At 37.8% G+C, this 169,378-nt stretch carries 175 protein-coding genes, 8 tRNA genes, 1 rRNA gene, 1 pseudogene, 3 riboswitches and 2 other annotated features; of the genes and pseudogenes, 143 read left to right on the top strand and 42 right to left on the bottom strand.

Annotated elements, in window-relative coordinates; translation table 11 throughout:
• The first annotated feature begins 93 nt into the window (after positions 1–93).
• From rrf to AC1DOS_RS00880, 10 genes are all read left to right on the top strand, one after another.
• A 5S ribosomal RNA gene (rrf, locus tag AC1DOS_RS00925) occupies positions 94–209 on the top strand.
• Positions 210–223: 14 nt separating this feature from the next.
• Positions 224–298, top strand: a tRNA-Asn gene (locus AC1DOS_RS00920).
• A 333-nt stretch (positions 299–631) separates the two neighbouring features.
• Positions 632–4,987 (top strand): alpha-amylase family glycosyl hydrolase, encoded by a 4,356-nt coding sequence (locus AC1DOS_RS00915; RefSeq protein ID WP_477536037.1) that lies wholly within the window; start codon positions 632–634, stop codon positions 4,985–4,987.
• A 563-nt stretch (positions 4,988–5,550) separates the two neighbouring features.
• Positions 5,551–5,623: transfer RNA gene (locus AC1DOS_RS00910), tRNA-Thr, on the top strand.
• A 38-nt stretch (positions 5,624–5,661) separates the two neighbouring features.
• Positions 5,662–5,736, top strand: a tRNA-Glu gene (locus tag AC1DOS_RS00905).
• A gap of 172 nt (positions 5,737–5,908) precedes the next feature.
• A tRNA-Val gene (locus tag AC1DOS_RS00900) sits at positions 5,909–5,984 on the top strand.
• Positions 5,985–5,999: 15 nt separating this feature from the next.
• Positions 6,000–6,083 (top strand) — tRNA-Tyr (locus AC1DOS_RS00895).
• Between the two features lie 19 nt (positions 6,084–6,102).
• Positions 6,103–6,177, top strand: a tRNA-Gln gene (locus AC1DOS_RS00890).
• 19 nt (positions 6,178–6,196) lie between these two features.
• Positions 6,197–6,269 (top strand) — tRNA-Lys (locus tag AC1DOS_RS00885).
• Positions 6,270–6,290: 21 nt separating this feature from the next.
• Positions 6,291–6,363: transfer RNA gene (locus tag AC1DOS_RS00880), tRNA-Ala, on the top strand.
• A gap of 250 nt (positions 6,364–6,613) precedes the next feature.
• On the opposite strand, the gene AC1DOS_RS00875 is transcribed toward AC1DOS_RS00880, so the two are convergent.
• Entirely contained in the window at positions 6,614–7,495 is an 882-nt protein-coding gene (locus AC1DOS_RS00875) for a LysR family transcriptional regulator (RefSeq protein ID WP_477536036.1), read from the bottom strand.
• A 102-nt stretch (positions 7,496–7,597) separates the two neighbouring features.
• On the opposite strand from AC1DOS_RS00875, the gene AC1DOS_RS00870 reads away from it, so the two are divergent.
• The 18 genes from AC1DOS_RS00870 (at position 7,598) to glmS (ending at position 26,943) form a co-directional block, all read left to right on the top strand.
• Positions 7,598–8,668, top strand: coding sequence for a citrate/2-methylcitrate synthase (locus AC1DOS_RS00870; protein WP_477536035.1), 1,071 nt, complete (start codon positions 7,598–7,600; stop codon positions 8,666–8,668).
• 38 nt (positions 8,669–8,706) lie between these two features.
• Positions 8,707–9,288, top strand: coding sequence for a GNAT family N-acetyltransferase (locus tag AC1DOS_RS00865; RefSeq protein WP_477536034.1), 582 nt, complete (start codon positions 8,707–8,709; stop codon positions 9,286–9,288).
• 70 nt (positions 9,289–9,358) lie between these two features.
• Complete coding sequence (gene rocF / locus AC1DOS_RS00860; RefSeq protein WP_477536041.1) at positions 9,359–10,264, top strand: arginase; 906 nt, start codon at positions 9,359–9,361, stop codon at positions 10,262–10,264.
• 227 nt (positions 10,265–10,491) lie between these two features.
• Complete coding sequence (gene sigW / locus AC1DOS_RS00855; protein WP_477536033.1) at positions 10,492–11,055, top strand: RNA polymerase sigma factor SigW; 564 nt, start codon at positions 10,492–10,494, stop codon at positions 11,053–11,055.
• A gap of 12 nt (positions 11,056–11,067) precedes the next feature.
• On the top strand, positions 11,068–11,694 hold the full coding sequence (locus tag AC1DOS_RS00850) for a zf-HC2 domain-containing protein (protein WP_477536032.1): 627 nt from the start codon (positions 11,068–11,070) through the stop codon (positions 11,692–11,694).
• Positions 11,695–11,823: 129 nt separating this feature from the next.
• Positions 11,824–12,660 (top strand): diadenylate cyclase CdaA, encoded by an 837-nt coding sequence (gene cdaA / locus AC1DOS_RS00845; RefSeq protein ID WP_108587833.1) that lies wholly within the window; start codon positions 11,824–11,826, stop codon positions 12,658–12,660.
• Positions 12,653–13,624 (top strand): CdaR family protein, encoded by a 972-nt coding sequence (locus AC1DOS_RS00840; RefSeq protein WP_477536031.1) that lies wholly within the window; start codon positions 12,653–12,655, stop codon positions 13,622–13,624. The genes cdaA and AC1DOS_RS00840 overlap by 8 nt, the downstream gene beginning before the upstream one ends.
• A 219-nt stretch (positions 13,625–13,843) precedes the next feature.
• Positions 13,844–15,196, top strand: a complete 1,353-nt coding sequence (glmM, locus tag AC1DOS_RS00835) for a phosphoglucosamine mutase (RefSeq protein ID WP_477536030.1) — start codon at positions 13,844–13,846, stop codon at positions 15,194–15,196.
• A gap of 179 nt (positions 15,197–15,375) precedes the next feature.
• Complete coding sequence (locus AC1DOS_RS00830) at positions 15,376–15,825, top strand: Lrp/AsnC family transcriptional regulator (protein WP_108587836.1); 450 nt, start codon at positions 15,376–15,378, stop codon at positions 15,823–15,825.
• Positions 15,826–16,155: 330 nt separating this feature from the next.
• Positions 16,156–17,097, top strand: coding sequence for a nickel ABC transporter permease (nikB, locus tag AC1DOS_RS00825; protein WP_477536029.1), 942 nt, complete (start codon positions 16,156–16,158; stop codon positions 17,095–17,097).
• 15 nt (positions 17,098–17,112) lie between these two features.
• Positions 17,113–18,009 (top strand): ABC transporter permease, encoded by an 897-nt coding sequence (locus tag AC1DOS_RS00820; RefSeq protein ID WP_477536028.1) that lies wholly within the window; start codon positions 17,113–17,115, stop codon positions 18,007–18,009.
• 24 nt (positions 18,010–18,033) lie between these two features.
• The gene (locus AC1DOS_RS00815; RefSeq protein WP_477536027.1) at positions 18,034–19,590 is read left to right on the top strand and encodes a glutathione ABC transporter substrate-binding protein; all 1,557 of its coding nucleotides are present in this window, start codon (positions 18,034–18,036) and stop codon (positions 19,588–19,590) included.
• Positions 19,591–19,598: 8 nt separating this feature from the next.
• Complete coding sequence (locus AC1DOS_RS00810) at positions 19,599–20,606, top strand: ABC transporter ATP-binding protein (RefSeq protein WP_477536026.1); 1,008 nt, start codon at positions 19,599–19,601, stop codon at positions 20,604–20,606.
• Positions 20,581–21,582 (top strand): ABC transporter ATP-binding protein, encoded by a 1,002-nt coding sequence (locus AC1DOS_RS00805; RefSeq protein WP_477536025.1) that lies wholly within the window; start codon positions 20,581–20,583, stop codon positions 21,580–21,582. The genes AC1DOS_RS00810 and AC1DOS_RS00805 overlap by 26 nt, the downstream gene beginning before the upstream one ends.
• 39 nt (positions 21,583–21,621) lie before the next feature.
• A complete protein-coding gene (locus AC1DOS_RS00800; RefSeq protein WP_108587841.1) occupies positions 21,622–23,226 on the top strand; it encodes a gamma-glutamyltransferase family protein in 1,605 nt (534 codons plus the stop codon).
• The gene (locus tag AC1DOS_RS00795) at positions 23,220–23,816 is read left to right on the top strand and encodes a chromate transporter (RefSeq protein ID WP_108587842.1); all 597 of its coding nucleotides are present in this window, start codon (positions 23,220–23,222) and stop codon (positions 23,814–23,816) included. The genes AC1DOS_RS00800 and AC1DOS_RS00795 overlap by 7 nt, the downstream gene beginning before the upstream one ends.
• Positions 23,813–24,343, top strand: coding sequence for a chromate transporter (locus tag AC1DOS_RS00790; protein ID WP_477536024.1), 531 nt, complete (start codon positions 23,813–23,815; stop codon positions 24,341–24,343). Before AC1DOS_RS00795 ends, AC1DOS_RS00790 begins: the two co-directional genes overlap by 4 nt.
• 797 nt (positions 24,344–25,140) lie before the next feature.
• The gene (glmS, locus tag AC1DOS_RS00785; protein ID WP_477536023.1) at positions 25,141–26,943 is read left to right on the top strand and encodes a glutamine--fructose-6-phosphate transaminase (isomerizing); all 1,803 of its coding nucleotides are present in this window, start codon (positions 25,141–25,143) and stop codon (positions 26,941–26,943) included.
• 404 nt (positions 26,944–27,347) lie between these two features.
• Here glmS and AC1DOS_RS00780 read toward each other — a convergent pair whose 3' ends face one another.
• Complete coding sequence (locus tag AC1DOS_RS00780) at positions 27,348–28,445, bottom strand: ABC transporter ATP-binding protein (RefSeq protein ID WP_477536022.1); 1,098 nt, start codon at positions 28,443–28,445, stop codon at positions 27,348–27,350.
• 116 nt (positions 28,446–28,561) lie between these two features.
• Positions 28,562–29,458: a PucR family transcriptional regulator gene (locus AC1DOS_RS00775; RefSeq protein WP_477536021.1), complete on the bottom strand. Its 897-nt coding sequence runs from the start codon at positions 29,456–29,458 to the stop codon at positions 28,562–28,564.
• A 424-nt stretch (positions 29,459–29,882) separates the two neighbouring features.
• On the opposite strand from AC1DOS_RS00775, the gene fliW reads away from it, so the two are divergent.
• The 17 genes from fliW (at position 29,883) to flgL (ending at position 41,149) form a co-directional block, all read left to right on the top strand.
• Positions 29,883–30,341, top strand: coding sequence for a flagellar assembly protein FliW (fliW, locus tag AC1DOS_RS00770; RefSeq protein WP_108587848.1), 459 nt, complete (start codon positions 29,883–29,885; stop codon positions 30,339–30,341).
• Between the two features lie 3 nt (positions 30,342–30,344).
• Positions 30,345–30,566: a carbon storage regulator CsrA gene (gene csrA, locus AC1DOS_RS00765; protein ID WP_108587849.1), complete on the top strand. Its 222-nt coding sequence runs from the start codon at positions 30,345–30,347 to the stop codon at positions 30,564–30,566.
• A gap of 178 nt (positions 30,567–30,744) precedes the next feature.
• The gene (gene hag, locus AC1DOS_RS00760; RefSeq protein ID WP_477536020.1) at positions 30,745–31,572 is read left to right on the top strand and encodes a flagellin Hag; all 828 of its coding nucleotides are present in this window, start codon (positions 30,745–30,747) and stop codon (positions 31,570–31,572) included.
• Between the two features lie 72 nt (positions 31,573–31,644).
• Positions 31,645–31,845 (top strand): YjfB family protein, encoded by a 201-nt coding sequence (locus AC1DOS_RS00755; RefSeq protein WP_108587851.1) that lies wholly within the window; start codon positions 31,645–31,647, stop codon positions 31,843–31,845.
• Positions 31,846–31,999: 154 nt separating this feature from the next.
• The gene (locus AC1DOS_RS00750; protein ID WP_477536019.1) at positions 32,000–32,743 is read left to right on the top strand and encodes a glucosaminidase domain-containing protein; all 744 of its coding nucleotides are present in this window, start codon (positions 32,000–32,002) and stop codon (positions 32,741–32,743) included.
• Positions 32,744–32,941: 198 nt separating this feature from the next.
• Entirely contained in the window at positions 32,942–33,289 is a 348-nt protein-coding gene (gene flaG / locus AC1DOS_RS00745; RefSeq protein ID WP_477536018.1) for a flagellar protein FlaG, read from the top strand.
• A gap of 36 nt (positions 33,290–33,325) precedes the next feature.
• Positions 33,326–34,825 (top strand): flagellar filament capping protein FliD, encoded by a 1,500-nt coding sequence (gene fliD / locus AC1DOS_RS00740; protein ID WP_477536017.1) that lies wholly within the window; start codon positions 33,326–33,328, stop codon positions 34,823–34,825.
• Positions 34,825–35,214: a flagellar protein FliT gene (gene fliT / locus AC1DOS_RS00735; RefSeq protein WP_108585683.1), complete on the top strand. Its 390-nt coding sequence runs from the start codon at positions 34,825–34,827 to the stop codon at positions 35,212–35,214. Before fliD ends, fliT begins: the two co-directional genes overlap by 1 nt.
• A gap of 18 nt (positions 35,215–35,232) precedes the next feature.
• Positions 35,233–35,610, top strand: a complete 378-nt coding sequence (gene fliS / locus AC1DOS_RS00730; RefSeq protein ID WP_108585682.1) for a flagellar export chaperone FliS — start codon at positions 35,233–35,235, stop codon at positions 35,608–35,610.
• Positions 35,611–35,663: 53 nt separating this feature from the next.
• Positions 35,664–36,464: a flagellar motor stator protein MotA gene (gene motA, locus AC1DOS_RS00725; protein WP_108585681.1), complete on the top strand. Its 801-nt coding sequence runs from the start codon at positions 35,664–35,666 to the stop codon at positions 36,462–36,464.
• Entirely contained in the window at positions 36,454–37,215 is a 762-nt protein-coding gene (gene motB / locus AC1DOS_RS00720; RefSeq protein WP_108585692.1) for a flagellar motor protein MotB, read from the top strand. Before motA ends, motB begins: the two co-directional genes overlap by 11 nt.
• 21 nt (positions 37,216–37,236) lie before the next feature.
• Positions 37,237–37,662, top strand: a complete 426-nt coding sequence (locus tag AC1DOS_RS00715; RefSeq protein WP_477536016.1) for a flagellar basal body-associated FliL family protein — start codon at positions 37,237–37,239, stop codon at positions 37,660–37,662.
• A gap of 67 nt (positions 37,663–37,729) precedes the next feature.
• Entirely contained in the window at positions 37,730–38,113 is a 384-nt protein-coding gene (locus tag AC1DOS_RS00710) for a flagellar protein (protein ID WP_477536015.1), read from the top strand.
• A gap of 58 nt (positions 38,114–38,171) precedes the next feature.
• Positions 38,172–38,444, top strand: a complete 273-nt coding sequence (gene flgM / locus AC1DOS_RS00705) for a flagellar biosynthesis anti-sigma factor FlgM (RefSeq protein ID WP_477536014.1) — start codon at positions 38,172–38,174, stop codon at positions 38,442–38,444.
• Between the two features lie 29 nt (positions 38,445–38,473).
• Positions 38,474–38,959, top strand: coding sequence for a flagellar protein FlgN (locus tag AC1DOS_RS00700; RefSeq protein WP_108585677.1), 486 nt, complete (start codon positions 38,474–38,476; stop codon positions 38,957–38,959).
• A gap of 23 nt (positions 38,960–38,982) precedes the next feature.
• On the top strand, positions 38,983–40,242 hold the full coding sequence (gene flgK, locus AC1DOS_RS00695) for a flagellar hook-associated protein FlgK (protein WP_477536013.1): 1,260 nt from the start codon (positions 38,983–38,985) through the stop codon (positions 40,240–40,242).
• A 22-nt stretch (positions 40,243–40,264) separates the two neighbouring features.
• Complete coding sequence (gene flgL / locus AC1DOS_RS00690) at positions 40,265–41,149, top strand: flagellar hook-associated protein FlgL (protein ID WP_477536012.1); 885 nt, start codon at positions 40,265–40,267, stop codon at positions 41,147–41,149.
• A 156-nt stretch (positions 41,150–41,305) separates the two neighbouring features.
• Here the strand turns inward: flgL and AC1DOS_RS00685 are convergent, their stop codons facing one another.
• Both AC1DOS_RS00685 and AC1DOS_RS00680 read right to left on the bottom strand, forming a co-directional pair.
• Positions 41,306–42,148: a flagellar hook-basal body protein gene (locus AC1DOS_RS00685; protein WP_477536011.1), complete on the bottom strand. Its 843-nt coding sequence runs from the start codon at positions 42,146–42,148 to the stop codon at positions 41,306–41,308.
• A gap of 14 nt (positions 42,149–42,162) precedes the next feature.
• A complete protein-coding gene (locus tag AC1DOS_RS00680) occupies positions 42,163–43,020 on the bottom strand; it encodes a flagellar hook-basal body protein (RefSeq protein WP_108585673.1) in 858 nt (285 codons plus the stop codon).
• 225 nt (positions 43,021–43,245) lie between these two features.
• A riboswitch (cyclic di-GMP riboswitch) is annotated at positions 43,246–43,332 on the top strand.
• 84 nt (positions 43,333–43,416) lie between these two features.
• Between AC1DOS_RS00680 and flgB the strand changes: the two genes are divergently transcribed.
• The 28 genes from flgB (at position 43,417) to AC1DOS_RS00540 (ending at position 66,404) form a co-directional block, all read left to right on the top strand.
• Positions 43,417–43,815 (top strand): flagellar basal body rod protein FlgB, encoded by a 399-nt coding sequence (gene flgB / locus AC1DOS_RS00675; RefSeq protein WP_477536010.1) that lies wholly within the window; start codon positions 43,417–43,419, stop codon positions 43,813–43,815.
• A gap of 5 nt (positions 43,816–43,820) precedes the next feature.
• A complete protein-coding gene (gene flgC / locus AC1DOS_RS00670; protein ID WP_477536009.1) occupies positions 43,821–44,276 on the top strand; it encodes a flagellar basal body rod protein FlgC in 456 nt (151 codons plus the stop codon).
• Between the two features lie 26 nt (positions 44,277–44,302).
• On the top strand, positions 44,303–44,599 hold the full coding sequence (gene fliE / locus AC1DOS_RS00665) for a flagellar hook-basal body complex protein FliE (RefSeq protein ID WP_108585670.1): 297 nt from the start codon (positions 44,303–44,305) through the stop codon (positions 44,597–44,599).
• A gap of 32 nt (positions 44,600–44,631) precedes the next feature.
• Positions 44,632–46,272 (top strand): flagellar basal-body MS-ring/collar protein FliF, encoded by a 1,641-nt coding sequence (fliF, locus tag AC1DOS_RS00660; RefSeq protein ID WP_477536008.1) that lies wholly within the window; start codon positions 44,632–44,634, stop codon positions 46,270–46,272.
• An 11-nt stretch (positions 46,273–46,283) separates the two neighbouring features.
• Positions 46,284–47,297: a flagellar motor switch protein FliG gene (gene fliG, locus AC1DOS_RS00655; RefSeq protein ID WP_477536007.1), complete on the top strand. Its 1,014-nt coding sequence runs from the start codon at positions 46,284–46,286 to the stop codon at positions 47,295–47,297.
• Entirely contained in the window at positions 47,290–48,087 is a 798-nt protein-coding gene (locus tag AC1DOS_RS00650; RefSeq protein WP_477536006.1) for a FliH/SctL family protein, read from the top strand. Before fliG ends, AC1DOS_RS00650 begins: the two co-directional genes overlap by 8 nt.
• Positions 48,068–49,390, top strand: a complete 1,323-nt coding sequence (gene fliI, locus AC1DOS_RS00645) for a flagellar protein export ATPase FliI (protein WP_477536005.1) — start codon at positions 48,068–48,070, stop codon at positions 49,388–49,390. The genes AC1DOS_RS00650 and fliI overlap by 20 nt, the downstream gene beginning before the upstream one ends.
• On the top strand, positions 49,387–49,854 hold the full coding sequence (gene fliJ / locus AC1DOS_RS00640; RefSeq protein ID WP_477536004.1) for a flagellar export protein FliJ: 468 nt from the start codon (positions 49,387–49,389) through the stop codon (positions 49,852–49,854). The genes fliI and fliJ overlap by 4 nt, the downstream gene beginning before the upstream one ends.
• The gene (locus tag AC1DOS_RS00635) at positions 49,851–51,197 is read left to right on the top strand and encodes a flagellar hook-length control protein FliK (protein WP_477536003.1); all 1,347 of its coding nucleotides are present in this window, start codon (positions 49,851–49,853) and stop codon (positions 51,195–51,197) included. Before fliJ ends, AC1DOS_RS00635 begins: the two co-directional genes overlap by 4 nt.
• 20 nt (positions 51,198–51,217) lie before the next feature.
• Positions 51,218–51,685 (top strand): flagellar hook capping FlgD N-terminal domain-containing protein, encoded by a 468-nt coding sequence (locus AC1DOS_RS00630; RefSeq protein WP_477536002.1) that lies wholly within the window; start codon positions 51,218–51,220, stop codon positions 51,683–51,685.
• Positions 51,686–51,727: 42 nt separating this feature from the next.
• Complete coding sequence (locus AC1DOS_RS00625) at positions 51,728–52,504, top strand: flagellar hook-basal body complex protein (RefSeq protein WP_108585662.1); 777 nt, start codon at positions 51,728–51,730, stop codon at positions 52,502–52,504.
• Positions 52,505–52,555: 51 nt separating this feature from the next.
• On the top strand, positions 52,556–52,771 hold the full coding sequence (locus AC1DOS_RS00620; RefSeq protein WP_477536001.1) for a flagellar FlbD family protein: 216 nt from the start codon (positions 52,556–52,558) through the stop codon (positions 52,769–52,771).
• 13 nt (positions 52,772–52,784) lie between these two features.
• The gene (gene fliM, locus AC1DOS_RS00615) at positions 52,785–53,774 is read left to right on the top strand and encodes a flagellar motor switch protein FliM (RefSeq protein ID WP_108585660.1); all 990 of its coding nucleotides are present in this window, start codon (positions 52,785–52,787) and stop codon (positions 53,772–53,774) included.
• Positions 53,764–54,828, top strand: coding sequence for a flagellar motor switch phosphatase FliY (gene fliY, locus AC1DOS_RS00610; RefSeq protein WP_477536000.1), 1,065 nt, complete (start codon positions 53,764–53,766; stop codon positions 54,826–54,828). Before fliM ends, fliY begins: the two co-directional genes overlap by 11 nt.
• Positions 54,829–54,853: 25 nt before the next feature.
• Positions 54,854–55,537, top strand: a complete 684-nt coding sequence (locus tag AC1DOS_RS00605) for a flagellar biosynthetic protein FliO (RefSeq protein ID WP_477535999.1) — start codon at positions 54,854–54,856, stop codon at positions 55,535–55,537.
• The gene (gene fliP, locus AC1DOS_RS00600) at positions 55,534–56,220 is read left to right on the top strand and encodes a flagellar type III secretion system pore protein FliP (RefSeq protein WP_108585657.1); all 687 of its coding nucleotides are present in this window, start codon (positions 55,534–55,536) and stop codon (positions 56,218–56,220) included. The genes AC1DOS_RS00605 and fliP overlap by 4 nt, the downstream gene beginning before the upstream one ends.
• Positions 56,221–56,236: 16 nt before the next feature.
• Entirely contained in the window at positions 56,237–56,506 is a 270-nt protein-coding gene (fliQ, locus tag AC1DOS_RS00595) for a flagellar biosynthesis protein FliQ (protein WP_108585656.1), read from the top strand.
• Positions 56,507–56,516: 10 nt separating this feature from the next.
• Positions 56,517–57,296 carry a flagellar biosynthetic protein FliR gene (gene fliR / locus AC1DOS_RS00590; protein WP_108585655.1) on the top strand — a complete coding sequence of 260 codons (780 nt, stop codon included), beginning with the start codon at positions 56,517–56,519 and terminating at the stop codon, positions 57,294–57,296.
• A complete protein-coding gene (flhB, locus tag AC1DOS_RS00585) occupies positions 57,297–58,391 on the top strand; it encodes a flagellar biosynthesis protein FlhB (RefSeq protein WP_477535998.1) in 1,095 nt (364 codons plus the stop codon).
• 28 nt (positions 58,392–58,419) lie between these two features.
• Positions 58,420–60,498, top strand: a complete 2,079-nt coding sequence (gene flhA, locus AC1DOS_RS00580; RefSeq protein ID WP_477535997.1) for a flagellar biosynthesis protein FlhA — start codon at positions 58,420–58,422, stop codon at positions 60,496–60,498.
• Complete coding sequence (flhF, locus tag AC1DOS_RS00575) at positions 60,498–61,649, top strand: flagellar biosynthesis GTPase FlhF (RefSeq protein ID WP_108585652.1); 1,152 nt, start codon at positions 60,498–60,500, stop codon at positions 61,647–61,649. The genes flhA and flhF overlap by 1 nt, the downstream gene beginning before the upstream one ends.
• On the top strand, positions 61,642–62,502 hold the full coding sequence (locus AC1DOS_RS00570) for a MinD/ParA family protein (protein ID WP_108585651.1): 861 nt from the start codon (positions 61,642–61,644) through the stop codon (positions 62,500–62,502). Before flhF ends, AC1DOS_RS00570 begins: the two co-directional genes overlap by 8 nt.
• 203 nt (positions 62,503–62,705) lie before the next feature.
• A complete protein-coding gene (locus AC1DOS_RS00565) occupies positions 62,706–63,479 on the top strand; it encodes a FliA/WhiG family RNA polymerase sigma factor (protein ID WP_477535996.1) in 774 nt (257 codons plus the stop codon).
• Positions 63,480–63,508: 29 nt separating this feature from the next.
• Positions 63,509–64,003 (top strand): DUF6115 domain-containing protein, encoded by a 495-nt coding sequence (locus AC1DOS_RS00560; RefSeq protein WP_477535995.1) that lies wholly within the window; start codon positions 63,509–63,511, stop codon positions 64,001–64,003.
• A 15-nt stretch (positions 64,004–64,018) separates the two neighbouring features.
• Positions 64,019–64,456: a YaaR family protein gene (locus AC1DOS_RS00555; RefSeq protein WP_108585648.1), complete on the top strand. Its 438-nt coding sequence runs from the start codon at positions 64,019–64,021 to the stop codon at positions 64,454–64,456.
• A gap of 26 nt (positions 64,457–64,482) precedes the next feature.
• Positions 64,483–64,833, top strand: a complete 351-nt coding sequence (locus AC1DOS_RS00550) for a PilZ domain-containing protein (protein ID WP_108585647.1) — start codon at positions 64,483–64,485, stop codon at positions 64,831–64,833.
• A gap of 169 nt (positions 64,834–65,002) precedes the next feature.
• Positions 65,003–65,557 carry a hypothetical protein gene (locus tag AC1DOS_RS00545; protein WP_477535994.1) on the top strand — a complete coding sequence of 185 codons (555 nt, stop codon included), beginning with the start codon at positions 65,003–65,005 and terminating at the stop codon, positions 65,555–65,557.
• 70 nt (positions 65,558–65,627) lie between these two features.
• Positions 65,628–66,404: a ZIP family metal transporter gene (locus AC1DOS_RS00540; RefSeq protein ID WP_477535993.1), complete on the top strand. Its 777-nt coding sequence runs from the start codon at positions 65,628–65,630 to the stop codon at positions 66,402–66,404.
• Positions 66,405–66,468: 64 nt separating this feature from the next.
• Here AC1DOS_RS00540 and AC1DOS_RS00535 read toward each other — a convergent pair whose 3' ends face one another.
• The 3 genes from AC1DOS_RS00535 to AC1DOS_RS00525 form a co-directional block, all read right to left on the bottom strand.
• Complete coding sequence (locus AC1DOS_RS00535) at positions 66,469–66,702, bottom strand: hypothetical protein (protein ID WP_477535992.1); 234 nt, start codon at positions 66,700–66,702, stop codon at positions 66,469–66,471.
• A 216-nt stretch (positions 66,703–66,918) separates the two neighbouring features.
• Positions 66,919–67,296: a DUF5412 family protein gene (locus AC1DOS_RS00530; RefSeq protein ID WP_477535991.1), complete on the bottom strand. Its 378-nt coding sequence runs from the start codon at positions 67,294–67,296 to the stop codon at positions 66,919–66,921.
• A 59-nt stretch (positions 67,297–67,355) separates the two neighbouring features.
• Complete coding sequence (locus AC1DOS_RS00525; protein ID WP_477535990.1) at positions 67,356–68,171, bottom strand: DUF2785 domain-containing protein; 816 nt, start codon at positions 68,169–68,171, stop codon at positions 67,356–67,358.
• Positions 68,172–68,347: 176 nt separating this feature from the next.
• On the opposite strand from AC1DOS_RS00525, the gene AC1DOS_RS00520 reads away from it, so the two are divergent.
• The 3 genes from AC1DOS_RS00520 to AC1DOS_RS00510 all read left to right on the top strand — a co-directional run bounded on the left by AC1DOS_RS00520 (position 68,348) and on the right by AC1DOS_RS00510 (position 71,850).
• The gene (locus AC1DOS_RS00520; RefSeq protein ID WP_477535989.1) at positions 68,348–68,674 is read left to right on the top strand and encodes a hypothetical protein; all 327 of its coding nucleotides are present in this window, start codon (positions 68,348–68,350) and stop codon (positions 68,672–68,674) included.
• A gap of 115 nt (positions 68,675–68,789) precedes the next feature.
• Positions 68,790–70,283: a D-alanyl-D-alanine carboxypeptidase/D-alanyl-D-alanine endopeptidase gene (gene dacB / locus AC1DOS_RS00515; protein ID WP_477535988.1), complete on the top strand. Its 1,494-nt coding sequence runs from the start codon at positions 68,790–68,792 to the stop codon at positions 70,281–70,283.
• Positions 70,284–70,458: 175 nt separating this feature from the next.
• On the top strand, positions 70,459–71,850 hold the full coding sequence (locus AC1DOS_RS00510; protein WP_477535987.1) for a bifunctional metallophosphatase/5'-nucleotidase: 1,392 nt from the start codon (positions 70,459–70,461) through the stop codon (positions 71,848–71,850).
• Between the two features lie 59 nt (positions 71,851–71,909).
• On the opposite strand, the gene AC1DOS_RS00505 is transcribed toward AC1DOS_RS00510, so the two are convergent.
• The gene (locus AC1DOS_RS00505; protein ID WP_477535986.1) at positions 71,910–73,574 is read right to left on the bottom strand and encodes a formate--tetrahydrofolate ligase; all 1,665 of its coding nucleotides are present in this window, start codon (positions 73,572–73,574) and stop codon (positions 71,910–71,912) included.
• A gap of 458 nt (positions 73,575–74,032) precedes the next feature.
• Here AC1DOS_RS00505 and AC1DOS_RS00500 point away from each other — a divergent pair, with 458 nt between their 5' ends.
• The 3 genes from AC1DOS_RS00500 (at position 74,033) to AC1DOS_RS00490 (ending at position 75,958) form a co-directional block, all read left to right on the top strand.
• Positions 74,033–74,203 carry a hypothetical protein gene (locus AC1DOS_RS00500; RefSeq protein ID WP_199224072.1) on the top strand — a complete coding sequence of 57 codons (171 nt, stop codon included), beginning with the start codon at positions 74,033–74,035 and terminating at the stop codon, positions 74,201–74,203.
• A gap of 208 nt (positions 74,204–74,411) precedes the next feature.
• Positions 74,412–75,131, top strand: coding sequence for a YebC/PmpR family DNA-binding transcriptional regulator (locus AC1DOS_RS00495; protein ID WP_477535985.1), 720 nt, complete (start codon positions 74,412–74,414; stop codon positions 75,129–75,131).
• 650 nt (positions 75,132–75,781) lie between these two features.
• A complete protein-coding gene (locus tag AC1DOS_RS00490; protein ID WP_477535984.1) occupies positions 75,782–75,958 on the top strand; it encodes a YjcZ family sporulation protein in 177 nt (58 codons plus the stop codon).
• A gap of 345 nt (positions 75,959–76,303) precedes the next feature.
• Here the strand turns inward: AC1DOS_RS00490 and AC1DOS_RS00485 are convergent, their stop codons facing one another.
• Positions 76,304–77,698, bottom strand: a complete 1,395-nt coding sequence (locus tag AC1DOS_RS00485; RefSeq protein WP_477535983.1) for an amino acid permease — start codon at positions 77,696–77,698, stop codon at positions 76,304–76,306.
• 112 nt (positions 77,699–77,810) lie between these two features.
• A riboswitch (Lysine riboswitch) is annotated at positions 77,811–77,988 on the bottom strand.
• Positions 77,989–78,170: 182 nt separating this feature from the next.
• Between AC1DOS_RS00485 and AC1DOS_RS00480 the strand changes: the two genes are divergently transcribed.
• On the top strand, positions 78,171–78,935 hold the full coding sequence (locus AC1DOS_RS00480; protein WP_477535982.1) for a MerR family transcriptional regulator: 765 nt from the start codon (positions 78,171–78,173) through the stop codon (positions 78,933–78,935).
• 267 nt (positions 78,936–79,202) lie between these two features.
• On the top strand, positions 79,203–79,874 hold the full coding sequence (locus AC1DOS_RS00475) for a YqjF family protein (RefSeq protein WP_477535981.1): 672 nt from the start codon (positions 79,203–79,205) through the stop codon (positions 79,872–79,874).
• 111 nt (positions 79,875–79,985) lie between these two features.
• Here the strand turns inward: AC1DOS_RS00475 and AC1DOS_RS00470 are convergent, their stop codons facing one another.
• Positions 79,986–81,236, bottom strand: coding sequence for an erythromycin esterase family protein (locus AC1DOS_RS00470; RefSeq protein WP_477535980.1), 1,251 nt, complete (start codon positions 81,234–81,236; stop codon positions 79,986–79,988).
• Positions 81,237–81,506: 270 nt separating this feature from the next.
• Positions 81,507–83,354, bottom strand: coding sequence for an asparagine synthase (glutamine-hydrolyzing) (asnB, locus tag AC1DOS_RS00465; RefSeq protein WP_477535979.1), 1,848 nt, complete (start codon positions 83,352–83,354; stop codon positions 81,507–81,509).
• Positions 83,355–83,504: 150 nt separating this feature from the next.
• Here asnB and AC1DOS_RS00460 point away from each other — a divergent pair, with 150 nt between their 5' ends.
• Positions 83,505–83,996 carry a DinB family protein gene (locus AC1DOS_RS00460; protein WP_477535978.1) on the top strand — a complete coding sequence of 164 codons (492 nt, stop codon included), beginning with the start codon at positions 83,505–83,507 and terminating at the stop codon, positions 83,994–83,996.
• Positions 83,997–84,108: 112 nt separating this feature from the next.
• Here the strand turns inward: AC1DOS_RS00460 and AC1DOS_RS00455 are convergent, their stop codons facing one another.
• Both AC1DOS_RS00455 and AC1DOS_RS00450 read right to left on the bottom strand, forming a co-directional pair.
• Positions 84,109–85,422 (bottom strand): NAD(P)-binding domain-containing protein, encoded by a 1,314-nt coding sequence (locus AC1DOS_RS00455; RefSeq protein WP_477535977.1) that lies wholly within the window; start codon positions 85,420–85,422, stop codon positions 84,109–84,111.
• 70 nt (positions 85,423–85,492) lie between these two features.
• Positions 85,493–85,939: a MarR family winged helix-turn-helix transcriptional regulator gene (locus tag AC1DOS_RS00450; RefSeq protein WP_477535976.1), complete on the bottom strand. Its 447-nt coding sequence runs from the start codon at positions 85,937–85,939 to the stop codon at positions 85,493–85,495.
• Positions 85,940–86,027: 88 nt separating this feature from the next.
• On the opposite strand from AC1DOS_RS00450, the gene AC1DOS_RS00445 reads away from it, so the two are divergent.
• Positions 86,028–86,525, top strand: coding sequence for an N-acetyltransferase family protein (locus tag AC1DOS_RS00445; protein WP_477535975.1), 498 nt, complete (start codon positions 86,028–86,030; stop codon positions 86,523–86,525).
• 85 nt (positions 86,526–86,610) lie between these two features.
• Here AC1DOS_RS00445 and AC1DOS_RS00440 read toward each other — a convergent pair whose 3' ends face one another.
• From AC1DOS_RS00440 to AC1DOS_RS00430, 3 genes are read right to left on the bottom strand one after another with little or no spacing between them, the layout of a single operon-like run.
• Positions 86,611–86,817, bottom strand: coding sequence for a tautomerase family protein (locus AC1DOS_RS00440; protein ID WP_108585631.1), 207 nt, complete (start codon positions 86,815–86,817; stop codon positions 86,611–86,613).
• 15 nt (positions 86,818–86,832) lie between these two features.
• Positions 86,833–87,204, bottom strand: coding sequence for a VOC family protein (locus AC1DOS_RS00435; protein ID WP_477535974.1), 372 nt, complete (start codon positions 87,202–87,204; stop codon positions 86,833–86,835).
• The gene (locus AC1DOS_RS00430; protein WP_477535973.1) at positions 87,191–88,369 is read right to left on the bottom strand and encodes a YbfB/YjiJ family MFS transporter; all 1,179 of its coding nucleotides are present in this window, start codon (positions 88,367–88,369) and stop codon (positions 87,191–87,193) included. Before AC1DOS_RS00430 ends, AC1DOS_RS00435 begins: the two co-directional genes overlap by 14 nt.
• A gap of 125 nt (positions 88,370–88,494) precedes the next feature.
• Between AC1DOS_RS00430 and AC1DOS_RS00425 the strand changes: the two genes are divergently transcribed.
• The 4 genes from AC1DOS_RS00425 (at position 88,495) to AC1DOS_RS00410 (ending at position 92,421) form a co-directional block, all read left to right on the top strand.
• The gene (locus AC1DOS_RS00425; protein ID WP_108585628.1) at positions 88,495–89,013 is read left to right on the top strand and encodes a TraR/DksA C4-type zinc finger protein; all 519 of its coding nucleotides are present in this window, start codon (positions 88,495–88,497) and stop codon (positions 89,011–89,013) included.
• A gap of 148 nt (positions 89,014–89,161) precedes the next feature.
• On the top strand, positions 89,162–89,665 hold the full coding sequence (locus AC1DOS_RS00420) for a GNAT family N-acetyltransferase (protein WP_477535972.1): 504 nt from the start codon (positions 89,162–89,164) through the stop codon (positions 89,663–89,665).
• Positions 89,666–90,000: 335 nt separating this feature from the next.
• Positions 90,001–91,077, top strand: a complete 1,077-nt coding sequence (locus AC1DOS_RS00415) for an ATP-binding protein (RefSeq protein WP_477535971.1) — start codon at positions 90,001–90,003, stop codon at positions 91,075–91,077.
• Between the two features lie 285 nt (positions 91,078–91,362).
• The gene (locus AC1DOS_RS00410; protein WP_108585625.1) at positions 91,363–92,421 is read left to right on the top strand and encodes a two-component system sensor histidine kinase NtrB; all 1,059 of its coding nucleotides are present in this window, start codon (positions 91,363–91,365) and stop codon (positions 92,419–92,421) included.
• 153 nt (positions 92,422–92,574) lie between these two features.
• Here the strand turns inward: AC1DOS_RS00410 and AC1DOS_RS00405 are convergent, their stop codons facing one another.
• Together AC1DOS_RS00405 and AC1DOS_RS00400 are read right to left on the bottom strand one after the other, a co-directional pair.
• Positions 92,575–93,366 carry an SDR family oxidoreductase gene (locus AC1DOS_RS00405; RefSeq protein WP_477535970.1) on the bottom strand — a complete coding sequence of 264 codons (792 nt, stop codon included), beginning with the start codon at positions 93,364–93,366 and terminating at the stop codon, positions 92,575–92,577.
• Positions 93,367–93,385: 19 nt separating this feature from the next.
• Entirely contained in the window at positions 93,386–93,823 is a 438-nt protein-coding gene (locus tag AC1DOS_RS00400) for an OsmC family protein (protein WP_477535969.1), read from the bottom strand.
• A gap of 132 nt (positions 93,824–93,955) precedes the next feature.
• Between AC1DOS_RS00400 and AC1DOS_RS00395 the strand changes: the two genes are divergently transcribed.
• From AC1DOS_RS00395 to AC1DOS_RS00385, 3 genes are all read left to right on the top strand, one after another.
• Complete coding sequence (locus tag AC1DOS_RS00395) at positions 93,956–94,375, top strand: DUF4181 domain-containing protein (RefSeq protein ID WP_477535968.1); 420 nt, start codon at positions 93,956–93,958, stop codon at positions 94,373–94,375.
• A gap of 91 nt (positions 94,376–94,466) precedes the next feature.
• Positions 94,467–95,321 (top strand): STAS domain-containing protein, encoded by an 855-nt coding sequence (locus AC1DOS_RS00390; RefSeq protein ID WP_477535967.1) that lies wholly within the window; start codon positions 94,467–94,469, stop codon positions 95,319–95,321.
• 261 nt (positions 95,322–95,582) lie between these two features.
• The gene (locus AC1DOS_RS00385; protein WP_477535966.1) at positions 95,583–96,359 is read left to right on the top strand and encodes a 3D domain-containing protein; all 777 of its coding nucleotides are present in this window, start codon (positions 95,583–95,585) and stop codon (positions 96,357–96,359) included.
• Positions 96,360–96,473: 114 nt separating this feature from the next.
• Here the strand turns inward: AC1DOS_RS00385 and AC1DOS_RS00380 are convergent, their stop codons facing one another.
• Genes AC1DOS_RS00380 through AC1DOS_RS00370 form a run of 3 tightly spaced genes read right to left on the bottom strand, consistent with a single transcriptional unit; the run spans position 96,474 to position 99,176 of the window.
• On the bottom strand, positions 96,474–97,139 hold the full coding sequence (locus AC1DOS_RS00380) for a (2Fe-2S)-binding protein (RefSeq protein ID WP_477535965.1): 666 nt from the start codon (positions 97,137–97,139) through the stop codon (positions 96,474–96,476).
• Positions 97,132–98,175 carry a FecCD family ABC transporter permease gene (locus tag AC1DOS_RS00375; RefSeq protein WP_477535964.1) on the bottom strand — a complete coding sequence of 348 codons (1,044 nt, stop codon included), beginning with the start codon at positions 98,173–98,175 and terminating at the stop codon, positions 97,132–97,134. The genes AC1DOS_RS00380 and AC1DOS_RS00375 overlap by 8 nt, the downstream gene beginning before the upstream one ends.
• 2 nt (positions 98,176–98,177) lie before the next feature.
• Positions 98,178–99,176, bottom strand: coding sequence for a FecCD family ABC transporter permease (locus AC1DOS_RS00370; RefSeq protein WP_477535963.1), 999 nt, complete (start codon positions 99,174–99,176; stop codon positions 98,178–98,180).
• 120 nt (positions 99,177–99,296) lie between these two features.
• Between AC1DOS_RS00370 and AC1DOS_RS00365 the strand changes: the two genes are divergently transcribed.
• From AC1DOS_RS00365 to AC1DOS_RS00340, 6 genes and pseudogenes are all read left to right on the top strand, one after another.
• A complete protein-coding gene (locus AC1DOS_RS00365) occupies positions 99,297–100,241 on the top strand; it encodes an ABC transporter substrate-binding protein (protein ID WP_477535962.1) in 945 nt (314 codons plus the stop codon).
• Positions 100,242–100,342: 101 nt separating this feature from the next.
• Entirely contained in the window at positions 100,343–100,543 is a 201-nt protein-coding gene (locus AC1DOS_RS00360) for a YwbE family protein (protein WP_108585617.1), read from the top strand.
• A gap of 118 nt (positions 100,544–100,661) precedes the next feature.
• Positions 100,662–100,814: pseudogene (locus tag AC1DOS_RS00355) on the top strand (Type 1 glutamine amidotransferase-like domain-containing protein); the annotation flags it as partial.
• 141 nt (positions 100,815–100,955) lie between these two features.
• Positions 100,956–101,576: an FMN-binding negative transcriptional regulator gene (locus tag AC1DOS_RS00350; protein ID WP_477536040.1), complete on the top strand. Its 621-nt coding sequence runs from the start codon at positions 100,956–100,958 to the stop codon at positions 101,574–101,576.
• A gap of 12 nt (positions 101,577–101,588) precedes the next feature.
• On the top strand, positions 101,589–102,092 hold the full coding sequence (locus tag AC1DOS_RS00345) for an N-acetyltransferase family protein (RefSeq protein ID WP_477535961.1): 504 nt from the start codon (positions 101,589–101,591) through the stop codon (positions 102,090–102,092).
• 161 nt (positions 102,093–102,253) lie between these two features.
• Positions 102,254–103,921: a hypothetical protein gene (locus tag AC1DOS_RS00340; RefSeq protein WP_477535960.1), complete on the top strand. Its 1,668-nt coding sequence runs from the start codon at positions 102,254–102,256 to the stop codon at positions 103,919–103,921.
• Between the two features lie 42 nt (positions 103,922–103,963).
• Here AC1DOS_RS00340 and AC1DOS_RS00335 read toward each other — a convergent pair whose 3' ends face one another.
• Positions 103,964–104,908 (bottom strand): 3-hydroxyacyl-CoA dehydrogenase NAD-binding domain-containing protein, encoded by a 945-nt coding sequence (locus AC1DOS_RS00335; protein WP_477535959.1) that lies wholly within the window; start codon positions 104,906–104,908, stop codon positions 103,964–103,966.
• A 208-nt stretch (positions 104,909–105,116) separates the two neighbouring features.
• On the opposite strand from AC1DOS_RS00335, the gene AC1DOS_RS00330 reads away from it, so the two are divergent.
• From AC1DOS_RS00330 to serA, 5 genes are all read left to right on the top strand, one after another.
• Positions 105,117–105,851, top strand: coding sequence for an SDR family NAD(P)-dependent oxidoreductase (locus AC1DOS_RS00330; protein ID WP_477535958.1), 735 nt, complete (start codon positions 105,117–105,119; stop codon positions 105,849–105,851).
• A gap of 31 nt (positions 105,852–105,882) precedes the next feature.
• Positions 105,883–106,305, top strand: coding sequence for an NUDIX hydrolase (locus AC1DOS_RS00325; RefSeq protein WP_477535957.1), 423 nt, complete (start codon positions 105,883–105,885; stop codon positions 106,303–106,305).
• Between the two features lie 23 nt (positions 106,306–106,328).
• Positions 106,329–106,484 (top strand): hypothetical protein, encoded by a 156-nt coding sequence (locus AC1DOS_RS00320; RefSeq protein ID WP_477535956.1) that lies wholly within the window; start codon positions 106,329–106,331, stop codon positions 106,482–106,484.
• Between the two features lie 62 nt (positions 106,485–106,546).
• Positions 106,547–106,785, top strand: a binding site (T-box leader).
• Between the two features lie 55 nt (positions 106,786–106,840).
• Entirely contained in the window at positions 106,841–108,001 is a 1,161-nt protein-coding gene (locus AC1DOS_RS00315; protein ID WP_477535955.1) for a pyridoxal-phosphate-dependent aminotransferase family protein, read from the top strand.
• Positions 108,002–109,588, top strand: coding sequence for a phosphoglycerate dehydrogenase (gene serA, locus AC1DOS_RS00310; protein ID WP_477535954.1), 1,587 nt, complete (start codon positions 108,002–108,004; stop codon positions 109,586–109,588).
• A 238-nt stretch (positions 109,589–109,826) separates the two neighbouring features.
• On the opposite strand, the gene AC1DOS_RS00305 is transcribed toward serA, so the two are convergent.
• Together AC1DOS_RS00305 and proS are read right to left on the bottom strand one after the other, a co-directional pair.
• Positions 109,827–110,612, bottom strand: coding sequence for an HAD family hydrolase (locus tag AC1DOS_RS00305; protein ID WP_477535953.1), 786 nt, complete (start codon positions 110,610–110,612; stop codon positions 109,827–109,829).
• 104 nt (positions 110,613–110,716) lie between these two features.
• Positions 110,717–112,147 carry a proline--tRNA ligase gene (proS, locus tag AC1DOS_RS00300; protein WP_477535952.1) on the bottom strand — a complete coding sequence of 477 codons (1,431 nt, stop codon included), beginning with the start codon at positions 112,145–112,147 and terminating at the stop codon, positions 110,717–110,719.
• A 102-nt stretch (positions 112,148–112,249) separates the two neighbouring features.
• Positions 112,250–112,451: a binding site (T-box leader), on the bottom strand.
• Between the two features lie 103 nt (positions 112,452–112,554).
• Between proS and AC1DOS_RS00295 the strand changes: the two genes are divergently transcribed.
• The 5 genes from AC1DOS_RS00295 (at position 112,555) to AC1DOS_RS00275 (ending at position 115,948) form a co-directional block, all read left to right on the top strand.
• The gene (locus tag AC1DOS_RS00295; RefSeq protein WP_108585604.1) at positions 112,555–113,022 is read left to right on the top strand and encodes a hypothetical protein; all 468 of its coding nucleotides are present in this window, start codon (positions 112,555–112,557) and stop codon (positions 113,020–113,022) included.
• Positions 113,022–113,480, top strand: a complete 459-nt coding sequence (locus tag AC1DOS_RS00290; RefSeq protein WP_477535951.1) for a GNAT family N-acetyltransferase — start codon at positions 113,022–113,024, stop codon at positions 113,478–113,480. Before AC1DOS_RS00295 ends, AC1DOS_RS00290 begins: the two co-directional genes overlap by 1 nt.
• 86 nt (positions 113,481–113,566) lie before the next feature.
• Positions 113,567–114,868: an RNA-binding domain-containing protein gene (locus tag AC1DOS_RS00285; RefSeq protein WP_108585602.1), complete on the top strand. Its 1,302-nt coding sequence runs from the start codon at positions 113,567–113,569 to the stop codon at positions 114,866–114,868.
• Between the two features lie 5 nt (positions 114,869–114,873).
• Positions 114,874–115,257: a DUF3221 domain-containing protein gene (locus AC1DOS_RS00280; protein WP_477535950.1), complete on the top strand. Its 384-nt coding sequence runs from the start codon at positions 114,874–114,876 to the stop codon at positions 115,255–115,257.
• 52 nt (positions 115,258–115,309) lie between these two features.
• Positions 115,310–115,948, top strand: coding sequence for a pentapeptide repeat-containing protein (locus AC1DOS_RS00275; RefSeq protein ID WP_477535949.1), 639 nt, complete (start codon positions 115,310–115,312; stop codon positions 115,946–115,948).
• Between the two features lie 41 nt (positions 115,949–115,989).
• Here AC1DOS_RS00275 and AC1DOS_RS00270 read toward each other — a convergent pair whose 3' ends face one another.
• Positions 115,990–116,988 carry an inorganic phosphate transporter gene (locus tag AC1DOS_RS00270; RefSeq protein WP_477535948.1) on the bottom strand — a complete coding sequence of 333 codons (999 nt, stop codon included), beginning with the start codon at positions 116,986–116,988 and terminating at the stop codon, positions 115,990–115,992.
• 14 nt (positions 116,989–117,002) lie between these two features.
• Positions 117,003–117,623, bottom strand: a complete 621-nt coding sequence (locus AC1DOS_RS00265; protein WP_477535947.1) for a DUF47 domain-containing protein — start codon at positions 117,621–117,623, stop codon at positions 117,003–117,005.
• Positions 117,624–117,903: 280 nt separating this feature from the next.
• Between AC1DOS_RS00265 and AC1DOS_RS00260 the strand changes: the two genes are divergently transcribed.
• The 4 genes from AC1DOS_RS00260 (at position 117,904) to AC1DOS_RS00245 (ending at position 121,781) form a co-directional block, all read left to right on the top strand.
• Complete coding sequence (locus AC1DOS_RS00260; protein ID WP_108585597.1) at positions 117,904–118,449, top strand: NfeD family membrane protein; 546 nt, start codon at positions 117,904–117,906, stop codon at positions 118,447–118,449.
• Positions 118,450–118,451: 2 nt separating this feature from the next.
• Positions 118,452–119,993 (top strand): flotillin family protein, encoded by a 1,542-nt coding sequence (locus AC1DOS_RS00255; protein WP_477535946.1) that lies wholly within the window; start codon positions 118,452–118,454, stop codon positions 119,991–119,993.
• A 165-nt stretch (positions 119,994–120,158) separates the two neighbouring features.
• Positions 120,159–121,097 carry an HD-GYP domain-containing protein gene (locus AC1DOS_RS00250; RefSeq protein ID WP_477535945.1) on the top strand — a complete coding sequence of 313 codons (939 nt, stop codon included), beginning with the start codon at positions 120,159–120,161 and terminating at the stop codon, positions 121,095–121,097.
• Between the two features lie 96 nt (positions 121,098–121,193).
• Positions 121,194–121,781 (top strand): NUDIX hydrolase, encoded by a 588-nt coding sequence (locus AC1DOS_RS00245; protein ID WP_477535944.1) that lies wholly within the window; start codon positions 121,194–121,196, stop codon positions 121,779–121,781.
• Between the two features lie 126 nt (positions 121,782–121,907).
• On the opposite strand, the gene AC1DOS_RS00240 is transcribed toward AC1DOS_RS00245, so the two are convergent.
• Positions 121,908–122,726 (bottom strand): glycosyltransferase family 2 protein, encoded by an 819-nt coding sequence (locus tag AC1DOS_RS00240; RefSeq protein WP_477536039.1) that lies wholly within the window; start codon positions 122,724–122,726, stop codon positions 121,908–121,910.
• A 284-nt stretch (positions 122,727–123,010) separates the two neighbouring features.
• Positions 123,011–123,265, bottom strand: a complete 255-nt coding sequence (locus AC1DOS_RS00235; protein WP_477535943.1) for a hypothetical protein — start codon at positions 123,263–123,265, stop codon at positions 123,011–123,013.
• Between the two features lie 108 nt (positions 123,266–123,373).
• Between AC1DOS_RS00235 and AC1DOS_RS00230 the strand changes: the two genes are divergently transcribed.
• From AC1DOS_RS00230 to AC1DOS_RS00220, 3 genes are read left to right on the top strand one after another with little or no spacing between them, the layout of a single operon-like run.
• Positions 123,374–124,372, top strand: a complete 999-nt coding sequence (locus tag AC1DOS_RS00230; RefSeq protein WP_477535942.1) for a GNAT family N-acetyltransferase — start codon at positions 123,374–123,376, stop codon at positions 124,370–124,372.
• Positions 124,362–124,853 carry a P-loop NTPase family protein gene (locus AC1DOS_RS00225; protein WP_477535941.1) on the top strand — a complete coding sequence of 164 codons (492 nt, stop codon included), beginning with the start codon at positions 124,362–124,364 and terminating at the stop codon, positions 124,851–124,853. Before AC1DOS_RS00230 ends, AC1DOS_RS00225 begins: the two co-directional genes overlap by 11 nt.
• A gap of 2 nt (positions 124,854–124,855) precedes the next feature.
• Positions 124,856–125,515 carry a Dph6-related ATP pyrophosphatase gene (locus tag AC1DOS_RS00220; protein WP_477535940.1) on the top strand — a complete coding sequence of 220 codons (660 nt, stop codon included), beginning with the start codon at positions 124,856–124,858 and terminating at the stop codon, positions 125,513–125,515.
• Between the two features lie 52 nt (positions 125,516–125,567).
• On the opposite strand, the gene AC1DOS_RS00215 is transcribed toward AC1DOS_RS00220, so the two are convergent.
• From AC1DOS_RS00215 to ribE, 5 genes are all read right to left on the bottom strand, one after another.
• Entirely contained in the window at positions 125,568–126,731 is a 1,164-nt protein-coding gene (locus tag AC1DOS_RS00215) for a class I SAM-dependent methyltransferase (protein ID WP_477535939.1), read from the bottom strand.
• Positions 126,732–127,090: 359 nt separating this feature from the next.
• Positions 127,091–127,621 carry a histidine phosphatase family protein gene (locus AC1DOS_RS00210; RefSeq protein ID WP_477535938.1) on the bottom strand — a complete coding sequence of 177 codons (531 nt, stop codon included), beginning with the start codon at positions 127,619–127,621 and terminating at the stop codon, positions 127,091–127,093.
• 85 nt (positions 127,622–127,706) lie between these two features.
• Positions 127,707–128,174 carry a 6,7-dimethyl-8-ribityllumazine synthase gene (gene ribH, locus AC1DOS_RS00205; protein ID WP_477535937.1) on the bottom strand — a complete coding sequence of 156 codons (468 nt, stop codon included), beginning with the start codon at positions 128,172–128,174 and terminating at the stop codon, positions 127,707–127,709.
• A gap of 15 nt (positions 128,175–128,189) precedes the next feature.
• Positions 128,190–129,380, bottom strand: coding sequence for a bifunctional 3,4-dihydroxy-2-butanone-4-phosphate synthase/GTP cyclohydrolase II (locus tag AC1DOS_RS00200; protein ID WP_477535936.1), 1,191 nt, complete (start codon positions 129,378–129,380; stop codon positions 128,190–128,192).
• Between the two features lie 15 nt (positions 129,381–129,395).
• Entirely contained in the window at positions 129,396–130,025 is a 630-nt protein-coding gene (gene ribE, locus AC1DOS_RS00195) for a riboflavin synthase (RefSeq protein ID WP_477535935.1), read from the bottom strand.
• Positions 130,026–130,446: 421 nt separating this feature from the next.
• Positions 130,447–130,591: riboswitch (FMN riboswitch) on the bottom strand.
• 187 nt (positions 130,592–130,778) lie between these two features.
• Between ribE and AC1DOS_RS00190 the strand changes: the two genes are divergently transcribed.
• The 6 genes from AC1DOS_RS00190 to hflX all read left to right on the top strand — a co-directional run bounded on the left by AC1DOS_RS00190 (position 130,779) and on the right by hflX (position 138,561).
• A complete protein-coding gene (locus tag AC1DOS_RS00190) occupies positions 130,779–132,413 on the top strand; it encodes an AMP-binding protein (protein WP_477535934.1) in 1,635 nt (544 codons plus the stop codon).
• A 152-nt stretch (positions 132,414–132,565) separates the two neighbouring features.
• A complete protein-coding gene (gene putP / locus AC1DOS_RS00185) occupies positions 132,566–134,050 on the top strand; it encodes a sodium/proline symporter PutP (RefSeq protein WP_477535933.1) in 1,485 nt (494 codons plus the stop codon).
• A 113-nt stretch (positions 134,051–134,163) separates the two neighbouring features.
• Positions 134,164–134,847 (top strand): VOC family protein, encoded by a 684-nt coding sequence (locus AC1DOS_RS00180; protein ID WP_477535932.1) that lies wholly within the window; start codon positions 134,164–134,166, stop codon positions 134,845–134,847.
• A 167-nt stretch (positions 134,848–135,014) separates the two neighbouring features.
• Positions 135,015–135,386, top strand: a complete 372-nt coding sequence (locus AC1DOS_RS00175; RefSeq protein ID WP_477535931.1) for a DUF485 domain-containing protein — start codon at positions 135,015–135,017, stop codon at positions 135,384–135,386.
• Positions 135,383–136,918 (top strand): solute symporter family protein, encoded by a 1,536-nt coding sequence (locus AC1DOS_RS00170; protein ID WP_477535930.1) that lies wholly within the window; start codon positions 135,383–135,385, stop codon positions 136,916–136,918. Before AC1DOS_RS00175 ends, AC1DOS_RS00170 begins: the two co-directional genes overlap by 4 nt.
• A 371-nt stretch (positions 136,919–137,289) precedes the next feature.
• Complete coding sequence (gene hflX, locus AC1DOS_RS00165) at positions 137,290–138,561, top strand: GTPase HflX (protein ID WP_477535929.1); 1,272 nt, start codon at positions 137,290–137,292, stop codon at positions 138,559–138,561.
• A gap of 208 nt (positions 138,562–138,769) precedes the next feature.
• Here hflX and AC1DOS_RS00160 read toward each other — a convergent pair whose 3' ends face one another.
• On the bottom strand, positions 138,770–140,485 hold the full coding sequence (locus tag AC1DOS_RS00160; RefSeq protein WP_477535928.1) for an ABC transporter ATP-binding protein: 1,716 nt from the start codon (positions 140,483–140,485) through the stop codon (positions 138,770–138,772).
• A gap of 266 nt (positions 140,486–140,751) precedes the next feature.
• Between AC1DOS_RS00160 and AC1DOS_RS00155 the strand changes: the two genes are divergently transcribed.
• Positions 140,752–142,239: a peptide MFS transporter gene (locus AC1DOS_RS00155; RefSeq protein WP_477535927.1), complete on the top strand. Its 1,488-nt coding sequence runs from the start codon at positions 140,752–140,754 to the stop codon at positions 142,237–142,239.
• Positions 142,240–142,417: 178 nt separating this feature from the next.
• A complete protein-coding gene (locus AC1DOS_RS00150; protein WP_477535926.1) occupies positions 142,418–143,275 on the top strand; it encodes a DUF6612 family protein in 858 nt (285 codons plus the stop codon).
• 59 nt (positions 143,276–143,334) lie between these two features.
• Here the strand turns inward: AC1DOS_RS00150 and AC1DOS_RS00145 are convergent, their stop codons facing one another.
• Complete coding sequence (locus AC1DOS_RS00145) at positions 143,335–143,679, bottom strand: YflT domain-containing protein (RefSeq protein ID WP_477535925.1); 345 nt, start codon at positions 143,677–143,679, stop codon at positions 143,335–143,337.
• Between the two features lie 173 nt (positions 143,680–143,852).
• Here AC1DOS_RS00145 and AC1DOS_RS00140 point away from each other — a divergent pair, with 173 nt between their 5' ends.
• From AC1DOS_RS00140 to AC1DOS_RS00075, 14 genes are all read left to right on the top strand, one after another.
• Complete coding sequence (locus tag AC1DOS_RS00140; protein ID WP_477535924.1) at positions 143,853–144,473, top strand: phosphatase PAP2 family protein; 621 nt, start codon at positions 143,853–143,855, stop codon at positions 144,471–144,473.
• Positions 144,474–144,525: 52 nt separating this feature from the next.
• The gene (locus AC1DOS_RS00135) at positions 144,526–144,708 is read left to right on the top strand and encodes a uracil-DNA glycosylase family protein (RefSeq protein ID WP_477535923.1); all 183 of its coding nucleotides are present in this window, start codon (positions 144,526–144,528) and stop codon (positions 144,706–144,708) included.
• 167 nt (positions 144,709–144,875) lie between these two features.
• Positions 144,876–146,093: an MFS transporter gene (locus AC1DOS_RS00130; RefSeq protein ID WP_477535922.1), complete on the top strand. Its 1,218-nt coding sequence runs from the start codon at positions 144,876–144,878 to the stop codon at positions 146,091–146,093.
• 143 nt (positions 146,094–146,236) lie between these two features.
• Positions 146,237–146,608 carry a VOC family protein gene (locus AC1DOS_RS00125; protein WP_108585569.1) on the top strand — a complete coding sequence of 124 codons (372 nt, stop codon included), beginning with the start codon at positions 146,237–146,239 and terminating at the stop codon, positions 146,606–146,608.
• Positions 146,589–147,131, top strand: coding sequence for a DNA topology modulation protein (locus tag AC1DOS_RS00120; protein WP_108585568.1), 543 nt, complete (start codon positions 146,589–146,591; stop codon positions 147,129–147,131). Before AC1DOS_RS00125 ends, AC1DOS_RS00120 begins: the two co-directional genes overlap by 20 nt.
• Positions 147,132–148,102: 971 nt before the next feature.
• Complete coding sequence (locus AC1DOS_RS00115; RefSeq protein WP_108585567.1) at positions 148,103–148,849, top strand: gluconate 2-dehydrogenase subunit 3 family protein; 747 nt, start codon at positions 148,103–148,105, stop codon at positions 148,847–148,849.
• Between the two features lie 16 nt (positions 148,850–148,865).
• Positions 148,866–150,575 carry a GMC family oxidoreductase gene (locus AC1DOS_RS00110; RefSeq protein ID WP_108585566.1) on the top strand — a complete coding sequence of 570 codons (1,710 nt, stop codon included), beginning with the start codon at positions 148,866–148,868 and terminating at the stop codon, positions 150,573–150,575.
• A 15-nt stretch (positions 150,576–150,590) separates the two neighbouring features.
• Positions 150,591–150,791 carry a twin-arginine translocase TatA/TatE family subunit gene (tatA, locus tag AC1DOS_RS00105; RefSeq protein WP_108585565.1) on the top strand — a complete coding sequence of 67 codons (201 nt, stop codon included), beginning with the start codon at positions 150,591–150,593 and terminating at the stop codon, positions 150,789–150,791.
• Between the two features lie 12 nt (positions 150,792–150,803).
• The gene (gene tatC, locus AC1DOS_RS00100; protein WP_477535921.1) at positions 150,804–151,622 is read left to right on the top strand and encodes a twin-arginine translocase subunit TatC; all 819 of its coding nucleotides are present in this window, start codon (positions 150,804–150,806) and stop codon (positions 151,620–151,622) included.
• A 149-nt stretch (positions 151,623–151,771) separates the two neighbouring features.
• Positions 151,772–152,632 carry a GNAT family N-acetyltransferase gene (locus tag AC1DOS_RS00095; protein ID WP_477535920.1) on the top strand — a complete coding sequence of 287 codons (861 nt, stop codon included), beginning with the start codon at positions 151,772–151,774 and terminating at the stop codon, positions 152,630–152,632.
• Between the two features lie 412 nt (positions 152,633–153,044).
• The gene (gene abc-f, locus AC1DOS_RS00090) at positions 153,045–154,697 is read left to right on the top strand and encodes a ribosomal protection-like ABC-F family protein (protein ID WP_477535919.1); all 1,653 of its coding nucleotides are present in this window, start codon (positions 153,045–153,047) and stop codon (positions 154,695–154,697) included.
• 137 nt (positions 154,698–154,834) lie between these two features.
• Entirely contained in the window at positions 154,835–155,812 is a 978-nt protein-coding gene (locus AC1DOS_RS00085; protein WP_477535918.1) for an ABC transporter ATP-binding protein, read from the top strand.
• Positions 155,805–156,446 carry an ABC transporter permease gene (locus AC1DOS_RS00080; RefSeq protein ID WP_108585560.1) on the top strand — a complete coding sequence of 214 codons (642 nt, stop codon included), beginning with the start codon at positions 155,805–155,807 and terminating at the stop codon, positions 156,444–156,446. The genes AC1DOS_RS00085 and AC1DOS_RS00080 overlap by 8 nt, the downstream gene beginning before the upstream one ends.
• Before the next feature lie 11 nt (positions 156,447–156,457).
• A complete protein-coding gene (locus AC1DOS_RS00075; RefSeq protein WP_477535917.1) occupies positions 156,458–157,360 on the top strand; it encodes an ABC transporter substrate-binding protein in 903 nt (300 codons plus the stop codon).
• Between the two features lie 68 nt (positions 157,361–157,428).
• Here the strand turns inward: AC1DOS_RS00075 and AC1DOS_RS00070 are convergent, their stop codons facing one another.
• The 3 genes from AC1DOS_RS00070 to AC1DOS_RS00060 form a co-directional block, all read right to left on the bottom strand.
• Positions 157,429–158,235, bottom strand: a complete 807-nt coding sequence (locus AC1DOS_RS00070; RefSeq protein WP_108585555.1) for a YitT family protein — start codon at positions 158,233–158,235, stop codon at positions 157,429–157,431.
• Between the two features lie 201 nt (positions 158,236–158,436).
• Entirely contained in the window at positions 158,437–159,249 is an 813-nt protein-coding gene (locus AC1DOS_RS00065; protein ID WP_477535916.1) for an SGNH/GDSL hydrolase family protein, read from the bottom strand.
• A gap of 88 nt (positions 159,250–159,337) precedes the next feature.
• A complete protein-coding gene (locus AC1DOS_RS00060; protein ID WP_108585553.1) occupies positions 159,338–159,640 on the bottom strand; it encodes a nucleotide pyrophosphohydrolase in 303 nt (100 codons plus the stop codon).
• Positions 159,641–159,709: 69 nt separating this feature from the next.
• Between AC1DOS_RS00060 and AC1DOS_RS00055 the strand changes: the two genes are divergently transcribed.
• Positions 159,710–160,300, top strand: a complete 591-nt coding sequence (locus tag AC1DOS_RS00055) for a DNA-3-methyladenine glycosylase (protein WP_477535915.1) — start codon at positions 159,710–159,712, stop codon at positions 160,298–160,300.
• 64 nt (positions 160,301–160,364) lie between these two features.
• Positions 160,365–160,883, top strand: coding sequence for a type 1 glutamine amidotransferase domain-containing protein (locus AC1DOS_RS00050; protein WP_477535914.1), 519 nt, complete (start codon positions 160,365–160,367; stop codon positions 160,881–160,883).
• 76 nt (positions 160,884–160,959) lie between these two features.
• Here the strand turns inward: AC1DOS_RS00050 and AC1DOS_RS00045 are convergent, their stop codons facing one another.
• A complete protein-coding gene (locus tag AC1DOS_RS00045) occupies positions 160,960–162,324 on the bottom strand; it encodes a DUF2254 domain-containing protein (protein ID WP_477535913.1) in 1,365 nt (454 codons plus the stop codon).
• Positions 162,325–162,643: 319 nt separating this feature from the next.
• Here AC1DOS_RS00045 and AC1DOS_RS00040 point away from each other — a divergent pair, with 319 nt between their 5' ends.
• The 4 genes from AC1DOS_RS00040 (at position 162,644) to arsC (ending at position 166,407) form a co-directional block, all read left to right on the top strand.
• Positions 162,644–163,786: a M20 peptidase aminoacylase family protein gene (locus tag AC1DOS_RS00040; protein WP_477535912.1), complete on the top strand. Its 1,143-nt coding sequence runs from the start codon at positions 162,644–162,646 to the stop codon at positions 163,784–163,786.
• A gap of 544 nt (positions 163,787–164,330) precedes the next feature.
• Positions 164,331–164,663, top strand: coding sequence for an ArsR/SmtB family transcription factor (locus AC1DOS_RS00035; RefSeq protein WP_477535911.1), 333 nt, complete (start codon positions 164,331–164,333; stop codon positions 164,661–164,663).
• Positions 164,664–164,677: 14 nt separating this feature from the next.
• Positions 164,678–165,973, top strand: a complete 1,296-nt coding sequence (locus AC1DOS_RS00030; protein WP_477535910.1) for an arsenic transporter — start codon at positions 164,678–164,680, stop codon at positions 165,971–165,973.
• A gap of 14 nt (positions 165,974–165,987) precedes the next feature.
• Positions 165,988–166,407 (top strand): arsenate reductase (thioredoxin), encoded by a 420-nt coding sequence (arsC, locus tag AC1DOS_RS00025; RefSeq protein WP_477535909.1) that lies wholly within the window; start codon positions 165,988–165,990, stop codon positions 166,405–166,407.
• A gap of 19 nt (positions 166,408–166,426) precedes the next feature.
• Here the strand turns inward: arsC and AC1DOS_RS00020 are convergent, their stop codons facing one another.
• A complete protein-coding gene (locus tag AC1DOS_RS00020; RefSeq protein ID WP_477535908.1) occupies positions 166,427–167,242 on the bottom strand; it encodes a GNAT family N-acetyltransferase in 816 nt (271 codons plus the stop codon).
• Between the two features lie 223 nt (positions 167,243–167,465).
• On the opposite strand from AC1DOS_RS00020, the gene AC1DOS_RS00015 reads away from it, so the two are divergent.
• Entirely contained in the window at positions 167,466–168,257 is a 792-nt protein-coding gene (locus tag AC1DOS_RS00015) for a GNAT family N-acetyltransferase (RefSeq protein ID WP_477535907.1), read from the top strand.
• Between the two features lie 78 nt (positions 168,258–168,335).
• A complete protein-coding gene (locus tag AC1DOS_RS00010; protein WP_108585543.1) occupies positions 168,336–169,136 on the top strand; it encodes an alpha/beta fold hydrolase in 801 nt (266 codons plus the stop codon).
• A gap of 116 nt (positions 169,137–169,252) precedes the next feature.
• On the opposite strand, the gene AC1DOS_RS00005 is transcribed toward AC1DOS_RS00010, so the two are convergent.
• Positions 169,253–169,378 (bottom strand): transposase (locus AC1DOS_RS00005; RefSeq protein WP_477536038.1); only part of this gene is annotated, 126 nt, incomplete at its 5' end.

Below are 169,378 nucleotides of genomic sequence, written 5' to 3'. Positions count from 1 at the left end.
GACGAATACTAATCGATCGAGGACTTAACCACAATTTTGAATGGCTTTCAATGGCCCGTTTATCCAGTTTTGAGTGAACAAACACTCAATAAGTCTAGTGATAATGGCAAAGAGGTCACACCCGTTCCCATACCGAACACGGAAGTTAAGCTCTTTAGCGCCGATGGTAGTTGGGGGTCTCCCCCTGCAAGAGTAGGACGTCGCTAGGCTTTTTTTATTTTATTCCGAAGTAGCTCAGTGGTAGAGCAATCGACTGTTAATCGATTGGTCGTAGGTTCGAGTCCTACCTTCGGAGCCATCTTCATACTTCTATAGATAGCCAGGTTGAATTTTCTATAGTAAGGAAGAGGCTTTATAGGTCTGCGTATATACATATTGAAAAAACTTATTAAACCATTCTTCTCTTAAGTTAACTACTTGAGGGGTGGATGGCTTTTTTGTGTTGAATAAATACTAGGAGTAATAATAATTAACTGAAAAATGAGAAAAAATAACTATACAATAACTCATCATTCCTTCGAATGGATTATTTTCCAATAAAAGATAGTGTGACATAATGTAGAAATGAAAGCGCTATCTTTATTTGAGTGGTCTGTCGCTTTTATTAAAAAATTATTCTAGGGGGATTTTTGTGGGGAAGAGAAATACTACAAGCAATGTTTTTGTCTGGCTTTTATTTTTTACTCTGTTTATGCAAACGATTGCGCCGGTAACATTATTTCAACCAACAATAGCAAAAGCTGAAGAAAAGATAGTTACACTTGTTGGTAATCTTCAAAGTGAACTTGGAGCTCCTGGAGATTGGGACCCTGCTGATAAAGCGACTGTTATGAAGCTTCAAGCGGATGGAAAGTATAAATTTACTGGCACTCTCCCCGCAGGAAATTATGAATACAAAATTGTAATTGGCATCTCATGGGATGAAAATTATGGTGTTGACGGAGTAGTTGGTGGGGATAATTATGTACTCACTATAGATAATGAAAAAGAGGTGACTTTTATTTATGATGACAACACAAAAAAAGTAATTATTCCAGAACCATTACCTGAAGAACAAACACCCCGAATCGTTGGGGATATCCAGCCGGATATTAGTGCAGGTAGTGAGTGGTCACCTGGAGAATCGACAGCATTGTTGCAAGATGAAAATGTTGACAATATCTATACGTACACAACCCAAGTACCAAAAGGAAAACACGAGTTTAAAATTGTACTAGGAAACAATTGGGATGCTCAATCATTTCCATCGAATAATTTTGTGCTTACTGTTGTAAAAGATTCAACTGTGACCTTCTTTTACAACCACGATTCGAAAGAAGTCTATACCGATTACGATACAGGACTCCCTGATGGCAGCATAACAGGAGAAAAACTTTTTCATGATACATGGAATGAAGCGTTCAGGTCCCCATTTGGAGCGATAAAGGCCGGGGAAGAAGTAACATTGCGCCTTCAAACGAAAAAGGGTGATTTAACATCTGCTAAACTCATGTTGAGAAACTACAATTCAGGTAACACCATTGTAAAAGACATGGTGAATGCAGGTTGGACAACTATCGATGGAAATGAAATTGAGCTATGGGAAGCAACAGTTACACCGAATGATAAAGGTGTCTATGGCTATAAATTCGTTGCCCGAGATGGAGAAGCACTCAAAGAGTACGGGGAAGACACACAAGAAGGTGGAAAAGGGTCGACGGGCGATTCAAATGCGAGTTTATTCCAAATGACGGTTTACGATCCTTCTTATAAAACACCAGATTGGATGAAAGAATCTGTTGTCTATCAAATTTTCCCGGATCGTTTTTTCAATAGCAATAAGAAAAACGACGATAGTAAAACTACTGCCCGTGGAACGGAGCCGATTGAGCATCAGGAGTGGGGTGAAATTCCTGATAATCCAAGACTAGCTGAAACGGAAGGCTACTCAGGTGACGAAATCTGGTCGAACGACTTCTTCGGTGGTGACATTGCAGGTGTGCAGAAAAAACTTGATTACATCCAATCACTTGGTGTAAACACGTTATATCTGAATCCAATTGCTTACGCATCTTCGAACCATAAGTATGATGCGGCGGATTTCAAAGCAATTGATCCGATGTTTGGAACACCTGAGGAATTCAAAAATTTCACAAAAGAACTGAAGAAACGTAAGATGCATCTCATTTTAGACGGAGTATTCAACCATGTAGGTGATGATTCTATTTATTTTGACCGTTATGGAAAATACGAAACTGTAGGTGCTTATGAATATTGGTCGAGTATCTACAATCTGATGAACGATAATTCAGACTTAACTAAAGAAGGCGCGATAGAACAAACAAAAGAAAAACTATTAGCAGAAGGACAGAAGTTCAGCACATATGGTTTTCATAATTGGTTTAACATTGAAAATGAAAAAGTTAATGGTATATACAAATATCAAGCTTGGTGGGGATTTGACTCCCTTCCAGAAATCAAGTCTGTGCCAGGTGAAGCGGTGGACTATGATTCAGAGTTAAACAACAAAGATTTCGCAGATTATATTATGTATGACAAGAATTCAGTTGCAAAATCTTGGCTTGACAGTGGCGCTTCAGGATGGCGCTTAGACGTAGCGAACGAAGTGGATACAGAGTTTTGGAGAGAGTTCCGAAAAGAACTCAAAACAGATGAAAAAGAAGAGCCACTAATCCTTGGAGAGATTTGGGATGACGCATCGGAATACTTCCTTGGAGATTTGTATGATTCTGTTATGAACTACCGTTTCCGTGGAGCTATGATTGATTATCTCAAAAACGGCAATGCAAAAGGGGCAGAAGATCAGCTGAACGCGGTATTTGAAGACTATCCTCAAGAGGCATTTTACTMCTTGATGAATTTAATGGGATCTCACGATACACCACGTGCAGCATTTGTATTAGGAAATGGAACAGATTCCTTTGAACAGGCAGAACTTGACCCGAACTACAATCATGAGCTAGGTGTTAAACGATTGAAGATTGCATCGATTTTACAAATGGGCTATGCAGGTGCTCCAACCATGTATTATGGAGATGAAGCTGGTGTTACAGGGTCCAAGGATCCGGATGATCGCAGAACGTACCCATGGGGTAATGAAGATAAAGACCTTGTGAAGCACTATCAGAAAATCGGGAAAGTGAGAAGCGACTTTCATAATCTATTCAGCCATGGTGATTTAAATCACTTGTATGCGAAAGATGATGTTTTAGCTTATACACGTTCTGATAAAAAAAATGTTGCGCTGGTTATTACAAACCGTGGCAGTGAAAGTAAAACGATAGAGTTAGATGTGAAAAAACTTATTGTGAATAACGTAAATCTTATTGATCAGCTAGATAAGAAATACAAAGCGACAGTAAAAAATGGAATGCTGACAGTTACAGTGCCGTCATTGAACGGACGAATGCTCGTTTCTGACAAAGGGCAAAACTTACAGAGACCCGATGTTGTTTCAAAAATAAAAGTAACTGAAAGCAGTCACACAATTAACCTTTCTTGGAAAGGACATGGAGAGAGCTTTGCTATTTATCAAACAACCATATCAGGTGCTTTTTATGAAAAAGTTGCGATAACTAAGAAAAAAGAAATTAACATTGAAGGATTAGATAACGGACGAAACTATTATTTCGCAGTCGTTGCGGTTGATAAGGATGGAAACGAATCTATAAAGGCAGAAATTAATAAAGCGGCTGTTCCACATGTTGATTTAACCGAAGAGAATTATGAGATTGAGAATCTTTCTATTCTTGAAGATGGAATAATTGATTTGTCTAAAGCGCAAAATATCTCAGTCGATATATTAATTAAAGGGGAAACAGAAAGTGACTTAGCAGAAGGCCTACAAGCTGAACTTCAAGTTAAAGAACCTGGGAAAGAAAGTTGGATATCGCATAAAGCAAACTATATTAGCCAAAATGACCATTTTAATCATTTCAACAGTTCATTCCTACCGTTCAACGAAGGTTTGTACGAATACCGTTATGCATTTTCAACCGATTTAGGGCGAAGCTGGGTAACATCTGAAACGAAAACTGTGTCATTTACTAAAGGACAAGATGTAACTGATCCGGCATCAGCTGTATTGTTAAATCAAGCGACACAAGAATCAGGTCAAGTTAATCTGACATGGTCGGTTGAAGATGCAAATGAACCATATCTATATACAATTGTCCGTGATGGAGAAGTGATTGCCCAATTACTAGATACAAATGCTAGTACCTATAAAGATATGAATGTTACAAATGGAAAGAGCTATTCTTATGAAGTGCATATTTATGACAAAGCAGGTAACCGTGTGAAATCAAACGCTATTAGCGTGATACCTGATCTAGTATTGGTAAAAGTAACAATGAAGGTTAATGCACCGGCATACACTCCACAAGGTATCGATATTACGATGCCAGGTAGTAAAAATGGTTGGAATACAGGTGCATGGAAGATGACACGTGGTGGAGCTGTAACAAACGATTATGAATATACGTTTGAAGCGCAAGAAGGCGAAGTTATCACTTACAAATATGCAAAAAACAATTCGTGGGATCAAGAGGGTCTTGCGGATCACACTCCAGGAAACGTAAATGATGATGATGTGAGCTTTTACGGTTATGGGGCTGAAGGAACCGACTTAAGTTTTGTGGTCACCAACCAAGGTGGTAACGAAATGGTTGTTCAAGATAAGATTTTACGCTGGATAGATATGCCTGTAGTTGTGACGTCACATACCAATGGACAAAGCGTTACGTCTGACACAATTACACTTAAAGGAAATGCAATCAAAGAAGGCGTTTTAACTATTAACGGAGACGCAGTGACAATTAACGATGATATGACATTCACGCACACGGTGAGCTTGCAAGACGGAGAGAATGAGCTGAGCATTCGAATTGAACCGTCAGAAGAAAGTAAAACGACTATCTTTAAAAATGACGGTGGCGCCATTGCGAAAAATACAAAGGTTATCATGATGTCTATTATTAAGAACTAACAAAAAATAAAGAGCTGCCGAGAAAAAGGCAGCTCTTTATTTATAAGGATATGATTATCTCTGGACTTAACTGAAGAAATATCAATAAACAGGACTATCTTTATTCCTAACATAAATGGGAATAGCAAGTCTTTAAATAGACATAATATTATTGTCTATTTTGGTTGTTTGACAAAAAATAAGAGGTCAAGCTGAGTAAGCTAGACCTTTTAAACAGATGTGATTTTTATTTTTGATTACCTTTCTCAAAGGCTCTAAAGCTTATCCAAGTAGAGGTTAGAGTAAGAAAAATTCAAGAAGATAATAGTATAATTGCGGATAAGAGACTCTATGAAAAGTAGCAAGGAAATGTTATTAAAAAAAATATTTAATATTAAATAAATGAATTTGAACTTGTATATTAATTTATTGATAATCAACCTTTATAGAGTTATTTTAACCAAAGTATAAGATTTTTGATGAAAATGAAAAAAACTCTTTACATTCTATTGTAACTCCATTAGAATAAATCTTGTCCGCTTTAAGAGTGACGTGAATTAACCGTTTTAATGCCTTATCTTCTTGCTTCCATAGCTCAGCAGGTAGAGTGCTTCCATGGTAAGGAAGAGGTCACCGGTTCGAGCCCGGTTGGAAGCTTTTTTCCAAAAATACATACTCGTCAAATATTGTCATTAGGCCCCTTGGTCAAGCGGTTAAGACACCGCCCTTTCACGGCGGTAACACGGGTTCGAATCCCGTAGGGGTCACCAATTTCTTTTTACGTAACTTTAACCAGTATGTAAAAAGAATCAAAAGCAAGTAGTTCTAGGAAACGAGTCGGAGATGTTCTTCTACTAAATTCGCCACGTCCTGTGGCAACGTAGAAGCCAGCACATCCTGTGCAAGTGACAACGAAATACGCAGCTTTTCATTCTTTTTAACGGAGGATTAGCTCAGCTGGGAGAGCATCTGCCTTACAAGCAGAGGGTCGGCGGTTCGAGCCCGTCATCCTCCACCATAATTTTTTACCCTTGGAGGGGTAGTGAAGTGGCTAAACACGACGGACTGTAAATCCGTTCCTTCGGGTTCGGCGGTTCGAATCCGCCCCCCTCCACCATTTTTTAAGATATGTTTGTTGGGGTATAGCCAAGCGGTAAGGCAACGGATTTTGATTCCGTCACGCCCTGGTTCGAATCCAGGTTCCCCAGCCATTTCTTTTCTAATATGTACGAGCCATTAGCTCAGTTGGTAGAGCATCTGACTTTTAATCAGAGGGTCGTAGGTTCGAATCCTACATGGCTCACTTTTTTACAAAAAATTTCTTGGGGCCTTAGCTCAGCTGGGAGAGCGCCTGCCTTGCACGCAGGAGGTCAGCGGTTCGATCCCGCTAGGCTCCATAATATATAAAAAAGACACATGGAATGTACCACATTCCATGTGTCTTTTTTTGAAAGATAAGCAAGCACCAACTTTGAGACTACAGCGAACCCAAAAATCAAAGTAGTTTTTTATAGTTTCGCGCATAGTAGACAAAAATTTGAGAATAGTCGACAAAGAACCGCTCAAAGAAAAGGCAAATCAAGAAAACCGCGCATAGGAAAAAATTTCAGTCAGAGGTCCTTCGATACAGCAGAAGGGCCTTTTGGTTTATCCGAAATAATGAGTTGATAACAAATGGATGAATTCTTTCGCCAAGTCGTCTTGTTTCTTTACTAAAACATAAGTGGTGACTTTCGGTAATTCAAATAAATCAAAAGGGACTTTCATTAATCGACCTTCAAGTAATTCTCTTCTAACAATCGAATGCGGAAGAAACGAAATGCCAAGACCATCTTGAATGAAGCGCTTGGTGATATGGGCTTGTGATACTTTCATAGTACGCAAACCAGGAATATGTTCTCTTAGTAGGACCAGTACATCTTCCCAGAATACTGGGTGGTGGTGGGTCAGTAATGTATGAGTGCGCAAGCAGTCCATTACATCGATAGGAGGTCCAGTTTCATCATCATAATTATCCACAGGCACGATAAACAAAAGAGGTTCTTCGAAAATCGGAATCGATTGAAGATGCTTTGAATGCGCATCTATTGCTGAAATTCCTAGATGGACATCCCCAGAATCGACGAGTGATTCAATTAAGTTTGATTCTTCTACACGGATTGTGATTTCGAGGTCTGGATGTTGCTTCATAAAATTTCGTAATATGTAGGGCAAGATGGTTTCTGCTAGTAATGGAGATATGGCAATCGTCCAAGTTCTTCGGAATCCTTGCTTATATGCATGAATGGTTTGCACACTCTCCTCAAATTGGAGAAGGAGGTTTTCGGCTTTTTGTATAAATAACTTACCGGCGTCAGTTAACGTTACACTATTTTTGTTGCGATCAAATAATGAAACCCCTAAAAAATCTTCCAACAATTTAATATGAACAGTCACGCTCGGTTGAGACATTAACAATTGTTCAGATGTTTTACGAAAGTTTAATGTTTTTGCAGCCATGCTAAATGTTTTAAGCCATTGAAGTTGCATATAATCCTCCCGTTAATTAAAGAAATTAATTGATTTAATTATAACTATTTAATATTTATAATCAATTTTCAAACGTATACTGCAAGTATAGGAGGCGATAGTATGTTTCAAAAAGGATTAAAAGATGTGGTGGCGGTTCATACGAAGATTGCATCAGTGGATGGAGAAAAAGGAGAATTGCGATACCGTGGAGAACTTGTGGATAAGGTCATTCCAAATACGACATTTGAAGAGTTGTCCACATTCTTATGGACAGGAAGTAAGAAATCGATTTCTCCGTTGTTTATAAAAGGGCGAATTCTTCCACAGCATGTGCATAACTTACTTCAAACTTTGCCAAATGACCTGCAAGTCATGGATGCCATGAAAGCAGCTATTGCTGTTTTCGGAACAACATCTTTTCTGGAAAAACCAAATGATGAACAAGCAATACTACTTACAGCAGCATTACCGGTCATCGTGGCAACGTTTTATAGAAAACAACGGGGACTTCAACCAGTAGAATCTCGAGATGATCTTGGACACACCGCAAACTTTTTATACTTACTAACAGGGATATCCCCAACATCTGCACAAGTTGAAGCGCTAGAGACATATTTGTTATTAACAATGGAGCACGGTCTAAATGCATCGACGTTTGCAGCAAGAGTGACCATCTCAACTGAGTCTGATATTCCTTCAGCGATTGTGTCCGCACTTGGTACTATGAAAGGTCCATTGCACGGAGGGGCGCCTTCAGGAGTACTTGATTTATTAGATGACATGAAGTCGCCTGAACATGTCCGTGCAGTAATAGAAGAAAGACTAAAGAAAGGCGAGCGTATTATGGGATTCGGTCACCGTATTTATAAAACGGAAGATCCTCGTTCTATCTTGCTACGCGAAAAATGTTTAGCGTTGCAGGGTGAAGATGCATGGTTGGATTTAGCGACGTTTGCAGAAAAAGAAATAATTCAGTTGTTAAATGAACGTAAACCTGGTCGTAAGTTATACACAAATGTAGAATTTTATGCGGCTGCTATTATGCGCGCAATAGATCTTGACCCAGCTTTGTTCACACCTACCTTTAGTTTGGCAAGAATTGTTGGGTGGACAGCACATGCAATAGAACAGGCTGGAGATAATACAATTTTTAGACCACAGTCAGTTTATATTGGCAAAAAGTTCGTATGAGTAAGTTGTAATAGTGCTAATTTAAGGAGTTGCTAGATTTGAGTGTAATTTTAATGCGTGAAAATGTAACATTACGTCCTATGAAAGAATCTGATATCTCGCGTTTGTGGAAATTGACCACACCAGAAATATTTACGCATATGCTCAATCAAATCCAAACTAGTGAAGAATTTGAGAAATGGATGGAAGCTAGTTACTTACAAATGAAAACTTCGAATACAGCCGTTGTATTTGTGGTTGCCAATTTAGAAACGGATGAATTTTTTGGTTCCACACGAATTTACAACATTGATTATGCGAATAAATCGTGTGAAATTGGWGGAACCTATTATGGAAAAGCTTATCAACGAACGCATGTTAATACGATTACGAAGTGGTTGCTCCTTACCTATGCTTTTGAAACACTCGGAATGATCCGTGTTCAATTTAAAACAGATGAAGAAAACGTAACATCACAAAAAGCGATTGAACGACTCGGTGCAACAAAAGAAGGTATTGTTCGAAATGAACGTATACGGTCGACTGGTAAACCGCGCAATGCAGTAATGTATTCAGTTATTGATAGTGACTGGGAACTTATTAAAAATAGACTGGAAGAGAAAATGAATATTTATTCATAATCATGTCCAGTTGAGCCAACACCCCTTCCCGTTTTACAATAGACTTAAGGAAATGGGGAGGTATAAAATGATGAATAATTTAAATATATCTTTAATTGGTGTACCAATGGATTTGGGTCAAAATCGTCGCGGAGTTGATATGGGACCAAGTGCGATTCGTTATGCTGGGGTAGTTGAGCGTTTACAAGAGATTGGCCATACAGTAACCGATGAAGGCAATATTCAAATTGCAGCTGCTGAAAAAGCTGCTTCACCAGATACTAATCTAAAAAATTTAAAAGAAGTAACAGATGCGAGTACTGCTTTAGCTAATAAAATTCATGACGTTATGGAAAATGGTCAATTCCCACTAATTCTAGGTGGCGACCATAGTATTGCGATTGGAACATTAGCGGGTTTAGGCGATCGTTATGAAAACCTAGGTGTGATTTGGTACGATGCGCATTCGGATATAAATACGGGAGAAACGTCTCCGTCTGGAAACATTCACGGGATGCCACTTGCGGTAAGTATTGGATTAGGTCATGAAAATTTAGTGAATATTCGAGGGTTTGCACCTAAAATCAAACCTGAAAATGTAGTCATTGTTGGCGCACGTTCAATCGATCCAGGTGAACGTGAAATAATTAAAGAACAAGGGATTAAAGTATTTACGATGCATGACATTGATAAGCTTGGGATGACTGAAATTATGGATCAAACGATGTGGTACTTAAAAGACCGTGAAGTCGATGGTGTGCATTTATCTCTTGATTTAGATGGAATTGACCCGATTTATACGCCAGGTGTTGGTACACCTGTACCAGGTGGTATTAGTTACCGAGAAAGTCATTTAGCGATGGAAATGTTGTTTACCTCTGATATGATTACGTCTGCTGAATTTGTGGAAGTAAATCCTATCTTGGATGAAAAAAATAAAACGGCTGATGTTGCAGTAGCTCTAATAGGTTCATTGTTCGGAGAAAAATTATTATAAGTTTTAACCAAACTGTTCGACCTAGCATTAATTGCTTAAGGTCGAACAGTTTTTTGGTGGAAAATGATCATAGAATTTGCATTTTAATAATGGATAAACTTTCTAAAAAACTGTAAGTATTTTGAAAAAAATTCTGATATAATTAATATAATTTAAAAAATGATGAAACCTGTCTAACCTTTAATCCGTATAAGTAAGACAGCCGCACGAGCGGAGGAGAATTTTTGATGGATGCGTTGATTAATAAACGAATAAAAGAAGTGTTAAAAGGCGATCAAAACGCATTCGCGGAGATTGTCGAGCTGTTTCAAGATAAATTGTATCGAATATGTTATCGTATGCTTGGTAACCAACACGAAGCGGAAGATATTGCCCAGGAAGCTTTTGTTCGTGCCTTTATTAACATACATACATTTGATACAAATCGAAAATTTTCAACTTGGTTGTACCGAATTGGAACCAATTTGTGTATCGATCGTATAAGAAAGAAGAAACCGGATTATTACTTAGATGCAGAGGTTGCGGGCACTGAAGGATTAAATATGTATTCGCAAATTGCCTCTAAAGAAGAATTACCGGAACAAGAAGTGTTGAAAATGGAAATGCAAGACCGTGTTCAATATGAAATTAGTCGACTGCCGGATAAATACCGGGCAGTGATTGTCCTTAAATATATGGAGGATTTACCACTCCAAGAAATTAGTGATATTTTAGAAATGCCACTTGGTACTGTGAAAACACGTATTCATAGAGGACGGGAAGCTCTTAGAAAGCAACTGAGTAACATGTAGGAGGGGTTTACAATGAATAACTGCCCAGATCATATCGTTCACTATATGCATGAACATTTAGACGGTGACATTAGTCGTGAACATGAGCTGGAGCTTCAGGCACATTTGACGAGTTGTACAACTTGTCAGCAACATATGAATGAATTAAGTAAAGTCGCTGTGTTCGTTCAGAGCGCTTCACATATAACAGCACCAAGTGGTTTTGTAGAAGGCGTTATTGCACGTATGCCGAAAGAAACCTCTCAAGTAGGAATGAAACGCTGGTTCCATAGCCACCCGTTACTGACGGCAGCGGCCTTGTTCATGATTTTAATGAGTGCATCTTTATTTAGCAGTTTTAATGATGATCAACAGTTCTCTTTTACAAAACAACCGAATATTGTGGTTGAAGGAGAAAGAGTAATTGTTCCAGCTGGTGAAACGGTAAATGGAGACATTGTGGTTAAAAATGGCGATCTTCAAATTGATGGAGATGTCAATGGCGATGTAACGGTTATCAATGGAACGCAATATACGGCATCAACAGCTAATGTAACTGGGGAAATAGAAGAGATTAATCAAGTATTTGATTGGCTCTGGTACAAAATGAAATCAATAACGAAAGAGATTACGTCGTCTTTTGATAAAGCAGAAAAATAAGTCTCTCCGAAAAAGGAAGGCTTATTTTTTTCGGGTGCTTTGTGCTTTTCTCTTATGGTAAAGCAGAGTACTGGACCTTATGTTATACTGATTTCATATGAATACGTGAAGAAAAGTGGGGGATGCCACATGCCGTTTATTGACCAATTCACAGATTTGACGCCGGTAAACGTGCTCGTTAATATACTTGATGTGCTACTCGTGTGGTTTGTCATTTATAAAATTTTTACTTTAATAAAAGGAACGAAAGCGGTCCAGCTATTAAAGGGAATCTTTGTAATTATAATTGTTCGGGTGCTAACGCAAACGTTTGGTTTGGATACACTTGGTTGGATGATGCAAAAAATCATTGACTGGGGTTTCCTTGCCGTTATTATTATTTTCCAGCCCGAGCTAAGACGCGCCCTCGAACAAATTGGACGAGGCAAGTTATTTGCCCGCACAAGCCTTCAAGAAGCGGAAGAGCAAAATCGTTTAATAGAAGCGATAACGAAATCTGTAAGTTATATGGCAAAACGCCGTATTGGTGCGTTGATTTCAATTGAACGCGAAACAGGTTTAAGTGATTATATTGAAACTGGAATTCAAATGAACTCTGAAATTACATCGGAATTATTGATTAATATCTTCATACCGAATACGCCACTTCATGATGGAGCGGTCATTATGCAAAAAAATAAAATAGCGGCAGCCGCTTGTTATTTGCCGTTATCCGAAAGTCCGTTTATTTCAAAAGAGCTTGGAACTCGTCACCGCGCTGCGCTTGGTATAAGCGAAGTAACCGATGCGATCACGATTATCGTTTCTGAAGAAACCGGTGCAGTGAGTTTAACATCAAACGGAGACCTTCACCGAAATCTATCCATTGAAGAATTTGAAAAACGCTTACGTAAAGTGTGGTTCGGACCAGAACCTGAACTTGTAAGCAATTCTAAATGGACATGGAGGGGGAAAAAGAATGGATAAAATGATGGATAGCCCGTGGTTTTTGAGAATCACAGCGCTACTACTCGCCATGCTTTTGTTCTTAACGATTAAGTCTGATGAAGAAAACTTAAACGCAGCGACTAACGGAAATATGACGGATATTATTCGTGATGTGCCGGTAGAAGTATATTATGACGATGACAACTTAGTAGTCACGGGCGTTCCTGAAACCGTGGACATGACGATAGAAGGACCTACATCCGATGTGCAAACGGCAAAACAGTTGCAAGATTTTACTGTCTTTGTGGATTTACGCTCGATGAATATGGGAGAACACAATGTCATGCTTCAAGCTGAAAACGTGTCAGACCGGCTACAAGTCACTTTGGATCCTTCTTATATTGAAGTTAATATTGAAGAGAAAATAACTCGAGAATTAGTTATAGAACCTGAATTTAATGATCGATTACTAGCTGAAAACTTTGTGGTGACTACTATGAAATCGGATCCTCAACGGGTGCAAATAACTGGTGCGAAGAGCGTTATTGATAGTATTAGCTTTGTTAAAGCGACAGTTTCAGGGGATCAAGGGATCGATAAAACATTTTCACAAGAAGCAAGTGTGAAGGTACTGGATAAGGATTTATCGAAATTAAATGTCGCCATCGAACCAGAACAAGTAAACGTGACGGTTGAAATCGAAGAATATAGCAAAGAAGTACCAATCACTCTAAGGCAAACTGGGAAACCCAAAGAAGGCGTTACAATTAATGAGCTAAGCCCATCGTTTGGAAATGTACGTGTTTATGGAAATCGTGCAGCAATAGATGATTTAAGCGTTATTATTGTAGACGTTGATATCAGTAAATTAGAGGATTCGAAACACCTTAAAGTAAAAATCCCGCTGCCTAAAGGGGTTTCTAAAACTTCTGAGTCACAAATAGAAGTGGAAGCAGATGTTACACCAGCTCCTGTTAAAGAGCCTAAAGATGGCTCGCCTTAAACAGTAGAGCCAAATGTTCGAGATCAGAATCTGATTCTTGATGTATTGAATGTAAAGAGTTTTTAAAATTATGTAGATACAAACGAAGCCAGAACGGTGAGAAATGTGTTTGATATCATGTATAAAGTCCTGAAATGGTGACATGGACGGTAGGAATACCTTCCGTCACTGTTGATAGTGTAAGAACTTAAGTTTGGATTTGAAGGAGAGAGTATATATATGGGTAAATATTTTGGAACTGACGGAGTAAGAGGCGTAGCTAATAGTGAACTAACACCAGAACTAGCATTTAAATTAGGTCGTATCGGTGGGTATGTATTAACAAAAGGTGCAACGAATCGTCCGAAAGTGTTAATCGGTCGGGACACACGAATTTCTGGACATATGCTAGAAGGTGCACTTGTAGCAGGTCTATTATCTGTCGGTGCAGAAGTCATGCGTTTAGGTGTAATTAGTACACCTGGTGTGTCTTACTTAACACGTGTGATGAGCGCAGAAGCGGGCGTTATGATTTCTGCTTCTCACAATCCAGTTGCTGATAACGGGATTAAATTCTTTGGTTCAGATGGTTTCAAACTTTCAGATGAACAAGAAGCTGAGATAGAAGCATTTATTGATGCGGAAACTGATGAACTGCCAAGACCGGTTGGAAGCAATTTAGGCTCTGTAACTGATTATTTTGAAGGTGGACAAAAATATATTAGTTACTTAAAACAAACTCTAGATGAAGATTTCGTTGGTATTCATGTTGCATTAGACTGTGCACACGGGGCAACGTCATCATTAGCAACACACGTATTTGCTGATTTGGATGCGGACCTTTCCACAATGGGTGCGTCACCAAACGGTTTGAATATAAATGAAGGTGTAGGCTCCACTCATCCTGAAGTATTAGCTAAATTTGTAGTTGATAAAGGAGCTCATGTTGGACTTGCTTTTGATGGTGATGGAGATCGCTTGATTGCGGTAGATGAAAAAGGTCAGATAGTTGATGGCGATCAGATTATGTATATTTGTGCAAAACACTTGCACAAAGAAGGTCGCTTGAATAAAGACACTGTTGTATCAACAGTAATGAGTAATATGGGCTTCTATAAAGCGCTTGATTCACAAGGTTTGACAAGCGTGAAAACAGCCGTTGGTGATCGATATGTGGTCGAAGAAATGAAAAAGAATGGCTACAACTTAGGTGGAGAACAATCTGGACACATCGTGTTCTTAGATTACAATACAACTGGTGATGGCTTATTATCAGGTCTCCAACTCGTTAACATTATGAAAATTACAGGCAAAAAGTTATCTGAGCTTGCTGCTGAAATGACGATATTCCCACAGAAACTTGTAAATGTTCGTGTGACGGACAAACATGGTGTGACGGACAATGCTCATGTAGCAACAGTCATTGATGAAGTAGAAAAAGAAATGGCTGGAAATGGCCGTATTCTTGTACGACCATCAGGTACAGAACCATTAGTACGTGTAATGGTTGAAGCATCAACAAAAGAAGATTGCGAACGTTATGTAGAGCGCATCGCTGAAGTTGTGCGTAGTGAAATGGGATTAGCTGAATAATTTTTATGGAACCAGCTTCATTAGAAGCTGGTTCTTTTTTCTTTCTTACGATAAGATATGTCTTTTTGTTTGAATATCTGGAAAAATAAAAACAAGTTGTAAGATTATTTATTATTTTACTTTCTATTTGTAAAATTTTTTCGTATAATACCTATATAATGGTAGAAAGTGGGTGTCATATGCGTTTAGATGATACAGATAAACGTATTTTAGAGTTATTAACTGCAAATGGACGCTTATCGTATGTCGATATAGGTAAAGAACTTAACTTATCAAGAGTAGCTGTTCGAGAACGCGTGCATCAATTGCAAGAAACGGGTGTAATCGAGCGTTTTACGGTGGTCATCAATTCTGAAAAAGTTGGGAAAAGTGTTTCAGGATTTTTTGAAGTAGACTGTGAACCTTCTTCATTAGTGGAGGTTGCTGAAAAACTTGCTGATAATCCGAGTGTTGCGAGTTGTTATCAAATGACGGGTCCATCTACTTTACATATGCATGTACTGGTCGATGACTTCTCCAATTTAGAGAAATTTATTAACGAAGAATTGTATGCTTTAGGTGGAATTACGCGTGTTGAGAGTCATATATTACTAAGGCGATTTAAGAGTAGAAGTGGCTTGAAATTATAATTACAAAGAGACCCTTACATTTCTAAAGGAATGTAAGGGTCTCTTTGTGTAGAAATTTCTATCTACGAAATGATTGAAAATGCTTCCGGAAACGAAGTGTACAATTCATACCATTTTGTTGATTTTTTTCATAATAACATTACGATATGTAAGTAAAAAGACATGAAATAAAAGCGAAAAGAATTAAAAAATCAATAAAATTTAATTTATTTGAATATTCCTATAGATTTATATATATCTATGCTCTATAATCACAATTAATAAATAACAAAACATTTGTTAATCAAATCAAGAAAATAGATTAACAAATGTAAGAAGGTAGGGGAGTAAATGATAGCTTTGATTGTCCGAAGGGGCATACAACTTGTATTTTTATTACTGGGTATTTCATTTCTTGTATTTTCATCCATGTATATAGCTCCTGGAGATCCAGCAACGATGGTAGGTGGACCCACTGCAACGGAATCAGATCTAGAAGCCATTCGGGATAATCTTGGTTTAAATGATCCATTCTTAGTTCAATATGGAAAGTATTTGAAAAATGCTGCACAAGGAGATTTTGGGTATTCATATCAAACGAAACAAGCTGTTTCTGAAGCAATTGCTGTTCGTTTCCCAAATACCTTAAAACTAGCAATTGCAAGTATGATTGTCGCAGTCATAATAGGAATCTTCGCTGGTTTAATATCAGCACTAAAACATAATTCCTGGCTTGATGTAACATCCACCACGTTTGCACTTGCAGGAATCTCAATTCCTAACTTTTGGCTTGGGGCACTATTAATTCTCGTGTTTGCAGTGAATCTGCAGTGGCTTCCGGTCGGTGGATTGTCGGATCCTTTCTATACTGTTGAAGGACTTAAACAACTAGTTCTTCCAGCCATCACACTCGGTACTGGTTCAGCGGCAATGATTGCCCGCATGGCGAGGTCCTCAATGCTAGAAGTAATAAAGGCAGATTACGTAAGGACGGCGCGAGCGAAAGGTGTGAAGGAACGCAATGTTATTTGGATTCACACCTTGAAAAATGCAATGATACCAGTCATTACAGTTATCGGTTTAAACTTTGGATTCTTACTAGGTGGAACGATTATCACTGAAAAAGTATTCGCGATAAATGGAGTTGGCAGGTTAATGATTGATTCAATCGCAATGAGAGACTTCCCGATGGTTCAAGGGTCAGTATTATTGGTAGCTACATTATTTGTAGTTGTGAATTTGATTGTAGATATTGTATATACATTTATCGATCCACGTATCAGTTACGACTGATGAAAGGAGGCCCACATGACGAACGTTGTATTAACAACCGATTTAAAAACATCAGTAGTTAAGAAGAAAGAAAAAGTTTATGTAACCACTTTAAAGAGATTGTTGAAGAATAAATTAGCAGTGGCTGGAATGGTTATCATTATTCTACAAATTGGAATGGCCATTTTTGCACCCGTTATCTCTACTCATGATCCGATACACCAAAACTTAGTAAAAAGCGAGTTGCCGATGTTCTCAGAAAATCATTGGTTAGGAACTGATAATTATGGGCGAGACGTCTGGTCCCGAATTGTCTACGGAGCACGAATTTCCTTATTAGTGGGAATCACGGCCGTGTCTTTAGGATTACTTGGGGGCGTAACTCTTGGTCTACTAGGTGGTTATTATAAAAAACTTGATGGCATCATCATGAGAATCGTCGATTTACTGTTTTCGTTTCCAGGAATTTTGTTAGCCATGTTAATAATTGCTATTCTAGGAACAAATTTAGTGAACGTTGCAATCGCTATCAGTATTTGGTCTATTCCTACATGTGCTCGGATTGTCAGAGGTTCTGTTCTTTCCATTAAGCAAAAAGAGTATATCATGGCTATGAAATCCTTGGGAGCATCAGATTTCCGCATTATGATTCGTCACATTTTACCCAATGCAATGGCGCCAATCATCGTGTTTGCTACAATGCGTATGGCAACAGCCATATTATCAACAGCCTCACTAAGTTATCTTGGCTTAGGTGCGCAACCACCAACTCCAGAGTGGGGAGCTATGATTGCAGTAGGACAAAACTATATGTGGACATCACCACACTTAACTATCATTCCAGGTATCGCCATCATGTTAACGGTTTTTGCTTTTAATGTAGTGGGGGATGGATTAAGAGATGCACTAGATCCAAATATGGATATTAATTAAACTAAATGACCAGGGGGAAGAATAGTGAAGAAAACAGTATGGTACTCAATCATGTTAATCGCAATGCTTGTATTAGCGGCGTGTTCAGGGGAATCGGCATCGGCTCCTAAAAATTCAGACGGTTCTAAAGATGAAGGTTCTGCTGCAAGCAGTGAAACATTTACGTTTGCAACAACTTCAGATGCTGTTGGTTTATCGCCAACATTAACGAACGATTCGATGTCAGCTAACGTAATCGAACATGTATACGATACACTGTTTACGCGTAACCCGGAAACAAAGGAAATCGAACCAAAATTAGCAGAGTCATATGAAATCAAAGATGATTTAACATGGGTATTTAAATTAAAAGAAGGGATCAAGTTCCATGATGGAACACCTTTTAATGCAGAAGCAGTAAAATACACGTTTGATAAATTACGCGACCCGGCTACAGCAGCACCTCGTGCATCACTACTTGAGCCAGTCGATACAATTACGGTAATAGACGAGAACACTTTAGAAATTAAAACAAAATATCCGTACGGAGTATTTTTAGCGGCWCTTTCACATTCAAATGCAGCAATAATCAGTCCAACAGCTGACCAAGCACAAGATTTAATGAAAGATCCAGTTGGAACTGGTCCATTTAAATTCGTAAGCTGGACACCTGGAGATCAAGTTGAATTAGAAGCAAATGAAGAGTACTGGAATGGTGCACCTGCACTTAAGCATGTCGTGTTTAAAGTGGTACCCGAAGTTTCTACTGCCATCTCCATGCTGGAAGCAGGAGAAGTTCAATTTATTGATAACTTACCACCAGAACAAATGAAACGCTTAGAGTCTATGAAAAACGTTAATGTTGAAAAAACAGATGGCACACCTGTATACTATTTAACTTTTAATCATTCAAAAGAAATGAACCAAGATCCTGAGTTCCGTAAAGCAGTTGCAGCCGCAATTGACCGAGACGCATTCATTTCAAAATTGAATGGATTAGGCGTTCGTAGTGATAGTATCTTAGGACCGCAAGTGTTTGGCTATGATGAATCGGCCGACAACGCTGGATCTGCTTATGATTTAGAAGCAGCGAAAGCATTGGTTGAGAAGAATGGCTATGGTGATAAACCAATTAAGTTGTTAACGGCGAATCGTGGTACCTTCACATTAATGGCAGAAATCGTGCAAGCACAATTAACGGAAGCTGGGTTTAAAGTTGAAATTGAGTCATTGGAATGGGCAACCTTCCTTGACACTGCAAGAAGTGGGCAATACGATATTACGTTCTTAAGCTGGTCAAATGTGACGGGTGACGGATCAGAAATGTTTTATCCGAACTTCCACAGCGACAATGCGGGGACATCAAACCGTGCTCAATACAAAAATCCTGAGTTTGACAAATTAGTTGTTGAATCTCGTACCACTATTGATCAAGAAGAGCGTGAAGTGATTTTGGACAAAGCAAATAAATTAATGCTTGAGGACAATGCTGCAGTTGTTATGTATCACGGGATTGTAACAGCCGCAATGGATAAAGCATATACAGGACTTGAATTAGATCCAAACGGTAAATGGAGTTTGACAAACGTTACTGGGAAGTAGGGTGAACCATGCAGGAGACATTATTAGAAGTGAACAATTTAGTAACTGAATTCCGTACAGCTGACGGCAACGTTCAAGCTGTACGGGATGTCTCCTTTTCCATTGCGAAAGGTGAGACATTATGTATAGTTGGTGAATCGGGTTGTGGGAAGAGTATTACTTCACTTTCCGTAATTGGATTGCTCCCGAGTAATGGAAAGATTGCAAGCGGAGAAGTGAAATATGAAGGAAAGCCAATTCATAATTTGCCATATGAAGAATTAAGGAAAATGCGTGGAACGAAAATATCCATGATATTCCAAGAGCCAATGACGGCATTAAACCCAGTATTAACTGTTGGGTATCAATTACGCGAACCATTAATTCTTCATTATAAAGTTAGTAAAAGTGCCGCAACCAAACAAGGGATTGAGTTGTTAAAACAAGTCGGAATTCCGTATCCTGAAAAAAGAATGAAWCAATATCCCCATGAGCTGAGTGGAGGGATGCGCCAGCGTGTCATGATTGCCATGGCTCTTGCTTGTCATCCAGGATTATTAATAGCAGACGAACCAACAACCGCTTTGGATGTAACCATTCAAGCTCAGATTTTGGATTTAATTAATGAGTTAAAAGAGAAACTAAACATGGGTGTCATGATGGTTACGCATGACATGGGGGTTGTRGCTGAAGTAGCTGATCGAGTGATGGTTATGTATGCCGGGAAAAAAGTTGAAGAAGGCACTGTAACTGAAATATTTGATAATCCCAAACACCCTTATACAATTGGACTGCTAAATTCAGTACCAAATATCGATGACCCGGATTTTGAATTAGAGCCAATACCAGGATCTCTACCTAGTTTGGCCGAACAAATTCAAGGATGTCGTTTCCATCCACGTTGTAAATTTGCGACCGATAAATGTCGTGAAATCGCGCCGCCTGAATTCTCAACAGAAGAAGGGCATGTTGTGAGTTGTTGGTTACATGAAGAAGTGGAGGAGGTAAAACATGGTCACCTTGTCGCCCAAATCTGATCAAAAAATACTCCTCGAGTTAAAAGGTGTTAAAAAGTACTTTCCTATTAAAGGTGGCATTTTAAAACGTGTTCAAGGACACGTAAAAGCCGTCGAAGATGTGTCACTTCAATTATATGAAGGTGAAAGTTTAGGTGTAGTTGGAGAATCTGGCTGTGGGAAATCGACACTTGGTCGTGCCATCCTAGGGCTTGAAGAGTTGACTGAAGGGAAAATCCACTTTAGGAATGAAGAAATTCAAGATTTAAAACGCAAAGAAAAATTGAAATTCGTCAAAGAAATGCAGATGATCTTCCAAGATCCATATGCTTCACTAAATCCACGTCAACGTATTGGGCATGCACTAGAAGAAGTATTTACAATGCATACAAACATGTCTGCAAAAGAAAAACGTGCAAGTGTGTTGGATCTGCTTCATGAAGTAGGATTACAAGAAGAGCACTTTGACAGATATCCTCATGAATTTAGTGGAGGCCAAAGACAACGTATTGGAATTGCCCGTGCGATTGCCTTAAATCCTTCGTTTGTCATATGTGATGAAGCAGTATCTGCGCTGGATGTTTCTGTACAAGCACAAGTGTTAAAATTATTGAAGACATTACAAGAAAAATACCAACTATCCTATTTGTTTATTTCACATGATTTAGGAGTTGTTCGTTATTTTTGTGATCGTGTTTTAGTTATGTACCTGGGTAACACTGTGGAATTGGGAACTGTAAAAGAATTATTTGCGAACCCATTACATCCATACACGCAAGCCCTTTTATCGGCAATTCCAAGACCATCTGTTCACACCAATAAAAAACGCATTCGCTTGGAAGGTGATTTGCCAAACCCGGCAAACCCGCCAACCGGCTGTCCGTTTCACACGCGTTGTCCCATTGCACAAGAAGTGTGTATGGTAGACAAACCAGCTTGGCAAGAAATTGAACCGGCGCACTTTGCGGCTTGTCATTTTGCAGGTACCAAAATTTAATCATATACAATGTACCAATCGAAATTGAGGGGGATCATCATGGATTACTTACACCACCCATTTGCAGGGAAACGTCACACCGTATTCGCGAAGAAAGGCATGGTCGCAACATCGCAGCCACTAGCAGCACAAGCAGGTCTTGAAATTTTGCAGAAAGGTGGCAATGCAATTGACGCAGCGATTGCGACAGCTGCAGCATTGACAGTAGTTGAACCAACTTCTAACGGAATTGGCGGCGATGCATTCGCACTTGTATGGACAAAGGATAAGCTACATGGTCTCAATGCCTCTGGTCCTGCGCCACAATCGATTTCTGCTGAAGCCATCCGTCAAAAAGGACATGAAAAAATGCCTGTATTTGGTGTGATTCCTGTCACGGTTCCTGGTGTACCGTCTGCTTGGGCAGAGCTTTCACAGAAATTCGGAAAGTTACCGTTAAAAGAAGTACTTGTTCCAGCAATTCGTTACGCCGAAGAAGGCTACCCATTAACACCAATTCTCGGTAAGTACTGGAAAGCAGCATATAAAAAATTCAAAGAAACCTTTACGACAGAAGAATTCGCATCATGGTTTGAAACATTTGCACCAAACGGTCGAGCGCCTGAAGTAGGAGAAGTATGGTCTTCTCCAGGTCATGCAAAAACGCTACGCGCAATCGGAGAAACAAACGCACGCGATTTCTATGAAGGCGAAATTGCAGATAAAATAGATGCGTATTTTAAAAAACATGACGGGTACTTAACAAAAGAAGATTTAGCTACATACAAACCACAATGGGTTAAACCAGTTTCTGCGAATTATCGTGGATATGATGTGTGGGAAATTCCACCAAATGGACAAGGCATGGTCGCGCTTATGGCGTTAAATGTTTTTAAACAATTAGACAAACCAGCTTGGCAAGATGCAGACACATTCCATCAACAGATTGAAGCAATGAAATTGGCTTTCACAGACGGCCAAGCGTTTATTACGGAACCTGAAGCAATGCCAGTAAGCGTTGAACATTTACTATCTGAAGAATACGCAGAAAACCGTGCGGGTGTCATCGAAGATACCGCAAGTAACCCACAACCTTATGAACTGCCAAAGGGTGGCACGGTATATTTAGCGGTAGCTGATGATGAAGGAAATATGGTTTCTTATATCCAAAGTAATTATATGGGCTTTGGTTCAGGTATCGTAGTGCCAGGCACTGGCATTGGTTTACAAAACCGTGGACATGATTTTTCACTTGACGAAACACACCCGAATGTCTTGAAACCAGGAAAGAGAACGTATCATACCATCATTCCAGGTTTTCTTACGAAGGATGGTCAAGCAGTTGGGCCGTTTGGTGTTATGGGAGGATATATGCAACCCCAGGGCCACTTCCAAGTAGTAACCAATACAGTGGATTTCTTATTAAATCCGCAAGCGACATTGGATATGCCTCGATGGCAGTGGATGAAGGGGAAGACGGTCCACGTCGAACCGGAGTTTCCGAATTATTTGGTGCAGAACTTGGTTAGAAAAGGACATGACATACAAGTTACATCGGACGGTGGTAGCTTTGGACGTGGACAAATCATTTGGCGGAATCCCGAAACGGGCGTGCTGCAAGGCGGTACAGAATCCCGAACTGACGGAACCATAGCTGCTTGGTAGTACGTACGATACCGAAGAACAGCTCCGCACGTCCAGGACGTGTTCTTCACCGTAATATCTGCTTGGCTTTTTTTCGAATTGGTATGCTTGGATTTGGCGGAGGACCTTCCTCAATTCCGTTGGTTCATCAAGAAGTAGTAAAAAAATATGGATGGATGACAGATGATGAATTCGGGGACACCCTTGCTCTAGCAAATACATTACCAGGTCCGATCGCGACTAAAATGGCAGGATATATAGGCTATCGAGTAGCGGGGATATGGGGTTTACTTAATGCTCTTCTGGCATCCGCTATCCCGACAGTTGTGCTAATGATTGTCTTTCTGGGATTGCTTCAAACGTATAAAGACATTCCGTGGGTACAACATATGTCCGCGACTGTAGTGCCAGTTGTTGCAGTAATGCTTGCTGTTTTAACATGGGACTTTATTAAAAAATCTGGTGAAACGCTCGGTTGGATGCGTGCTATTATGCTTTTGGCTCTGTCAGCTATTCTGATAGAAGCTTTGCATATCCATCCGGCCATTGTTATTTTGGGTTGTATCTTAGCAGTCTTTTCCCCTCTATTAAAAAGGAGGAAAAAAGCATGATTTATTGGCATCTGTTTTTAGCTTTCTTTATCCCAGGCATATTGGGTTATGGTGGAGGACCAGCTTCCATTCCACTAGTTGAACATGAAGTGGTAGGGAATTATGAATGGATGTCTACGCAAGAATTTAGTGAAGTAGTCGCGATTGGCAATTCATTACCTGGTCCAATAGCTACGAAGATGGCAGGTTATATTGGGTACACTGAAGCGGGTATACTGGGATCCATTGTCGCAATGATTGCGACGGTTGCTCCTTCTTTAATCCTAATGGTCTTCATGATGGCAATTTTGATGAAATACAAAGATGAGCCTGAAGTGAAAAACTTAACGAAAGTCATTAGACCGGTTATTGCGATTTTACTCGCCTTTATGACGATTCAATTTGCACAAGAATCAGTTGAAGGCATAGGTATTGGCTATACATTAATAGTAATGGTAGTGAGTTTTGTGTTATTGGAAAAAGTGAAATTACATCCAGCATTTATCATTGCCTTGGCATTAGTCTTTGGAGCTATTACAGGTTTGTGAAGAGTCGCAGTGATGCGGCTCTTTTTGTTATGTAAGAAAGTATAAGTTTTTTCGAACTACACCTTCGAATTCTGAGATTGCTTTGTGTCCACTCAATGTGGGTTTTCATCCGTTCAACTTAGATTTTCATCCATTCACTTTAGGTTTTCGACCATTCAACTTGGGTTTTCATCCACTCGCGTGACGTTTCCGACCATTCGCTTGGAAAAGGACACCATTCCTCTGGAGAAAAACACTAGTTCCTCTAATCGAATCCTTATATGGTGAAGACGAATAAACCTTTAGCGTGCCGATAAAAAGCTGCATGTAGCCGATAAAACCTATGACAAATCCGATTAAATTCATTTCCATAGGTGAAATGGATCGACTCCTTATCCTACTAAAGAATTGATGCCTGAATTTCCTAAACTACTAGGTTATTTATGAATACAATGGGGTAAAGTACTTTATTGACGTTTGTACGTGAATTCAGTATGATAGGAATGTTGGCGTAAACTGTAAGTCATTGACAACTGACTACGTCACCGTGCTAAAGGAGCGAATGATTGCACGCAAAAAAATAGGAAAACAATGATAGCGCCTGAGCTGAAGAAATTGGACGAAACGGATCTTCAGCAGACGAGGAGGAGGAGTATCGAAGATTCGGCGGATACCTCCCGGCCGCGATGCCCGGTCGTAATTCTGATTCTTAACCCGTGAAAGTGATTTTGCGATTAAAGGAAGAAGAGGGCACACGACAGCGTCTGTACGTTTTGCAGAACGCTTATTTTGATTTTATTAAATGGAGGATTTAAATTATGTGCGGAATTGTAGGATACATCGGAGAGTTAGATTCAAAAGAGATTTTATTAAAAGGGTTAGAGAAATTAGAATACCGCGGTTACGATTCAGCAGGTATTGCTGTACGTAATGAAGCTGGTGTAACTATTTTCAAAGAAAAAGGTCGTATTGCAGACTTACGTAAAGCAGTAGAAGATGATGTGCATGCAAAAACAGGGATTGGCCATACTCGCTGGGCAACACACGGAGTGCCAAACCAATTAAATGCGCATCCACATCAAAGTGAATCAGGTCGTTATACACTTGTTCATAACGGGGTTATCGAAAACTATCATTTGCTTCAAAAAGAATATTTACCAGGCGTTAAAATGAAATCTGATACGGACACAGAAGTTATTGTGCAATTGATTGAGAAATTCTCAAACGAAGGCGTGACAACTGGTGAAGCTTTCCGTCACACTTTGTCTTTGTTACACGGTTCATATGCAATCGCGTTACTAGATTCAGAAGAAGCACAAACTATCTATGTGGCTAAAAACAAAAGCCCGTTATTAGTAGGTCTTGGAGACGACTTTAACGTAGTGGCATCTGACGCGATGGCAATGTTACAAGTTACAGACCAATACGTAGAACTTCACGATCAAGAAATGGTGATTGTGAAAAAAGAGTCTGTTGAAATTCAAAAATTAGATGGCTCTGTTGTAAAACGTGATTCATATACGGCAGAACTTGATATGAGCGATATTGAAAAAGGCATGTATCCACATTACATGTTAAAAGAAATTGATGAGCAACCGGCTGTTATGCGTAAAATTATCCAAGCATATCAGAATGAACAAGGGAAGCTTGAAATTGAAGAAGGCATTTTAACAGCATTGAATAATGCAGATCGCCTTTATATTATTGCAGCAGGTACGAGTTACCACGCAGGATTAGTTGGTAAAGAATACTTCGAGAAAATCGTGGGAATTCCAGTAGAAGTTCACATTTCAAGTGAATTTGGCTACAACATGCCACTACTTTCAGAAAAACCATTATTCATGTTTATCACTCAATCTGGGGAAACAGCAGATAGCCGTCAAGTATTAGTGAAAATTAAAGAATTAGGTCATCCTACGTTGACTGTAACCAATGTAAAAGGTTCTACGCTTTCTCGTGAAGCGGATTATACATTGTTACTACATGCAGGACCTGAAATTGCGGTAGCTTCTACAAAAGCATATACAGCCCAAATTGCTGTTCTTGCACTTACAGCTGCAGTTGCTGCTGAAAAAGTGGGACGCCAATTAGATTTCGATATCGTAAAAGAACTTGGTATCGTAGCGAATGCTGTTCAAGCGATGGTTGATTCAAAAGAAGAAATGGAGCAAATCGCTCGTGACTTCCTTTCAACAACACGCAATGCATTCTTCATTGGCCGTAACTTAGATTTCTGTGTCAGCATGGAAGGCGCACTAAAACTAAAAGAAATTTCGTACATCCAAGCAGAAGGTTTTGCAGGTGGTGAATTGAAACACGGAACGATCGCTTTAATTGAAGATGGCACGCCAATCTTCGCATTAGCGACACAAAAAGCAGTAAGCTTAAATATCCGTGGAAACGTTAAAGAAGTCGTAGCTCGTGGAGCAAACCCATGTATTATTGCAATGGAAGGCATGGAAGAAGAAGGCGATACACTTGTTTTACCAAAAGTGCATCCATTACTAACACCACTTGTTTCGGTTATACCATTACAATTAATCAGCTACTACGCTGCACTTCACCGTGACTGTGACGTGGATAAACCACGTAACTTAGCGAAGTCAGTAACAGTTGAATAAATAAAATATGTATAAAAAACCGATACAGGTGATGAACCCTGTATCGGTTTTTTTATGGGATAAACTGGGTGAAAGGGAATAAAGCTCTGTCGAACAGGAATAAATGGGTTGTGAATGGGAAGAAATCGTTCGCGAACAGGAACAAACAACTCTCGAAAAGCAATAAATCAAAATGAAAGGGAATAAACTTCCTGCAGAGCAGCGGACCAGTCTGCAACAGGTAGAATAAACTACGTAACCGTAATTGGCTTAGTTAACAACAGGGAAAAAAGATAAGCCCGATGCAGGATTAATTCCTACCTTCTGATTTTTTGTGCTCTTTCGATTGCTCCAGAGACATTCGGCGGTTAAATCGGAGAGAATAATGACATTGAAAAAAGCCCACCAATATCGTGGGCTTCTATTTATCGAATGCGATTTTCTGTTTCTTTATCGAAGAAATGTGCTTTTGTAAGATCAAACGAAAGAGGCATTACTTTCCCAGGTTCAGCTGTAGCATCTGCATGAATACGGGCTACAAATGGTTGTCCTTCAAGTGACGAATACAACATGAGCTCAGCGCCGGTTAGCTCAGACACTTCTACTTTCACTTCTATTGTTGTATCAGGGAAATGAGCAAGAGTATCCACATCACCATATATATGTTCAGGTCTCAAACCGAGAATAAGGTCTTTCCCATTGTATCCTTGAGCCCCTAATAGCGTAAGTTTGTCTTGGGGAACCTTGATAGAAACTTGGCCAATATTAAAGTAACCTTCTACTAGTTTCCCTTCAAAGAAATTCATTGCCGGTGAACCAATGAACCCCCCAACAAAAACATTATCGGGATATCCATAAACCTCTTTAGGGGATCCTATTTGTTGGATGAAACCATCTTTCATTACGACAAGACGAGTGGCCATTGTCATAGCTTCCGTTTGATCGTGTGTCACATACACTGTGGTTGTTTTTAGTCTTTGATGTAATTTAGCAATTTCAGCACGCATTTGAACTCGTAATTTTGCATCTAAGTTTGATAAAGGTTCATCCATTAAAAAGAGTTTAGCATCACGTACAATTGCACGGCCAAGCGCTACACGTTGACGTTGTCCACCAGATAATGCTTTGGGTTTCTTCTCTAAATAATTTTGTAAACCTAGAATCTCAGCAGCATTTTGAACACGGTCATCAATTTCTTTTTTAGGGAATTTTCGCAGTTTTAATCCGAAGGCCATATTCTCGTACACAGACATATGAGGATAAAGAGCATAGTTTTGGAAAACCATGGCGATATCACGATCTTTAGAAGCCACGTCATTGACTACTTTTCCTTCAATACGGAATTCGCCAGATGTTATTTCTTCAAGTCCAGCAATCATCCGAAGAGTCGTTGATTTTCCACAACCTGATGGGCCAACTAAAACAATGAATTCTTGATCTTCTATATGTAAGTTGAAATCGGAGACTGCAGTGTACTTACCGTCATACACCTTGTTAATGTTTTCTAGTACAAATTTACTCATACAAACACCCCTTCGAAATGATTACTTGTATCTTAACAATAGGAGTGGACGCGTGATATGGGCGATGTGCACAATAATTTACATCCTGTATAGTGCAAATTGGATTAATGTTTAATTTAATGCTTTTCTGCAATTAAGCTAGCGCAATAAGCAACCAGTGCCCCATCAAATTGACGCACCGGAATGCCTGTAATGTTGTGAAATTTTGCTAGACGGTACTGAAGGGTATTTCTGTGAATATGGAGCTTCTTTGCTGTAATAGATGCATTGAACCCATTCTCGAAAAAAAGCTGAACCGTCTGAAGAAGTTCCAAATCATAATCAATGGGGATTAAGATTTCTTTGACTAGGACATGTTTCATGTCTTCAGACATTTCCTGAATGAGATGAAAGGGAAAAGAATTTTCCATAGTATAAATTCGCTCAGCTCGATGTCTCTCTATACTATTTAGGAACCAATCTTTCTCTGTTGAAAAATGTTGAGGGAAATGAGAATTGACAGGCTGAAATTTTCCGATATACAGTCTAGCTTTACTATAAAAATCACTTTCAAGTGCAGCAATAAATGAAGAAAAATCTTCAACGGTGCATAAATAAGTTGTTTGTTTTTCAATCAAATAGGCACTTTGAGAAGAGATAAATAGAAGTTGCATCGAGTCTCCAAAAAAAGCTCGGCAAGCTTCAGTTATATCTGCTTCGTTTATATTGTTTTCTTTAAAATATAGTTGAATTATCCGAACAGACTCTGCTTCATTTAATGGAGAAGGACCAGCAGATTCAAGAAAGTTGAGCCATTTTGTTGAAGTCAAATCATTCAATGCTGTACGGGATTTAATTTCGGTATAGATGGATGAGAGAAGACCATACTCTCGGTTGGTAACTTCAGTTTTTCGAATACTGATCCAAGTGTTGGACTGTGGATTGTGGAATGTATAATCATCTTCATTTAATTCAGTAGGATATTCGGAAAGAACTTGGAGAGATGGAAAGAATGTCATCAAGTTATTAGTCACGTCATGAATTCTCCTTTTTGATCAAACTAAATACATTTTCATTTAACCATATACGGAAGGCTAATGCCTATCGAAAGAAGGGAATACTATGAATATTATCGTACTAGAAGATTATCATGCTATGAGTGAACTTTTATGACGTCAAAAGAAACTCAGGATATGATACAAGGGAATCCATATAAAATCGAGCTTTTAAGGAAATCCAAAAAGGTTCTCTTGCAAGTTTCTGATGATACTCAATAGTACTTCCAACCATCTTCATTTGTGAAGATGGTTTTTTTGAGGGAAAGAATCCCTTCAATTCTCATATGACCTCCTGAAGAAAGCCTTCATAAAATAGTTTTACTGTCTACTAAAACAAATGTATGTAAAAATAGGTACTAGAATGAAATAGAAAAACTTTACAAGATGAAGGGAGACGTTTATGAAGATTCAAACTACCCGTTTTGGTGAACTAGAAATAGCAGATAGTAGTGTTATCACTTTTAATAAAGGTATTCCAGGATTTGAAGAGTCTAAGAAATATGTATTAATCCCTGCGGATGATAAAGATGATACACCGTTCTTCTTCTTGCAATCGATAGATAAAGAAGAAGTGAACTTTTTTTTAGTCGATCCCTTCTCTTTTTTTAAGGAATATGATATTAAACTTGAAGAGCAAATGGTGGAAAGACTTGAATTAGAGAGTCCAACTGATGCAATCGTATTAACAACGGTTACAGCTAAAGGTGAGATTAAGGACGCAACCACTAACTTAAAAGCTCCTCTAATCATCAATAATACCAAGCAACTAGGAATGCAGGTTGTATTGGATAATAGAGACTATCTAATCAAACAGCCATTATTCCAATACAGTGAAAAAGCTGTAGCAAGGCAGGTGTAGCATATGTTAGTGCTTGGAAGAAAAAAAGGTGAATCCATCATAATCGATAACGACATTGAAATTATCGTTACTGCTATTGAAGGAGATACAATAAAACTCGGTTTTAAAGCACCAAAGCATATTACCATCCACAGGAAGGAAGTCTATCTAGAGATTCAGGAAGAGAATCGACTAGCAACTTCAAATGTCATCAACTTGAGCGATTTCTTGAATATGAAAAAGTAATTTACTGGTAAAGCCTGCAGAAATATTGTGGGCTTTTATTTTTTTAAAAAAATTATAGAAATATTTTCAAGAAACGCTAAACATTTTTCAGCAGCCTCCGATAAACATAGTGTAAGGAAGTTCAAACGGATTTGAACTCTTGCAAAAAACAAAAAACATTACACGGAGGTAATACAAAATGATTATCAATCACAACATCGCAGCACTTAACACACACCGCCAACTAGGCAGTGCAAACAACGCACAAATGAACAGCATGGAGAAATTGTCTTCAGGGTTACGTATTAACCATGCAAGTGATGACGCGGCAGGTTTGTCAATTTCAGAGAAAATGCGTGGGCAAATTCGTGGACTAGAACAAGCTGGTCGAAATGCACAAGATGGTATTTCTGTAATTCAAACGGCTGAAGGTGCATTGAACGAAACTCATTCTATTTTACAACGTCAACGTGAACTTGTAGTCCAAGCTGGGAATGCAGGAACTCTTGAACAAGATGATCTTACTGCTATTCAAAAGGAAATTGGAGAATTGAATACGGAGTTAGATAATATTGCATCACGCACTGAGTTTAACGGAAAAAAATTACTAGACGGAAGTTTTTCTAGTGATTTACAAGTTGGAGCGAATATTGGTCAACAGCACACAATAACAATTGACTCTGGAACAGCTACTGAAGGATTTAGTTCAGCAAACTTAACAGTAAGTGGTATTACGGCAGATGGATCAACTTTTGACGCTGATGTAGCATTGGTAGATGCAGCAATAGCTAAAGTTTCTGTTGCTCGCTCTGGACTTGGTGCAAACCAAAATCGCTTAGAACATACTATTAATAACTTGAATAACTCTTCTGAAAACCTGACAGCTGCGGAATCTCGTATCCGTGACGTTGACATGGCGAAAGAAATGATGGAACAAACTAAGAACTCTATTCTTTCTCAAGCARCACAAGCAATGTTAGCGCAAGCAAACCAACAGCCACAAGCTGTTCTTCAATTACTACGTTAATCATAAGACTAAAAAGGAGCCTGTTTTTAGGCTCTTTTTTTCATAAGGTATGAAAATTAAGGGGTGGATTCCATGGATATTGCCGCTTTATCAATGGCGTTAAGTCAAATGAATGTCCGACAAGAAGCAAGTATTTCTATTTTGAAAAAAACGATGAATCAAGCTGAATCGAATGGGCAAAGTGTGGTCAAAATGCTGCAAGATTCAAGTATTAAAGTTATGGAAATGTCTGTCCGACCTCATATTGGAAGCCAGTTAGATATAAGAGGATGAAATTCAAGGAAGTTCATACCTGTCAAAGGTCATGGTCTTCCCTATTTGTGTTTGAAGATTTTCATCTCCCCTTGCCACAATTCTCCTATTCTTTTTTCCAATATTATCTTGTAATATAGACATACAAGCATTTAAACAAAGGGTGTGAGAACTTTTGACTAGTCCTATTTCTTCCAATTGGTTTTATTATACGGCGATGTCTTCAATGGCTAAGGTAATGCCGGCTTTAAACCAAACCGGAAATGCTAATTCGATAAGTGGTGCAGCAAACCCGACCTCTTTTTTTATGATGTTGATGACTGCCATGATGGAGAATCTTGAAGATACGGATACAGTTGGTACACAAATGGGAGAGACACTACCTTTCTCGCAAACCACTCAGTTGACCACGCCGTCACTTTCTACACCAATGACGAATTCATATAATCCTATAACGATACAACATATCAGTAAAATAGATGTTTCCACAACTGCAGGGGATACGAGTGATTTTAAGTTCAAGCCTATGCAGTTTCTCAAATTGGACAATAGTTTAGAAGGTAAATTGAGCGGGATGGCTTCCCATTTTATTGATGCTGGGAAGAAATACGATATACATCCAGGTTTACTTTCGGCAATTGCTATTCATGAAACTGGAAATGGATCTTCAAAGGCAGTCAATGAAAAAAATAATGTTGCGGGCATGATGGGCAAGAACGGTCTGAGAAGTTATGCCTCTGTTGAAGACAGTATTTTCGATATGGCTCGTAATTTACGTCAGAATTATTTAAATCAAGGGAAAGATACGATTGTCAAAATTGGAGCAAAATATGCACCTGTTGGGGCAGCCAATGATCCGACAGGCTTGAACAACCACTGGACTCAAGGTGTTAACCGTTATTATAATAGCCTCACTTAAGAAAAGACTGGTTCTCCAAGAACCTGTCTTTTTTATTTGCTTCAAGCGGGAAGTTATTAAATATTTCTAGTTAATATTTAAATAACACTAAAAAATTCACTATTTCTGCCGATAACTAATATATAGAAGTCTAATAGTATGCAAATTTTTGTTTGAATCAACCAATAGTAATATTGATAGATAAAGGGAGTGCCTTTCATGGAAGTTAAAAATTCAACTGCTAATCATTTTTCAAAAACTGTTGAACCGGGTTTAGTGAAACCGATAGTAACTCCCTCTTCTTTAGAGAAAAAAACGGATGATATCGAAGAAAAAATTATAACTAAAGAAATGATTGTCAATAAAGTAGAAGGCATGAATGAATTTTTACAGCCGACTTCTACCAATGTGAAGTTCCAGCTCCATGAAAAGCTGGATATCTATTATGTGCAAGTAATCGATTCGAAAACAGATGAAGTCTTGAGAGAAATCCCAAACAAGAAGTTTCTTGATATGTATGCTTCGATGGCTGAATTGGCGGGATTGATTGTGGACGAGAAATTATAAATAGCTTAAATAGAAATTAGATTGGAGTGGGGATAGATGCGAGTAGGCGGTTTAGCTTCAGGAATGGATACAGATGCATTGGTCAAACAATTGATGCAGGCACAAAAAATGCCTTTGGATAAATTGATGCAGAAAAAAGTTTGGACGGAATGGCAACAGGAATCGTTTCGGGATTTCAACTTGTCCCTTTCGAGTTTGCGGACCAGTGCAAGCAATTTGCGCTTACAATCTTCTTTTAATGCATATAGTGCGACATCGAATTCAAGCACTGTGAATGTGACAACCACTGCCAACGCAGTGAGTGGTACATATAAGGTTGAGGTATTGAGTGTTGCCAGTTCTGCAAAACTGCATTCAGCGACTGCGATAGTAAAATCGGACGGCACTGTGGCAAAGTCGACGGATCTAATCGGTGCTGCAGCTGCTGGAACCATAAAGGTGAAAGGCAGTGACGGTTCGGAAGTTGCCGTGGAGATTACCGAAGACATGAGCTATGCAGACGTGGCAAAAAAATTACAAGATTCAACAGCTGGAAAACTGCCGGAGCTACGTGTGAGTTTTGACAATACCACTTCAAGATTCTTCATTTCCACTAAAGGTATGGGAGCAAATCAGGCGTTTTCACTTGAATTTACGGATACGACTGGAGCGCCTAATTCCGCTTTAGCTAATCAAGTTGTGAATAATGGAGGTACAACTGCTCTAGCGGCAGGGGCAGAAAATGGTTCGGTGAGTTTGGACGGAATCGTCATTGATGGACTGACTACTAATAAAACGACCGTAAACGGGTTAACCCTGAATCTTGTTCAGAAAGGCCCAGAAACAACCGTTACGGTTCAATCTAATCCAGAAAAACCTTTAGCAATGATTAAAGAGTTTGTTGGAAAATACAATGAAACGATTGCAAATATCGAGAAACAGCTAGTTGAAAAGCGTTATCCGAATTTCCAACCGCTTTCAGATGAACAGAAGAAAGATATGAGTGAGAAGGAAATTGAACTTTGGGAAGAAAAAGCCAGAAGCGGATTGGTACGAAATGATCCTACTTTAAAAAATGCGATACAGGAGTTAAGACGTGCATTTATGGATCCAGTTAATGACATCGCTACTGGAAACATCGAACTGCTGTCGCAGATTGGCATCAATACAGGCAAATATACGGAAGGCGGAAAGCTTTTCATTGATGAAGATAAATTAAACGCAGCCTTTACGAACAAGCCAGACGAAGTGATGAAGTTATTCACCAATAAAGACACAGCTGGAAACGGTATTGGAATAGGCGACAAAGTTTACCAGAAGCTAAACGAGGTTGTGAAAAATCTCAGCACGCAGGCAGGCAGCCCTTCAAATTCTGTAGACAATAGCACGCTTTCCAAGAAAATTAAACAGATGAACGATGAGATCAGCCGATGGCAAGAGCGTTTGGTTGGTGTCGAAGACCGTTATTGGCGTCAGTTTACCGCCATGGAAAAAGCCTTGAGCCAAATGAATTCACAAAGCTCGTGGATGCAGCAGAATATGTTCGGTGGTATGTAATGAATGAAAAACATAATGCTTTAACAGAATTTCTTCATCTGACGGAAAAAATTCATCATCAAGCTAAAGCGGTTCACTCCAAAATGGAGGACAATGACAACGAGCGACTTGAAGCGATACAATCGCTATTTGATAAAAGGCAACAGATAATCGAGCAGATGGAAAGCTTTTTACAGCAAGCCAACTTCGGATGGACGGGTGAAGATAGGCTCGTAATTGAACAGCTGAAAGAAATCGAACAATCTCTTCAGCCTTTAATGAATAATTTACATAAATCCTTCCTGTCCCAAATGAACCGTATTACGCAGACCAAGCAAGTTTCTACGAAATATATGGGTGCCTATCAAAACATGGCGACCGAAGGGTCATTTATAGATAAACGGAAGTAGAACCAAGGAGGAAAATACGTGTCAATTAGAAATCCTTATCAAACTTATCAGCAAAATTCAGTGTTGACCGCTTCGCCGCAGGAACTGACATTAATGCTGTATAACGGCTGTTTGAAATTCATCAAACTCGCTAAACGAGCAATGATTGAAAAGAATTTTGAGGAAAAGAATACCAATATCATCAAGGCTCAAATGATTATCCAGGAGCTTCGCATCACACTGGATCCGGATATCGAGCTTTCACAAGGGTTGGAACAAATGTATGAATATCTGTACAATCGCTTAGTCGAAGCAAATATGAAAAACGATGTGGAAGCCTTGGAAGAAGTGGTAAACTTTGTATTAGAGTTGCGTGACACATGGAAACAAGTCATGGGGATTGTGAATAAGAGATAACTCAGCCGCTTGTTGGGTTATGTAATACTTTGAACTGAAATGAGGGTACTGGTGTGGATAAGACATCATGGTTAGGCATAATACTTGGTTTTGTTGTATTAGTCGGTGGGTTGATTTTAAAAGGTTCTGATCCTATTGCTTTATATAATCCTGCAGCGCTGGTGATTATTTTTGGTGGAACGGTTGCATGTATATTAATAGCGTTTCCGTTTAATGAAGTGAAGAAAATACCTAGTTTATTTAAGGTTATTTTTTCGGATTTAAAAATCGTTCCGATAAAGCAGTTAATTCCTACTTTTACAGAATGGGCAATGCTTGCGAGAAAAGAAGGACTTCTTGCGTTAGAAGAACGAGCTGAAGAGGTTGAAGACCCGTTTTTACAGCGAGGTTTAAAGATGGTGGTTGATGGACAATCACAGGAATATATTCGGGAACTGATGGAAGAAGAAATTGCTGCAATGGAAGAAAGACATGAGCTTGGTGCGAAAATTTTCACACAAGCAGGTACATATGCGCCAACCTTAGGTGTTCTTGGTGCAGTAATTGGTTTAGTAGCAGCACTTGGTCACTTGGACGATATTGCCTTACTAGGAAAATCAATTTCAGCGGCATTTATTGCCACGTTGTTCGGTATATTTACCGGGTATGTATTGTGGCATCCCTTTGCAAATAAGTTAAAACGTAAATCAGAACAAGAAGCTAAGATGAAATATATTATGTTAGAGGGATTACTGGCCGTTCAAGAAGGTCTTCCCGTACGTATAGTAGAAGAAAAACTGCTGACGTATTTACCTGCAAAAGATCGAGTTCTTGTTGAACCAGAAGAAAGAGTAGGTGTTCGTGTTGAAGCGTAAGAAAAAGCATGAAGAGCATGTAGATGAATCATGGCTAATACCTTATGCTGATATTTTGACGCTTTTACTTGCTCTTTTTATCGTTTTGTTTGCTGCCAGTGAAGTTGACTCTAAAAAATTCAAAGCGATTTCTGATTCTTTTAATACGGAGTTACAAGGTGGGACAGGTGTACTGGAACAGCAAGCTGCTATTGAAATTACTGAAGATACTTCACAAACCGCAAAGCTTGATGAGACTATTCCTATCGAAGAGAGTGAAGAAGTAATGTCAGCTTATCAAGATCACAAAGAACTCCAGGAACTCCAACGGAAAATCGATGAATACATTACTGACAAAGGATTATCACCTAGACTACAAACGGAGTTAACGATTAAAGGATTGGTCCTTAAAATAAAAGAAGGTGTTTTATATCAATCTGGTAGTGCTGATATTAATGAAGAATCAAAAGTCATTGCGGTTGAAATTTCTAACTTACTAGTGACAGACCCGCCTAGAAATATTTTGATTGATGGTCATACGGACAATATTCCAGCCGTTTCAGAGGAATTCCCGTCAAACTGGGAATTAAGTTCGGCTAGGGCCATAAATTTCATGAAAATACTTCTTGAAAATAAGAATTTAGATTCAAATAAATTTAGTGCAACTGCATATGGCGAGTTCCAACCGATCACTTCGAATGACACAGAAGCGGGTAGAGCAGAAAACCGTCGTGTGGAAGTATTAATCACACCGTATAAGCAAGAAAATTAATTAACTATTTAGAGGTGTATCATGGGGAAAATTAAAGTTCTACTCGTAATTATTTTTGCTGTAGCGGCTATTGGTGCAAGCGCGATGTTTTACATGAAGAAAGTTGAGGCTGAACCTGAAACTGAAAAGGCAATATCAGCAGAAGAATTAGCTGAACTAAGCATTGATACCGATGTAATTACAACTAATTTAGCATCTGCAAGTAATTTTGCGATTGTGCAGTTTAATATATTGTTGAGTAGTGAAGAAGCAAAAGAAGAGACAGAGAAGAGAACACCTGAAGTGCGAGCAGCTATTATTTCCACCATTGCTGGACTGACGAAAGATCAGTTAATTGGTGGGGATGGGATAAACATACTCGAAAAAGAACTTTCGGCGAAGCTAGGCAAAATCGTTGAAACTGGGAAAGTGGAACGAGTGTTAGTTACAGAATTTAAAATACAATAATAAAACTTTTACTAAACATTTTAATTTAAATGCCGATATAAATAATAGAAAGTATTAGGTGATTCACATGCAATCAGGCCAGTTAGATAACTGTATAATTTGCGGAAGACTATTTCTAAAAGATCATACGGATTCTTGCTTAGAATGTTATCTAGAAAAAGAGCATGATTTTAATCGTGTGGCTGACTTTTTAGAAAGTGATCAAAACCGTTTTGYGACCATTGAAGAGGTAAGTGATTTTACGAATGTGTCTCTAAGACAAATTGCAGAGTTCCTTCGTGAAGGCCTTATCTTCTCTGAGGACTATCCTAACCTGGGTTATCCCTGTGCCCATTGTGGTAAACTGATTAAAAGACAGTTGCTATGTAACGAGTGTTTCAACCGATTTTCAACAGATGTTAATCGAACATTAAATAGAGAAAAGCTGTTAGACGAAATTCAAAGTAAGTAACATATAAATTTTTATAGGTTGACAGGTAAAGAAAAATAAACGACAGGGCGGTGAAGGAATGAATATCGACAAAACAAATGGTTCTTCCTTTATTCAATCTTATCAAAAACAAATGCAAGTATCTCCAACTGGAAAAACACGATCCATACAAAAAGAAGACCAACTGCAAATTTCACCACAAGCAAAAGAGATGTTTAAAAAAAATATAGAAATTGATGTAGATAGACAGGAAAAGATTAACGCTTTAAAAGCCCAAGTTCAATCTGGAGAATACCAAGTCAACAGTGAGAAAGTGGCAGATTCATTCTACCAATTTTGGTTCGATAAGTAGATTGGTGCTGTAAAAGAGGAGGGTGCCGGGTGCTTCATTTAATCGTCACGACGCTAGATGAATTGATTAGCATACAAAATCAACTTATTAACTTTGCCGAAAAAAAGACAACAGTATTAATAGAGCGAAAAGTTGACGAGTTAAATAAGCTGGTGCAAGAAGAAACAAAGGTAGTAAAGCAACTTAATGACCTAGATAATGAACGTGAACGGTTGGTCGAGATCTTGCTACAAAAGCATCCATCACTTAGCTTTAGTCAATTTGTAGAACAACTTCCATGTGATAGTACAAGAAGCAAATTACAATCACAACTGGAAAGATTACAGCAGCTTATGGTAGAGCTACAAGCAAAAAATAAAATAAATGAGAGACTCCTTACAGACTCTATGAGCTTTGTTCAACATATGATTGAACAAGTTACAAAGTCAAAACAACAACATTTCAATTATCAATCCCCGATAGGTCAACAAAAATCATTAACAAGTAGTCAAGGCTTTTTCGATACAAAAGCTTAATTGAGTAGGGAGAAGGGATATATATGGTTTCAACATTTCACGGATTAGAGCTTGGAAAACGCGGTTTAAATGTTGGTCAAGCAAGTATCGCAACAACAGGTCATAATATTGCCAATGCGAATACAAGAGGGTACTCACGCCAACAAGTAAATGCAACTGCTTCACCGTCATTAAACGTTTGGACAAGTGGTGCAGTTAATCCGAGTCAGCTGGGCTCCGGAGTATCACTAGACTCAATTACCCGTGTGAGAGACCGCTTTTTAGATCAACAATACCGAGACCAAGCAGGAACACTTGGACAATGGTCAGTTAAACAACAGTCGTTGGACCGTCTTGAAACGGCTATCAATGAACCAAGCAAAACTGGACTTCGTTTTTCAATGGATCAATTATCTGGTGCGTGGCAAGACCTAGCGAATGAACCAGACAGCCCATCCGCACAGGCGGTTCTTAAAGAGCGAGCAGAAGCATTTGTAGAAACGGCTCAGTCAATGGACAAAGCGATTACAAATGTAAAAGATGATTTAAACCAACAGTTAACTGTAACCATGGACGAAGCGTACGGCTATTTGACACAGATTGCCGAATTGAATACAAGTATTCAACGCAACGGTTCACAATCGAATGATTTACTTGATAAGCGAGATGTGCTGGTCGAAAAGCTATCTGAACTTGTTCCCATCAAAGTAAACGAACAAGCAAACGGAGTTTATAATATCACCTTGCGTGACGGAACTTCTCTTGTAGATGGATCAAATGTGTCAAATATTGATGCTAATAGTAATATTACCGGTGGGAAATTGGCTGGTATCAATGAATCACTGACCATCGTTGCTAATTACCAAAACAAATTGAACGAAACGGTCAAAGAGTTTGCAGTGGCAACTGGGATGTCTGCAACTCCTGCTACAGCTGGAGGGAATTTATTTATCGGAGATAGTAATAATTTTTCGATTGCTAATCTTAAAGTTAATTCTACGCTTAACAAAGACAATCCACCGGTTTTAAATCAGACTGGTAATCCTCAGAATGCTAAAGATTCATTCCAATCTCTTGTCGGCGAACTTGGAGCCGAAAGCCAAGCTGCTATGAATTCGGTTGCAAATCACGAGGCTGCTTTAATGGCTACCGAAAGTCATCGTCAATCGGTAATGGGCGTTTCGCTTGATGAAGAAATGGCGAATTTAATTAAGTATCAGCATTCATATAGTGCTGCAGCTAGAATGATTTCAACCACAGATCAAATGCTGGATACGATTATTAATCGTATGGCTGCACGTTGATCATGAGGTATTGGAGGAATTGATGATGAGAGTTACGCAACAGATGATACATCAAAATTCATTGCGTCATATGAATCAAAACTTGAGTCGATTGGAAAAAGCCAATTACCAAGTTTCATCAGGCAAACAACTTCACCGACCTTCGGATGACCCGAACGGTGTAAGTAAGGCGATGAACCTGAAAAGTGCACTAGCTGCAAATGAACAATATGAACGAAATACGAATGAAGCAACCTTGTGGCTAGATGAAACGGATCAAACCATTAATGACATGGTCAATGTTATGCAACGGGTACGTGAATTAGCGGTTAAAGGAAATACTGATACACTATCAGATCATGATAAATCGGTTATAGCATCAGAAGTAGAAGAATTAACCGAGCAAGTTCGACAATTTGCCAATTCAAAAGTAAATGGCAACTATTTGTTTAATGGACAAAAAACGAAGGAAGCTCCGTTCCCTGAAAAAGATTCCTATAAAACTAATCCGTTTGATACTGGTGCCAAATCATTTACCATTGCAGATGGAGTAGTTGTTCAAGCGAATGTGACAGCTGATAAGTTGTTTGGAAATGCTGAAGATGATGCCAATTTGTTTCAAACATTAAACAATCTCTCTGAAGGACTTCGTTCTGGTAATGATATCTCTATAGATCAAATCGATAAAGGGATTGAGCGAATGTTATCTACTGAAGCGGAAGCTGGAGCTAGGCAAAATCGTGTTGAAGCAGTTGGAAATCGTATAAAAGATAGCAATCTTGAACTTAAATCCATGTTATCAAAAATAGAAGATATTGATTATGCAGAAGCGATTACGAGATTGAAAAGTGAAGAGAGTATTTATCAAGCAACTCTTGCAGCTTCAGCAAAAATCATTCAACCAAGTTTAATGGACTTTTTAAGATAGAGAAAAGGAGCAAATGCGCTATGCATTTGCTCCTTTTTTGTGCTTGTAATGATTTTTTCAGACGTCAACGACACTTTTTCAGACGTCGAGTTTTTTTTTTACACGTCAATACCATTTTTTCAGACGTCGAGGCCGAAAAGTCAGACTGAGATTTTTCTATCCTTTTATCGTATTAACTAAGCCCATCATATCGTCAGCGAATGAAATAGCTCTTCCTTGTGATTGAAACAATCGTTGCGTCGAAATTAATTCTGTCATTTCTTCAGTCAAATCAACATTTGACATCTCGAGAGAACCTTGATTAATTCTGATTGAGCGATTATTTTGCTCCGCTAAGTTTACAATTTGTAGGGTGCCATTTGCTACTTGCTGTTGTTCTGTTCCAGGAAGTTGATATCGATTACCGCCAATTTTTTCAAGCAAGTTTGGACGGTTAATCTCCGCTATACTTAATTGAATTTGAGTAGGTTGTTTGGCAGAATCTTTGTAGGATATTTCTAGAGTTCCATTTTCATCAACCTTAATTGCATCATAATCTCCATCAAAGGAAATTGGACGATTATTGCTATCGAGAACCGAATCTCCTACAGATGTCACTAAGTTTACTCGGTTTGAATTTAGGATTGGTTGCAATTGAAATGAGCCATCTTTTGTATAGTAAGTATTGCCTTCTGAAGCTACTCTGAAAAAGCCGGAATCACCTTGAATCATAAAATCAAGCGGACGATCTGTTTTCTGAATCGATCCTTGTTCTGTCCGAAGAGTAGTTTGAGAAATGAAGGCACCAGATCCTACACGTAAACCATTCGGTGTACTTCGTCCAACTTCGTGCTGCAATCCTGATTGTTTTTCGATCGATTGGACAAGGGCGTCAGAAAAATTTGCTTCCTGACGTTTATAGCCAGTGGTATTCACATTAGAAATATTGTTTGAGATAATGTCAATTTTTTTCTGTAGTTCACGCATCGAAGTTGTAGCAGAATTCATTTGGATATTCATGTGTAATAACCTCCTTAGTAAATCCGGCCGATTTCATTTACTGTTTTCTCCATACTGCGGTCATAGGCTTGTATAACTTTTTGATTCGCCTCAAAGCCACGATATGTGCTCATCATTTCCGTCATCGTTTGGGTCAAATCAACATTGGATTGTTCAACAAAACCTTGTTTAACTAAGGGACCTGTATTATTTAGCAAAGCTACATTATCTACAAACTGTGGTGTACCTTGCACATTCCCACCCCAACGCATCAAGCCTTGTCCTTCTTTTACAAATTGTTTAGGATCGGGAGTGTATCCGAGCCACAGGCGATTTGTTGTGGTTCCGTCTTCTAAGACGACTTGTCCATTATCAAGGACCTTAAATTCTTTTGAATTTACTTGAATGGGTTGCAAGTTTTGATTTAACACTTTGTGACCTTCAGCCGTTGTCAGGTATCCGGCGTCGTCAACTGTAAATTGTCCATTCTGTGTATAGCGAACTTCGTTATTATCAAGTCTAACAGCAAAGACTACTGTACCCTTTTCCTGTGTATCTGGATTAATTGGTAAAGACTCAGTAAGAAGTGAAAAGTCCGTTGTGTTTCCCGTTTCTCTTAATGCCCCTTGAGTAAAGGATGGAATTCCTTCTTGTGTATAAACGCCTGTATTTAATGTGCCGATGGTGTTTTGTCCAGAAGGTACATTAGTCCCATTGTCCATGGTGTACCCTTTTTCCATAGCCTTTATCAATTGAGCAGGAAATGCACGCAAAACACTTAAATCCTGTTTATATCCAGGTGTATTCGCATTTGCTAAATTATTTGTCAAAATTTGTTGTTGCCTATTATGTGCCATCATTCCAGATGTGGCAGTATATAAACCCCGAAACATTACTTTTTCTTCCTTTCAAAACACACTTAGATGATTTTAAATTAGCATAACATTATATAATGGCTAAATATAGAAAAATCAAAAATAAAATGGTAATTAAAGTATATATTTTTAGTAAAAAGTCACACATATTCAGAAAACTGTGTTAAAGTGTTAGTATATTTTGGTATAATTATGTCGAAAAACCACGAATTATTTGTTTGAAAAGTAAGAAAGTTTTTATCGTATCGACAATAGCAAACTTATTCGAAAGATAAGGACGCAAAGCCACGGGCCTAAAAAATTTTTCTGTATGGTAGCCGGGTTGCCGAAAAATGGAGACTTGAACGTAAAGTCCACCTTTTTCTTTAGGGTGTTTTTTTTATGGCCATTTTCAATAAAATCAGGGGGTCAAGAATGAATATATTTCCTCAATCATTTCAGTCTTTAGAGCAGGCATTATCAACTGCTTCATTGAAACAGCGCGTTCACTCAGCTAACATCGCAAATGTGGATACGGCTAATTACAAGAGTAAGCAAGTTAGCTTTCAAACAGTTTTGAATACTGCCATGAATAATCCAGGCATTTCTAGTTTTAAAACAAGTGCTGATCATTTATCTTTTAGCAGTGAAACTAAACAATTCAATCCAACCATAAAGACTAATAATTCTACACAATATAATCCGAACGGAAATAATGTGGATATGGATTATGAAATGGCAGAGTTGGCAAAAAACCAATTATGGTATAACGCGGTTACGGAACGAGTAAATGGGAAATTTAATAGTTTGCGAACAGTAATCGATGGGAGATAGCAGTGATGAGTTTATTTAATGGTTTTAATATTAGTGCTTCTGGATTGACAGCCAATCGTATGCGAATGGACGTTGTATCTTCAAATATTGCCAATGCAAATACGACTCGTGCTCAGCTTGTGAATGGCGAGTGGGTCCCTTATCGTCGAAAATCAGTGGAATTATCACAAAGTGGGGTATCCCCATTTGAACAACAACTTCAGTCCATGATGAATAAGGAATCTTCACATGTGTCAGGAGTAAAGGTATCGAAAATTAAAGAGGACCAAACTCCATTTACATTATCCTATGATCCAACACATTCCGATGCGGATGAGGATGGTTATGTTCGCTCGCCAAATGTTGATCCAATCAAGGAAATGGTGGATCTTATGTCTGCAACACGTTCTTATGAAGCAAATGTCACGGCATTAAACGCATCGAAAAATATGTTTATGAAAGCTTTAGAGATTGGCAAGTAATTTAAGAGATTGTTAAGGAGTGTACTATGGACAAACTGAGCCAGATTCAAACCCCATTTATTCAAAATCAATCGATTTCAAAATTGAAGCCTGAAAATAAGGTAGAAGGGTTTAGTGAAATATTTAAACAAACGCTTGAAGAAGTGAAATCTGCACAGAATCAATCAGATAAACTGACTAACGAATTAGTAACAGGTGAAGTAAAAGATATCCATGAAGTGATGATTGCTTCACAAAAAGCAAGTCTTTCTTTGCAACTTACTGTACAAGTACGCAATAAAGTTGTGGAAGCATACCAAGAAGTAATGAGAATGCAATTATGATTCCTGTAATTAGGGTGAAGGATGAAGGATAAATGAAAGAGAAGTTACTGGTTTATAAAAATAAATTAACAGAGTCATGGGGAAGTTTTTCTAAAGCTACAAAATGGTCAATTATAGGTACATTTGTAGCAACTCTTTTATTACTTTCTATTATTGTGTTTTTTAGTTCTCGGACAAGCTATGCAGCGCTATATACTAATTTATCTCCAGCTGAGGCTGGTGAAATTAAAACGGCTATCGAAGAACAGGGAATTCCTGTGCAGATTTCGTCAGATGGCAAGGCAGTTAGTGTTCCTAACGAAGAAATTGCCAATTTAAAGGTGAGTTTAGCAGCTGATGGAATACCGAAAAGCGGGAATGTGAACTACAGTATTTTTAGTGAAAATATGGGATTAGGAATGACGRATCGTCATTTTGATGTAGTTGAGCGTGATGCGATGCAAAATGAACTTGCTGATTTAATTAAGCAAATTGATGGAGTAACGGAAGCAAACGTGATGATTACCCTTCCAAAAGAAAATGTCTGGATTACAGATGAAGAACAAGTAGCAACTGCATCTGTTGTTGTAAAAGGTGATCCAACCTTCCAACTAGATCCAAAACAAATTAATGGTCTTTATCATTTGATTAGTAAAAGTGTTCCTAATTTACCGCCTGAACAAATTGTCATTATGGATCAAAATGGTCAGGTTTTTGAAATACAAGATGAAAACCAGACTGATACAGCATTGTCTATGTATCAGCAACAGCGAGAAATAAAAAAGGATATTGAAAAAGATATTCAACGTGAATTGCAACAAATGCTTGGTTTAACTCTTGGTCGTGACAAAGTAGTCGTGTCAGTCATGGCAAGTATTGATTTTACGAAAGAAAAGCGAGAAGAAAATCTAGTTGAACCGGTCAATAAAGAAACCAATGAAGGTATTGATATAAGCGTTGAACGAATTGTAGATACCTATTCTAGCGAAGGTGTTGCAATTGATKATACGACAGGCACAGGGGAGACCGAAATTGCCAACTACCCAGGTGTTGATGGAGGCGGAAATAGTGAATCTGAAAAAACAGAAGATCGAATTAACCGCGAAGTAAACAGGATTAATCGCCAAATAGAATTAAGTCCGTATGTTATTGATGATATTACGATTAATGTTGGTGTCGAGCCTCCTAACCCTGAAGATTTGGAAAGTTTAACACAGCAAAATATAGCAGATATTAGTAATCTTTTGAAAAATACAGTAAGTACATCATTAAGTATGAATGGCAACCAAGTTACAGACGAGGAGCTTGATGACCGGATATCCGTATTTGCAACTGAATTTCAAGGTAAAACGATTGTAAATGGTGGAGAACCGGAAGAATCGTTATTAAATATTAATAATATTCCCAACTATGTTCTCATCTTTATCGGTGTTGGGCTTGCTCTGGTTATCTTAATCGTTCTTATTATTGTATTTGTAATTCGTAAAAGAAAACGCGAGGAACTTGAGGAAGAATTCGAATATGAAATGTTTGAACCACCTTTATCTACGCTTAGAACAGATGAGGATGAAGAAATGGATTTATCCGAATTTAATACAAAAGCAAATCCTAAGCGGAAAACAATTGAAAAGCTTGCTAAAGGAAGACCAGAAGATTTTGCGAAATTGTTGCGGACATGGATGTCAGAAGATTAGGAGAGTGACACATGGCTAAACAGACAAAAGAGTTAACAGGATTACAAAAAGTAGCCGTATTGTTAGTTGGCTTGGGGCCGGAAGTCTCTGTTGAAGCATTTAAACAACTAACTGAACAAGAAATAGATCGACTAACGATGGAAATTTCTAATGTTCGACAACTAAAAAAGGGTCAAACAGAACAGGTAATCAATGAGTTTTATGAAATGATTCTTGGTCAGGACTATATGAATGAAGGCGGCTTGGCTTATGCAAGAGAAGTCCTTGAAAAAGCCTTAGGAAAAGAAAAAGCGATGGATACAATCGGGCGTTTGTCGAACAAATTACAGGTAAAACCATTTGATTTTGCTAGAAAGTCTGATCCAAAGCAACTTTTAAATATTTTACAACATGAGCATCCACAGACCATTGCACTAGTACTCTCTTATTTAGATTCTAAGCAATCATCGCAAATTCTTTCTCAGCTACCTCCTGAAAAACAAGCAGAAGTGGTTCGAAGAATTGCGCAAATGGAAAGTACTTCTCCAGAGGTAATACACCAAGTCGAGCAAATTCTTAAGCGAAAGCTTTCAGCAACAGGGGCTCAAGACTACACAGCGACTGGTGGAGTAGAAGCAATTGTTAAGGTTTTGAGCAATGTGGATAGAGGAACGGAGAAAGCAATCCTTTCTCAATTGGAACTCGATACACCAGAGCTTGTAGCAGAAATCAAGAAACGAATGTTTGTATTTGAAGATATCGTGAATTTAGATACTCGTTCAATTCAGCGAGTTATTCGTGAAGTAATTGATGCAGATTTAATATACGCATTAAAAGTAGCAAGTGAAGATGTGAAAGATGTTATTTATCGCAATATGTCGACTAGAAGAGCTGAACTGATCAATGAGGAAATCGGATTGATGGGTCCTGTGAAATTAAAAGATGTAGAAAATGCACAAACAAATATCGTTACCTTGATTCGAAGTTTAGAAGAAAAAGGTGAAATTATTGTTGCCCGTGGCGAAGGGAATGAAATAATTGTCTAATGTTTTTCGTTTCAATCATATTCCATCAGTTGAAAAGAAAATTATTAAAACAAAAAAAATAGAAAACAAGAGATTGGATTCTATCGAACAAGAAATAGATCATGGACAAACGAAAGAACATTTGATGCTTGAGGTAGAAATATTAGAGGCTAAGTACAGTCAGTTGCAAAAGCAAATAAAGATAGATCAAGAAAATGCACAGATAGATATCGATAATTGGTGGCATGAGAAGCAAGAAGAAGCAAAGCAAGAAGCTCGAAGATTGGCAGAAGAAGCATCTGCACAGGGATTTCAAGCAGGAACTAATCAAGGTCTTCTTCAAGTGGAAGAGGAATTTCGTGAAAAGCGACAGGAAATGCATGATTTAATCCAAACAGCTTATGAAGAAAAAGCGAAAATTGTACAACAATCCGAATCATTCTTACTGTCTCTCAGCGTAAAAGTTGCTGAAAAAGTGATAAAAGAAGAATTAAAACAACATGATGAACAATTATTAAACGTCGTAAAGCATGCTTTAAAACAAATTGAAGAATCTGAAGACGTCGTGATGCATGTTTCACCGGAAGATTATCCAATAATATTACCTTTTTTAGAGGAAATTAAAACGTATGTCAGAGCAGAATCAGAGTTGAAACTGATTCCTGTTGCTAGTCTTGCAAAAGGTGGTTGTATGATACACACCGCGAGTGGATCTTATGATGTCACGATTGATAGTCAACTAAAAGAAATTAAAAAGCACTTACTCGCTTATTGTGAGGAGAAGACAAACGATGAACCTAAGGCAAGATGATTACCTTGCGCTATTAGAAGAAATTGAACCGATTAAAAAGCATGGAAAAGTGATTCAAGTCATTGGCTTGACTATCGAATCAAGAGGACCGTATGCAAAAATCGGAGAAATATGTCTCTTGTACCCTAACAATTATGAGAAGCCGATTGAAGCGGAAGTAGTGGGCTTTAAAGAAAATAAAATTTTACTAATGCCGCTAAGGGATGTTTCGCAAATTGGACCTGGATGCCTGGTTGTCGCAACTGGATTTCCTCTTCAAATAAAGGTTGGACCGTCTATCTTAGGGAAAATCCTTGATGGAACGGGGAGACCGTTAGATGAAAGCATTCTACCAAAAGGCTTAACAAAATACTCAACCAATAACACGCCTCCGAATCCATTACAACGACCAAGAATAGAAAAGCCATTAGAAGTAGGTGTACGAGCCATTGATGGGTTGTTGACAGTTGGACAAGGGCAAAGAATAGGTGTTTTTGCAGGTAGTGGTGTTGGCAAAAGCACATTAATGGGTATGATCGCCCGCAATACGGAAGCCGATATAAACGTAATCGCGCTAATTGGAGAGCGGGGCAGAGAAGTCCGTGATTTTATCGAACGTGATTTAGGCCCAGAAGGGCTGAAAAAATCTGTTGTAGTTGCAGCAACTTCTGACCAGACTCCATTGCAGCGTATTAAAGGAGCATTGACAGCAACAGCAATTGCAGAATATTTTCGTGACCAAGGAAAAAATGTCATGTTAATGATGGATTCCGTTACACGTTTTGCAATGGCACAGCGGGAAGTCGGACTTGCGGTTGGTGAACCTCCCACGAGTAAAGGATATACGCCAAGTGTTTTTGCCATGCTTCCGAAACTATTAGAACGCTCAGGAACGTCAAGTAAGGGTTCAATTACCGCTTTTTATACGGTATTAGTTGATGGCGATGATATGAATGAACCGATTGCTGACGCTGTTCGAGGAATTCTCGACGGACATATTGTGTTAGATCGTAAAATTGCTCAAAAAGGACAATTCCCAGCTATAAATATTATGTCAAGCGTTAGCCGAGTCATGCATGAAGTGGTGTCTGAAGAACACCAAAAGGCAGCTATAGAATTTAAAAGATTGTTAGCTGCGTATGATTCAGCGGAAGACCTGATAAACATTGGAGCCTATAAAAGTGGTGCAAACAAAGAGATAGATGATGCCATCCTTTCACATCCACTTATGAAAGAATATTTACAACAAGATATTTATGAAAAGACCAAACTGGAAGAGAGTATTCAACGTCTATCGGCGCAATTTGGAGGAACTTATTCGTGACACAATTTAACTTCCGATTTCAAAAAATATTAGATTTAAAAGAAATTGAAAAAGACTTTGCACAAATCCAAATGGCGGATGCCATCAAATTGGAAGAAGTAGGACACCGAAAAAAAGAAGCAATCTATAACAAAATAATGGATGCTGAACGTTTAAAAAAAGATAAGCAAGAAGATGGAGTTAATATCTCGGAATTAAGGATGCTAGAAACTTATATTCATCAACTTCAAGACTTACTGTTATCGTCTAATCGAGAGCTTCTGCATTTGCAAAACAATGTGACGAAAACACAAAGCGATTTACAAATGAAGGCTCAAGAAGAAAAAACCTGGGGTAATTTAAAACAACAAGAACTTACTATGTATGTAGAACGTAGCAAAGTGGCAGAACAGAATTTTTTTGATGAGCTGGCAAGCACGAGATTTTATCGAACATCCCAAGTTAGTTTAGCTGAAAGAGGGTGAATTCAATAGACGCATTGAATATGTCTTTCCAACCACCAGTGGTTCTAACAAGTAAGGCTTTCAATCAAAAAACTGATAGTACTTCAGCAAAAGAAGCCGTGAATTTTGCACAGTTGTTTGAATCCATAACTGTCGATGGCCAAATTGCAAGTGAAGAAGTAGTAACTGAAACTTCGCAAGAAGAACTGCTAGAAAAACTTGAAGATGTGTTGCAAATCATGCAAGATCTACCAAAAGAATCTATGTCTCCTGAACAACAAGAGATGATGTATGCAATCATACAGATGTTATCCAATCAAACGATACAAATAGAAGAACAGCTTCAAGTTAATGAGTCCAGCCTAGAAAAGGGTACGGCAAGTAATTCAGCTCAAGAAAAGCTTGTGAACTTAATTCAACAGGTTGAGCTAGAGCTTAAAGAGCTTATGTCAAATTCATCTATTATAAAATTCGAAGATGTTTCGGAAATTGTGGGGGTAGAAGAGAAAAATATTTTCGCGGACCCTAAAAAGCTTGATCAGGTGTTTAAACAATTAGTCGGTTTTATCCAGCAGCTTGCAGCAGAACAGCAAACTGCAGGGAAACAAACTTCGTTTCAGCAATTAGAACAATTAGATCAAGCTCTAAAGCAAATGAATAGTACTACTCAAGAACTAGCAAGTTACACACAACTAGTAGAAACAAGACAAAGTAATGTAATAAATGTAGATACCTCTCTACAAGTAACTGGGAGTACCGTTAACCAACAGACAAGTGATGGTGGACTGTCAGTAGAAACAATTCAAACCGAAGGGATTAGCCAAACATTAACTGGTGGTACAGCCCTTGATACAACAAAGTCAAGCCAGGCAGGGGGACGGACAGAAACGAATGTACCAGCTCCTACGGTCCGCATGACTAATCTTATTGAAGAGTTAGGCGGAGTACTTCGCAGTTCTTTTCGTTTAAATGGGAATGGGGAAGGTTCGCAAATAAAAGTGAACATCTTTCCTGAACATCTCGGACATTTAGATATTCGTATAACCGAATTAAATGGAAAGATTGCAGCTCAGATTTTTACTAGCAGCTTAGTAGCAAAAGAAGCGTTAGACCTTCAAGTAAATCAGTTGAGAAATTCACTGCTTCAGCAAGGGATAACGATTGAGAAAATTGAAATATCGCAACAGCATTCTTCCCAATCGTTTGGACAACAAAACGCACATCCCGACCAACGCTTTTCACAGCAGCAAAAGCAAGGAACCGCGGCACGGAATAAACACGGATATCAACAACTCGAAGAAGAAGTAGCAGTCATACGCAATCATGCGGTAAATGGAATGATGAAAGTAGATTATACAATCTAGTAAAAGAAAGGAGTATTTCCATGAATGTGAACAGCTACAACTCGGTCGGTAAGCAGGCGTTGGCTACAAATAAACAATCTGAGCCACAAAATGGACTTGGAAAAGATGCTTTTTTGCAAATTCTTGTCACACAAATGAAAAACCAAAACCCTTTAGAACCTTTAAAAGATACAGAATTCATTGGACAAATGACTCAGTTCAGTAGCTTGGAGCAGTTAACAAACTTAAATCAAACGATGAATCAGCTTGTGGGAATTCAAGGAATGCAATCATTTACAGAACATTCAAATCTAATCGGGAAAAAGGTGTTTTGGGAATATGAAGTGAACGGGAAACTTGAATCAGGAGAAGGTATTGTTAAAGCGTTGTCGTTTAGTAAAGGTGAGTTAATAGTGGAGCTTGAAAAGGATAATATAAAGGTTCCGATTTATGCTATAAACCGAATTGAAAAGCACTTAGAAACAAAAAACGAACAGGAAATTGTCTAATCCACAAAGGGGATAAGGCAATATTTGAAAGGGGAAAAACAAATGTTACGTTCAATGTATGCGGGTGTGTCGGGTATGAAAGGTTTTCAAACTAAATTAGATGTGATTGGGAACAATATTGCCAATGTAAATACGATTGGTTATAAGAAAAGCACAATTAATTTCCAAGATTTATTAAGTCAAAATTTATCAAGCAGCGGTGCTAATCCAATACAGGTTGGATTAGGGTCAACTACTTCTGCTATTAATGTAGTTCATACTCCAGGTTCATCTATGACAACAGGAGATGGTAAAGACCTTACCATTATCGGAGATGGGTTTTTCGTTGTACAAAATCCAGCCGCTAATGGAAGTCAGTATTTAACACGAGCTGGGAACTTTGTAGTCGAGGCAGACGGAGATTTAGTTACAACTCAAGGTTATAACGTTTTAAATAGTGCTGGTCAGAAAATTACGATTAATCCAGCTACTTATGATTCATTTACCATTGATCGGTTAGGTGAAGTCAAAGGCAAATTACCGAATGGAACAGAGCAATCGATTGGTTTTATAGGTATTTCTTCACCTCCAAATCCAACTGGGCTTCGTAAATTTGGAGGGTCTTTATATGAATTAACTACAAAATCAGGTGCAGGACCAATTGGACCTGCAGCTGACCAGAATACTGAAATTGGTGCTGGCATGCTTGAAATGTCGAATGTTGATCTTACTGAAGAATTCACAGAAATGATTATCGCTCAGCGTGGATTCCAAGCAAATTCTCGTACAATTACAACTTCTGATGAGATCTTACAGGAAGTTGTTAACTTGAAACGATAACATAGGAGGGTTGGGCTGAGAGAGGACATCCTCTCTCTCGCCACTTTTATTATGATTCAATTAACTAGACTAAATCAATCATCTATTACATTAAATGCCATTTATATAGAAAGAATAGAATCGATTCCAGATACAGTGGTGACGTTACTATCGGGTAAGAAGGTACATGTATTAGAAACGGTTGAAGAAGTTACCGATAAAGTGGCAACCTTCTACCAGAAAATAAACCTTTTCCATAGTTTACAAGAGCCAAACTGGACGGAATGAGGGGGGAACAGCCTTGGGAGAAGTCTTAACAGATGAAAATATTGATGCCATTCTTTCGTCTATAAAAAATGAAAAACCTAAACAGGCTAAACCTGGCAAAGAAAGAAATGTTCAAACTTACGACTTTAAAAAAGCATTACGCTTTTCACAAGACCAAGTTAGGACATTGACTAGAATCCATGAAAACTTTTCGCGATTACTGACCACCTACCTATCAACGCAGCTTCGAACGAATGTACAAATTTTTGTTACTTCTGTTGACCAATTTCCATATGAGGAATTTATCAATAATGTACAAGATAAATCCCTTTTAGGTGTATTTGATGCTCCTCCGCTTCAAGGAAGTATGGTCATGGAATTTTCTCCGGAAGTTGTGTATGTCATGGTAGATCGATTGCTTGGTGGGCAAGGAAATATAACGCAAAAAAGCAGTGACCTAACTGAAATTGAAATAAGTGTGATTCAGAGAATTTTTATTAGGACATTAAATAGTTTTCAAGAAGCTTGGTTGTCTGTATTGAAACTATCGCCAGAATTTAAAGAAATTGAAGTCAATCCTCAGTTTTTAACGATGTTTCCTCCAAATGAAACAGTAATTTTGGTTTCTTTACATACGAAAATTGGAGATGTCGAAGGCATAATTAACATCTGCTTGCCACACGTTGTATTAGAGCAAATTTTACCTAAGCTATCCGCGCGACATTGGTTAGCTAATCAGAAGAAAACAATTGAAAATCATGAAGCGGAAGCATTAGAAAAGAAATTACAAGCCACTAGACTGAATGTCAAAGCTATTTTAGGAAGATCAACGATAGAAGTGGGCGATTTTTTAACGCTTAAAAGTGGAGATGTCATTCGCTTGAATGAGTCCTATACCGATCCCGTAATCGTATTGGTTGATGAAAAGCAGAAGTTTTTTGCACAACCTGGGGTCTCGAAAGGCCGGATGGCTATACAAATTACCGGTATTCATGGAGAAGGAGATGAATTCGATGACAACTAATAAGTTAACTCCCGATGAGATTAATGGTTTATTAGGTCAAAAAGAAACGACTGACAAGATGATTTCCGAAAGTTTACTGTCTAAAGTGGAAATGGAAGCTTTAACAGAGTTACTAAATGTTTCAATGGGTGGTTCATCTACTGTACTTTCCTCACTATTTTCTGAACCAACCACTGTAATGTCTGCAGAACTGTCAATAAAACAAAATGACCATTTATTAACGAATACACAGTCACCTTTTATTGTGATACTAGGGGAGTATACCGGTGGCTTTAATGGCATTCAGATTGTCTCCATATCTGTAGAAGATGTCCAAGCCATAAGTGAAATGATGGATCCGGGTAGTGAAGCAGAGAATATGCGAAAACAGTTCCAGATTGTAGAAGAAGTTGTTGAAAAAATGTTTACTTCTGTCTCTCAATCAATGGCTACTGTATTAGAACAAGAGATTTCTCACTCCTTATCTAGTATGGATTTGATTGAAACTCAACAAGACTTCCCGGTATCTAAACTCACGCAAGAGAGATGGTTTATTCAGGCTGATTTCCAAATAAAAATTGGCAGTCAAAAAAGTTTAAGCCTCCAACTTAACCTTCCTGTTCGCTTGGCTAAACAAATGGTAGGGATATTAACAGATTCATTGGACGAGGATTATCCAGAGGAGACACAAGAGATGCAATTTCAATCTACTAATCAATCAACTACAACAAAAACAATAGATTCAGAAGCAACACCTAATATCCAATCTGTCCAATTTTCAAGTTTTGATGAATCTAGCTCATCTCAATCCGAACCAAACAATTTAAACATGTTACTCGACATTCCGCTTCAAGTAACTGTTGAATTGGGAAGAACGAAAAGAATGGTTAAAGAAATTTTGGGGGTTTCTCAAGGTTCGATTATTGAACTTGATAAATTAGCAGGTGAACCTGTCGATATTTTAATTAACAATAAGTTAATTGCAGTAGGTGAAGTTGTTGTAATTGACGAAAATTTCGGTGTACGTGTAACAGATATTTTAAGTACAGCAGATCGTATATCAAAGCTACGATAATGCACTAAGTAAGGAGTTACCAAGCTTGATTCAAAAATATGTTATTGCGATAATTTTAGTTTTTTCTTTTCTAGTAGTTTCCATCCCAAATCCTGTTGATGCAAAAGAACCTATGGCCTCCGACTGGGTTAAAAAAAAGCAAACTGATGATCAGTCAGAACCTGAAGAAACAGAAGATAGTACTGTATCAAATACTTCTGAAGACAAGAGTCTCGTGGTAATCATCATAAAACTTATTTTCTATACGCTCTTAATTCTTGTGATGATTTACGCATTGATTAAATTTTTGGCGTTAAGACAAAAGAAACTACAGCCAAACCAAGCCGTTAAATTAATGGGGGGCACTCCGCTAGGCAATAATAAATCACTGCAGCTTGTTAAAGTTGGCAAAAAGGTTTATTTAATTGGTGTCGGAGATCAAGTCACATTGATTAAGGAATTTTCCGAGTCGGATGAAATTAACAACATTGAATCAGATCTAGAGAAACAATCTACACTTTTCACTAGCCCTCTAGCTAATATCTCTACCTCAATTGCCTCGATCGTTAATTTTTCGAGAGAAAAGATGAGCAAAAGAATGGGATCTAAACCTAATCTTAGTTTTGATCACTTATTCAAGCAAAGCCTAACTAAACAAAAAGGTAAGCAAGATCAACTTAAGCAGGACTTAAATGAAGTAGATGAAGATAAGGAAGGTAACTCAAAATGACCGACTTCCTATTTCTTGTGAGTATTCCTGGTATCGATTTTGGTTCCGATGCACCGGGGGACGTTTCAGTTACCCTACAACTTCTAGCCTTACTGACCATTTTATCTCTTGCTCCGGGGATCTTAATTATGCTTACCAGCTTTACTCGGATAATTATTGTTTTGTCATTTGTGCGGACAGGATTAGGAACACAGTCCATGCCTCCAAATCAAGTGCTTGTTGGGTTAGCCCTATTTTTAACGTTTTTTATCATGTCACCCATTATGGTGGAAATTAATGAAACGGCCTTACAGCCATACTTAGCAGGTGATTCAACTCAAGACGAGGCGCTCGATACAGCGGTTATTCCAATTAAGGAATTTATGGCAGAGCACACACGAGAGAAAGATTTAGCCTTGTTTTTTAAATATGCTGGGTTGAAAAAACCAGACAGTATTGAAGATATTCCGCTGACTTCACTCATTCCGGCATTTGCTATTAGTGAGTTGAAAACTGCATTTCAAATTGGTTTTGTTATCTTTATCCCATTTTTGATTATTGATATGGTGGTCGCCAGTACGCTTATGGCTATGGGTATGATGATGCTTCCGCCAGTAATGATTTCTTTACCATTTAAAATATTATTATTTGTACTTGTTGACGGCTGGTATTTGATTATCGAATCGCTGCTTGTTAGCTATTAGTGAAGGGAAGAAAACGATGACTCCAGACGTGGTAATTAAACTAGCGGAACAATCAATTTACATGATCATCATCATATCTGCACCAATGCTACTTATTGCATTAGCCGTCGGATTAATTGTGAGTATTTTCCAAGCAATGACACAAATTCAGGAACAAACCCTTGCGTTTATTCCGAAAATATTAGCCGTGTTTTTGTCTCTTGTATTATTCGGACCCTGGATGTTGACGCTGTTATTGGATTTTACAAGAGATTTATTCCAACAGCTCCCACAGCTAATCGGATAGTAGGCATATTATGAATTCGATCATTGAGATGTATCCGTATCTTTTACTTATATTTGTTCGCTTAACTAGCTTTTTTATCATTGCTCCTTTATTTGCGATGAAGGGTGTTCCCAATCAATTTAAGGTAGGACTTGCTTTCTTTATAGCGTTGGTTGCCTTATCGAATCTACCAGATGGGGAGCCGCTTCCGTTAGATTCCTTTTATATACTGTTGATCATTAAAGAACTCGGCGTAGGTCTAGCTTTAGGGTTTACAGCCGCATTACTCTTGTACACGGTTCAAATAGCTGGCGCGTTTATCGATTTCCAAATGGGTTTTTCGATTGCCAGTGTCATGGATCCACAAACTGGAACCCAGGTTCCAATCATTGGTCATTTTAAATATATTTTAGCCCTGCTTTTTTTACTGACAGTTAATGGGCATCATTTAATGCTCGATGGTGTCATGCAAAGCTTTCAATCGTTTCCAGTAGAATCAATTGCATTCTCGGCGAAAATGGAAGACGTTGCACATTTCTTCACGAAGTTATTTGTAGAAATGTTTATGATTGCTTTACAAATCGCTTTACCGATTGTGGGTGCGCTATTTCTCGTCGATGTCGCACTTGGGATTTTAGCTAAAACCGTGCCACAATTAAATATTTTTGCTGTCGGGCTCCCTTTAAAGATTATTGTAGGATTCATCATGTTGTTTCTATCCATGCCAATTTTCTTTTACATTTTGCAAATCCTGTTTGAAAAGATACTGATTAGCATGTCTCAGTTGATCCGATTATTAGGAGGGGCATAGATGGAGAAGAGATATCTTCTAGTTCTAGATTTACAATTCTTTTCTGGGGAAAAGACAGAAAAAGCAACACCTCAGAAAAGGCAAGAGTCCAAACGAAAAGGGCAAGTAGCTAAAAGTCCTGAAGTTCCTGCAGCTCTGATTATGCTTGGTGGGATTATGTTACTTAATTTTTGGGGAGGATGGATGCTTGACCAGCTTCTGGCAATCTATCGGATTAATTTTAGTCAGTATATTGCTTGGGAATGGTCTCCAATTAATATCCGCAATTTATTTGAACAAATGACATTTAATGCGATTAAGATAGTTGCTCCTATCATGGCCATTGCGATGGTATCCGGCTTTCTAGGGAATTACATTCAAGTGGGTTCCTTATTTACAACGGATCCATTAAAAATGAAATTAGAACGATTAGATCCAATTCAAGGTGCGAAGAAAATATTTTCTATGCGTGCTTTAGTAGAACTTGTAAAGTCATTACTTAAAATTGCCATTATTGGCTTTGCCGCTTTTAGTGTTTTGTGGTCAGAAAAAGAAGAGCTATTTTTACTTTCACAAAAGAGTATTGGTTATTCTTTATCGTTTATTGGATCACTAACTCTCAAAATGGCCACCGTTTCTGCCATCATTTTATTGTGTTTAGCTATTTTAGATTATATGTATCAAAAGTATGAATTTGAAAAAGGCATCCGAATGTCGAAGCAAGATATTAAAGATGAATATAAGAAAGCAGAAGGGGATCCTCTGATTAAATCAAAAATTAAAGAACGGCAAAGACAAATGAGTATGAACCGAATGATTCAAGATTTGCCGACTGCAGATGTTCTTATCACGAACCCAACACACTATGCAATTGCGATTAAATATGATGCCGAAACAATGGCAGCCCCTATGGTTATTGCGATGGGAAAAGACCATATTGCATTGAAAATTAAAGAAAAAGCAAAAGAACTTGAAATTGTGATTATGGAAAATAAACCACTTGCCCGTGCTTTATATCATCAAGTTGAAATAGGAGACTATGTTCCTGAAGAATTATTCTTAGCGGTAGCAGAGGTTTTAGCATATATCTATCGATTAAAAGGAAAGATTAAATGAAAAATATAATAAAGGAGGAGGAAACAACTTGAAAATCAGAGATTATGTCGTCTTAGTATCAGTTATTATGATTGTCGTAATGATGGTTATTCCTCTTCCACCACTCTTGTTAGATATATTAATTATGATAAATATTAGTCTTTCCTTAACTATTATTCTGGTTGCCATGAATACCAAGGAAGCACTGCAATTCTCAATTTTCCCTACGTTGTTGTTACTAACTACATTGTTTCGATTAGGATTAAATGTATCTACTACTCGATCGATTTTAACCAATCAAACGGGTGGAGAGGTTGTTGAAACTTTTGGTTCATTTGTTGTTGGAGGAAGCCCGATAATTGGTATTTTGATTTTCCTGATACTCGTAATTATCCAGTTCTTAGTAATTACCAAAGGATCTGAACGTGTTGCAGAAGTTGCGGCTCGTTTTACACTAGACTCGATGCCGGGTAAACAAATGAGTATCGACGCTGATCTAGGTGCTGGGATGATTTCCGATCAAGAAGCAAGAAAACGCAGAGAAAAGGTTAACCAAGAGGCGGACTTCTACGGGGCCATGGATGGTGCAAGTAAGTTCGTTAAAGGGGATGCGATTGCTGGGATAATCATTGTTCTCATTAATATTATCGGCGGTCTATTAATTGGTGTCATCGTTCATAAATTGCCAATTGGAGAAGCGGCACAACTATTTACACTGTTGTCAATCGGTGATGGTTTAGTTAGTCAGATTCCGGCATTGTTGATTTCAACTGCAGCAGGAATCGTGGTCACTCGGGCTGCTTCTGAAGGGAACTTAGGTTCAGATATTGCGAAACAACTCTTCGCATACCCTAAAATGCTCTATGTGGTGGCTGGGACATTATCATTATTTGCTCTGTTCACACCGATAAATCCTCTATTAGTATTGCCTGTTGCCGCTCTTGTGGCTTTTGGTGGCTATAAAATGCAGCGGAATTTAACAGCAGAGGAAAATAAAGAGAAGGTAGCTAGTAATGAAGACCAAGAGCGTGAAGAATTAAAAAGCCCCGAAAGTGTCATTGATCTTTTGCATGTTGATGCGATTGAATTTGAATTCGGTTACGGCTTAATTCCGATTGCCGATAAGAACCAAGGCGGGGACTTATTAGATCGCGTCATTATGATTCGAAGACAATGCGCTATCGAATTAGGAATCGTTGTTCCGGTCATACGAATACGCGATAATATTCAACTACAACCAAACGAATATGTCATTAAAATTAAAGGGAATCGAGTAGCGTCCGGTAAAATTATGCTCGATCATTATTTAGCAATGAGCCCAGGAATAGACGACGAAAGCATTGAAGGTATTCCGACTATTGAACCTGCATTTGGTATGCCGGCTCTATGGGTGAATGAAGAAATGAAGGAAGAAGCAGAGTTAGCAGGTTATGCAATTGTCGACCCCCCTTCTGTAGTCTCCACACATCTTACCGAAGTGATTAAGCGCCATGCACATGAATTAATTGGCAGACAAGAGGTTAAATCACTCGTTGAAAATGTACGTGAAACCTCACCGGCAGTTATAGAAGAATTAATTCCACAGATGATGGCAATTGGCGAAATACAAAAAGTCTTAATGAAACTTCTAAAAGAAAAAGTATCGATACGAAATTTACTTGTGATTTTAGAAACATTAGCAGATTATTCATCACAAACGAAGGATCCGGATGTACTGACTGAATACGTGAGACAAGCTCTTTCTAGACAAATTACCTTGCAGTACACGATTCAACATGAACCTTTACAGGTTATTACGGCAGGTGCAAGTCTCGAGAAGAAATTCGCAGAGTCTGTCCATCGATCGGAACAAGGTAGTTATTTATCGATTGACCCAGAAACATCACAAACTATCTTTCAAAAGATTCAAGAACAAGCATCACAACTGCAACAATCTGGTGTTCAACCGATTCTTTTAACTTCGCCTGCTATACGCATGTATATGAGGCAGTTTATTGAACGGTTTGCCCCAGATCTTCCAGTACTCTCATATAACGAACTAGAACCAGAGGTAGAAATTCAAAGCGTTGGGGTAATCAATATCTCAGCAGGGGCAGCTAAAATCCCAGTCGGGGCGGTTAATATCTAATGAGGCTAAAAACTTATACTGTAAATAATATGACGCAAGCAATACCAATGATTAAAAGAGACTTAGGCGAAGACGCTCTTATTTTGAATACAAAGAAAGTCAAAACTGGTGGTTTTTTAGGGTTTTTTAAACAAGAAAAACTTGAGGTAATAGCTGCCGTTGAAACAAAACCAAGTGAAAAAAAGAGAAGCAATGAAAACATCAATCCTGAATCCGAATTTTTACAAAAGGAAGAGGTTTCAGTTTTAATGGAATCCGAAAATCCATCTGTTAAAAAGGATGAAAATCTCGATGGGCTTATGAGTGAATTGAAAAGCTTGAAGCAATTCATGTTCCAAGCGATTGATGAGAATCGAATGCCTGATGCATTAAAATCGTTGAATAAAAAGTTAATTGCACAAGGAATCACTGAAGAAGTTCAATCTGAGTTACTGGGAAAGCTGATGCTAGTTTTAGATCAGCATCCCAATTACACGGAAGACAAAATACATGCTTTGGCTCGTAAAGAAATCATCAAGTTAATCAATACCCATAAAAAAAGGCTGAGCAGAAAAAAGGTAGACATCATTTGTTTTATTGGTCCAACAGGAGTTGGAAAGACCACAACAATCGCTAAAATAGCTGCGCACTATTTATTGAGTGAAGAGAAAAAAGTGGGACTCATCACATCAGATACCTACCGAATAGCGGCAGTGGAGCAATTGAAAATCTATGCAGGGATTTTGAATATACCGATCCGAGTCGTGGAATCTTCAGCTGACCTGACTGTAGCAATGGATGACCTCAGCAACTGCGATATCATTTTGATGGACACGGCAGGTAGGAATTATCAACAAAAACAGTACATTGATGATCTAAAGCAGATGTTGCCTGAGGACAAGAAAATCCAAATTAATTTAGTGTTGAGTCTTACCTCAAAGTACGAGGATATGAAGAAAATCATCGATAATTTCCAAACGATCGTAATGGACCAGCTGATTTTGACAAAAAAAGATGAAACAAGTTCATCAGGTGCCATCCTGAATTTGATTTATCATTATTCAACCCCTATACGTTATATTGCCAATGGCCAAAATGTTCCAGATGATATTCTTACGGTAACCCCGGAGATGATAGCGAACTTCGTATTAGGAGAAGATGAAAATGATTGATCAAGCAAAACAATTAAGAGATAAAGTTCTGCAAAAGAAAACTAAAAAAGAGCGAAGACAAACCCGAATTATTGCTGTCACAAGTGGTAAAGGTGGAGTTGGAAAATCAAACTTCGCAATAAATTTCGCGTTAAGCCTAGTTCAACAAAACAAAAAAGTGTTAATCTTTGACGTTGACTTAGGATTTGCCAATGTGGATGTGTTATTAGGGAGATCTAACAAAGAGTCCATTGCCTCGATGATAGAAAAGGATTTATCTATTTGGGAGATTATCGAAGAAGGGCCAAATGGGTTGTTATTTATATCTGGCGGTACAGGATTTAATGATATGTTTCGGTTAGATGAAACGAAAATGAACAAATTTTTTACAGAGTTAAGTACGATTCAAGGAACTGTGGATTACATTATCTTGGACACAGGTGCAGGGTTATCTTATGAAAATTTACGATTTATACTAGCAGCTGATGACGTCATTTTAGTGACAACTCCAGAGCCTACTTCAATCACAGATGCTTATTCTATTGTGAAAATGGTTCATGCAAAAGATCAAAACGTACATATGAAATTGATTATTAACCAATGCACCAGTGAAAAAGAAGGAAAACAAACAGCGGATAATTTTAAAAAAGTGACTGAGCAGTTTTTAAATAAACAGATTGGGACATTAGGCTTTATTCCAAGCGACGTAAATGTGCCCAATGCAGTAAAAAAACAAGTCCCGTTTTTACTGGCATTTCCAAACTGCCATGCTTCACAGGCTATGCAAAATGTGACGAGTGAATTTCTACAATTACCTGTTGCTTATAAGCTTGGAATCAAAGGGTTTTTATTGAAAATGCTTTTTAAAAATTAGGCTATGTTAAAGAATGCCGTTGATATTGAAGAACAAACGAAAGCGCAAATGTACGAAAAACAACAGTATGTTTTCACAGCAAAAATTGAGTAATACACGTCTCTCGTACCTATGTCTAGCAAGCGCCAGCCTAAGATCTCTATATAGGGGTCAGAAAGGCGCTATGCACTTTTCTTGCAATCTTAGAAGTGGTGGTGAAACTCATGTTGAACAATAAATTGTCAAAAGAAGAACTTTATTACTGGGAAAATTGGCAAAAACAGCGTGATCCACAAGCGGGAGAATATCTAGTAGAGCGCTATCTTCCTTTGGTTGACTTTGTTGTACAACGGTTTATGATCAGTTTACCTAGAACGGTTGAAAAGGATGACATACGTAGTCTCGCATATGAAGGGCTGCTTGATGCATTTGATAAATTCAATATTGAGCGAGACTTAATGTTTGAGACATATGCTTCATGGAGAATTAAAGGAGCAATTATTGATGGTCTTAGGCACAGTGATTGGTTACCTCGTTCTGTAAGGGAAAAAGTGAAGAAAATCGAAAAAGCTTATGCTGTTTTAGAACAGAAAAATAATTATTCAGTTTCGGATGAGGAAGTTAGTGAATATCTAGGGATTACTAAAGTCGAGCTGAACAAAACAGTATCAGAAGCTGCTTTATCTACAATGACTTCAATTGATGAAACCACTTATGATGAACATAATCAAGTTGGAAAATATAATATGGTTAATGATAATTCTGGATCTCCAGAACGATATTTAACCGAACAAATGACTAAAGAATCTCTATCAAAAGCTATTGAGCGCTTGCCAGAAAAAGAGAAAATAACGATTTCTTTGTGTTATTTCGAGGAATTAAAATTAACTGAAATTGCAGAAGTTCTAAATGTAAGTGTTTCTCGAGTTTCTCAGCTGCATTCGAAGGCAATGTTGCGATTACGTGCATCTGTTCTATCTATACATGAAAATTATTAGGTTTTTTGAATAAGGTTCAGAAGGTTAAGGTGATACCCTTGGATTGGTTACTAATTGGATTAGTTATTTTAGTGATTTTAGTGAATATCAGGTCATTTATCGTTTTGACTCAGTTTAAACAAAAAAGGACACAAATGTTACAGGATACGGAAGCCATTCATCAAAGTATGGAGGAGTTTGTAACTAGCATAGAAAAAGAAAATGATGAACTCTATCATAAACTCGTTGATTATATCAAAGTGAAAGAGAGTAAGCTTGACGAGAGAATTCGACTATTAGAAGAACAACTAGATACTAGCTTGATGATAGCACCTACCAATGTACATACGATTGATAACCAAGGCGATGAGGAACAGACAAATGACTTTTATTCGAATGAGAAAGAACTAGAAAACGAAAAAATATCAAAATTATATAAACAAGGTTTTTCACCCACACAAATAACAAAAGTACTAAAGATTGATCAAGGAGAAGTAGAACTTGTCATAAATATGTTGATCAAAAAGCAAAGCTATAATAAGTAAAATGAGGTGCTTCATTTGCGTATTGAAGGGCAAACAAAATTTCCAAGCGACAGGCTTAATAAAAGTGCTGTAGAAAATAAATACACGGAGTCTTTTTCTGCAGTAATAAAAAAATCTCAGTCAAAATTGCAGCTGGAATCTTTAAATCAATTAATGACTCGTGTGGATGCACAAGGACAGAAGCTTACGAAACAAAAAACAATAGAAAATCTCGTTGATTATAAGAATTTAGTAAAGCAATTCATAGGAGAATCATTGAGTTATGGTTTGCAATTATCCGATAAACAAAGCTTTAGCCCTAGTGGTGGTATGAAAAATCATCAATTAGTTGAAGTAATTGATCAAAAACTTATTGAACTTCACGAGGAAGTGTTAAATAATGAAAAGGAAGGTATTGACATTCTTCAGATGGTTGGAGAAATCAAAGGGATGCTAATTAATATATATATGTAATTAGTGATGTAAATGGGGGAAACGTAATGAGCGAAAATCGTCGTGAATTTTTTCGAGTGAATTTTGAGAGATCGTTAAGTGGACAGCTTTTAGTACATGGAGGAGAGTCAATGTTCCTAAGTATTGATAACCTTAGTGTGAAAGGCTTAGGATTTTCTTCATCAATCGAGATTTCGCTACTTGCTAAAGTAGAATGTCGTTTTGAGATTTTAGATATCCCTTTTACAATGGATGGTTCTATTATTCGCAAGTCTAGAAAAACGGATGAAATTGAATACGGAATTGATTTTGTAGTGGATAAGGAAAAATCTTCACAACTATTTAAGCAATTAAATGCTTACCAAATTCGCCAACGAAGAGGAATGTTGGTTGATTAGTTAGATCAACCACTTCGCTTGGAGAAGGACATTGAAAAGCACCAATTAAGATGAATTTATCTTAATTGGTGCTTTTTTAATAAGAGGAAAAGTATAGTATAAACAGGTGATAATTTACAAGTATAAGATGATCTATTACATTAAAATCAGAAACTTAAAGAGGAGAGATATGATGGATTACACGGAAGATAAAAGTAAATTTTGGATTTTTTCCTTACTTTTATTAATAATAGCCCCTTTTGTTATCATGCTGACACCCATGATTGTTTCTGTTACACTATCGGATACTCCTGATAAAGTTGTCTTTATTCCGAAAGGTACAAGTATGATGATGTATGGTTTAGCTTTTGCAGTTGTGATCGTTTTTCTATGTGCAATGTATTTTTCAAAATCCAAAATGTTAAATATGTTGCTAGGGTTCATGGCGGTAGTTGGCTTCATCACCATTTTCAGCTTAGGTGTTCAAAACTACGTATATCTCCATAAGGACTTTATCAAAAATAATCCGATCTTGGGTTCTAAGGTTGAATACCAGTGGGAAGACCTTGCGAAAGTGACACACGAAATGTACGACGAAAAAACAAATCGCGAAGAAAACTATATTTTCGAGTTTAAAGATGGTTATACTTTCAGTTTTATTGGATCCGGAATAGTAGATGGAAAGGTGAAAAGTGAAATTTACCAAAAGGTGATGAAACTCGAAGTGCCTTATGATGAATATTAACAGAAGGTAACCCTATTTTGGGAAGCCCTTTTTTTTCGCTTGGTTTCGGCATCTACGGTAGTTTTCATAAATGCAGACAAAAACCCATATAAACATAGAAACAAATATCATAAGGGTGGTAAACATTTCTTCTATATGGGTGGTTGGGTATTTATGTACAGCGTTAGGTTTTAGTATCGGGGGGATTATTGCCTGGATTTTAAAAGGATTTCAGAAGCGAATCGATACTGTTTACAGTATTTGCGCAGGTTTAATTCTTGGATTAATAAGTTTTGAAATTGCTCCTGAAGCAATCGAGTTAGGCAATTGGTTTACTTTTATTTTGGGATTTTTAATAGGCGTTACTTTATTTAAGGTCATACATAAATCGTTTATGATTCAAAGGGTACTTCCAGAAAATAAAGAAAAGCGTAATCCCTTATACACTGGGGCGATGCTAATGTTAAGTATTTCACTTCATAACCTTCCAATAGGAATCACGTTAGGTTCTAATCAAGACTCCACTTTAAGCTTTTCCATCCTTCAAACAATATTTCTTCATAACGTTCCTGAAGGAATTATCGTATTTACTCCTTTATTTATCGCGGGTCTTGGCATCTGGACATTGATCTTTCTTTCGCTTATCGTAGCCTTACCAATAGGGGTTGGTGCATATTTTGGAAATTTTTTAGGCATCGATAATCCGATTTTCTGGTCGATTTTCATCAGTTTATCTATTGGGATGATCTATATGGTGACAGTAAAAGAAATTCTGACTGACTCGATTAAAGACTCTACTTCAACGAAAGTTTTCTTTCTTGCACTCTTTGGTATTTGTGTAATTGGAGTATATTTCGCTTTTATTTAACTTATACAAAATAAGTCCCCCGTTAATATGAAGAGTTTAGCGGGGGACTTTATATAGAAAGGTTTCAATCAAAAGCTATTTTAGAACGGGTTAGGCGGATAACTGTGACTATTAGTAAGAACGCAACGACCAACATGAGAACGGACCCAATGATTACAACTTCTTGCACCGAAAACCATTGTGCAGCTAGCCCCATAATCAATACAACTAATAGTTGAATCGCATGAGCAATCATCCCATATAAGCTCGATATTCTCCCCATCATGTCAATCGGAATATTCTCTTGTATAAATGTCATGAACCCTGTGTTTGCCAGAGAAAGAAAACAAGCGAGAATGAAAAAACCGATACTTGCCATCAAGTAAGTGGTCGAAAAGCTATAGATGACATAGCCGATTGCTACAAGAGGGGACTCACGAATTATTAGGTTCCTGAACAATCAGGAACATTTACACACAATTGAATTAGAGGGTTAAGTGATCTGTACTTGAAAAGATACTTTAACTATAAGTCCTCAGTCTTTTCTAAAGTCATACGTGTCACTGCGAACATCAAGTTCCATTCCATTTATGGATACAATATGTTCAGTGATCCAATCGATTTCGCCTTCTTCCATCCTATAAGCCCAATACAGGTTCCTTTTTTCTCTATTCTTTTCATGGTAGATTACTTCGCCTCTAACTGCAGGTGCAACCGTGGAGTGTGCATTGCTTACATAAGTCAGGACCGTGTACTCTCCGGTGGGGGAGAGTTCCTCAGCTAGCAGTTCACCTTCAGGGACACGGTTTATATTGAAAAATAAATAATTGATAATCATGAACAGGCTGAATAGAAGGAACCCGATAAGCAAAACAAAATAACCTATGCCTTTCAAAAATGTCTTCGACCACATAAACCTCACTCCTCTGTCCTTAATAAACGATGGGAAAAGGAAATGGTTTCAGGAATTTGTTAATGGATAAGTTTACAGACAATTTGTTTGGTAGTATGTTGCAAAGGTTTACTGTCCAGCTGCTTCTCAAACAAAAAGAAAGCTGATTTCAAAAAATTCTTAAAAGCAAGTTGAGCATAGTATGGTTGCAATTCTCCATTAGCGTTTGCCCTTTTTTCTCTAAGAGAGCGATCAAGCGAATAAAGCCAATCCGAAATAATTTCATCAGTTAAATGGTGAGTGGCTAAAGTGACAAATGCACGAGCTAATCGTTCTTCTTCATCGTCTTGATAACCGACTGCAATAGTGAGGAATCGAGCAATATGTTTGAGTACTTTTCGTGCATCTGCTTCTGTTGACAATGGATGTTTGATTAGTGATTCCAATAAATCAGCTCCATGGGCGACGGAATGTGCCCATCCTTTATCTTGAACATAGCCTCTCAAGTCCTGTTCTTTCATCATATAGTCATTTGAAGCATTGATGACTTGAAGGATGATGTCTTCATCGAGTATTTGTTTGGTTACATCATATTCTAAAATTGCCGCAAAGAAGAGAGACGTAAATGAGCGCGTAAAGACAGAATCTGTCGTTGAATTTTCTATATCGAAAAACAAGGAACGATTTTTTAATAGAGAGTTCAATATATATTCCAACTGCTCTTTTTCTAAACGATCTTCGAATATCAGTTTACAAAATGCACTAAAAATAAGTTGATCTCTTACGACAGGGTCGGTCGTGCCAATATTTTCAATCATTTCATCAAGAATATGTATTGATATATGAGTTACTTCCCCAGTGATTATACTAGTTAATGTTGTTTTTAAGTTTTCCATATTATTTCTCCTTTTTGTCTAACTCTACCTTATTTAAGAAAGAATCTTAAGTTGAATTATTGAAGTCTAAATGTCCAAAATACTCGAAGTGTGCCCATTTATTTTTTTACAAAAAATACGCATATATGATAATATTACCACATGATAAAATTACTTAATAGACTGGAGAGAAGTGAATGAGCCAAGGGGTGTACTGTGAAAAATGCGGAAGAGAAATTAAGTTTACTGGTGATTTAGTCACGACCACTTTTATGTTTCAAGTAGTACCTTATCATGAAGATTGTTTTGCAAAAGATTTAAAAGGTTTGCGCACGTTCTTTGTTTCCAATAATCCGATTAACGGAATAGCTGGCAATATTACAGTAATACTTTCAGCAATCATAGGGACATTCGTAATCATCTTTTTAGATGGGCTCACCAGGTTTATAGGCTTATTAGCATTAATCTCTTTAGGTTATCGACTATATTCATATATACGATTTGAAAAGAGATTGCCTGATTGAAGGATTGATGGCGTAAATATTACATAGAAGGACTATCGTAGACCAAGAAAGACGGCATTATCTGACAATTTAATGCTAAACTAGTAATATCTTATTAAAAAATTTGGAGGTAAAAGTGAAAATTCAACGAAAATTTTTAATTGGTCTAGCTACTATTATCATGTTTAGTGGAACGACATTAACAACAGTTCCAGAAACTTCAACAGTTCATGCAGATTCTCCTTATATAAGCTTACAAAAATCGATTAATAGCGTCATGTCTGATAGTAGAATGACCAGTGCATCTACTAGTGTAACGATTCGAAAAGCGTTAACAGGGGAAATCGTCTATCAAAAAAATGGTGATAAAGGCATTACTCCAGCTTCTTCATTAAAAATCCTCACGGCCTCTGCGGCATTGGAAACATTGGGAGAGAATTATCGTTTTTCTACAGATGTGTTAACTAACGGAAATGTTTCAAAAGGAACCTTGTATGGAAATCTGTATCTTCGGGGAAAAGGGGATCCTACTCTACTAAAAAAAGATTTTGATCATTTTGCCAATATGTTGGTCATTAGAGGAGTGAAACGACTTTCTGGCCACATTATTGGTGATGATACATGGTTTGACGCTGATCGACTGTCAGCTGGAATTGCGAAAGAAGATGAATCCTATTACTATGCAGCTCGAATTTCTGCTTTAAGTCTTTCACCGAACACGGACTACGATGCAGGGTCCTTAATTGTTGATGCCAAACCTTCAATCAATGGTCGAGTTGCAAAAATTACGTTAACACCAGCAACAAGTGTAGTCCGTATCGTCAATCAATCAAAAACAGTTCCAAAAGGATATTCAAATACATTGAAGATTAAACGTGAATACGGAACTAATAAAGTCATAATTACGGGTAATGCGCCTATTGGATCTGCTGGAAAGAAAGAGTGGATTGCCGTAGCCAACCCGACCGCTTATGCATTAGATGTGTTTAAAAAATCTTTAGCTTCTAAAGGAATTACATTTGTCTCTACATCTAAAGTTGTTTCAGGGAAAACACCTAATAATGCACGTGTGTTACTCTCGAAAAAATCAATGCCGTTAAAAGATTTAATGATTCCGTTTTTGAAACTAAGCAACAATACGCATGCAGAAGTTTTAGCGAAAGAAATGGGTAAAGTAAAATACGGAGAAGGTAGCTGGGATGCTGGTCTTAAAGTAATGAGAGAGTATGCGGGTTCCGTTGGTTTGGATGTCAACCAATGGGTGTTCGAAGACGCTGCTGGTATGTCACATGCTAACAAAGTACCCTCTAGTCAAATGACTCAATTACTCCATCACGTAAGATCTGAACCATGGTATGGTGTATTTTTAAAAGGACTTCCAATTGCCGGTGGATATGAACGATTCGTGGGTGGTACATTACGTCTAAGAATGAAAACGGCTCCAGCAAAAGGAAATGTGATGGCGAAAACGGGTAGTCTAGACAATGTTAGTGCACTAGCTGGCTATGTGAAAACTAGAGATGGAGAGTTGTTAGTTTTCTCTGTCCAAACTCAGAATACTAAGTCCAGCACGGTTCCTGTTATCGATCGTCTAGCAACAGCTATTGCGAATTCGAAAAAAACTCCTTAACGTATTTCGAAAAGAAAAATTAACAGAAATTCTAAGTTAGATTGCCACAGCCCCAAATTTCATTGGAGCAAGGGCAGTCTAATTTTTATTTAGATAAATTTGGATATTTATGCAGGAATTTAGGGATTTTTTTCGAATGTATGAAATAGATAGAAAAAAATAGCTGGGGGACATTATGAAACTAAAAATTTTACATACTAATGACATACATAGTAATTTTGAAAATTTTTCAAAAATTGCGACATTGATTGCGCAGCATAAAGATGACAATACATTAATTCTAGATGGCGGAGATTTCGCTGACTTTAAAAGCATCGAATTGCAAGGTACGAGAGGAATAACGGCAATTGAACTGCTGGAAGAAGTGGGATACAATGCATTGACTATAGGGAACAATGAAATGTTCAATGGCATGGATACGCTTGAACATATGGCAACCCACAGTTCTGTCCCGTTCATTAGCAACAACTTAGTGAGAAAAGAATTAAGCAACATCAAGGGAGTAGTTACGAGTACAATTATCAATAAAAATGGATTGCGTATACTGATTACGGGCTCTTCACCAGATATGGGTGTGTTCAATGAAGGTCTAGGGATTCATGTGCATCCTTATCAGGTTGCGATTGCGAATGAGATTGAACGAAATGAAGGTAAGTACGATTTGTGTATTTTGCTTAGCCATATCGGAACTGTAGCCGACGAAGACCTAGCGAAAGATATGCCCCAAATAGATGTTATCCTTTCTGCACACGATCACCAACTTTACAAAGAAGCAAAAATCGTCAATGGCACAATTATGAACAGTGCAGGGAAGTACGGAGAATATTTAGGAGTTGTGGAATTAGAAGTGAATCCGAATAGACACATAGAATTGCTTCATTCGGCCACTCTTTCTACCGAACACGGGAAGGAAGATGAGCGTGTACTGGCTATTCTTAAGGATAATAAAGAAATAGCTATTGAAACGTTGAGCAAGCCCCTCTATACAATCAGTCATCCTCTTTGGCATGATGTGCTTGAGGAAAATCCATTGACTAACCTAATTGCGGACGGGGTAAAAGACATGTTGCAGTGCGATATTGGTCTTATTAACAGTGGTATTGTCAATGCGGGTGTCTTTAACGATATTTCCAATAAAAAGCTAATTGAAATCTGTCCATCTCCTTTAAATCCAACGTCGTTTGAAGTGAAAGGAAAAGACATCAAATTAGCTCTTGAGCAATCACTGGATGTCCAAGTTTGTTTGGCAGATGGCAGAGGTCCTGGATTCAGAGGGAAATTCGTGGGAAGACTTCATATTTCCGGTGCTGATATCGTACATAACGGCAAAGTAATCGAAGTGGTCACCATTGGAGGACAACCGATGGAAGATGATGTTTGGTATTCAGTAGCAAGCTCTGATTATTTACAGCGCGGTTCAGGCTATGCATCACTTGCGAACAACCGCAACGATCAATACCAAGCAGAAGAAATCAAAGACGTCATCCGTCAATATGGTAACCAAACAGATTTTGTGGAGCGTGCGATGGATAACCGATGGAAACAGAAAACTAAAATGAACGTATAGAAAAACCGGTGCGGGAGATCTCCCGTACCGGTTTTGTTCATAAACGAAGGTAATTTAAATTAAAATAATCCGACCGCGTTACCATCTGAGTCAACATCCATATTCAATGCGGCAGGTTGTTTTGGTAAACCTGGCATGGTCATGATGTCACCCGTTAGACAGACTAAGAAGCCAGCACCGAGTTTCGGGATAATGTCCCGGATGGTAATGGTAAACCCTTCAGGACGCCCATGAAGGGAAGGTTGATCAGAAAGAGAATATTGAGTTTTGGCCATACAAATTGGCAATGCATCCCAGCCATATTTTTTTAGTTCTACTAGCTTTTTCTTGGCACTATCTGTTAACTGAATGTCAGATCCACCATACACTTGTTGAACAATAATTCGAAGTTTTTCTTCGACCGAATCGGTTTCATCATAAAGCATAGTAAAGTTTTTCGGTTTAGCTAATTCTTCTTTAACAAGCTTAGCTAATTCAAGTCCACCTTTACCACCTTGCTCCCATACATTGGTCAATGCAATCTGAACACTTTGTGATTTAGCCCAATTCATAACTTCTTGTAACTCATCTTGTGCATCTGCTGTAAAACGGTTTAATGCAACGACTGGTTCAATACCAAATTGACGAATCGTATCTACGTGTTTTGCTAAGTTCGACATCCCGCGTTTCACGGCATCAGCATTTGGTTGTGTAAGTTGATTCTTCTCAACATCCCCATGCATCTTGAGGGCACGTACGGTCGCAACAATGACTACGGCATCTGGGTGGAAGTTACCTTTTCTTGATTTGATGTGCATGAATTTCTCAGCACCTAAATCTGCCCCAAACCCAGCTTCCGTTATGACGATATCTGCCAGTCTTCTAGCGGTATTTGTTGCCATCAAAGAATTACAGCCATGGGCAATATTCGCAAAAGGACCACCGTGAATGATTGCAGGAGTACCTTCAATGGTTTGCACCAAGTTCGGCTTGAATGCATCTTTTAATAGCAATGTGAGAGCACCTTCAACACCTAATTGTCGTACAGTTACGGGTTCTTTATCATATGTATAAGCAATGACCATTTGAGCAAGGCGCTCTTTCAAATCTTCGAGGCTGGTTGCCAAGCATAAGACTGCCATAATTTCAGAGGCCACGGTGATATCAAATCCATCTTGTCTAGGAACCCCTTGTAGTGGACCACCTAAACCTATAGTTACTTGTCTTAATGCACGGTCATTCATATCAAGAACTCGTTTCCACGCAATTCTTCTTGGATCTAGATTTAGTGCATTACCTTGATGTAAATGATTATCGATAAGCGCGGATAATGCATTATTTGCTGATGTGATGGCATGTATATCTCCGGTGAAATGAAGATTGATGTCTTCCATCGGCAATACTTGTGCGAATCCGCCGCCAGTTGCTCCTCCTTTCATTCCCATAACAGGTCCTAGCGATGGTTCACGCATTGCGACGATGACAGACTCATGTAGTTGATTAAATGCGTCAGCAAGTCCTACCGTAACCGTCGACTTTCCTTCACCAGCAGGTGTTGGACTGATGGCTGTAACTAAGACGACTTGGCCTTGAGTGGTTACTGGTGGCAGAGAATGGACGTCAATCTTGGCTTTATAATTTCCGTATAATTCAAGTGCCTTTTGTGGTATTCCTGCTTTATCAGCAATTTCCTGTATCGGTAACATCGTTGCATTCGTAGCAATGGATAAGTCTGTAAACGACATGAATTCTCCAACTTTCCTTTTTCCTTTTATGGAAATATTAATTGATCCTGCTTTTCTTATATCGCAATCATGAACTAACTACAGAGTAAATTCAACTTCGCTTATGATTTAACAACCATCTATTTTTAGTTTTCATAATCTACTCCTTTTCCTATTATGATGTGTTTATAGGAATTCACAGAATGACCTTCCTAATTCTCTATTTGACAATACTAACTTACAAAATTCATAGATTCAAGTGAATTTTTAGTTAAAAGTCGAACGATTTAATTATGTTTAATAAAAATAATTCGTCTTTTTATTTCGCAAGGGACACCCAGCTATCTAGAATTGAATGATATATCTTAACCGAAACAACAAAAATAAGCATTCAAGCGCTTGAAGCGTGTGATAAAAGTGAATTCCGGGTATACCTAAACCAAACCACATTCTATAAATGATTCGAAGGAGGAATATGCATGCCCGATAATAAAAATAAAGACAAACACAATCATGATGATAAAACCATTACTCGTAAGGATAATGAAACAAAAAATGTTAAACTTTCATCAAACGATGTTTCAGAAGAGAAAAATGAAAATACAGAGACTGTGGTGACGCAACCCCGCATTAATACAGAAGGTCTCTAATGATCAATGGACTATCTCAGATGAGTTAGTCTTTTTTTATGAGTTCATATTCAACTAGCATTATTAGGATAAAACAGAAGTCTTTTTTGGGATTTCACTCGAAAATTATTAAGCTCTTGGTGTATAATGCAACAGTGAGCAAGCGTAAAGTATACGGTATGAAATTATCATTATTTAGATAGACACACCGGGAAGAGAGTGAATCGAAATGGGACGTAAGTGGAATAATATTAAAGAAAAGAAAGCTTCAAAAGATTCAAATACAAGTCGAATCTATGCTAAGTTTGGACGCGAAATATATGTAGCTGCAAAACAAGGTGAACCAGATCCAGAGTCTAACCGAGCATTAAAAATTGTTTTAGAACGCGCAAAAACATATAGTGTGCCAAAAGCAATTGTCGATCGTGCCATTGAAAAAGCAAAAGGCGGATCAGAAGAAAGTTATGATGAACTACGTTATGAAGGCTTCGGACCAAATGGCTCAATGGTTATCGTTGATGCGCTGACAAATAACGTCAATCGTACAGCTTCAGATGTACGTGCTGCATTTGGTAAAAACGGTGGAAACATGGGTGTCAGCGGATCTGTGGCTTACATGTTTGATGCAACGGCTGTTATTGGGATTGATGGAAAAACGGCAGATGAAATATTCGAACTTTTAGTCGAAGCGGACGTCGATGTACGTGATGTTTTAGAAGAAGAAGAATCAGTCATTGTTTATGCTGAACCAGATCAGTTCCATGCAGTTCAAGAAGCATTTAAAACCATAGGAATTACAGACTTTACTGTAGCTGAACTGACGATGCTTGCGCAAAACGACATTCCTCTTGATGCGGATGCTCAAATTCAATTCGAGAAAATGATTGATGCATTAGAAGATTTAGAAGATGTTCAACAAGTTTATCATAATGTTGATTTAGGCGAATGAAGAGAAATCCAACACCGTAAATGGTTGTTGGATTTTTTTGTTTTTACATACTAAGAAAAATAAAAGAAACAGTTCTAATCACGAAAAAGCGTTGTCCAGCTCCACAGATCAGTCCGCTCCACTTTTCTTGTGAAAATTGAAAAAGGGACATGCCCGATTGGACATGCCCCTTTGATAGACAAGATAACATATAAAGCTTTGAATGATATTTTTCATCCCGAATATTCGGGGAATAATTTCCTAAGAAAGTGTTCCGTTCTTTCCGTGCCGCGGTCATTTGTCCACTGGTTGTCTTCCTTAAGCAACGTAAACCCTACCTTCTTTTACGTCCTTGCGACCCTTTAGTCGCGCCAGTGTGAATAAGTTTAATCAAAAACATCGAGTAGATGCCAGAATTTCAAATCTTAATTGCTATTTGTTAACTAGATTATTATTACATAAAATCTGGGCTATGTCAATTTGTGGTCACTAATTTTAACATAACATGTGAAGCATCCCTGTAAACCATTACCGCTATTAGCATCTTTACGAAATGCTCTTACTTTACTTTCATTTCTTTTGTTATATTAAAAACTCCGCGAAATCCCTAGGTCCCTCTTTATAAATTACATAAGATAATAATAATCATTGAAGGAAAGGGGGACTTTATCATGGATTATTATGGCGGTTACGGTGGCGGTTACGGCGCTTGTGGGGGTTTTGCACCATGTGGTGGTGGTCAGCACGAGGAATGCTGCCCTCGTAGAGGTAGCACTTTTGCATTAATTGTAGTTCTTTTCATCTTATTGATCATTATCGGAGCAACTTTTAACCATAAGAGATGCTAAGTAAGTAGTTACAAGATATTTACGCACGTATAAGTGATGAATATCTTGAAATTCCCCTAAACATTATCCAAATTGAGTAAAGAGTGCCTTAGACGGCACTCTTTTTTATTGTGATTTTATATCTGAACTATCGCTAACCGCAATATGCTTCCAGGTAGTCATTATGGCGTTCAAGGTTGAACAAAACACTATTTCTGTTGCAAAATTATTGAGAGGTTGTTTTGTGTGTATGTTCTACGAAAGATGGCTCATTGCAAGACACGATGTATGATTATGATTGAAGGTCTAAATCTCATGACATTAAAACACCCACTTCATCTACATAATGAAGTGGGTGTTTGCGTATTAAATGTTAGCTTTTTTTACTTGTTTATAAAATAAAATCCCGCTTGCGAGTAAAAGGACTCCAAATGTAAATGTTTTGATATCCGCAGTTCCTGCATAAATCACCCAGATGGAGTAAGCAGTAGCAAGAGCACCGATAATCCCATCTGTAATTCTACTTCTGACATTTGTATATGTTTCCCCAGTAAAGACAAGCTTTAACTGGAATGCAGAGGAAATGAAATAAGGAACTAAATAAGATAGTGTAGCTACAATAATAATGAAATCAAAAGCTGAAGCAATCGTATTCGAAATCGTGGAGAAAATGAACACTTGTCCAATTAAATTCGTGATTATCAATGAAAGGACAGGAATTCCTTTTTTATTTACTTTTGCGAATGAAGGGAGGAATAACCCTTGTTTAGCTGCTTGATAAGGAATTTCAGCACTTAGCATGACCCAACCGATTGTTGAACCAAATAAACTAATCAATCCAATTGCTGCAAKAATTTCCCCGCCTACTGGTCCCAACACAGTTGAAATAGCATCAATTAGCGGTTTATCAGAAGCAATTAAAGCATCATGGTTTAACATACCTAAAACTAATGTGCTGATACCCATATAAAGGGCAAGTGCGATTAGCAGTCCAATCGTTGTTGCGCGCTTAACGTCAATTGATTTTTTAGCTCGTGAAGCAAAAACAATGGCAGATTCAATGCCAAGAAATGCCCAAAGAGTGGCTACTGCGGCACTATTCACTTGCCCAAACAGACTGACTGAATGTCCTAATTCATCGTATCTTGGTGCTACAAAAGGAAGAATATTTGCTTTTTGGAATGCAAATAAACCAATCACAATAAATAAGATGAAACCAATTACTTTTGTTGCTGTGGCAACGAAATTTATCTTACCAGCATTTTCAAGACCATTTAATATAATAAAATGAACACCCCAAAGAAGGAGTGTACAAACTGTAAAGGTTAATGCATTTCCTACTCTTAATGTGAAAGATCCAATTGTAAACAGTTCAGCCTGATTTACTAATATAGGGAAGAACGTAGTTAAATAACCTGCAAAAGTTGTGATGATGGCGATATTACCAGCAACATTCCCAAACCAATATCCCCAAGTAGACATAAATCCTGACATTGTGGAAGCATTACTACCAGACTTAAATAATTCCTTCGCATAAATTTGAGGACCCCCGGTTAGATTAGGTTTTCTTATTGCCAAATTACCAAACACAAGAGCAATCATTAGTACACCGAAACCTGTGACTAACCAAGCCGATATAACGCCAGCAGGGCTTGCAACTTCGCTTAATGTACGAGGCAGCATAAAAATACCGGAGCCCACCATATTTCCAACTACTAACGCAGTTAATATCCATAAACCAAGTTTTTTATTTGTATTCATCGTATTTTCCTCTCTATCGAAACTCGATTGACTCAAAATAAGAAATTACATGTCTTGTCAAAAAGAGTATAAAAAAAGCACACTCAGAAACGGTGTGCAAAAACCGGATCAGTCAAAAGATAGTTCAACATAGTGACTCACTATGACAGTCCTGCCCCTTTCGGATACAGTCCCAGCTCCCATAACCAGAGTGTTATAGTACTTCGGCAATAAATCCTTTCGTTTGATATCAGCAAGTTCTCTGACTCTCCTTCAAACTATTCATATTTATTGCGACCTCTACCTCATCTTGAGCTGATGAGGAATATATTTATTCAACTGTATTAATATAAATACATTCTTAGAGGATGTCAAACATAATCATTGTCACAAGGGAGAGCTAAAAAGTCTGTATACCCACGATAATTATTTTAAAACTGTTTGACTTTGACGTAACGTGAAGGTGTACGATTAACTTATCGGGAGGTGAAGTATGGAATATACGGTGCAAAAGCTTGGGAAGATGGCAGGTATCAGTACCCGGACGTTGCGTTATTATGATGAAATTGGCATGCTCAAGCCGGCGAGAATCAATTCATCAGGATATCGGATTTATGGTGAGAAAGAAGTTAATTTACTGCAGCAAATCATGTTTTATAAAGAACTTGGAATTAAATTAGAGACGATTAATCAAATTGTGACGTCACCAACTTTTGATGAAGCAAAAGCCTTAGCGGATCACCGTTCGCAACTCCTTGATAAGCGAGCCCAGTTAGATTTATTAATTGCCAATGTCGAAAAAACAATTTCATCGAAGGGAGGGGAAATAGAAATGACAGACAATGAAAAGTTTGAAGGATTTAAACAAAAAATGATTGATCAAAATGAAAAGACTTACGGAAAAGAGATTCGCGAGAAGTATGGTGATGAAACCGTCAATAAATCCAATGCAAAAGTAAAAAACATGACGCAATCACAACACGATGAAGTGAAGCGACTTTCCGAAGAAGTACAGACGACTTTAGCTGAAGCATTTAAAACAGGAGATCCATCAAGCGACCTTGCGCAAAGAGCAGCAGATCTGCATAAACAATGGCTTATGTATTTTTGGAATGAATATAGCAAAGAAGCGCACGAAAATCTTGCACAAATGTACGTAGATGATGAACGATTTACCATGTATTACGATAAAGAAGTTCCAGGTACCGCTGAATTTCTTAAAGATGCTATCCATGTCTACACTGGGTTGCGCAAATAAAAAAACGTGTATCGATGACTAAAACATCGATACACGTTTTTGACGTCTGAAAAATTAAGGGTCACGTCTGAAAAATCGATGTTGACGTCTGACTTTTTTGGCTTGACGTCTGAAAAATAGCATCTCACGTCTGAAATGCATTAAATAGGAAATTTCCCTCTATAAAATCATTTGAAATCGAGACATCCCTGGATATGATTTATCCGTTTGAATAACCCATATGTAGGAAACAATAAGTATCTAGACCTTACAGAGAGGAGAGAATTTATGATAAGAAAGCCGTGGTTAATGACTCAGGAATGGCATGACGTATTATTTCTTCATTGGCCTGTTCCTACAGAATTGCTGAGGAATCACATACCTAAAGAACTGGAACTCGATTTATATAACAACATGGCATGGATCGGTTTTGTGTTTTTTAAGGTAAAAGGGAATCGACCTAGGTTTATCCCTCCTATACCTGGGGTGAGTTCTTTTTTAGAATTAAATATTCGAACGTATGTTACATACAAGGGAAGAAGAGGTATTCATGCCTTTAGTTTAGAAGCCAGTAATTCTTTGATTGTTAAGTTGACGACTCTTGGTAACTTTTTGCCTTACCGATATGCGAATGTGAGATTAAAACGACATAAGAAAATATTCACATATAGTATATCTGAAATGTTTATTACTACATTTGAAGTGGTTTCCAAACCAATTGAAAGTAATCATTTTGAACAATGGCTAACGGAGCGTTATCACTTATGGGCCAAAACGCAACATCATTTATTTAGAATAGATACCTATCATTCGCCTTGGGTGTTGCAACATGTAAGCGGAAGAATTCATGATAAATCGAAGTTGTCGTTTTTGCAGAGGGATTTTCAAGAAGATAGTCCAGTCGCTCATTATTCCAAAATGAAAAAAGCGCGATTTTTCGCGCCTGTGAGGGAATATTAAAAGGTTTTTCTTGAACCGTGTTGAGAATTTGGGGAATCGCGAATAGACGACAAGAATGCGCGAATAGACGACAAAAATCCGCGCATAGACACATAAAATCACTATGAAGTTCTAGTCAAGAGGAGTAAGAGCTTTCGTCTGATCCATGTAGATAAAGGCATCATAACGACTTCCGATTTTTGAAGGGACGTAATTGCCATATGCTTCGTATTCGGGATTGTACACCACGCCAATTGCTCTATGGCCAATCCAATTATTAAACAAATGTCGATTTTCTTCATTAAAGATTAACAGTTTATTAATTGCACCTGTATTATGCAGTGCAGCTTCCCAAGAGTCTTTCATGGCTGGAGGCACATCAATTTGTTTATATGCAATTCCCCATTCATCAGCAGCGATGACCGTCCCTCTATTGGTTCCAAATCCCACAGCGTAGACATTTTCCTTTCTATTCTGTTGACGAAGGATTTGCCCAACATTAATCATGCCTGCCGCTTCCATGTCTGTTGCAGATGCGTCTCCAATGTGTGTGTTATGTTCCCAAATGATAATTTTCGCGTCATTACCATGGTAATCCAAGATTTCGTTGATCGCCTCAACCATATGCTCATCCCGAACATTCCAGGACAAATCATCACTTTGAACCATTGCACGATAATATTCTTCAGCATTTTGGACAACCATCGCATTGATTTTAAGATTCAAGTCCAATTCCTGTGGATCTTTGTAGTTTTCTTCGTGAGATCGAATGGAAGTTAAGAGCTTTGAAACCTCATCTACACATGCTTGTGAGAGATTAACGGAGGACATTGCATAGCTTTCAGGATGTCGGTTATATGGTTCAAAACAAGAGAATGCTTTTTTTGCCAGTTCCAACTCCATGCTATCTGGTTTTGTCTTGCTTAAGTATGTAATTACTTCATTAATAGATTCCCACAAACTGTATACATCAATTCCATAGAAACCTACTTTCAGCGACGCTTCTTTTTGTTCATTGTGCACCTTCAACCATGAAACAAATTCAGCAATTTCTTCATTGGCCCACATCCAAGTTGGCCATCGATTGAATGACTTCAACACACCACGGACGTCTTTCTCCTCCTCGGTATAACCTTTTATATATCTATTAATTTGCTGGGTGGAAGGCCAATCTCCTTCCACGGCGATTAGTGTAAATCCTTTTTCCTCAATAAGCCTTTTTGATAGTTCTGCTCTTACCGTATAAAACTCGGAAGTGCCGTGACTAGCTTCACCTAGGAGAACGATCTTTGCGTCACCAATTGCTTCAATAATTGGTTCTAAATCTTCAGTTGTTTCGAAAGATATAGCATGTTTCTTTATGGATTCTTTAAGAGATTTCAATTAAAACACTCCTTTTCAATGTCTGGCTTTAATTACTTTCGCTTTCGTGATGTCTAGCTCCAAGTGCCAGCTCGCACCTCCGCTTCAGAAACTCATGCGAAAACAGGTTTTCGATTCGTTTCTTCCACCGTCGGAGTCGAGCTAGAATGGCACTTTTCACTTTTCGTATAAGTTTGAGTTAAGTGGTGCTTTTTCATTCATTTCAAGTTTACTCTGTTTCGAATAATAAAAAGAATTGATCCAAAGTTTTGACTCTGGACCAATTCTTTATTAATCAATTATTTGAATATGTGTATCTTCAAACCACACATGCATTTGTGCTAGATGGGCTAGTAACTGAGGTCCAGACATTAATTGGCCAAACCAAGGAACTTTAAATGCTGTACCTTTAGATTCAACAAGTTCGTTTAGACGGTTGCGATCAAATAATTCGTGAAGAATGGAATTTTTATCTGTTAGAATTTCTTTCAGCCACAATTGAACCTTGTCTGTGTAGTAAGGGTTATGCGTTTTTGGATATGGGCTCTTTTTTCGGTAAAGGACATCGTCAGGTAATAGACCTTCTAATGCTTTACGCAAAATACCTTTTTCTCGATTTCCAACCATTTTAATTTCCCATGGGATATTCCAAGCATATTCAACGAGTCGATGATCTGCAAATGGTACACGTACTTCTAAGCTAGCCCCCATACTCATGCGATCTTTGCGATCGAGTAGCGTAGTCATGAACCACACGATATTTAAATAAAACATTTCTCTTCGTTTTGCCTCGATAGCTGTCTCTCCATATAGTCGTGGAGTTTCAGAGATGGTCTCTTCATAAGCTTGTCGGGCATATTCTTCGAGTTTAAGTTTTTGGCGCCAATGCTCTTTTAATAACGAGGCACGTTCGGTTGTTGAACGCATCCATGGAAAACCTGTTCCGTTTAAATCATTGGTATTGTGAAACCAAGGGTAACCTCCAAAAATTTCATCCGCACATTCACCAGATAACCCGACTGTGAAATCTTGTTTTATTTCTCGACAAAACCAGAGCAAGGAAGAGTCCACATCCGCCATTCCTGGTAAATCTCGCACATGAACGGCTTCTGTTAAATAATCGATTAGTTGATCCTGTGTAATAATCGAAGAATGATGTATGGTTTGAAAAGCATTGACCACTTTCCCGATCCATGGTCCGTCTGCATTGGGCTGAAAATCATTTGCTTTAAAAAACTTGTCATTGTCTTCGTAGTCGATAGAATACGTATGAAGTGGACCTTTTCCTTCTTGCTTATAACGGTTAGCTGCGATAGCAGTAATGGCACTTGAATCAACTCCACCCGATAAAAACGTACATAAAGGAACGTCTGAAACGAGTTGCCGCTCGACTGCATCTGTTACGAGGAATCGCACTTTCTCAGCCGTCTCATCGAGAGAATCCGTGTGGACTTCACTTTTAACGTTCCAGTAACGCCAAATTCGAAGACCTAGCCGTGATACAGACATTGCATGAGCAGGGCGTAATTCATTGACTCCGTGGAATACCCCTGAACCTGGCTTTCTAGATGGACCAACGGCTAATACTTCAGCCAATCCTTCCCTAGACAATTGTGATTTTATATCAGGGTGCGCAAGTAACGCTTTTATTTCTGAACCGAAAATTAAGCCACCATTATTTTCACTATAGAATAACGGTTTTACTCCTAGCCGGTCGCGCGCAATAAAAACTTTTTGTTCTTTATCATCCCAAATGGCAAAGGCGAAAATCCCATTAAAATACTCCACGCACTGCTCTTTCCATTCAATATAAGAAGTCAGTAATACTTCTGTATCGGAGTGTCCAGAAAAGGTATAGCCTCTTTGCAATAACTCTTTCCGAAGATCTTCCGTATTATATAATTCGCCGTTGTAACAAAGGGTATAGCGATTGTCTTGATGTATTTTTGTCATTGGCTGTTTACCACCGATAGGATCAACAACTGTTAATCGTCGATGACCAAAAAGCACATGTCTTTCTATCCACACATTGTCATCATCAGGACCTCGCTTAGACAGTGTCTTCGTCATTTTTTCAACGACTAGTACTTGCGTTTGTAAGTCGCGATTGAAATGAACCCATCCTGTAATACCACACATTAATCATCATCCCTTCTTGCTTAAAACATCATCAAGTTGCATCTTTCTAGCCTATGCAAAAAAATTAATATTGCTCATACGGTAGGAGTTCATCACAAGGAAGTCGAATCAATTGTACATAGAGAATGATGTTATTAAGGAGGAGTAAGCATGAAAACTTTGTTTACCTATAACTGGATGGTAAGAGAAGACTGGTATAAGTGGTGTGAAGATGTACCGTTGGAAGAACTTCTTAAGGTTAGGACGGGAGGAGTTGGTGGGATTTTACATACGCTATTTCATATTATTGATGTGGAGTGGAGTTGGATTCGTGTTTTAAAAGGTAAACCCGATTTTCAGGAGAGTTTTGATGGATATAAGAGTTTAGAGAAGGTGAAAGAATTAGATGAACTCTTTAAAAAAGAAGTCCAGGAGTTTGTAGGTTCTTGGGAAAGTGGATTGGAAAATAAGCTTTTGCAAGAAACTAGACAAGATGGAAGCATTGAAACACTCACGTGGGGAGAAGTGATGAGGCATACCATTGCTCACGAAATTCATCATGTAGGACAGTTATCCGTTTGGTCTAGGGAAATAGGGAAACAACCCGTATCTGCGAATTTGATTGGTAAAGGCCTCACAACTTTAGAAGAACTAAAAAAGTAGCTCTCTCTCATAAGGTGAGGCTATTCCTGGTTCTATTAAATTCATATGCGGGTACGGATAAATATAAAAGGCACGGCTACTTGGATATCCAAGTAACGTGCCTTAAGCTTGATTAACAACAGCTACTTTTCCCAAGGATAGTAGAACTACAAACACCCGTTTCAGGTAAATCTAATTCTACTCGCGTGGCAGCTTCTTGATCACCAGTTAAATGGGCGACGATTGATCGGACTTGTTCATAGCCTGTTGCCATTAAAAAGGTAGGTGCACGTCCATAACTCTTCATACCCACTACATAAAAGTTTTTTTCTGGTTGGCGAAGTTCAGCTTCCCCGTGAGGTCGCACAGTGCCACAGCTGTGAATGTTAGGATCGATGAGTGGTGCTAAAGCAGAAACGCTTTCTGTTGTGGAATCTATTTCCAGACGAATTTCGCGTAAAAAACTGAAATCAGGACGAGACCCTGTATTAGCAATAATTTGATCGATATTTTGTATTGATGAATCTTTCTGCTTTGAAGAACCTTGAATGGTTAAAGTGCCATCCTCTTCGATTACTTGATGTATGAGGAAAGGGGTATGGACGTTGATTTTTCCGCTATCAACTAATTGGTGAATCCGCGATCCAAGTTGACCTCTAGCTGGGAGTGCATCCAAGGCTTCACCGCCATATACTTCATCTACTCGGTTTTTACGAAGAATCCAGACGATTTCGGTTCCTTCCAGGTTGGCTAATTCCAAAATAGTATTGATTGCAGAATGACCACCGCCAACTACTGCCACGCGTTTATGTTCAAATGTAGAACGATCCTTTCCTTTAACGTCAGGGATGCCGTACGTTATCCGAGATGAAAGTGATCTTTCTTGTTGTGTCCATACATTATCCGCATTCACAGGATTAGGTTGGCCCCGAGTTCCGGTTGCATCTATCACTGCCTTTGCTTGAATACGCTCGGTGTGACCATCTCTTTCTACATATATGATAAATGATTGTTCACCACGTTCAGCATTTTTCATTTTATCTAACCCTTGTTTACTAATTGCCACTACTTTCGAATTCATCTGGATGTAGGGTTTAATTTCAGGCAAATTGGCTAATGGCATTAAGTAATCTTCCACTAGCTCTTTTCCAAAAGGTAATCGTTTCATGACTGGAGCTTTCCAGCCACTGTTCTCTAAAAGCTTTACTGCTACTTTATCTACATTATAATTCCATGATGAGAATAAACGAACGTGACTCCATTGTAAAATATTAAAACCTACGGAATGGCCAGATTCGAAAATGACGAACCTTTCATTTTTAGCTGATAAATGTGCAGCCGCTGCCAATCCAATGGGGCCTGCTCCAATAATTGCGATTGGCAATGTAGAAATAGATGGTTCACAACAATTCGTTAAAATGTTAAAACCCATTTTATTTGCGTTCATTGGACTTCCTCATTTCTTTTAGTTGTAAAATGCAAGTATGCGGTGATAGGGAATGCAAGATTTTTCTTGCTTATAGATATGGAGTACAGCACACACTTGATTTCGCCATAGCGCTATTTAATAATTTAATGGAACGTAACACGGTCTCTTGTTCAAATTCATTCATATGGGAAAATATTTCATCTAAATATGCATTCATTGATGTTTCAATTGATTGCGCTAATTTTTGTCCTTCTGCGGTTAAAGATAAGTTGAAAAAGCGTTTATCATCTAAAGAAGGGGACTTAGAAACTAACTGCATTTTTATTAAGGTTTGTATTTGGCGGCTAAAAGTCGTAACGTCAATTGCTAAAGTATCTGCAATTTGTTGCATCGTAGGGCTGTGTTGTTTTTCAATTTCATATAATATATGGCTATGCACAKTTGAAATTTCTATCCCTTCAGCAGTACAACAGTTTTTATTCAAAAGACCGAAGCGGCGAGTTAAAGTTTGAAAAAGCTCACGTTTGTTTTCCATGTTTCACCTCTTTAAACTAGTTATACGCTTGTTGATTGCAAAATGCAACTACTTTGATAAAAATATTTATAAAGAACGGAGCTTGAACATGGTAATGAATATTCGTCACATGACACCTTCAGATTGGCCACAAGTGAAAGACATTTACGAAGAAGGTATTAAATCAAAAAATGCTACATTTGAAACACAAGCACCTACATATGAGAAATGGATGGAAGCTGCTCATCCACAATGTCATTTGGTTGCAGAAGAAGATAGAAAAGTGTTGGCGTGGGCAAAAGTACTCTTTACATCTGTACGTCCTGTCTATGCAGGTGTGGGGGAAGTCAGTATTTATGTGCACCCATGTGCAAAGGGAAAAGGTGTCGGTGGAAAACTGCTTCATGAGCTCATTGCCGAATCTGAGCAACAAGGATTTTGGACATTAAAGGCAGTTATTTTTCCTGAAAATGAAGCAAGTATCAACCTTCATAAGAAATGTGGCTTTCGAGTTGTTGGAACGCATGAAAGAATGGGGAAAATGGACGGGATTTGGCGAGACAATATTGTAATGGAAAGAAGAAGTACCAACGTAGGAATAAACTAAGTCTTAGTATTCGAGTGTAGGTAAGCTTGAACGAATGTCACACAAGTAATTGCAAATAACTTGTATGACATACATGTTCAACTTTTCATTTGTTATTTGCTTGACGACGTGCAGTAACCGATTGACCACCGATCCCCCAGTTGTCAGTTTCGACTTCATCTATTACGACAACGGTTGTTTCGGGATTTTTATTTAATACATCTACGAGCAACTGCGTGACGCCATGAATAATTTCCGCTTTTTTCTCAGGCGTCACATTTTCATTTGTGATTTTAATATTCACGTATGGCATTTCAATCACTCCTCGTTATTTCTCCAACCACTCAAGAAATTCCAATCGGTTACCAAAGGGATCGTTCACATAAAAACGTTTAGCTCCCGGTAATCTATTATCCTCTTGAATTGATACGCCTTGTTCAATTATATGGGAGGCAAGTGCATCGATATCGGATACTTCGAAAGCTGGATGAGCTTTTTTAGCCGGAAGGAAGGGTTCTTCAATTCCTACATGAATATGAATATGTCCATTTGAAAACCATACACCACCATTTTTCTTTAGTTCATGTGGTTTTTCAACTTCGTCCAAAGAAAGGACACCTTGAAAAAATGAACGAGCTTCGTCTTCACTACCAATTGGTGCAGCTAGTTGAATATGATCAATTCGTTTAATTAACATCATTGGGATTTCCCCTTTCTTGATTAACTAATGGGAATAAAAATAGAGCACCGATAAATACAAGAAGAGCTGCGCCTAGAAGTGCCCATGTATAACTTTCTGTCTCTGCAGTTAAAACTCCTGCAAGTGAAGGTCCAATCATTTGCCCTAGAGCATAAATGGTAGTCATAATTGCGATGACCTGTGCACTTCCATGTGGATTTTTGTTACGTGCATATGCTGTTGCAAGTGTGGTAACCCCCATAAAGGTAGCTCCAAACAAAATAGCACTTACATAAAAACTTACAGAAGAAGGAGATATGGCTGGTAAGGCTATGCCAACTGCTTGAATCACTAATAAAATCATTAATGACAACATATAGCCGTATTTACTACCGAAATATGCCCAAATGACACATGAAGGGATGGCTGTTAACCCTACTAATACCCAAACACTCGTGGCATTTCCGCTAAAAGCAGGTGTCTGTTCAGCGATTGCTACTATGAATGTTCCTGTGACGATATAACCTAACCCCTCTAGTCCATATGATGCCAGTAACCAGGGAAACCATTTGGGAGTCTTGGTCGGCTGTACATGTTTTGGTGATGGTGTTATGGGAAGTGCTGTATTATCTTCTTTAACAGTGAGAAATACGATGATACTTAATAATCCTGCCAAGCAAGCAAGGCCAATCCAAGCACCTTCATAGTGAAAGTTCTCTATTAATAACGGAACAAGTAATCCGGATATGAAAATCCCAAGACCAACCCCACCATACATAACCCCAACCCAACCAAGTTTTCGTTGCTTTGCCAGTTGATCAAGAATTAAACTCGAAGCTAAGACGAAAACGAATGCACTGGTAATACCAGACAAAAACCGCCAAAGCATCCATGAAGTATGACTATATGTAAGACCCATCAATAACGTTAATAAAATACTAATGATTATACTAAAGCGTAAACAAATAGCACGATTCCTTTTTAAAGGAACAATACTTGCGATAATGGCACCGACCAAATAACCTGCATAATTACTAGAGGCTAAGAAACCGGCAAAGCGGGTTGTAAATCCTGCTTCTTGCTGCATAAAAGGTAAGATAGGCGTGTAAGCAAAACGCCCAATACTCATGGCGATAAAAAGCGCGAAAACGCCACCGGTGACGAGTGTATATGGATTTCTTAACAAGGCGGTACCCCCTTCAATTCTCTTTCTTCATCATACGCCTTTGACTCGAAATTTGAAATTAAGGTTTGATTTTCGTGATAAAGGTAATAGATAAGAAAGCGAAAAGAACATTGGAGGAACAACAAATGAATGAGAAACAATTATTACAATTAAAAGACCAACTAACTCAAGAATTAAAAGATGTAAAGAGCCGTCTTCATGATGAAAGCCATTTGGAAACTACTGAGTTATCTAATTATGATAACCATCCTGCTGATAATGCTACCGATTTAACGGATCAAAATACAGAAATGGCCATTGAAAATCATAAAGAAGAAGAAGTAGAACAAATAGAAGATGCCTTACAAGCGATGGAAAATGGAACTTACGGTGTTTGTACAGTCTGCGGAGAAGATATTCCGTTTGAACGATTAGAAGCTTTGCCTTTTGCACAAACATGTATTGACCACGCCAATCCTGATGTGGACTCGGAAAGTAGACCCTCTGAAGAAGCACTACTTGGCTCTACTACTGACCATCCACTAAAGAATGAAGGAGGAGTTCGGGATTACAATAATAGTTTTGAAGAAGTAGAGGATTTTGGTTCATCTGACTCTCCCCAAGATGCAACTAAAGGGAATCAAAAAAACTTTTATAAAAAATAAGAAAATGCAAAAGGAGATTCCATGGGAGTCTCCTTTTTTTGAATTTAATTTTCAAATCCCACAAATTTAATGTGAATGGTAAATTTTTTACCTTATAATCTAAATAACTACTAATGATAAGGAACGAGTAATTTGGGAGGAATTCTACATGAGACTAGTAGAGCCATCACTTGAGTGGAAAGAACAACATGAGAATTATACGGAGGAGTGGGGTCTTGAGAGAATGGTCCCGAGTAGCATGGATTTATCTGGATTTCGTAGTTATGAAGAGTATTTAAAGGCATTAGACATGCGGGTACAAGGTAAAGGTCAATGGGTACCAAGTTCTCATTACTTTCTAGTAAATAATTTTAATCAAATAGTGGGTATGATTGATATTCGTCACGAACTCAATGAGTATTTAAGAACGATAGGCGGCCATATTGGATATAGTATCAGACCGTCTGAACGTAAAAAAGGTTATGCAAGTTATTTATTAAAAGAAGCTCTTTTCATATGCAAAGAGCTCAATATAAAACAAGTTTTAATTACATGTAACGAGGATAATATCGGTTCTGCTAAAGTCATTCTAAATAACKGGGGTATAGAAGTGGATTTATTTATTACGGAAGAAGGACTAATGAAGAGAAGATTTTGGATATCTTTAAATTAACTTCAAATATATTTTAGTAGCTAATTCTTTTATATAAATATTACTTTTAACCCAATACAATAAGCCTGTTACATAGTTATAAATACCTTGATAATGATATAATATTATTAAAAAGTCTATTTATTATTAATATTACCAATTTAAAAAGAAAAAATTCATCAGAAATCATTCTAAAAATGGTAAAAATATGTTTTCAATCTAGAGTTAATCAGTTACAATGATAATTACAAGAAAATTCGGATTAGTCAATTATTTAATTGCGATAATAATCGGTTTTATACGATTTTTTGAGATCCTTCACATGTTTGTCCAGTTCGATAGAATGGAGCGGATTTATGAATCAAGTGTTAGAATCTATGGAATCAAAAGAAATTGTTAATAGTGAAGCTATGTATAGACAAATAATTGAATATTCTGTCGAAACGATTATCATTCATTTAGATCACAAGATTCTCTATATTAACCAAGCAGGCGCAGACTTTTTAAAGGGGAAAAAAGACGAAATAATAGGCGGTAACGTTTTATCTATTTTTAATGTGGAAGAGAAAGCCATGATTCGTGAAAGAATTAAACAAGGAATGGATGGAAAAAAAGGAGCCACTCAATTAATTGAACAAAGCATTATACGGTTCGACGGCAGTCAGGTAGATATCGAACTATATTGTCACCCTGTTCAATATGGGAATAAAAAAGCCATTCAATCCGTTTTGCGAGATATTACGGTTCGGAAAGAAACAGAAAAAATGTTACAAGATCGTCAAAAGTTAGCATCTATCGGACAAATTGCTGCAGGGATTGCACATGAAGTGAAAAACCCACTTACTTCAGTAAAAGGATTTTTGCAATTATTAAAGGAAAGCAATTCACATCCTTATTTATCTACAATGGAAAATGAATTAGAAAAAGCAATTGATACATTGCAAAACTTGCTTCAAGTATCTAAACCAAATCTTCATGAAGAACCAATTATTCAAATTGATCTATGTAAAGAACTGAACTCTCTCATGTTATTATTTCAGGAAAAGTTATACAACATAGAAATAAAAATGGATGTTCGAGACTGTGATAAACATATCTTTGGGAAAAAGAATTTATATTTAAAAGCGTTTTTTAATTTAATGAAAAATGCTATTGAAGCAATGCCGTTCAAAGGGACACTACGGATTGAACATTATTTTCAAGATGACTATGTTCATGTGAAAATTAGCGATACAGGAGTTGGTATTCCTAAAGAGAAAATGAATTTACTTGGAACTCCGTTTTTTTCAAGTAAAACTGATGGAACTGGATTAGGCTTAACTCAAGTTTTCACCACTATTAATAATCATAACGGACAAATTGCTGTTAACAGTGTAGTGAATCAAGGTACAACCTTCCATTTGAAATTACCTCAAAATCCTGGTGGTATGTAAGAAGCAAGTTTTGGTATATTTGTAAATTTACAAAAAGTGTGGATAAACTCGAAGAATAGATAAATCGTAAACTCCATTTTGTGGAAGCATATCAGTATTTGCTATTCCTGATGAAGAAGTAATTTATTGATAAAAAGAGGCCGTTCACTTAGTTTGGGCATAATACAAATCTGTTTCCTTCGTGTAGGGACAGATTCACGTTAATACCAGTCCAACGGCCGTTCTAATGCTAGAGCGGTTTTTTCTTTATGTAAAATCTTACTTCGTATTGAAAGGAGCCAAATTATGAATCAAATGATAGAGTCAGTTCAATCCAAAGACATGCTTCAAAATCAAAAGATGTATAGTCAGATATTGGAATACTCTGTTGAGACGGTTTTTATTCATGTGGATCATAAAATTTTATATATTAATCAAGCGGGTTCGAATTTTCTAAAAGGATCAAAAAAAGACATCATTGGTGCAAATCTATTAAGTATTATTCAAGACGAGTTTAAATCAATAATAGTTGAACGCATTCAAAAAGCAATGTTAGCTACAGGTCCAATTGAGGTGATCGAACAAACAATTACACGATTGGATGGGACATTTGTGGATGTGGAATTTTATTGTCATCCTGTTGAGTTTGGGGGCCGAAAAGTCATTCAAACGGGCCTAAGAGATATTACCAAACGTAAAGATGCTGAAAAACAGTTAATTGAACGAGAAAAATTAGCATCTATTGGACAAATGGCAGTTGGGATCGCACATGAAGTCAAGAACCCATTGACTTCTGTAAAGGGATTTTTACAACTAATAAAAGAGACTAATCCTCATCCGTATTTACAAGCAATGGAATCAGAACTCGAAAAGGCGATTGATACACTCCAAAATTTGTTACAGGTTTCAAAACCAAATCTGTACTCAGAGCCAATAACTAAAATTGACTTGTGCAAAGAACTGACATCCCTTATCTTTTTATTTCAAGATAAGATGTATAACACTGAAATTGAAATGGATTTACGTAATTCAGATCAAATGATAATCGGGAAGAAAAATTTATTTTTAAAAGCATTTTTTAATTTAATAAAGAATGCACTAGAAGCTATGCCTGAAAAAGGGAAGATTAGAATCGAACATTATTTTCAGGGTGACTGTATTTACGTGAAGATTATGGATAATGGTGTTGGAATTCCAAAAGATAAAATATGTTTTTTAGGCACTCCTTTCTATTCAAGTAAAGGTGAAGGTACGGGTCTAGGTCTCGCTCAAGTATTTTCGACCATACATGAGTATGGTGGAACGATACAAGTTCAAAGTGAGCTCGGAATTGGGACAACTTTTATTGTTCGATTACCGCTGTAGCCTGATGGTAGTTATGTAGTATTCTTTTACCAAACTGGATAAGTAAGAATGCCCATTCAGATTGCATGAAAAGGGCATTTTTTGATTTACGGAATAACACCTTACAACAGCGATAAAAAAAGCACTAATCTTTGAAAGACTAGTGCAGAAGAGTTATAAGGCTTTTAACATACCGCCATCAATGATTAGTGATTGCCCAGTCATATACGTATTTGCAGGAGAAGCCAAAAATACGACTGCTTTGGCAAACTCTTCTGGTTCCCCATAGCGTCCAATTGGAATAAGATTCTTGTTAGTTTTTATGACGTCTTCAATAGAGGTACCTTGTCGATCTGCTGTCAATTGATCGAGTTCGGCTACACGGTCTGTTGCTATACGACCAGGACCAATCGTATTCACTAAGATATTATGCTTGCCATATTCGCGTGCTAAGCTCTTCGTCAGTCCCACCATTCCGGATCTAAACGTATTAGAAAGAATTAATCCATCAATTACTTCTTTCGTTGAAGAAGAAGAGATATTAATAATTCGACCAAAATCGTTTGCTTGCATGTATGGTAATACAGAACGAGTCGTCCGGATATAACTTAGTAAATTTTTCTCAAAAGCAGTCATCCAGTCTTCATCTGCTAAGTCTTTAAATCCACCTGCAGTTGGTCCTCCTGTATTATTAATTAATACATCCACACCACCAAACTCTTCAATTACCCATTTAAAAAGAGCGTTCAATTCTTGGGCAGAAGACATGTCACAAGTTTTATAATGGACATTCGGGTTATTTGTCAGGTCCTTAATTTCCTCAACTGTCAGAGCAAGTGTTTCTTCAGTACGACTGGATAAAAGGACGGTAGCTCCTTCTTTTGCAAACTCAAGAGCTGTAGCTTTTCCTAGCCCTTTACTTGATGCAGTTACTAAAACGATTTTATCTGTTAGATGTAAATCCATTGAATCCCTCCTAATAAACTTAATTAACTTCAATATTCCCTGCTAATTCAATTTCAACATTACCTTTGAGTGCCCGGCTAATCATGCATGAGCTTTCTGCTTTTCTTGCTAGTTTTTGTGCTAATGCCAAATCCTTTTCCGATTGTAAGATAAGGTGAGGACGATGAATGATTTTTTTGTAGGTGATAATGCCATTACTAATATCAACAATTCCTTCTGACGTCATCGTTAAACTGTTCTTATTAATTTTGCTACGTTCTAGCATCGCTGCGAGCGTAATAATATAACAGGTTGCGGCGGCGCCAAGTAACATTTCATCCGGATTCGTTCCAATACCAGGTCCATCCATTTCCGGAGGGATAGAAATCTTAGTATGTAAGTTTGCGGTTACAATAGTTCCTACATCATTACGAAGGCCTGGCCAATTTGCGGTTAAATGAAAAGAATGAAGTGCCATCTAACTCCTCCTTGTATGTCTATATTCTAGTGTAATTGATTATGCGAAATAATATTGTAATGAAGATTCAGAATTTGAAACTTTCTGGCAAGATTTTCAGTAAAGTAAATATAGAAACTCTATAGAACAGATATGAAAAGGGGATGTGAAAAAATGTTTTTTATTAAAGGGATCGTTTTCATACTGATTATAGTGATGATTTTTGTAGTGGGTGAAAAGGTGTTACGCAAAAAATTCAATATTGGTAAACGAGATAAGAATCGACCTCGCTATGTAAATAAGGTTCAAATGTGGGGAGAGACTATATTAATCATTGCATATATAGCAAGTATGTTCTTTGTCGCCAATGAATTATCAGAAACACGATGGATAGGCTTAGGCGTTGCTTTCTTATTCTTGATTATTGAGTTATTTCGAGCTTTAATCGAATGGATATATCAGAAGGAACAGCGTGAATATATTATTCATCTATATGCTTCTCTTATTATTATTATTATATTTGTGCTAATAGCGGCATTTACGAATTGGCTTGATTTATTGATAGGATTTTAAAAATTGTTAGTTTATCTCATAATTATGCGTTGGTTAGTAGAGGTGGTACACTAAGTTTACATAGTATTGGTGTAAAGGGATGTGTAAACACATGAATGAACGCACGTTAGATTTGAAAGGTAAAATCTTCAAAAACTTCGATGAAGCAGCTGAAAGTATTTTACACTTGATGAGTGAAATCGTCGAAATGAATACGTTATTCATTGCTAAAAACGATAAGAATACCAATCGTATTGTTAAAGCTGTGAATACAAAGAATGCTCTTGTTAATGAAGGTGAAGAATTACCGTTTAAAGAGACATTTTGTAAATTGAGTGTAGACCATGGCCGAGAAATATTAGTAATTGAAGATATAAATCAGTTCGAACAATCTCAATCTCTTCAAGTAACAGCAAATTTAGGAGGAGGATCGTTCATTGGTATTCCTATTTATTATGAAAATGGTGATAACTACGGAACGATTTGCGGGTTAGATACGAAAAACATAACGTTTTCTCCCCAGCATATAGAAATATTTGAAACGATGTCTTCTATACTTACATATGTACTAGAACTGGATAAAGCGAATCAACATATTCATACATTAACTGCACCATTGGTACCAATAACGAAGGGTGTGGCAATTTTACCGATTATCGGCGATGTGTCTGCAAAGCGTGCAGAAAGTATAATTCAGATTGCTTTAGCGAAGAGTCAAGATTACGATTTAGACTATTTAATTGTTGATTTATCTGGAGTTACTCAAATTAATGCTACAGTGAGTGGAGCTCTTCTAAAACTTGTAAAGATATTAGAAGTTATTGGAGTTAAGCCGATTTTGACAGGCTTCCAACCTCATATGGCCATGAATGCTCTACAAGTACATGCCGATTTAAAAGACATCACCATAGAGTCTAACTTAGAGAGGGCACTCCATGTAATTGGTTTTGTGTTAGTACGTGAATAATGAAAGTAGTAGAAACACCTTTCACATATGAAGGGTGTTTTTTTGTTTTCCTTCTCTCATGATTTATCGAAGTGTCACTATCAATTTAGTAAGAAGTGTATATTATTATCGTAAATTGGCTATTAATATATATATTACATGTGTGACAGATAGTCGACTTCTGTAATGTAATTGATAACACTTACACACGACTGTGCAATAGGTCTGACATCTGCAGGTGTTATGATGATGGTCGTTAGTGAAAAGGAGGAAATTCATATTATGAAAAAGAAGATCGTTGCACTAACTGCAATTGCAGTACTATCAGTAGGGGTGGCAGGTCAAGCATCTGCATCTAACGTTCATACGGTAGAATCAGGAGACACATTATGGTCTATATCACAAGATAATAATGTTAGTGTTGATGAATTATATGCATGGAACGACCTAGATTCTTCTCTTATATATCCATCTCAAGATCTTAAAGTGGAAGACAAAGTAGCAACATATGTTGTTGTGAAAGGTGATTCACTTTATAAAATTGCAACTAAACACAACATTTCAGTGAATGATTTAATGAAGTGGAACAATATTTCCAGTGATTTAATTTTCCCAGGTGAGAAATTTGTATTGCAAGATACAGGTGGTGCTACTTCAACCAATAAAACGGTTCAAAAAGCAACTGCTCCTGTTTCGGCACCAACCTCTGCACCAGCTGAAAAAGCAGCTTCTGCTCCAGTAGTAGCTAAAGCTCCTTCTTCAAATAAAGGTACAGAAATGACAGTTACCGCAACAGCTTACACCGCATATTGCCCAGGTTGCTCAGGTACAACGGCAACAGGAATTGACTTACGTTCAAATCCGAATCAAAAAGTAATTGCAGTTGATCCATCAGTGATTCCACTTGGATCACGCGTATGGGTTGAAGGTTATGGTGAAGCAATCGCCGGAGATACTGGCGGAGCCATTAAAGGTAAAATTATAGATTTATTCATGGAAAATAAGCAAGACGCTTTAAACTGGGGTCGTAAAACAGTTACAATCAAAATTTTAGATTAATACATTGTAAAAAGAGGAGCAACCGGCTCCTCTTTTTTTATTGTATTTAGTATGTGTGGAATCTAGAAAAGTATGTAAAAAAAAGATTGAGCAGATGGCTCAATCTTTTTTTTCTTATAGAGGACATGTTGAACATGGCTTAACAGCACCAGTTGTTTGATAAGAAAGACAACATGTTTTTCGTAAATCATTTTGTTCGCTCTGATAAATAGCTAAAGGATGTTGTTTTTTAACACCAAATTCACTTGCAGGAGTGTTGATTAACTGTTGAAATGTACTGGTATCTTGAAGTTTAGTTATGAAAATCCACTTCATATAAGTAAATATATTTTCAAACAGTACAACATGGGAGATACCTTTCTCTCGAGCAAGCAATTCAACTAGAGGCACCAGTGATTTTGTATACAAATCTTTTGTTATCCAGTCAACTGTGTTCTGATAAACTCCTTCGGTCTTGACGGGAAACGAATAGATAGGTAACCAACTAGCCTTTGTTGATTCTTCAGCAACAGTCATAAACCTACAATCAATGGGATTAATTAATACTTCGTGTTTAATACGAGCATAAATCGTAAGAGCCGCACCGTATCCAAGTCGTTTGGCTGTCATCGAAGCTGCATGTGCTCTTGTAGGACTGCCAAAATCGCTCATTAATCTAGCTAAATGTTGGTTAAGGACGGTTTCTTCAAATAAATCTTTTATTGTTAAAGAGTGAAGAATTGGTTGATCTACATGCCAACGGAAATTTGCCTCCATGTCCTTCGTCAAAACACTATGCATTGGTACCACCTTTTTTCCGCTCTGTCATTAATAAGAAAATGAAATACGGTGCTCCAACAGCGGCAGTCCATACCCCTGCAGGGACTTCAACTGGAGCAAATGCAACTCGTGCAATCCAGTCGGCAATAAGTACGAGAAGGGCGCCAATTCCTGCTGAAAATAACACCATTGATTGGAACTTCGGTCCTACAATTCTTCTGGCAATATGAGGTGCGAGCAATCCAACAAATCCGATTCCTCCCGCAAAGGCAACAGCCACTCCGGTTAAACCAGTACTTAATAAAAGTAGAAGAACCCGATTTTGTATAACCCGAGAACCAACTCCCGTTGCAATATCGTCACCAAGTTCAAGAATGTTCATTTGCCTACGCATCAAGAGAGAAATCACGATTAATAGAAGAACCCATGGCATAATTATATAAATTTGAGACCAATTCGCTCCATAGATGCTTCCTGTCGTCCAAATTGTAGCTTGGCTTGCTTGATAAATAGGTCCCATTAGTATCCATACGGTCGTACCTGCGTGCATAAATGCTGCAACCGCGATACCAATTAATAAAAGCCGGAATGGAGCAATACCATTTTTCCATGACAATAAAAAGACGATAAGTGCCGTAATTGTAGCTCCTACAAAAGCGAACAACGGTAACCACTGAATGCTCACAGTCAGAGAATTATTTTCATCTGAGAATAATGTTAAAAACAACACAACAGCAAATGATGCACCAGCAGTGACACCTATTAAGTCAGGAGATGCAAGAGGATTTTTCGTAATACCTTGTAATATTGCTCCTGATACGGCTAGTGCCATTCCAACAAAGAGAGCCATTATGATACGAGGTAATCTAAAGTCGACTAAAATAGTTCGGTCAAATTCGTCTCCGAAACCAAATAATGCAGCGATTACTTTAGCTGGAGATAAAGGAAATTCTCCAGAACCAGCTGACAAAAGCATGACCGTAACAACTGCAAGAAAAACAAGGACTGTGGCATAAAAGGGATGGCGTGTAAAATCAAGTCTATTGAAAATTTTCATTGTTATATTCCCAACTTTCTACGTGCCACAAAAATAAAGAAAGGCACCCCAATAAGAGCGGTCATAACGCCTACAGGTAATTCTTGAGGCATTAATACATAGCGGCTGCCAATGTCTGCAAGCAGTAAGAGTGTGGCACCACCTATTGCTGAATAAGGTAGAATCCAGCGATGATCGAGTCCTACCAATGAACGGATTAAATGGGGAATAATGATGCCGACGAATCCGATAGGTCCAGCAACAGCTACAGCAGAACCTGCCAAAACTACTGCGCAAACTCCGAAGAAAAACTTAATCCATACGGTTCTTTGACCTAGACCAACAGCCACATCATCACCAATACTTAATACATTAAGTTCTTTAGCACGTAAGAAAGAAAGCATAAGGGCCCCAATCATATAAGGTAAAGCGGTAACCAGTAAATCGAGAGGTCGATTAGCTACTGAACCAGCTAACCAGAATAAAACTTGATCTAGGGCAGTTTCATTTAAAACAAGCAGTCCTTGCGTAAACGACGCAAATAACGCAGTAATAGCTGAACCTGCCAAAGTTAATTTAAGTGGTGTTAGTCCTTCGCGACCAGTACTGCTTAAGATAAATACAAGTAAAAAAGCAAATGAGGCTCCTGCAAAACTAAGCCACATATAAGATTGTAAACTTTGAACAGATAAAAAAACGACGCCCACAACAACAAAGAAACTAGCTCCGGCATTTACACCGAGGATACTAGGTGAAGAAAGTGGGTTTCTAGTGATGGACTGCATAATGGCACCGGAAACACCCAGACATGCGCCTACGAAGCATGCAATTAGTGCACGAGGAAACCTAACATCACGAATAATAAGGTGTTCATTTGAAGTAGTTGGATGAAAAAAAGCTAAGTATGCATCGTGCCAGGTTGTATTGGTATAGCCGTAAACCAAACTAGCACTCATAAGAAAAAGAATGGAAATAATGCCAATCGCAATTCCCCATCCGCGGGTAGTATTTGTATGTAACATATAAGACCTCTGAATTATTTATTTTATATAAAGCTTGTTGACAAATAAAATCGTAGCATATAAAGTACTAATTGTAAATGAAATTCATTCTCAATTGGATGATAAAAAGGGGAAAACAAAATGAAAAAATTAGTTCTTTTATTAATAGCTTTCATGCTCGTTTTAGCAGCATGTGGAAAAACAGAAGAAAAGTCTACGAAAAATACTGAAGATAAAGCATCAGAGGAAAGCTACACAGTAACACATGCAATGGGAGAAACAACGATTAAAGGGGAGCCAAAGCGAATTGTTGTTTTGACAAATGAAGGAGTAGAGGCGCTACTTGCAATGGGTGTTACACCTGTTGGAGCAGTTGAGGCATTTACTGGTGACACATGGTATGCACATACGGCTGAACAGTTAAAAGACACGAAGTCAGTTGGTACCGAATCGGAGCCTTCTTTAGAGGCGATTRCTGCATTGAAACCTGATTTAATCATTGGGAACAAAATGCGCCAAGAAAAAGTCTATGATCAATTGAACAAAATCGCACCAACAGTATTCGCTGAAACATTACGTGGCGACTGGCAAGAAAACTTTAAACTGTATTCAAAAGCAATTAATAAAGAAGAAGTTGGGCAAGAAAAGTTAGATGCTTACAATAAACACGTTGAAGATTTGAAAGCAAAACTAGGAGATCAAACACAGCAAAAAGTGTCAATGGTCCGTTTTATGGCTGGGGATGTTCGTATTTACCATAAAGACACATTCTCAGGTGTGATTTTAGAGCAACTTGGTTTTGCTCGCCCTGCAGAACAAGACATAAATGATTTCGCAGAAAAAGGTCTCACAAAAGAACGTATTCCAGCAATGGACGGAGACATTATGTTCTACTTCACTTATGAAACTGGTGATAAAGAAGCATCGAAATTAGAAGAAGAGTGGATTAACGATCCATTATTCCAAAACCTTGAAGTGGCAAAAGCGAAAAAAGTATTTAAAGTAGATGACACGATTTGGAATACAGCTGGTGGATATTTAGCTGCAGAATTGATGTTAGATGAATTGGAAACTTACTTCAAATAAGAAATTATCGTACGTTTAATTTTCCTAGAGCCAGTGCTTTGTTTGTCAAAGCACTGGCTCTTTTTATGGTAAAATAGTGTAAATAGAAAGGGTGAGAAATCATGGCGAATGGTCAAATTCGAGCTGATGTAAAACCGGGTTTAGAAGTAAATGTGGTATTGAAGAAAGATCAACGTTCAGGCGTTAAAACAAAAGGAATTGTAAAGGATTTACTAACTAATTCTCCTCGACATCCTCACGGTATAAAAGTTCGATTGGAAGATGGACAAGTAGGACGTGTTTGTGAAATTTTAAATTCTTAACGTATGGGTGGTTAAGGCATGAATTTTTACGTGGCATCTAGTTTTCAAAACAAAGAAGTAGTTAGAGAGGTGTCACTACAACTCAAGCAAATAGGGTGGCACCACTGGGTACGAGCCTATTTTATGTCTTGGTATATTACGCGGCAGTCATTGTCCGCACTATGATGGTGGAGATGATCGAGGGTCTACCTATCAAAAGTTCATTCAAGAAGGAAAGATTGGTAGTGGCTTTGCTGCAGATGATGGTGTTGCTCTTCACTTTAGGGATGAAGAATTGCATCGAGTGGTTAGCTCTCGCCCGGATGCACAAGGTTACCGTGTGGATAAAGAGAAAGAAACGAAATTATCTACTATTTATTTAGGCTTGGAGCATTAAATTACCGCCTCAAGAATAGAAAAGGGAGCTGTTACTATTTACATTCCATCTTATTTTGAATTAAAGAGTGAACAAGAAATGCATGAAGTAATTAGGGACAATGGATTTGCAACTATTACCTCATTTCATGAAGGAACATTGACTGCTACACATCTTCCATTACTGTTGAGTGAAGATAAGAAGACATTGGTTGGTCATTTTTCAAAAGGAAATCAACAATGGAAAGACATAGAAGAGCAAGAAGTATTGGTGGTGTTTCAAGGACCGCATTGTTATATTTCTCCTTCATGGTATGAAAGCCAAGATGCCGTTCCCACGTGGAATTATGTAACAGTTCATGTGAATGGGAAGGTTCAACTTCTAAAAGAAAAAGATCCGCGACTTTGGCAATCAATGGTGAATTTAACAGAAAAATATGAAGAACTTAATAGTCCATACAATTTATATCATGTGGATACAAAATATATTAACGCATTATCGAAAGGTGTGATTGGCTTTACTGTCTCTATCGATAAAATCGAAGGAAAAGCGAAGCTTAGTCAAAATCATTCAAAAGAGCGAGTGGAGCGGGTTATTGAACAGCTATCGAAAATAGAAAAGTCTGATGAACAAGATATTGCGAAATGGATGAGTAAAAAATCGCTACCTTTGGAATAGAGGAGGAGAAGTATGGAGATTCGGAAACTAAACAGTGAAGATGCTGAAGCGTATTGGAACTTGAGACTTGAAGCATTGCAACAAGATCCTGAAGCTTTTGCAACTACTTATGAAGATGCGATATCAAGAGTGAACCCTTTAAAAAGTGTTGCAAGTAAAATGGATGCTGACGATTCTGCAACACTTGGAGCGTTTATCGATAACGAATTAGTAGGAATGATGACCATTGCAGAAGAAGGAGCCCCAAAACTTCGTCACCGAGTGAACTTGTTTGCCGTTTATGTAACGCCGAAAGTACGAGGTAAACAAGTAGGAACGGCTCTCTTGCAGGAAGTGATTAAGTATTCAAAGCAATTGCCGCATGTAGAAAAAATTAATTTAACAGTAGTATCTACAAATGAAGCAGCCATAAAATTATATGAGAAATTCGGTTTTAAATCATTCGGCCTAGAACATCATGCGATGAGAATGAACGATACATATGTAGACGAAGTTTATATGAGTTTAGTTTGGTAGAAGTGAGAGTAATCATCGTAATTAATTTTAATAACTACATGAAAAGAGTGATTGCTACTATTTAGCAGTCACTCTTTCTATTGGATGAGAAGTGTTCATTGAAACTTTTCACATGTTCAACCGTATTAAAGAAGACAACATCTAAGAAATGAGGAATTCAAATGGGATTAACTTTCCTTTATAGCATAGTAGTAGCCATCGTTGCGGCTCTGTTAATTATGCCGTTAACGTTACCTAAAGAGAAAAGAAAGGGTATCGTTGCTGGATTGATTGGAACAGGCGTTATATTAGCAATCATTATTTTTGCACTATATTATGTAACGAATATAGATCGAAATCCGTCGGCACTTTGGCCACTAGCTATTGTAGCGACAGGAATTGGAGCATTCTCAGCAACAGGCAAGGAACAAATGGTGAAAGGTGTGCTGTTTTTAGCAGCCATTGTCTTTGGTGGTTATATGCTAAGCGCAGTATTATTTAATGCAGATGATAAATTCGAATCAGCAAAAATGAAACAAGAAGTGGAAATCGAAGCATTCGATGAAACTGAAACACCAGCTAGTGTGCCACCAAAATTTGCACGAAACAAAATGAAAAAAGCATTTGGTCAAGTACCAAATACCAGTTACTATGAATTAGGCAGATTGCAAATTCAAAAAGTAAATGATGCGTACGTATATATTGCACCAGTTGAATTCTCAGGGTTTTTCAAATGGATGAATGGTGATACAACACCAGGTTATTTCACGATGAGTGCAACTGACTCATCAGACAATCCTAAGTTTATTGATGCAGAAATGAGTTATACACCATCTTCATTCTTCCATAAAAATGTAGCCCGTCATTTACGATTTGAAATGCCTGAAACTATTTTTTACGGAGATATGCAACTTGAAATTGATGATGAAGAAAAACCACATTATATCCGTTCTTACGGAGAATTTGTGTCAGCACGAAATGGTTTTGAAGTGACTGGAGTAGCTGTGGTGGATCCTCAATCGGGTGACATTAAAAAGTACGCACTTGATGAATTACCTGCCTTTATTGACGGAGCAGTTTCACCAGAAGTTGTAAGTTTACAAAATAGTTATTTCGGAAATTACATCCATGGTTTCTGGAATAGTAAATTTGGCAAGAAAGACGTGAAATTGCCTTCTGGCTATGGAACCGAAGCGAATGTCAGTCCTATATTTAATGTGGATGGGGAAATGTTTTATTTCACAGATTTCACAAGCCCGAAAGAAGGCGTTGATTCAATGCTCGGGTATGCCTTAACGGATGCACGAACGGGAGAGGCGACGTATTTCACAGGAAATATGGAAGAATCTTATATGGATTCACAAGCTACACTACAAATAATTGAAAAGAAATTCATTGAGAAAAAATGGTCAGGTGAAATGCCGATCTTGTATAACTTCTACGGTGAAGCAAGTTGGTTAACACCCGTATTAGATGCCAATGGGTTCTTACAAAACTACTTTATTGTGTCTGCAGCGAACCCTGAAATATCCGCTTTTGCCAACACACCTAATGAAGCATTAAAGCTTTATAAAACAGCATTGCAACGCGGAGGAAGTACGGTCGATGGTAGTTCGAATGCTGAAGAAGCTACAGTAACAGGAAAAGTACAACGAGTGTATAAAGAACGGGTGGGTGACTTTACCCTTGTGTCGTTCATGTTAGCAGATGGAACCAATTACTTGGTATCGACTGAAGTGACACCTCTAGCAGTCTACTTAGAAGTAGGCGATAACGTAACTATTTCCTATTTAGACACAGGAGAATTGTTCTTACCTGTAAAAGAATTAACGATCACTGGATTGGAATAAGAAAAAGGCTGCCTCAGTTTTAATACGAGGTAGCCTTTTGATTTATTTAGTACGTGTTTTCAGTATCGCCATTTGTTTTTGATCTCGTGTTTGAGCGAGTTCATTAATCGTAAAGTCTCCATAAGAGTCACGCGATTTTTTAGTTAAGCGTAAGATTGTTTCTTCATCCATCATGAGATTTCCTTGTGCCGCCCAACTTTTTTCCATCGTCGAACCTAAGTGCCGCATAAATGCTTCCATACCCCCTTGGCCTCCACCTAAATGCATTCCAAGCATCGGACCAGCTGCAGCCCAGCGTAAGCCAATAGAATCTTTTACGATTTCGTCGACGTCTTTCATTTCGACAACGCCTTCATCCACTAAATACATAGCTTCGCGCAACATCGCAAACTGCAAACGGTTTGCTACAAAGCCAAATACTTCTTTTTGTATGTGTTGCGGAGCTTTGCCAAGTGCTTTGTAAAATGCCAGCGCATCTTCAACAGCTTCAGCTGAAGTAAAAGTCCCTGGGACAACTTCCACTAATGGCATAACCAGTGGAGGATTGAACGGGTGGCCAATAAGCATACGACTCTTATTTTTCATTGATGCCGAAATATCACTTGCTGGAATGGTTGAAGAAGAGGACAGTAACAATGTATGTGGTTCAATGTAACTTTCAATCTCAGCAAACAATTGTTGTTTCAGTTCTAATTTTTCAGGACCATTTTCTTGAATAACGGCTGCGCCCCTAACAGCTTGTTGTAAGTCGGTTTCGAGTGTTAAGCGCGATTCAAAGCCGCTTGAAGGAAGTCCAAGTAACGATAAAGTTGAACCTATGGACTTGAAATATTGATCCACGACTTCTTGTAAATCAGTTCTTGGATCGAATAATCGCACGGTTAATCCATGAGCTAAAAACAAAGTGGCCCAAGAAAGTCCAATTGTTCCTGCGCCTATTACAGTAACTGGATTAAAACGTTGTAAATCACTATGTACGAGTGTCATGGTTCATCCTCCTTCTTTTAACTAAAACCATGTTATCATATTTAGACAAGCTCATTGCGCGAATTTTTTGAATGAGAAAAGGATGTGCTGATATGTTTAGTGGAGTACCCGAGTGGTTTTATCTATTGGCGTTCGGAGTAGTTATTGCAATTGTAGTCATTAACGAATGGTGGACGCGTTAATATAATTTTGAAAGGTGGGATTTACTATGTATCATGCGCAGGTTGTTATTGTCACAGGTGCATCGCACGGTATTGGGCGGGGCATTGCAGAAGCTTACGTAGCAAAAGGAGCACAAGTAATCCTAGCTGATATAAATGAGAAATTAGGAAATGAAGTGAGTCAACAGCTTAAACGTAGTGTGTTTATAAAAACAGATGTCCGTAAAGAAGAAGACGTTAAAAATTTAATAGAACAAACAATTACTCAATTCGGCCGGATTGATATCTTAATTAATAACGCAGGGAAAAGCGATTTTAAGCCTTTATTCGAATTATCGTTATCTGAGTGGGATGATGTGTTCAATACTAACTTAAGAAGTGTTTTCCTATGTTCTCGTGAAGCGGCTGTACATATGCGGGAACAAGATGGAGGAGGCTCTATAGTGAATATTGCTTCTACTCGAGCAACCATGTCTGAACCGAATTCAGAAGCTTATGCCGCAACAAAAGGTGGAATTGTGGCCATTACACATGCGCTTGCAGCAACCCTATCAGAACATCATATTACAGTGAACGCAATTTCACCTGGTTGGATAGAAACGGGCGATTATAGTGAACTTCGTGATATCGACCATGAGCAACATTTATCAGGGCGGGTAGGTACTCCTTCTGACATCGCGAAAGCTTGTCTTTATTTAACGGATCCACAAAACGATTTTGTCACAGGTATTAATCTAGTTGTGGATGGAGGCATGACACGCAAAATGATTTACGAACACTAGGTTGAATTTAAATGAGTAAGGTGGGATTTCGATGTTCAAGTGGAAGGGTGCATCAGGTGTGTGCATCAATGAAGAGAATCAAATATTAATGGTATTGCAACCTGCCCATGATGAAGAACCCAAATGGACTGTTCCTTCAGGCGGACTTGAAGACAATGAGACGTTCGAACAATGTTGTGTTCGTGAATTTGAGGAAGAGACAGGTATGAAAGTGGAAGTCATATCGAAGCTTCAAAACAAGAGTGGATCTAATAAGGAATATAAAATAGAATATGAGCTGCAGTATTTTCAAGTAAAAGTAGTAAGCGGGGAATTGACATTACAAGATCCCGATGAGTTCATTTTGGATATCGGGTGGAAGTCTGCTGCTGAATTAGATCAACTCGACATGTGTTATCCGGAAGATGTTGAATTTTTAAAAGGTTTATTGCGAATTGACAATGAGATTAATTAGACGTGTATGTATGGAGTGGACGAATGGTCGAAAACATCATTCAGTGGTCGGAATATCATTTTATAGTCGGAAATAAAATAGTAATGACAGAAAGTCATCCCGTAACTTGGGGTGGCTTTATTTACCATATCTTACTTGTGAAAAAATATTTTCTAAAGCAAGCGTTTACATTGAATTAATCGCATAAATGCGTATTGACAATAATTTTAAGTTTGTTATTATTAACAAAATTCAATATTTTGAAAATATGTTGATGAAGAAAGATTTTATGGGATGGAATCTTAAGAGAGCTGATGGATGGTGAGAATCAGCGATTTCTACATAAAGTAGCACTTCTGAATAGATGAGTTGAATCAATTCTGTAGACTCATTCGCTTCATGCACGTTAAGCATGTTAACCAATGAGGCTATACTCTGTTATGACAAAGGGGTAGCGAAAAAGGGTGGTACCGCGATAGTTTTAAGCTTTTCGCCCCTTACACTAGTAAGGGGAGGATGGCTTTTTTTTGTTGGCAAAATAGAGAGGAGAATGATTATGTTAGCAGATCAACAAATCTTACGAATTCCCGGGCCTAGCCCAATCCCGCCAAGTGTTCAACGAGCTATGAGTCAACCTATGATTGGTCACCGAGGTCAAAATACATCAGAACTATTAAGAAGAATTGCTCCTAAATTAAAGAAGATTTTTGGTACATCACAAGAAATAGCTATTATTACTGCAAGTGGTACCGCGGGTTTAGAAGCGGCCGTAGTGAATGTAGTAAAACCGGGGGATGTGGTGTTAGTAATTGTTACTGGAGCTTTTGGTGATCGTTTTACATCGATATGCAAAGCGTACAACATTAGTTATCAAAGGATTGATATTGAATGGGGCAAAGCATTAGATCCTGATGCGATTAAATCTTATGTGCAAGAACACCCAGAAATAAAGGCTATTTTCTCTACATATTGTGAAACTTCTACGGGTGTTTTAAATCCGATAAAAGAATTAAGTGAAGCTGTTCGACAAGTTAGTGAAGCATTAATTGTTGTCGACGGAGTTTCTTGTGTAGGAGGTGTAGAGACGAAGATGGACGACTGGGGAATTGACGTCATGGTTACAGGCTCTCAAAAAGCACTAATGCTTCCTGCAGGATTAAATTTTGTGGCCGCAAGTGATCGAGCATGGGACGTAATTGACCAAAATGATCAACCTCGTTTTTACTTGGACTTGAAAAGATATCGCGATAATTTACTAAAAGATACTACTCCGTTTACGCCTGCTTTGTCATTATTATTCGGGCTAGAGCAAGCTTTGAATTTGATAGACGAAGAAGGTTTGGATGAAGTTTACAAGAGACATACATTGATGATGGAAATGACACGTGGAGCTTTTCATGCATTAGAAATTCCTTTATTGACTAGTGATTCTGATGGTTCTCCTACTGTTACCGCAGTAAAACCAGATGATTTTGATGCTGAAGAATTCCGGAAAGTATTGAAACAAGAATTTGGTTTGTCCATTGCTGGAGGTCAGGGACATTTAACAGGAAAGGTAGTTCGCATCGGACATATGGGCTACTGTTCACCAGCAGATGTTCTTCAAATTATCGGAATGGTTGAAATCGGGTTAGTACTGATTGGAAAAGAGATAGTCTTAGGTAAGGGAACGGCTGCTGCTCAAAAAATTTACTTAAACCAAGGAGTGCTTAAATAAATGGCGTTTAATATCTTAATCAGTGATCCACTAAGCGAAGACGGAATTTATCCTCTAAGACAAGCAGAGGGAATGAATATTGTTATCGAAACTGGATGGTCTCCTGAAGAATTAGCAAATCGCATTAGTGAATTTGATGCCTTACTTGTTCGAAGCCAGACCCAAGTGACAGCTGATATTATTGCCAAAGCAACTAATTTGAAAATCATCGGCCGTGCAGGAGTCGGTGTTGATAACATTGATTTAACTGCCGCTACAGAGCATGGAATAATCGTTGTTAATGCACCTGATGGTAATACAAACTCAGCTGCCGAGCATACGATGGCTATGCTAATGTCACTTGCAAGGAAAATACCCCAAGCATTTCATGCACTAAAAAATAATGAATGGGATCGAAAAAAATATGTGGGAGTCGAACTGAAAAACAAAACGCTCGGTGTAATCGGCCTCGGTAGGATTGGAGCAGAGGTTGCCGCAAGAGCTCAAGGGCAAAGGATGAATGTGATTGCCTATGATCCCTTCTTGACCGCTGAAAAGGCGCTGAAGATGGGCATCGACTTTGGTTCAGTAGAAGATGTACTTCGAAAAGCCGACTTTATTACCGTGCATACTCCATTAATGAAAGAAACAAAGCATTTAATTAATGCAGATGCATTTAAGTTGATGAAAGATGGCGTACAAATTATCAACTGCGCAAGAGGGGGCATCATTGATGAAGAAGCACTATATGACGCAATCGTTTCTAAAAAGGTAGACGGTGCGGCTTTAGATGTTTTTGAACAAGAACCGGCTGTAAATCACAAGCTCCTAACTCTAGCTGAAGTTATAGCGACACCTCATTTAGGGGCAAGTACAATTGAAGCGCAGGAAAGTGTGGCAATCGACGTAAGTCAAGATGTCGTTAATTTTTTACATGGTGGACTGGTCCGTAATCCTGTCAATCTTCCTTCGGTATCAAAAGAAATCATGCTTAAAATTGAACCTTACTTTACCTTATCAGAGAAATTAGGTGCATTCCTAATCGGCTTAACAAATGAGGTAATTGAAGAAGTAAATATTTACTACTCAGGTGATTTGGCTAAATATGAAGTTAGTCCATTGACTCGCAATACATTAAAAGGAATGTTGAAACGCCACTTAGGCGAACATGTGAATGAAGTAAATGCTAAGTTCTTTGCAAATCGTATTGGAATACAAGTTAATGAACATAAATCAACAGCTTCAAAAGGATTTACAAATTTATTGACGGTAGAAGTAACAACGGAAAGTGGCACGAGAAGGGTAGCTGGTACACTTCTAAATGGCTTGGGAGCTCGAATTGTTAAAGTAGATAACTATATTATAGATGTTGTCCCTGAAGGGCATATCGTATTTATCAAACATAAAGACCAACCAGGTGCAATTGGTCGAGTAGGAACATTGTTGGCAAAAGAAAATATCAATATCGCTACGATGCAGGTTGGAAGATCAACGCTTGGTGGGGATGCGATTATGATGTTAACAATCGACAAACACATCGAACAAAAAGAAATCGAGCACTTGAAAGAGCTGGCAGATATTTATGATGTCACGGCGATTGATTTATAGAAATTGGAATGAATAATAAAAAGTGTGGAAAATCTAAGTTGATTTTCCACACTTTTTTGTGTTTTTTTTAAGTAACGCTAATAGAACGCCGTAATCGCTTATAGTCGACAGAGAAACGCGCATAGTCGACAAAAATCCGCGAATAGAACGGTCAGTTCCGCGCATAGTCGACAAGAAACCGCGAATAGAAAAAAATCGTCAGCCAAGAGGTCCTCACTTCAGCAGAAGGACATCACTTCTATAAATCCTCCAAGATAGGAAATAGGTCTTCCAAGTTGGTAATTTCATAGGAAGGTTTTATGTCTTTATCCGGTTGTTTATTCTCTCTATTTATCCATATGGAACGGATACCTGCTCGCGATGCTCCTAAAATATCGGTCATCAAATTATCGCCGACCATAATGGCATCATCTGCTTGTAGGTTACATTGAGAAAGCGCAAATTGAAAAATGGAAGGGTCCGGTTTTCCTTTTCCAAATGCTCCTGAAATGACAATGTGAGTGAAATAAGGAGCAAGTTCTGCTGTTATTTCAAGTTTGGTGTTTTGCAAAGTTGGTGAACCATTTGTTAAGAGCACAAGTTGATAATGATCTTTGAGACGATCAAGTACTTGGAGCGTTTCTGTGTATAAGAATGGATGAGCTTTCCTGGCTTTTGGAAAATGGTCAGCCAATTGTTTGCCAAGTTCTGTATCGTCGATTCCTACCCTTAGCAATCCTTTAGTCCAAGCTTCTTGACGATAGGCAGGAACTATTGTTTTCATTTTTTGAAAAAGTTCTCCCTCATCATCAAAGGTACCCCACAATCCTTCGAAAGGATTAATACCAATCATTTTAGTGAAAGGGTAGGTCTCGTAGGAAGCATAAAGTTCACTTGCTTTTATTCTGACAGCTTCTTCTAACTTGGAAGGGTCTATAGGAACTTTTTTTGCAGCCATTTGGCATGTGACTTGAAATGCAGTTTCTACACTTTTTTTGTCCCATAATAACGTGTCATCTAAATCAAAAATAATGGCTTTTATCAAATATAGACAGCTCCTTATTGATTAATAATCGGACAAGTAAAAGCGATGGATGAAAGAAAATAACTTTAATGCATTACGCGATCTGTAGCTTAGGCATTCTTTTGTTAATACGCTTTTGCCCAATAAACCATACTGATTGCTGGACTTTTACAGCATACACAGGTATCGCTTAAGTGCTCTTGTTCAAATGGAATGCAACGTGAACTTGCAGACGTTTCTTCTTTTATAAACTCTTCGCAAGCTAGATCTCCACACCACATTGCCTTAACAAACCCTGGGTTATCAACTAGTTTGCTTTTAAATTCATCAAATGTCACGGCTATGGATGTATGTTGTTCACGGTGTGATAAAGCCTTATCAAATAAATCTCTTTGAATTTCTTCCAGTAATGCAGGAATCTTTGTTTCAAGTTCGCCCACTGGCACGATAATTTTTTCACCGCTATCGCGTCGTACCAACACAACTTGTTCGTGTTCGATATCTTTTGGTCCCACTTCTAAACGAATTGGTATACCTTTCATTTCGTATTCGTTAAATTTCCACCCAGGCTTTTTATCGGTTGCATCAATACCCACCCGTGCAATGCTCACCAAACGGTCTTTTAACTCATATGCATAATCTAATACTCCTTCTTTATGTTGGGCAATAGGTACAATCATCACTTGAGTTGGAGCGATTTTAGGTGGCATGACGAGGCCACGATTGTCGCCGTGTACCATAATCATTGCACCAATTATACGTGTAGTAAATCCCCAAGATGTTTGATGTACGTATTGTTGTTTGCCTTCTTTATCTAAATATTTAATGTCAAAAGCACGTGCAAATCCATCACCAAAATGATGAGAAGTGCCGGATTGCAATGCTTTGCCATCATGCATTAATGTCTCAATTGTATAGGTTGATTTGGCTCCAGAAAATTTCTCTTTATCTGTTTTCTTTCCCTTGACCACTGGAATAGCTAACCACTCTTCACAAAGCTGTGCATATTCATCTAACATACGCAGAGTTTCGACTTGCGCATCTTCTTCAGATGCATGTGCCGTATGACCTTCTTGCCATAAAAATTCAAGTGTACGCAAGAAAGGACGTGTCGTTTTTTCCCATCGCACCACATTTGACCACTGGTTATATAGCTTAGGTAAGTCTCGATAAGAATGAATTATATTGCTGAAATGCTCACAAAATAAAACTTCTGAAGTGGGACGAACACATAATCGTTCAGCCAGTTTTTCATCTCCGCCATGCGTCACCCAAGCGACTTCAGGTGCAAATCCTTCGATATGATCTTTTTCTTTTTGGAGTAGAGACTCTGGTATAAATAGAGGCATATAGACGTTTTCATGACCAGTTGCTTTAATACGTGCATCTAAAGCTTCTTTAACATTGTCCCAAATTGCATAACCGTATGGCCGCAGTATCATCGACCCTCGTACGCTTGTATAATCGGCTAATTCTGCTTTCGTCACGATATCAGTAAACCATTGAGCGAAATCATCATCCATCGCTGTTATGCTTTGCACAAACTCTTTTTTCATCAGAAACACTCCTTTAGAATTAGTTAGTCAAAATGTCCAGCTCGCATTTCAGCTTCGAGCAAGTGTAGTGCATGTGACTTTCAAAAAAAAGCTCTGCTTCAAACGAGGGACCATATCATGGCGGTACCACCCTCATTTGAAGCAAAGCTTCACACTTTTACATGTTAACGACTGTCGCCGCGATAATCTTTCGACTTCGAACTCAAAGGTAGGTTCAAGAAGCGGTAATTAGGAGTCTTTCACCACTCAACTCCCTCTCTACAAAAACACACATTTCTTTACTAGTCCTTCTCAACGTACTTTTATATTTCTGTGATTATAGCGGTTATTGTTTTAGACTGTCAACTAATATTTAAGCGCTCTTGTGATATAATAAGCCAAAGAACTACTATGAAAAGAGGCGCATTATGTTAACATTTGAACAAAAAACCGAGATTATTGAATCTTTCCCTGAACTAACCAAAAGAGACGTTTCGTTAAAGCGTGTGAACTATCACTTCGAAGGTAGTTTATATGATAAAAAAACCGTCATTTATCATTTGCATCCTAATGGTAACGGGTTTGTATTTGTTGGAGATTTAAAGAAATATGAATCGGATAGCAAAGGTATGGTAAATATTCGTGAAGCATCGGAAGAAGAGCTACGCGAAATGATTACAGATTCTATTGGAATTTTGTCTGAAGAAGAGCAGTTTGAAGAAGAAGTTGTAGAAGAACAGATGTGGAAAAACAACGAGGGTCAAGAACTGAAACTGATTCATGAAGACACTCTTTGGAATGTGTATCATGCACACAACTTGGAAGAAAGCTACGAGTCATTCGGCGAAGCTGAAGAGTATTTACTGAGCGAAGGATTCGAATTAACTTCAAAATAATGCACATTCGCAAATTAACTCCAGAGGAAAACCCACCGTGGGAATTACTTGAGCTTGCTGATCCTTCACGTATGATTGTCGAAGGCTATATAAAGAGTAGCTGCGTCTATGTAGGGGAAATCTTAGGTGAAATAGTGGGTGTATATGTTCTTAAAGAAACGGAGAAAGTCGTCGTGGAAATTATGAATGTAGCTGTCCATGAAGATCAGCAAGGAAAAGGACTAGGCAAGCAATTAATTTCTCACGCAATTAATGAGGCTTCTAAACAAGGATATGCCAGGATAGAAATTGGGACAGGCAATTCAAGTATTTATCAATTAAAACTTTATCAACAATGTGGATTTCGAATTGTGAGTGTAGACTTCGATTATTTTACTCGTAGTTACGATGAACCTATATATGAAAATGGATTGTTGTGTCGCGATATGATTCGCTTATGTCGTACATTTGAGAGCTAGGAATTTTTCTAGTTCTCTTTTTATTAGAAAATTCAATGAATTATCGATATACTTGAACTAACAATTATCGATAGGTGGTGAACTGGTTGAATATTGAATATAAACCTAAAGTGACGAACAAGCTGTACCGAGAAGTGATTGCCTTTGCCAATGGAAATGGTGGTATATTAAAAATTGGTATGAATGATAAACAAAGTATTATAGGATTAGAGAATCCATTAGCAGATGAAAATGCCTTATACGATCAGTTAAGTAAAATGGTTGAGCCTATGCCCTTAATTGAAGTTAATCAGGAACATCTTAACGGACAAGTTATTCTAGATGTGAAAGTCAGCGCGACCGAACACGTTTATCGTAAACGGGGTACTTTGTTTGAAGAAATCTATGTTCGATATGGTTCAAAGAAACAATTATTAAGAACGGCAGAAGAAGTTCATCGGTTTATTCGTATGAGACAAGTAGACGAAAATGAAAATGCGCAAATTGATACTACTTTCCATCCTGAAGATTTCACGGAATTTGTCGACTTTGTTCAATCACAACCTAATATTAAGGATAGTTTTACAAATATAGATGAAAATCTTGAAGGTGTTCTCGCTACATACAATGCGATTCGATGGAATAACGGCGAGTTTGTATTAACTCACCTAGGTAAGTGGTTATCGAACTCGTCTCAAACACGGGCGGTATTATTACAATACAGCGGAGATCGAGTGACATCATATTGCCAACAAGCAAGCGATTTCTCTGGATCTATTGTGACTCAACTCGGCCGAATTATGGCGATATTGAAGACGGTCCAATCGTTATATCCGAACGATTTGATTCAGCAATGTGTGGTTAATGCTTTTACCCATCGAGATTACGCTTTACAAGGTGAAGTTTCTGTTGTTATTTTTGCTAATCGTGTCGAAGTCTCTTCGCCAGGCACTTTAGTGGAGGGGTTATCGATTGAGTCCGTTAAAAAAGGAGCTCGTATCGTTCGTAGAAATCCACTCTTACATTCACTTTTTGTCGATCTTGGTTTGACAGAAGGTCGGGGGGGTGGGATCCGTCGTGTAGTGGACTCGTATAATGACTGTGATGATAAGCCGAAAATTTCCATTCAAAAAGATAGTGTTACGATTAAACTTCCTCGGCTCGAAAAAGCTGAAAAAGCAAGTGCTGAACCTAAGTCTCGCAATGAGATGACTCATGAACAAGCTATAATGAGTCATTTGCTTGAGCATAGGCAAGCGAAAAACATAGACTTCCAAAAAATTTTGGGAGTATCTCCTTCACGAGTCACCCAAATTGTACGTGACATGGTTACGAAAGACTTATTAGTAGCAACAGGAGAACGTAAAGGACGAATGTATACATTATCGGTTACAAACCAGGAGGAATAAGTATCATGAAAGGTATTAAAGCTGTAATACTAATTGTAATTATTTTATTTGCTGCCCTAGTAGCTGTCGTATTTTCAATTACCTCTTTTTATCAAAAAAATGAAACTCAAAATGGATATTCGAAAGCAATAGAAGGAACGGTAGCAATAATCGATGATTCACGCGTTTTAGTCATAAGTGGTAAAGATGCAGACGAATTAAAAGGACAGACAGAAGAAGAAATGCTTAAAGGTGTTAGTGAAGCGATTTGGTTTTCATTATCGATTGACCAAGTAAAAACAGTTCAGGAAATGGACTCCGTGCGTATAACTTATAGTAAAGTTAGTGAATCATTTCCAGGACAATCAAGTGCTAATAGTTTGAAGAATATTAGTGATGAGAATAAGTAAGTTTATAAATTGCCAGAGATGATTACTTTATTACGGAAGAGGTATCACAAGTGTGAAAATAGAMAAACCAAAAATTCCAAAGCAATTAGAAGAGTTGGATGTTTCATTATTAATAGAGGTGGATGAAGAGCGATTTATTTCCCGGGGAATTTTGTCGAAATGGAACGTTACTGAACTTCCGGAGAACAAAATAAGTTTTGATCAAGTGCATTTCCAGGATGTGGATTTTAATAGGATTCGTTTTGATCAGGTGGAATTTATTGATTGCAAGTTCGAGCGTTGTGATTTATCTAATGTAGACTTTGGTCAAGCCATATTTCATAGAGTAGAATTCCATCAGTCAAAACTAGTTGGCGTACAGTGTACACAAAGCCGTTTCGGACATGTATTGATGGATAGTTGTGTAGCTAATTATGCTGCATTTAGTTTTAGCAAAATGAAACAAGTAAAGTTTCAACAAACAGCTTTTAATAAAGCGGATTTTTTCGAGTGTTTATTTGATAAAGTTGAATTCAATGAATGTGAATTAGACACTGCAAATTTCACTGAAACTAGTTTAGCCAAAATAGATTTAAGTTCGTGTACGTACGAACAAATTACGGTGAGTATTGATAAACTGTCAGGTTGTACCGTTTCAACCGAACAAGCAATGGGTTTTGCGAAATCGCTTGGATTACTCATAAAAGAATAAAAAGCTGTCATGCTCATGAGTTGAGCGTGACAGCTTTTTTCTTAGTAAAACAAATCAAGTAATTGAAAGATAACAGCAGCAAGAGCTGCACAAATTGGTAAAGTAATGATCCATGTTAAAACAATTTTACGTGCAACTCCCCATTTAACGCCTTTTACGCGTTGAGMAGAACCAACACCCATAATAGCTGAAGAAATTACATGAGTTGTTGAAACTGGTAAATGAATCGTTGTTGCTCCGAAAATAATTAATGMGGATGATAAATCAGCTGCCGCCCCGTTAACTGGGCGAATCTTCATGATTTTACCACCAACAGTTTTGATGATTTTGTATCCACCGATAGATGTTCCAAGTCCCATTGCAAGTGCAGCACAAACACGTACCCACATTTGTATATCGTCTGTTGTTTGTAAATCAGCAGCGATTAATGCCATCGTAATGATACCCATTGCTTTTTGTGCATCATTTGTACCGTGAGTAAATGATTGTAATGCCGCTGTTCCGATTTGGAAAATACGGAAGCCTTTGTTCGTTTTGTAGAGAGTGTTATTCTTGAATAATACTTTAAACAACGACATCATCAAGAATCCGACGGCAAGAGCTAAGAATGGTGAGATTAGTAGTGCTTGCAGAATTTTTATGAATCCTTCGTAATTTAATACACCTAAACCAGCAGCCGAAACAGCCGCACCCGCAATCGAACCAATCAATGCATGTGATGAGCTGGAAGGAATACCAAAATACCATGTAATTAAGTTCCAAGCAATTGCGGACAATAGTGCTGCTAGAATAATGAGTGAGCCGTTTTGAAGCGTGAACGGATCTACGATATCTTTCGTGATCGTCTTAGCAACTCCAGTGAAAGTTAATGCGCCGATAAAGTTCATGGTAGCTGCTAGTAATACTGCAACTCGTGGCGAAAGTGCCCGTGTAGAAACTGAAGTTGCAATAGCATTTGCTGTATCATGAAAACCATTTATAAAATCAAATCCCAGTGCGAAAATGACGACTAGTATTGTTAATATGAGTACTGCATCCATGTATTTTTCAGCTCCTATGCATTACGCATGATGATTGTCTCAATCGTGTTTGCCACGTTTTGAGAGTAATCTGCGATGTCTTCAAGCTGCTCGTAAATATCCTTGAACTGAATAATACGAATTGGATCTTTTTCGTTTATGAAAAGTTGTTTGATTGAAGTACGTAATACTTCATCACATTTGCGTTCATAGTCCCTAATTAATACTGCATGATCACGCATTTTAAGTAGTTTTTTGTCTGCTAGTAATTCCATAGCCTTAACGATTTCGTCTGTACTTTTTACAATATAATGTAAGAAAGTACGCATTGATTCGTCAACTTCAGTTAATGAAAACATATCTAAATGTGCTGCAAAATGTTCAATACCATCTAAAATATCATCCATTTTGATTGCTAGTTGAAGAATATCTTCACGTTCAATAGGGGTCATGAACGATTTGTTAAGCTTGGTAGTTAGCTCATGTATAAGTTTGTCGCCTTCAGTTTCGTAGTTTTTTAATTTAACACTAAGTTCTTTTAGATCTGCCACACTTACGATTTTGAAATCATCCGCGTAGTGAGCTGCTTCTCTAACAGTTTCTGAAATTTGTAGCAAAGCCGTAAAAAACGGATCTTGTTTTTTTGAACTAAACATAAAAAGCCTCCTGGACTTAAATAGGATAGGTTAACAATTGTTAACCTCAAACATCATAGCAAAAACTTTAGAAAATCAATACTCTTTTTACTCAAGTTACTCAAAATTTACATTGCTGTAACATATCGTGGCGGAACTTTGTCTTCATATTTAATTATCGCTAAAGCTAAATTTGGATTATACAATAGAAAATAAAAATTTCGGAATAATGAAACTTTTAATTATTTGTTTCGTAAATATTAGTAATCACTAAAGAATTGCTGAAATGGGAGTGACTAGGATGGTGATTGAACAAGTTTACTTTTATGCGTTACTCATTACGGGGGCTGCGACAATTCTGTATGTATTTTTCGGAGATGTTGTGGAAGGGATCGGTGAAGGTATTCCTTTTCTAAATCCCGCGGTTATTATGGCCTTGGTCACATTCGTTTCAGCAACTGGTTATGTCCTTGAGATTTCTACGTCATGGAATAGTTGGCTTGTATTTATAACTAGTATGGTAGTTGGGATGGTTCTAGATACATTACTTTACTTTTTGATTTTACTACCGATGGCATCTACAGAGGTTTCTATTGCATATACTGATGAGTCTTTAGCTGGGCAAGTAGGGAAAGTAATTACACCTATCCCTATTGATGGCTATGGAGAAATTGTTATCGAAACCGTAAGTGGATTATTGAACAAACGAGCAGCTGGTTATGATAACGAAGAAATTGATTATGGTAAAGAAGTGTTAGTGATTGAAGTGGAAGAAGGTACGTTTCTTGTTCGAGAATACGAGGCCATCGATTTCACGAAAATTGATAAAACAAAATGGGGGAATTGAGCATGACTTTAGAAGTGATGGTTGTTATCGGTATCGTGGCATTTGTATTACTAGCAATTATTGGGGTGTACGTCACGAAGTACAAAACTGTTGGACCAGATGAAGCACTTATTGTTACAGGAAGTTACTTAGGTTCGAAAACAGTGCATACAGACGACTCCGGAAATAAAATTAAAATCATCCGTGGTGGTGGTACATTCGTATTCCCAGTGTTCCAACAAGCTAAGCCACTAAGTTTATTATCAAGTAAATTAGAAGTAATGACGCCTGAAGTATATACAGAACAAGGTGTACCAGTAATGGCAGATGGAACAGCCATTATTAAAATAGGTGGGTCCATATCTGAAATCGCAACTGCTGCCGAGCAATTTTTAGGCAAATCTAAAGAAGATCGTGAAAATGAAGCAAAAGAAGTTTTAGAAGGTCACTTAAGGTCGATATTAGGTTCTATGACAGTTGAAGAAATATATAAAAATCGCGATAAATTCTCACAAGAAGTTCAACGTGTCGCTTCGCAAGATTTAGCGAAAATGGGACTTATCATCGTTTCATTTACCATCAAAGATGTGCGTGATAAAAATGGATACTTGGATTCCCTTGGTAAACCCCGTATTGCCCAGGTGAAAAGAGACGCAGATATTGCAACAGCCGAAGCAGACAAAGAAACGCGCATTAAGCGTTCTGAAGCAACAAAAGAAGCACAGCAATATGAAATCGAGCGTGCGACTGAAATAGCTTTAGCGGAAAAAGAGAATCTATTAAAAGTAGCTGAATATCGTCGTGAGCAAGACATTGCTAAAGCTCGTGCTGACCAAGCCTACGAACTTCAAACGGCTCGCTCAAAACAAGAAGTAATGGAACAAGAAATGCAAATTCGAATTATTGAGCGTCAAAAACAAATTGAACTTGAAGAGAAAGAAATTTTGCGTCGAGAAAAACAATACGATTCAGAAGTGAAAAAGAAAGCAGATGCCGATCGTTATGCAGTGGAACAAACGGCAGCGGCTTCTAAGTCACGCGTAATGGCAGAAGCGGACGCAGAAAAATATAGAATTGAAGCAAAAGCGAAAGCAGAAGCGGATAAAGTTCGTTTAGATGGTATAGCAAAAGCTGACTCTGAACGTGCACAAGGTGAAACAGAAGCAGATATTATTCGACTTAAAGGTCTTGCTGAAGCTGAAGCGAAACAAAAACTCGCAGATGCATTTGACCACTATGGCCAAGCTGCGGTTCTTGATATGATTGTACGTATGATGCCGGAGTACGCGAAACAAATCGCTAGCCCTTTAGCAAATATCGACAAGATTACAGTAGTCGATACGGGCGGCGGAGAAGGTGGAGGTGCCAATAGAGTGACCTCTTACGCAACAAATCTAATGTCGACTCTACAAGAAACGTTAAAAGCCTCTTCAGGTATTGATGTAAAAGAAATGCTTGAAAACTATTCAGGAAAAGGAACCCTTCGTCCAAGCTTGGATCGCATTTCATATGAAATGCAAGACAAGAAAAAAGAAGATAAAGTAGAAAATCACGTATCTATATAATCTAAAAGGCTCTCCATTTACTGGAGAGCCTTTTAAATAAGTATAAGGAAGTGGAAAAGGGAAATTTATACATAAAATAAGATTTATAATGACAAATATAGTGGAAAAAGATACAGTTAATGAAAGTATTTACATTTAATAATGCTTAGTAGTGTGGAGGTACCCATGACATTATCCCGAAAGCAAATCATTGACATCAAAGAAAAGCCTTCTCTAAATCGCTTAGTGATTGGCAATTCTGTCGCAACGTACATTGGAAAAACAGATGAACTTGCTTACGGTCTCCTAACGGTACGTCCAAAACGCTCGGTTTGGGTAAGGTATAGATCAGTTGAAGGAATTGACGTGGTCGAAAAATTTACTGTAGTTCTTGGAGAACTTGAAGTTGAGTATAAAGACAAAACGTTTATGTTACAAGAAGGCGATACTATAGATGCGTCTGAATATCCTGATTTACTATCGTTTTATAGTCAAGTTGGGACTGAAATTTTAATTGAAATGACGGAAAGTATATATGAATCAAATTTTAGAGATACAGAAATTGTACAACGTGATGCAGAAGCTATTGAAAAAGTTGATGGATACACATTTCAACATTGTTCTAGAATCAAAGACTATTCCATTGAGCTTTGGAAAAAGCTTGATCAACCAATTGAGCGATCAAGAATGCTGATATGGGGAGCATATTTTCACGATATTGGGAAACTAGCAGTGCCACTAGAAATATTAAATAAGAAAGATAAACTGACATCAACAGAGTGGGAAATAATGAAGTCCCATACTACAAAAGGTGCTGAAATGATCCGTAACCACGAACTTACATGGTTACGTGATTCTGCCTTTATTGTCGAAGAACATCATGAACGATATGATGGAAAAGGTTATCCTAAAGGATTAAAAGAGAATGAAATTTCATTGGAAGCAGCTATTGTTTCGGTGGTCGATTCATTCGATGCTATGACAACCAATCGAGTTTATCGTGAAGCTCTTTCAATTGATGAAGCTATCCAAGAAATTATTCGAGGTAGAGGTACTCAATTTCATCCGGAAGTAGTAGATGCTTTCCTAAACTTATTATACGAACAACAATTTAAGTGGAGATAAGAACATATGAAAAATTTTCATATATCACTATAAATAGATAAAAGCTTGCACCTCTATGGTTGCAAGCTTTCTTTTTTAATGTAGGGGTGAACTTGTATGAAAGCGATATTCTTTGATTTAGATGGAACGCTATTGAACCGAGAATATGCAGAAGCAAATGCAGATGAAGTCATTGATACATTACCAGAAATAGTGCCGATAATGAAGGGAGTACAGTATATGAATTATTTACAAACGATGCGTGAGATGATTGGTAATAAACCTCTATTAACGGTAGGGTGTGGGGTAATTATTGAAAAAGGAAATCAGATATTATTACAGCATCGTACGGATGCTGATGTATGGTGCATTCCAGGAGGAGTTCTTGAACTTGGGGAACAAGTTAGTGAAGCAGCACGAAGAGAAGCTCAAGAAGAAACTGGATTAATCATTGGAGACATGGATTTCTTTGGTGTATATTCGGGTGAAGAAGGCTTTGCGGAATACGCGAATGGTGACCAAGTATTTAGCATTCAACTGATTTTCAAAACTTCCAATATATCAGGAGAATTAATTCAAAAAAGCGATGAATCCAGAGCACATGTCTATTTTGATAAGCAAGATCTACCATCTAATCTGAATTCTCATCAGCAACGCTTTATTATGGACTGGGTTCACCAAGTGCAAACCCCTATAATTAAATAAATGATTTTGCCATAGGTGTTCAAATAAATTTAGAACAAAAAATCCGAGAAGAGAAATTCTTTTCGGATTTTTTGTCATATTTAATGTATTGGTGGGAACATCTTGGTGCACCAATACATATGAAAATTATTTTTTATCTTTTTTAGCTGGCTTTTCTTTAGCTGCAGCTTTTTTCGCTTCTACTTTCACTTGTGTAGCTTCTTTTTTTTGCAGCATTCTTTTAGCAAAAACGATGTGCATTTCAGGTGCATCATCTTTCCATAACCAAATAAACAAGCCAAATAATGCCATGTCCAACACAAATGAAGCTGATCCTGAAACAGCAAACTTAATAAATATTTTATAGATTTGAAGCGAGGATTTTAAAGGGTGAAAATGAGAGGACTTATTGTCGTTCTCATAGATTGTGTCGATTACAAATTCGTGAATGGGAACCCATGCTTCTTTAGATTCAGCCAGCATATTTAATTCGTAATCAAAGGTTTCTCCTTTTATCGATAATAACCAACGGAGATGCTTTATTGAAAAGAGTCGGAGACCGGTCTGAGTGTCAGTTATTCCAATGCCAGTTGTGTAGCGGAATAAGTTTCGAGTGAGTTTATTTCCAAAGCGACTTCTAAAAGGAATATCCTTTCGGTCAAAATTTCTTACTCCTAATAAGATATCATCTTGGTCAAAGGACGCTTGGTATAACGAACAAACATCTTTTGTACGATGTTGACCGTCAGCATCTACTGTAATTATTTTTTGGATAGAATGGCGTTCATTCAAAATGTAATGGAAAGCTGTTTTCAATGCTCTCCCTTTTCCTTGATTTGTTGGGTGATGAAGCACTTTCACTTCTGGAATTTTATCGATAGCTTCGAAAAAAGGAGCAAATTCCTTACCTGAGCCATCATTGACTATGATTATATGTAGAAAGCCCGTATTGATTAGCTGCTTAATCGTATGTAGGCAAGTGACTTCAGGTTAGTAAGCTGCTATAAGTATGCAAGTATGGTCCACACAATTCCCCCTCTCCAAACTGTACCCAAATCTATGAAAATTAAGCTCAATATAAAGGAAACTTCATCATTATGTCGAATCTTGTACTTAACATCATTTGGTTAGGAGCGTGACGTGATGACTGAATTACAACCTATTTTAGTAGGGAAGAATGAACAACCATAAATAGATGAATAGATTTTCAGCAACAAAAAACCATGCGAGAGATCAACTCCTGCATGGTTCTAAGATTCAATTACGTAAAAAGCCAATATTAGTAACGAAATAATGAGTGTATTCAGTACGTAATACGTATTCCTTGTAATTTGCCTGTCAAAAAAAGGAGAACGATCAACTAATTTATAGCTTACGACCATAATTAAAATGAGGATGATTATCGATAAAAAAGTGGACATATTATAAACATGAATATCAATAAAGCGCACAAAAATAAGTGTTGCTGCCATTATAACGCCATATGCAACTCGTTTTAATTCCATCATTTATCCCCCTTCCTATTTAATTATTATAACAACTTGGTCTGTGGATAGGAAGGGAACATAGAGGTATCAACAACGTCGTACATTTAAAGGTAAGGGAGAATTCACATGATTCAATTTGTAGGGTTTGAAAAGCAATATTTATCGTCTATGGCAAGTCTTTTAGCAAAAAGACATGAAGTGGAACGGAGTCGTTATTCATTCCTGCCACAACAGTTTKAAGACCCAAAAGTAACGGAAGCTCTTCTTCAGAAAGAAGTAGAAAAACCATTCGTTAATGGTATTGTGGCACTTCGGGAAGACCATGTAATTGGGTATATGTTATATGAGTTCAAAGAAGACGCGAAAAAGGGTCGTCATATTAAGATTGACTATCCATACATAGCCATTGCAGAAGATGCTCATCCCAGACTTGTCCGATTATTATACGCTGAAGCGGGTGCAGAATGGATAGCGGGTGGCTATTTCCAACATATTATATACGTTCCAATTGGTTATGATCGTTTAGTTTACGAATGGTTAGATCAAGGATTTAGGTTCGAACAAAAATATGCAATACTTRATCTTCAAAATTATATACCAAAAGCAAAAGAGGCAGACAGAAACACATTAAGCGTTCGTCGATTAGCAGAAAGTGATACGGACATGCTAAAACGGATGTCACGTTGGAACAGTATTCACCAAGCGGCTTCGCCTTCTTGGAATCCAATAACGAAAGAGTCTCTGGAAGATGTAAAAAGTGGCTATGCGGCACTTGCAAAAGATTCCGAAGCTATCGTAATGATCGGGGAACAGGAAGATATTCCAGTTGGATTCCATGTATATTATGAAGCGGACTCCTCAGCTAATATGTATACACCTGAACGAACAGTGGAGCTTCCGGCAGCATCTACTAATCCTCAATATCGAGGACGTGGAGTAGGGAAAGCACTTGCAGATGCAAGTCATGCTCAGTTGAAAGAGTTGGGTTACGATTATTCTCTAGCCGATTGGCATACGCCGAACCACTTAGCATCCTATTTTTGGCCAAAACTCGGGTATCGACCGTTTATGATTCGCATGGTACGAAAAGTTGATAACCGAATTGCCTGGGCACATGGCCAATAAAATTCGGATTGTAGGCTCAGTTGGTAGTGGGAAAACAACGCTTGCTCGAAAACTTGCTCTTCAAAAAGGAATCGACATGTATTCATTAGATGACGTAGTCTGGTCAAGAGGCTCTGAAGGGGACTTAAGGAATTCAGATGAACAGCGTGATGCAATATTGGCCGATATCCTCCTTCAATCAACATGGATTATTGAAGGTAGTCATCTCGGCTGGTCGATGAAAACATTTGAAGAAGCAGATCAAATTTACTTCCTGCATCCAAGTTTACCGGTACGTATTTACAGAATTTCACGCAGGTTTATTCGACAAAAGAAAGGCATAGAACAGGTAGCTTATATCCCGACTTGGCGAATGTATAGTCGAATGTTTAAGTGGACGTATCAATATGAAACGAAATACAAAAAACAAGTCCGTAACATACTAAAAAACACACCGGAAAATGCGATTGAAATTCGCGATGGTAAAGAGTTAGGAGTTTGAAAATGAAAAATCAACCGTTTGTGGCATCATGGAGTGGTGGTAAAGATTCGGCCATGGCCTATTACCGCGCAATCCAGTCGGGCATGACCCCGAAACGATTGCTAACGATGTTTCAAGAAGATGAAGAAGTGTCAAAGTCACACGCATTGCCATTAAAAGTGGTACAAGCTCAGGCGGCTCGTTTGGATATTCCGTTAATGATTCGTGGAGCAGGTTGGGACGATTATGAATCAAAGTTTATTGATGCTATGGATGAGTGTCGAGCAGATGGAATTACACATGGAGTATTTGGCGACATTGATTTAGAAGGACACTTAGAATGGGTTCAAAAAACGTGTGCCAAATCAGGCATTGTACCGATACATCCACTTTGGCAGGAACCACGTCGTTCGATTTTAGAAGAACTGTTAGCAGTTGGTTTCGAAGCGGTGATCGTTGTGGTCAATACAAACATGATGCCGGCAGAATATGTAGGTCGAATATTTACACGACAATTGATGGATGAGTTAGAATCGCTAGGCATCGATTCATGTGGTGAAAATGGTGAGTTTCATACAGTAGTCATAGATGGCCCTATTTTTTCATCTCGTGTCCCCGTTACCTTTGGTGAAGTGCGAGAGAATGAAGGGTATGTGTTTTTAACTGTTTCTTTAGAAGCTTAATTTAAATAAAGCAGAAGGCAATCCTTTGGTCAGGATTGCCTTTTTTTGCGGTTTAGGAAAGATAGTCTTTTAACTCGTTTTCTAAAAATGGTTTTGCTTGTAAGAACTCAACAAACACACGGTATTTATTCATGTCATCCGTTGTAGGTTTTTTTCCTGTAAAGTAAGCACGTATCAATATGTTTTTTGGTGTATGTTCCATATCGATGAATTCGAGTAACTGCGCTTCATAACCAACAAGTTTCAATAACTCCGCTCGAATAGAATCTGTCGCAAGAGCAGCAAAACGTTCTTTTACTAGTCCATGCTGAAGCATAACCTCTAGAGCAGGGCTGTTCAGTTGTGTGTTTAACTCATGTTGACAACAAGGCACACTCAAAATTACTTTTGCACCCCACTTAACAGCGCGAGCAAGTGCCATATCTGTTGCAACATCACATGCATGGAGTGTGACTACCATATCTACAGATGTTTCTTCATTGTAGTCATTAATATCCCCAACTAAAAACTCAAGGTGCTCATAATTCAAGTCATCCGCGATTTGTTGGCATTCTTCAATAACTTCTTTTTTTAAATCGAGCCCTGTGACGCGAATATCTAGCCCTTTTTCAATATGCAGATAATGATATAGCGCGAATGTTAAATAGGATTTCCCGGACCCGAAATCTAAAATTCGAACTGGCCGATCTTTCGGAAGATAGTCGAGAGCATCATCTATGAATTCAACAAAACGATTGATTTGACGGAACTTATCATGCTTTTGCTTTTTAACTTTGCCATCAGGAGTTTGAACACCTAGACGCACCAAAAACGGATAGGAAGTATCTTCGTCCAGCAAATAGTTTTTCTTTCGGTTGTGAGAAAGGTTGACTACTTTTTTAGAATTGACACGCTCTGATTTCCAAAGCACTTTAAACTTCTTGGAAAGTTGAATTTGGATTTTTTCCTCTTCAAATTCTGCCTGGACTTGTCGAAATTGTTGAAGCAGAAGATTAATTTTTTCTGGCACATCTGACAAATCGAGATTTTCATGCTTTAACACGCGTTCATGCTGATATTCAAACTGAATCATGTATATTCCTTTTAATTCGACAGGCTTTAATCGCACGCGTTTTACTTCATCTGACTTGGCACGAGGTTGACTAATTGTTGAAGAGATTAACTGTTTGTTGTTGATTAAATCCGTTATTTGATCGAGCATTTCTTGGAATTCCATACAATCCGCCTTCTTTTCAAGTTTCTTAACGATAGTTTATCACATTCACCATGACTCCATTTCTTATGAGTTTGTCCGAGCTAAAATCGCTGAATGGTTGGAAAGATGATTTGAATGGATGAAACACATCGTGAGTGGATGGAAAGTTGATTTGAATGGATGAAAACACAGTATGAGTGGATGAAAAGTCGATTTGAATGGATGAAAACCTATAAATGGTCGCAAACCTATTTTAAGTTGTGGGAAAGTTGAGTATGTTTGATGGAAAATATATGAATGGACAAAAAGTTAAATTGAAAGAACCCACTCAACTCACATCGCTTTAAACTAAAAAGCCTCTCTTCATCCGAGTGGCTTAATCAAATTTCCCATAGTTGTTCAATGGTGCTTTCGTTATTAACAATGGTAAGCGAATAAACGTCTGGATTGCTTAGTGATTTCCATTCTTGAAAACCAACTGAATCATCAAAGTGTTTCAGAACCAAACTTATTAGATTACCATGTGTGACGAGCACACAATTGTTTGGTGATTCGTTTACAACTTTAAGGGCACGGTTAGTGGCTTCACGACTTGATTCGCCACCTTCAAGTTTCAAGTCGAAATCTGTAAATGTTTCTTCAAGAAGCTCTAGCCAATTGGGTAAATCAGACGTGCTTAAGATTCTTTCAGCCAAATTCTCATCAATCGTGATTGAAATGTTTTTTAATTGAGCTGTTGGTTGTATGGAATGTTGAGCACGTGCAAATGGACTGGAAATGATGTGATCAATCTTTATGTCTTTGAAAAAGGAGGCTAACTCTACAGCTTGTTGATGCCCCAATTCGGTTAATCTGGCGTCGCGTTCTTGTCCAGTTGCTGAACAATGGCGAACGAGATATACCATTTTCATCTTCCAGTCACTCCTTTACTAATCATTCTTCTTTTTAAAAGTATACGATAAAAAACCCTGAAGCAATATGCTTCAGGGCCAGAGATTAAACTAGTTTTTTCATTAAATTAGCCATCTCAATTGCATTAGTTGCAGATTCCCAGCCTTTATTCCCAGCTTTTGTTCCTGCACGTTCGATTGCTTGTTCAATCGTGTCTGTCGTTAACACGCCGAAAATTACCGGGATATCGTGTTGATATCCTGCATTGGCAACACCTTTTGCAGCTTCATTACATACAAAATCAAAGTGTGGCGTCGAACCACGGATTACAGTACCAAGGGTAATGACGGCATCGTATTTTTTTGACGCAGCCATTTGTTTAGCTGCAAGTGGAATCTCAAATGCGCCTGGCACCCATGCAATTGTTACATTTGCATCATCCACACCATGTCTTTTAAGAGCGTCTTCGGCTCCACCTAAAAGTTTACTTGTAATGAATTCATTGAAACGTCCAACGACAATTCCAACTTTCAGTTCGGATCCAATTAAATAGCCTTCTAAATGTGTAGTCATGTATAAGCTCCTCTATTAACTTAGGAAATGCCCAAGTTTCGTTTTTTTAGTTTTCATATAATTTTCATTGTCTGTATGTGATGGAATTTCAATTGCTACGCGCTCAGTTACTTCTAATCCATAACCATCTATACCAGCAATTTTCCTAGGGTTATTAGTCAAGAGTTTCATTTTACCTATTCCTAAATCTCGTAAAATTTGTGCTCCAATGCCGTATTCACGTAGGTCATCTGCAAAGCCAAGCTGTTGATTGGCTTCTACAGTATCTAAGCCCTTATCTTGGAGAGCATATGCTTTTAGTTTGTTCATTAAGCCAATTCCACGACCTTCTTGTCGCAAATAAACTAAGACGCCGGAGCCTGCTTCTTCAATTTGTTTTAATGATGAATGAAGTTGTGCACCACAATCACATTTCCGAGAAGCAAAAACATCCCCAGTTAAACATTCTGAATGAACACGAGTGAGAATAGGTGTGTCGGTTGAAATCTGACCTTTAATGAGGGCAATATGTTCTTTGCCTGTCAACGTTTCCGTGTAACCAACCACTTGAAAATCACCATATTCAGTTGGTAAAAGAATTTCAACTTCACGTGTAATTAATTTTTCATTCTTTTGTTTGTAAGCAATTAATTCAGCGATAGTTAAGATGCCGATATTTAATCGTTCAGCAATTATCACGAGGTCATCGAGTCTGGCCATAGAACCATCTTCATTCATAATTTCACAAATGACGCCTGCTGGAGAAGATCCTGCTAATAAGGCTAAATCAACAGCTGCTTCTGTATGTCCTGCACGTTTCAATACGCCGCCTTTTTTTGCAATCAAAGGGAAAACATGGCCAGGGCGTTTAAAGTCAGTCGCTTTCGATTCACTGTTTATCATTTGAAGAATCGTATGAGAACGTTCAAATGCACTAATGCCAGTCGTTGTATCCTTATGATCTACACTGATGGTGAAAGCTGTCCCATAAGGGTCTGTATTTTGGTCTGTCATTAAACCGAACTGAAGCTGCTGAGCAATTTCCTCAGCTACTGGTACACAAATTAAGCCTTTACCTTCAGTGGCCATTAAATTGATGATTTCTGGAGTGGCAAATTCTGCAAGAGCAATAAAGTCACCCTCATTTTCACGGTCTTCATCATCCACTACAATAATGGCTTGTCCTTTTGCCAATGCTTCAACTGCTTTTTCTACTGTATAAAACATCAAGAAACCTCCTATTTAAAATCCGTGTTCTGATAACCATTCTTTTGACATATTGGATTTAGATAAGTGAATGCGCTCTGTATATTTAGCGAGCATGTCACATTCAATATTTACTTTGTCTCCAATACCTTTGTCTCCAAGTAGTGAATCAATTTGTGTTGTAGGAATTAAGGAAATAGAAATCGATGATCGATCAACATGAAAAATAGTAAGAGATGTCCCATCGACTGCAACAGAGCCTTTTAACATCATGTATTTCATTAGACTAGGCTCTAATTCAATCTTTTTGGTAATGGCATTGGTTTCTTTTCTGATGGACCTAATGACACCAATGCCATCGATATGTCCACTAACAAAGTGACCGCCGAAACGCCCATTAGCAGACATGGCACGCTCTAAATTGACACGTGAGTTGGACGATAATTGTGCTAATGTAGTGGATTTAAAGGTTTCCGGTATAACATCTACTACAAACAAATCTTTCGTAAACGAAGAAACTGTTAAACAAACGCCATTAACTGATATACTATCGCCTCTATTTACATCATCTAAAACCGTTTTTGCTCGAATGGTTAATTCGAGTGCGTGTGGTTTTCGTTGAATGGATGTAACAGTACCGATTTCTTCAATGATACCCGTGAACAAATTCTTTATCCTCCTGACTGAAAAGAGCATTAATGCGAACATCAAAGCCTGAATTTTGGTAATTATAGAATTTGTTTTGCAGTTACATGATTAATCCAACGACAAAATAAATTCGTCGTTACGATATGGTTGAAACTGCTTATGTTGAAAAGGTCGAGCTAGAGTGAATAGGTTTTGGTTTTTTTCCACCATGGGGCAAACGGGTGGTAAGGAAAGGGAAATATAGAAGTACCTCGTTCTCGTTAATGAAATGACATCTAAACCATGACAAAAAATCTCCTCGCAAAAGCGAGAAAGCCAGAATTTAACGGTAAGTATTAGATGTAAGTATTAATGAGACAGAAGCAATTTTAATGGAATGTGTAAATGCTCGACTACATATTAAATGAAGTGATTAGTGAGCATAACAAAAAAACCTCTTTTTATTCTTCTCCCATCCAGACTATACTGTCGGTGTTGGATTTGCACCAACTCCACCGCTACTTTTTCAAGTACCGGGTCACGGACTTACAAATTTGCATTTGCTCACCGCCGGTAAGGAATTTCACCTTGCCCCGAAGAATATAAAGTGACTATTTGTCTTTTTAATAGTAGCACAATTGTATGCAAATGATAAATTCATTTGCACAATACCCCACTTTCCGATTTTGCAGATGTTTTTCAGTGATATAAAGATGATTAAGCCCATACAATTCGTCTGAATTTTGTGATAACATTAGATTGTTCATGAATATCGCAAAGGGGGAATTTTTTATGTTAATCCAACAAACAGTCGGCACGGTAGTTAGAGAAATAGCCAAAAGCTATCCGACTACAGAAGCGTACGTATATCCAGAACATAATATTCGCAAAACATATGAGCAATTTGACAAAGAAACGGATCACTTAGCGAAGGCCTTCATGGGGATGGGGATTGCAAAAGGTGAACACGTGGCTATTTGGTCAGACAACAAACGTGAATGGTTACTGAGTCAATTTGCGACAGGTAAAATGGGTGCTGTTCTAGTCACGGTAAATACCAATTACCAAGAAAAAGAACTCGAATATTTGTTGGATCAATCGGATGCAACAACTCTTATTTTAGGTGAAGAATTTAAAGGTACTTCATATATAGATGTAATTAATGCGGTGTGCCCAGAAGTGCAGACTTCGGTAAAGGGAAATATACAATCGGAACATTTACCTTTTCTAAAACGCGTTATTGTAATGAGTGAAAACGAATATCCAGGTATTTATACTTGGCGAGAATTTGAAACACATGCATCTAAAATTACGGATGAAGAGCTTGATGAAAGATTGGACTTATTGCATGTGGATGACGTCATTAATATTCAATATACATCGGGTACTACTGGCTTTCCGAAAGGCGTCATGCTTACACATATGAACGTCGTCAACAACGGGCAAATCATTGGTGATTTTATGAAGTTAACACCACAAGACCGGTTATGCATTCCTGTACCTTTTTTCCATTGCTTTGGTTGTGTATTAGGGACGTTAGCAGCAGTTACTCATGGTACAACAATGGTATTACTGGAACAATTTGATCCGAAACGCGTTCTTCAAGCTGTGCAAGATGAAAAATGTACCGGACTTCACGGAGTACCGACTATGTTTATTGCCGAATTAAATCATCCAGATTATAAAAAATATGATACATCGTCACTACGCACAGGAATTATGGCAGGTTCTCCTTGTCCAATTGAGGTAATGAAAAAAGTTATCGACGACATGGGAGCAAGTGAAATAACTATTTGTTATGGACAAACTGAAGCATCGCCTGTTATTACACAAACGCAATCAGATGATGCTATTGAAAAACGAGTAGCAACAGTTGGAAAACCACATCCACACGTGGAAGTGAAAATTATTGATCCTGTTACTAATGAAGAGTTACCTATTGGAACACCAGGTGAATTGTGTACACGTGGCTATCACATCATGAAAGGTTACTACAAAAATGAAGCAGCTACACACGCTGCAATTGACAATGAAGGATGGCTTCATACAGGGGATATCGCGATTTTGGATAGCGAAGGATATATCGAAATTACTGGAAGAATAAAAGATATGGTCATTCGTGGTGGAGAAAATGTCTATCCTCGTGAAATTGAAGAATTCCTATATCAGCACCCCAACATTCAAGATGTCCAAGTAGTTGGAGTTCCTGATCCAAAGTATGGGGAAGAGCTAATGGCTTGGATAATTGCTAAAGATGGGGTAAGACTAAGTGAAGAAGAAATTCGAGCATATTGTAAAGGGAAAATTTCACATCATAAAATACCGCGCTATATCGAATTTATCAAATCATATCCAATGACAGCATCGGGTAAAATCCAAAAGTATCTACTAAGGGAAATGTCTAAAGATAAAATACCCACAACATAATTCGACATATTTCCCGGGAAATAGCAAAAAGCTGTTAAACGTTGGTAATTATGCGTTTTAGTAGAGAAATATCGAAAAAATATGCTCGTTCTTCTGATGTTTGTTTGTTATGATGAAGTAGAAATACTCAAAACATTCAAGGAGGAACAAATATGTCTGATTATGTATATCAATTAATTGCTATAATTATCTATATGTCTGCAATGCTTTATATTGGTTATTATTCTTACCGAAAAACAGCTAACTTAACGGATTATATGTTAGGTGGACGTTCTTTAGGTCCCATGGTTACAGCGTTAAGTGCTGGAGCAGCAGACATGTCAGGTTGGTTATTGATGGGTTTACCAGGAGCAATCTATGCAACAGGTTTAGTAGAAGCTTGGATAGCTGTTGGTTTAACAGCAGGAGCTTATTTAAACTGGTTGCTAGTTGCACCACGTTTACGTGTGTATTCACAAGTTTCGAATGATTCCATTACAATTCCAAGTTTCTTGGAAAACCGCTTGAAAGATACTTCACGTTTATTGCGTGTCGTTTCTGGTATCATCATTTTGGTATTCTTTACGTTCTATGTATCGTCAGGAATGGTAGCGGGTGGCGTCTTCTTTGACGAGTCATTCGGTTTAGACTATCATACAGGTCTTTTGATTGTATCGGCAGTAGTTATAGCCTATACACTGTTTGGTGGATTCCTTGCAGTAAGTTACACAGACGTTGTACAGGGACTAATTATGTTCTTGGCGTTGATTTTGGTACCTACTATCGGATTATTTATGGTGGGCGGCTTCGACGGCGCAGCAGAAAGCATTCGTTCTGTTGATCCGTCACGCTTGAGCTTGCTTGAAGGAGCAACTGGATTAGGTGTCATTTCTGCTATTGCTTGGGGTCTTGGCTACTTTGGCCAGCCACATATCATTGTTCGCTTTATGGCAATCAGTTCTGTAAAAGAAACAAAACAAGCACGTCGTATCGGGATTGGTTGGATGGCCTTAAGTTTGGCTGGAGCCATTGCGACAGGTTTAATTGGAATCGCTTACTATCAGCAAAATGCTGGTGAAACATTGGGTGACCCTGAGGCAGTCTTTATTGCATTAGGACAAGTTATTTTCCATCCATTTATCGCAGGTATTATGTTGGCAGCTGTACTTGCTGCAGTTATGAGCACGATTTCTTCTCAATTAATCGTTACTTCTTCAGCCTTGATTGAAGATTTGTACAAAGCTGTTATTAACAAAGATGGTTCAGATAAGCATTTTGTGTTGCTGGGACGTCTTGCAGTACTGCTTGTATCAGTGATTGCTATGTTTATTGCATGGGAACAAAGCACGACTATCTTAGATTTAGTTGCATATGCTTGGGCTGGTTTTGGTGCTGCTTTCGGGCCTGTTATTTTGCTATCACTATTCTGGAGAAAGCTTACTACTTGGGGCGCTTTATCAGGTATGGTCGTTGGAGCAACTACAGTGGTTATTTGGGGGAATAATGAAACCCTTAAAGGCTTAATTTATGAAATTGTTCCAGGATTTGTTCTCTGTTTAATCGTTGCGGTTGTCGTAAGTCTAATTACGTACCGTAAGAATGCAGAAATCGATCGTGAATTTGATGAAACAATGGAATTATTAAAAAGAGACAGATAAGATTCAAACCCACAGTTAAATAAACTGTGGGTTTTTTTATATAACTCCTTAACAAATTCAATAATTGCACATTCATTCTTAGCTCCCCATAATGTAAGTGAGGAGGGGTGTATATGATAGAACTAGATCATGTCGTGTATTTTAGTGAAAAGTCCCCGGAATTACTTGTACGAGAACATAAAGGTACATCAATCGGTGGTAAACATAAAAATTGGGGAACGGTAAATGCATTAACCTATACAAAAAACAGTTATATTGAGTATTTATCAGTAGAGCATATGAACATCGCAAAACAAGCGAATCATCCGTTAACGAATCTTTTGCTACACGATCTTGATGATGGCGAAGGATGGGGAACGATTTGTCTACGAACAGACAATATTACGGAACTTAATGAAAGATTAAATCGTGAAGGATGGGTCACTTCTGGTGTGTTAGATGYCGAGCGAGAAACCTCTTCCGGATTTATTCGAAAATGGAAAATGCTTTTTATCCAGCAAGTAGTTTCGGATAAGTTACCATTTCCATTTTTTATTGAATGGGAAGAACCGTTTGAAGAGCGCATGCAAAGTCTAAGAGAAGATGGAACATTGAAAACCATTAATGAACGTCTTCTAATATCACAATGTACAATTGCTGTGCAAGATCCAATTACCTATTTAAAAGAATGGAGCAAGCTTTTAAATGTTACCCTTTCAGGAAATTCAATAAGATTGTCAAATTGTGAGCTCGTTTTCTTATTAAGCAAACATGAACGAGAGCKTTTAGTAAATGTTCAGGTCAAAGAAATAGACTAACTGAAGAATTAGTAAAACACATGCGATTTTTGCATGTGTTTTTTTGGTTAAAAAAATATCAAACTCAAAATATAATAGATTAGTAGATAATAGATTGACTTTCTAATATAATATTGTTTTAATTTTAATAGTATTCAGAAAAATACAAAAACAGAGAGGTGTATGAATTGGTAGAAAAGATAGCAAGCCGTCCAAAAACAAGAAAGGCACGCTCGGAACTTCCAGACCTTCCGAATTATAAGGCAATTGAAGAATCTCAAAATTTTAAAGCACTTATGAAGAAGAAAAAAAGATTTTTAATTCCAAGTACTATCCTGTTTCTAGGTCTTTATATTCTTTTTCCATTAATTATTTCATATACAAATGTGTTAAATTCATCATTTATCGGAGACATTTCGTGGAGTTGGGTGTATGCTCTGGGATTGTTTGTTATGACATGGATTCTTGTAACAATTTACATGAAGAAGGCTGCGGAATTTGATGGTATGGCAACTGAAACACTTAAAGAATTTAATTACAAAGAGGAGGAGAATTTATGAATCCTATAGTAATAACTATGTTTCTTGTCATTGTCGGAATCACGCTTGTTGTTACATACTTTGCAGCAAAGAAAACAAATACGACCAGTGAATTTTATACAGCTGGTGGAGGTTTAACTGGCTGGCAAAACGGACTTGCTATCGCCGGAGATTATTTATCTGCAGCTTCTTTCTTAGGAATAGCAGGAGCCATTGCATTATATGGATTTGATGGATTCTTGTTCTCTATCGGATATTTAGTAGCTTATTTGGTTGTGTTATTTATTGTAGCTGAGCCACTACGAAACTTAGGGAAATACACGTTAGCTGATATGATCAACTCTAGATTTAATGCTAAGAAAGTACGTGCAGGTGCGGCAATTAGTTCAATTACGATTGTTATTTTTTATATGATTGCACAATTGGTTGGAGCGGGTGCCTTAATACAATTGCTTTTCGATATTCCATATTGGATTGCCGTTTTATTAGTAGGAATTATGATGACGATTTATGTTTTATTTGGAGGTATGACTGCAACAAGTTGGGTGCAAATTATTAAAGCGGTCTTACTGATGACTGGTACAGTTATCATTTCATTTTTAGTATTAATGAAATTCAATTTCAATATTTTAGAGATGTTTACATTTATGAAAACAGCAACGCCACATGGGGCGGATTATTTAAATCCAGGTGTTAAATATAAGATGCCGCTAGATACACTTTCTCTTATGATTGCTCTCGTTTTAGGTACAGCAGGACTGCCGCATATATTAATGCGATTTTTTACAGTTCGTGACGCTAAAACAGCACGGAGTTCGGTTATGTGGGCGACATGGATTGTTGGTATTTTCTATGTAATGACAATCTTTTTAGGATTTGGCGCGGCTGCTTTTGTGGGACAAGATTTGATTGTGTCGACCAATCCTGCTGGCAACATGGCCGCTCCACTATTAGCTCAAGCTCTTGGTGGGGATCTCTTAATGTCCTTTGTTTCAGCAGTGGCATTCGCAACCATTTTAGCTGTTGTAGCTGGACTTGTTCTATCTGGTGCCTCAGCATTTGCACATGACATTTATGGTCAAATTATTAAAAAAGGAAAGGCCACTGACAGAGAACAAATGCTAGCTGCTCGTTATGCTTCTCTAGGTGTAGCGGTTTTCTCCATCATCTTGGCTTTATTTGCTCAAAGTTTAAATGTTGCTTTTCTAGTGTCTCTTGCATTTTGTATAGCAGCGAGTGCTAACTTGCCAGTTATCATATACACGATTTTCTGGAACAAGTTCAATACGACAGGTGCTATTTCTTCAATGGTAACGGGACTTGTTTCTGCTATAGTCCTAGTATCCATAAGTCCTAGTGTGATGAACCCTGTTGAAGGAGTTGCGATTATTACAGGCAATCCAATCTTCCCATTAACAAATCCCGCTCTAGTTTCAGTACCGCTTGGTTTCATCGGTGGTTGGTTGGGGACACTACTTTCGAAGGAAGCAAATGAATTAAAATATGCTGAAGTAAAAGTGAAAGCAAATACGGGAGGATTCAGACAACTGTAAGAGAAGTTGTATCTACTTAAATGAGTATGTTACGATGTATGCATTATTAAGGAACGGAGGTTTTCCAAATGATTAATTACACATTCCGATGGAACACTTTGCGATGAAACTGAATAAAGCAAAGAACTGCTACTGGGCAGTTTAATCGGGATATGTCTATTCATTTTGAAAACCAAGTTACTATTTAGAAAAACACAGCTTGTACCTCACAATGGTGCAAGCTGATGTCATTTCTTGAACTGATATTTTTAGGTATTTTTATCAGTGCAAGAAAAGTGTGAGACCTGGACTCACTTTTTCTTTACTATTAAATGGCAGAAAAAAGGGATATTTCGATTTTCTCTCGGTAGACTTTGAGGAGGAAATGACACTTGGAAGAATTACTTGAACGCGCCATTGTTGTTGGCGTTAATTTGAAAAAAGACGAACATTTTGAATATGGTTTAGAAGAATTACACAACTTGGCCGAAGCATTAAACGTTGAAGTGGTAGGCGAAGTTACTCAAAATTTAGATCGTGTAAATTCTGCGCATTACGTAGGAAAAGGGAAAATTGACGAAATTAAAGCTTTTTATGATGAAGCAGATGCAAACTTAGTTATTTTTAATGATGAGCTATCACCTTCTCAAATACGAAACCTAGAAGAAGCACTTGAATGTAAAGTCATTGACCGTACAATGTTGATTTTAGATATCTTTGCTCGTCGTGCGAAGTCGAAAGAAGCTCAAATGCAAGTGGAATTAGCCCAGCTTCAATACATGTTACCTCGATTAATTGGTTTACGTGCTTCTCTTGGTCGTCAAGGTGGTGGTACGGGTGGCGGATTCAAAAACCGTGGTGCGGGGGAAACAAAACTTGAACTCGACCGCCGAAAAATTGAAGATCAAATTGCCAAACTTCGTCGTGATTTAGAGCATGTAAAAGAACAACGAGTAACACAAAGAAAACAACGCAAGAAAAACGAAGTTCCAGTTGTATCGATTGTTGGATATACGAATGCAGGGAAATCAACCGTCATGAACCGGTTGCTTGCCAAAACTGGACAACTGGATGACAAGCAAGTGTTTGAAAAAGATATGTTGTTCGCGACTCTTGAGACATCTGTTCGACAAATTCGTTTGCCGGATCAAAAAGAATTCTTACTTACTGACACGGTAGGTTTCGTTAGTAAATTACCGACCCATTTAGTAAAAGCTTTTCGTTCCACATTGGAAGAAGCACGCGAAGCAGATTTACTATTACATGTGGTGGATGTTTCAAATGAAGAGTATCGCTATATGATGCACGTTACGAACGAAACATTGCACGCAGTGGGCGTTGAAGATGTGCCAACCCTTGAGTTATACAATAAATCGGACTTAGCAGAGCTCAACTATCCGCGCGTGAGTGGAAATAGTCTTTGGATTTCTGCTAAAGAAGGCAAAGGTTTAGACGAATTACTTGAAACGATTCGTACACATATTTTTGCTGATTATAAGATGTGCCGCATGCTCATTCCGTATGAGCGGGGGGACATTGTGTCTTATTTGAATGAACAAGCATCTGTTCAGACATCTGAGTATGAAGAAGAAGGCACATTGATTAAAGTTGAATTAAGACAATCCGATTACGAACGGTATCATGAGTTCGTTCTTGGGAAATAAAAAACGCATTTCCGATTTTTTCGGAAATGCGTTTTTCTTTAGGTTAAATAAAGATACACTAATTTTCATCCACTGAATGTGTGTTTTCATCCAGTCAACTTTGGTTTCCATTCATTCAGTGTGTGTGTTCATCCACTCAACTTGGGTTTCCATCCATTCGCTTGGAGAAGGACTCCATTCTTCCGGAGAAAGACACCCGTTTCGCTTTTTAGTCTTGGAATTGGATATTATGGAGTCTTGCGAACAAACCATCCGCTTCAACAAGATCAGAATAAGTGCCATCTTCCGCTATTCCATCTTTTGTGACGACAAGGACGCGGTCCGCATCACGTATTGTTGCGAAACGGTGGGCAATAATAAGGGTTGTCCGGTTTTCAGCAAGTTCTGCTAATGAATGTTGAATAATTCTTTCGGTTTCCGTATCTAGCGCAGAAGTCGCCTCATCCAAAATAAGAATAGGTGGATTTTTTAAGAACATACGAGCGATTGCTAAACGTTGCTTTTGGCCGCCAGATAATTTCAATCCTCGTTCACCGATTTGCGTATCATATCCAGCAGGAAGCTCAGAAATGAATTCTTCTAAATGGGCTTTTCGAGCAGCCTCTAACACTTCTTCATTTGTTGCATCTTTCTTACCATACGCAATATTTTCGCGAATTGTCCCTGTAAATAAGAAAACATCTTGTTGAACAATACCAATTTGTGAGCGTAAGGAATGCTTTGTCATATCCCGAATATCTATTCCATCAATTGATATTGACCCATTTAGGACATCATAAAACCGTGGAATCAATGAACAAATAGTCGTTTTTCCAGAACCAGAAGGACCAACAAAGGCCACCGTTTCTCCAGCCTTCACCTTGAGATTAATATCTGAGAGTACTTTTTTGTGTTGATCATAACCGAAGTCCACACCATTAAATGAAATGTTCCCCTGTAAATGATTAACTGTTATAGCGTTTTCTCGATCGACAATTTCCGGATCTTGTTCAATTAAATCTAAGAATCGTCTGAAGCCGGCCATGCCTTTTGGATAAAGTTCCAGTAGCGCACTAATCTTATCAACGGGTTTTATTAAAACATTAATAAATAATACAAAGCTTACTAGTTCTCCATTTGTTAATCTGCCGTTAACTGTGAACCATGCGCCGACAACCAAGACGACCAGTGTCATGAGGCGGGTCATCATGTAAATACTGGAATGTGTTCCAGACATTACTTTATAGGCGACCAATTTTGCTAATCTAAACTGTCCGTTGTCATGTTTGAAACGTTTGATTTCAAACTCTTCATTTGTGAAAGATTGAACAACGCGAGCACCAGAAACACTGTCTTCTACTCGACCATTCACATCAGCAATTTTAATGTACATGTTCTTCCATGCTTTATTCATTTTAATATTACTGAATGCCACAAGGATAGTGAGGAATGGAACCATAATAATCGCAATGATTGCAAGCTCAGGATTGATATTGTACATGATAATAAAAGCACCAATAAAAGTCATAATTGCGATAAAGAAGTCTTCTGGGCCATGGTGAGCAAGCTCACCTATATCAAATAAATCGTTTGTAATTCGGCTCATCACATGGCCTGTTTTGGTGTTATCAAAAAAACGGAATGATTGGCGTTGTACATGAGTAAAGAGTTGTTCACGCATGTCCGTTTCTATATTAATACCTAGCTTGTGCCCTAAGTAACTAACGATATATTGAAGTACAGTACTAATCAAATAAACGGCTAGTAGGAGGACACTGACTGTGACAATTGAATCCCATTCGCCAGAAGGCAGCAATTCGTCAATAAACCATTGTACTGCTAAAGGAAAAGCAAGCTCTAAAATAGCGACAATAATGGCGCTGGTAAAGTCGATCATAAACAGACGTTTATGAGGACGATAATAAGAAAAGAATTTCTTAATCATATAGTTTCTCCTCGTGTTTTTAATACTGGCAATTATAACGGAAAAAGGTCCTAAACACGACAGAAAACTTCTGAACACGAAGGAAATCAAAGTATTTCAAGTTCCGAATGTTTTTTGACAATTTAGAGAGAGAACGTTAAAATGTAAAAGTTGTCTTTTTACTGATAAAGAAGTCCGACCTTTATTGTCAGTATATTTTGCACATTCTTTCATAAAAAGCGAACGAATGTGTATTTCTTAAAATTAAAAAGAAAGAAGGGAAAAGAATGGCGACAAGAGAAGAAATCGTCCAGTCGGTTCCTCAAAAAGGATTCTTTGGACATCCAAAAGGCTTATTAAGCTTATTCTTTACAGAGTTTTGGGAGCGTTTTTCATACTACGGTATGCGCGCAATCTTACTCTACTATATGTATTACGAATTAAATCAAGGAGGACTTGGTTTAGAACATTCAACTGCGAACTCGATTATGGCAGTATACGGATCACTTGTATATATGTCCGGGATTATCGGAGGATGGATTGCAGACCGATTACTAGGTACGACCAAAACCGTATTCTACGGTGGTATAGCAATAATGGTAGGACACTTAGCTTTAGCATTACCTGGTGGAATAAACACGCTATTCATTTCAATGGCGTTTATCATAATTGGTACAGGTTTACTAAAACCAAATATTTCAAGTATTGTCGGTGAAATGTATTCAGATAACGATGTTCGTCGTGACTCTGGATTCAGTATTTTCTACATGGGAATCAACATGGGTGCATTTATCGCACCATTAATAGTAGGAACAATAGGTCTTAACTATAACTTCCACTTAGGTTTTGGAATTGCGGCAGTTGGTATGTTATTAGGATTAGTTGTTTTCATGGTTACGAAAAAGAAATATCTTGGATTAGCTGGTTCATATGTTCCGAACCCTCTACCTAAAGAAGATCGCAATAAAATGCTTTTACGCGTAGCAATTGGCTTAGCGGTAATAGCAATTATTGGCTACTTCTTAATTGAAAAAGGTATTATGACCATAGACGTCTTTACAATGATGGTATCGATTTTAGGTATCGTCATTCCAACAATTTACTTTATCGTCATGTATCGCAGCTCTAAAACAAACGCAGATGAAAAATCACGTGTTCTTGCATACATTCCATTGTTTATTTCTGCAATGGTGTTCTGGGCAATCGCTGAGCAAGGTTCAATCATATTAGCTCAATACGCAGATCAACGTACAGACTTAACCATTGGTTCTTGGGAGATTTCTCCAGCATGGTTCCAATCTTTAAACCCACTATTTGTTATTGCAATTGCACCAGTATTCGCATGGTTGTGGGTACGTCTAGGTGAAAGACAACCGTCTACGCCTAAGAAGTTCGCATTTGGTTTATTCTTTGCGAGTATGTCATTCCTAGTTATGATTATTCCGGCATACATTAACGGAACTGAAACGTTAGTTAGCCCATACTGGTTAGTTTTAAGTTTCTTCCTTGTGGTAATTGGTGAATTGCTTCTTTCTCCAGTTGGATTATCAGCAACGACAAAACTTGCACCACAGGCTTTTGCAGCACAAACAATGAGTTTGTGGTTCTTAACAAACGCATCTGCTCAAGCAATTAACGCGCAAGTGGTGAAATTCTATAAACCAGAAAATGAAATCGTTTATTTTGGTGTCATAGGGGTTATTGCACTAATCATTGGATTAATGTTGTTCTTCTTTGCACCGAAAATCGAAAAACTTATGCGTGGCGTACGTTAAATATAAAAGAGCAAAAGCCTACCGGTGATTCATTTATCGGTAGGCTTTTTAATATGGGAGAAGAAACCTTTTCAATTAAAAAAATCTTCAAATCTCAAAGAGAAACTTCCATTTGAAACCCTTTACGAGTAAACTCGTATTATATAGAAGAAAGAAAAAAGGAAAAGGTGGCGACAACATGAAGAAATGGAAGATGCTCATGGTTGCTAGTGTATTAACAGTAGGTTTGGCTGGATGTAATACAACTGCAACTCCTACTTCTGAAACTGCAAAGGACAAAAAAAGTGAATTAACACTTAAGCAAGTGTTTGATAAGTCTCTTGCACAATCGGAATCTATAAAAAGCTTAAATGCAGACGTTGAAATGTCGCAGTTAATAGAAGTACCTTCTCAAAATGTAGAGATGAATACAGTAACTAATATGAATATGGATATGTTCGTTGAGCCATTAAGTATTTATCAGAAAGGTACAACTTCCACATTGGTCCCAGGTGAAGATTCTTCTGTGCAACCGCAAGAAGTAGAAATTGAAAGTTATATGACAGATAAAGGATTTTTCATGAACCATAGCATGTCGGCACAGTGGGTAAAATTGCCAGAGGATATGTATGAGCAAATGATGTCAATGTCTCAAAAGCAAGCAGATCCATCTCAACAGTTGAAAGATTTAGAAATGTTTAAGGATGATTTTTCATTTGAACAAACAGAAGATATGTATGTACTTAAGTTATCTGCTTCAGGTGAAAAATTCAATGAGTTAATCAAGAAACAAGTAACTGAAACCATTCCCGCAGTGAAACTAGACCAAGAAAACATGTTAAAAGACATGAACATTGAAAAAGTTGATTATGAAATATTTATTGATAAAAAAACATTCAATACTTCTGCATTTAATATGGATTTGAAAATGTCAGTATCGGTTGAAGGAGAAGAGATGAAGATGTCTCAAGATTTGAAATCCACGTTTAATAAATTTGATGAAATCGAACCGATTACAGTTCCTCAAGAAGTTCTAGATAATGCAAAAGAAATGTAATACAAAGCCTTCCCCAAAAATGTTTTGGGGAAGGCTTTTAATATTATTCTGCTATCTTTTTAATAAGTAAATCCTGCAGGTGTGTTTTTTAACACCACTACAACTTTATGTTCATCTAACTTTTCTTCTAATTTTTCTGCTTCTGGTTGACTGAACCCAAGTTCTTCAAATTGCGCGCGAAGTTCGTCTCCTTTTTTTCGGAAAACATTTGCAATCGATGTGCCTAAACCTTGTTCAGTTACACCAACTGTATTCGCGTCTGCCATATCAGCTACTTGATTTGTTCGATGATTTTCATGAGTTAGTACATATAGATCGTCCTCGTGAACACCTTTGGCTTTAATTTCTTGAATTCCACGAATGGCTTCATCATCAGTTAAATACTCTTTATACGTAACACTCATTATTAAAATCCTCCTTTAAATCGTTTTATTCTGACACATTAGTACTTTACCACTTCAATCATCGAATAAACTAAATCAAAGGAAACTCAAACGAAAGTCTTAGGTTCTCGACAATTGAATGATAAGGTAGTCGTAAAAATATGATGAAATATTTTCGAAGGAGCGAGAAGAATATGAAAAAATGGTTTTATCCCTTAGGATTTGTAACGCTTATTGGATTCATTACCTTATTTTTTAATTTTACGCATGAAGAAATGCAAGAGTTTGATAAAGAAATAGGAGAGGCACTAATTGGAAATGAATTCATTCGCTTCTTCCATTATATTGGTGAACCACTTTGGATTGCTTCTGCCGCTTTCATCTTAATTATATATTTAGCTTTTAATCGCAAGAATTATCGCGGGATGTTATTTGTGTTATTTACAGTAGCAGGCGGAAACTTGTTAAATCATTTATTGAAAGAATGGATACAGCGTGTAAGACCGGATATTCCTGACCAATTGACGAGTTTTAGTTTCCCTTCTAACCATGCGATGGTAGGTTTATTGTATTTATTTACGTATGCTTATTTATTAAATGGAAACCATAAATCGACTAAATGGCGTTTCAGTATTTGGATAAGTGCAATTGTCTTGACGCTTCTAGTGGGTTTATCTCGAGTTGCTGGGAACAATCATTATGGAACAGACGTGATAGGGGGATGGATGCTTGGTTATTCTTTCTTCATTCTAGTGGTTGTTTGGTATGAATGGCGCAATCGCAACATGGGCAAACGTAAGCCCCAACCAGAATAACCGAATCTTACGCTAATTATTAGCGTAAGATTTTTTGAAAGGGTGGTTAACGGTGTTTACTATTCCTGATGATTTAATTGATATAGGGGAAAAACGAGTGAAAGGACAAGCTGTACAAGGGTTTGTTCGTGGCTACGGAAACCCTAACCCGAAGTTACTGCTTGTTGGGGAAGCACCTGGTGAAAATGAAATAGAAACTGGAGTTCCTTTTATAGGACGAGGGGTATGGCTGTAATGGCTTTAAGTTTATTATTGATTGCTTAAGTTGTTAACACGTTGTCTAGTCTAACTAGGTAGCGTGTTTTTCTTATTCTTCGCTTTCTGGTTGTAAGTTAATGATTATAAAACTATACTGATGTGTAAAGAGTTAAATAGACATGTGTAAAGACAAGGAGAGAAATGATGACTACGTCAATTAATAAAGAGAATAAGCCTCTTTCAAGAAATAAATTATTAGGAATTGCAGGGCTTGGTTGGATGTTTGATGCCATGGATGTAGGTATTCTATCTTTCGTTATAGCAGCACTCGCAATTGAATGGAACTTATCGCCAGGTCAAATGGGATGGATAGGGAGTGTTAACTCTATCGGAATGGCATTTGGAGCATTTGCGTTTGGTCTTTTTGCAGATCGTATCGGTCGCAAACGGGTCTTTATAATAACGTTGGTATTATTCTCAGTAGCAAGTGGGCTTTCAGCATTATCAACAACTCTCGCAGTCTTTTTAGTGTTCCGATTTTTTGTTGGAATGGGCCTTGGTGGAGAACTTCCTGTAGCATCTACACTTGTTTCTGAAAGTGTCGAAGCAAAAGAACGGGGTCGAGTAGTAGTATTGCTCGAAAGTTTTTGGGCAGCCGGTTGGTTAATTGCGGCATTAATTTCATATTTTATTATCCCAAATTACGGCTGGAAAGTTGCATTAGTAATTACAGCATTACCTGCTTTATACGCTATTTATTTACGATTAAATTTACCTGATTCACCACAATTCACGGCAAAGCGTGTACGAGATCGAACATACGGTCAAAATATTAAAGCTGTTTGGTCAAAAGCTTATGCGAAGCCAACGTTAATGTTATGGATATTATGGTTTACGGTCGTCTTCTCTTATTATGGCATGTTCTTATGGTTGCCAAGTGTGATGGTGATTAAAGGATTTAGCTTAATTAAGAGTTTTGAGTATGTATTATTGATGACTATTGCACAGTTGCCAGGATATTTCACTGCTGCTTGGCTAATTGAAAAAGCAGGTCGTAAATTCGTATTGGTCACTTATTTATTAGGTACAGCTGCTAGTGCATTTGTATTTGGTAATGCGGAAACAACCATGTTACTACTGGTATCTGGTGCTTTCTTGTCCTTCTTCAATCTAGGTGCATGGGGTGCACTTTACGCTTATACACCTGAACAATATCCTTCTGTCATTCGCGCAACTGGGACTGGCATGGCAGCGGCTATCGGTCGTGTTGGTGGTATTCTAGGACCTTTATTAGTTGGGTCACTAGTAATGAAGGGTTATGATATTGGTTGGATATTCGGTATCTTCTGTGTAGCCATTGTTATAGGCGTATTAGCTGTTGTAATCCTTGGTAAAGAAACAAAACAAATTGAATTAGAATAGTGTTATTAAAGGACTCTCTAGTGAAAGGGAGTCTTTTTTTGGCGGAAAATAAATATTCGGATTTTTCAATATTCTGTAGTAGTACATGACATTCCTTGTTAAAATGAAACTATCAAATATTGTCTAACAAGGGAGAGGCGGATATGTTTAAAAGGATTGATACCGTATTTTTACCTGTACAAGACACGAATGGCGCGATTAACTGGTTTGAAGAAAAATGTGGGTTTATCTTACGATGGCATGATGAGGAAAATGGGTATGCAGCAATGGAAGTTGGAAACGGGGAAACGGCATTTACATTGGTTCGTAGCCCTCAAATGGGAAGTGGCCAACCTTCCGAGCATGAATGGTTTAATTTATATACGTCGGACATCCATGCAACCCATCAACGCATGCTAGACACTGGAGTGGAAGCCACTGCTATTGAAAGCGGTGGTAATGTGGAGTTCTTTCAATTTAAAGATCTTGATGGCAATACGATTGGAGTTTGTTCATTTGAAGGAGACGCAGCATAAACATCAACAAATATTGATTGTAGGATCAGGAGGGGCTGGGAAATCTACATTGTCCCGCAAATTAGGAGAACTATGGGATATACCAATCGTTCATTTAGATGCACTGTTTTGGCAGCCCGGATGGAATCCTTTGCCGCGTCCTAAATTTATGGAAAAAGTAAAAAATGAACTAACAAAACCACATTGGATTATTGACGGCAACTTTGATTCAAGTATTGAACTGCGAGCGAAATATGCAGATCTTATCATTTTTCTCGATTTCTCAAATGTCATCTGTTTATATCGAGCGTGCAAGAGGGCTTGGACGTATCGTGGGAAAACCAGACCAGATATGGGGAAAGACTGTAAAGAGAAGATAGATTGGGAATTTGTTCGATGGATATGGCGGTATCCAAAAGATGTGAAACCAAAGATGTTAGAACTATTAACCAATACGCAAACCGATGTTATCACGTTTAAATCACCTAAAGAAGTTGAACAATGGCTTCAAAATATCCAAAAAAAGAAGAGTGAATCATCCTAGTAGGATAATTCACTCTTTTATGATGTTTTTAAGGTAGTGTAAAATACAAGGTGATCTTCGTAATAAGAACCTTTTTTATTGTATTCGCCTGTACATGTTATAAGATTTAATTTATCTTGGGGGAAATTGCTTGTTGATTTTGGTTACGCAAAAAACATTTAGAGTAACTCACTTTAACACTCAGGTTTCCGGGGAGCTTTGGAAAGCCATCATGCTACACCATTATCTAATGAATAAGTAAAAGGGGGATGTGACACAGTCACATCCCCCTACTAATTTTCCAGGTAATCCTGCAGCTCGGATGCTTTCGTAGCTCCCCTACAACCTTGAGGCAAATTGCTTGTTGATTTTTACTTACTATAGAATCGTCACTAACTTTAAGAAACCAAGCAGCCGAAGATGCTATTTCGGCTGCTACCGCATTACTTTATTTTGGTTGTTTCTTTGATTAACAATCCACCAGAGATGTTTTTGAGAATCATGAATATTAATCTATAAAGTGAGTATCACTGCTTGTTGAAAATAAAAGATGCAGAAAGAGGCAGAAATAGTATCTTCGGCCGAACATCTACATAAAGTGAGCATCTTGTCTTTAGTAAACCAAACCGTCATAACTGGACGAGCCCAGGTTGCAAGGGAGCGAAGGGTGCACACCAGCCGCAGGATGATCTAAAAAAGAGGATTTGGCGAAGTGACGAAGTTACAAGCCCTAGGTCGAAAACGTTCACAACGTTCGTTAAATAGATAACGAATGTAATAACCAAATAGATTACTTTTATCAAGAGGAAACTGGGATTCGTCTATGAGTTTTAAGACAAATACCCTTATTTATTTTCATACAAAAAATTGATACAGTCCCAATGAGATTGTTTAAAACAACCCTCATTTGCCTATTCTGCTAGTAGAGTTAAAAGCTTTTGCTCTCAAAATTTATCATTACAAAATATAAGCATAAAAGGAGGAAAAAACATATGGAAAGTAAAGAAAAGAATATTTCAAGGCGTGATTTTCTGAAGACTTCTGGTGTTGCTACTGGTGCGTTAATCGGTGGAGGTCTCATTGGGGGACTAGTAGGCTACACGATAAATAAACCCGAACCGGAAACAAAAAATGATATGAAGCATGGTCAACACGACCAACAAATGCATAAAGGGTGGCAATTTTTCAGGAATAATCGGGAGTTTGAAATTATATCGAATGCAACAGAACGTATTTTCCCTAAAGACGATCTTGGTCCGGGGGCAATTGAACTTGGTGTTCCTTTCTTTATCGATAATCAACTAGCTGGACAGTATGGAAGTAATTCAAAAGAGTATATGCATGGACCTTTCGCAGTTGGGGCTGCCACGCAAGGATATCAAAGTCGTTTAACTCGAGCAGAAATTTTCAGACAAGGAATCGAGAAGCTTGAAGCTGAGGCAACTAGCAGATTCGAAAATGGCTTTTCAAGTATTGAAGGAACCCAGATGGATGAGATTTTAACAGCTTTTCAAAAAGACGAGATTCAAATGTCTGGTGTGACATCTGCATTTTTCTTCCGCTTACTAAGAACAGCAACTTTAGAGGGAGCCTATTCAGACCCTATCTACGGTGGCAATCAGAATATGGAAGGTTGGAAGATGAAAGGTTTCCCTGGCCATCAAATGTCCTATATCAAGGTAATCGAAAGTGAAAAGTTTCAAAAAATTGCACCGAATTCATTGGGTGGAAGTGAATAAGGAGGGGGGACTTTAAATGGTTAAAACATTACCTAAAGTAGATGTTGTAATAGTTGGTATGGGTTGGACAGGCGGCATTATTGCAGCGGAATGCGCAAAGGCTGGTTTAAAGGTTGTTGGTTTAGAGAGAGGCCAGGAGCGGGGGACAGAAGATTATTTAAAAATACATGATGAATACCGTTATGCAGTTCGATATGAATTAATGCAAAATTTAGCAAAAGAAACCATTACTATTAGAAATAATCGTAAAATGCCTGCATTGCCCATGCGTCAATTAGGATCCTTTTTACTGGGAGAAGGGTTAGGGGGTTCAGGAACTCACTGGAATGGTCATACATGGAGGTTTTATCCTTATGATTTTCAAATAAAAACAATGACGGATAAAAAATATGGTCCTAATAAATTACCAAAGGATTATCTACTCCAAGATTGGGGCCTTACCTATGATGAACTAGAACCTTATTTTTATACGTTTGAACAAACTATCGGGCTCTCTGGTGAGGATAATAATCCTTTTCTAAAGCGTAAAGACCCATTCCCTACCCCCCCAATGAAAAAGACACCGATTTTGAAAAAATTTGAGAAGGCTACACAAGAATTGGGTTATTCACCAATAATGATGCCCTCTGCAAATTTGTCTGAAGCTTATGAGAATCCAGATGGGGAAATGATAAATGCCTGCCAGTATTGTGGGTTCTGTGAACGTTTCGGTTGTGAGTATGGAGCGAAGTCCTCACCAGAAATTACTGTTGTTCCTACTGCAAGGAAGACCGGTAATTTTGATGTGCGATTCAATGCGAATGTCGTTGAAGTGATCAAAAGCGGAAAAAAGGTCACGGGTGTGAAATATATGGACACGCTTTCTGGTGAAGAATATATTCAGCCTGCAGAAGCGGTCGTGTTATCAAGTTATGTCATGAATAATGCAAAGCTATTGATGGTGTCAAAAATCGGTGATCAATATGATCCAGTAACAGGTCGAGGTACTCTTGGAAGGAGCTATTGCTATCAAATACTTCCGGGAGCGTCAGGTTTCTTCGACGATCAGATGAATACTTTTATGGGAGCAGGCGCTCTTGGTATGACCATTGATGACTTTAATGCTGATAATTTTGATCATAGTAATTTAGACTTCATTCACGGTGGTAGCCTATCAATCACACAAACAGGATCAAGACCTATTGAGACCAATCCAATTCAGCGTGATACGCCGACTTGGGGAGCAGAATTCAAAAAATCGTCTATCTACAATTACACACGAACTTTAAGTATTGGAGCACAGGGTGCTTCGATGCCTCATAAAGAGAATTTCCTTTCGTTAGATAGCAATTACAAGGATGCTTACGGGATACCACTTCTTCAAATGACCTATAATTTTACTGAACAAGATCGAGCTTTGCATAAGTATATATCGGAGAAATCAGCAGAAATTATGAAGGAAATGGGTGCGAAGACGGTTGAAAGCAGGTCGCCTATTACGGATTATGATATTGTGACTTACCAAACTACTCATAATACAGGTGGAACAGTCATGGGGGGGAGTCCAGAAAATAGTGTTGTGAACACATATCTGCAACATTGGGATGCAGAAAATCTATTTGTTGTTGGTGCAGGGAACTTTGCTCATAACGGAGGATATAACCCAACAGGTACAGTGGGCGCACTTTCTTACCGAGCTGCGGAAGGCATTATCAAATATAGCAAATCGGGTGGATCACTCGTCTAAAAAGGAGGAATTATTATGGGTGGATTAGGAGCAATAGGTGTTCCAGGATTAATCATCATTTTGGTTATTGTACTCATTGTATTTGGTCCGAAAAAACTACCGGAAATTGGAGCGGCAGTTGGGAAGACATTTTCAGAATTTAAAAAGTCGACAAGAGGACTTATAGATGACGATGAACCCGTAAAAAAAGAAGAAAAGAAATCTGAAATCCTATAGAAGGTGAAGTAAATGGACCCATACGAACATCACAATAAGAAAATAATTAGTCCATTAGATAAAAAAAAAGTGGTAGAAGTTGAAGAAGTTATAGCAAATGTGGCTGCCAGTGACGAATCACCACTTGTTGAACATTTAACGGATTTACGAAAGCAAATTATTAAGAGTGTAGCAGTATTTCTTTTTTTCTTTCTTGTCGTACTTTCAACCATCAATCTATGGTTTCCGTATGTTACAAGGGGCAATGAATTAATCGTACTTGGGCCACTTGAAGTAGTGAAATTCTATATGTCGATTTCGAGTGCGCTTTCGCTAGGCATTTCTCTACCTTTTATATTTCATTTTATTTGGCAGTTTGTTAAACCAGGATTGAACCATGCAGAGAGTCGATTTATTGGATTGTATTCACCACTAATGCTTGTACTTTTCATAGTCGGTATTTCTTTTGGCTATTTTGTTGTGAATCCTTTAAGTTATCAATTTTTAATCAGTATTGGCGAAGTGAATTTTAAAGTAATGGTATCTGCTAGTGAATATATTCACTTTTTGTTAATGACGACAGTGCCTTTAGGAATATTATTCGAACTGCCAATTATTGCGATGTTTTTATCAGCTATCGGTATCTTGACTTCAGATAAGATGAAAAAGGTACGAAAATGGTCTTATGTCGTATTAGCGATAATATCGACACTCATGACACCACCAGACTTTATCAGCGATTTTTTGGTTCTAATTCCAATGATTTTGCTGTATGAAATTAGTATTGTGGTTGTTAAAAAACTTGAACGAAAACAAATATTGAATGAAAAACTATCGATCCCCTTAGAGTAGTGGGATCGATAGTTTTTTTATTTGGAGATTTGTTAATTGCAACGAATGAGAATCATTTGTCAATTTCGTTTAAATATTCGAAAAAGAGTGACATTGGCTACCGATTTGTGTAATATCTACTATTAAAAACGATAGGGAGATAAAATCGTATGAAATTCAACGTGTTTACAAAAGCTCAGGAATTCGAAGATAAAGCAAAACCTTTTTTAAGCAAACATGAAGATTTATATAGTCTGTTTTATGGCGTGTTGCAAGGAATCAAAGCCGGGCGATATGAAAATCCGTTCATGGCTACGATTGAAGTAGAAGACTGCATTGTGGCTCTATTTCAAATGACACCTCCCCATCCTTTGAATCTTATTATTATTGATGAAACAAAAATAGATGACATTTTGACGCTTGCTGCTCATGAACTTTTCAAAAGAAAACTACCTATTCAATCGGCTGTTGGCGTGAAATCTGTAGTCACTGCATTTTCAGAGAAATGGCAAGAGACGACAAAATGCAAAGCAAAATTGTTAATGGACCAAGGTCTATACCGTTTGGATAAAGTTGATCATTCACTCGAAAAAAGTCCAGGATCGTGGCGCTATGCTAGAAAAGATGAAGCGCCAATTCTTGAAAATTGGTTTAAAGCATTTGAAATGGATACGGGACTTAAAAGTAGCCCTCTAGATGCTATTAAGGAAAAGGTTAATCAATTCTTGGAAGATGAAGAAGTATTCTTTTGGGAAGACAAAGGAAAAATCGTTTCAATGATGAAAAAAGCGCGCCCTTCTGAACGTGGAGTCACTGTATCTTTTGTCTATACTCCACATGAAGAAAGGAAAAAAGGATATGCACGCACCATGGTTGCAGCAGGTAGTGAAGAATTATTAAAGACCTATGACTTCTGTGTGCTGTACACGGATATGATGAACCCTACTTCCAACAAGATTTACCAAGAAATCGGTTACCAAAAAATTGCAGATTCAATTCACATTGAATTTGTTTCAGAAGATGGGCTATGACATGGAATTGAGGGAATTGAAGGTATAGTGGTATGAATAAGTGGTCATGATATTCAAGTGTGATGCATATAAAAATTAAGACTCAAAAAATAATTAACTAAATTGTGCCTTAATTTAAAAGTGATATGCTATAATTCATACAAACTGGTAAGGAAATGAAAAAATTACATAATCATTTCTAGGTGCGAGGCAAGAAGGGACGATGGGTGGACAATGGAAAATTAATCTTATTTCTAAGCAAATTAAACATTTTGCGAAATCGGAAATAGGATTGGTCTGCCCATTTTTCATTACTACAGAAATTCTCTTTATTAAAAAAAGAGTTTTTTGTTCTGATCTATTTTGGGTAAGTTTAATCCTTCCGATAATTCTCGGAGGGATTTTTTTGACCTTCGAAATAGGGGGAATAGGAATGGTTGTACTTGGTAAAACACAAAATGTATCCATTGAATATGGCAATAAAATAGTGGTTCAAAAAGTATCAATTGATATCAAAAAAGGAAGTTGTATTGGAGTCGTCGGTGGTAATGGTGAAGGGAAATCCACTCTGTTGTCTCTGTTTGCTGGAGAGCTAGGAGCAAGTGAAGGTTTTATTCATTGGATAGGAGGAACTCCTACAACGCATTACTTTAGACAAGAAGATCAAGCTTTTGAATTGATCGACAATCAGCTAGAGGAAAATAACCTCTCACATAAATGGCATGTTCCCAAAAATCGCTCGTATGAGGTATTGAGTGGTGGAGAACGAATGAAAAAAAGGCTTTCACAAGCATTTTCAAGTCATGTTCAGTTGTTACTTTTAGATGAACCAACAAACCATCTAGACCAACAAAGTTTAAAAGAACTGGTGAAACTCGTTAAATCCTTTTCGGGTACCTTGATTATCGTCTCACATGATCGCTATTTTTTAGATGAAGTAGCTACCACTATTTGGGAAGTAGAACACCAAAGAGTAACTGCATATGAAGGGAATTATACTACCTATCGATTGGAAAAAGAAGAACGACGCAAGGTACATTCGCGATTGTACGATGCGCAACAAAAAAAAATCACGCGGATTGATGAACAAATTGCATCACTTCAAAATTGGTCATCTAAAGCACATGCCGACTCAACAAAACAAGATGGATTTAAAGAGTTCTATCGTTCGAAAGCCAAACGCATGGACACTCAGATTCGCTCAAAACGTAAGCGTTTGGAAGGTGAACTTGCAAAAGCGAAAATCGACAGACCGTTAGAAGAAAAAGAAATTTCGTTTTCAATTGAAGGCAATCAAAAGCAAGGACATCGAGTGATTGAGGCTAAAAGACTCTCGAAAAGATTTGGTGAGCAAGTATTATGGGAAAAAGCTTCGTTTACCATTCAACGAGGCGAACGTATTGCTCTTATTGGACCAAACGGTTGTGGGAAGTCTACTTGGTTGCGCATGCTTATGGGGCAAGAAACGTTTGAAGGTGACTTGTGGAAAACCAGTGCTATGAGTATTGGCTATTTGCAACAAACAGTAGAAGACTTACCAGAAAAGAAGACACCTGAAGAATGGTTCGACCCACAAGATTTTGACGAGCGAGGACAAATTCAAACGTTAATGACAAACTTAGGTTTTGGGAAAGAACATTGGCGTCTACCAATAGGCTCTTTGAGTATGGGAGAGCGATTAAAGTTGAAACTAATGGCGTTCATGATGGAACAAAAAGACGTTTTGTTATTAGATGAACCTACCAATCATTTGGATTTGCCTTCCCGTGAACAACTGGAACAAACCTTGTCTACTTATCCAGGCACGATAATTCTTGTGACTCATGACCGTTATTTTTTGGATAAAATTGCAAACAAGCTCCTTGTTTTTGAAGATAAATCAATGAAAAAAGTAGACATGACATTTGCTGAGTGGAATAATCACCAGAACGAGACGTTTCAACAGCAGCAGTTGCTGAAGCTAGAAATAGAGCGACAAGCGCTCCTTGGAAAAATTAGCTTTATGCCAAAAACAGACGGTAAATACGCTGAATTRGATCAACGATTCAACGAATTATGCAAAYAAATAAAAGCACTGAAAGAGTAAGCTCACATCCACTCGGTGAAACTAGTTGAGTGGATGTGTTATTAAGAAGAAAATAATAAGAGATAGTGCATATGTCGAATGAATTAAGGGTAATAGAAAAAGATATACCTACTGAAGCTTAAAAAGGGGCTGACGCTGTGATACGATTTGACCAAGTAACGAAGCGATTTGCAGACGGAACTGAAGCTTTAAAAGATGTTTCATTAACTATTCCAACAGGCAAATTAACCGTGATTATAGGTCCAAGTGGTTGTGGAAAAACCACATTAATGAAGATGATAAACCACTTGGAAGTACCAACATCGGGTGATGTATTAATTGATGAACAATCTATTAAAGATCGCGATGAGGTGGAGCTCCGACGTTCCATCGGTTATGTCATTCAGCGTATTGGCTTATTTCCTCATATGACAATTGCCAAGAATGCTGCACTGGTACCCACATTAAAGGGTTGGAGTGCAGAAAAAACGAAAGAACGTGTAAGCGAACTAATGAATATCACAGGACTTGATCCCGAGACGTATTTACATCGTTTTCCTCTTGAACTTAGCGGAGGACAGCAACAACGTGTAGGAGTTGTTCGGGCACTCGCTGGAGATCCAAATATCGTGCTAATGGATGAGCCTTTCAGCGCACTTGATCCAATTAGCCGAGAACAACTTCAAGATGAGTTGCGAAATCTTCAACAAAGAATTCAAAAAACCATTGTTTTTGTCACGCATGACATGGACGAAGCTTTAAAAATAGCCGACCATATTATTGTACTACGCGCTGGAAAAGTGGAGCAAACGGGTTCGGCACATGATCTGATTCATGAACCTGCAAATGACTTCGTTCGTAACTTTATCGGACAAGATCGAATCAATCGACAGCGTTCATTTGGCCAACGGAAAATTAGCGAGCTGTCATCGTACTATAAACAAGCGAAAATAGGCGAGCAGGTAGTCTCAATAAATTCATCAGAAGATGTAGAAAAAGCAATTGCTCTCTTAGAGCAACCTCAGACAGATGTATTGGCTATCTATACAAATGAAGAATTCGTAGGTTACATCGACCAAACGTCATTACTGAAAGCAGTCTTAGCTAAGGAAGTAGGTGCGTCTTCTTATGACTGACTTCTTGGAAACAATTCAAAGCCGCTCTGACCTTATTCAACAAGCGTTTTTCGAGCATATTTATTTATCGTTCGTAGCATTGGCAATCGGAATAGCTATCGCATTGCCTCTAGGTATTTTAATTGCTCGACATCGTAAATACGCTGAACCAGTAATAGGAGTAACGGCAGTTTTTCAAACAATTCCTAGTTTAGCTTTATTCGGTTTTCTAGTACCACTTATGGGAATTGGCTCAAACACGGCACTTATTGCACTTATTATTTATGCGCTTTTACCCATTTTACGTAATACATACACGGGACTTACTTCTGTAGATTCGTCCATCATAGAAGCGGGTAGAGGAATGGGAATGACAAGAACGCAAATACTAAAACAAATAGAATTCCCACTCGCCTTACCTTTTATTATGGCGGGAATTCGCACTGCAACGGTTTTAACAGTCGGAATTGCCACGCTTGCTACATTTGTAGGAGCCGGTGGTTTAGGTGACGTTATCTATCGAGGTTTACAATCGTATAATAATTCACTCGTCTTAGCAGGAGCACTTCCTGTTGCGCTACTAGCTATTAGTTTTGACTTATTATTAAAATGGGTGGAAAAGAAAGCAACACCAAAAGGAATGAAAACACAATAGGAGGAAATTCTATGAAAAAACGTTTTGCCGGATTAGTTCTACTAGCATCAGTCGCATTAGTAGGTTGTGGGTCTTCAAGTGATAAAAATGAACCTATTGTTATTAGTGGAAAACAATTCACAGAGCAATATATTTTACCTCAAATTTTAGGCCAATATGTAGAAGCTAAAACGGATTATGATGTGGAATATAATGAAGGACTCGGTGAAGTGGCGATATTAACACCTGCGATTGAAAAAGGTGATATCGATATCTATGTTGAATATACGGGTACTGGTTTGCAATCGGTATTAGAGGAAGATCTTAAACAAGGCGAAAGTTCTGAAAGTGTATTAGAACGTGTTCGCAAAGGATATGAAGAGAAGTTTGACGTGACTTGGCTAGAGCCACTTGGTTTTGAAAATACGTACACTTTAGCTTATAGCAAAGACAAGCCATACAAAGCTGAAACGTATTCTGAATTAGTTGAAGCATCAAAATCAGAAGACATCGTGTTCGGCGCACCTCATGCTTTTTATGAGCGACCAGGAGATGGGTATGAAGCAATGGTCAAAGAATATCCATTTGAATTCTCTGAAAAGGAAAGCTTAGATCCAAACGTCATGTATGAAGCGGTTAAACAAGGCGATGTAGATGTCATTACCGCATTTACAACAGATGGCCGTATTGAACGATTTGACTTAGAGATTACAAAAGATGACAAAGGCTTCTTCCCAAAATATGATGCAGCACCTCTTGTGCGTCAAGAAACTCTAGAAACTTATCCAGAACTTGAAGACGTGTTAAACGAATTAGCTGGAAAGATTTCACTTGAAGATATGCAAAAAATGAATGCTCGTGTTGATATTGATCAAGAAAAACCTGAAGATGTAGCTCGTGATTTCTTAATTGAAAAAGGATTAATCGAAGAGTGAAATAATAAAAGAGAGGCTGCTTTTGCAGTCTCTCTTTTATTGTTGAACTTCTGTTCCTCTTAACTATTCTAATTTTTAGCGAAATTCCCAACGACTTCAACAGTTTCAAATATATTAATAAATGCTGCTTCATCATGATTGTGAACAATCTTTTTAATTTGCATCGTTTCGTATCGTGTAACAACCATCATTAATATTTGTTTTTTCTCTTGTGTATAGCCCCCGTATCCTTCTGTGATAGTAATACCTCGATAGACTGATTGTATTAAATCATTTCGAATTAAGTCTCCTTTTGTGGTAACTATGTGCATAGTTAATTTGACGTGATCAGTGAAAATGGTATCAATCACTTTACCCGTCAAATAGATAGACAAAAGTGTGTATAATGCTAAATCCCAGTTGAATACAAATCCAGATATAAGGACAATTACGCCATTCATACTTGTGAGAAGAAGACCGATACTGACATTACTAGTTCGTGAAATCATTATCGCAATAATATCCAATCCACCCGAAGTACCAGCGTATTTCAATATTATCCCAATTCCTATTCCTCCTATAACCCCACCAAAAACGGTAGAAAGTAATATATTATCGGTGACTCTAACTGTTGGCAGTAAATATAGGAAGATGGAAAGTGAAACTACACAAATCATTGTATTGATAGTAATGGTTTTTCCAAGTTTGTAATAGCCCAAAATTAATAAAGGTATATTAAAGACCAGATTCAACAAGCCAGTATTAAAGGGAGTGATTAATCCAATTAATATAGCAATACCGCTAATTCCACTACTTAAAATACCGTAAGGAACAAGAAAAAAATTAAAGGCAAATGCAACAATCAGTGAACCTAGTATGACAATCAAATTCTTCACTTCGTAACCTCTTTTCGTGAATAAGTACTTAATAAAAAACCCATCCCCCAAAAAGGGATGAGTTGTGCTCGCTATACAATCCACACCAGTAATGTACGAACAAACATGAGCTCAATCAACGTACTACTATATGTGTTCCATTGTAACAGAGGGAAAACGTATAAGCTCTTTGATTTTCTGCTTACAACATTCAGTAGATTTCTACATAGAGTGTGGCAAAGTACCTTGTTTTTGTTGTACAAAAGGCCATAAGACATCTGCCCAAATTTTGTAACCCCGGTCGTTTGGATGAATCCCATCTTTTAATGTTGAAGGGAGTGGTATGTTTTTTGAAGACATGTTATACAGCATTGCACCATGTGTATCAAAGTAATTCCAACCTTGTTTTTTTATATAAGTTGAAGTTTCATCGACATAATCCGTATATTTGAGACCAAACTGATTGAGTGTTGGCCCGAATTTATTCGATGTACAAGGGTTTGGCGATAAGAATACAATCCGTGTATTTGGTAAGGCCTGTGAATACAATTGGTATAGTGAATCTAAAGAGTTAAAAGTGTCTTCCAACGAGACATTTTTATTGTGATTATTAATGACGGATGTTTCAATAAACAATATGTCTGGCTGCTCTTTTAAAATTGGTTCAGTGACACGATCTTCAAGTAACCCTACCGATGTATATCCAGAGTACCCATGATTTGAAATCGTGAACCTCTCCAAAGCTGGATTCGAATTCCGAAGATTAACTTCAATACGTCCACGCCAAGTTTTTGTTTGATTAGTAGACCCTGTTCCGCGAGTTACGCTGCTACCAGTCACTGCCATTTTCGCTTCGCCGCAAATCATGGCGCGGAAAATTAAGTAGTCGGCGAGAGATTGATTTGGATTGTATTTCGGGTCGTAAGTTTTAACAGATGATTCATTTGCACTAACTTGATCCTGGTGTACATCATTTCTACTATAGAAGAGGAGTGTACCCGCAGTGATCCAAATTAACCACTTCCATTTGTTCATGCGGTCAACTCCTTATTTTTTTATATAATTAATGTAATATTCAGTCATCAATTACTCAATAGGAAGAAAGTAGTGTATAGTAAATTCCTTATGATTTTGTCCCAATCGGATATTTTATGGCATTTTTCTTCATTTTATCACGTGCTGCTTCGATTAAATCTACTCCAATTACATCGGAAAACTGCAACAAGTAAATAAATACATCGGCCATTTCATCAACAATCGCTTGTTTATCATGAGCAATTGCATCTTCTGGAGACCGCCACTGGAAACATTCTAGCAGCTCACTTGCTTCGAGCGAGATGGAAATAGCTAAGTTCCGTGCATCGTGATTACCGTCCCAGTTTCGATCATTTCTAAATTGTTGTATTTCTTGGATAATTTCTTTCATCTGTAGTTTCCCCGTTTCGATAAAATTCTATGTATTGTTAAAGTATAAATAAAAGAAGGAGAAATGCACATGAATTTCCAACCAATTTCAACTAGCTTTTTTCAACAACCAACGATTCAACTTGCTCAAAACTTAGTTGGTCAATATCTTGTTCATCAGCATCCTGATGGTTTATTGGTCGTAAAAATAATTGAAACTGAAGCATATATGGGATCTGAAGATCGAGCGGCACATAGTTTTGGTAATCGGCGAACGAAGCGAACTGAAGTAATGTTTGGAGAGCCAGGACTTGTTTATACCTATCAAATGCACACACATACATTGATGAACGTTGTTAGTGGTCCTATCGGTAAACCTGAGGCTATCTTGATACGAGCTGGAGAACCCATTGTTGGTCATGAATTAATGCAACAATTTCGCGGAACAACAGCAATAAAAAATTGGACAAACGGTCCGGGTAAGCTTTCTAAGGCGCTAGGTGTGACTATGAGTTTCTATGGTCATCATTGGACAGAAAAACCACTTTTCATTGCACCAGGTCCAGGTGTGAAAGAACTTGAAATAGGTCCACGTGTAGGGATTCAAAATACTGGAGAAGCGGTAGATTACCCTTATCGGTTTTCTGAAAAGGGCCATCCAATGGTCTCAAAATATCGATAATAGGTTTAATGGGATATTTTAGTGGAATATTAATGGTGAACAAACTTTAAGGAGTGATTTAGAAATGGCTAAAATTGCAACTTTAATCACGAATATGTTTGAAGACATTGAGTATATGGATCCGTCAAGGGCTTTTAACGAAGCGGGACATGAAGTATTTACTATTGAAAAAGAAGCAGGCAAAGAAGTGAATGGCAAACAAGGGGAAGCGAAGGTGAAGATTGACCATAGTATCGACGATGTGAAACCAGAAGACTTTGACGCTTTGTTCCTCCCAGGTGGTTTTTCGCCTGACCAATTACGTGCCGATGAACGGTTTGTGGAATTCACAAAAGCCTTTATGAATTCAAAGAAACCAGTTTTTGCAATATGTCATGGTCCTCAGCTATTGATTTCGGCTAAAGCGTTAGAAGGTCGTGATGCAACTGGTTATAAATCGATTGCTCAAGATATGTTATATGCCGGTGCAAAATTTGTAGATAAAGAAGTAGTTGTTTGCCAAAATCAATTGGTAACAAGTCGACAACCTGAAGATATTCCAGCATTTAATCGTGAATCCCTAAAATTATTAGAACAACTATAAGCATGAAATGTCCCGTTTTTACGGGACATTTTTTTGTTTGAATAACCCATCCTTGTTGCTGCTTCCTTGAGTGGAATTACATTTTTTTTAGGAATTTTTCATAGTCTCTTTGATTGTTAGTAGTAGTGGCTAAGTTATATAAGGCCAGATAAAATTGTTGGCTGTCTTGTTCAAAAAGAAAAAGATTTTCAAAACCAAGTGCGGTGTGTATTGCAAAATCCCAAACTGATTGATAATCGCGTGGATTAAGCGATTTAGCCATCAAATCCAAAGCTTTTAAGATGTCCGTTGAAACAATAACATTATCTTTCGCATAGTGTCTGATATACCCTAATCCATTGTACAAATAGTGATTAAAATCTCTTTTTTGCAATATGAGTCGAAGGTTATTCTCATCATCTGCTAAATAATTAGAAAAATCGGTTACTAGTGAAATAGAAACAAGCACTTCGCTAACTTGGTAAATAGCAGTAGTTGCTGTCTTGGGGTCGTAATTTCCAAGCGCTCTTATAGCAACCTCGACTAGTTTATTTATGCTGAATTCAATATCTTGAACTTCAGTCTGTTTCTTTCTAACGCTAAAAAACGCCAAATATTTATCTTCATCTACTGTCATCTCACGCTTTTTCCAATAAGTCAAAAGTGGTGTACTTTCAAACACGTAGCTCCCGATTGTGTGCTCAAACCTCATCATAATGTCATCTTTTTTAGCTTCTTCGATCATAGAGATAAAATCCACGAGTTGAATATAGCCCGGTGTACCTGCTTTAATTTGGAGTCCCTTTCCGTTCCGAATATCTGCATCTGTGTCACTGAAATCTTTTACTTTGTAACTATCTAGTTCATCTTTCAAAGTTCCTTTTACAATTTCCAATGCTTCTTTTTTCATGTCATCCGTCAATTGATTCACTTGTAACCACGCAACTGCATGATTAATAAAAAATATAAAAGTGGCCATCGAAAAGATTGCTAAAAAAGTCGCTGTAATAGGAACAGCAAAATAATACTCAGTGATTCTTTTATTAAGAAAGAATAAGGATAAAAGAACATAGATAAAGCTACCAGTAAAAATCCCTAAAACACGCTGTGTCGCTTTGCTAGATATAAAATTTTTAAGAATACGAGGGGAAAACTGTCCAGAAAAAGTAGTGAAAACAACTAATACCAAGTTGAATGTGAATATTGTAATCGTTAAGGTAGCTGCAGTAAGGACGCTTAAGAGAGAAAGAGTTAGTTCATAATCTACGGCAAAATACGATATCATTTTATTGCCCATACCGTAATTCAAGTCACCATTTAAAGTTACACTTAATAAAATCATGGAAAAAAGGACGTAAAGCACGGGGGTAAACCATAAGTTTGACTTAACTTGATGGGCTAGCTCCCTTTCTGACATCCTTGTGTATTTTTTTAAATACTTATCTAGAAGATATGTTTTCATTATTTGTAATGTCCTTTCTAAAAGGCATTATTACTGTTGCAAGGCTAAAAAAAGATGGAATGATTATGTTTATACTTAGAGAATTTTAATAATTGATTTAACAGTAAGGGAACATAATGCCGTATTTAAAAGCCAATACTTCATATTGTTTACCCCAAAAAACCACCTTATACTATCCTTTTTTATAACATAGCCTTAAATACAATACCCTCATTTTCGGTATTGTACTTGTTAACTTTATATTTCTGAAAAAAAGCCTAATACTTTCACTCGAAATAGGATAATGTAATAGAAACAACATATTCATGAGGTGAAAGATATGAAAGACGGCAAGGAATCCAACAGGTCAAGAATATACGAAATATTTACGTATTTACATGAACATCCAGAAATCAGTTGGAAAGAAGTTGAGACAACAGCTTACTTAAAAAAACTGATTGAACAAGAAGGATTTAGCGTTCGAACATTTGATGACAGCACAGGTTTGGTTGTTGAGATCGGGGAAGGTCCAACATGTATCGGCATTCGCGCAGATATGGATGCACTTTGGCAAGAAGTAGATGGAGTATTCAAAGCAAATCACTCATGTGGTCATGATGCTCATATGACCATTGGTATAGGTACTTTATTGAAGATGAAAGAAGTAGGATTTCCGAAAGATATTCGCTTTAAATGGATATTTCAACCGGCTGAAGAAAAAGGACAAGGCGCTTTAAAGATGCTTAAGCAAGGTGTCTTAGACGATGTAGATTATTTATTTGGAGTCCACCTTCGACCCATTCAAGAAATTCCAGATTGTACAGCATCGGCTGCTATATGTCATGGAGCTGCTGGTATCATAAAAGGTACAATTGAAGGAGAAGATGCTCATGCTGCTAGGCCACATCTCGGTCAAAATGCAATTGAAGTAGGTGCAGCAATTGTTCATGGTTTAGAAGGCATTCGAATGGATCCACTCGTCCCTTATTCCGTAAAAATGACCAAGTTGCATGCGGGTAGTGAAACAGGCAATATCATCCCAGGAAAAGCATCATTTACACTAGATGCACGTGCTCAAACCAATGAAGCCATGCGGATTCTTCGGATAAAAGTGAATGAAGTTCTTCGCAGTGTAGAATCCATATATCACGTTAAAATGAAATTTAAAATGCACGAAGGATTAGTAGCAGCCATTGTAAATGAAGAAGCATATGATCTTATGGAACAAGCCATTATCACAGTTTTAGGTGCAGAGAAATTGGAACCACGGATCACGACTCCAGGTGGTGAAGACTTTCATTTTTACTCCCTACATAAACCCAATTTAAAAGCGACGATGCTCGGTCTAGGATGCGGGTTGTCTCCAGGACTGCATCATCCGAAAATGACATTCAATCATGAGAGTATTTATACAGGCATTGAAATTCTAACCAACACCATTCTTAATGCCATTCAATTAATCAATAATAACAAGAAAGTTTAAAACACTTTTTTCTAGATAAGAGTAAGGGGGATGTGACTAAGTCACATCCCCCTTACTCTTACAGGTGATCTTGGCACTCAAACTTTCATTACTTCTACCTATATAAGGCTTATTAATGGTTTTATTTCGCTGCGCTACTTTTCGAAAGAAGAAAGTGTATTTATAGCTAGTCAACTTTGTTCTTAAGATTAAGGCTAGGTACAGAATTTAAAGCTTCTCAAGCGGACTGGAACTGTTTAGTGGCAACCATGAAACCTAAAACCACTTTATCACTCAGGTTTCCGGGGAGCTTTTGAAAGCATCATGCTGCATCTTTACCTAATGAAAAGTAATGGGGGAATGTGACTTCGCCACATTCCCCCATCCCTTTGTTCTATAGCACATGGTGCAGCAGGTAAAGCGTCCTAAGCGACCTGGAACCTTATCTTCTTCAGTTGAACTTATGGATCTCTTCTTAGAATAAAGCAGTTTCTGCATTGTCCATTGAATTCATAAGGACATGCTTATATAATGAAATTATTCATAAATAGATAAGGAGATGCTTATGGATTATTTAGCAATGGAACAATATTTAAAAGGCATTGGTGATCAAAATCGTCTTAGAATTCTAAGCTATCTCATGCATCAATCATTATGTGTATGTGAACTGACCGAATTKCTGCAAATGACCCAACCCGCAATTAGTCAGCATATGCGTAAATTAAAAGATGCGGGCATTGTAAGTGAAGAAAAACGAGGTCGCTGGACAATTTGGTCATTGCAGGTTCGACACCCTCAACTTCCTGTATTGATACATTTACTCAGTTTACTACCCGCTCCAACCCGGACGGTAGAAGACTTAATTAAAGAAGGAAAAAAAGTCATGTGTGAAGCATAAGCGGAGGTTTCAAAATGGATTTATGGTTAGCAAGTATAGTTTTTATTGTGACGTTAATTTTTGTAATATGGCAACCTAAGGGGCTTTCAATTGGTTGGTCAGCAATGGCTGGAGCTGCAATTGCCCTTCTAGTAGGCGTTGTGAATCTTCAAGACGTAATTGATGTAACCGAAATTGTTTGGAATGCTACATTAACGTTTATTGCGTTAATTATCATTTCGTTAATTTTAGACGAAATTGGGTTCTTTGAATGGGCAGCCCTACATATGGCTCGCTTTGCAAAAGGAAGCGGAATTCGCATGTTCTTACTGGTCACGTTACTTGGAGCGGTAGTAGCAGCCTTGTTTGCAAACGATGGTGCAGCCCTCATCCTGACACCGATTGTATTAGCTATGGTTCGTGCACTTGATTTTAAAGATAAGATGATTTTACCGTTTATTATGGCTTCCGGATTTATTGCAGATACCGCATCACTTCCTTTTGTCATCAGTAACTTAGTAAATATCGTATCTGCAGATTTCTTTGGCATTGGATTTATCGAATATGCATCGCGCATGTTTGTTCCAAACTTATTTAGTGTTGCAGCGAGTATGTTGGTACTGTATTTATTCTTTGGAAAATCAATCCCGAAACATTTTGACGAGAAGATGTTAAAAGAGCCGAAAGCAGCGTTAAAAGATATTCGCATGTTCCATGTTTCATGGTATGTACTTAGCATATTATTGATTGGTTATTTCTTAAGCGAATCATTCAATATTCCCGTTTCCTTTATTGCAATAAGTGTAGCTCTAATCTTCTTGTTCATTGCACGTAGAAGCTCGGCAGTTCACACGAAAAATGTAATCAAAGGCGCTCCATGGGCTATTGTCTTTTTCTCAATTGGTATGTATGTCGTTGTATATGGACTTCGTAATGTTGGCTTAACTTCAGTGTTAACAGAAGTAATTGAATGGACAACTAATCATGGTTTATATACTGCAACACTTGGTATGGGCTTTATCGCGGCAATTCTATCCGCAGTTATGAACAACATGCCAACAGTCATGATTGACGCTCTTGCGATTGCCGATACTAATACAACTGGTGTGATGCGAGAAGCTCTCATTTATGCAAATATTATCGGGGCTGACTTAGGCCCGAAAATGACACCAATTGGTTCTCTTGCGACTTTACTATGGTTGCATGTATTAAGTCAAAAAGGCGTAAAAATAGCATGGGGATATTACTTTAAACTAGGTGTAATATTAACAGTTCCTACTTTATTCATTACCTTAACTGGACTTTATTTATGGTTAACTCTAATTCATTAAAAAGGATGATACTCATGGAAAAGAAAATATTTTATTTTTTATGTACCGGCAATTCATGCCGCTCACAGATGGCTGAAGCATTTGGTCATAAGTACTTAAGTGAAAAGTATAATGTATATTCAGCTGGTATTGAGGCACATGGACTTAATCCAATAGCCATTAAAGCGATGGATGAAGTGGGTATAGATATTCGTAACCAAACATCGGATATGATTGATACTGAGCTATTAAATAAAGCAGACTTCGTAGTGACATTGTGCGGGGATGCTGACGTCAAATGTCCAATGACTCCACCTCATGTGAGACGCTGGCATTGGGGCTTTGACGATCCTGCACGAGCTGAAGGCACGGAAGAAGAGAAGTGGGCTGTGTTTCAAAGAGTCCGTGATGAAATTGATGCAAGAATTGAAGAGTTTTCGAAATCTGGAAGATAAACAAAAGCGACGACGTGATTTATTTCACGTCGTCACCTTTTATATATTTCCCCATATACAATTCATTTAGATATTCACCATTAATGAATAAGGAATTAATTCGCGTGCCTTCTGTGGTATATCCCATTTTCTTATAAAGGGCTAATGCGGGAAAATTGCGTTCAATCACTGTAAGTTCTAAACGAGAAATGCCAACTTCTTGTGCCCACGCTTCTGCTTTAGTCATTAACGATGTACCAACACTTTTTCCATAGTAAGCTTTACGTACACCAATTACGATAGAAGCACGGTGACTTGCTCGAGGAGATGGGCCAGTAACTACAGCGACAAAGCCAGCAAATTCTCCATTAAGGATACCGACAAATATTCTGGAAGTATCGGATTTTTTCCATTCTCCAATTCGCTTGCGGATGGCTTGAACTGATATTTTGCGCTCTTCTTTGCCGAAAAGCATAAAGTCAGATTCTGAATCAATATCTTGTTGAAGATGTATAAAAGAACGTGCATCATCTAAATCAACAGGGCGAATAATTAATATATTTTTAGGATTAGGAGAAGAACTATTCACATTAATCTCATCGGACTCTTTAATAAAAGTGATTGACCGTCCTAAGTCTATTTCTTTTATTGTATAATCAGAGTTCATCCAAGCTAAATAGTGTGTTGCAGGTGGTTTCGTTTTTTTCCACCAACTACTATTCAGAAAAGCAGCATTTGGTAAGGGTTGACCGACGATATTTTCGATAGCAGTATATGTAAGCGTGACTTCATTTTGTGAAACTTCTGCAAAAAAAGATTCTAAAGGTATGTACTTTTTCTCCATTTTCTTTACCATAAATAACCTCTTTTCTGTATCAAAAGAAATGCTTGCTGATTAGTGTAATATTATCATTTTAATAAGTATTATACACTGCTTTAAGAGTAATTTTTCTATAAAAATGAAAATAATAGGTAATATTTGATATGATAATGGAATTATTATGGAATAACGTTATAAAGTAACAATACTTCTTTGTAAACGAAATATAGACTAAAGTGCTAAGGAGTGAAGAAGTCACATGATAAGGCAATTACAAGAAATAGATCGCCAACTGACAATGAATTTTGTATCACAAGAACCAGCTGAAAATGTCTTTATAATTGGAGATATTGAAGGTCATGGTTTTCATTCGTCAATCCAAACCCTATGGGGTGATTTCAATGATCAAGGAAACCTAAGAGCTGTCCTGTTGAAATATGATAAAAACTTCATTGTCTATGCACCAGGAGATTTTGATGCAAAAGGAATCGCAACTATTATTAATAAGGATGTATCGTTCAGTTACTTGTCTGGAATTGAAAAAATCGTTAATAAGTTAACTCCTTATATAACCGCAAAACCGAAAAAGCCACGCGTTCTCTATTACGCTAAATGCGAATCGGCAGAATTACTCCCAACAATACCAGCCGAAATCACATTAGAGAAAGCCCGAGTTGATGATGCTAGAGATATAATTAATCAAATGAAAGCTATTCCGGAATTTGCTGAAGGTAATTATAGTGTCGAGCATAAGCAAGTTTCTTTAGAAAAAGGACTCGCACGTGCGTACTTTATCAAAGATCAAGGCACCATCATTAGTTCGGCATCAAGCGCAGCTGAAAACAGTCAATCTGCGATGATTGTGGGTGTGGGAACTTTACCTAGTCATCAGAAAAAAGGATTAGCAACTTACTGTATGTCGAAGCTATGTCGTGAGTTATTAGAAGAAAATAAGATGTTGTGTCTGTTTTATGACAACCCCTCTGCAGGTGCTATCTATAAGCGAATAGGCTTCGTAGACATAGGGAAATGGAGCATGTGGACATATTAATCTAGCGAAATCTGTTGATGCCACAGCATGTCAGGTGGTTTAATAGAGAAAATAGACTGCTAGAGGAGTTTGAACACAATGCTTCATTATAAAACCTATATCGTATCACCTGATGCGCCTTGGGTATCTTTTGTTCATGGAGCGGGTGGGAGTTCTTCCATTTGGTACAAGCAAATACGAGAGTTTAGAAAAGCACATAATGTCTTATTAATCGACCTTCGAGGACACGGCAAATCTGCTCGTGGACGTTGGAAGAAAGGCGATTCATTTGTCCATATTGCAGATGAAGTGAAAACTGTCTTAGATGAATTAAATATAAAACGCACACATGTCATTGGTATGTCACTCGGAACAATTGTTGCCCAAACGATAGCAGAACGTTTTCCTGAACGAATATCTTCCCTCATATTAGGCGGAGCTGTTATTCGATTGGATATCCGAACAAAACTATTATTATGGACAGGACGTGTGACAAAGCGTTTTATTCCTTATATGTTGCTATATAAATTATTCGCCTGGATTATCATGCCGAAAAAGCGTCATGAAGAATCACGTTCAATTTTCGTAAACCAAGCGAAGAAAATGTGTCAAAAAGAGTTTATTAAATGGTTCTCATTAACTAAGCTAATTAACCCTTATTTATCTAGGTTGCAAATGAAAACAAATTCCATACCAACCCTATTCTTAATGGGAGTGGAGGATTACTTGTTTATGCCACCAGTAGAAGAAGTGGTGAAGCGTAACGCAGAATTTAAACTCATTAAAATTAAAGAATCAGGTCATGTGTGTAACATTGATCAACCGGATATATTTAATCGGCTGTCGATCGACTTTATTTCAACTAAACAAAAAACAAAAGCTATCACCTCAACTGGGTGATAGCTTCAGACTGTAGACAAAAGGGGTTCGGAATGGTCTCATTCCGAACCCCTTTTTTTATTTTTATTGGATTTGAATCGATTATTGAGAATAGTAGACCTCTGCGAGGTCATTATTTATGCCATTTTTGGAGCTCGCCATGTCCAGCTGGCGAGTTTTTTTAAATTCATGGCAGCGAAAGTAAGCATCGCCTGCATCGACAATTTTTTAAGTCCCCTTAACGTTGTCCAACGCATACATAC

The organism is Paenisporosarcina sp. P5_A11, from assembly GCF_056400705.1.
This window is presented reverse-complemented; position numbering and strand designations above follow the sequence as displayed.

Bases quoted from the DNA above. Each gene is read 5' to 3' on its own strand.
- AC1DOS_RS00265 (WP_477535947.1), bottom strand. From the start codon at position 117,623: ATGTTTAGTTCAAAAAAACAAGATCCGTTTTTTACGGCTTTGCTACAA.
- putP (WP_477535933.1), top strand. From the start codon at position 132,566: ATGTCTGATTATGTATATCAATTAATTGCTATAATTATCTATATGTCT.
- AC1DOS_RS00225 (WP_477535941.1), top strand. From the start codon at position 124,362: ATGGCCAATAAAATTCGGATTGTAGGCTCAGTTGGTAGTGGGAAAACA.
- arsC (WP_477535909.1), top strand. From the start codon at position 165,988: ATGGAAAAGAAAATATTTTATTTTTTATGTACCGGCAATTCATGCCGC.
- AC1DOS_RS00330 (WP_477535958.1), top strand. From the start codon at position 105,117: ATGTATCATGCGCAGGTTGTTATTGTCACAGGTGCATCGCACGGTATT.
- AC1DOS_RS00280 (WP_477535950.1), top strand. From the start codon at position 114,874: ATGAAAGGTATTAAAGCTGTAATACTAATTGTAATTATTTTATTTGCT.
- AC1DOS_RS00500 (WP_199224072.1), top strand. From the start codon at position 74,033: ATGCCCGATAATAAAAATAAAGACAAACACAATCATGATGATAAAACC.
- fliR (WP_108585655.1), top strand. From the start codon at position 56,517: ATGAATTCGATCATTGAGATGTATCCGTATCTTTTACTTATATTTGTT.
- AC1DOS_RS00030 (WP_477535910.1), top strand. From the start codon at position 164,678: ATGGATTTATGGTTAGCAAGTATAGTTTTTATTGTGACGTTAATTTTT.
- AC1DOS_RS00290 (WP_477535951.1), top strand. From the start codon at position 113,022: ATGCACATTCGCAAATTAACTCCAGAGGAAAACCCACCGTGGGAATTA.
- AC1DOS_RS00565 (WP_477535996.1), top strand. From the start codon at position 62,706: ATGTTGAACAATAAATTGTCAAAAGAAGAACTTTATTACTGGGAAAAT.
- nikB (WP_477536029.1), top strand. From the start codon at position 16,156: ATGATAGCTTTGATTGTCCGAAGGGGCATACAACTTGTATTTTTATTA.
- AC1DOS_RS00850 (WP_477536032.1), top strand. From the start codon at position 11,068: ATGAATAACTGCCCAGATCATATCGTTCACTATATGCATGAACATTTA.
- csrA (WP_108587849.1), top strand. From the start codon at position 30,345: ATGTTAGTGCTTGGAAGAAAAAAAGGTGAATCCATCATAATCGATAAC.
- AC1DOS_RS00405 (WP_477535970.1), bottom strand. From the start codon at position 93,366: ATGGATTTACATCTAACAGATAAAATCGTTTTAGTAACTGCATCAAGT.
- AC1DOS_RS00445 (WP_477535975.1), top strand. From the start codon at position 86,028: ATGGTAATGAATATTCGTCACATGACACCTTCAGATTGGCCACAAGTG.
- AC1DOS_RS00375 (WP_477535964.1), bottom strand. From the start codon at position 98,175: ATGAAAATTTTCAATAGACTTGATTTTACACGCCATCCCTTTTATGCC.
- AC1DOS_RS00790 (WP_477536024.1), top strand. From the start codon at position 23,813: ATGATTTATTGGCATCTGTTTTTAGCTTTCTTTATCCCAGGCATATTG.
- AC1DOS_RS00250 (WP_477535945.1), top strand. From the start codon at position 120,159: ATGACATTATCCCGAAAGCAAATCATTGACATCAAAGAAAAGCCTTCT.
- AC1DOS_RS00200 (WP_477535936.1), bottom strand. From the start codon at position 129,380: ATGTTTTATACAGTAGAAAAAGCAGTTGAAGCATTGGCAAAAGGACAA.
- AC1DOS_RS00015 (WP_477535907.1), top strand. From the start codon at position 167,466: ATGATAAGGCAATTACAAGAAATAGATCGCCAACTGACAATGAATTTT.
- sigW (WP_477536033.1), top strand. From the start codon at position 10,492: ATGGATGCGTTGATTAATAAACGAATAAAAGAAGTGTTAAAAGGCGAT.
- flhF (WP_108585652.1), top strand. From the start codon at position 60,498: ATGAGGCTAAAAACTTATACTGTAAATAATATGACGCAAGCAATACCA.
- AC1DOS_RS00805 (WP_477536025.1), top strand. From the start codon at position 20,581: ATGGTCACCTTGTCGCCCAAATCTGATCAAAAAATACTCCTCGAGTTA.
- AC1DOS_RS00260 (WP_108585597.1), top strand. From the start codon at position 117,904: ATGGTGATTGAACAAGTTTACTTTTATGCGTTACTCATTACGGGGGCT.
- AC1DOS_RS00535 (WP_477535992.1), bottom strand. From the start codon at position 66,702: ATGACATTTATACAAGAGAATATTCCGATTGACATGATGGGGAGAATA.
- serA (WP_477535954.1), top strand. From the start codon at position 108,002: ATGGCGTTTAATATCTTAATCAGTGATCCACTAAGCGAAGACGGAATT.
- fliD (WP_477536017.1), top strand. From the start codon at position 33,326: ATGCGAGTAGGCGGTTTAGCTTCAGGAATGGATACAGATGCATTGGTC.
- AC1DOS_RS00320 (WP_477535956.1), top strand. From the start codon at position 106,329: ATGGTCGAAAACATCATTCAGTGGTCGGAATATCATTTTATAGTCGGA.
- AC1DOS_RS00680 (WP_108585673.1), bottom strand. From the start codon at position 43,020: ATGTTTCGGGGTTTATATACTGCCACATCTGGAATGATGGCACATAAT.
- AC1DOS_RS00370 (WP_477535963.1), bottom strand. From the start codon at position 99,176: ATGTTACATACAAATACTACCCGCGGATGGGGAATTGCGATTGGCATT.
- AC1DOS_RS00155 (WP_477535927.1), top strand. From the start codon at position 140,752: ATGGCGACAAGAGAAGAAATCGTCCAGTCGGTTCCTCAAAAAGGATTC.
- cdaA (WP_108587833.1), top strand. From the start codon at position 11,824: ATGCCGTTTATTGACCAATTCACAGATTTGACGCCGGTAAACGTGCTC.
- AC1DOS_RS00460 (WP_477535978.1), top strand. From the start codon at position 83,505: ATGAAAACTTTGTTTACCTATAACTGGATGGTAAGAGAAGACTGGTAT.
- AC1DOS_RS00095 (WP_477535920.1), top strand. From the start codon at position 151,772: ATGAAATTCAACGTGTTTACAAAAGCTCAGGAATTCGAAGATAAAGCA.
- fliG (WP_477536007.1), top strand. From the start codon at position 46,284: ATGGCTAAACAGACAAAAGAGTTAACAGGATTACAAAAAGTAGCCGTA.
- AC1DOS_RS00340 (WP_477535960.1), top strand. From the start codon at position 102,254: ATGGGATTAACTTTCCTTTATAGCATAGTAGTAGCCATCGTTGCGGCT.
- AC1DOS_RS00875 (WP_477536036.1), bottom strand. From the start codon at position 7,495: ATGCAACTTCAATGGCTTAAAACATTTAGCATGGCTGCAAAAACATTA.
- flaG (WP_477536018.1), top strand. From the start codon at position 32,942: ATGGAAGTTAAAAATTCAACTGCTAATCATTTTTCAAAAACTGTTGAA.
- fliT (WP_108585683.1), top strand. From the start codon at position 34,825: ATGAATGAAAAACATAATGCTTTAACAGAATTTCTTCATCTGACGGAA.
- AC1DOS_RS00055 (WP_477535915.1), top strand. From the start codon at position 159,710: ATGAATTTCCAACCAATTTCAACTAGCTTTTTTCAACAACCAACGATT.
- AC1DOS_RS00395 (WP_477535968.1), top strand. From the start codon at position 93,956: ATGAAAAGGGGATGTGAAAAAATGTTTTTTATTAAAGGGATCGTTTTC.
- AC1DOS_RS00245 (WP_477535944.1), top strand. From the start codon at position 121,194: ATGAAAGCGATATTCTTTGATTTAGATGGAACGCTATTGAACCGAGAA.
- AC1DOS_RS00520 (WP_477535989.1), top strand. From the start codon at position 68,348: ATGAGCCAAGGGGTGTACTGTGAAAAATGCGGAAGAGAAATTAAGTTT.
- flgC (WP_477536009.1), top strand. From the start codon at position 43,821: ATGAGTTTATTTAATGGTTTTAATATTAGTGCTTCTGGATTGACAGCC.
- AC1DOS_RS00685 (WP_477536011.1), bottom strand. From the start codon at position 42,148: ATGAATATCCAAATGAATTCTGCTACAACTTCGATGCGTGAACTACAG.
- asnB (WP_477535979.1), bottom strand. From the start codon at position 83,354: ATGTGTGGTATTACAGGATGGGTTCATTTCAATCGCGACTTACAAACG.
- AC1DOS_RS00505 (WP_477535986.1), bottom strand. From the start codon at position 73,574: ATGTCGTTTACAGACTTATCCATTGCTACGAATGCAACGATGTTACCG.
- AC1DOS_RS00210 (WP_477535938.1), bottom strand. From the start codon at position 127,621: ATGAAAATGGTATATCTCGTTCGCCATTGTTCAGCAACTGGACAAGAA.
- AC1DOS_RS00550 (WP_108585647.1), top strand. From the start codon at position 64,483: ATGAGCGAAAATCGTCGTGAATTTTTTCGAGTGAATTTTGAGAGATCG.
- AC1DOS_RS00435 (WP_477535974.1), bottom strand. From the start codon at position 87,204: ATGATGTTAATTAAACGAATTGATCATATTCAACTAGCTGCACCAATT.
- AC1DOS_RS00630 (WP_477536002.1), top strand. From the start codon at position 51,218: ATGAATGTGAACAGCTACAACTCGGTCGGTAAGCAGGCGTTGGCTACA.
- flgM (WP_477536014.1), top strand. From the start codon at position 38,172: ATGAATATCGACAAAACAAATGGTTCTTCCTTTATTCAATCTTATCAA.
- AC1DOS_RS00510 (WP_477535987.1), top strand. From the start codon at position 70,459: ATGAAACTAAAAATTTTACATACTAATGACATACATAGTAATTTTGAA.
- AC1DOS_RS00870 (WP_477536035.1), top strand. From the start codon at position 7,598: ATGTTTCAAAAAGGATTAAAAGATGTGGTGGCGGTTCATACGAAGATT.
- flgL (WP_477536012.1), top strand. From the start codon at position 40,265: ATGATGAGAGTTACGCAACAGATGATACATCAAAATTCATTGCGTCAT.
- AC1DOS_RS00715 (WP_477536016.1), top strand. From the start codon at position 37,237: ATGGGGAAAATTAAAGTTCTACTCGTAATTATTTTTGCTGTAGCGGCT.
- AC1DOS_RS00255 (WP_477535946.1), top strand. From the start codon at position 118,452: ATGACTTTAGAAGTGATGGTTGTTATCGGTATCGTGGCATTTGTATTA.
- AC1DOS_RS00040 (WP_477535912.1), top strand. From the start codon at position 162,644: ATGAAAGACGGCAAGGAATCCAACAGGTCAAGAATATACGAAATATTT.
- AC1DOS_RS00020 (WP_477535908.1), bottom strand. From the start codon at position 167,242: ATGGTAAAGAAAATGGAGAAAAAGTACATACCTTTAGAATCTTTTTTT.
- ribH (WP_477535937.1), bottom strand. From the start codon at position 128,174: ATGACTACACATTTAGAAGGCTATTTAATTGGATCCGAACTGAAAGTT.
- AC1DOS_RS00010 (WP_108585543.1), top strand. From the start codon at position 168,336: ATGCTTCATTATAAAACCTATATCGTATCACCTGATGCGCCTTGGGTA.
- proS (WP_477535952.1), bottom strand. From the start codon at position 112,147: ATGAAAAAAGAGTTTGTGCAAAGCATAACAGCGATGGATGATGATTTC.
- AC1DOS_RS00480 (WP_477535982.1), top strand. From the start codon at position 78,171: ATGGAATATACGGTGCAAAAGCTTGGGAAGATGGCAGGTATCAGTACC.
- fliI (WP_477536005.1), top strand. From the start codon at position 48,068: ATGAACCTAAGGCAAGATGATTACCTTGCGCTATTAGAAGAAATTGAA.
- tatA (WP_108585565.1), top strand. From the start codon at position 150,591: ATGGGTGGATTAGGAGCAATAGGTGTTCCAGGATTAATCATCATTTTG.
- AC1DOS_RS00125 (WP_108585569.1), top strand. From the start codon at position 146,237: ATGTTTAAAAGGATTGATACCGTATTTTTACCTGTACAAGACACGAAT.
- AC1DOS_RS00050 (WP_477535914.1), top strand. From the start codon at position 160,365: ATGGCTAAAATTGCAACTTTAATCACGAATATGTTTGAAGACATTGAG.
- AC1DOS_RS00415 (WP_477535971.1), top strand. From the start codon at position 90,001: ATGAATCAAGTGTTAGAATCTATGGAATCAAAAGAAATTGTTAATAGT.
- AC1DOS_RS00140 (WP_477535924.1), top strand. From the start codon at position 143,853: ATGAAAAAATGGTTTTATCCCTTAGGATTTGTAACGCTTATTGGATTC.
- AC1DOS_RS00475 (WP_477535981.1), top strand. From the start codon at position 79,203: ATGATAAGAAAGCCGTGGTTAATGACTCAGGAATGGCATGACGTATTA.
- AC1DOS_RS00170 (WP_477535930.1), top strand. From the start codon at position 135,383: ATGAATCCTATAGTAATAACTATGTTTCTTGTCATTGTCGGAATCACG.
- AC1DOS_RS00490 (WP_477535984.1), top strand. From the start codon at position 75,782: ATGGATTATTATGGCGGTTACGGTGGCGGTTACGGCGCTTGTGGGGGT.
- AC1DOS_RS00060 (WP_108585553.1), bottom strand. From the start codon at position 159,640: ATGAAAGAAATTATCCAAGAAATACAACAATTTAGAAATGATCGAAAC.
- AC1DOS_RS00545 (WP_477535994.1), top strand. From the start codon at position 65,003: ATGATGGATTACACGGAAGATAAAAGTAAATTTTGGATTTTTTCCTTA.
- AC1DOS_RS00130 (WP_477535922.1), top strand. From the start codon at position 144,876: ATGACTACGTCAATTAATAAAGAGAATAAGCCTCTTTCAAGAAATAAA.
- AC1DOS_RS00325 (WP_477535957.1), top strand. From the start codon at position 105,883: ATGTTCAAGTGGAAGGGTGCATCAGGTGTGTGCATCAATGAAGAGAAT.
- AC1DOS_RS00440 (WP_108585631.1), bottom strand. From the start codon at position 86,817: ATGCCATACGTGAATATTAAAATCACAAATGAAAATGTGACGCCTGAG.
- AC1DOS_RS00220 (WP_477535940.1), top strand. From the start codon at position 124,856: ATGAAAAATCAACCGTTTGTGGCATCATGGAGTGGTGGTAAAGATTCG.
- AC1DOS_RS00110 (WP_108585566.1), top strand. From the start codon at position 148,866: ATGGTTAAAACATTACCTAAAGTAGATGTTGTAATAGTTGGTATGGGT.
- AC1DOS_RS00235 (WP_477535943.1), bottom strand. From the start codon at position 123,265: ATGGAATTAAAACGAGTTGCATATGGCGTTATAATGGCAGCAACACTT.
- flhB (WP_477535998.1), top strand. From the start codon at position 57,297: ATGGAGAAGAGATATCTTCTAGTTCTAGATTTACAATTCTTTTCTGGG.
- flgK (WP_477536013.1), top strand. From the start codon at position 38,983: ATGGTTTCAACATTTCACGGATTAGAGCTTGGAAAACGCGGTTTAAAT.
- AC1DOS_RS00145 (WP_477535925.1), bottom strand. From the start codon at position 143,679: ATGAGTGTTACGTATAAAGAGTATTTAACTGATGATGAAGCCATTCGT.
- AC1DOS_RS00160 (WP_477535928.1), bottom strand. From the start codon at position 140,485: ATGATTAAGAAATTCTTTTCTTATTATCGTCCTCATAAACGTCTGTTT.
- AC1DOS_RS00495 (WP_477535985.1), top strand. From the start codon at position 74,412: ATGGGACGTAAGTGGAATAATATTAAAGAAAAGAAAGCTTCAAAAGAT.
- AC1DOS_RS00530 (WP_477535991.1), bottom strand. From the start codon at position 67,296: ATGTGGTCGAAGACATTTTTGAAAGGCATAGGTTATTTTGTTTTGCTT.
- AC1DOS_RS00380 (WP_477535965.1), bottom strand. From the start codon at position 97,139: ATGCATAGTGTTTTGACGAAGGACATGGAGGCAAATTTCCGTTGGCAT.
- AC1DOS_RS00525 (WP_477535990.1), bottom strand. From the start codon at position 68,171: ATGGAAAACTTAAAAACAACATTAACTAGTATAATCACTGGGGAAGTA.
- AC1DOS_RS00625 (WP_108585662.1), top strand. From the start codon at position 51,728: ATGTTACGTTCAATGTATGCGGGTGTGTCGGGTATGAAAGGTTTTCAA.
- AC1DOS_RS00800 (WP_108587841.1), top strand. From the start codon at position 21,622: ATGGATTACTTACACCACCCATTTGCAGGGAAACGTCACACCGTATTC.
- tatC (WP_477535921.1), top strand. From the start codon at position 150,804: ATGGACCCATACGAACATCACAATAAGAAAATAATTAGTCCATTAGAT.
- AC1DOS_RS00455 (WP_477535977.1), bottom strand. From the start codon at position 85,422: ATGAACGCAAATAAAATGGGTTTTAACATTTTAACGAATTGTTGTGAA.
- fliY (WP_477536000.1), top strand. From the start codon at position 53,764: ATGACAACTAATAAGTTAACTCCCGATGAGATTAATGGTTTATTAGGT.
- AC1DOS_RS00360 (WP_108585617.1), top strand. From the start codon at position 100,343: ATGGCGAATGGTCAAATTCGAGCTGATGTAAAACCGGGTTTAGAAGTA.
- AC1DOS_RS00570 (WP_108585651.1), top strand. From the start codon at position 61,642: ATGATTGATCAAGCAAAACAATTAAGAGATAAAGTTCTGCAAAAGAAA.
- AC1DOS_RS00215 (WP_477535939.1), bottom strand. From the start codon at position 126,731: ATGGAATTCCAAGAAATGCTCGATCAAATAACGGATTTAATCAACAAC.
- AC1DOS_RS00620 (WP_477536001.1), top strand. From the start codon at position 52,556: ATGATTCAATTAACTAGACTAAATCAATCATCTATTACATTAAATGCC.
- fliE (WP_108585670.1), top strand. From the start codon at position 44,303: ATGGACAAACTGAGCCAGATTCAAACCCCATTTATTCAAAATCAATCG.
- AC1DOS_RS00345 (WP_477535961.1), top strand. From the start codon at position 101,589: ATGGAGATTCGGAAACTAAACAGTGAAGATGCTGAAGCGTATTGGAAC.
- AC1DOS_RS00780 (WP_477536022.1), bottom strand. From the start codon at position 28,445: ATGAGTAAATTTGTACTAGAAAACATTAACAAGGTGTATGACGGTAAG.
- AC1DOS_RS00150 (WP_477535926.1), top strand. From the start codon at position 142,418: ATGAAGAAATGGAAGATGCTCATGGTTGCTAGTGTATTAACAGTAGGT.
- AC1DOS_RS00820 (WP_477536028.1), top strand. From the start codon at position 17,113: ATGACGAACGTTGTATTAACAACCGATTTAAAAACATCAGTAGTTAAG.
- AC1DOS_RS00840 (WP_477536031.1), top strand. From the start codon at position 12,653: ATGGATAAAATGATGGATAGCCCGTGGTTTTTGAGAATCACAGCGCTA.
- AC1DOS_RS00315 (WP_477535955.1), top strand. From the start codon at position 106,841: ATGTTAGCAGATCAACAAATCTTACGAATTCCCGGGCCTAGCCCAATC.
- AC1DOS_RS00190 (WP_477535934.1), top strand. From the start codon at position 130,779: ATGTTAATCCAACAAACAGTCGGCACGGTAGTTAGAGAAATAGCCAAA.
- AC1DOS_RS00115 (WP_108585567.1), top strand. From the start codon at position 148,103: ATGGAAAGTAAAGAAAAGAATATTTCAAGGCGTGATTTTCTGAAGACT.
- AC1DOS_RS00755 (WP_108587851.1), top strand. From the start codon at position 31,645: ATGGATATTGCCGCTTTATCAATGGCGTTAAGTCAAATGAATGTCCGA.
- AC1DOS_RS00335 (WP_477535959.1), bottom strand. From the start codon at position 104,908: ATGACACTCGTACATAGTGATTTACAACGTTTTAATCCAGTTACTGTA.
- glmM (WP_477536030.1), top strand. From the start codon at position 13,844: ATGGGTAAATATTTTGGAACTGACGGAGTAAGAGGCGTAGCTAATAGT.
- fliW (WP_108587848.1), top strand. From the start codon at position 29,883: ATGAAGATTCAAACTACCCGTTTTGGTGAACTAGAAATAGCAGATAGT.
- AC1DOS_RS00385 (WP_477535966.1), top strand. From the start codon at position 95,583: ATGAAAAAGAAGATCGTTGCACTAACTGCAATTGCAGTACTATCAGTA.
- AC1DOS_RS00540 (WP_477535993.1), top strand. From the start codon at position 65,628: ATGCAGACAAAAACCCATATAAACATAGAAACAAATATCATAAGGGTG.
- AC1DOS_RS00295 (WP_108585604.1), top strand. From the start codon at position 112,555: ATGTTAACATTTGAACAAAAAACCGAGATTATTGAATCTTTCCCTGAA.
- AC1DOS_RS00075 (WP_477535917.1), top strand. From the start codon at position 156,458: ATGAAAAAACGTTTTGCCGGATTAGTTCTACTAGCATCAGTCGCATTA.
- rocF (WP_477536041.1), top strand. From the start codon at position 9,359: ATGAATAATTTAAATATATCTTTAATTGGTGTACCAATGGATTTGGGT.
- AC1DOS_RS00390 (WP_477535967.1), top strand. From the start codon at position 94,467: ATGAATGAACGCACGTTAGATTTGAAAGGTAAAATCTTCAAAAACTTC.
- AC1DOS_RS00830 (WP_108587836.1), top strand. From the start codon at position 15,376: ATGCGTTTAGATGATACAGATAAACGTATTTTAGAGTTATTAACTGCA.
- fliP (WP_108585657.1), top strand. From the start codon at position 55,534: ATGACCGACTTCCTATTTCTTGTGAGTATTCCTGGTATCGATTTTGGT.
- fliQ (WP_108585656.1), top strand. From the start codon at position 56,237: ATGACTCCAGACGTGGTAATTAAACTAGCGGAACAATCAATTTACATG.
- AC1DOS_RS00425 (WP_108585628.1), top strand. From the start codon at position 88,495: ATGAATGAGAAACAATTATTACAATTAAAAGACCAACTAACTCAAGAA.
- AC1DOS_RS00065 (WP_477535916.1), bottom strand. From the start codon at position 159,249: ATGAACAAATGGAAGTGGTTAATTTGGATCACTGCGGGTACACTCCTC.
- flgB (WP_477536010.1), top strand. From the start codon at position 43,417: ATGAATATATTTCCTCAATCATTTCAGTCTTTAGAGCAGGCATTATCA.
- glmS (WP_477536023.1), top strand. From the start codon at position 25,141: ATGTGCGGAATTGTAGGATACATCGGAGAGTTAGATTCAAAAGAGATT.
- AC1DOS_RS00080 (WP_108585560.1), top strand. From the start codon at position 155,805: ATGACTGACTTCTTGGAAACAATTCAAAGCCGCTCTGACCTTATTCAA.
- AC1DOS_RS00400 (WP_477535969.1), bottom strand. From the start codon at position 93,823: ATGGCACTTCATTCTTTTCATTTAACCGCAAATTGGCCAGGCCTTCGT.
- AC1DOS_RS00410 (WP_108585625.1), top strand. From the start codon at position 91,363: ATGAATCAAATGATAGAGTCAGTTCAATCCAAAGACATGCTTCAAAAT.
- AC1DOS_RS00045 (WP_477535913.1), bottom strand. From the start codon at position 162,324: ATGAAAACATATCTTCTAGATAAGTATTTAAAAAAATACACAAGGATG.